Annotated in this window: 206 protein-coding genes and 1 pseudogene (2 of these 207 running past the window's edge); 92 read left to right on the forward strand and 115 right to left on the reverse strand. The window is 66.7% G+C overall.

Features of this window, described 5'->3' with window-relative positions:
* Both CAL12_RS13485 and CAL12_RS13490 read right to left on the reverse strand, forming a co-directional pair.
* Positions 1-937, reverse strand: partial view of an ATP-binding protein gene (locus tag CAL12_RS13485; protein ID WP_086064911.1) — the 5' portion only. Its footprint begins 752 nt before the window's first position; 937 of the gene's 1,689 nt are visible here — the first part of the coding sequence; its start codon is at positions 935-937; its stop codon lies beyond the left edge, outside the window.
* On the reverse strand, positions 924-2,447 hold the full coding sequence (locus CAL12_RS13490) for an ATPase domain-containing protein (protein ID WP_086064912.1): 1,524 nt from the start codon (positions 2,445-2,447) through the stop codon (positions 924-926). The genes CAL12_RS13485 and CAL12_RS13490 overlap by 14 nt, the downstream gene beginning before the upstream one ends.
* 185 nt (positions 2,448-2,632) lie before the next feature.
* On the opposite strand from CAL12_RS13490, the gene CAL12_RS13495 reads away from it, so the two are divergent.
* A complete protein-coding gene (locus CAL12_RS13495) occupies positions 2,633-3,784 on the forward strand; it encodes a zinc-binding metallopeptidase family protein (protein WP_198298445.1) in 1,152 nt (383 codons plus the stop codon).
* A gap of 54 nt (positions 3,785-3,838) precedes the next feature.
* The gene (locus CAL12_RS13500; protein WP_232464798.1) at positions 3,839-5,515 is read left to right on the forward strand and encodes a VRR-NUC domain-containing protein; all 1,677 of its coding nucleotides are present in this window, start codon (positions 3,839-3,841) and stop codon (positions 5,513-5,515) included.
* Here the strand turns inward: CAL12_RS13500 and CAL12_RS13505 are convergent.
* Entirely contained in the window at positions 5,499-5,801 is a 303-nt protein-coding gene (locus CAL12_RS13505; protein ID WP_086064914.1) for an ArsR/SmtB family transcription factor, read from the reverse strand. The two genes, CAL12_RS13500 and CAL12_RS13505, sit on opposite strands and share 17 nt — an antisense overlap.
* A gap of 119 nt (positions 5,802-5,920) precedes the next feature.
* On the opposite strand from CAL12_RS13505, the gene CAL12_RS13510 reads away from it, so the two are divergent.
* On the forward strand, positions 5,921-7,024 hold the full coding sequence (locus CAL12_RS13510) for an NADH:flavin oxidoreductase/NADH oxidase (protein ID WP_086064915.1): 1,104 nt from the start codon (positions 5,921-5,923) through the stop codon (positions 7,022-7,024).
* 53 nt (positions 7,025-7,077) lie between these two features.
* Here CAL12_RS13510 and CAL12_RS13515 read toward each other — a convergent pair whose 3' ends face one another.
* The gene (locus CAL12_RS13515; RefSeq protein WP_086064916.1) at positions 7,078-8,313 is read right to left on the reverse strand and encodes an MFS transporter; all 1,236 of its coding nucleotides are present in this window, start codon (positions 8,311-8,313) and stop codon (positions 7,078-7,080) included.
* Between the two features lie 182 nt (positions 8,314-8,495).
* On the opposite strand from CAL12_RS13515, the gene CAL12_RS13520 reads away from it, so the two are divergent.
* The gene (locus CAL12_RS13520; RefSeq protein WP_086067865.1) at positions 8,496-9,431 is read left to right on the forward strand and encodes a LysR family transcriptional regulator; all 936 of its coding nucleotides are present in this window, start codon (positions 8,496-8,498) and stop codon (positions 9,429-9,431) included.
* A 13-nt stretch (positions 9,432-9,444) separates the two neighbouring features.
* On the opposite strand, the gene CAL12_RS13525 is transcribed toward CAL12_RS13520, so the two are convergent.
* The 14 genes from CAL12_RS13525 to CAL12_RS13590 all read right to left on the reverse strand — a co-directional run bounded on the left by CAL12_RS13525 (position 9,445) and on the right by CAL12_RS13590 (position 23,384).
* Positions 9,445-10,953 carry a carotenoid oxygenase family protein gene (locus CAL12_RS13525; RefSeq protein WP_086064917.1) on the reverse strand — a complete coding sequence of 503 codons (1,509 nt, stop codon included), beginning with the start codon at positions 10,951-10,953 and terminating at the stop codon, positions 9,445-9,447.
* 98 nt (positions 10,954-11,051) lie between these two features.
* Entirely contained in the window at positions 11,052-11,729 is a 678-nt protein-coding gene (locus tag CAL12_RS13530; RefSeq protein ID WP_086064918.1) for a glycosyltransferase, read from the reverse strand.
* Complete coding sequence (locus CAL12_RS13535) at positions 11,726-12,310, reverse strand: class I SAM-dependent DNA methyltransferase (RefSeq protein WP_086064919.1); 585 nt, start codon at positions 12,308-12,310, stop codon at positions 11,726-11,728. The genes CAL12_RS13530 and CAL12_RS13535 overlap by 4 nt, the downstream gene beginning before the upstream one ends.
* Entirely contained in the window at positions 12,307-13,065 is a 759-nt protein-coding gene (locus CAL12_RS13540; RefSeq protein WP_086064920.1) for a PIG-L deacetylase family protein, read from the reverse strand. The genes CAL12_RS13535 and CAL12_RS13540 overlap by 4 nt, the downstream gene beginning before the upstream one ends.
* On the reverse strand, positions 13,053-14,135 hold the full coding sequence (locus CAL12_RS13545) for an acyl-CoA dehydrogenase family protein (protein WP_086064921.1): 1,083 nt from the start codon (positions 14,133-14,135) through the stop codon (positions 13,053-13,055). Before CAL12_RS13545 ends, CAL12_RS13540 begins: the two co-directional genes overlap by 13 nt.
* 93 nt (positions 14,136-14,228) lie before the next feature.
* A complete protein-coding gene (locus CAL12_RS13550; protein ID WP_086064922.1) occupies positions 14,229-15,206 on the reverse strand; it encodes a Bug family tripartite tricarboxylate transporter substrate binding protein in 978 nt (325 codons plus the stop codon).
* A 1-nt stretch (position 15,207) separates the two neighbouring features.
* A complete protein-coding gene (locus CAL12_RS13555; protein ID WP_086064923.1) occupies positions 15,208-16,245 on the reverse strand; it encodes a uroporphyrinogen decarboxylase family protein in 1,038 nt (345 codons plus the stop codon).
* A 100-nt stretch (positions 16,246-16,345) separates the two neighbouring features.
* The gene (locus tag CAL12_RS13560) at positions 16,346-17,245 is read right to left on the reverse strand and encodes a dioxygenase family protein (RefSeq protein ID WP_086064924.1); all 900 of its coding nucleotides are present in this window, start codon (positions 17,243-17,245) and stop codon (positions 16,346-16,348) included.
* A gap of 26 nt (positions 17,246-17,271) precedes the next feature.
* On the reverse strand, positions 17,272-18,576 hold the full coding sequence (gene oxlT, locus CAL12_RS13565) for an oxalate/formate MFS antiporter (RefSeq protein ID WP_086064925.1): 1,305 nt from the start codon (positions 18,574-18,576) through the stop codon (positions 17,272-17,274).
* 171 nt (positions 18,577-18,747) lie between these two features.
* On the reverse strand, positions 18,748-19,701 hold the full coding sequence (locus CAL12_RS13570; RefSeq protein WP_086064926.1) for a 2-hydroxyacid dehydrogenase: 954 nt from the start codon (positions 19,699-19,701) through the stop codon (positions 18,748-18,750).
* Positions 19,702-19,779: 78 nt separating this feature from the next.
* Positions 19,780-20,745: a tripartite tricarboxylate transporter substrate binding protein gene (locus CAL12_RS13575; protein ID WP_086064927.1), complete on the reverse strand. Its 966-nt coding sequence runs from the start codon at positions 20,743-20,745 to the stop codon at positions 19,780-19,782.
* Between the two features lie 84 nt (positions 20,746-20,829).
* Entirely contained in the window at positions 20,830-21,411 is a 582-nt protein-coding gene (locus CAL12_RS13580; protein ID WP_086064928.1) for an amino acid synthesis family protein, read from the reverse strand.
* 49 nt (positions 21,412-21,460) lie between these two features.
* Positions 21,461-22,348 (reverse strand): NAD(P)-dependent oxidoreductase, encoded by an 888-nt coding sequence (locus CAL12_RS13585; protein WP_086067866.1) that lies wholly within the window; start codon positions 22,346-22,348, stop codon positions 21,461-21,463.
* Between the two features lie 121 nt (positions 22,349-22,469).
* Positions 22,470-23,384 (reverse strand): LysR family transcriptional regulator, encoded by a 915-nt coding sequence (locus tag CAL12_RS13590; protein ID WP_086064929.1) that lies wholly within the window; start codon positions 23,382-23,384, stop codon positions 22,470-22,472.
* 176 nt (positions 23,385-23,560) lie between these two features.
* On the opposite strand from CAL12_RS13590, the gene CAL12_RS13595 reads away from it, so the two are divergent.
* On the forward strand, positions 23,561-24,730 hold the full coding sequence (locus CAL12_RS13595; RefSeq protein WP_086064930.1) for a mandelate racemase/muconate lactonizing enzyme family protein: 1,170 nt from the start codon (positions 23,561-23,563) through the stop codon (positions 24,728-24,730).
* Between the two features lie 6 nt (positions 24,731-24,736).
* Here CAL12_RS13595 and CAL12_RS13600 read toward each other — a convergent pair whose 3' ends face one another.
* From CAL12_RS13600 to CAL12_RS13625, 6 genes are all read right to left on the reverse strand, one after another.
* A complete protein-coding gene (locus CAL12_RS13600; protein ID WP_086064931.1) occupies positions 24,737-25,882 on the reverse strand; it encodes a 2-methylaconitate cis-trans isomerase PrpF family protein in 1,146 nt (381 codons plus the stop codon).
* A gap of 31 nt (positions 25,883-25,913) precedes the next feature.
* Positions 25,914-26,900 (reverse strand): tripartite tricarboxylate transporter substrate binding protein, encoded by a 987-nt coding sequence (locus CAL12_RS13605; protein WP_086064932.1) that lies wholly within the window; start codon positions 26,898-26,900, stop codon positions 25,914-25,916.
* On the reverse strand, positions 26,897-27,415 hold the full coding sequence (locus CAL12_RS13610) for a LeuD/DmdB family oxidoreductase small subunit (protein WP_086064933.1): 519 nt from the start codon (positions 27,413-27,415) through the stop codon (positions 26,897-26,899). Before CAL12_RS13610 ends, CAL12_RS13605 begins: the two co-directional genes overlap by 4 nt.
* Positions 27,416-27,430: 15 nt before the next feature.
* Positions 27,431-28,696: a 3-isopropylmalate dehydratase large subunit gene (locus CAL12_RS13615; protein ID WP_086064934.1), complete on the reverse strand. Its 1,266-nt coding sequence runs from the start codon at positions 28,694-28,696 to the stop codon at positions 27,431-27,433.
* Positions 28,697-28,732: 36 nt separating this feature from the next.
* The gene (gene tcuA / locus CAL12_RS13620) at positions 28,733-30,235 is read right to left on the reverse strand and encodes an FAD-dependent tricarballylate dehydrogenase TcuA (protein WP_086064935.1); all 1,503 of its coding nucleotides are present in this window, start codon (positions 30,233-30,235) and stop codon (positions 28,733-28,735) included.
* A 96-nt stretch (positions 30,236-30,331) separates the two neighbouring features.
* The gene (locus CAL12_RS13625) at positions 30,332-31,339 is read right to left on the reverse strand and encodes a tripartite tricarboxylate transporter substrate binding protein (RefSeq protein ID WP_157792979.1); all 1,008 of its coding nucleotides are present in this window, start codon (positions 31,337-31,339) and stop codon (positions 30,332-30,334) included.
* 199 nt (positions 31,340-31,538) lie between these two features.
* Between CAL12_RS13625 and CAL12_RS13630 the strand changes: the two genes are divergently transcribed.
* Positions 31,539-32,471 (forward strand): CysB family HTH-type transcriptional regulator, encoded by a 933-nt coding sequence (locus CAL12_RS13630; protein ID WP_086064937.1) that lies wholly within the window; start codon positions 31,539-31,541, stop codon positions 32,469-32,471.
* Between the two features lie 210 nt (positions 32,472-32,681).
* Here CAL12_RS13630 and CAL12_RS13640 read toward each other — a convergent pair whose 3' ends face one another.
* On the reverse strand, positions 32,682-32,990 hold the full coding sequence (locus CAL12_RS13640) for a DUF3253 domain-containing protein (RefSeq protein WP_086064938.1): 309 nt from the start codon (positions 32,988-32,990) through the stop codon (positions 32,682-32,684).
* A gap of 73 nt (positions 32,991-33,063) precedes the next feature.
* Positions 33,064-33,885, reverse strand: a complete 822-nt coding sequence (locus CAL12_RS13645) for an IclR family transcriptional regulator (protein WP_086064939.1) — start codon at positions 33,883-33,885, stop codon at positions 33,064-33,066.
* Positions 33,886-33,970: 85 nt separating this feature from the next.
* On the opposite strand from CAL12_RS13645, the gene CAL12_RS13650 reads away from it, so the two are divergent.
* From CAL12_RS13650 to CAL12_RS13660, 3 genes are all read left to right on the forward strand, one after another.
* Positions 33,971-36,013, forward strand: a complete 2,043-nt coding sequence (locus CAL12_RS13650) for a metallophosphoesterase family protein (protein WP_086064940.1) — start codon at positions 33,971-33,973, stop codon at positions 36,011-36,013.
* Positions 36,014-36,052: 39 nt separating this feature from the next.
* Positions 36,053-37,051 (forward strand): Bug family tripartite tricarboxylate transporter substrate binding protein, encoded by a 999-nt coding sequence (locus CAL12_RS13655; RefSeq protein WP_086064941.1) that lies wholly within the window; start codon positions 36,053-36,055, stop codon positions 37,049-37,051.
* 127 nt (positions 37,052-37,178) lie between these two features.
* Positions 37,179-37,976: a transporter substrate-binding domain-containing protein gene (locus CAL12_RS13660; protein ID WP_157792980.1), complete on the forward strand. Its 798-nt coding sequence runs from the start codon at positions 37,179-37,181 to the stop codon at positions 37,974-37,976.
* Between the two features lie 12 nt (positions 37,977-37,988).
* On the opposite strand, the gene CAL12_RS13665 is transcribed toward CAL12_RS13660, so the two are convergent.
* Positions 37,989-38,864 carry a helix-turn-helix domain-containing protein gene (locus tag CAL12_RS13665; protein WP_086064943.1) on the reverse strand — a complete coding sequence of 292 codons (876 nt, stop codon included), beginning with the start codon at positions 38,862-38,864 and terminating at the stop codon, positions 37,989-37,991.
* A 128-nt stretch (positions 38,865-38,992) separates the two neighbouring features.
* Between CAL12_RS13665 and allB the strand changes: the two genes are divergently transcribed.
* Both allB and CAL12_RS13675 read left to right on the forward strand, forming a co-directional pair.
* On the forward strand, positions 38,993-40,357 hold the full coding sequence (gene allB, locus CAL12_RS13670; RefSeq protein ID WP_086064944.1) for an allantoinase AllB: 1,365 nt from the start codon (positions 38,993-38,995) through the stop codon (positions 40,355-40,357).
* The gene (locus CAL12_RS13675) at positions 40,350-41,774 is read left to right on the forward strand and encodes an MmgE/PrpD family protein (RefSeq protein ID WP_086064945.1); all 1,425 of its coding nucleotides are present in this window, start codon (positions 40,350-40,352) and stop codon (positions 41,772-41,774) included. Before allB ends, CAL12_RS13675 begins: the two co-directional genes overlap by 8 nt.
* Here CAL12_RS13675 and CAL12_RS13680 read toward each other — a convergent pair.
* From CAL12_RS13680 to CAL12_RS13690, 3 genes are read right to left on the reverse strand one after another with little or no spacing between them, the layout of a single operon-like run.
* Positions 41,771-43,105 (reverse strand): sulfatase family protein, encoded by a 1,335-nt coding sequence (locus CAL12_RS13680; RefSeq protein ID WP_086064946.1) that lies wholly within the window; start codon positions 43,103-43,105, stop codon positions 41,771-41,773. The genes CAL12_RS13675 and CAL12_RS13680 overlap by 4 nt on opposite strands.
* Before the next feature lie 7 nt (positions 43,106-43,112).
* Positions 43,113-44,060: a Bug family tripartite tricarboxylate transporter substrate binding protein gene (locus tag CAL12_RS13685; RefSeq protein ID WP_086064947.1), complete on the reverse strand. Its 948-nt coding sequence runs from the start codon at positions 44,058-44,060 to the stop codon at positions 43,113-43,115.
* A 56-nt stretch (positions 44,061-44,116) separates the two neighbouring features.
* Positions 44,117-45,445, reverse strand: a complete 1,329-nt coding sequence (locus tag CAL12_RS13690; protein WP_086064948.1) for an arylsulfatase — start codon at positions 45,443-45,445, stop codon at positions 44,117-44,119.
* Positions 45,446-45,731: 286 nt separating this feature from the next.
* Between CAL12_RS13690 and CAL12_RS13695 the strand changes: the two genes are divergently transcribed.
* The 4 genes from CAL12_RS13695 to CAL12_RS28625 all read left to right on the forward strand — a co-directional run bounded on the left by CAL12_RS13695 (position 45,732) and on the right by CAL12_RS28625 (position 51,128).
* Complete coding sequence (locus tag CAL12_RS13695; RefSeq protein ID WP_086064949.1) at positions 45,732-46,289, forward strand: sugar dehydrogenase complex small subunit; 558 nt, start codon at positions 45,732-45,734, stop codon at positions 46,287-46,289.
* Positions 46,290-46,357: 68 nt separating this feature from the next.
* Positions 46,358-47,947, forward strand: a complete 1,590-nt coding sequence (locus tag CAL12_RS13700) for a GMC family oxidoreductase (protein ID WP_086064950.1) — start codon at positions 46,358-46,360, stop codon at positions 47,945-47,947.
* A 9-nt stretch (positions 47,948-47,956) separates the two neighbouring features.
* The gene (locus CAL12_RS13705) at positions 47,957-49,390 is read left to right on the forward strand and encodes a c-type cytochrome (RefSeq protein ID WP_086064951.1); all 1,434 of its coding nucleotides are present in this window, start codon (positions 47,957-47,959) and stop codon (positions 49,388-49,390) included.
* 115 nt (positions 49,391-49,505) lie between these two features.
* Entirely contained in the window at positions 49,506-51,128 is a 1,623-nt protein-coding gene (locus CAL12_RS28625) for a methyl-accepting chemotaxis protein (RefSeq protein ID WP_086064952.1), read from the forward strand.
* A gap of 52 nt (positions 51,129-51,180) precedes the next feature.
* Here the strand turns inward: CAL12_RS28625 and CAL12_RS13715 are convergent, their stop codons facing one another.
* The 3 genes from CAL12_RS13715 to CAL12_RS13725 form a co-directional block, all read right to left on the reverse strand.
* Positions 51,181-52,092 (reverse strand): NAD(P)-dependent oxidoreductase, encoded by a 912-nt coding sequence (locus CAL12_RS13715; protein WP_086064953.1) that lies wholly within the window; start codon positions 52,090-52,092, stop codon positions 51,181-51,183.
* A gap of 66 nt (positions 52,093-52,158) precedes the next feature.
* Positions 52,159-53,466, reverse strand: coding sequence for a cation:dicarboxylate symporter family transporter (locus CAL12_RS13720; RefSeq protein ID WP_086064954.1), 1,308 nt, complete (start codon positions 53,464-53,466; stop codon positions 52,159-52,161).
* Between the two features lie 39 nt (positions 53,467-53,505).
* Entirely contained in the window at positions 53,506-54,489 is a 984-nt protein-coding gene (locus tag CAL12_RS13725) for a Bug family tripartite tricarboxylate transporter substrate binding protein (protein WP_232464799.1), read from the reverse strand.
* Between the two features lie 229 nt (positions 54,490-54,718).
* Between CAL12_RS13725 and CAL12_RS13730 the strand changes: the two genes are divergently transcribed.
* Complete coding sequence (locus CAL12_RS13730) at positions 54,719-55,987, forward strand: LysR family transcriptional regulator (protein WP_086064955.1); 1,269 nt, start codon at positions 54,719-54,721, stop codon at positions 55,985-55,987.
* Between the two features lie 6 nt (positions 55,988-55,993).
* Positions 55,994-56,869 carry an amidohydrolase family protein gene (locus CAL12_RS13735; protein WP_086064956.1) on the forward strand — a complete coding sequence of 292 codons (876 nt, stop codon included), beginning with the start codon at positions 55,994-55,996 and terminating at the stop codon, positions 56,867-56,869.
* Positions 56,870-56,887: 18 nt separating this feature from the next.
* Here CAL12_RS13735 and CAL12_RS13740 read toward each other — a convergent pair whose 3' ends face one another.
* Positions 56,888-57,679, reverse strand: coding sequence for a GntR family transcriptional regulator (locus tag CAL12_RS13740; RefSeq protein ID WP_086064957.1), 792 nt, complete (start codon positions 57,677-57,679; stop codon positions 56,888-56,890).
* A 204-nt stretch (positions 57,680-57,883) separates the two neighbouring features.
* Between CAL12_RS13740 and CAL12_RS13745 the strand changes: the two genes are divergently transcribed.
* From CAL12_RS13745 to CAL12_RS13800, 12 genes are all read left to right on the forward strand, one after another.
* Entirely contained in the window at positions 57,884-58,510 is a 627-nt protein-coding gene (locus CAL12_RS13745) for a cadmium resistance transporter (RefSeq protein WP_157792981.1), read from the forward strand.
* A 238-nt stretch (positions 58,511-58,748) separates the two neighbouring features.
* A complete protein-coding gene (locus CAL12_RS13750; RefSeq protein WP_086067868.1) occupies positions 58,749-60,191 on the forward strand; it encodes an ABC transporter substrate-binding protein in 1,443 nt (480 codons plus the stop codon).
* 1 nt (position 60,192) lies between these two features.
* Complete coding sequence (locus CAL12_RS13755; RefSeq protein WP_232464801.1) at positions 60,193-61,167, forward strand: ABC transporter permease; 975 nt, start codon at positions 60,193-60,195, stop codon at positions 61,165-61,167.
* Entirely contained in the window at positions 61,164-62,024 is an 861-nt protein-coding gene (locus CAL12_RS13760) for an ABC transporter ATP-binding protein (RefSeq protein ID WP_086064959.1), read from the forward strand. The genes CAL12_RS13755 and CAL12_RS13760 overlap by 4 nt, the downstream gene beginning before the upstream one ends.
* A 73-nt stretch (positions 62,025-62,097) precedes the next feature.
* Positions 62,098-63,465, forward strand: a complete 1,368-nt coding sequence (locus tag CAL12_RS13765; protein WP_086064960.1) for an arylsulfatase — start codon at positions 62,098-62,100, stop codon at positions 63,463-63,465.
* A 4-nt stretch (positions 63,466-63,469) separates the two neighbouring features.
* Positions 63,470-64,450 (forward strand): formylglycine-generating enzyme family protein, encoded by a 981-nt coding sequence (locus tag CAL12_RS13770; RefSeq protein WP_232464802.1) that lies wholly within the window; start codon positions 63,470-63,472, stop codon positions 64,448-64,450.
* A 110-nt stretch (positions 64,451-64,560) separates the two neighbouring features.
* Positions 64,561-66,063: a SulP family inorganic anion transporter gene (locus CAL12_RS13775; protein WP_086064961.1), complete on the forward strand. Its 1,503-nt coding sequence runs from the start codon at positions 64,561-64,563 to the stop codon at positions 66,061-66,063.
* 170 nt (positions 66,064-66,233) lie between these two features.
* Positions 66,234-67,295, forward strand: a complete 1,062-nt coding sequence (locus tag CAL12_RS13780; protein WP_157792982.1) for an ABC transporter substrate-binding protein — start codon at positions 66,234-66,236, stop codon at positions 67,293-67,295.
* Positions 67,296-67,301: 6 nt separating this feature from the next.
* Positions 67,302-68,714: a hypothetical protein gene (locus CAL12_RS13785; RefSeq protein ID WP_086064962.1), complete on the forward strand. Its 1,413-nt coding sequence runs from the start codon at positions 67,302-67,304 to the stop codon at positions 68,712-68,714.
* Complete coding sequence (locus tag CAL12_RS13790; RefSeq protein WP_157792983.1) at positions 68,711-69,880, forward strand: ABC transporter ATP-binding protein; 1,170 nt, start codon at positions 68,711-68,713, stop codon at positions 69,878-69,880. The genes CAL12_RS13785 and CAL12_RS13790 overlap by 4 nt, the downstream gene beginning before the upstream one ends.
* Entirely contained in the window at positions 69,877-70,803 is a 927-nt protein-coding gene (locus tag CAL12_RS28630) for an ABC transporter permease (protein ID WP_086064964.1), read from the forward strand. Before CAL12_RS13790 ends, CAL12_RS28630 begins: the two co-directional genes overlap by 4 nt.
* A complete protein-coding gene (locus CAL12_RS13800; protein ID WP_086064965.1) occupies positions 70,800-71,588 on the forward strand; it encodes an ABC transporter permease in 789 nt (262 codons plus the stop codon). Before CAL12_RS28630 ends, CAL12_RS13800 begins: the two co-directional genes overlap by 4 nt.
* A gap of 54 nt (positions 71,589-71,642) precedes the next feature.
* On the opposite strand, the gene CAL12_RS13805 is transcribed toward CAL12_RS13800, so the two are convergent.
* From CAL12_RS13805 to CAL12_RS13815, 3 genes are read right to left on the reverse strand one after another with little or no spacing between them, the layout of a single operon-like run.
* The gene (locus CAL12_RS13805; protein ID WP_086064966.1) at positions 71,643-71,822 is read right to left on the reverse strand and encodes a hypothetical protein; all 180 of its coding nucleotides are present in this window, start codon (positions 71,820-71,822) and stop codon (positions 71,643-71,645) included.
* Positions 71,807-72,316: a hypothetical protein gene (locus CAL12_RS13810; RefSeq protein WP_157792984.1), complete on the reverse strand. Its 510-nt coding sequence runs from the start codon at positions 72,314-72,316 to the stop codon at positions 71,807-71,809. Before CAL12_RS13810 ends, CAL12_RS13805 begins: the two co-directional genes overlap by 16 nt.
* Before the next feature lie 51 nt (positions 72,317-72,367).
* Complete coding sequence (locus CAL12_RS13815; protein WP_086064968.1) at positions 72,368-73,447, reverse strand: SDR family oxidoreductase; 1,080 nt, start codon at positions 73,445-73,447, stop codon at positions 72,368-72,370.
* 69 nt (positions 73,448-73,516) lie between these two features.
* On the opposite strand from CAL12_RS13815, the gene CAL12_RS13820 reads away from it, so the two are divergent.
* The 4 genes from CAL12_RS13820 to CAL12_RS13835 all read left to right on the forward strand — a co-directional run bounded on the left by CAL12_RS13820 (position 73,517) and on the right by CAL12_RS13835 (position 77,290).
* Entirely contained in the window at positions 73,517-74,488 is a 972-nt protein-coding gene (locus CAL12_RS13820) for an AraC family transcriptional regulator (RefSeq protein ID WP_086064969.1), read from the forward strand.
* Between the two features lie 138 nt (positions 74,489-74,626).
* Positions 74,627-75,433, forward strand: a complete 807-nt coding sequence (locus CAL12_RS13825; protein ID WP_086064970.1) for an SDR family NAD(P)-dependent oxidoreductase — start codon at positions 74,627-74,629, stop codon at positions 75,431-75,433.
* Positions 75,434-75,456: 23 nt separating this feature from the next.
* Positions 75,457-76,131, forward strand: a complete 675-nt coding sequence (locus tag CAL12_RS13830) for a peroxiredoxin-like family protein (protein WP_086064971.1) — start codon at positions 75,457-75,459, stop codon at positions 76,129-76,131.
* Between the two features lie 76 nt (positions 76,132-76,207).
* Positions 76,208-77,290 carry a zinc-binding dehydrogenase gene (locus CAL12_RS13835; RefSeq protein WP_086064972.1) on the forward strand — a complete coding sequence of 361 codons (1,083 nt, stop codon included), beginning with the start codon at positions 76,208-76,210 and terminating at the stop codon, positions 77,288-77,290.
* Between the two features lie 41 nt (positions 77,291-77,331).
* Here CAL12_RS13835 and CAL12_RS13840 read toward each other — a convergent pair whose 3' ends face one another.
* The 6 genes from CAL12_RS13840 to CAL12_RS13865 all read right to left on the reverse strand — a co-directional run bounded on the left by CAL12_RS13840 (position 77,332) and on the right by CAL12_RS13865 (position 81,296).
* Complete coding sequence (locus tag CAL12_RS13840) at positions 77,332-77,664, reverse strand: pentapeptide MXKDX repeat protein (protein WP_086064973.1); 333 nt, start codon at positions 77,662-77,664, stop codon at positions 77,332-77,334.
* Between the two features lie 55 nt (positions 77,665-77,719).
* A complete protein-coding gene (locus CAL12_RS13845; protein ID WP_086064974.1) occupies positions 77,720-78,508 on the reverse strand; it encodes a molybdopterin-dependent oxidoreductase in 789 nt (262 codons plus the stop codon).
* An 11-nt stretch (positions 78,509-78,519) separates the two neighbouring features.
* Positions 78,520-79,146 carry a cytochrome b/b6 domain-containing protein gene (locus CAL12_RS13850; RefSeq protein WP_086064975.1) on the reverse strand — a complete coding sequence of 209 codons (627 nt, stop codon included), beginning with the start codon at positions 79,144-79,146 and terminating at the stop codon, positions 78,520-78,522.
* Positions 79,147-79,254: 108 nt separating this feature from the next.
* Positions 79,255-79,893: a TetR/AcrR family transcriptional regulator gene (locus tag CAL12_RS13855; RefSeq protein WP_420042776.1), complete on the reverse strand. Its 639-nt coding sequence runs from the start codon at positions 79,891-79,893 to the stop codon at positions 79,255-79,257.
* Positions 79,894-79,962: 69 nt separating this feature from the next.
* On the reverse strand, positions 79,963-80,502 hold the full coding sequence (locus tag CAL12_RS13860) for a carboxymuconolactone decarboxylase family protein (RefSeq protein ID WP_086064977.1): 540 nt from the start codon (positions 80,500-80,502) through the stop codon (positions 79,963-79,965).
* A 41-nt stretch (positions 80,503-80,543) separates the two neighbouring features.
* Positions 80,544-81,296: an alpha/beta fold hydrolase gene (locus CAL12_RS13865; protein WP_232464803.1), complete on the reverse strand. Its 753-nt coding sequence runs from the start codon at positions 81,294-81,296 to the stop codon at positions 80,544-80,546.
* Positions 81,297-81,416: 120 nt separating this feature from the next.
* Here CAL12_RS13865 and CAL12_RS13870 point away from each other — a divergent pair, with 120 nt between their 5' ends.
* On the forward strand, positions 81,417-82,424 hold the full coding sequence (locus CAL12_RS13870; RefSeq protein WP_232464804.1) for an AraC family transcriptional regulator: 1,008 nt from the start codon (positions 81,417-81,419) through the stop codon (positions 82,422-82,424).
* Between the two features lie 49 nt (positions 82,425-82,473).
* Here CAL12_RS13870 and CAL12_RS13875 read toward each other — a convergent pair whose 3' ends face one another.
* The 5 genes from CAL12_RS13875 to CAL12_RS13895 form a co-directional block, all read right to left on the reverse strand.
* Positions 82,474-84,108 (reverse strand): ABC-F family ATP-binding cassette domain-containing protein, encoded by a 1,635-nt coding sequence (locus CAL12_RS13875; protein ID WP_086064979.1) that lies wholly within the window; start codon positions 84,106-84,108, stop codon positions 82,474-82,476.
* A 121-nt stretch (positions 84,109-84,229) separates the two neighbouring features.
* On the reverse strand, positions 84,230-86,914 hold the full coding sequence (locus tag CAL12_RS13880; RefSeq protein ID WP_086064980.1) for an ATP-dependent Clp protease ATP-binding subunit: 2,685 nt from the start codon (positions 86,912-86,914) through the stop codon (positions 84,230-84,232).
* Positions 86,915-87,150: 236 nt separating this feature from the next.
* Entirely contained in the window at positions 87,151-88,791 is a 1,641-nt protein-coding gene (locus CAL12_RS13885; RefSeq protein WP_086067873.1) for a putative bifunctional diguanylate cyclase/phosphodiesterase, read from the reverse strand.
* A 145-nt stretch (positions 88,792-88,936) separates the two neighbouring features.
* Positions 88,937-90,163, reverse strand: coding sequence for an NAD(P)/FAD-dependent oxidoreductase (locus tag CAL12_RS13890; protein WP_086064981.1), 1,227 nt, complete (start codon positions 90,161-90,163; stop codon positions 88,937-88,939).
* A gap of 178 nt (positions 90,164-90,341) precedes the next feature.
* The gene (locus CAL12_RS13895) at positions 90,342-91,250 is read right to left on the reverse strand and encodes a LysR family transcriptional regulator (protein WP_086064982.1); all 909 of its coding nucleotides are present in this window, start codon (positions 91,248-91,250) and stop codon (positions 90,342-90,344) included.
* Positions 91,251-91,373: 123 nt separating this feature from the next.
* Between CAL12_RS13895 and CAL12_RS13900 the strand changes: the two genes are divergently transcribed.
* The 6 genes from CAL12_RS13900 to CAL12_RS13925 all read left to right on the forward strand — a co-directional run bounded on the left by CAL12_RS13900 (position 91,374) and on the right by CAL12_RS13925 (position 98,502).
* Positions 91,374-92,723 carry a D-serine ammonia-lyase gene (locus tag CAL12_RS13900; protein WP_086064983.1) on the forward strand — a complete coding sequence of 450 codons (1,350 nt, stop codon included), beginning with the start codon at positions 91,374-91,376 and terminating at the stop codon, positions 92,721-92,723.
* A gap of 51 nt (positions 92,724-92,774) precedes the next feature.
* Positions 92,775-93,761 (forward strand): Bug family tripartite tricarboxylate transporter substrate binding protein, encoded by a 987-nt coding sequence (locus CAL12_RS13905; protein WP_086064984.1) that lies wholly within the window; start codon positions 92,775-92,777, stop codon positions 93,759-93,761.
* Positions 93,762-93,830: 69 nt separating this feature from the next.
* Entirely contained in the window at positions 93,831-95,354 is a 1,524-nt protein-coding gene (locus CAL12_RS13910) for an amidase (protein WP_086064985.1), read from the forward strand.
* Positions 95,355-95,359: 5 nt separating this feature from the next.
* Positions 95,360-96,595 (forward strand): NAD(P)/FAD-dependent oxidoreductase, encoded by a 1,236-nt coding sequence (locus tag CAL12_RS13915; RefSeq protein WP_086064986.1) that lies wholly within the window; start codon positions 95,360-95,362, stop codon positions 96,593-96,595.
* Positions 96,596-96,754: 159 nt separating this feature from the next.
* Positions 96,755-97,969, forward strand: coding sequence for a multidrug effflux MFS transporter (locus tag CAL12_RS13920; RefSeq protein WP_086064987.1), 1,215 nt, complete (start codon positions 96,755-96,757; stop codon positions 97,967-97,969).
* 122 nt (positions 97,970-98,091) lie between these two features.
* On the forward strand, positions 98,092-98,502 hold the full coding sequence (locus CAL12_RS13925) for a tripartite tricarboxylate transporter substrate-binding protein (RefSeq protein ID WP_157792985.1): 411 nt from the start codon (positions 98,092-98,094) through the stop codon (positions 98,500-98,502).
* Positions 98,503-98,833: 331 nt separating this feature from the next.
* Here CAL12_RS13925 and CAL12_RS13930 read toward each other — a convergent pair whose 3' ends face one another.
* Genes CAL12_RS13930 through CAL12_RS13950 form a run of 5 tightly spaced genes read right to left on the reverse strand, consistent with a single transcriptional unit; the run spans position 98,834 to position 103,774 of the window.
* Positions 98,834-99,634 (reverse strand): SDR family NAD(P)-dependent oxidoreductase, encoded by an 801-nt coding sequence (locus CAL12_RS13930; RefSeq protein WP_086064989.1) that lies wholly within the window; start codon positions 99,632-99,634, stop codon positions 98,834-98,836.
* A complete protein-coding gene (locus CAL12_RS13935; protein ID WP_232464805.1) occupies positions 99,631-100,380 on the reverse strand; it encodes an SDR family oxidoreductase in 750 nt (249 codons plus the stop codon). Before CAL12_RS13935 ends, CAL12_RS13930 begins: the two co-directional genes overlap by 4 nt.
* Positions 100,381-100,386: 6 nt before the next feature.
* Positions 100,387-101,202: a citryl-CoA lyase gene (locus tag CAL12_RS13940; protein ID WP_086064990.1), complete on the reverse strand. Its 816-nt coding sequence runs from the start codon at positions 101,200-101,202 to the stop codon at positions 100,387-100,389.
* Positions 101,199-102,719, reverse strand: coding sequence for a class I adenylate-forming enzyme family protein (locus CAL12_RS13945; RefSeq protein ID WP_086064991.1), 1,521 nt, complete (start codon positions 102,717-102,719; stop codon positions 101,199-101,201). Before CAL12_RS13945 ends, CAL12_RS13940 begins: the two co-directional genes overlap by 4 nt.
* A gap of 50 nt (positions 102,720-102,769) precedes the next feature.
* Positions 102,770-103,774 (reverse strand): Bug family tripartite tricarboxylate transporter substrate binding protein, encoded by a 1,005-nt coding sequence (locus CAL12_RS13950; protein WP_086064992.1) that lies wholly within the window; start codon positions 103,772-103,774, stop codon positions 102,770-102,772.
* A gap of 107 nt (positions 103,775-103,881) precedes the next feature.
* Between CAL12_RS13950 and CAL12_RS13955 the strand changes: the two genes are divergently transcribed.
* Positions 103,882-104,685: an IclR family transcriptional regulator gene (locus tag CAL12_RS13955; RefSeq protein ID WP_086064993.1), complete on the forward strand. Its 804-nt coding sequence runs from the start codon at positions 103,882-103,884 to the stop codon at positions 104,683-104,685.
* 14 nt (positions 104,686-104,699) lie between these two features.
* On the opposite strand, the gene CAL12_RS13960 is transcribed toward CAL12_RS13955, so the two are convergent.
* The gene (locus CAL12_RS13960; protein WP_157792986.1) at positions 104,700-105,755 is read right to left on the reverse strand and encodes a tripartite tricarboxylate transporter substrate binding protein; all 1,056 of its coding nucleotides are present in this window, start codon (positions 105,753-105,755) and stop codon (positions 104,700-104,702) included.
* A gap of 242 nt (positions 105,756-105,997) precedes the next feature.
* Here CAL12_RS13960 and CAL12_RS13965 point away from each other — a divergent pair, with 242 nt between their 5' ends.
* The 5 genes from CAL12_RS13965 to CAL12_RS13985 all read left to right on the forward strand — a co-directional run bounded on the left by CAL12_RS13965 (position 105,998) and on the right by CAL12_RS13985 (position 110,498).
* Complete coding sequence (locus tag CAL12_RS13965) at positions 105,998-106,903, forward strand: TauD/TfdA dioxygenase family protein (RefSeq protein WP_086064995.1); 906 nt, start codon at positions 105,998-106,000, stop codon at positions 106,901-106,903.
* Positions 106,904-106,988: 85 nt separating this feature from the next.
* Positions 106,989-107,942 (forward strand): LysR family transcriptional regulator, encoded by a 954-nt coding sequence (locus CAL12_RS13970; protein WP_086064996.1) that lies wholly within the window; start codon positions 106,989-106,991, stop codon positions 107,940-107,942.
* Positions 107,939-108,754, forward strand: coding sequence for a carbon-nitrogen hydrolase family protein (locus CAL12_RS13975; RefSeq protein ID WP_086064997.1), 816 nt, complete (start codon positions 107,939-107,941; stop codon positions 108,752-108,754). Before CAL12_RS13970 ends, CAL12_RS13975 begins: the two co-directional genes overlap by 4 nt.
* A gap of 1 nt (position 108,755) precedes the next feature.
* Positions 108,756-109,424 carry an RraA family protein gene (locus tag CAL12_RS13980; protein WP_086064998.1) on the forward strand — a complete coding sequence of 223 codons (669 nt, stop codon included), beginning with the start codon at positions 108,756-108,758 and terminating at the stop codon, positions 109,422-109,424.
* Between the two features lie 75 nt (positions 109,425-109,499).
* Positions 109,500-110,498 carry a Bug family tripartite tricarboxylate transporter substrate binding protein gene (locus CAL12_RS13985; RefSeq protein ID WP_086064999.1) on the forward strand — a complete coding sequence of 333 codons (999 nt, stop codon included), beginning with the start codon at positions 109,500-109,502 and terminating at the stop codon, positions 110,496-110,498.
* Positions 110,499-110,517: 19 nt separating this feature from the next.
* Here the strand turns inward: CAL12_RS13985 and CAL12_RS13990 are convergent, their stop codons facing one another.
* From CAL12_RS13990 to CAL12_RS14000, 3 genes are read right to left on the reverse strand one after another with little or no spacing between them, the layout of a single operon-like run.
* Positions 110,518-111,525: a Bug family tripartite tricarboxylate transporter substrate binding protein gene (locus CAL12_RS13990; RefSeq protein ID WP_086065000.1), complete on the reverse strand. Its 1,008-nt coding sequence runs from the start codon at positions 111,523-111,525 to the stop codon at positions 110,518-110,520.
* The gene (locus CAL12_RS13995) at positions 111,522-113,270 is read right to left on the reverse strand and encodes a hydantoinase B/oxoprolinase family protein (RefSeq protein ID WP_086067875.1); all 1,749 of its coding nucleotides are present in this window, start codon (positions 113,268-113,270) and stop codon (positions 111,522-111,524) included. Before CAL12_RS13995 ends, CAL12_RS13990 begins: the two co-directional genes overlap by 4 nt.
* Before the next feature lie 23 nt (positions 113,271-113,293).
* A complete protein-coding gene (locus CAL12_RS14000; protein WP_086065001.1) occupies positions 113,294-115,342 on the reverse strand; it encodes a hydantoinase/oxoprolinase family protein in 2,049 nt (682 codons plus the stop codon).
* Between the two features lie 156 nt (positions 115,343-115,498).
* Between CAL12_RS14000 and CAL12_RS14005 the strand changes: the two genes are divergently transcribed.
* Positions 115,499-116,392 (forward strand): LysR substrate-binding domain-containing protein, encoded by an 894-nt coding sequence (locus CAL12_RS14005; RefSeq protein WP_086065002.1) that lies wholly within the window; start codon positions 115,499-115,501, stop codon positions 116,390-116,392.
* Here the strand turns inward: CAL12_RS14005 and CAL12_RS14010 are convergent.
* Both CAL12_RS14010 and CAL12_RS14015 read right to left on the reverse strand, forming a co-directional pair.
* Positions 116,379-117,209 carry a transporter substrate-binding domain-containing protein gene (locus CAL12_RS14010; RefSeq protein ID WP_086065003.1) on the reverse strand — a complete coding sequence of 277 codons (831 nt, stop codon included), beginning with the start codon at positions 117,207-117,209 and terminating at the stop codon, positions 116,379-116,381. The genes CAL12_RS14005 and CAL12_RS14010 overlap by 14 nt on opposite strands.
* Before the next feature lie 78 nt (positions 117,210-117,287).
* On the reverse strand, positions 117,288-120,956 hold the full coding sequence (locus tag CAL12_RS14015) for an autotransporter outer membrane beta-barrel domain-containing protein (protein ID WP_157792987.1): 3,669 nt from the start codon (positions 120,954-120,956) through the stop codon (positions 117,288-117,290).
* A 480-nt stretch (positions 120,957-121,436) separates the two neighbouring features.
* On the opposite strand from CAL12_RS14015, the gene CAL12_RS14020 reads away from it, so the two are divergent.
* Together CAL12_RS14020 and CAL12_RS14025 are read left to right on the forward strand one after the other, a co-directional pair.
* A complete protein-coding gene (locus tag CAL12_RS14020; protein ID WP_086065005.1) occupies positions 121,437-121,688 on the forward strand; it encodes a CsbD family protein in 252 nt (83 codons plus the stop codon).
* A gap of 106 nt (positions 121,689-121,794) precedes the next feature.
* Positions 121,795-124,464, forward strand: coding sequence for an excinuclease ABC subunit UvrA (locus CAL12_RS14025; protein ID WP_086065006.1), 2,670 nt, complete (start codon positions 121,795-121,797; stop codon positions 124,462-124,464).
* Here CAL12_RS14025 and CAL12_RS14030 read toward each other — a convergent pair.
* From CAL12_RS14030 to CAL12_RS14065, 8 genes are all read right to left on the reverse strand, one after another.
* Entirely contained in the window at positions 124,432-124,944 is a 513-nt protein-coding gene (locus tag CAL12_RS14030; protein ID WP_086065007.1) for a MarR family winged helix-turn-helix transcriptional regulator, read from the reverse strand. The two genes, CAL12_RS14025 and CAL12_RS14030, sit on opposite strands and share 33 nt — an antisense overlap.
* Before the next feature lie 41 nt (positions 124,945-124,985).
* Positions 124,986-126,020 (reverse strand): hydroxymethylglutaryl-CoA lyase, encoded by a 1,035-nt coding sequence (locus CAL12_RS14035; RefSeq protein WP_086065008.1) that lies wholly within the window; start codon positions 126,018-126,020, stop codon positions 124,986-124,988.
* A complete protein-coding gene (locus CAL12_RS14040) occupies positions 126,017-127,738 on the reverse strand; it encodes an AMP-binding protein (RefSeq protein WP_086065009.1) in 1,722 nt (573 codons plus the stop codon). Before CAL12_RS14040 ends, CAL12_RS14035 begins: the two co-directional genes overlap by 4 nt.
* Positions 127,725-128,525, reverse strand: a complete 801-nt coding sequence (locus CAL12_RS14045; protein WP_086065010.1) for an enoyl-CoA hydratase/isomerase family protein — start codon at positions 128,523-128,525, stop codon at positions 127,725-127,727. Before CAL12_RS14045 ends, CAL12_RS14040 begins: the two co-directional genes overlap by 14 nt.
* A gap of 9 nt (positions 128,526-128,534) precedes the next feature.
* Positions 128,535-129,599, reverse strand: coding sequence for a Bug family tripartite tricarboxylate transporter substrate binding protein (locus tag CAL12_RS14050; RefSeq protein ID WP_232464499.1), 1,065 nt, complete (start codon positions 129,597-129,599; stop codon positions 128,535-128,537).
* A gap of 61 nt (positions 129,600-129,660) precedes the next feature.
* The gene (locus CAL12_RS14055; RefSeq protein ID WP_086065011.1) at positions 129,661-130,857 is read right to left on the reverse strand and encodes a CaiB/BaiF CoA transferase family protein; all 1,197 of its coding nucleotides are present in this window, start codon (positions 130,855-130,857) and stop codon (positions 129,661-129,663) included.
* A complete protein-coding gene (locus CAL12_RS14060; RefSeq protein WP_086065012.1) occupies positions 130,854-131,585 on the reverse strand; it encodes an enoyl-CoA hydratase/isomerase family protein in 732 nt (243 codons plus the stop codon). The genes CAL12_RS14055 and CAL12_RS14060 overlap by 4 nt, the downstream gene beginning before the upstream one ends.
* 87 nt (positions 131,586-131,672) lie before the next feature.
* Positions 131,673-132,623, reverse strand: coding sequence for an NAD(P)H-dependent flavin oxidoreductase (locus CAL12_RS14065; protein ID WP_086065013.1), 951 nt, complete (start codon positions 132,621-132,623; stop codon positions 131,673-131,675).
* Between the two features lie 76 nt (positions 132,624-132,699).
* Here CAL12_RS14065 and CAL12_RS14070 point away from each other — a divergent pair, with 76 nt between their 5' ends.
* Both CAL12_RS14070 and CAL12_RS14075 read left to right on the forward strand, forming a co-directional pair.
* Positions 132,700-133,983 carry a CaiB/BaiF CoA transferase family protein gene (locus tag CAL12_RS14070; protein ID WP_086065014.1) on the forward strand — a complete coding sequence of 428 codons (1,284 nt, stop codon included), beginning with the start codon at positions 132,700-132,702 and terminating at the stop codon, positions 133,981-133,983.
* Positions 133,980-134,957 carry a Bug family tripartite tricarboxylate transporter substrate binding protein gene (locus CAL12_RS14075; protein WP_086065015.1) on the forward strand — a complete coding sequence of 326 codons (978 nt, stop codon included), beginning with the start codon at positions 133,980-133,982 and terminating at the stop codon, positions 134,955-134,957. The genes CAL12_RS14070 and CAL12_RS14075 overlap by 4 nt, the downstream gene beginning before the upstream one ends.
* A gap of 13 nt (positions 134,958-134,970) precedes the next feature.
* Here the strand turns inward: CAL12_RS14075 and CAL12_RS14080 are convergent, their stop codons facing one another.
* From CAL12_RS14080 to CAL12_RS14095, 4 genes are all read right to left on the reverse strand, one after another.
* Positions 134,971-135,648, reverse strand: coding sequence for a DUF3313 domain-containing protein (locus CAL12_RS14080; protein WP_086065016.1), 678 nt, complete (start codon positions 135,646-135,648; stop codon positions 134,971-134,973).
* A gap of 110 nt (positions 135,649-135,758) precedes the next feature.
* Positions 135,759-136,013 (reverse strand): hypothetical protein, encoded by a 255-nt coding sequence (locus CAL12_RS14085; RefSeq protein WP_198298242.1) that lies wholly within the window; start codon positions 136,011-136,013, stop codon positions 135,759-135,761.
* 120 nt (positions 136,014-136,133) lie between these two features.
* Positions 136,134-136,778 carry a glutathione S-transferase C-terminal domain-containing protein gene (locus CAL12_RS14090; protein WP_086065017.1) on the reverse strand — a complete coding sequence of 215 codons (645 nt, stop codon included), beginning with the start codon at positions 136,776-136,778 and terminating at the stop codon, positions 136,134-136,136.
* Positions 136,779-136,927: 149 nt separating this feature from the next.
* Entirely contained in the window at positions 136,928-137,833 is a 906-nt protein-coding gene (locus CAL12_RS14095) for a LysR family transcriptional regulator (protein WP_086065018.1), read from the reverse strand.
* Between the two features lie 100 nt (positions 137,834-137,933).
* Here CAL12_RS14095 and CAL12_RS14100 point away from each other — a divergent pair, with 100 nt between their 5' ends.
* The 9 genes from CAL12_RS14100 to CAL12_RS14135 all read left to right on the forward strand — a co-directional run bounded on the left by CAL12_RS14100 (position 137,934) and on the right by CAL12_RS14135 (position 147,324).
* A complete protein-coding gene (locus CAL12_RS14100) occupies positions 137,934-138,623 on the forward strand; it encodes a gamma-glutamylcyclotransferase (RefSeq protein ID WP_086065019.1) in 690 nt (229 codons plus the stop codon).
* 28 nt (positions 138,624-138,651) lie between these two features.
* Positions 138,652-139,878, forward strand: coding sequence for an efflux RND transporter periplasmic adaptor subunit (locus CAL12_RS14105; protein WP_086065020.1), 1,227 nt, complete (start codon positions 138,652-138,654; stop codon positions 139,876-139,878).
* The gene (locus CAL12_RS14110) at positions 139,875-143,114 is read left to right on the forward strand and encodes an efflux RND transporter permease subunit (RefSeq protein ID WP_086065021.1); all 3,240 of its coding nucleotides are present in this window, start codon (positions 139,875-139,877) and stop codon (positions 143,112-143,114) included. Before CAL12_RS14105 ends, CAL12_RS14110 begins: the two co-directional genes overlap by 4 nt.
* Positions 143,115-143,171: 57 nt before the next feature.
* A complete protein-coding gene (locus CAL12_RS14115) occupies positions 143,172-144,650 on the forward strand; it encodes an efflux transporter outer membrane subunit (RefSeq protein ID WP_086065022.1) in 1,479 nt (492 codons plus the stop codon).
* A gap of 105 nt (positions 144,651-144,755) precedes the next feature.
* Entirely contained in the window at positions 144,756-145,466 is a 711-nt protein-coding gene (locus CAL12_RS14120; RefSeq protein ID WP_086065023.1) for an HAD family hydrolase, read from the forward strand.
* Between the two features lie 59 nt (positions 145,467-145,525).
* Positions 145,526-145,717, forward strand: coding sequence for a hypothetical protein (locus tag CAL12_RS14125; RefSeq protein ID WP_086065024.1), 192 nt, complete (start codon positions 145,526-145,528; stop codon positions 145,715-145,717).
* 190 nt (positions 145,718-145,907) lie between these two features.
* A complete protein-coding gene (locus tag CAL12_RS28490; RefSeq protein WP_157792988.1) occupies positions 145,908-146,057 on the forward strand; it encodes a hypothetical protein in 150 nt (49 codons plus the stop codon).
* Complete coding sequence (locus CAL12_RS28495; protein ID WP_157792989.1) at positions 146,054-146,308, forward strand: universal stress protein; 255 nt, start codon at positions 146,054-146,056, stop codon at positions 146,306-146,308. The genes CAL12_RS28490 and CAL12_RS28495 overlap by 4 nt, the downstream gene beginning before the upstream one ends.
* A gap of 23 nt (positions 146,309-146,331) precedes the next feature.
* Entirely contained in the window at positions 146,332-147,324 is a 993-nt protein-coding gene (locus CAL12_RS14135) for a zinc-dependent alcohol dehydrogenase family protein (protein ID WP_086065026.1), read from the forward strand.
* A 51-nt stretch (positions 147,325-147,375) separates the two neighbouring features.
* Here CAL12_RS14135 and CAL12_RS14140 read toward each other — a convergent pair whose 3' ends face one another.
* Positions 147,376-147,852: a universal stress protein gene (locus CAL12_RS14140; protein ID WP_086065027.1), complete on the reverse strand. Its 477-nt coding sequence runs from the start codon at positions 147,850-147,852 to the stop codon at positions 147,376-147,378.
* 169 nt (positions 147,853-148,021) lie between these two features.
* Positions 148,022-148,939 carry a LysR family transcriptional regulator gene (locus tag CAL12_RS14145; protein ID WP_086065028.1) on the reverse strand — a complete coding sequence of 306 codons (918 nt, stop codon included), beginning with the start codon at positions 148,937-148,939 and terminating at the stop codon, positions 148,022-148,024.
* 114 nt (positions 148,940-149,053) lie between these two features.
* Between CAL12_RS14145 and CAL12_RS14150 the strand changes: the two genes are divergently transcribed.
* Positions 149,054-150,070, forward strand: a complete 1,017-nt coding sequence (locus tag CAL12_RS14150; RefSeq protein WP_086065029.1) for a D-cysteine desulfhydrase — start codon at positions 149,054-149,056, stop codon at positions 150,068-150,070.
* A gap of 99 nt (positions 150,071-150,169) precedes the next feature.
* Here CAL12_RS14150 and CAL12_RS14155 read toward each other — a convergent pair whose 3' ends face one another.
* A complete protein-coding gene (locus CAL12_RS14155) occupies positions 150,170-150,643 on the reverse strand; it encodes a universal stress protein (protein ID WP_086065030.1) in 474 nt (157 codons plus the stop codon).
* Positions 150,644-150,809: 166 nt separating this feature from the next.
* Between CAL12_RS14155 and CAL12_RS14160 the strand changes: the two genes are divergently transcribed.
* The 3 genes from CAL12_RS14160 (at position 150,810) to CAL12_RS14170 (ending at position 154,691) form a co-directional block, all read left to right on the forward strand.
* Complete coding sequence (locus CAL12_RS14160) at positions 150,810-151,709, forward strand: LysR family transcriptional regulator (RefSeq protein ID WP_086065031.1); 900 nt, start codon at positions 150,810-150,812, stop codon at positions 151,707-151,709.
* 217 nt (positions 151,710-151,926) lie between these two features.
* Complete coding sequence (locus tag CAL12_RS14165) at positions 151,927-152,538, forward strand: glutathione S-transferase family protein (RefSeq protein ID WP_086065032.1); 612 nt, start codon at positions 151,927-151,929, stop codon at positions 152,536-152,538.
* Between the two features lie 47 nt (positions 152,539-152,585).
* Positions 152,586-154,691 carry a 2Fe-2S iron-sulfur cluster-binding protein gene (locus CAL12_RS14170; RefSeq protein ID WP_086065033.1) on the forward strand — a complete coding sequence of 702 codons (2,106 nt, stop codon included), beginning with the start codon at positions 152,586-152,588 and terminating at the stop codon, positions 154,689-154,691.
* Between the two features lie 26 nt (positions 154,692-154,717).
* Here the strand turns inward: CAL12_RS14170 and CAL12_RS14175 are convergent, their stop codons facing one another.
* Positions 154,718-155,536 (reverse strand): alpha/beta fold hydrolase, encoded by an 819-nt coding sequence (locus CAL12_RS14175; protein ID WP_086065034.1) that lies wholly within the window; start codon positions 155,534-155,536, stop codon positions 154,718-154,720.
* A 69-nt stretch (positions 155,537-155,605) separates the two neighbouring features.
* Entirely contained in the window at positions 155,606-156,541 is a 936-nt protein-coding gene (locus tag CAL12_RS14180) for a LysR family transcriptional regulator (RefSeq protein ID WP_086065035.1), read from the reverse strand.
* 141 nt (positions 156,542-156,682) lie between these two features.
* On the opposite strand from CAL12_RS14180, the gene CAL12_RS14185 reads away from it, so the two are divergent.
* Positions 156,683-157,843 carry an acyl-CoA dehydrogenase family protein gene (locus CAL12_RS14185; RefSeq protein ID WP_086065036.1) on the forward strand — a complete coding sequence of 387 codons (1,161 nt, stop codon included), beginning with the start codon at positions 156,683-156,685 and terminating at the stop codon, positions 157,841-157,843.
* A 52-nt stretch (positions 157,844-157,895) separates the two neighbouring features.
* Here the strand turns inward: CAL12_RS14185 and CAL12_RS14190 are convergent, their stop codons facing one another.
* A complete protein-coding gene (locus CAL12_RS14190) occupies positions 157,896-158,816 on the reverse strand; it encodes a LysR family transcriptional regulator (RefSeq protein ID WP_086065037.1) in 921 nt (306 codons plus the stop codon).
* Between the two features lie 130 nt (positions 158,817-158,946).
* Between CAL12_RS14190 and nfsB the strand changes: the two genes are divergently transcribed.
* Positions 158,947-159,600, forward strand: a complete 654-nt coding sequence (gene nfsB, locus CAL12_RS14195) for an oxygen-insensitive NAD(P)H nitroreductase (RefSeq protein ID WP_086065038.1) — start codon at positions 158,947-158,949, stop codon at positions 159,598-159,600.
* A gap of 12 nt (positions 159,601-159,612) precedes the next feature.
* Here nfsB and CAL12_RS14200 read toward each other — a convergent pair whose 3' ends face one another.
* The 10 genes from CAL12_RS14200 to CAL12_RS14245 form a co-directional block, all read right to left on the reverse strand.
* Positions 159,613-162,147: a carbohydrate-binding family V/XII gene (locus tag CAL12_RS14200; protein ID WP_232464501.1), complete on the reverse strand. Its 2,535-nt coding sequence runs from the start codon at positions 162,145-162,147 to the stop codon at positions 159,613-159,615.
* Positions 162,148-162,274: 127 nt separating this feature from the next.
* On the reverse strand, positions 162,275-163,393 hold the full coding sequence (locus CAL12_RS14205; RefSeq protein WP_086065039.1) for a PepSY-associated TM helix domain-containing protein: 1,119 nt from the start codon (positions 163,391-163,393) through the stop codon (positions 162,275-162,277).
* Between the two features lie 8 nt (positions 163,394-163,401).
* Positions 163,402-165,849, reverse strand: a complete 2,448-nt coding sequence (locus tag CAL12_RS14210) for a TonB-dependent siderophore receptor (RefSeq protein WP_420042723.1) — start codon at positions 165,847-165,849, stop codon at positions 163,402-163,404.
* A 147-nt stretch (positions 165,850-165,996) separates the two neighbouring features.
* Positions 165,997-167,016 carry a FecR domain-containing protein gene (locus CAL12_RS14215; RefSeq protein WP_086065041.1) on the reverse strand — a complete coding sequence of 340 codons (1,020 nt, stop codon included), beginning with the start codon at positions 167,014-167,016 and terminating at the stop codon, positions 165,997-165,999.
* Between the two features lie 6 nt (positions 167,017-167,022).
* A complete protein-coding gene (locus tag CAL12_RS14220; protein WP_086065042.1) occupies positions 167,023-167,514 on the reverse strand; it encodes a sigma-70 family RNA polymerase sigma factor in 492 nt (163 codons plus the stop codon).
* 141 nt (positions 167,515-167,655) lie between these two features.
* On the reverse strand, positions 167,656-168,369 hold the full coding sequence (locus CAL12_RS14225) for a tetratricopeptide repeat protein (RefSeq protein WP_420042791.1): 714 nt from the start codon (positions 168,367-168,369) through the stop codon (positions 167,656-167,658).
* The gene (locus tag CAL12_RS14230; RefSeq protein ID WP_086065043.1) at positions 168,369-169,184 is read right to left on the reverse strand and encodes an SDR family oxidoreductase; all 816 of its coding nucleotides are present in this window, start codon (positions 169,182-169,184) and stop codon (positions 168,369-168,371) included. The genes CAL12_RS14225 and CAL12_RS14230 overlap by 1 nt, the downstream gene beginning before the upstream one ends.
* Positions 169,181-169,852 (reverse strand): TenA family transcriptional regulator, encoded by a 672-nt coding sequence (locus tag CAL12_RS14235; protein WP_086065044.1) that lies wholly within the window; start codon positions 169,850-169,852, stop codon positions 169,181-169,183. Before CAL12_RS14235 ends, CAL12_RS14230 begins: the two co-directional genes overlap by 4 nt.
* 6 nt (positions 169,853-169,858) lie before the next feature.
* Entirely contained in the window at positions 169,859-171,340 is a 1,482-nt protein-coding gene (locus CAL12_RS14240; RefSeq protein WP_086065045.1) for an AMP-binding protein, read from the reverse strand.
* The gene (locus CAL12_RS14245; RefSeq protein ID WP_086065046.1) at positions 171,337-171,957 is read right to left on the reverse strand and encodes a thermostable hemolysin; all 621 of its coding nucleotides are present in this window, start codon (positions 171,955-171,957) and stop codon (positions 171,337-171,339) included. The genes CAL12_RS14240 and CAL12_RS14245 overlap by 4 nt, the downstream gene beginning before the upstream one ends.
* A gap of 127 nt (positions 171,958-172,084) precedes the next feature.
* Here CAL12_RS14245 and CAL12_RS14250 point away from each other — a divergent pair, with 127 nt between their 5' ends.
* The 3 genes from CAL12_RS14250 to CAL12_RS14260 all read left to right on the forward strand — a co-directional run bounded on the left by CAL12_RS14250 (position 172,085) and on the right by CAL12_RS14260 (position 175,153).
* Positions 172,085-172,756: a response regulator transcription factor gene (locus CAL12_RS14250; protein ID WP_086065047.1), complete on the forward strand. Its 672-nt coding sequence runs from the start codon at positions 172,085-172,087 to the stop codon at positions 172,754-172,756.
* The gene (locus tag CAL12_RS14255) at positions 172,753-174,111 is read left to right on the forward strand and encodes an ATP-binding protein (RefSeq protein ID WP_086065048.1); all 1,359 of its coding nucleotides are present in this window, start codon (positions 172,753-172,755) and stop codon (positions 174,109-174,111) included. Before CAL12_RS14250 ends, CAL12_RS14255 begins: the two co-directional genes overlap by 4 nt.
* Positions 174,112-174,316: 205 nt before the next feature.
* The gene (locus CAL12_RS14260) at positions 174,317-175,153 is read left to right on the forward strand and encodes a universal stress protein (RefSeq protein WP_086065049.1); all 837 of its coding nucleotides are present in this window, start codon (positions 174,317-174,319) and stop codon (positions 175,151-175,153) included.
* 30 nt (positions 175,154-175,183) lie between these two features.
* Here CAL12_RS14260 and CAL12_RS14265 read toward each other — a convergent pair whose 3' ends face one another.
* The 8 genes from CAL12_RS14265 to CAL12_RS14300 all read right to left on the reverse strand — a co-directional run bounded on the left by CAL12_RS14265 (position 175,184) and on the right by CAL12_RS14300 (position 184,487).
* Entirely contained in the window at positions 175,184-176,095 is a 912-nt protein-coding gene (locus tag CAL12_RS14265) for a polysaccharide deacetylase family protein (protein WP_086065050.1), read from the reverse strand.
* A 36-nt stretch (positions 176,096-176,131) separates the two neighbouring features.
* Entirely contained in the window at positions 176,132-177,487 is a 1,356-nt protein-coding gene (locus CAL12_RS14270) for an MmgE/PrpD family protein (protein ID WP_086065051.1), read from the reverse strand.
* Positions 177,488-177,490: 3 nt separating this feature from the next.
* Positions 177,491-178,465 carry a Bug family tripartite tricarboxylate transporter substrate binding protein gene (locus tag CAL12_RS14275; protein WP_086065052.1) on the reverse strand — a complete coding sequence of 325 codons (975 nt, stop codon included), beginning with the start codon at positions 178,463-178,465 and terminating at the stop codon, positions 177,491-177,493.
* A gap of 99 nt (positions 178,466-178,564) precedes the next feature.
* Positions 178,565-179,506 carry a LysR family transcriptional regulator gene (locus CAL12_RS14280; RefSeq protein ID WP_086065053.1) on the reverse strand — a complete coding sequence of 314 codons (942 nt, stop codon included), beginning with the start codon at positions 179,504-179,506 and terminating at the stop codon, positions 178,565-178,567.
* Positions 179,507-179,661: 155 nt separating this feature from the next.
* A complete protein-coding gene (locus CAL12_RS14285) occupies positions 179,662-180,981 on the reverse strand; it encodes a cytochrome c (RefSeq protein ID WP_086065054.1) in 1,320 nt (439 codons plus the stop codon).
* A 12-nt stretch (positions 180,982-180,993) separates the two neighbouring features.
* The gene (locus CAL12_RS14290) at positions 180,994-182,769 is read right to left on the reverse strand and encodes a GMC family oxidoreductase (protein ID WP_086065055.1); all 1,776 of its coding nucleotides are present in this window, start codon (positions 182,767-182,769) and stop codon (positions 180,994-180,996) included.
* Between the two features lie 3 nt (positions 182,770-182,772).
* Positions 182,773-183,507, reverse strand: coding sequence for a gluconate 2-dehydrogenase subunit 3 family protein (locus CAL12_RS14295; RefSeq protein WP_086065056.1), 735 nt, complete (start codon positions 183,505-183,507; stop codon positions 182,773-182,775).
* A gap of 137 nt (positions 183,508-183,644) precedes the next feature.
* Positions 183,645-184,487: an oxidoreductase gene (locus CAL12_RS14300; RefSeq protein WP_086065057.1), complete on the reverse strand. Its 843-nt coding sequence runs from the start codon at positions 184,485-184,487 to the stop codon at positions 183,645-183,647.
* A gap of 140 nt (positions 184,488-184,627) precedes the next feature.
* Here CAL12_RS14300 and CAL12_RS14305 point away from each other — a divergent pair, with 140 nt between their 5' ends.
* Positions 184,628-185,515, forward strand: coding sequence for a LysR family transcriptional regulator (locus CAL12_RS14305; protein WP_232464505.1), 888 nt, complete (start codon positions 184,628-184,630; stop codon positions 185,513-185,515).
* Positions 185,516-185,572: 57 nt separating this feature from the next.
* Here CAL12_RS14305 and CAL12_RS14310 read toward each other — a convergent pair whose 3' ends face one another.
* On the reverse strand, positions 185,573-186,523 hold the full coding sequence (locus CAL12_RS14310) for a LysR family transcriptional regulator (protein WP_198298244.1): 951 nt from the start codon (positions 186,521-186,523) through the stop codon (positions 185,573-185,575).
* On the opposite strand from CAL12_RS14310, the gene CAL12_RS14315 reads away from it, so the two are divergent.
* From CAL12_RS14315 to CAL12_RS14355, 9 genes and pseudogenes are all read left to right on the forward strand, one after another.
* Entirely contained in the window at positions 186,491-187,660 is a 1,170-nt protein-coding gene (locus CAL12_RS14315; protein WP_157792990.1) for a Gfo/Idh/MocA family protein, read from the forward strand. The genes CAL12_RS14310 and CAL12_RS14315 overlap by 33 nt on opposite strands.
* A gap of 90 nt (positions 187,661-187,750) precedes the next feature.
* On the forward strand, positions 187,751-188,806 hold the full coding sequence (locus tag CAL12_RS14320; protein WP_232464507.1) for a hypothetical protein: 1,056 nt from the start codon (positions 187,751-187,753) through the stop codon (positions 188,804-188,806).
* Positions 188,803-188,940 (forward strand): cbb3-type cytochrome oxidase assembly protein CcoS, encoded by a 138-nt coding sequence (gene ccoS / locus CAL12_RS14325; RefSeq protein ID WP_086065060.1) that lies wholly within the window; start codon positions 188,803-188,805, stop codon positions 188,938-188,940. The genes CAL12_RS14320 and ccoS overlap by 4 nt, the downstream gene beginning before the upstream one ends.
* A 132-nt stretch (positions 188,941-189,072) precedes the next feature.
* Positions 189,073-190,557, forward strand: a complete 1,485-nt coding sequence (gene ccoN, locus CAL12_RS14330; protein WP_232464903.1) for a cytochrome-c oxidase, cbb3-type subunit I — start codon at positions 189,073-189,075, stop codon at positions 190,555-190,557.
* A gap of 10 nt (positions 190,558-190,567) precedes the next feature.
* A complete protein-coding gene (gene ccoO / locus CAL12_RS14335) occupies positions 190,568-191,227 on the forward strand; it encodes a cytochrome-c oxidase, cbb3-type subunit II (RefSeq protein ID WP_086065061.1) in 660 nt (219 codons plus the stop codon).
* Between the two features lie 2 nt (positions 191,228-191,229).
* Positions 191,230-191,406, forward strand: coding sequence for a cbb3-type cytochrome oxidase subunit 3 (locus tag CAL12_RS14340; protein WP_086065062.1), 177 nt, complete (start codon positions 191,230-191,232; stop codon positions 191,404-191,406).
* Entirely contained in the window at positions 191,399-192,460 is a 1,062-nt protein-coding gene (gene ccoP, locus CAL12_RS14345) for a cytochrome-c oxidase, cbb3-type subunit III (RefSeq protein WP_086065063.1), read from the forward strand. The genes CAL12_RS14340 and ccoP overlap by 8 nt, the downstream gene beginning before the upstream one ends.
* Positions 192,439-193,836, forward strand: a pseudogene (ccoG, locus tag CAL12_RS14350) (cytochrome c oxidase accessory protein CcoG); the annotation flags it as partial. The gene ccoP and the pseudogene ccoG, both read left to right, overlap by 22 nt.
* Positions 193,837-193,858: 22 nt before the next feature.
* On the forward strand, positions 193,859-194,143 hold the full coding sequence (locus tag CAL12_RS14355; protein ID WP_420042724.1) for a hypothetical protein: 285 nt from the start codon (positions 193,859-193,861) through the stop codon (positions 194,141-194,143).
* Between the two features lie 45 nt (positions 194,144-194,188).
* On the opposite strand, the gene CAL12_RS14360 is transcribed toward CAL12_RS14355, so the two are convergent.
* From CAL12_RS14360 to CAL12_RS14400, 9 genes are all read right to left on the reverse strand, one after another.
* A complete protein-coding gene (locus tag CAL12_RS14360) occupies positions 194,189-194,830 on the reverse strand; it encodes a response regulator (protein WP_086065065.1) in 642 nt (213 codons plus the stop codon).
* On the reverse strand, positions 194,820-196,301 hold the full coding sequence (locus tag CAL12_RS14365; protein WP_086065066.1) for a hybrid sensor histidine kinase/response regulator: 1,482 nt from the start codon (positions 196,299-196,301) through the stop codon (positions 194,820-194,822). Before CAL12_RS14365 ends, CAL12_RS14360 begins: the two co-directional genes overlap by 11 nt.
* Before the next feature lie 26 nt (positions 196,302-196,327).
* On the reverse strand, positions 196,328-196,741 hold the full coding sequence (locus CAL12_RS14370; RefSeq protein WP_086065067.1) for a response regulator: 414 nt from the start codon (positions 196,739-196,741) through the stop codon (positions 196,328-196,330).
* The gene (locus tag CAL12_RS14375; RefSeq protein ID WP_086065068.1) at positions 196,738-198,237 is read right to left on the reverse strand and encodes a sensor histidine kinase; all 1,500 of its coding nucleotides are present in this window, start codon (positions 198,235-198,237) and stop codon (positions 196,738-196,740) included. The genes CAL12_RS14370 and CAL12_RS14375 overlap by 4 nt, the downstream gene beginning before the upstream one ends.
* Positions 198,238-198,394: 157 nt before the next feature.
* Positions 198,395-201,154, reverse strand: a complete 2,760-nt coding sequence (locus tag CAL12_RS14380) for a bifunctional acetate--CoA ligase family protein/GNAT family N-acetyltransferase (RefSeq protein ID WP_086065069.1) — start codon at positions 201,152-201,154, stop codon at positions 198,395-198,397.
* 37 nt (positions 201,155-201,191) lie between these two features.
* Positions 201,192-201,659: a universal stress protein gene (locus CAL12_RS14385; RefSeq protein WP_157792991.1), complete on the reverse strand. Its 468-nt coding sequence runs from the start codon at positions 201,657-201,659 to the stop codon at positions 201,192-201,194.
* A gap of 61 nt (positions 201,660-201,720) precedes the next feature.
* Entirely contained in the window at positions 201,721-203,250 is a 1,530-nt protein-coding gene (locus CAL12_RS14390) for an efflux transporter outer membrane subunit (RefSeq protein ID WP_086065071.1), read from the reverse strand.
* An 11-nt stretch (positions 203,251-203,261) separates the two neighbouring features.
* Positions 203,262-206,447, reverse strand: a complete 3,186-nt coding sequence (locus tag CAL12_RS14395) for an efflux RND transporter permease subunit (protein ID WP_086065072.1) — start codon at positions 206,445-206,447, stop codon at positions 203,262-203,264.
* Positions 206,448-206,451: 4 nt separating this feature from the next.
* A complete protein-coding gene (locus CAL12_RS14400) occupies positions 206,452-207,627 on the reverse strand; it encodes an efflux RND transporter periplasmic adaptor subunit (protein WP_232464508.1) in 1,176 nt (391 codons plus the stop codon).
* Positions 207,628-207,879: 252 nt separating this feature from the next.
* Here CAL12_RS14400 and CAL12_RS14405 point away from each other — a divergent pair, with 252 nt between their 5' ends.
* Positions 207,880-209,187, forward strand: coding sequence for a DNA topoisomerase IB (locus tag CAL12_RS14405; RefSeq protein ID WP_086065074.1), 1,308 nt, complete (start codon positions 207,880-207,882; stop codon positions 209,185-209,187).
* Between the two features lie 85 nt (positions 209,188-209,272).
* Here CAL12_RS14405 and CAL12_RS14410 read toward each other — a convergent pair whose 3' ends face one another.
* Positions 209,273-209,839 (reverse strand): type 1 glutamine amidotransferase domain-containing protein, encoded by a 567-nt coding sequence (locus tag CAL12_RS14410; RefSeq protein ID WP_086065075.1) that lies wholly within the window; start codon positions 209,837-209,839, stop codon positions 209,273-209,275.
* A gap of 196 nt (positions 209,840-210,035) precedes the next feature.
* On the opposite strand from CAL12_RS14410, the gene CAL12_RS14415 reads away from it, so the two are divergent.
* Positions 210,036-211,028, forward strand: a complete 993-nt coding sequence (locus tag CAL12_RS14415) for a Bug family tripartite tricarboxylate transporter substrate binding protein (RefSeq protein ID WP_086065076.1) — start codon at positions 210,036-210,038, stop codon at positions 211,026-211,028.
* 94 nt (positions 211,029-211,122) lie between these two features.
* Here the strand turns inward: CAL12_RS14415 and CAL12_RS14420 are convergent, their stop codons facing one another.
* The gene (locus CAL12_RS14420; RefSeq protein WP_086065077.1) at positions 211,123-212,373 is read right to left on the reverse strand and encodes a flavin-containing monooxygenase; all 1,251 of its coding nucleotides are present in this window, start codon (positions 212,371-212,373) and stop codon (positions 211,123-211,125) included.
* Positions 212,374-212,648: 275 nt separating this feature from the next.
* On the opposite strand from CAL12_RS14420, the gene CAL12_RS14425 reads away from it, so the two are divergent.
* From CAL12_RS14425 to CAL12_RS14445, 5 genes are read left to right on the forward strand one after another with little or no spacing between them, the layout of a single operon-like run.
* Positions 212,649-213,716: an ABC transporter ATP-binding protein gene (locus tag CAL12_RS14425; protein WP_232464510.1), complete on the forward strand. Its 1,068-nt coding sequence runs from the start codon at positions 212,649-212,651 to the stop codon at positions 213,714-213,716.
* Positions 213,703-214,719 carry an NAD(P)H-quinone oxidoreductase gene (locus CAL12_RS14430; RefSeq protein ID WP_232464512.1) on the forward strand — a complete coding sequence of 339 codons (1,017 nt, stop codon included), beginning with the start codon at positions 213,703-213,705 and terminating at the stop codon, positions 214,717-214,719. Before CAL12_RS14425 ends, CAL12_RS14430 begins: the two co-directional genes overlap by 14 nt.
* 35 nt (positions 214,720-214,754) lie before the next feature.
* The gene (locus tag CAL12_RS14435; RefSeq protein ID WP_086067883.1) at positions 214,755-215,372 is read left to right on the forward strand and encodes a glutathione S-transferase; all 618 of its coding nucleotides are present in this window, start codon (positions 214,755-214,757) and stop codon (positions 215,370-215,372) included.
* 17 nt (positions 215,373-215,389) lie between these two features.
* Positions 215,390-215,878, forward strand: coding sequence for a type II 3-dehydroquinate dehydratase (locus tag CAL12_RS14440; RefSeq protein WP_086065079.1), 489 nt, complete (start codon positions 215,390-215,392; stop codon positions 215,876-215,878).
* Positions 215,879-215,913: 35 nt separating this feature from the next.
* Positions 215,914-216,873, forward strand: a complete 960-nt coding sequence (locus CAL12_RS14445; protein WP_086065080.1) for a 2-hydroxyacid dehydrogenase — start codon at positions 215,914-215,916, stop codon at positions 216,871-216,873.
* A gap of 72 nt (positions 216,874-216,945) precedes the next feature.
* Here the strand turns inward: CAL12_RS14445 and CAL12_RS14450 are convergent, their stop codons facing one another.
* The 8 genes from CAL12_RS14450 to CAL12_RS14485 all read right to left on the reverse strand — a co-directional run bounded on the left by CAL12_RS14450 (position 216,946) and on the right by CAL12_RS14485 (position 223,884).
* On the reverse strand, positions 216,946-217,767 hold the full coding sequence (locus tag CAL12_RS14450) for an ABC transporter permease (protein WP_086065081.1): 822 nt from the start codon (positions 217,765-217,767) through the stop codon (positions 216,946-216,948).
* A gap of 1 nt (position 217,768) precedes the next feature.
* The gene (locus tag CAL12_RS14455; protein WP_086065082.1) at positions 217,769-218,623 is read right to left on the reverse strand and encodes an ABC transporter permease; all 855 of its coding nucleotides are present in this window, start codon (positions 218,621-218,623) and stop codon (positions 217,769-217,771) included.
* 137 nt (positions 218,624-218,760) lie between these two features.
* The gene (locus CAL12_RS14460; RefSeq protein WP_086065083.1) at positions 218,761-219,786 is read right to left on the reverse strand and encodes an ABC transporter substrate-binding protein; all 1,026 of its coding nucleotides are present in this window, start codon (positions 219,784-219,786) and stop codon (positions 218,761-218,763) included.
* A 160-nt stretch (positions 219,787-219,946) separates the two neighbouring features.
* A complete protein-coding gene (locus CAL12_RS14465) occupies positions 219,947-220,717 on the reverse strand; it encodes an amino acid ABC transporter ATP-binding protein (RefSeq protein ID WP_086067884.1) in 771 nt (256 codons plus the stop codon).
* 116 nt (positions 220,718-220,833) lie between these two features.
* The gene (locus CAL12_RS14470) at positions 220,834-221,523 is read right to left on the reverse strand and encodes an ABC transporter permease subunit (protein WP_086065084.1); all 690 of its coding nucleotides are present in this window, start codon (positions 221,521-221,523) and stop codon (positions 220,834-220,836) included.
* The gene (locus CAL12_RS14475; protein WP_086067885.1) at positions 221,513-222,220 is read right to left on the reverse strand and encodes an ABC transporter permease; all 708 of its coding nucleotides are present in this window, start codon (positions 222,218-222,220) and stop codon (positions 221,513-221,515) included. The genes CAL12_RS14470 and CAL12_RS14475 overlap by 11 nt, the downstream gene beginning before the upstream one ends.
* 26 nt (positions 222,221-222,246) lie before the next feature.
* Complete coding sequence (locus CAL12_RS14480; RefSeq protein ID WP_232464514.1) at positions 222,247-223,044, reverse strand: transporter substrate-binding domain-containing protein; 798 nt, start codon at positions 223,042-223,044, stop codon at positions 222,247-222,249.
* 57 nt (positions 223,045-223,101) lie between these two features.
* On the reverse strand, positions 223,102-223,884 hold the full coding sequence (locus CAL12_RS14485; RefSeq protein ID WP_086065085.1) for a maleate cis-trans isomerase family protein: 783 nt from the start codon (positions 223,882-223,884) through the stop codon (positions 223,102-223,104).
* Between the two features lie 269 nt (positions 223,885-224,153).
* Here CAL12_RS14485 and CAL12_RS14490 point away from each other — a divergent pair, with 269 nt between their 5' ends.
* The 6 genes from CAL12_RS14490 to CAL12_RS14515 form a co-directional block, all read left to right on the forward strand.
* Positions 224,154-224,567 carry a RidA family protein gene (locus CAL12_RS14490; RefSeq protein WP_086065086.1) on the forward strand — a complete coding sequence of 138 codons (414 nt, stop codon included), beginning with the start codon at positions 224,154-224,156 and terminating at the stop codon, positions 224,565-224,567.
* A gap of 18 nt (positions 224,568-224,585) precedes the next feature.
* On the forward strand, positions 224,586-225,257 hold the full coding sequence (locus tag CAL12_RS14495) for a DUF1028 domain-containing protein (protein ID WP_086065088.1): 672 nt from the start codon (positions 224,586-224,588) through the stop codon (positions 225,255-225,257).
* 125 nt (positions 225,258-225,382) lie between these two features.
* Complete coding sequence (locus tag CAL12_RS14500) at positions 225,383-226,360, forward strand: LysR substrate-binding domain-containing protein (RefSeq protein WP_086065090.1); 978 nt, start codon at positions 225,383-225,385, stop codon at positions 226,358-226,360.
* 38 nt (positions 226,361-226,398) lie between these two features.
* Positions 226,399-227,589: an acetylornithine deacetylase gene (gene argE, locus CAL12_RS14505; protein ID WP_086065093.1), complete on the forward strand. Its 1,191-nt coding sequence runs from the start codon at positions 226,399-226,401 to the stop codon at positions 227,587-227,589.
* A gap of 111 nt (positions 227,590-227,700) precedes the next feature.
* Positions 227,701-228,045: a helix-turn-helix transcriptional regulator gene (locus tag CAL12_RS14510; RefSeq protein WP_086065096.1), complete on the forward strand. Its 345-nt coding sequence runs from the start codon at positions 227,701-227,703 to the stop codon at positions 228,043-228,045.
* Positions 228,046-228,057: 12 nt separating this feature from the next.
* Positions 228,058-228,198: the beginning of a type II toxin-antitoxin system HipA family toxin gene (locus CAL12_RS14515; RefSeq protein ID WP_086065099.1), read on the forward strand. 1,173 nt of this gene lie beyond the right edge of the window; the window shows 141 of its 1,314 coding nt (coding positions 1-141); the start codon lies at positions 228,058-228,060; the stop codon falls past the right edge of the window.

The raw sequence follows: 228,198 nt of genomic DNA on the forward strand, positions 1-228,198 counted from the left end.
CCAGATTCAGCAGGACCAGTTCCAGTTCGCCAGGATCGACTTCCACCGGCCACAGGCCGGCCGGCAGCCGCAGCCCCACCTTGATGTCGCCCCGCAGGCTGCGATCGAGCATCTCGCGCATGCCGTGAACCTGCCGTACCAGGTCGACCGGCTCCGCCTGCAGGGGCTGCCGGCGCGAGAACGCCAGCAACTGGCGCGTCAGCCCCGCTCCCCGTTCGACAGCCTGCTGCATGGCCTGAATCAGGCGCGCGCGGCGGTTCGGATCGGCCTGGCGGTCGAACATCTGCAGGCCGCCGGAGATCACCATCAGCAGGTTGTTGAAGTCGTGCGCCACGCCGCCCGTGAGCTGGCCCAGCGCTTCCATCTTCTGCGCGTGGCGCAAGGTTTCCTCGACCTGCGCGCGTTCCTTCATCTGCTGCCGGAGCTGGGCATTGGCGGCTTCCAGTTCCATGGTGCGGGCACGCACCGTGTCTTCCAGTATGGCGGCGGCCTCTTCCTGTTCGCGCAGCAAGGCGCGCGTCTCGTACTGTCGCATGCGCGCGCGTACCGCCGCGTGCACGGCGCTGGTCAGCGTGATGGCTTGAACGGGACGCTCCAGCAAGGAGACATTGCGCAGGGCGGCGACCATCTTCTGCCGCCATGCCGCGACCGCGGGCTGCTGCACCCGGCTCGTCAGCACCACGAAGGGCAGGTCGGACCACGCCGGCTGTCCGTGCACCCAATCCGACATGGCCTGGAGGTTCGCGCCGAACAGCGCTTCTTCGGTCACGCACACCGCGGCGACGCCCAGCGACACGCTGGCCAGGACCGTTTCCATGCTGGCGCACACTTCGACGTCCAGCCCCGAGCGGTGCAGCAGCGCCGCCGACGCGGGACCGTCCCTGCCAACAGGGGCATAGACGACGACGCGCGCCTCACGTCCGTCAATCGGCCCCATCGTCGCTGCCTGCGATCGAAGGAAGCCCGTCGCCATGGTATTCCGGCGTACCCGCGAAGATGCCGCTGAACGCGGCCAGGGGCGGACCGACGTGGATACCACCCATCCCAAGGCGGAACTCCCGTATCGTCTGCTCATGCCGGCCCCCGCGCTTCTTGACGACCGACATGGCACGGCGCACCGTGCCCGCGTGTTCGAAGTACCGCAGCATCAATACACAGTCGCTCAAGTAGCTGATGTCCAGCGGCGTGTCGGTGGTGCCCATCAGTCCGTGCTGGGCCAGCACCAGGATGGTGTTGACGCCTTGCTGGCCCAAAAAGGTCAGCAGTTCGTGCATCTGCAGGATCAGGAATCGTCCGTCCGGCATCGCATTGAGGTAGCCGTTCAGGCTGTCGATGACCACGACGCGCGCACCGCCCACCTCGACGTCATGGCGCACCAGCGCGGCGAATTCGCCCGGCGAAAGCTCGGCGGGGTCGATCTGCTGCACGCGCAGCAGGCCGCTTTCCATCGCGCTGTCGATGCCCATGCCCAGGCTTCTGGCGCGGACCTCCAGCGTACCCCTGCCTTCGTCGAAGGCATACAGCACCGCGTGCTCGCCGCGTCGCGTCGCGGCAATGGCATAGGATAGCGCGACAGACGACTTGCCGATACCTGCCGACCCCACGAGCAGGGCGTTCGTGCCGCGCTCCAATCCGCCGCCCAAAAGCTCGTCCAGCGCATCGTTGCCGCTGGAAATCCGCCCCTGGGCGAAGGACGTGCGGTGTTCTGCCGCGACCAGTCTCGGATAGACTGCCAAGCCTCCTTTCTTGATGGTGAAGTCGTGATAGCCGCCGCGGAAATCGATGCCGCGCATCTTCACAACGCGCAGCCGCCGCCGCTGGGCACCGTAATCGATGGCGAGCTGCTCCAGCGACACCACGCCATGCGAAATCGAGTGCAGTTGCAGGTCCACGGAGTCCGACGAGAGGTCGTCCAGCAGGATGACCGTGCATTGGCGGCTGGAGAAGAAATGCTTCAAAGCCAGCACCTGCCTGCGGTAGCGCAGCGGCGTCTGGGCCAGCATGCGCAACTCGGAAAGGCTGTCCAGCACTACCCGCGACGGGTTGATGGCCTCGACCTGGTCGACGATCAGCTTGGTGGTTTCGCTAAGTTCGACTTCGGCGGGATGCAGGACCGTCAGCTCGCGTTCCGGATCCAGCGTGCTTTCGGGGGGCACCAGTTCGAAGATATCGATGCCCTCCAGCGACCAGCCGTGGCGTTTCGCGACCAATGCGACCTCCTGCCGGGTTTCCGACAGCGCAATGTAGAGCACACGCTCGCCCTGCCGCGCACCCGCCAGCAGGAATTGCATGGCGATGGTGGTTTTTCCGGTGCCGGGATTGCCTTCATACAGGTACATGCGGTAGCGGTCCAGGCCTCCGGCCAGGATATCGTCCAGGCCCGTGCTGCCGGTGGAGATCCGCGTGCCGTCTTCGTTTTCCAACTCGACGCTATTCTTCTCACCCATGGCGTTCCTTTGCACGTTATTGGGTCCGCTTCAGCGTACTGCAAAAGGCTGTCAGCGCGGATTCCGCGCTCTACCATCACGTGTTAATTGGCAACGGTGATTGACCGCTCATCTCGACGTTCACATAGTGCCATGTGCCCGCAACCATTGCATGAAGGATGTTTCGATCCGTGAATGACCAATCCATGGAAGCTAGCCCGGTGGACGAGGGGCTCGTCACGCCGCGCGCTTATCATTGCGCGTGCGGGCACCGGATTTTCTTTCGCAACAGCCAGTGCCTGGCGTGCAGGCGGCCGCTCGGCTACGTGCCGTCGCGCCTGCGCCTTTTCCCGCTACGCCCCGGCCCCCAAACGGATACCTGGCGCATCATCGGCGAGCCGGAGGAGTCCAGCACTGTCTATCGGCGCTGCGAGAATTTCGGCTTGGCGGCCGCCTGCAATTGGCTGGTCGAACCGGAGGGCGGCACCTACCGCAACCTGTGCCGCGCGTGCAGGCTGAATCGCACCATTCCCGATCTGTCCGTGGCGCGCAATCTACCGCTATGGCAGAGCCTGGAGGCCGCCAAGCGCAGGTTGGTGTCGCAGTTGATCGGCCTGGACCTGCCGGTGGCGTCCAAGGTTTCCGAGGACCCGCAGCGTGGGCTGGCCTTCGACTTCCTGGTCAGCATCCCGGGCCAGCCGCGCGTGTTGACGGGGCATGACAACGGCATCATCACCATCAATCTGGAAGAAGCCGACGACGCGGTGCGGGAGCGCGTCCGCATCCAGATGCGCGAACCCTATCGCACGCTGCTGGGCCATTTTCGCCACGAGGTGGGCCACTACTATTGGCAGCGGCTGGTCATGGGCACGGCCTGGGAAGCGCCGTGCCGCGTCGTGTTCGGCGACGAGCGCCAGGACTATGGCGCCGCGCTCAAGGCCAATTACGACCAGGGACCGCCACTCGACTGGCCGCAGCGCTACGTCAGCGCGTACGCCAGCATCCATCCCTTCGAGGACTGGGCCGAGACCTGGGCGCACTATCTGCATCTGCGCGACACCCTGGATACCGCGGAAAGCTATGGCATCGCGTCCGTAACGTCGGACACGGAAGTGACCGGCTTTCGCGCGGAAGATCTCTGGTGGCCGGCCGCGCCGAACGCGGAATCCTTCCTCGACATGCTGAAGCGCTGGATAGGCACGACGTGGATCATGAACGAGATGTCGCGGGCGATGGGGCTGCGCGATTTCTATCCCTTCGTGCTGCCGCAACCGGCGGTGGCCAAGCTGCACTTCATCCATTGCGTCATCTTCGATCCGGACGGGACCGGCATCCCGGCGCGGGAGCAGGGCGGCTAGGAGCAACGCCGGGGCGGCTGGCTATACTGTGGATATATCCAGCAATGCCCGTCCATGCCAGCCGCCATCCTGCCCAGGTTCGATCCTGGTTCTCCCGATATCCGCTATTACTACCTGCGCAATTTCCAGTTCGCGCTGGACTGGATACGTGCCCGCTACGACGACGTGCTGGGCGCGGAAGAGCGCGGTTTCATCGCGGCCTTCGTTGCGATGCCTCGGCCGGCACAGGCGCTGATGACCCGCATGCTGATGCGCCGGGGGCCGGTGTTCCGTGGCAGCGCCTTGCGCTATGACGAAATAGGCTGCCCCCGGGCTGCCTCGCGCGACCTGGTGGCGCAAGGATGGGTGGATGACTCGCCCGTATTGCCGCTGGATGACGCCGCCAGGCTGCTCCGGCGCGCCGAACTGCTGCGCTTGTTGCCGCCCGACCTGCGCCATCCGGCCTTGAGCAAGGCGCGAATGCTTGAGTGGTTGCGGGTGAACGACGCATCGCCGCGGACATGGACGGACTGGGACGACAGCGGCGACTTTGCAATAAGCATCCGCGTCGCGCCGCTGATCGACCGGCTGCGCCTGATGTTCTTCGGTAATCTGCGCCAGGAGTGGTCGGCATTCATCGTGGCGGACCTGGGCATCGTGCAATACGAGCGCGTGGCCTTTCCCGATTCCGCGCGCGCCTTCCATACGCGCGCGGACGTCGACGCCTATCTCTGGCTGCACGAGCGCAGGCAGCGGCTCGAGGACGGCACGCAATCCGCCCCGGCCCTGCTGGAGGAAATCCTGCCGGTGTCGTTCGCATCCCCTTGGCTGCGCCACCGCCACGCCAAGCTGCGCTTCCTGATCGGACGGCAACTGGAACGGCAGGCCGATTGGGATCTGGCGTGCCGGGCCTACGACGGCTGCGGCCATCCCGAAGCGCGCCAGCGATACGCGCGGGTGCTGGAGCTGCAGGCGCGACACGCGGAAGCGCTGCGCTTCGCCCTGCAGGCCACGCGCGCGCCGCTCAACGAGAGCGAAGCGCAATCGCTCGCGCGCCTGGTGGCCCGCCAGCAGCGCCGGCTGGGCCTGCCGCGCGCCAGGGAGCGGGCCGCGCAGGTCATACCGGTCGACGTACTGACGTTGCCGCATCCGGCTCAGCCGCGCGCGGTCGAACACATCGTGCGCGAGCATCTGGACGCGCCGGAGGCCCCGGCCTTTTACGTCGAGAACGCACTGATCAATTCGCTGTTCGGCCTGTTGTGCTGGGAAGCGGTGTTCCAGCCGCTGCCGGGCGCCTTCTTCCATCCGTTCCAGCGCGGCCCGGCCGACCTGCACGCGCCGGACTTCCACGCCAGGCGGGACGAGGCCTTCGGCGCGCAACTGGCGCGACTGGACGACGGCAGCTACAAGCGCGCCATCCTCGCGACCTTCGATGCGAAGATGGGCATACAGTCGCCCTTCGTGTTCTGGGGCGCGCTCGATCCAGGTTTGTTGTCGCTGGCCTTGGATTGCATCCCGGCCGCGCACCTGAAGGCCTGGTTCTCCCGCATCCTGCGGGACGTGGCGGCGAATACCTCAGGCCTGCCGGACCTGATCCGTTTCTTTCCCGCCTGCAATGCATACGAGCTGGTGGAAGTGAAAGGGCCGGGGGACAGGCTGCAGGACAACCAGCGGCGCTGGATGGCGTACAACGCCGCGCACGGCGTTCCGGTACGCGTGTGCCGGGTGCGGTGGCTCAGCCAACCTGCTTGAGTATCGCGTCCACCAGGCCCGGGAAGCGCTTGTCGAGTTCGACGCGGCGCAAGGTGTTCTGATGCACCGTGCCGGCGACGCTGGTGCGCACCAGGCCGGCTTCTCGCAGGATGCGGAAATGATGGGACATGCTGGATTTCGGGCGGCCGCCGTCGAGCTCGCCGCAAGTGGCTTCTTCCACGCGCGACAGATGCCTGACGATCTCCAGCCGCACCGGATCGCTCAAGGCATGGAAGATACGCTCCAGGACGAAGTCTTCCGGGGAAGGGTGGTTGTACGCACGCATAGCGCGGATTGTAATGTTCTTTTTACGTAATTTCGATAATTATCGAACTACGGTACTATAGCACCCTATAACACCCATAACGCCCATATCCGACCACGCTCACACACGGAATCCACGGAATGTCCTCGCTATTCACTCCCTTCAAGCTCAAAGACGTCACGCTGCGCAACCGCGTCGCCGTCCCGCCCATGTGCCAATACAGCGCCGAAGACGGCCTGATCAATGACTGGCACCGCGTGCATCTGGCGGGGATCGCACGCGGCGGCGCCGGCCTGGTCATCGTCGAGGCGACGGCGGTATCGCCGGAAGGCCGCATCACGCCCGGATGCACGGGCATCTGGAATGACGAGCAGGCCCAGGCCTTCGAGACGGTGGCGGCCTCCATCAAGGCCGCGGGCGCCGTTCCCGGCATCCAGATCGCGCACGCCGGCCGCAAGGCCAGCGCCAACCGCCCCTGGGAAGGGGACGACCACATTCCGGAAGGCGATCCACGTGGCTGGCAGACGATCGCGCCGTCGGCCGTCGCCTTCGGCGCGGGGCTGCCGAAGGTGCCTCGCGCCATGACGCTGGACGACATCGCCCGGGTGCGCCAGGACTTCGTCGCCGCCGCCCGCCGCGCGCGTGACGCCGGCTTCGAGTGGCTGGAACTGCACTTCGCGCACGGCTATCTGGGCCAGAGTTTTTTCTCGCCGCACTCGAACCAACGCGGCGACCAATACGGTGGCAGCCTGGAAAACCGCAGCCGCTTCCTGCTCGAAACCCTGGCCGCCGTGCGCAAGGTCTGGCCGGAAAACCTGCCGCTGACCGCGCGTTTCGGCGTCATCGAATTCGATGGCCGCGATGAGGAAACCCTGGCGGAATCGATCGAGCTCGTCCGCAACTTCAAGCGCGAAGGCCTGGATATGTTGAGCGTCACGATGGGCTTTTCGACGCCCGCCGCGAACATCCCCTGGGCGCCGGGGCTGCTGTTGCCATATGCGGAGCGTGTGCGCCGCGAAGCGGATCTTCCCGTTTCGTCCGCCTGGGGCATCGACACGCCGGCCCTGGCCGATGGCGCCGTCAGGAACGGGCAGCTTGACCTGGTGATGGTCGGGCGGGCCCACCTGGCCAATCCGCACTGGCCTTACCATGCCGCGCGCGAACTGGGTATCGATCGTCCTTCGTGGACGCTGCCGGCGCCTTACGCGCACTGGCTGGAACGCTATTCGGTCAAGCAGGACTGAGCCGGTCCGGCGCTGACGGTGCCGCAAGCACCGGCCCAGCGCCGGGCCTGGGCTCACGCGGTGGCATCCCGCACGGCAAGGCGCACCGCAGCGGCCGCCCGCAGCCTGAGCAGCAAGGCCAGCAGGGCGGCGCCCGTCGCCACGAACGTGACGCCGGTCCAGCCGAAGTTCGCCAGCGCCATGCTGGCGAGCGCGCCACCCAGCGCCATGCCGACGAAAACGCCTACCATCAGCACCGCGTTGAGCCGGCTGCGCGCCGCATGGTCGATGCCATAGACGATGGTCTGGTGCGAGATCAGCGCGATCTGGATGCCCAGGTCGAAGCCGACAGTGCTCGCGCCCAGCAGCCACAGTGCGCCCGAGGGCGGCAGCATGGGCATGAGCGCCATCGCCGCGAAGGACAGCGTGGTCAATCCCGCGCCCACGCGGCTTACCATGGCAGGGCCGCGGCGGTCGGCCATGCGCCCCGCCAACGGCGCGGCCAGCGCGCCCACGGCGCCCGCGATACCGAACGCGCCCGCCACACCGGGTCCCATATTGAATGGCTCTCCATGCAGCATGATGGCCAGCGTGGACCAGAACGCGCTGAACGCCAGCGACAGCAGTCCTTGCGACAAGGTGGCCAGGCGCAGGGTGGGATGCTTGCGCCACAGCTCGCCAACGGAGCGCAGCAGCGCGCCGTAGGGCAGTTGCGTCGTCGGCGCGAAAGCCGGCAGGCCGCGCCACAAGGTCAGGCCAAGCAGCAGCACGGCGGCGGCGGCCACGTAGAACATCGCGCGCCAGCCGAATTGCTCCGCGACGATGCCGCTGACCACGCGGGACATCAGTATGCCCAGCAGCAAGCCGGTCATGACCGTGCCGACGGTCTTGCCCCGTTGCTCCGGTCGGGCCAGATGGGCGGCCGCGGGTACGATGTCCTGCGCCATGGTGGCGGACAATCCGATGATGAAACTGGCGGCCAGCAGCGCGGCGATGGATGGCGCGACGCCGCTGGACAGCAAGGCCAGGCTGAGGATGGCCGCCTTGACCAGGATGATCTTCTTCCTGTCATACCGGTCGCCCAGCGGCGCCAGGAACAGGATCCCGGCCGCGTAGCCCAGCTGGGTCAGGGTCGGCAGGAAGCCCACGCTCCTGTCGCTGGCGCCGATGGCCGGCGCCAGGACGCCCAGCATGGGCTGGACGTAGTAGAGCGACGCAACGCTCAAGCCGGCGGCGACGGCGAGCAGTAGCAGCAGCGTGCCCGACATCGGGCGGATGTCGCGCTCATGCGCCGATGGAATGGCAGTCATGATGATGTCCGAAAAATGGTGCGGTACGGCATTGTGGCGTCCTGTGGTGGCTGTTGGTAGACGGGGCGGTCGTACATCGGTTATACGGTGTATGCATAAGCACCGACCCAATGACCGAAGCCGATACCGACAGCCGACCCATGGCCCGTACGCCCACACCCACACTGCTGCCCCTGTCCCGCATGCCGGACGCCACCGACAAGGGCGGCTCCGATCGCCTCACCCTGATCGATACCTTCGTGCGCATCGTCAACGCCGGCAGCCTCAGTGCCGCCGCCGAACAGTTGGGCGCGACGCAGCCCACGGTCAGCCGCCGGCTGCAGGCGCTGGAGCGTGCCGTCGGGGTACGGCTGATCCAGCGATCCACCCACGGCATGCAGCTGACCGAAGACGGCCGCCGCTGCTATGACCGAGCGGAAGAGTTGATCGCCTCCTGGCAGGCGTTCGACAGCGAGGTGCGCGGGGCAGGCCAGCAGCCGGTCGGCACCTTGCGTGTCGTGGTGGCCCACGCCTTCGGCCAGCAGCGTTTCGTGGCCCCGCTGGCGACGTATATGAAGCGCTACCCCGGCATGCGGGTGGAATGGCTGCTGCACGACCACATGCCGGATTTCGTCGCCGACGGCGTCGATTGCGCGATCCGCGTGGGCGAGGTCGCCGACGAGTCGGTGGTGGCGATCAAGCTGGGCGATGTCCCCCGCATCATCGTCGCCGCGCCCGAACTGCTGCCCGATGGCTACGCACCGGAACACCCTAGCGAGCTGGCAGGCCTGCCCTGGCTGGCCTTGCGCACCTTCTACCGCGATGAAATCGCCCTGAATCACACGGCCACGGGCGAGACGGTGCGTGTGCCTTTCCAGGCACGCATGTCCACCGACAGCCTGTACGCCCTGCGCAGCGCCGCCTTGCTGGGCCTGGGCATCGCGGTGGCGTCGACCTGGGTGTTCGAGGAAGACCTGCGCGAAGGCCGGCTGCGCCAACTGGCGCCACAGTGGCGGGCCAGCGCGCTGCCGCTGTCGCTGGTCTATCCCGCCAGCCGCCTGCAACCGCGCAGGCTGCGCGCCTTCATCGACACGATGCGCGAGGAGCTCGGGACGTGGCTGGGGGCACCATCCTCTTGAATCGAGCCACGGCTCACGCCGGCGTCCAACTCCCGTGCAGCCCAGCCGGGACGCGCCGGGGCAGGACCACCGTGGCGACCGGTTCCGCCGCCAGGTTGCGGGCATCCAGGATAATGAAATGCCCGCGCTCGTCGCCTTCGGCATGGACGAAGCTCAGGATGTAGCCATCCGCTTCGCCGCCACCCGCGGGGTCGGCGACGAATACGGGCTCGCAGACCGTCTGGCCTGGCGGGAAGCGGTGCACCACTTTTTCACCGGATTCCAGGTCGTAGCGGGCGATCGCCTCGAAGGCGCCTATCTGTGGCGGGCGATCCGGATAGGGGGCGCGCAGCCCCACGTAACCGTAGCGCGCGCGTCGTCCCAGGTAGGCCTCGTTGATGCGGCCGAACTCGCAGGGCTGGTCGTCGAGCGCCTGGTCATCCACCTGCTTGCTGTCGGCATGTATCGTCAGCCGATGCAGTTCCAGGCGCTTCGACGGGGCGGTCAGGGAGAAGGCGTCGTACCAGGGCACGACCAGCGCGATGCGGTCGCCGTCCTCATATGCGTTGACCGTATGCCAGTTGAAAAAGGGCGGGGCGGGCACCCACTTGATGGCCTCCCTGTCGACCGCATCGCGTGGGATCAGCGCGATCCTTGTGCCCCGGTCCGGTTCCCAGCTGGCCGGCGGGCCCTTGCCGGACAGGTCGAATACCAGCGGCGCGACCACGGCGACGACATACCGTTCAGTGATGGCGACGTCATGGACGATGGCGGGCCAGGGTGCGGGAAAAGCCACGCGCCGGTCCAGTTGGCCGCTGCGGTCGGCGCGCAGATAGCGCATCGTGCTGGTATGCAGGTCGTATTCCACGGACAGCAGTTCTCCTGTCCGTGGATCCGCCTTCGGATGGGCCGACATGAAGCGTGGCAGCGCCCCGCCATAGTCGAACACGCCGACGGTGGCCAGTTCACGGTCCAATTCGTAGGGGGCGCCGCCTTCGTACAAGGCCAGGAAACGCCCGGCGTGGTGCACGATGTTGGTATTGGCCAGATTGGCGTGCGGCGGCGGGCCGAAGGACGTGTTGTAGATGCGGCGCCCGGCTGCCCGTTCTTCGGTCAGCTCCTTCGTCGCCACCCAGCGATTGCGATAACGGACGCGGCCCCGATCGATATAGACCGCGTGGACCATGCCGGTGCCATCGAAAGGATAGGCGTAGTGCGCCGCGGGCTCGAAGGCTGGATTGGGCCCGTTGCGCATGAACACGCCGCTCAGCCCGGCGGGAATCTCGCCCTGCACGGGCAGGTCGCCATCGTCGCGCTCGTCGAAAACCGGCGCGAAGGCGCGGGTGAGGGCAGGGTTGGTGCTGGTCCAGTGCGCCATGGGGCCTTCTCCGGCGGTCTCGGGCGATGCGCCGCCGCCCGCCGCGCTGGCGTACCCCACGGGCAGCGGGAGCGTGGCGGCCGCGATGCCGGCGCCGGCCCGCTTGATGAAACCGCGGCGGCCGCGGGTGGCTTGGTCCTGGCTGCCTGGGTGTGGCGTTTTCATGGTTCCACCTCTCCGGCGACGGGGAAACGGCGCCTGTCGATGGCGCCAGGCGCCGTCAAGTATGCGCTCCTTCGCGGAGAAATTCGCCGCGGAAAGGATTACGCCGCCTTTTCGGCGCTGTCCCAACCCATGCGCAGGGCGGCGGCGAAGCCTTCATCGACGCGGGAGTAGGGGCGGGCGCTGGTCCAGACGCGGGGCCGTGCGCTCCAGGCGATGGCCTCGCCAGCGCGTTCGAGTCGCTCGACCAGGTCGCGGTCCTCATGGCAGGTCAACGAACGGAAGCCGCCGGCGCGCAGGTAGGCCGCGCTGGCGATCCCGAGGTTGGCGCCGTGTATATGCCGGTGGCCATCGCGATCCCGGTAGTTGGATCGGAAATGCCATTGGGCGGCAAGCGCCTGCGTCCCATGTGCCGACCAATCCGCCACGCCCACCGTTCCGCATACCGCCGCGGCATCCAGCGCGAGCTGGTCCACCAGCCAGGATGGCGAGACCGTCGTATCGGCGTCGGTGAACGCCAGCCACCTGGCGCCGGCTGCGATCAGGAAGTCCGCGCCGGCCGCACGCGTCTGCCCGACGTTGCGGCAGTCCACGCGCAGCTGCGCGATACGCCAGGACGCCGCATATTCCGCGGTACGGTCCGTACAGCTATCCAGCACCAGGACCACGGTCACCGGCTCCTCGCGCAATTCCGGATGCGAGGCCGCCGCGCGCACGGAGGCCAGGCAGGCGCTGACGGTGGCCTCCTCGTTGTGCGCGGGTATGCAAACGCCGATCATCGTCCATCCTTTTCCGGTTTTCGCCAGATATCCAGTAGAAAACGTTCGTCCTCGTGGTGCAGGACGCGCGCCAGGCCGCCCAGCGCGTCGATGCGCGCATGCAGCTCGGACGTGGGTTGAAGGCGGTCGTCGAAATCGCGGGTGTAGTGGCACATGACCCATTCGCCGCCGGGCGCCAGCGCGGCTGCGCACCGATGCAGGAAATCGTCCATGTCGTGCGCCGGGATGTAATACGCGAGCTCCGACACCACGATCAGGTCGCAGGTTTCACCGGGCTGCAGCGGCCAGTCGCCGGGCAGCCGGCCGACGTGCCCGCGCACATTCTCCAGGCCGTCCTTCACCATGCATTCCATGCACAGCGCCACTGCCGTTTCCGCGCCGTCGGCCGCGATCACCGAACCGGCGCGCCGTGCCAGCTGCCGGGTCATTTCGCCATTACCGCACCCCAGTTCCAGGATGCGGCCATAGCGCTGTCGCGGCAGCGCGGCCAGCAGCACGGCGCGCTTGCGCTGCTCATACCACGACGTGCGCACGTCCCAGGGATCGGAAGACTGCCTGTACAGCGCGTCGAAGTGGTTCATTGGATCAGTACCTCATAGGGCCGCTCCAGCCTTTCCAGCATGGCGGCGGTCAGCACGGGCGGCTTGCCGGTGGAGGCGTCCGCCTGTAGCTGCGAGCGAAAGCACATCACCGCGCGCCGCCTCAGGACCATCGCATCCACGCCCACGCGTATGGCGAGGGCGTCGTCGGTGGGAAATGCGCCGGCGTCGGGCGTCATCCAATGCCAGGCCCATATCGGCGTTTCCAGGAAGCGGCACGCCCGCGCCCGAGCCGCGCGGAAGGCGGCACGCGATGCAGCCTCGTGGTCCGGATGGCCATCCCACTGCCAGGGCGCGATGACCGTGTCCCGCGGCCTGATGGACAGGGCAAGGCGGGCCGCGATGTCATCCTCGAAGTCCGTCACGCCGCCATCCGGAATGCCGAGCGGATGCCTGGGGGTGCCCGGTGCGATCAGCGCCAGGGCTTGCATGCTTTCGCGCACGCGCTCCCGCGCCAGGCCGGCAGGGTCCCAGAGCGCCGAGCCGGGATGGCTCTGCTCGCCATTGGTGATTGCCCAGATGCATAGCGATACGCCAGCCAGATAGGCCTCGCGCATGATGCCGCCGCAACCCAGGATCTCGTCGTCGGGATGAGGCGCGACGATATGCAGCGTGCCGCCCGGACGTACGAGTTCCGCGGCGTGGCCCTGCCGCAGGGCGCGGCGATCCAGCCAGGCGCGCCACTGCGATTCCGGCGTGCCTTCGCCGTGGATCAGACGGTCGCTCAGAGCGTCCATGGCGTGGCACCCTCCGAGTCGTCGAGCAGTGCCAGGCCATGCGCGGCCAGGTCCCGTTCCGCATGGCTCTGGCGCAGGTAGACGGGCAGGTCGGCCAACAGGCCGGCCAGGGTCGCATCCTTGCAAAAAGGCGCCGGGCCGATGGCGCGCGGGGCGCGCTCCAGCACGGCCAGCGCGGCCTGTTCCACAGCCAGCCGGGAACGCCGCACGGCGCACGCATGCGGTCGATGCGGCGCGTCGTCGATGGCGCGCGCGCAGTCGCGCAATTGCATGCCTGCCTGGGCCAGCACCACGTCGACGGCGCCCAGGTGGGCCAGGGCATGCGCGTCGTCCGGGCGCCGCCGCACGCCGGATCGCAGGGCATCGGCCAATGCGACCGCCGCGCCATACCAGCAGGCCGCCACGCCGGCCGCGCCATGCATGAATCCAGGACGCTCCACGTAGGCGCCCGGCGCGCCTACGAGAACCGCGCGGGCGTGGCGAAACTCGACGTCCACGCTGTCCGTCGGCCCCATGCCGACGGCCTGCCAGCCCCGGTCGCTGATCCGCACGCCCGCGTCATCCATATGGACCGCCGCCAGGCTGGCCTCGCCCCGCGGATTCCAGACACTGACCAAGGCCCGCGTGGCGGCGGCCGCGCCGGAACACCAGGGCTTGATGCCGGACAGGCGCACGTGCCGGCCATCGGCATCGTCCGCCGTGGCGACCACGCGCATGCCGGGAGGCTCGGCGCACCATGTCGCCCATACGTCCTGCGGCTGGACTTCGCTCCAACACCGCAGTTCGTGCAGGATGGCCAGCGCGTCGAGATGGCCTTCAACCAGCTTGGCCAATGGCAGGCTGCGGCGCGCGACATCGGCCAGGATGCGCCAGCGGGCCAATGTGTCGCCGCTGCCGGGAAATGGCACGGTATGGGTCAGCGCGCAGGCCAGGGTCTGGAAAAGGCCGTCGATGCCAGCGGCGTCGCGGGTGCGGCCGGCAGCCTCGCACAAGGCGCCGAGATTGGCCGGGGGCGCCAAAGCCGCGCCGGGGCGCAGGCAATCGGGAGAGGAAATGCTGACATCGAGCATGCGTGCCATCGCCAGGTTGATTGAACGCGACGGCACGGCACAGCAACGCGCATGCCTGGGCAGCCGCTCATCGCGCTGCCCAGGCCGGGGGACTCAATTCACCGTGATATTTGCCGACTTGATCACCTGCGACCAATGCGCGGTATCCCTGGCGACGGTTTCACCCAGTTGCTGCGGGTTCTGGTAATTGACACGCACGCCTGCTTCCTCGGCCGTCTTGATGACGGCGGGATCCTGCAGTCCCTTGCCCAGCGCGGCGCTGATCTTTTCGATCACCGCGTCGGGCGTGCCGGCCGGCGCGAAAAGCGCTACCCAGGCATCCAGCTCGAAACCGGGGAAGCCTTCCTCGGCGGCCGTCGGGACGTCGGGCAGCATGGGATGGCGTGACGCGCCGGCGATGGCGATGGCGCGCAGGCGGCCATTCTGGATATGGCCGATGACCGAGGGCGGCGTGGTGATGAACAGCTGCACGCGTCCCGACAGTACGTCCTGGATGGCCGGGCCCGAGCCCTTGTAGGGCACATGGACCATATCGGTGCCGGTCATCTGCTTGAACAGCTCGGTGCCCACGTGCGGCACCGAACCGCTGCCCTGCGACGCATAGTTGATCTCGCCCGGGTGCGCCTTGGCATAGGCGACCAGCTCCTTCAGGTTGTGGACGGGCAGCGAGGGATGCACCGTCACCACGTGCGGCGATACGGCCACCATCCCGACCGGCTTGAAGGACTCCGCGTTCCAGCGCAGGCCGTTGAACATCGAGGGATTGCCGGCGTGGTACATGGAATACGAGGCCAGCAGGGTATAGCCGTCGGGACGGGCCGCGGCTACCAGCGCATAGGCGATGTTGCCGCTGGCACCGGCGCGATTGTCGATGATGACGGGTTGGCCCAGCGTGGTCCCCATCTGCTCCGTGGTCAGGCGCGCCGCCAGGTCGACGATGCCGCCGGGCGGCACCGGAACGACGATGGTGATGGGATGGTTGGGGAAATCCGGCTGGGCGTGGGCGGGCGTCAGCGCGGTGGCCAGGGCGAGAAGCGCGCCCAGGGACGCGAGCAAGCGGGTGCGGAGCATGTCAGTTGCCACCCGCCAGTTCTTCGCGGACGATCCTGGCGCCGTCGGCCATGGCCTTCATCTTGCCGAATGCGACTTCGCGCGGCAGGTACTTCAAGCCGCAGTCGGGCGCCACGATGATGCGCTCGGGCGGCACATAGGGAAAGGCGCGGCGGATGCGGGCGGCGACGACGTCCGGCGTTTCAACCTCGTTGGTCGAAAGATCCAGCACGCCCAGCATGATCTGCTTGTTCGGCAGCGTTTCGAGCACGGCGCAGTCCAGGTTGGATTGCGCCGTCTCGATGGAAATCTGGTGGGCCGAGCAGCCGCACAGCTCGGGAAGGAAGGAGTATCCGGCCGGTCGCGCATGGATCACCGCCGCGTAGCCGAAGCAGATGTGCACCGCCGTCTTGCCCTCGACGCCTTGCAGGGCGTGGTTCAGGACCTCGATCCCGAACTCGCGCGCCTTTTCGGGACGCGCCTGCATGTAGGGCTCGTCGATCTGCACGACGTCCGCGCCGGCCGCGAACAGGTCGCGGATTTCGGCGTTGACGGCCTCGGCGTAGTCATGGGCCAGCTCCGCCTCGGAGCCATAGAAGTCATTCTGGGCCTGCTGCGCCATGGTGAAGGGGCCGGGCACCGTGATCTTGATCTGGCGATCGGTGTGGGCGCGCAGGAATTCGACGTCGCGCACCTGTACTGCGTGCTTGCGGCGGATCTTGCCGACCACGCGCGGTACCGGATTGGGATGGCCGCTGCGGTCCAGCGCCGTGCCGGGGTTGTCGATGTCCACGCCTTCCAGCGCGGTGGCGAAGCGGTTCGAATAGCTTTCGCGCCGCATTTCGCCATCGGTGATGATGTCCAGGCCGGCGTCCTCCTGGTCGCGGATCGCCAGCAGGGTGGCGTCGTCCTGCGCCTGCTCCAGCCACTCGGGCGCCACACGCCACAATTCCTTGGCGCGCACGCGCGGCGGGAAGCGGTCGCCGAGGCGCTTGCGGTCGATGAGCCAATCGGGCTGGGTATACGAGCCGACCAGCGTGGTGGGAAGCAGCAGGGACATGGAAACTCCGGGAAACAATGCCGAAAATATGAAGAAAGCGCAGACCCCGATTTATATGCGATACAACTTGAAATCGGTTTGTCTCCAACTTGAGCCGATTTCAGGAAGCGCGGGCAGGCGCCAGGCGGAAGTCGTATTCCGCCGTCCAGTACGGCGTGGTCATCTCGCGCCCGTCCGGGGCCCGGCCTGGCGACCGCGGCTGGAATTCGACGATCAGGCTGTCGCGCACGCCGTAGACCACGTCGGACTCGATATATGGGCTGTTGGCGACGAAGATGTGCGTGGTGATGTCCACGTGTCCGGGTGCCGATACCTTGAAGTGGATATGGCCGGGGCGGTTGGGATGCTGGCCGATGCCAGACACCATTTTGCCGACCGGGCCATCCATGGGTATGGGGTAATAGCTGGGGCGGATGGACCAGAAGGAATAGCGGCCTTCCGCGTCCGTGCGCAGGCGCGCCCGCGCCAGCATCTCGGCCTGGCCCTCGATCTGCATGTCGTAGACGCCTTCACCGTCGCCTGACCACACATCCAGCAGCACGCCGGCCATGGGCTGGCCGGAGGTATCGGTAACGCGGCCATGGTAATAGGCGGGCTCGCCGCGCACGCCCTCCGCGATATTGCTGCCAAGTTCGCGTTCCGGCGCGCCTTCCCAGTAGTAGGGGCCTTGCACGGTTGCCTCGGTGGCTGGCGTCGCCTGCATCCCGTCCGGGGCCGCCGCGGAAGCCCTGGCCTGCGCCAGCATGACCACCTGCATGGAAGCGCCCAGGGTATCCGACAACAGGATGAATTCCTGCCGCTTGTCGGTACAGGTCTTGCCGGTGGCCGTCAGGAACTCGATCGCCGCCATCCATTCCTCGGGGGTCAGGTCGACCTCGCGAATGAACTCGTGCAGCTTGGTGACCAGGGTCGTCATCAGGACGCGAAACCGCGGATCGGGCGCCTTGGCGATCCGTTCGAGCACGGTGCGGGTAAGTTGCAGCGGGTCGGGCTGTGACATGAGGTCTCCGTGTGCCTGATAGGGATTCATAGATGGCCGTCGCGCCGCGCCGCCTCGATCCAGCGCACGCGCATCGGCTTGAGGACCAGGATGGCAAGCAGCGCGGCCGCGACGTCCAGCGCGATGATGCAGTGGAAAACGATGTCCCAGGATCGCGTTTTCTCGAACAGCAGGGCGGCGATCGGCCCGCCCAGCACCGAACCGACGGCGGTGGCGATCAGCAGGTAGCCGAAGTTGCGCGCCGCGTGGCGCGTGCCGAAGACGTCCGCCTGCAGCGAAGGAAACAGCGAATAGATCTCGCCCCAGCCGAAGAACACCACCGCCGACAGGACCACGAAGGCCACCGGGTTGGTACCCAGCTTCAGCAGCAGGTAGATGGAAAGCGCTTCCAGCAGGAAGGCCAGCAGCATGGTGGGTTCGCGGCCGATCCGGTCAGACACCCAGCCGAAGAAAGGCCGCGTCAGGCCATTGGCGGCGCGATCCAGCGTCAGGGCCAGCGGCAGCGCGGCCATGCCCAGCACCAGGGTGCCGGACGTGATGCCGAAATGGGAGGCCAGGGCGCCCAATTGCGAGATCGCCATCAGCCCGCCGGTCGCCACCATTGCCATGATGGCGAACATCAGCCAGAACAGCGGCGTGCGCAGCATCTGCCCTGGCGTGTAGCCCATCGGCCCGGCGGCCGGCGGCACCAGTTCAGGGTGCTGCCGCTGCGTGGGGGCGTCGACGCGCTTCATGCCCAGCGCCGACAGCATGATGATGGCTGCCAGGGCGATGCCGAACATCACGAGCGTATCGCGCAGGCCGCTATCGCGCAGGCTCGCCGCGATCGGAAAGGTGGTGACGATGGCCCCCAGGCCGTAGCATCCCGCCACCATGCCGACGGCAAAGCCACGGCGTCGGGGAAACCACTGCACCATCAGTTCGACCACGGCCACGTAGACCCAGCCGGTGCCTATACCCGACAACACGCCATAGGTGACGTACAGCACCGGCAGCGAAGTCACGTAGGCGGAGCTGACCCAGCTAAGTCCGACCAGCAGCCCGCCCAGCGCGACGATGGTGCGCGACGATACGCGCGCCGCCAGCTCGCCGTGCAGGGGCCCGATGCCGCACTGGAAAATGCTGAAAAGCGCGAAGGTCACCTGCAGCGCGGATAGCGATACGCTGAGTGAGGCCTGCATGGGCTGCACGAACAGCGCCCATACGTATTGCGGACTGGAGATCGCCAGCATCGCGATCATGCCCAGGGCCAGCTGCAGCCAGGGCGTGCTTGCGCTGCGTCCCAGCGGCAGCGCGTCCAGGGAGGACGTGGAAGGGTTCGGCGCCGACATGTTGTCTCCCGCGCGGAGGCCTGGAGGACCTCTCGTATCTTGTCAGGGGGGTGTCGGAGCGAAGACTAAACGTTGCGCCTGAATGGCAGAAATGATGAATATCGTCAGTTACCAGTGATGGCATCGATGGATGCCATCACTGCCCGGCTCACCTGGCCCGGTTCACCCGGCTCAGTTCACCCTGGTGAGCAGCGGCTTGCCGGCGAAGTGCGCTTCGGCGTTTTCCAGGAATCGCACCACCGAGGCATGGATCGCCTGCGGAGAGATGCCGCCGACATGCGGGGTGAGCACGGCGTTTTCGAATTCGAGCAGTGGCGCGGGCGGCACGGGTTCGTTCTCGTAGACGTCCAGCGCGACCGCCCGGATGCGCTTGTCCCGCAGGGCGTCGGCCACGGCATCCGTATCCACCAGCGTTCCGCGCGCGACGTTGACCAGCACGCCATCGGGCCCCAGGGCTTCCAGCACCTGCCGGTCGACCGCATGGTAGGTGGCCTTGCCGCCCGGCGCCGCGATGACCAGGAAGTCGCACCAGCCGGCCAGGCCGGCCAGGTCGTCGAACCACCGATAACCGCTATCGTCGTTGCGCGTGCGGCTGTGGTAGCCGATTTCCATGTCGAAGCCGGCGGCCCGCCTGGCCACGGCCTTGCCGATGGCGCCCAGGCCGAAAATGCCCATGCGCCGGCCGGAAACGTGCGGCGGGCGCGGGATGTCGTCGCGCCACAGCCCGTTGCGTACGCCCGCGTTCAGGAAGGGGATGCGTCGCACGGCGGCCAGCAGGATCGCCATGGCGTGGTCGGCGACGGCATTGGCATTGGTGCCGGCGGCGTTGCACACGGGGATGCCGCGGGCGCTGGCCGCCGCCAGGTCGACGTTTTCGTGGCCGACGCCCAGGGTGCAGATCAGTTCCAGCCTGGGTAGCGCGGCGATTTCCGTAGCCAGCAGCCCATTGGTGCCATTCGTCAACACCACCCGGATGTCCTGTCCGCGCGCGGCGATCTGGGCGGTGCCGTTGGCACGGTCCGCCCCCAGGTTTTCATTGGGCGCGTAGATCATCTCGAAGCTTTCCGCCACCAGGGCGCGGTGTTCGTCGGACAGGAATACAAGGACCAGCAGCACGGGTTTCATCGGAAGGAGGTGGCGGGAAGCAGGCGGTAGGAAGGAGGGTAGGAAGGTGGATCGCCAGGCGGCTGGATCGTGGGAGGCTCAATTGACCTGCGCGCCCGACAACCTGACGAGTTTGCCCCATTTTTCGACCTCGGCGGTCAGGACGGTCTTGAACGCGGCTGGCGATCCTTCCACCGGCGCCGAACCCTGTTCGGCGAGTACTTTGCGTACGCCCGCATCCTGGGTGACCTGCCGCAGGGCCTGGGCAAGTTTATCGACGATGGCGGGCGGCGTGCCAGCCGGCGCGAATACGCCGTTCCACAGCACGACCTCGTAGCCGGGCAGGGCTTCGCTTACCGTGGGAACGCCCGGCAGGCGCGGTGAACGTTGGCGCGTCGTCACGGCCAGCGCGCGCAGCTTGCCGCTGTCGATATAGGGCAGCACCTCGACCAGCGGCGCAAACACCGCCTGGATCTGGCCGCCCAGCAGGTCCATGTTGGCGGGTGCGCCGCCCTTGTAGGGCACATGCGTCATCGCGCCGCCGACCATGGAGTTGAACAGCGCGCCGGACAGGTGCTGCGACGTGCCATTGCCGGCCGAACCATAGTTGACCGGCCCCTTCTTCTGGCGCACATAGTCGACGAACTGCGCGAGCGTCCTGGCCGGGAAGTCGTTGTTGACGACCAGCACGTTGGGTATCAGCGCGACCTGCGACACCGGCACCAGGTCCTTGTCCAGGTCGAAGCCCGTGGCCTTGTACAGCGTCACGTTGGTGGCGATGGTGCTGGAGGTCAATAACAGCGTGTAGCCGTCCGGGGCGGCCTTGGCGACGTAGGCGCTGCCGATATTGCTGCCCGCGCCCGCGCGGTTGTCGACCACGACGGGCTGGCCCAGCTCCTTGCCCAGTTTTTCGGCGACCAGCCGTGCGGTCGAGTCGGTGCTGCCGCCCGCCGCGAAGGGGACCACCACGGTGACGGTCCGGCTGGGCCAGTGATCGGCATGCGCCGCGGCGCAACATAACAACGTGGCGGCCGCCAACGACCGCAGGATGGTGCAGGATTTCATGCTTGTCTCCTCGTTTTTTATATGTCGCGGCCACCTGGCGATGGCGGCGGTCCGCCGGGCGCGCCGGCGGAACAGGCCTGACGCTCAGCGCTGGCCGTCGCCCACCGAGATCTGGTCCGCCCGCAGGCCGCCCAGCCGCTCGTGCACGCGGCTGCCCGTGGACATCACCAGCGCATAGAGCAGTTCGTCGGGACGTGGACCATCGATGACGCCAACGTCCATGGACGTGAAATGGCTGCGCACGTAGCAGGCTTCGACGTGATGCATCGGGATGGGCAGCCGCGTCCCCGCGGCGGCCACCACCTTGGACGCCGGCACGATGGACTTGGCCGAGGGCAGGTTGGCGCGCATGGGCCAGCCGCCCGCTTCGTGCCAGATGGCGCCGTGCTCGAGTTCGCCGGCCAGGCCGACGATGGCGCCCTTGCCGTAGGCCTGGATCTGCCCGGCGCCGCCCAGCGCGGCCAGGAGTTCGGGGACCAGTTCCTTGGCCATCTCGCGGGCGCCCTGGCTCAGTTCGGACAGGTCCTCGACGTAGCGGCCGGCGTAGGGATTGTGGATGACCACCGCGATGGAGCCCATCCTGATGGGATCGGTTCGAGGCGGGCCGCCTTCGTGGTAAATGCTTTCGATGTTGAGCAGTTTCTTGCGGATCTTGATGATGGACATGGATACCTCGTGAAGGAAAACAGGGTCTCGGCTTCAGTTCGGCTCGGGGTCAGTCCGGCCTCGCACCGAACTGCGCGCCCGCCCATTGCTCGATGTGGCGGATGGGATAGACGTTGTCCTTGTCGCCGTCGCCCTGGCTGATGGCGAAGGCCAGGAACTGGCGGGCCGCCGGGTTGACCTGCATCGGCACGCCCAGCTTTTCGGCTTCGTCCAGGCACATCTTCACGTCCTTGTGCAGGAGGGCGGTCGTGAAGCGCAAGGGAAAGCTGCGATCGAGCACGCACTGCGGAATGCGTTCCAGCGTGGCGAAGGACCGTCCGCTGGACGCGTTGATCACGTCCAGCATGGTCCTGGCGTCCAGGCCCGCCTTGACCCCATAGACCAGCGCTTCGCAGCTGGCGATCATGCTGGTCGCGTAGAGCGTGTTGTTGATGATCTTCAGGGTCTGGCCCAGGGTAGGGTCGTCGCCCAGGTAGAAAATGTTCTTGCCGATCACGCGCAGCAGCGGCTCCACCGCGTGGAAGGCGGCCTCGGGGCCGGCGGCCATGACGGCCAGCGTGCCTTTTTCCGCGTTCGCGGTGCCGCCGCTCACGGGGGCACCCAGCAGCGCGATATTGCGGCGCCGCAGCAGCGAGTCGACCTCGCGCGTCGCCGAAGGCCCGGTCGTCGAAAGATCGACCACGATCCGTACGGCGCTGCCTTCGGCGACTTCGGCGGCCACGTCGGCCACGATGCCCGGCATGGGCAGGCACAGCAGCACGGTTTCGACTTGCGATGCAAGTTCGGCCGCGCTCGCCGCGACGATCGCGCCCTTGGCCACCAGCCGCTCGCGCGCCTCGGCGCTGCGGTCGTAGACCAGCAGCTCATGGCCCGCGCCCAGCAGCCGCGTGCCGAAATGGACGCCGATATTGCCGACGCCGATCAATCCGATTTTCATGATGCCCATGCCTCCTGGTGGAATCGTTCGACCAGGGATAGTGGCCCCGGTATCCCCAGGATTCTAGGAAGGGCGGGTACGGGCAGCGATTGCTGTTTGTGCGGTGGGGTATGCCTTAGGGTTAATCGATGGCGGCGCGGCGGGCCTCGTCCTCGGCCGCCTGCTCGATCAGCACTTCGATGAATCTGTCCGCATGGGTGCGGCCCGGATCGAACCGGGAACGCACGACGCTGGGCGTCAGCAGGATTTCCTCGGCCAGGGGCAGGACCTGCAGATCGCTCCAGGCCAGGCCTTCGACCGTGAACTCATCGACCATGGCGATGCCGGCCCCGGCGCGCACCAGCGCGCAGGCGCTGTCCGTCTGGTGGATATCGACGCGCGTCTTGATCGTGGCGCCCGCCTTGCGAAACGCCGCCGCGACCAATTGGCCGAAGGGTATTCCGGGATCGTGGGCGATGATCGGGTAACCGGCGAGGTCCTTGATGCCGACGCGATCCTGCCGTCCGAGCTCATGCCCGCGCGGGACGACGCACACCATGCGGCCCTGGGTGAAGGGCGACGCCACCAGATTGGCATGCTCCAGCGGCAGCACGGAAACCGCCAGGTCCACCTTGTTGCTGAGGATCTCCTGCGCCATATGGTTCAGGAGCGTCTCGTGAAAGTGGATGCGTATCCCGGGATGGCGCTTCAGGAAGCGGGTGATGGCGCGGGGCATCAGGCCCTTGCTCAAACAGGGACTGGCGGACACGCTCAGCATGCCCGAAGGGCCTTGCGCCAGGTTCTGCGAAAACTCGTCCACCTGCAATGCGTGCTGGTAGAAGTCTTCCACTTCGCGGAACAGGGCCTCGGCTTCCGGCGTCGGCACAAGCTTGCCCTTGACGCGATTGAACAGCGCCAGCCCCAGCGTCTGCTCGGTATGGGCCACGATACGGCTGATGGCCGGCTGCGACGTGAACAGTAGCCGGGACGCACCGTTGATGGAGCCGGTCAGCATGACGGCTCGAAAAACCTCCATTTGCCGCAGACGGAATTTCACCCGGCCTCCTGGTCGCGTCCTACGATGGCGAGCTCGATGTTAGCGCGCGGGCGCCAGCATGCCCGGGCGTGATCGAAGGATTCCAAAACATTATTTTCCCTTATCCTGGGACGCGCTTAAGGTGGGCTGTCCTGGCCGGGCTCCGCGGCCAGCTACAGCCACGCTTGTGCGTCATCATGATCGATCGCATCGAAATCATCGTCACCGAATTGCCCGTGCGGGTGCAGCGCATCTTCTCCAGCGGCAGCTGGGACACCGGTCCCGCCGGCCACATCCTGGGCAAGCCCGTGCTGGTGCGCATACACGATGACGGCGTGGTGGGCTGCGCGCAGATCCGGCCCATCAGTCCCGGACACTTCCTGGCGGACACCACCCAGAGCGTGGTGTCCACCATCAAGGACATCTATGGTCCGGCTTTGCTGGGCCGGCGGATCTTTGATATCGAAGGCATCAACGAGATGTTCGACATGCGCCTCGCGGGCAATCCGTCGGCCCGCGCGGTGCTGGACATCGCCTTGCACGACGCCATGGGGAAAGCGCTGGGCGTACCCGTGCACGATCTGCTGGGCGGCCGAAACCAGCCACGCATTCCACTGGAATGGTCGGTCAGCCTGGCCGAGGACCCTGCCGCGATCGTGGCCGAGGCCACGCGGGCGGTGCGGGAATTCGGCGTCAAGGTGCTGTGCCTGAAGGCGGCCGACCGGCGCGGCTGGCGCCAGGACGTCAGGCACTTCGAACTGGTGCGCCAAGCGGTCGGCGACGATGTCGTGATCGGGGTCGATCCCAATACAGGTTGGTCCTTGCCTGACGCATTGCGCGCGGTCGAGGCACTCAAGCGCTACGACCTGGGCTATATCGAGCAGCCGATCGCCCGCCGCGATCTGCAAGGCATGGCGGCGATCCGGCGCGCGGCCAATGGCATCCCGGTCATGGCCGACGAAGGACTGTTCACGCTGCAGGACGCCTACGCCCTGGCGGAAGCGCGCGCCGTGGACGCGCTATGCATCAAGCTCTACAAGGTCGGCGGCCTGACGCCCGCCAGGAAAATCGCCGCCGTCGCGGAGGCGGCCAACATCATGCTCAATTGCGGCGGCTTGGCGGTGCAATCGCAGCTGGAGGCCGCGGCCGCCGCGCACTTCTACGCCAGCGTCCCCGCGCGCCGCATGATGGGCGCGGGTGAATTCCTGTTCGGCCTGAATGCCACCGCCCCCGACCCGCTGGTGCCCGAGACCGATTTCGTCGTGCGCGACGGCCACGTCGATGTGCCGACAGGCCCCGGCCTGGGCGTGGTGATCGACGAGGCAGCCTTGCAAAAGCACACGCTGGCGCGCGAGGTGGTCGGCTGACGCCTGCTACCCGCGTATCAGCAGGTTTCCTTCGAACAGGCGCCGCTGGGTGCGGTAGAACCCGCCGCGCACCACGTGCAAGGCGCCGTCCCGCCGCGTCACCTGGGCGGCGACCTTCAGCACCCCCGATGGCATGCCCAGGCGCAGGTCGCCGTCCGCGTCGCCGCCACGGCGGCAAGCCTGATGCACGATGCTGCCCTCGATGCGCGCCGCGGCCGCCAGGCACATCGACACTCCCAGGGGCAGCGCCCGATGGGGCTGGCCATTGGATATCACCCGCGCCATGACGTCCACCTCGTCTCCGTCCACCGGCGTGCCGGACAAGGTCGCGAACGGCGCGGGCGGGGCCACGAAGCCGATGAAGGGAACGGCGGTCCGGGCCGTGGCCTCGGCTTCGTCGCGCGCCAGTCCCATGCGCAGGGATGCCGCCACGCGTATGGCCGCCAGGCGCGCCATCAGCGCCGTGTCTTCCTCGATGGCGGCCGGCGTTTCCTTGCCCGTCAGGCCCAGGTCCGCCGCGCGCAGGAATACGCAGGCATTGCTGGCGTCGACCAGCGACGCCTCGATGGCCTCCCGCCCGGGGATCTCCAGCCGGTCCATCACGTTGCCGGTGGGCAGCAGCGCGCCCGTGGAGGCGCCGCCCGGATCGAGGAAATCGAGGCGCACCGGCGCGCCGCGTCCGTCCACGCCGGGAATCTCCAGGTCGCCATCGACCGCCGCCGTGCCGTCCTCGAGCGCGAAATGCGAGACGATGATCTTGCCGGTGTTGGTATTGTGGATGCGCACGCTGGCCTGGTCGCCGGACGTCCGCACCAGGCCTTCGTCGACGGCGAACGGCCCGACGGCGGACGACATATTGCCGCACAGCGGCTGGAAGTCGACATGCGCCTGCCTGATCAGCACCTGGGCGAATGTGTAGTCCACGTCGGCATCGGCGCGTGTCGGCGGACCCATGACGCAGACCTTGGACAGCGAGGACAGGCCGCCGCCCATGCCATCCAGTTGTCGCCCGTAGGCGTCGGGGCTGCCCATCGCGCCCAGGAAGAGGGGGGCCCAGGCCGACTGCTCGGCGGGCAGGTCGCGCCGGTGCAGCATCAGGCCTTTGCTGGTGCCGCCTCGGACGAAGACCGCGGGTATCCTGCGTTGCTTCATGACGTTCCTGCCACGTTCGGGAGTTGGTGGATCAATCGACGCTGGCGCCGGCCGCCGCCACGGCGACGCGCCACTTGGCGATTTCCGCGCGCAGAAAGGCGGCGAATTCCGCGGGTGTACCGGCGACGACCTCGTTGCCCTGCGCCACCATGCGTCTGCGGAAATCGGCTTCGCTGGAAATGATCGCGACCTGGCGATTGAGCTTCTCGATGATGGCCGGCGCGGTGGCGGCGGGGGCAAGCAGGCCATACCAGGCTTCGGCGTCGTATCCGGACAGGCCCGATTCCGCCACTGTCGGCACATCGGGCAGCAGTGCCGATCGATGCGCGCCGGTGACGGCCAGCACCCGTACGCGGCCGTCGCGCAGCTGCGGCAGCACGGAAACCAATGCGCCCACGTAGACCTGGCAGCGGCCGGCCATCACGTCGTTCAGCGCGGCGATGGCGCCCTTGTACGGCACGTGCGTCATGTCCAGCCCCGCCATCCTGCAAAATATCTCGGGCGCCAGATGGTTCAGGGTGCCATTGCCCGCCGAGGCATAGCTGAGCTGGCCGGGACGGGCCCTGGCGTAGTCGATGAGCTCGCGCACCGTATGCACCGGCAGGTCGCGATTGACGACCAGCGCGTCGGCCACGCCGTTGACCAGGCTGATGGGAGCCAGGTCGCGTACGGTGTCATAAGGCAGCTTCTTGTACAAGGCGGGCGCGATAGCGAAACTGACGTCGGTCATCAGCAGCGTGTAGCCGTTGGGTTCCGCCTTGGCGACGTGCGCGGCGGCCAGGGTCGTGCCGGCGCCGGGGCGGTTCTCCACCACGACAGGCACGTTCCAGGCCTCCGTCATCTTGCGCCCCAGGTCGCGCGCCACGATGTCGGCACCGCCGCCGGGCGGATACACCACCACGATGGTGATCGGCTGGGAAGGATAGTCGCTACCCGAGGCGAGCGCCCGGCACGGCAGCGCCAGGCCGGCCAATGCGAGGCCGGCAAGTTCCCGCAACGCGCGCCGGCGGGCATTCATCCGGCGGCCCCGCCCGCGGCCGCACGGCGCCTGGCCACTTCCGACTTGACCCAGCCGGTGACGCCCCCCAGGGCGATGATTTCCTGGATGAAGGGAGGCATGGGTTCGGCCTGGTATTCCTTGCCGTCCAGGACCACCTTGCCGGTCTTGGTATCGACCTCGATGACCTGCGCCTCCGTGGCCACGGCCGCGACTTCCGGGCTGATCAGGATGGGTAGCCCCAGGTCGATCGCCATGCGGTAGAAGGTGCGCGAGAAGCTGGCTGCGACGATGCAGGCGATACCCAGTGCCTTCAGGCCGAACGGCGCCTGTTCGCGGCCGGAACCGCACCCGAAGTTCTTGCCGGCGACGATCACGTCACCCTCGTTGACGCGGGCGGCGAAGCCCGGGTCCACCTCCTCGAAAATATGCCTGGCCAGGTCGGCCGGATTCAACAGCGACAGATAGCGGCCGGGGACCATCACGTCCGTGTCGACGCTGTCGCCGAGTTTGTGCACCTTGCCCTTGAGTTGCATCGTCGTGCTCCTTGCCTATAGCGCGGCCGGATCCATGATTTCGCCGGCCACGGCGGTGGCGGCAGCGACATAGGAATTGCCCAGGTAGACCTGGGCGCCCGCATGCCCGGCGCGTCCCTTGAAATTGCGGTTGATGGTGGCGAAAGCCACTTCGCCATCGTCCAGCGCGCCGTTGTGGCCACCGAAACACGCGCCGCAGGTCGGCGTGCTGACCGCCGCGCCGGATTCGATGAATTGTTCGATCAGGCCTTCCTGCATGGCCTGCATATAGATCTTCTGCGTGGCGGGCACGATCATGGCGCGCGTGCCGCGCGCGATCTTGCGGCCCTTCAGGATGCTGGCGATCTGGCGCAGGTCCGTGATGGTGCCGTTGGCGCAATTGCCCATGTACACCTGGTCGACGTGCACCCCCTTGAGCTCGCCGACTTCCACCACGTTCTCCGGAGAGTAGGGCTTGGCCACCATGGGCCGCAGCCTGCCCAGGTCGATGTCGTGGCGCGATGCGTACTGCGCGCCGGGATCGGGATTGACCATGCGATAAGGGCGCTTGCAGGTCGCCGCGGCCCATTCCCTGGTGGCTTCGTCAGCGTCGAAGATGCCCGTCTTGGCACCGGCCTCCACCACCAGGTTGCAGACGGCCATGCGCTCGTCGATGTTCAGTTCGGCCAGCCCGGGGCCGCCGAACTCCATGGACTTGTACAAGGCGCCATCCACCCCGATGTCCTGCAGGATTTTCAGGATGATGTCCTTGCCGGTGATGTGCGGCGCCTTTTTACCGTGCAGGTTGAAGCGCATGGACTCCGGCACGCGGAACCAGGTCTCGTCCAGCACCATGATGGCCGCCATGCCGGACCAGCTCATGCCGGTGCCGAAGGCATTGAAGGCCCCGGCGGTGCCCGTATGCGAATCGCCGCCGCCGATCAGGTTGCCCGGGCCGATCAGGCCCAGCTCCGGCGCAAGCGTGTGTTCGATGCCACCCTTGCCGACGTCGTAGAAATGCTCGATACCCTTGTCCTGCGCGAAGCGGCGCATATCGCGCAGCATGCGTGCCCCGGCAGCGCTGGGGGCCGGCGCGAAATGGTCGCAGACCAGTACCACCTTGTCGGGCACGGCAACCTTGCCACCGCCCATGTTGGCAAAGTGGCGGAAGGCCACGGGCCCGTTGGCGTCGTTCAACAGCACCAGGTCGACACGGGCGCGCACCACATTGCCAGGTTCGACCTTGGTCTTGTCATCGATCGCATGCGCTTCCAGAATTTTTTCCGCGATAGTCTGCGCCATGGCGCTGTCTCCTTTCGTTGTTGCCGTGGCGCCGCGCTAGCCCCGTGCGTGCGCGGCATATCGGCCCGCGCTGCCGCCGGCGAGCCTGCCGAACACGGCGCCGCTGGTCAGGCCGCTGGCGCCGGGATAGTTGAAATAGAAGATGCCCCCGACCATCTCGCCGGCCGCGTAGAGCCCGCGGATCACTTCGTCACCGGTGTTCATGACCTCGCCGTCGTTGCTGATCTTCAGGCCGCCGAAGGTGAAGGTCACGCCACAGGTGATGGCGTAGGCCTGGAACGGCGGCTGGTCTATGGTCAGCGCCCAGTTGGACTTCGGCACGGGCAGGCCGCGCGTGCCCTTGCCGTCCTTGATGTTGGGATCGAATCTGACGCCGTCGTCGACCGCCGCGTTGTACTCGTGGATGGTCTTCAGGCAGGCGTCCGGATCGACGTCATCGAGCTTGCGCACCAGTTCTTCCAGGGTGTCGGCCTGCACCTTGGTGACGTGGCGGGTGCGGTATTCGTCCAGCAGCAGGTGGGTCACCTTGGCGTCGTAGATCTGCCAGGCGAACTGGCCCGGCTGTTCCAGGATCAGATGGCCATACTTGGCGTAGGTGTAGTTGCGGATGTCCGCGCCTTCGTCCAGGAAACGCTTGCCCTGGCCATTGACCATGATGCTGAAGGTGTAGCTGTGGCGTTGGAAGTGGGGCGTGATGTCCAGGTCGCCGAAGTCGGTGGCGTAGCGCTCCCAACCGACGGCGTGGCAACCCGACCAGTGGCCGTAGGGCTGCGCGCCGATCTTCAGCGCCATCGCCAGGCCGTCGCCCTGGTTGTAGCGGGTGCCACGCACCTTGGCCAGGTCCCAACCCTTGCCCAGGTAGCGCGTGCGCCACTCGGCATTGGCTTCGAAACCGCCGCAGGCCAGCACCACCGCGCGGGCGCGGATATCCACCATCCGCCCGTCGATGCGGGCGGTCACGCCGGAGACCCCATCCACGTCATGGATCAGGTCGCGCACCCAGGCGTCATAGACGATCCGTACGCCTTTCTTCGCGGCCGCCTTGTACAGGGCCTCGACCAGGCCCGGGCCGCCGCCCCAGGTGTTGAGCGGCGCGCCACCCCAGAACTTGAAACGCCCGTCGGTCTTGTAGGCCTGGCGACCGTAGTTCGGCTGGAACTTGACGCCTTGCGCCTTCATCCAGCGCATGGTCTCGTTGCTGCGCGTCACCAGGATTTCACAAAGGTCCGGATCGGTGCGGTGCTGCGTGATGCGCGCCATGTCGTCGAAGAAATCGCTGTCGGTATAGGAACCGAAGTCGCTGGACGCGATTTCTTCCGGCGTCAGGTCGTCGCACAGCGCGACGATATCGGCCTCGCCGTCGTAGGCGAAACGTACCTTGCCGTCCGTATAGGCACTGTTGCCCCCGCGCTGTTCGAGCGGCGCGCGTTCAAGCAACAGCACCGATGCGCCTTGTTCGGCGGCGGACAGGGCCGCGCACAGGGCCGCGTTGCCGCCGCCGACGATCACGACGTCGTGGATGATGGCTTCTGGACTCATGGATTCTGCCTGCTCGTTTGATGTTCCATCCGGTGCTTCCGTCCGGGGCTACTGTCCGGGGCTTCGGACCGGTATTTCGGGTAAGGGAAAGGGCGGCTAGCGCGCGACGATATGTCCCTGCGCGATCACCTTCGCCCACTTGTCGATCTCGCTGTCGATGTACTTCCTGAATTCCTGCGCGCCGCCGGCATCGGCCGGCTCTATGCCCAGGGCCACCAGTTCGTTCAGCAGCACCTTGTCCTGCAGGCAGGCGACCAGCGCCTTGGTGAGCTTGTCCTGGATGGACTTGGGCGTGCCCGCGGGTGCCACGATGCCGTACCAGGACGAGGCCTCGTAGCCCGGCACGCCGGCCTCGGCCACGGTCGGGACATCCGGCAAGGCGGGGCTGCGCTCGCGTGAACTGATCGCCAGCGGCACCACGCTTCCGTCCCTGGCGTGGCCGATGACGTCGGAAATGGCGCTGAAGGCGACGGGAACTTCACCGGCCATGACGGCGGTCGTCGCCGGCGCACCGCCTTTGTAGGGGATGTGGATCAGCTTGACGCCTGTCATGGAGATGAACAGCTCCATGGCCATGTGAGTGATGTTGCCGACGCCGCCGGAGCCGTAGTCGACCTTGCCCTCGTGCTGCCTGGCGTATTCGATGAGTTCCTTGACCGATTTCACGGGCGCCTTGGGATTGGCGATCAGCACCGAAGGCCCATAGCCGATCAGGGACAGTGGCGCGAAATCCTTGCGGATGTCGAAGGGCAGGGTGCGGAACAACGAAGGCATCGCCACCGTGGCGTTGGCCAGGTACAGCGTGTAGCCATCGGGATCCGAGCGGGCGACGTAGCCCGCGCCGATATTGCCGGACGCGCCAGGCTTGTTGTCGATCACCACGGACGTGCCCAGCACCCGCGACAGCTGTCTTCCGACCAGCCGCGCCACGACGTCCGTGGCGCCGCCCGGTTCGAATCCCGAAATCAGGTGGATGGGGCGGGAAGGGTAGTCGGTCGCCGATTCGGCCGCGGCGGTGGCGGGACCGTTCGTGAACAGACAGACCGCGATCGCCAGGGCGGAGCCGACCCGCCGCGGCCAAGGTATACCTGGCGCGTTGCGCATGTTTTGTCTCCTGTTTGCCGCCGTGTCCGGCAGGCAATATCGTTCTGGTACTACACCTTGCGCGTGCCAGCGGGCGGCACGATCGCGGCGCGGCATCGCGTTCTTGCCGCTGGAAGAACGGTAGCAAGCGCTGTGATTCCCCGCCAGAATATTGTGTTATGTTGGTATTCATAATTCTTATCCTGGAGACAGCGTCATCATGAAGTTGATCCAGCTGCGCTACGTCCTGGAAGTATTCCGGCACGGGAACCACATTTCCAATACGGCCGAAGCCCTGCATACCTCCCAGCCCGGTATCAGCAAGCACATCCAGATGCTGGAGGCGGAACTCGGTTTCGAGATCTTCACTCGTACGCGCAACCGTATTTCCGGGTTGACGGAGCCGGGCGAAGCGGTCATCGCCATCAGCCAGCGGGTGCTGAACGACATCGACAACCTGAAGCGCCTGCGCGAAGAGATCTCAGCGCGGGAAGGCGGCCCCCTGACGGTCGCGACGACGCACACGCAGGCACGCTACGTCCTGCCCAGGGTCATCGATCGCTTCCTGAAGGAACATCCGAAGGTCGAACTGCGCCTGCGGCAGGGCAACCCCACGCAGATATGCGAAATGGTCGCCTCGGGCGAAGCCGATATCTCGATCGGCACGGAAACCATGCACGAAGTCGCCGGCGTGGTGCAGCTGCCCTGTTTCCAGCTGGAACGCTGCATCCTGGTCAAGAAAGGGCATCCGCTGCTGAAGGTGCGCAAGCCCACGCTGCAGGACGTGGCCAAATACCCGATCATCACGCACGACCCGGCATTCAGCGGGCGTTGGAAGGTGATGGACGCCTTCAAGCAGGCCGGCATCGAACCCAATATCGTTTTCGGCGCGGTCGATGCCGACGTCAGCAAGACCTATGTGGAGCTCGGGCTGGGTATCGCGGTGATGACCGCGATCAGTTTCGACCGCGCCAAGGACACGGGGCTGCGGTCCATCGACGCCAGCCATCTGTTCCAGTCCAGCACCACGTCCGTGTCCCTGCGCGCGAACAGCTACCTGCGCAACTACACCTACGACTTCATCCGCCTGGTCGCGCCCGACATGACGCGAGCCAGGGTGGACGAGGCGCTGCACCGCACTGCTCATCCTTGAAGCAGGTCCGCGGCGATGCGCGCCGGCATGCCTCCTGTCGCGGACTGTTATGATTGCGGCCAATAAAAAATAGAAATCCTGGCCTGGAAGCGCTCGAAATCATGGATTGGGTACCGATAGTCTTCATCACCTTCAAGGTGCTCGTGTTCGGCACGGGCATGTTCTTCGCGATCAAGTGGCATCGCGACCAGGCGAAGAAAAAATAAGCGTCTAGCCCGGGGCCCGCGTTTTCGCGCGGCGTAAAGGGATATCGGCGAACCGCGCACCGCGGCGCAGGCGGATCGGGCCGTGATCGATATCGTCGGGGTCCAGCGTGGCCTCGCCCTGGGTGATGACGATATATCCCTGCCGCGCCATCCGCGCGGCAGTCTTCCTGACCGCCGGCATCAGGTCGCGCCACGCATCGCCATCGCCGCCCAATGCGCGCGCGGCGTCCGACGGGCAGATGGACGATGCCGCGGCCCTGCGCGTCAGCAGTTCCACGATGCAGTGTTCGATTTCGGAATCGGTCGCGGTCATCGTGGCAGCTTAGCGCGCCTTGCGCCTGGACGTACGGCCCGATCCGGACGCCGGTAGCCGGCCGCCAGTCCGCCTAGCTGTCCACCATCCCCAGGCGATAGTCCAGGTTGCGCACCAGTGAAGCGATGCGCGGGCCCAGCACCTGGCTGACATAGTGGTCGTCCGCCGCATCGATCTGGATGGTCACGCTCATCGCCAGCGGCATGCCGTTCGCGCGGTAGCGCAGGGGAACGGCGATCCCGCAGATGTTCGGCTGCCAGTCGCGCTTGACGACGACAAAGCCATCGCGCGCGATGTCCACATAGGCGGTTTCCAGCGCCGGCGAAAAGCGTTCCCAGTCCGCCGGGTGCGCCTGCGCGTAGCAGCCGCAGATGAGTTTCCGTTCCTCGGGCGTGTGGGCATGCATCAAGGCGCGCCCCATGGCCGTGCGCAGCAGCGGCCGCGTCGAACCGATATCGGGCCGGGTACCGCTGGAATCGCGGTCTTCCACCGTTTCCACATAGACCACCTGCAAGCGGTCGCGCACGCCCAACGATACCGGCCCGCGCGCGAACCGGGCCAGTTCGACCATGTCGTGCGCGGCAAGCTGCCGCAGCGTCAGGTCCACCAGCAAGGGGTAGCCCAGGCTCAGGACGGCGGGTCCCAGCGAATACCTGCCCGTGCGCTCGTCACGCCGGAGCAGCCCCATCCCCACCAGCGTGAACGTCAGCCGGGTCACCGCGGGCCGGCTCAGTCCCAGGGCGTCCGCGATTTCCTTGTTGCCCAGGGAAGGCTGGGCGGGCGTGAACTGCCGCAAGACCTCCAGGCCGTTGAAGAGGGTGGACGCGAATTGGGGATGGGCAAGCAGGTCTTCGCGCGGTCCGAGCTCGTAATGCGGCGGCGTTTTGCGGTTCATGAAAGCCGGGGGAAATGAGGATTGACAGTATAGGGGCACGATATTTAAAGTGCCCGCACGATAAACGATCATCAATACCGATATTGTGAATTCAACTGACGAAGCGCGCAAGTCCACGGTAGCCCGCGAGCCCCGCGGCGCCAGGTTGTTTTCCTTCGCCGTGGTGGCCGACACGCACGTGAACGAAGACGAACACACCTGTGCGTCTCCATTCGCCACCAACGCCCGGGCCAACGCGCGGGCGCGCCATGTATTCCAGGACATCGCCCAACTGCCCACCACGCCGGATTTCGTCATCCACCTGGGCGACATCGTCCACCCTGTGCCGGGCCTGCCCGCGTTCGACGAGGCCGCGCGCAGGTTCAAGGAAATGGCGGCGGTGCTGCCCATGCCCCTGCATGTGGTGCCCGGCAATCACGACGTGGGCGACAAGCGGGTGGACTGGATGCCCGCCGACGTGGTCTGCGCCGAATACCTGGACAAGTACCGGGCGACGTTCGGCGATGACTATTACGCCGTCGACCAGGGGCCGGTGCGCTTCATTTACCTGAATGCCCTGTTGTTCAACTCGGGCTTGGCCGGGGAGGCGGAACAGATGGCGTGGCTGGACGAACAGCTCGCCACGGCCACGGGCCGGGTATTCATGTCGCTGCATTACCCGCCGTTTCTTCATCGGCGCGACGAAAAGGGCTCCTACGACAATATCGACGAACCAGGGCGCAGCTGGCTGCTGGAACGGATGGCGCACGAACGCGTGGAAGCCGTGTTCTGCGGGCATGTCCACAATTTCTGGTACGAGACGGTGGGCAACGCGGAGCTGTACATGCTGCCGTCCACGGCCTTCCTGCGCCACGACTTCTCGGAGTTCTATCGCGTGCCGCCCATGGACGAATACGGGCGGGGCGACGTCAACAAGTTCGGCTACTTCGTGGTCGACGTCTACGAGCATGGCCATGCGGCCCAGCTGGTGCGCACGCGGGGCCGCTCAGCCGAAGAGCGCGCCACGTCCGCGCGGGATACCGTGCCGCATGTGCTGACGCATACCAAGACGGCGAGCCCCCGCGGGATCGCCGCCGAGATGCGCCATCCCTGGGCCGAGGTGGTCGAGATCCCGTGCACCGGCGGCGTCCAGGAGTTCGGCCGCAAGCCGGCGCGCAACGACTATCCCCTGATGGCCATGTGGGAGATGGGCCTGCGCACGCTGAAAATCCCGCTGCAGGACCTGGCGGGAGAAGAGACCCTGCGCCGCGCCAGGATGATGAGCGACGTCGGTCATGGCTTCGTCATCACCTGCCTGGGCTGTCCCGACCCGCGATTGATTGAAGGCGCCGTGCGGGCAGGGGTCCACGTCGATGCGCTGGAAGTGAACCTGACGCAGGCGCGGCTGGCGCAGTCGGCCGACCGCTTGCGCGGGCTGCGTGGCGCCAGCGATGCGCAACTGATCTACGCCAAGATACGCGGCGTCGATGACGACAAGCATTTCGACGGCAAGCACTACAGCCATTTCGTGAATACCGGCATGCGCCCGGCCGAACTCGCCGGCGCCGCCTGGCTGCGGCAGTCCGTGGCGGCGGGGCTGATCGATGGATACACGGTGCGGCTGGATTGGGGCACGGATATCCACGCCGCGCACCGTTCGCTGTCCCGGCAGGCACGCGAGGACGGCTGCGTCATCTGGGGCGCGGTGAAGCTGGCGCACGAGCTGGCCAGCGCGAACGAGGACGACATGGCAATCGCCGCGCTCGTGGCGGACGCGTATATCGCCGCACGCATGGACGAAGGGGTGCGCTATGCCTTCGACACCTTCATGGACGTCGACCGTGGCTATTTTCCGCGCAACGGGTTCATCGATCGCCGCTATGACCCGCGTCTCGCGGCGCGCGTACTGGCGGGGCTGAACGCCTTGCTGCCGCATGGGCGTATCCATTCCGTCAATGTGACGGGCACGTCGTCCGGCGCGAAGCGCATCGATATGCGCATCGGCGACGAGGCTTATCACCTGGTCTCCGGCGCGCACGCGGCGGCCGAGGCTTTATCGAGCGGCCTGGCGCCGCGCCTGCGCACGATCGATCTCACAGAAGACGGCGGGGACGGGGCGGGGGAGACAGTACGGCTGATCCGGCCGTAGCGCGTTCCAGCGCGATCCAACCATTCCAAGGGGAAAAAAATGAAGTGGTTCAAACGCAATGCCGCCGCCTTGCTGGGCGTGCTGTCCGTCTGCACGGTGGGGGCGGCGACAGCCGAGCCCGTTGCCGCGCAGTTCCATCCCACGCAGCCGGTGCGCATGGTCGTCGCCTACGTCCCTGGCGGCGCCACAGATCTCATCGCGCGCATCATGAGCGAAAAGCTGGGCAAGCTGTGGAACCAGCAGGTGGTGGTGGAAAACCGCCCGGGCGCCAGTGGGATGATAGGCGCGGACAACGTGGTCAAGGCCAAGCCGGACGGCTACACCCTGCTGCTGGGCTACACGCCGGAGGTATCGATCAACAAGCTGGTCTACAACAAGATGATGTACGACCCCTTGACCGACCTGACGGCGATATCGCTGGTCGCCGAGGCGCCATTGATACTGGTCAGCGGACCGAAGCTTCCGGTGAAGAGCTTCAAGGAATTGCTCGCGCTCGGGAAACAGCCGGGCCAGCATCGATCCATCGCGTTCGGATCGCCCGGCACCGGCGGCCAACAGCATCTGGCGGGTGAGCTGCTGCGGGTGCGCACGGGCCTGGACATGCTCCACGTGCCCTACAAGGGAACGGGCGCGGCCGTCGCGGATCTGGTCGGTGGCCAGATCGACGTCTTCTTCGCGACCACGCCGCCCTTGCTGGGAAATATCCGGGCCGGCAAGCTGCATCCGCTGCTCGTGACCGGTCCCGCGCGGCAGCCGCTGCTGCCCGACACGCCGACCGTCGACGAACTCGGCTTGAAGGACTTTCACCTGAGCAACTGGTTCGGGGTGTTCGGCCCGGCGGGCATGGACAAGCAGGTGACGGCCGGTATCGCCGCGGACGTCGCGGCGGTGCTGAAGGATCCCGCCACGGTCAAGGCGATGGACGACAATGGCCTGACCATCCACTATCTGCCGCCCGATGGATTCAGGCAATTCATCGCCAAGGAAATGGATCTGTATACGGGCATCATCGCCGCCACGGGAGTGCCCAAGCAGTAGCGCTGTCTCATTTTCTGAGACGATGCGCGAAATCTGATCTGGCGCCTGGATACGGCGACCGGGAAAATGCGAGGCAGGGGCAAGGCTGTCATAAACATGCCCCATGACTCTATCCTGGGGAAAATCCATGCGTCTATCCGCTTCTTCCTGCGCGGCGGCCCTGTTGGCCGGCCTGTGCGCCTTCACGGCTCCGGCCCACGCCGATTTGCTCGACGACATCAATGCCCGCGGCGTCGTGCGGGTCGGCATCATGACCGACTATCCGCCTTTCGGCAGCGTGGACCAGCAGATGAAACCGCGCGGCTACGATATCGACATGTCGGCGCTGCTCGAAAAGGCCTGGCACGTGCGGGTCGAATTCGTGCCCGTGACCGCGCCCAACCGGGTGGCCACCCTGCAGACCGGCAAGGCCGACGTCATGTTGAACATCGGCCGCAGCGAAGAGCGCGCCAAGGCCGTGGATTTCACCCAGCCCTATGCGCCGTATTACATCGGCATCTACGGCAAGCCGGGCAGCCCCCCGATCCGCGGCGTGGCCGACCTGAAAGGCATGACCGTGGCGGTGACCAAGGGCGCCATCGAGGAACGCCTGCTGACGGAGCAGGCCAAGGACGCCAGGTTGTCGCGCTACGACGACAACGCGAGCACCATATCCGCCTTCTTCAGTGGCCAGGCCAACACCATGGCCATCGGGAACGTCATCGCCGTGGCCCTGCGGCAGAAGGGGTCGCCCCCGTTCGAGGAAAAACTCATCCTGCTGAACTCGCCGGTGCACGCCGCCGTGCCCAAGGGTGAAAAGCGCCTGCTGGACAAGATGAATGCCTTCCTGTCCAGCATCAAGGCGGACGGCAGCCTGAACGCAATATCGGAAAAGTGGATGGGGCAGCCGCTTTCGCCCGACCTGCTGCAGGCGGGCGCCAAATAACTGGTGCGCGGTTCAGGCGCGGGGCAGAAGACGCCGGCGAACGAAATCGGCGGCGCGCTGGCCCGTCATGACCTCGGACCACAAATCGTTGGCCAGTTGCCGGTGCAGCCGCAAGGCCTCGGCATCCTGCGAGATCGTGCCGATACCGCGCCAGACGTTCAACTGCGGGCCTACACGGAAAGGGCTGGTCAGGGAAAACGTGGTATCCGCCTGGCGAATAACGGAGAAACTCGTCGTGGGCAGCCGGTCGAAAAGTATTCCCACTTGCACGCCCATGGGCGGGGATTCCAGCAGTTGAGCCACATGTTCCAACTCATGGAGCACCAGTTTCCGATGGGCTTCCCGCACCGCCGGGCTGGCGTCCTCATCCCCCAGCCCCTGCTCGCTGAACTGGACGAGCTCGGGCAGCGACAGCACGTTGGTGATGGCGGGGCGGCGCTGCTGGTATTGCGCCTTGCGCAACTTGAGTATCGACATCAGGGCGTCGATGTCGGTACGCGCGCGTGCCGGCCGGCGTGTCGCCGCGGCGCGCGCGGCCAGCGCCTGCCGCAGCAGCGTGTCGTAGCCATCGGAGGTCAGCAGGTACACGATGGGGCCGAAGGCCACGAAGATATGCTCGGCGCGCGCCTCGATCTGGCGCAGCCGCTCGAAATACGCCAGCGCCGACGCCACGTACTCGACGCCGACGCCCAGCAGGGTTTCGAGCGGCACATCCAGCAGCCGCGCGACCCGCATCAGCACATCCAGCCGGCCTATGCCCTGCGCCTCCATGCGGTAGACGGACGCGCGCGACACATTCAGGCGTTCGCCCAGCGCGTCCGCGCTCAGTCCCGCGCCGATGCGATACGCGCGCAGGCGCATGCCGATTTCCGCCAACTTCGAATCCATGCTCCGCGATATTCCCTCGATGGCCCCCGGGTCGCGCCGGTCTCACCGGATGCGACAGGGCCGATTGCAAAGCTTATAGAGCACGCCATGTCGAAAGTAAATCCACATTCACACCAGGAGATCGCGCCATGGTGGATCTGATCATCGCCGGTGGCCATGCCGTCATCGGCGACGAGGTCGTGCAGGCCGACATCGCCGTCGACGCGGGGCGGATCGTCGCTGTCGGTGCCTTGACCGGACTGCCCGGTGCGCGCAAGGTCATCGATGCCGAAGGCCTGCACGTGTTGCCGGGCGCCATCGATTGCCACGTGCATTTCCGCGACCCGGGCTCGACCTACAAGGAAAACTGGCGGACGGGGTCCAGCGCCGCCGCGGCCGGCGGTGTGACGACCGTGATGGACATGCCCAATACGGATCCTCCGACCGCCAATCCCGAAGCCCTGGCCCGCAAGCGCGAACGGGCAGCGGCCTTGTCGCTGGTCGATTGGGGCCTGTATGGCGTGCTCGACAGCAGCAGCCTGCCGCATCTGGAAGCATTGGCCGGGGAAGGTATCGCCGGCTTCAAGTGCTTCATGACGGAAAACACCGGCGACCTGGAGTCGCCGGACGACGGCGTGGTCTATGAAGGCCTGGAGCGCCTGGCCCGGCTGGGGGTGCGTTGCTCGGTGCACGCCGAGAACGCCGCCATCATGCAGCATCGCCGGCGCCAGTTCATCGAAGCAGGGCGCACGGATGCCCGCGCGCACGAGGAATCCCGCCCGGAGGTCTGCGAGATCGAGGCGATCGGACGCGTCACGGCGCTCGCGCAAGCCGCGCGCGCGTCGGTGCATATCGCCCACGTGAGCTCCGCCGGCGGCGTGCAGGCCATACGGCATGCACTGGCGCAGGGCGTCGACATGACGGCGGAGACCTGTCCGCACTACCTGCTGTTCGGCCTGCCCGAGATCGACAGCCTGTCCGGAATGGTCAGGGTCAATCCCCCCATACGGGGTGGCGCGCACGCCGACGCGCTGTGGGCGGCGCTGCTGGACGGCACCATAGGCATGATCGCCACCGACCATGCGCCGCATACCGAGGAAGAAAAACGCAATCCGGATATCTGGCAATGCTGCCGCGGCATGATAGGGCTGGAAACGCAGATGCCCGTCATGCTGACCGAATCGCAACGCGGCCGGATGAGCCTGCCGGAATACGTGCGCTGGAGCGCGCTGGCCCCGGCGCGCGCCTGGGGGCTGTATCCGCGCAAAGGACATATCGGCGTCGGCGCCGATGCGGATTTCGCCATCGTCGATATGGACGGCGCGTATCGGATCGACCAGTCGGCGCTGCATTCGCTGAACCGCATTTCACCCTGGCACGGACGTTTCGTCACGGCGCGGCCGGTGCACACCCTGGTACGTGGAAACGTGGTGATGTGGGACCGCCGCGTGGTCGGCGAACCGGGCTGGGGAAGGGGAATCGCCCCCGACTGGGGCAGGCGGTCCCATGGATGAATCCGGGCCAGCGCTGCGGCGACTCTGCCAGTGGGCGGCCGCCACCGGGCCGGACGCCATTCCGGCCGACGTGGCCGAACGCGTCGCGCTGGTCGCCGCCGATACGATTGCCTGCGCGCTGGGCGCGGCCGACGATGCCGAGCTGTCGGCCTGGACTCGCGATGCCGGAAGTGGCGTGTCCACGGGCGGAAAGTCCGCCGGTGCCGTCTGGACCGGCGACGCGTCCAAGACTGGCTACTCCCCGCACGCCTGCACCGTCCTCGGCCGGCCAGACCTGCGCCTGCCGCCGGCCAGCGCCGCCGCGCGCAACGCGGTCGCGGCCAACTGGCTGCAACTGGACGAAGGCCATCATCACCTGATGTGCCATGCCGGCATCTATTGCGTGCCGGCTGCGCTGGCCGAATGCGAGGCCGCGGACCATGACCTGGGCCGTTTCCTGCACGCCATTGCCTTGGGCTACGAAATGACCTGCCGCATGGCGCGCGCCTGGACCTTCGGCGCCGCCCCGGCCCATCCGCATTCCCTGTGGAGCGGCCTGGGCGCGACCGCCACGGTCGGCATCCTGCGCGGGCTGAACGGCGATACCCTGCACCAGGCGCTGCTGCATGCCGCCACGCTGGCCGCGCCCAGGCCGTTCGCCATCGTCGCGGACGGCGGGCTCGCGGCCAATCTCTGGGTAGGCACCGGGGTCGAACAGGCGTTCGCCTGCGTCGCCCGGGCGCAAAGGGGGCTGCCGGCGCCCGATCGTGCGCTGGCGCGCTTGGGCGAAATGCTGGGCGCAAGCGCCGATGCCTCGGTCTACGCGGACGGTCTGGGCGACGCCTGGGCGGTCCGCCAGAACTATTTCAAGGTTCTCGCATGCGCCGGCCAAAGCCACGCCGCGCTGGAAGCCTTGCTGGAAGTACGTGCCGGCGTATCGGCGTGGGCACCGTACGTTTGCGATGAAACGGCCCATATCGAAGCCGAGGTGCACGACTTCGCGGTCGGCATGGCGCAACGTGACGTCCAGACCAGCCTGGCGGCGCGTTTTTCCATCCCGCACTTGCTCGCCGTGGCCTGGCTGCACGGCCGGACGGACGCCGACGCATTGGGGGCCGGCTTCCTGCACGACGCGCGCGTGGCCCGCCTGCGTCATGCCATACGGCTGCGCCCCTTGCAGCCGGCGCTGCCGCCGCCGCATCACCGCGCGGCGCGTGTGACGGTGACGGGCGCGGACACGACCACCCTCCAGGCATGCTGCCTGGCACCGCTGGGAAGCCAGGCACGCCCGCTGTCGGCCGCGGACATCGCGGGCAAGTGCGTGTCGCTGGCGCGCGGACATCATGTTGCTTTGCTGGATGCGTTATTGCATCCTGATCGGGCCAGTCACGCCGCACGCGCCATGACGATACGAAGCCTGGTGCAATCCGACGATTAGAACGTCGCCTGCGGCAATTGCCGCTTATCGAAGACCAGGTGCGCTTGCGCGTCCTCGGGAATGGGCGGCAGGCTGGCATCCCACGCCTGCCATGCCTCCATCAATTCCGCCAGTTTGCCCGGCTCGCGGTCGCGCAGGTTGGCCCGTTCCCGTTCATCCTTGGACAGATCGAACAGGTAGGGGATGCCTTCCACCTGGAGAAACTTCCAGTTGTCGCGGATCAGCGCACGTTGGTCACGATGCTTCATGCGCCAGCAAAGGTCGCGTTCGACGCGCGACCCGTGGCCGCGCAGCGACGGCAGCAAGGATATGCCATCCAGCGGGTAGCCCGGCGCCGCACCAACGCCGGCGGCATCCAGGAAGGTCGCGGTCCAGTCCATGGTCATGTGCGGCAGGTCGCTCAGTCCGCCACGAGGCAGGCCGTTCGGCCAGCTCGCCAGTACCGGTACCCGGATACCGCCTTCCAGCAGGTCCATCTTCTGGCCCACGAAAGGCCAGTTGTTGGAAAAGCGTTCGCCGCCGTTGTCGCTGGTGAAGACGATGAAGGTGTCTTCGAGGACGCCTTTCCTTTCCAGGGCGGAAACGATCCAGCCTATGCCTTCGTCCATGTGATGGATCATGCGCTGGTACGTACGTATCGAGCCGCCGTCCAGGTGCTTGCCTATGCCGGCAATGCGCCGGGATTCGTCGGCATCCTCGCGCGTCAGCCACGGCCAGTGCGGCGCGCTGTAGTGCAGGCTCAGGCAGAATGGCCGCGCGTCATCCGCGGCGTCGATGTAGTCGCAGGCGCGCCGGCTCAGCAGGTCGGTCAGATAGCCCTCGCGTTCGATGGGCTGGTCGTTCTCCCACAGGTCGGGCCGGCCGCGCGGATCGCAATGGGCGAAGTAATCGGATCCGCCCGCATGGAAGCCGAAGAAATAGTCGTATCCCGATTTCGTGGGACCGAAAAGCGGCGGGGGTCCCAGGTGCCATTTCCCTATCAAGGCGGTGTCGTACCCCGCCGCGCCCAGCAGGGAAGGGAAGGTCGGGTGTTCAGGCGGCAACCCCAGCACCTTGTCGTCACGCATCACCGTGGGCAGGGGCTCTTCGGCGCCGCCGCGCAGGCGGTATTGCCACCTGCCTGTGATCAGCGCGAAACGGGTGGGCGAGCAGACGGCGGAGTTCGAATAGCCGCGCGTGAAGCGCACGCCGCGTTGCGCCAACCGGTCCAGGTTCGGCGAAATATCCGCCGGCCTGTTGCGCTCGTCCATGGCCCCGGTGCAGCCGAGATCGGCATAACCCAGGTCGTCGGCCAGGATGAAGATGAAATTGGGGCGTCTGGATGAAGTCATTGCAAAGCTACTGCAGGACGATGTTCGCTTTCTTGGCGATCATGCGGGATTGTTCGATGCTGGCGCGGGCGAAGGCGGTGGGATCCTGGGCGTCCTTGCCGGGCGCATCCAGCCCGCTAGCCTTGAGCAGCGTCAGGATCTGCGGCGTTCGCAGCGCGTCGTCGACCGCCTGCCTGAATTTCAGGGTGATGGCATCCGGCGTACCGGCCGGCATCGCCGCGACGTACCACTGGGTCAGCTTGAAATCGGCGATGCCCGCTTCCTGGAAAGTCGGCACGTCGGGAAGCGAGGCGACCCGGTACGGCGAAGTCACCGCATAGGCGATCACCTTGCCGTCCAGCACCTGGGGCAGGACGGTGGACACGCCCAGGAAGCCCAGGTTGACCTGTCCGCCCATGACATTGGCCAGGGCCTGGGTGCCGCCCTTGTAGGGGACATGGACCATCTGCGCGCGCAGCGCCAGGTTGAACATCGCGCCGGCGATATGCTGGCCGGTGCCCACGCCGGAGCTCGCGTAGGTAAAGGTAGCGGGCGCCTTCTCGATGGCGGCCCTCAGCTGCTTGAAGTCGGCGGGGCCGTCCTTGCTCCCCACCATCACGACGGCGCCCTCGGCAAGCGTGGCGACGCCGATGAGCTTCTGGCCGATCTCCAGTCCGTCATCGTCCCGCAGGATGGGGCCGGGAACCGTGACCAGGGTGTAGCCGTCAGGCTTGGACCTGGCCACGGACGCAAGCGCGATCGCGCCCGCGGCGCCGGCCTTGTTTTCGACGACGACGTTCTGCTTCAGTGTCGCGCTGACCTGCTGGGCGATCGCGCGCGTGACGACATCCACCGACCCGCCGGCGCTGAAACCCACGACCCAGGTGATGGGTTTTTCGTCCGGCCACGCCGGCTCGGCTTGCGCTGTCGCCGCCGTGGCGGCCGCGGCCACCACCACGCAGGCAGGGATTAGCATTCTGGAAAGCTTCAATTTCGACCCCTTGGATTATTTGTATCTTCGTGACGCCAGGCTCAATCTTCCTGCCCGGGCGGCGTATTCGGAAAGGCGTTCACGCTGTCGTTGAACGCCTTGACCAATCTCAGCATGGGCCCCATGACCCAGGTATTGAACACCAGGACATCGGTTTCTTCCTTGGGATCGCGGGTGATGTTGAACAGGTAAGGCGACTCCAGCTTGCCTTTGCCTTCATTCACCTCGGGCTCCCAGTAGAAGTGCAGTTTCCAGTCGCGCCATTTGACGGCGCGCAGTTCCTGCTTGATATAGAAAGGAAAGCCTTCGCGCGCCGACTTGGGGTTGTCGTCCAGGCTCGTCAGGAACGGTAGCTGGTCGACACCGTCGATGGGACGGTCGGTCGGGACCTCGACGCCCGCCACCCTCGCCAGGGTGGTGAAGATATCCGTCACGTGCATGATCTCATTGCTGATCCTGCCGGGCCTGATCCTGCCCGGCCAGCGCGCGATGAAGGGCACGCGCAGGCTGCCTTCCATGGCGGTGTGATATGTGCCGCGCCACGGCCCGGCGGTACCGCGGTAAGGGGCCCGGAACTCGGGCCCGTTATCGCTGCAGAAAATGAACAGCGTGTCCTCCGCGACCCCCAGGCTATTCACCGCGTCGATGATCTGCCCGACGCGATGGTCCATTTCCATCATGGAATCGGCGAAGTCGCCGTTGCCCGACCTGCCGGCGAAGTCGGGATGGGGCAGGGTGGGGAAATGCAGGTGGATCAGGGGCAGATACAGGAAGAACGGGACGCCGCGCTCATGGTTGCCCTTCATGAACTCAACGGCGCGATCGATCAGCTCGGCGTCGATACCCCGGCGGGAATCCAGGTCGTAGACCTTGATCTGCTCCGATGGTGTTCCCGCCCGGCCCGCCATGATGTATGGAATGTCCGCCACCTCGGGATCGAACCCGACCGTCGAGGTGAATTGGCTTTCGTCGGTCGTGCGGGGTATGCCGAACCACTCGTCGAAACCGCGGTCCGAGGGATAGCGTCCGGGTATATCGCCCAGGTGCCATTTGCCATAGTGCGCGGTGGCGTAGCCCTGCTTCTTCAGCAACTGCGGCAAAGTGACTTCCCAGCGCGTCAACCCCTGCGGGAGACCGGGCGGCACGCTCTGCAGGCTTCCCGTCCTGATGGGATGGCGCCCCGTCATCAGCGCGGACCGGGTCGGCACGCAATCGCTTTCGACGTTGAAGTTCTGCAACAGCAGGCCCTGCCGGGCCAGGTCGTCGATGCGCGGCGTCGGCGCGCCGCGCAGCGCCCCGCCGCCGTAGCATCCCAATTCGCCCCAGCCGAGGTTGTCGGCCACGATCAATACGATATTCGGCGGCGCCAAGGTGATTCCCGTGATTGTTCTGGATACCGCGAAATATATGAGGGCAGGCGCAGTCGTCCATTCCCGGGCGTGCCGGATTCGATTCCCGGCGGGAATCAGCAGGCGTAATCGGCCCCAATTCGAAAGAACAACGTTTCGATATGCCGTTCTTTATCGTTTTGGATCTATTGCTCATGGATAGAATCGCTCGGTAAGCATCGGTCGGCATACAAGACCGGGGTACATCCGGAGCGGGCGGGAGACGAGTCAGCCGTCGATTTCAGGACTCTTCATCCATAACACGCACATGAGCAAAACCGCCCCATCCCGCGCGTCGCAGGCGCCGGCCAGTTACGCCCGTCGCGACCTGCTGGTCGCGGCACTGGCCTCGGTGGCCACCGTCGCGGCGCCGACATGGTCGACCGCCGCCTGGGCGGACGTGCCGGCCGCCGACGCCAGCAAGCGCTTTCTCGACCTGTCCAGCTTCCTGACCGGCAAGAGCGATCTCGATCCCGTCATCGCCCGCCGCACGCTGCAGGCCCTCATCGCCGGCGAGAAAGACTTCGAGCAACGCTACGCCGCGCTGGCGACGGCCTGCGAGGCGGCGCGCCAGGCCGGCACCTTGCCGGACATGGCCGCGTTCGACACATCCCCCGTCGGACAGGACGCCGCGCTGCACGCCACTGCCGTGGCGATCGTCAGCGCCTGGTACCTGGGGCGCGTGGGTAGCGGCCCCGGCACGCAACTGGTCGCCTATCGCGACGCGCTGATGTACCGGCCCACCGCCGGCATCACGACGATCCCGAGCTACCAGCTTGGCGGCTACGGCTATTGGGTGCCGAAGCCGGTCGTTTCCGCCGCCTGATTACCCTCCCGCTCGGCGCGCGCGGGTCCACGGGCCTGGCCGACGACGGGATTCCCACGAGAGTATTCATGTCTACAGAATTTGACGCCGACGTCATCGTCGTCGGCTCCGGTGTGTGCGGCAGCCTGGCCGCGCATCGTCTCGGCCAGGCCGGCAAGAGCGTGATCCTGCTGGAAGCGGGGCCGCGCGTGCCGCGCTGGAAAATCGTCGAGAAGTTCCGCAACACGCCCGTCAAGGGCAATCCCAACGGGCCTTATCCGGATACGGCCCACGCGCCCAAGTCGGACACCAAAGGCTATCTGGAAGAAACAGGCAAGACCGTAAACAATCCCAGCTATCTGCGCCTGGTGGGCGGCACCACCTGGCACTGGGCCGGCGCTTGCTATCGCTTCCTGCCCAACGACTTCAAGATGCAAACGCTGTACGGCGTCAGCCGCGACTGGCCGATCGGCTATGACGACCTGGAGCCGTACTACGCGCAGGCCGAAGTCGAGATGGGCGTGTCGGGCCCGGACGACGCCGACCAGAGCGCCACCGGCCGTCCCGGCACGTATCCGCCGCGCTCGACGCCGTATCCCATGAAGGCCCAGCCGCTGCCGTACATGCAGGCTCGCGCGGACGAGGTCCTCTCCGCGGCGGGATTTCGCGTCGTCAACGAGCCCACGGCACGCAATTCGCGCCCCTACGACGACCGGCCGACCTGCCAGGGCAACAACTCCTGCACGCCCGTGTGCCCGATCGGTGCGCTCTACAACGGCTCGGTACATGCCTACAAGTCCGAGGAAGTCGGCGTGAAGCTGATGACCGATGCCGTGGTCTATCAGGTGGAAGCCGACGGCGCGGGCAAGATCGTGGCGGTGCGCTACAAGTCGCCGGACGGCACGGACCACCGGCTGACGGCCCGCGCCTTCGTGCTGGCCGCCTATTCCATCGAAACCCCGCGCCTGCTCCTGATGTCCGGCATCGCGAACAGCTCGGACATGGTCGGCCGCAACCTGTCCTGCCAACCCGAATCCCACCAGAACTTCCTGACCAACGAGGCCTTGTGGCCGGGCCGCGGCCCCGTCCATCCCCAGACCTTCTTCACCGCGCGCGACGGCGAATTCCGTCGCGAACGGGCCGGCACCAAGCATGTGGTGGTGAACAACTCACCCAACCAGATGATCACCACGAACCTGCTGAAGAAGGGCATCATCGGGCCGCGCCTGGACGAAATGATCCGCGACCAGGCGGCGCGCATCATGGAATTGAGCACGCAGCACGAATACCCCGGCGAACCGTCGAACCGCGTCACGCTGAGCACGACGCGCAAGGATGCGCTGGGACTGCCCACGCCGGTGGTGCATTTCAACCGGGACAATCCGTACTTCCTGGCTGGTTTCGAGGATACGAAGCGCGTCTACAAGCGGGTGGCCGAATTGTTCGGCGCCACCGAGTACTCGCCCTTGACCTGGGTACACCCGCACACGCAGGGCACCACCATCATGGGCGCCGATCCGCGTACGTCCGTGGTGGATCCGCAGGGCCGTGCCCACGATCACCCCAATCTGTACATTGTCGGCCCCAACGTCATGACGACCACCGGGACGGTCAACCCCACGCTGACTGCGGCGGCGCTGGCCTTGCGCACCGCCGATGCCGTCCTGCATTCGATCTGAGGAAACGCCATGACCACGGTTTATCCATCGCCGCGCCGCGCTATCGGCGCGACCCTCGCGCTGGTGCTGGCGGGCGCGGCCTCCGCGGTGGCGGGCGCGGCCTCCGCGGTTTTCGCCGCCGGCCCGGCGGCCACCGCCCCGGACGAAACCACGCTCGTGCAACGAGGCGCCTACCTGGCCACCGCGGCGGATTGCGTCGCCTGCCATACGGCCGCCGGCGGCAAACCCTATGCGGGCGGCAATCCCATCGCGTCACCGGTCGGCACCATCTGGTCGACCAACATCACGCCGTCCAAGACGGCGGGCATCGGCAACTACACCGAGGAACAGTTCGCCCGCGCCTTGCGCGCCGGTGTGCGCGCCGATGGCGCCAATCTGTACCCGGCCATGCCGTACACGTCGTACACCAAAATCAGCGATGAAGACGTGCACGCGCTGTACGCCTTCTTCATGAAAGGCGTGGCGCCGGTCGACGCGGCGGTTCCGGAAACGAAGCTGCCATTCCCCTTCGACATCCGCGCGTCGATGAAGGGCTGGAACCTGCTGTTCAACAGCGACCGGCGTTTTGAACCGGTGGCAGGCAAAAGCGAACAGTGGCTGCGCGGCGCCTACCTGACGGAAGCGCTGGCGCATTGCGCGACCTGCCACACCCCGCGCAACGCGCTGATGGCGGAAGACGACAGTCGCGCCTTTGGCGGCGCGTCGCTGGGCAATTGGTACGCACCCAACATCAGCGGCGACCCTGTGCATGGCATCGGCGGCTGGAGCCAGGAGGACCTGGTTGCCTACCTGAAGACCGGCCACGCGCCGGGGCATGCCCTGGTCGCGGGCCCGATGGCCGAAGTCGTCGACCACAGCCTGAGCAAGCTGTCCGATGCGGACCTGAACGCCATTGCCGTGTACGTCAGGTCCGCGGCGCCGGTGGCCACGGGGTCGGCTGACAAGCCGGCTTATGCCTATGGCGTGCCGGCAAAGGACGAGGCCACGATACGCGGCGCGTCCATGGGACAGACGACGGGTGCCACCTTGTACAGCGGCAATTGCGCGTCCTGCCACCAGGCCAGCGGCACCGGAGCGGAGCAGGGCGGTCCGCCGTCCCTGCTGCATGTATCGGCCGTGGGCCGCGACGATCCCGGCAATCTCGTCATGGCCATCCTGGATGGGGTGTATCGCTCCAGTGGGAGCGCCCCTCGCCGCATGCCTGCCTTCGCGCACGAGTTGAGCGACCAGGACGTGGCCATGCTCGCGACCTATGTGCGCCAGACCTTCGGCAACCCGGCAGCCCCGGCGGTAACCGCCGCGCAGGTCCAGACCCTGCGCGCGCCTTCGCAGCCGGGACCGATCGTCAGCGAAGCGCGTATCGGCGTGGGCGTGGCGGCAGTCGTATTGCTGTTGCTGCTGGGTTGGTTGCTGGCCCGGCGGCGTCGCAAAGCCGCGGCCTGAAGCCGATGATTCCTGTCACGTCGCTCGAACCGGCGCGCAGTTCTGCTGTTGGAAGCAAGAAGCGCCGCCACCCGTCCCCGGGTGGCGGCATTCGCCATTTCTGGAAGATGCCATCATGAAAAGAACCAATCTCTCCATCAAGGCCCGTATCGCGCTCGTCATCAGTTTCCTGGCCCTGCTCCTCATCGTGGGCGGCGGCATGGGAATATGGGGTTTCGATTACGGCAATGACACGCAGCAGACGATGTACAAGCGCGAGCTTGCCGCGGCCATCGCGATTTCGCAGGCCGACATCTACAATGCGCGCGGCTTCCTGGCGATCTATCGCCTGGGGCTCACGCCGGAAAACCCCGGCGCGGATGAACAAGCCAAGCGCTCCCTGGGCTTGTTCAAGCAGTCGGAAAGCGCCTGGGCGGATTACCTGAAACTGGTCGATGGCGACGATCCCGAGGAAGTGCGGCTTGCGCGCGACCTTACCGCCAAGCGCGCGGCTTTCACGAGCAAGGGCTATCAAGCCATCGTGGATGCACACAATGCCCGCAACGCGGCGGGTGTCACCACCGCGTTCGGCAATATGCGGGACCTCTTCAACGGTGCCAGCGAAGCCTCGGCCGCCTTGCAGAAGTACCAGGCCCGACGCGCCGAGTCGCTCTACAACACCTCGGTGGGCGTCTTCAAGACCTTCGTGACCGTCACATGCGCCAGCCTGTTCCTGGTCGTGGTGATCTCGCTGCTGGTCTGGCGCTCCCTGCGGCAGGCCATCGTCGCGCCCATCGAGCAGGCGCTGCGTACCTTCCGCGCCATGGCCGTCGGCGATCTGACCACCCGCATCGTCATCAAGTCGCGCGACGAGATGGGCGAGATGCTGGGCGGCCTGCAAACCCTGCAGCAAAGCCTGGCCGACCTGATCAGGCAGGTGCGCCAGGGCGTCGACCAGATGGATACGGGGGCGCGCGAGATCGCGGCCGGCAACACGGATCTCAGCAGCCGCACCGAGGAACAGGCGGCGTCGCTGGAGCAAACCGCTTCGAGCATGGAAGAGCTGGCTTCGACCGTCAAGCAGAACGCGGACAATGCCAAACAGGCCAACCAGTTGTCCACCAGCAGCATGGATGTGGCGCGCCGCGGCGGCGTGGCGGTGGACGAGGTGGTCGGGACCATGCGCGAGATTTCCGTACGGTCCGCGAAGATCGCCGACATCGTCAGCGTCATCGACGGCATTGCCTTCCAGACCAACATCCTGGCCTTGAACGCGGCGGTGGAAGCCGCGCGGGCCGGTGAGCAGGGCAAGGGCTTCGCGGTGGTGGCCTCCGAAGTACGCGCGCTGGCGCAACGCAGCGCACAGGCCGCCAAGGAGATCAAGCAATTGATCGAGGATTCCGTCAACAAGGTCGGCATAGGCTCGGAACAGGTCGAGCGGGCGGGCGCCACCATGCAGGAGATAGTGGCGGCCGTGGGGCGCGTGACCGACATCATGGGCGAAATCGCCGCGGCTTCGTCGGAGCAGGCCGACGGCATCGAACAGGTGAACCGCGCGGTCAACCAGATGGACGAAGTCACCCAGCAGAACGCCGCCCTGGTCGAAGAAGCCGCCGCGGCGACGGCATCCCTGGAAAGCCAGGCCGCGGGGCTGAAAGCCGCCGTGGCGAAGTTCAAGCTCTCGTCGTCGGATGTGATCGAGGTCGATGCCGGCCGGCTCGGCGGCATGTCGCCCACATTGCTGGAGGCGACCGCCTGACAGCGTGATGCCACGTCATCAGCGATGTCGTGGTCGATCAGGCCGGAACACGTCAGCCGGCATCCGGTCCGGCCAGCAGCTCGCGCCAGCGCGGCAACCGCCCCTTGGCGTCCAGCTCCGCGTGCAGGGACGCACCCTTGCGGGCCAGCGCTTCCTGTATGTCGGCGATGGCGGTGGCAAGCTCCGGATTCATGCCGATTTCCGTCAACATGGCGGCCGCTTCCCGCATTTCCTCCGAGCGGCGCTGCCCGTGTTCGGACACGCGGCCGATCAGGTACGCTTCGTAGCCGTCATCCCAGCCGACGCTCGGGAAACTTGCGGCCATCGATGCCAGTACGCGGTCATCCACGCCGAAGTGGCGCGCGGCCAGCATGGACTGCACGCACATGGCTTCCATGCCCTTGATCATGATGCTGCGGCACAGCTTGATGGCGGAGGCCAGGCCGATGTCGTCGGCCACGGCTTCGGTGCGCATGCCCAATCCGTTGAGCCGCGTCGAAATGGCTCGCGCCGACGGTCCGCCCAGCAGCATGGGCACGCGCATCCCCTGCGGCGGCACGGGGGCCATGACCGCGGATTCGACGTAGTCCGCGCCATGTTGCCGGATCAGCGCGCTGTTCTGCTGCTTGACCTTGGGCGAAACGGAATTCAGGTCGATGAAAACCTGGCCCGGTTTCATCAGGGGAGCGGCGCTGGCCGCGACGGCGCCGGCCTGGCTGGCGGTCACGGCCGAGAACACCAGTTCGGCGTCCGCCAGGCAATCCGCCAGGGAAGCGGCCACGCGGGCGCCGCTGTTCTTCGCCCGGGTGGCGATCACTTCGCGTGTGGCCGGGTTCTCCAGCTTGATGTCGTAGATGGCGACGCGGCAGCCCTGCTCGGACAGGGCCTGGGCGAAGATGGGGCCGACTTCGCCGAAGCCTACGATGGCCACGGCGGGCGGGTTGTTGCGGTTGGGTGCTTGCATGCGGGGTGCTCCGTTGTGTCTTGAAGGATCGCGGCACCGCGTATCCCAAGGGTGTGATTGAGGAAATCAGGCGGGATCGCGCCCTGGCTCGCCAGGACGCGGGGCGTTGTCTATAGCGCGCGTCGATGGACCGCGCAGGCAGGCATCGAACTGCCTGCGATCGAACATGCCTTCCCACTTGGCCAACACCAGCACGGCGACGCTATTGCCGATGACGTTCACGGTGGACGTGGCGATGGCCAGGATACGGTCGATGCCGAAGAGCAGGCCGACACCGCTCAGGGGCAGGACGCGGGTCGATTGCAGCGTGGCGGTCAGCTTGACCAGCGCGCCCCCGGCGGCGCCGGCGCCGCCCTTGGACGTGACCAGCATGACGGCCAGCAGGGCCAGTTGCTGCGATAGCGGCAAGGGTGTGTCGGTGGCCTGCGCGATGAAGCCGATGCCGCAGGCCATGTAAAGGCAGGCGCCGTCGATGTTGAAGCTGTAGCCCGCCGGCAGCACGAAGCCGACGATAGCCTCGTCGCAGCCGGCCTGGCCGAGCTTGGAAACCAGCCGGGGAAAGGCGGCCTCGCTGGCGGCCGTCCCCATGGCGATGACGGCTTCGTCCTTGATCAGCGCCAGGATACGGAAGATCGAGAACCCGGCCAGCCCCGCCACCAGCCCCAGGACGACGAACACGAAGATCAGCGCGCTGGCGTAGTAGGTGAGGATATAGCGCAGGAGATAGAGCAGGGTGCTGCCGCCATAGCTGCCCACTGCCGACGCCATCGCGCCGAAGGCGCCCAAGGGCGACAGGCGCATGATGAACCCCAGCATCTTGAACACGACGGTCTGCGCCTCGCCGATCAGCTTCAGCGCGATCCAGTCGGGTTTGGCGGTCAGGCTCAACGCCGTCCCCGCCAGGAGCGAGACGAAGAGCACCGGAAGGATATCGCCGCTGACGAACGCGGAGACTAGCGTGTGCGGAATGATGGACAGCAGGAAGTGCGTCAGCGTGAAATCCGCCGAGGCTGCCTTGATCAGGCCCGCCGCATGCCCCGCGGATGCGTCCAGCGCGGCCGCATGCAGGCCATCGCCGGGCCGCAGGATGTTCACGACCGTGAAGCCCACCAGCATGGCGATCGTGCTGACCACCTCGAAGTAGAGCAGGGTCTTGATCCCCAGCCGGCCCAGCTTGCGGAAGTCCCTGATGTGCCCGATGCCATGCACCACGGTGCAGAAGATGATGGGGCCGAGCATCATCTTCAGCAAGGCGATGAAGGCCTCGCCCAGCGGCCGCATCTGCACCGCGCGCTGCGGGTCCAGCAGCCCGAACACGATCGCCACCGCGATGGCGATGAGGACCTGTACATATAGCTTCTTCAGTGTCTTCACTGACGGGCTCTCCAGGGAAAGGGGCGTGGCGGGATCGCGCTATTCCGGCTTGATGCCGGCCAGCTGGGCGGCCGCCTTGGACCGCGCGTATTCGGCGCGCAGGAACTCGGCGAAGCCAGCGGAAGTCCTTTCCGACGCGGTGGCTTCTTCCATGCCGGCATCGCGCAGTTTGTCGGCCACCGCGGGCATGGCGAGGCTTGCCGCCAGCGCGCCCTGCAGGCGATCCAGGGTCTCCTTGGGCGTCTTGGCCGGCGCGAGCAGGCCGACATAGCTGGAAGCGGTGAAGTCCTTGACCCCCGATTCGATCATCGTCGGGATCTCCGGCGCGATCGCCGATCGCCGGGTTGCCGCGACCGCGAGGATGCGCACCTTGCCCGCGCGATGCAGGGGCAGGGCGGTGGAGAGCTCCGTCATCGTGGCGTCCAGCGTGCCGCCCACGAGATCCGGTATCAGCGCGCCGCCGCCGCGATAGGGTACGTGCGCCAGGTTCACGCCGGCGGCGGCGTCCAGCCGCATCAGGGTCAGGTGGGTCGCGCTGCCCACGCCGGAGGTGCCGGTATTGATGCGACGCGTCTTGGAAAGCGCGAACAGTTCGGCCAGGGTATGGGCGGGCAGTCCGGGCGTGACGACCAGCACATGCGGCACGTAGCCCACCATCCCCACGGGCGCCAGGTCGCGCAGCGGATCGTAGGGCAGATGCAACTGGACGAAAGGGTTGACCGTCATCGGGCCATTGGAAGCCACCAGCAGGATATAGCCGTCGGGCGTGGCACGCACCACCATATCCGCCCCGATGCTGCCGCCGGCCCCCGGCTTGTTCTCCACCACCGCCGACACGCCCAGCGTCTGGGTCAGCCCGGCGCTGACCACGCGTGCCGTCGTGTCGACATTGCCGCCGGGGGCAAAGGGAACGATCAGGTGCAGGGGGCGGTCCGGAAAGCCGGCCGCGCGGGCAGCCGGCGCGAGCGCGGCGGCCAGCAGGCTGGCGCCACCCAGCGCGAATGCGCGTCGGGTCATCGTCATAGTGTCTCCTTTATGTCGTTATCGACGGGGCGCTCTTGCGACGCCCCGTTCGTGTGTTCCGCGTTCGTGTCAGGCGATCGACCGCTGCCTTTGGTTTTTACGAGACGCATCCATGAAGTCTCCTGTGTCGTGTTCTATTTGCGTCGAGTATCGGTCGCCTGGGGAACAAACGGGTTGCCTTGTACGGCGATCGCCGTTCTAATATTTTTATTTTGTGTTGCGGCACAGCATGGAATATCCCAATGGCGCGGACGGCGGATTGAGCCTGCATCATCTGCACGTGTTCACCTCGGTGGCCCAGGCTGGCGGCGTGCGCCGGTCCGCCGAAGCGCTGTTCCGGGCCTCTTCGGCGGTCACCCGCGCGGTGGGCAACCTGGAGCAAAGCCTGGGGGTGGCGCTGTTCGAGCGCAAGGCCACCGGCATGCTACTGACGGCCGCTGGCGAAGCGGTGCTGGAGCGTGCCCGGCGCATCGAAGCGGAACTGGACGCCGTGCGCGACGAAGCCCTGGCGCTGCGGCGCGGGCAGGGCGCGGCAAGCGGGGTCGCGGCCACGGCCGCGCTGTTCCATACGCGGCGGCTGACCAGCGCGGCCATGCTCGCCGACGTGCATCACATGTCCACCGTCGCGCATGCCTGCGGACTGACGCAGCCCGCCATCAGCGCGTCGCTTGCCAAGCTGGAAAAGAACCTGGCGCAGCGGCTGTTCCAGCGCACGGCGCGCGGCATGGTGCCCACGCCGGTGGGCGAGCGCTGGGTGATCCGCTTCAAGCGCGTATTGGCGGAGCTGCGCAATATCCAGGCCGATATGGCCGCCCTGGACGGCGCCCTGGAAGGCGTGGTGACCGTCGGCGCGCTGCCGATGATCCGCACCATCGTGCTGCCGGCGGCCATCGCCAACGTGCTGGCGCGCCATCCCAGGCTGCGCATCCGCACGCTGGAAAGCCCGTATGGAGACTTGTGCGCCCGGCTGCTGAGCGCAGAGGTCGACTTCATCCTGGGCGCGCTGCGGCCGCTGCACGATACTTCCCTGAGCACCCGGCTGCTGCTGCACGAGGATATCGTGTTGATCGCACGCGCCGGACATCCGCTGGCGCGGAGGCCCATCGGTTTCGACGATCTCGCCCGCTACCCCTGGGTGCTGTCGCGCGCTTCCACGCCGCTGCGCGACCAGCTCAACGAATTCTTCCGTCGCAAGGGTCAGCCGCTGCTGGTGCCTTCGGTGGAAACGGCGGACCTGGCCTTGCTACGCGGTCTGCTGCTGCATTCCGACATGCTGACGGCGCTTTCGGTCCACCAACTGCATTACGAGTTCCGGGCGGGCGGCCTGGTCACCTTGGATTTCGCCCTGGACGGCATGCGACGCGAGATCGGCGTGACGACACGCACCGGCGCGCAGCTGTCGCCCGGCGCGCGCGAGCTGCTGGACGAGATATCCCGCCTGGCCGTTACCATGGCGGTGGATGGCGCGCGTATCCCGCGCATATCGAAAACAAAATGAGGCGACATGAAGACCGTTCCACCCCCGCACTCCCACCCGAGCAAGCCGGCGTACGTCCTGCCGGCCGGCAGTTGCGATGCCCACGTGCACGTCTATGGACCTGTGGCGCGCTTTCCCTATGCGGCGGATCGCGCCTACGACCCGCCGGAGGCGCCCATCGAGCGCCTGCAGGCATTGCATCGCCTGCTGGGTGTCGAGCGCGCCGTCATCGTGCAGGCAACCGTGCACGGGACCGACAACGGGGCGATGCTGGACGCCATCTCGCGCGCGCCGGCGCGATATCGAGGCGTAGCGCTGGTGGCCCCCGATGTGTCCGACCAGGAACTGCGCCGGCTGCATGCCGGCGGCGTACGCGGTCTCCGCTACAACTTCATGCCGCACCTGGGCAAGTCGGCGGATCCGGAAGAGGTGAGGGCGATGGCGGCGCGCATCGCGCCGCTGGGTTGGCACATCCAGGTCCACGTCACCGCGGCGCATCTGCCGGCGATACGCGGCTTCCTGGAGTCGCTGCCGGTGCCTTTCGTCATCGACCATATGGGGCGCCCCATGGTGGAAGACGGACTGGACCAGCCGGCCTTGGCCTGCCTGCTGGATGTACTCGGACATGAACGTGCGTGGGTGAAGATCAGCGGTCCGGAACGCATATCGGCGCTGCTGTCCCGACAGGCCCGGCCGTATGCCGATGCGGTGCCCTTCGTGCAGCGCATTCTGCAGGCCGCACCCGGGCGCGTCGTCTGGGGTACAGATTGGCCGCATCCGAACGTGCGCGAAGTGCCGGACGATGGCAAGCTGGTGGACTTGTTGCCGTCGTACACGGATGACGCCGCCGTGCTGGAAAGCATACTGGTGGCGAATCCTTCACGGCTTTACTGGTACGACTGAACCTGGTCGGGGCGCCCGTCAAGCCCTGCGCGGGGTTTTCGCCGGGCGCTTGCGATCCAGGCGCAGGCGATACTGGAACTCGCCGCCCTTGAAATAAAGATGCTCGTAGTCCACGGGCCGAAGCGCATCGTCATACGTCAGGCGCTCGACGCGCAGGGCGGGCTGCTCTTTTTTCATGCCGAGCGCGCGAGTGACGGCCGCCGGCGCGGGGATCGCCTCGATACCCAGATCGGCGCTGCCCAGTGCGACGCCGCAGTCGTTTTCCAGGATAAGGAAGATGTCGCGCGTGACGAGATCCGCGCGTTGCAGCTTCTTTCCCAGTGCTTCGGGCAGGAAGGTGACTTCGTAGGACGTGGGTTTGCGGTTCAGCAGGCGCACGCGATGGATCTCGGCCACGATGCTGCCTTCGTCCAGCGCCAGTTTGGACGCCACCTGGGCGTTCGCCGCGACGAAGTCGAAGGACACGACGTGATTGACGATTTCCTGCTCGTCGCCCATGGCCTCCGCAAAGCCTTGCAATGACGTGATGTTCTGCACAGCCTTGGGCTGCGACACGAACGAGCCCTTCCCATGGACCTTGAATATCAGGCCTTCTTTCTGCAGGTCACCCAGGGCCTGGCGGATGGTGATGCGGCTGACCTCGAACATCTCCTGCAGTTCGCTTTCAGATGGTACCCGGCTGTGCGGCGGATACTGGCCGTTCAGGATGGCCGCGCGCAAGGTGTCCTTGATCTGTTGATAAAGCGGCACATGGGAATTTGCCCCAAGCGCGGAGTAGCTGTTCTGCAGATTCGATGGGCGGGCGGGCATACGGAATTCGGTGCTTGCAGGCTGGACCGCGGAATTGTATCCCCGTGCCTGCCGGGGTGGGCGAGTCCCGATTATGTCATAACTTGATATGCCGACATAGGACAAGAGTCGTTGACACTCGCCATAACACGTTATAACATGCAGAGACGATGACATGGGGACCCGGCGCGAGGCAGGGACGCATGCGCCGATTGGGAGATGACGTTGGGTACCTTGTTCGCCTTTCCGGCAGCGGCCGCCGCCGCCTATCTGTCGACGAACATCGATGGCTTTGCGCTGCTGATGGACTTCTCTGTCAACGAGCGCTATCGCGCGTCGGAAATCGCAGCGGGCCAGCTTGCCAGCGTGGGAATCCAGCTGGCGGCGTCCATCGCGATCATGAATCTCGGCGGCCTCGGCGACGCACCGTTCATCGGGCTGGCCGGAATCGTTCCCCTGGCGGCCGGACTCAGGCGTATCGTGGCCGGGCTCGGCGGCCGCGCTCTCGCGGAAGCGCCGCCTCGCGCACTTCGGCAACGGGTGTCGCACGGCGCAGTCGAACGGCTCGCGCTCGTCACGACCATCGCGACCTGCGGCGCCATCGATAACGTACTGGTTTATGCGGGGCTGTTCGTCGGACATGGCGCAGCCGACCTCGCATGCGCGTCGATGGTGTTCGCGGCGATGGCGCTGTCGTCGTGCGCGCTGGCGTTCATCGCGGCCCGCTCGCGCATTTCCCTGCGGGGATTGCGGACCGCGGCAACACGCATTGCACCGATCATGACGACGGCCGTCGGTGCGGCGCTGCTCATACGTTTCGGCACCTTCGAATGGATCTGGTCGCTGGCCTGAGGCGATGCACCAAGCCGAGACGGCGATGCACCACACAACGCCGCCCGGCACCGTTGTGGAGCGCGAGACGGCAGGGATGGCCGGGCAGTATCGGTGGAACAAGGGGAAATCGTATTGGCATGGGTTTTGCATGACTTCTCATTGCTTGTACTGACGAGTTATATCCACTGATGTTGTCACTGTCCGGCCTGCGCGGCGCATCGCACCGTTCATGCCGATCAATCACCAAGGTTGCGTCATGAGAATCAGAGATTGGATCGACCATGCGTCACGCAGTGCTTTACCCCTGGCCGCGGCGGCGGTGCTGACGTGCGCAGGCGCCGCGCACGCTGAAAACATCGATATCGGCATCGGGACGCAGGACACGACGACCAATACGGTCACTGGCGGCGTCGTCCTGAAGCAGCTCAACCTGCTGGACAAATTTTTGCCTCGCACGGGCAAGTACAAGGACGTTACCTACCGTGTGACGTGGCAGAACGCGACGTCCGGACCGCCCATCACCAACGGCATGGTCGCCGGAAACCTGCAGATCGGCATGATGGGGGACTATCCGCTGCTGGTGAACGGCGCCACGGGACATGCGACCGGCAACGATACGGAACTCGTCGCGGTGATTGCCTATAACGCGCACGGCGGCGGCAACGGGCTGGTCGTTCCGAAGGATTCTCCCTACTACGATCTCGAGGACCTGAAAGGCAAGCGCGTGTCGGTGCCGTTCGGCTCGGCGGCCCACGGCATGCTGCTGGCCGCCTTGCAGAGCCGCCACCTGCCGCCCGACTATTTCTCGCTCGCCAACCAGTCTCCCGAGGTCGGCAGCACCAGTATCCAGGAACATCGCATCGACGGCCATGCAGACTTCGTTCCCTTCGCGGAACTGCTGCCGTTTCGCGGCTACGCGCGCAAGATCTTCGACGGCGTGGAGACGGGCCAGCCGACCTTCCACGGGGTGGTCGTGCGCAAGGATTTCGGCCAGAAGTATCCCGAGGTTGTCGTCGCCTACATCAAGGCCTTGATGGCCGCCAACGAGTGGGTAAGGCAGAACCCCGTGCAGGCGGCGGAACGCATCCAGTCATGGACGAAGGTGGACAAGGAAGTCGTCTACATGTTCCTCGGACCTGGCGGCATCCATACCCTGGATCCGACCATCAAGCCGAGATGGGTGGACGCGTTGAAGCAGGACTACGCCGTGCTCAAGAAGCTGAACATGGTGAAAGACCTGGACATCGACAAATGGGTCAATGATTCCTTCGTGCGGCAGGCCTTCAAGGAGTCGGGCCTGGATTACGACAAGCAGCTGGCCAGTCTCGGCAACTACGCGATGCAGGGCAGGGACCCTGTGTGCGATACCGACGTCACCGACCCAACGCAGGCGGGACAGATCTGGATGCAAGGCGAATCCATGGTCTCGTTCAGTACGCCCGCATGCACCTTGCGCGGCGTGAACCAGTATCGCGCCCAGGGCAAGAAGCTGGACGCCGTCTATCTGACCGATAGGGCCCTGGGTATCAAGGTCTTCGCGAGCGACGCCTTCTACACGCAGGGTGGGAGCGATGCGGGCCGGCCACTCATCGAGGCCTATCTGCTGAAGCGCGACGCCGAGGCCAGCGCACGGAAATCGCATGCCAAGGTCATCGACTACGAGCAGGCGCTGCAAGCGGTAGGCGCGGGGGGGAACTGAAATGGCGCACTCCTTCGACATGGACGTCCGCGACGACATCCAATCTTCGGCCAATGCCGCCGTGTCTTCGCCGGTCCCATCCGAGCCGCAAACGTCCGGCCACGCCGGTGCGCAGACGCCGGTCCGCGGGCTCCGGGAGCGCCTCCGCACCGCGCCGGTGGCACCGGGTGCGGTAGCCGTAGCGGCCAGGACGCGGACTATCGCCGTCAGGCTGTTGTTTCCCGCCGTCTCCATCGGGATCCTGCTGCTAGTGTGGTACCTGGGTACGCGCTACCGCGTGGAATTCTATGTGCGCTTCAAGAACGTCCCGACGCCCATGGAGGTCCTGCGGGAAGCCGCGAACGTCGTGGGGACGAACGCATACGCGGTCAACGTACTGAACAGCCTGCGGCGCATTCTGGTCGGATTCGTCATCGCAATGGTGTCCGGCGTGGGCCTGGGCCTGCTGATAGGCCGCTACGGCGCCATCCGGCGGCTTTTCATGCCGGGCCTGGAGGTGCTGCGGCCCATCCCGGCGATCGCCTGGGTGCCGATGTCCATCATGCTGTGGCCGACGACCGAATCGTCCATCGCGTTCATCACCTTCATCGGCGCCTTCTACCCGATCCTGCTGAACACGGTGGACGGCGTGGAGTCGCTCGACGGTGTATTGCTGCGTGCAGGCCGGTGCCTGGGCGCCAGCGAGGCCAGGCTGTTCTGGTACGTGATCCTGCCGGGCGTCATGCCGAACATCTTCACCGGCCTGGCCGTGGGCATGGGCGTTGCCTGGGTGTCGCTGATCGCCGCGGAAATGATCTCCGGCCAGTACGGCGTGGGCTACTACACATGGGAAGCCTATTCGCTCGTCAACTACCCGGCCATCGTGCTGGGCATGATCACCATCGGCGCGCTGGGCCTGCTTTGCAGCGGCGCCATCAGGCTGGTCGGACGCGCCTTGATGCCATGGCTTGCATACGCCAAGGGAGCCCGCAAATGAACCAGCCTGACAAGGGCAGTATCGAGTGCCGCGACATCGCGGTGGTATTCGGATCGGGCGACGCGCGAACCGAAGCCGTCCGCGACGTGTCGCTGACGGTCGCGCCGCACGAGTTCGTGTCGCTGATCGGTCCTTCGGGATGCGGAAAGTCCACGTTGTTGAGCATCGTCGCCGGCTTCACCCAGCCCACGCGCGGCGTTGCCACGCTGGACGGCGTCAGGATCAGGAAACCGGGCGCGGAGCGCGGCGTGGTTTTCCAGCAGTATTCGCTGTTCCCATGGCTGCGCGTGCGCCAGAACGTGGAGTTCGGCCTGAAGATGGCTGGCGTTCACCGCAGCCGCCGCGAGGCCACGGCGCGCACGCTGCTGGGCCTGGCCGGATTGCTGGCGTTCGAGAACCATTACCCGGACCAGCTGTCGGGCGGCATGAAGCAACGTATCGGCATCGTCCGCGCCCTGGCGGCCAACCCGCGGGTATTGCTCATGGACGAGCCGTTCGGCGCGCTGGACACGCAGACGCGCACCGTCATGCAGGAGATCCTGACCAATATGTGGCAGCGATTCCGCCTGTCCGTGCTTTTCATCACGCACGACATCGAGGAAGCCGTCTTCCTGTCGGACCGCATTTACGTGATGACGGCGCGGCCGGGCCGCATCAAGGCGGAGATCGCCGTGCCCTTGCCACGGCCGCGCACGGCCGAGATGTTCGACACGCCCGAGTTCGTCGCGCTGGTGCATCGGCTCAAGGGCTTGATACGCGAGGAATCGCTGGCCGCGATGGGGCCCGAGCTGAAAGCGGGCGGCATCGAAGGCTTCAGCATGGAAATGGGCCCGAACGGCGTCAACGAGATGCTGTAGGCCGCGCGTCAGGAATGAACCAGTTTCCCTACCGAGAGCAAGCGAAGGCTCTCACCTTCAATGGAGTTTTACCATGAGCAAGAAACCAAACATCCTGTTCTTTCACGTCGACAATCTCGGCATGGGCGAACTCGGGTGCTATGGCGGCGGGAAACTGCGCGGCGCGGACACCAAGCGCATCGACGCGTTCTGCAAGGAGGGCACCAAACTGACCCATTACGTGGTGGAGCCGCAGTGCACGCCGACGCGTTCCGCGCTGATGACCGGCCGCTACCCGATCCGCTCGGGCAACCATACGATCGCGCTGGGCGGCAACGGCGGCGGGCTGGTGACCTGGGAAGTCACCATCGCCGAATTGCTGGCCAAGGGCGGATACAAGTCGTCGTGCCTGGGCAAATGGCACATTGGCGCGGAAGAGGGCCGCTTTCCCACCGATCATGGGTTCGACGAATGGTACGGGCCGCTGCGCACGTACGACGAATGCATGTGGCTGGAAGACCCGCACTACGTGCCCGAGCGTGACGGCTATTCGCACATGCACGAAGGCTTCAAGGGGAAGGGCACCCGCGCCCTGCTGGACGAGCAGCTGACGATGGAAACCAAGAAGACCTGCGACCTGGAATACCAACGGCGCGGCATCGATTTCATGCAGCGCTGCGTGCGTGACGATGAACCGTTCTTCCTGTATTTCAATCACTCGCTGATGCACTTCCCGATGTCGCCGCGCGACGAGTTCGTCGGCAAGAGCACCAACGGCGACTGGGGCGATTGCCTGTTGATGCTGGATCACGACTTCGGCGTGCTCCTGGACGAACTGGACCGCCTGGGCGTGGCGGACGACACCATCGTCATCCTGTGCGGCGACAATGGCGCCGAGGACCATCTTGCCGGTCGCGGGACCGGTGGGTTCTTCGACGGATCGTATTTCAGTTCGGCGGAAGGCGGCATCCGCACGCCGCTGCTGGCGCGCTGGCCCGGCCGCATTCCCGCCGGCGTCGAAAGCAATGAAATGGTGCACGTCACGGATATGTTCACGACGCTGCTGAAATTCGCCGGCAGCGACGTTCCGAAGGACCGCATCGTCGATGGCAGGGACCAGACGGCGTTCTTCCTGGGCGAGCAGCAGGAATCCAACCGCGACCATTGCATGGTCTGGCTGAAGGACGAACTGCACGCCGTGAAATGGAAGGACTTCAAGATCAACTTCAAGCGCCAGCAACATTTCCACGACCCGGAACTGCCGCTCGGTTTCGCGCGCATCACCCACCTGCAGGAGGATCCGAAGGAGCGCGAGGCCGTCAACCAGCGCTACGTGCGCTGGTGGGTCATGCAGCATGCCCATCGCGTCGTGCGGGAGTTCGAGGATAGCGTCAAGCGCGAGGAGCTGATTCCCCCGGGTTCGGCGTTGGATTTCGTGCCCAAATCGGAAATGCGGAGCTAAAGCCATGGACGCGCCTATGACCGGCTCTTCCGTCCAGAAACGTGCTTGCTGCTGCGCGTCGGGCCAGGGCAAACCGCAGGCCCCCGCGACGCAAGCGCCTGCCGCCGAAGGCATGGTATGGATAGGCGGGCGCGATTTCACGATGGGGTCCGACGTCTTCTATCGGGAAGAGCGTCCGGCACGGCGCGTTACCGCCCCCGACTTCTGGATGGATGTCCATCCCGTGACGAACGAGCAGTTCCGGGCGTTCGTCGACGCCACGGGTTATCGCACGCTGGCCGAGCGGGCGCCCGATCCCGCGCTATATCCGGACGCGGATCCCGAGCTGCTGGTTCCCGGCTCGCTGGTGTTCACGCAACCGGCCGCGCCTGTCCCGCTGCGCGACCATCGCCTGTGGTGGGCCTACGTGCCAGGCGCGAGCTGGCGCCATCCCCAGGGTCCGGACAGCGACCTGGCGGGCCTGGAGGACCATCCCGTGGTCCACGTGTCCTTCGACGATGCGAGCGCGTATGCGGCATGGGCAGGCAAGTCGCTGCCCACCGAGATCGAATGGGAGTTCGCCGCTCGCGGCGGCCTCGAAGGCGCCGCGTATCCCTGGGGAGATGAATTCGCCCCGGACGGGCGGCACATGGCGAATACCTGGCAGGGAGAGTTTCCGTGGCAGAATTCGGCCGCCGATGGCTACGAACGGACGTCGCCGGTGAAGTCTTTTCCAGCCAACGGGTATGGGCTGTTCGATGTGGCGGGCAATGTCTGGGAGTGGACGACGACCCCGTACGGCAGCCCGCCCGGCGTGGCGCCGGCGAAGTCCTGCTGCATACCGGCCTCCGCGTCGAGCGATCCCGCCGCCCGCCTGGTGGTCAAGGGCGGATCCCATCTGTGCGCGCCCAGCTACTGCCTGCGCTTCCGGCCGGCGGCGCGCCAGGGACAGACGCTGGACACGTCCACCAGCCATATCGGTTTTCGCTGCATCCTGCGGCCATGAGATGCATCGCGGCCACGGCGGACACGCCTGGCCGCCGGCCGGGGAAGTGGGCCGGGATGCGTGGCCGCGGTATGCGCCTTGCAGTCTTTTCACCTTACGAGTGCTGTGCCATGACGATTCCCATTGAAGGGAGCAATACCTTGCCGGACCAGCCCGGCAACTCGCTGGCCCCGCCGCGAACCAGTTTCACGCGGGAGATCCTTGCTGGCGTGGTCACGAGTCTTGCGTTGATCCCCGAAGTCATCTCGTTTTCGTTCATCTCCGGCGTGGAGCCGCGCGCCGCGTTGTTCGCCTCGGTCGTGCTGCTGGTGATCACATCCCTGTTCGGCGGGCGTCCGGCGATGGTCACCGCCGCTGCCGGTTCGGTCGCGCTGGTCATCGGCCCGATGGTAAACGCGCATGGCGCCGGCTACATCCTGCCCGCGGTCCTGCTGGCCGGGCTGATCCAGGTGGCCTTCGGCTTGCTGGGGCTGGCGCGGATCGCACGCTTCATTCCTCGCTCGGTGATGCTGGGCTTCGTCAATGCCTTGGGCATCCTCATTTTCTGTGCCCAGGTACCCCATATCGTCGACAAGCCCGGGCCGGTCTACGTGTTGTTTGCCGTCACGGTGCTGATCGTGCTGATCGCGCCGCGCTTCAGCCGCGTCGTTCCATCGCCGCTGATCGCGATCGTCGTGGCGACCGGGCTGGCCATTTCCCTGAACTGGAGCGTGCCCACGGTCGGAACGGGCGATTCCGCCGGCGGCGGATTGCCGGGATTGACGGCCTGGACGGTTCCCTTCGATCTGCAGACCTTGAAAATCGTATGGCAGACCTCGCTGAGCGTGGCCTTCGTGGGCCTGCTCGAAACCCTGCTGACCGCGAAACTGGTCGACGAGATGACCGACAGCCGTTCGCGCAAGTCACGGGAATCGTGGGCCCTTGGGCTGGGCAACCTTTGCGCGGGCGTGTTCGGCGGTATCGCCGGTTGCGCCATGATCGGCCAGACGGTGGTCAATGTCGGCATCGGCGGCGCGCGTACCCGTATTTCCACCCTGGCGGCCGCCGGCACGCTGCTGTTGCTGATCACCGTGTTGAGCGCCGTGATGGCACGCATTCCCATGGTGGCCCTGGCCGCCGTCATGATGGTGGTGGCCGTGAAGACCGTGGACTGGCACAGCGTGCGGCCGGCCACGCTCAGGCGTATGCCGTGGATGGAAACGTCGGTGATGGCGCTGTCCATCGGCCTCACCGTGTATACGGGCAACCTGGCCCTGGGTGTGGTCGGCGGCGTGCTGCTGGCGACCGTATTGTTCGCGCGCCGCGCGGCGCACGTGATCCGCACGACGCGCACGGTCAGCGCGGATGGCGGCAGCGTGTGCTACGAGGTCCACGGCCCGCTGTTTTTCGGCAGCAGCAACGACCTGGTGGAACGCTTCCTGTACGCGGCCGATCCGCGCGACGTGACGATAGACTTCTCCAAGTCGCAAATCCTGGACGCATCGACCGTCGCCGCGCTCGATTCGGTCGAAGTGAAGTACCGGCAGCACGGCACGGCCGTGCGCTTTACGGGCCTGGACGAGACCAGCCAGGCTTTCCATGCCAGGCTCAGCGGCAAGCTGAACGTCAGTTGACACCTCGCGCCATCCGCTTTCCGGGGCGATCGCCCCGAGCACTGCGCCTAGGGTTATCCCTGCTCAAGAAATAAATATATTTACGATATCTTGGCGGTTTGTATCGAACTCGATGCAGGCGAGCGCGCGTCCGTGCCCGCCGGCCTTCTACAAACGACAAGGGGTAGACCATGCAGCGCCGTGAATTCTTGAAGTCGTCGGCCATCGCGGCCATGGGTATGACCGCCGTCGGGCGGTTTTCGCTGGCCCAGGCCCAGTCGACCGGCACGCTGGCCGAGATGACCTGGGGCGGGCTCTGGGGCAACGGGATGGCGCAGTACATCGACGGGCCGTTCGCCAAGCAGACGGGCTGGACGATCACGCAGGACCGCGGCCCCACGCCCATCGAGCGCGTGACCAAGCTGAAGATCAACCTGTCGAACCAACCCTACGACCTGGTGCAGCTGCATGACGGCGTGGTGCCCCTGGCGGAATCGCAAGGCGTGCTCGAAACGCTGGATCCCGCTTCGCCCAACCTGACTTTCCTGAAAGCCATTCCGGACCGCTTCAAGCGCCCGGGCTGGGTCGCGATGATCTATTCGGCGCTGGGTATCGTCTACAACCCGAAGGAAGTGAAGAACCCGCCGAAGAGCTACGCCGACCTGTGGAACCCTGAGTTCAAGGGGCGTATCGTGCTCCCGGAGATCACGCATTCGATCGGCCCCTACATCATTCCGATCGGCGCCATGGCGGCGGGCAAGGACCAGAAGGACGAGAAGGCAGGCTTCGACATGCTGCGCAAGATGGTCAAGCTGGATCCGATCTGGGCCAAGGACACGGACACGATCATGAGCTCGCTCCAGACCGGAGAAGCCGTGGTCGGCCTGCTGTACAAGTCGCAAACCTATACGGTGCGCGAGAAGGGCGGCCAGGCGGAGTGGGTATTCCCCGCGGAAGGTGCGATTTCCTACCTGGCCGGCACCGGCATCGCGAAGGGGTCGAAGCACAAGGACCTGGCGGAGAAGTACATCAACATGACGCTGGACCCCGAGTACCAGACCTGGGTGGCCAAGGTGTTCAACTACGCGGGCACCAACCCGGCCATGCTGAAGCTGCTGCCGCCGGAACTGCAGGAGCGCGTGCAGTTCACCGATGCGCAGGTGTCGCGCATCATCGACCTGGACCAGGCGTTCATTTCCGCGCGGCGCGGGGATTGGACAGACCAGTGGAATCGCATCATCAACGGCGCCTGATTTTTCATGGCGTCGCAACTTTCATGGTCGCCGCACGGTGACGCGCTGGGCATTGCCGTGCTCGCGCATCGCGCCGCCGCGAGCGGCCACGCCATACACCTGACCCCGGATGGCTATGCGGGGCCCGACACCCTGGCCGCGGCCGCGCGGCGGGCGGGCTTGCCCGCCCAGGCCATCCAGGCCGCCGGCGCGGCACCCGGGCCGGCCAAGTCCGGCCTGCGCGTGCCCCGCATCGTGCTGTACTGCGGCGCGGCCATCGGCTATCCCTATTACGCGTACTACTCGCATTGCCTGTGGAGCCTGGGCCTGCCTTACCGGCGCGCGACCGCGGCCGACATCGCGGGCGGCATGCTGGAAAGCGCGGACCTCCTGATCCTGCCGGGCGGGTTCGCCACCTGGGGGCTGGACCGCATCGAAAACGAACCGGGCGTCGACCAGGCGATCCGCGCCTTCCTGGCGCGCGGCGGCGCGGGCATCGGCTCTTGCGGCGGGGCCTATTATTTTTCGCAAGGGCGACCGCACTGGCTGGGCAAGCTCGACGCGAAGCCGCGCTACACGCATGAATACCTGCTGACCGGCGCCGGCCTGTTGAACGTGCGGCTGCAGGACCCGGCGCTGCGCCGCGACCTGGCCGAAACCATGGAACTGGCTTACTACCACGGGCCGGTCTATGAACACGGCGAACGGCATGCCCGCACCGGCGGGACCTTCGAAAGCCACATCATGCCGACGCGCCTGTTCATCGACAACCCGCTGGACGGCGAGCGTTTCGAGCGCGTCATGCGCAATCGCGTGGCGATCCTGACCAGCGATGCGCCGGACGGCCGGGTGGTGGGCTTTTCACCGCATCCGGAGATGGGCGAATTCCTGCGCAAGGCCATGGCGCTGGACGGCTATGTGCGCCACTACCTGCCGATCCGTGGACGCAAGACCATGGACGAGACCCTGCGCTTCTATGCGAGGGAAGATTGCCTGAGTTTCAGGCTGGTGCTGAACGCGGCGCTCGCGCTGGGGGCGTTCGAGGCGCGCGAGACCGCCGACGACGAGCCGCGGGCGGCGCCGGAACGGTCTTTCGCGGAAGACCTGCTGCGCGCGGACGAGGGCTGGCTGGCGGGCATGGAAGACCTGCGGCGCCGCCTGGAACGGGAAGAGCCCGAACTGGCCGACCTGATGGGCGGCATGCTGGGTGACCTGGCGGCGGAATGGGAGGGCTTGATGGCTTCCTCCGACGTGACGGGACTGTCCGACGACGCGCTTGCGGTCGAGCTGGGCCGGGTGCTGGACGACGCGGTCGCGATGATCAAGGGCCCGCCAAGGCGGGCCGTCGAGATGCTGGTCCTGTTGGAATTGCCCGTGCGCCTGGTGGCCGCCGCGGCGCGTATCGTGCGGTTCGACCGCATCGTCAAGGAGCTGATGTGACTGTGGCGGCAAGTTCGGCGGCGGATGCCGGCTTCCTGGATGTACGTTTCGACGGTGTGGAGAAGCGCTTCGCACAAACGGTGGCATTGCATCGCCTGGACCTGGATATCGAACGCGGCACCTTCTTTTCATTGCTGGGGCCCAGCGGTTGCGGCAAGACGACGACGCTGCGGCTGATCGCGGGTTTCGAGCAGCCGACGAGCGGCGACGTGTACATACGCGGCAAGCGCGTGACCGGCGTGCCGGCCCACAAGCGCAACTTCGGCATGGTGTTCCAGAGTTTCGCGTTGTTCCCGCACCTGACCGTGGCGCAGAACGTGGCGTTCGGCCTGAAGATGCGGCGGGTCGATACGGCGAGCGTCACGCGGCGCGTGACTGGGGCGCTGGAGCTGGTGGCCTTGGGCGGTTACGGCGAACGCTATCCCCGGCAATTGTCCGGCGGGCAGCAGCAACGCGTGGCGTTGGCGCGCGCGATCGTATTCGAGCCGGACGTGCTGTTGCTGGACGAGCCGCTGTCGGCGCTGGACAAGCTGTTGCGCGAACAGATGCAGGTGGAACTGCGCCAGTTGCAGCGACGCCTGGGCACGACGACCGTGTTCGTGACGCATGACCAGGAAGAAGCCCTGACCATGTCGGACCGCGTGGCGGTGATGAAAGACGGCCGCATACAGCAGGCGGGGGCGCCGCGCGAGATCTATGAGCGGCCGGCGACGGAGTTCGTGGCGACCTTCCTGGGCGCCAGCAATATCCTGCGCGGGCAGGTGCGGGATCGCATGGGCGACAAGCTGGTGGTGGGCCTGGGCGGCACGGTGCTGACCGTGGACCCGCCCACGGTGAATGGGCGGCCGCAAGGACCGGCGCTGTCCGTGGGCGACGAGATCAAGCTGGCCCTTCGCCCCGAGAAGCTGCGGCTGGATACGCAAGGCAAGCTCGCCGCGACGCTGAAGGAGGTGGTGTATCGCGGTGCGCAGACGCATCTGTACATGGAGACCGAGGGCGGGCCGATCGCCGCGCACCTGCCGAACAGCAGCGTGACGCCGATGAACCTGGCGCCGGGCGCCGTGGTGCGCCTGGCCTGGGACGATGCCAGCGTGGTGGCCTTGGCGGCCGCGCACGATGCGCCGGGCCTGGGTTCGGTCGATGGGGCAGGGGGCGGACAGGCATGAACCGCCTCCGTTCTTACGGCATGCCGGGCGGCGACGACGGCCACGGCCGCCCGGTGGCGCGGCGGCTGGTGCCGCGCGCGGGACTGATGTGGGCGGTCGTCGCGCCGCCGGTATTGCTGCTGCTCGTGTTCTTCGTGCTGCCGCTGGCTTATCTGCTGTTCGTGAGCTTCATGACGAATTCGCAGGCATCGCTGTACGAGCTGCAGCCGACCCTGCGCAACTACGTCGAGATCGCCACGGATCCGTTCTACCTGCTGATTATCCAGCGCACGCTGCTCGCCACGGGCGTGGTGCTGCTGGCGTGTCTCCTGCTGGGTTATCCGGTGGCGCTGTACGCGTCGCGCCTGTCGCCGCGCGGCCGCATGGTGATGCTGTTGTTGATGATGTTCCCGCTGATGGTCAGCAACGTGGTGCGCGCGTACGGCTGGGTCAGCATACTGGGACGTACGGGCATCCTCAGCGTGACGCTGCGCGAGACGGGGCTGACCGATCGGCCCATCCAGTTCCTCTATTCGTTCGAGGCCGTGGTCATCGGCTTGCTGACGATACTGCTGCCGTTCATGATCGTGTCGATCACGAATTCGCTGACGGCGATCGACCAACGTTATACCGAGGCCGCGCAATCGCTGGGCGCGGGCCCTTGGCAGACTTTTTTCCGCGTCACGCTGCCGCTGTCCAGTCCTGGGGTGACGTCGGGGTTGATGCTGGTGACGTTCCTGATGCTCAGCGCCTATGTGAGCATCGCGCTGCTGGGCGGACCCCGCTTCAAGCTGCTGGTCAGCCTGGTGTTCGATAGCGCTTCCACGTTTCGCTGGCCGCGGGCGGCGGCATTGTCGTTCGTGCTGCTGTTGATGGCATTGATCATCGCGGCCGTCATACAGGCGGTGATACGGCCGCAGCGGGTACGGGGGAAGGGAGCATGAGCGTGGGCCGTTTCCTGTTGCGCCTGGTGACCGGGATCGCGCTGGTGCTCATCCTGGGCCCGATCCTGGTGATTCTGCTTTTCGCCTTCAGTTCGGCGGACTCGCTGGTTTTTCCGCCACCGGGATTCTCGCTGCGCTGGTTCGAGGCGTTTTTCACCATACCCGAGATGCGGCAGGCTTTCGTGTTGAGCCTGTGGCTGGCATTCGTTTCCGCCACCTTGGCCGGGCTGCTGGGCATGCTGGCCGCCGTCTACGCGTCACGGCGCAGCGGTTGGCTGGCCAACGTGCTGCAAATGCTGTTCATGGCGCCGCTGGTGTTTCCGACCATCATCCTGGGCCTGGCGCTCCTGCTGCTGTATCGGACGATGGGCGTCTCGATATTGCCCGGCTTGCTGATCGCCCACGTCGTGGTGTGCCTGCCTTACGCGTTTCGCACCATCGTGGCGGCATTGCAATCGTTCGACACCGCGCTGGAGGAAGCAGGGCAGAGCCTGGGGGCAGGGCCGGTGAAGTCGTTCCTGCTGATCACCATGCCCATCATCTGGCCCGCGCTGCTGTCGGGGTGGTTGTTCGCGTTCATCGTGTCGTTCGGCGAACTGAATGCCGCGCTGTTCCTGACGGGGCCGGGTATCGTCACCTTGCCGATCGAGATATTCAGCTACCTGCAGTTCCAGGGCAGCCAACTAGTGGTGGCCGCGGCGTCCGCATTGCAGGTGTTGATGATCGTCTTGATCCTGGTGCTGGCCGAACGCATCGTGGGCGCGCGCCGTATCGTGGAGCGGTAACGGGGAGGTGCCACGGGCCGGGTGGGTCGCGGCCCGTGATACCGCAACCCCGGCTCAAGCCCACAGGGCCAGCAGTCTTTCGACGGCGGTCATATCGCGCCCCTCGTCGCGGCCGCGGACGATGCAGCCCGCCATCAGCTGCTTGTCGGCTGTTTTCACCCGATCGCCGTGCTGGTAGGCATTGAATCCCTGCCAGTCCAGCGGCAGCGCCGCCTGCTCTATGTGCTTCCACATGGCGAGCAGACGTCACTCAGGTGGCGCATCGCGAAGTCCGACCGCGCGAGCAGGGCAGGGTCCGTCGGCGCGTGCAATGGCAACGCCACGTCCGATATCTCGTGGCAGAGCAAGCCCAATCGCCCGCTCAACACGCGATCCTCAGGCAGGCCGCTTGCGGCGATGGCGAGCTCTCGCAGCCCGATCCCGATGCTGCCGACGATAAGCACCGTGTCGCGTTGGCGGATGGCCTGTCCGATTCGCGTCAGCAGGATGCGGCCCTGGTCGCCGGAAAGCGACGCGCCGTCCATCGCAAGGATCACGAAGTCGTAATCCGCTTTCGCCAAGTCCAGCGGGTCGGTGAGCACGCCGAACCCGCCGAAGTCGTGAATCGCGCCGTCGTCATAGGAGTACAGGCTGTAGGCCCGCGGCATCTTCGCGGACCTCGCGGGGCGAACGACGAAATCGACGCCGACCGACGGGTGGAAAAGGTGGTAGCCGGTCATGACACCCATGGCGCCAGCACCGACGATGGCAACACGGTGCGTTCGATTGTCAGTCATCGTTCAAACCTTGGTACGTATGGATAGGCTGTCCGAAACGCCTCCCAGGCGGCTCAATAGCCCAAGCCGCAAGAGACTTTCAGCGGTAGCGATGATAGCGTCCTCACGCGAACGGGGCGCCCAACCGAGCAGGCGTATGGCTTTCTCGCTGGTGGCGTTCAGCACCAGGCCCAGCAGGGGCACGGCTCCGCGCAAGGCGGGATCCCGGAGCGCGCCCAGCCGCACGATCGCATTGGGGATGGCGGTCGTTTTCACTTTGGCCGCAGCCGCTCCCATCCGCGCTTTCAATAGCGCGGCCACTTCCGTCAGCCACATGCTTTCGCCGGCGATGGCCAGGAATCGTTCGCCATTCGCGGCATCATGCTTCATCGCGCGCAGGTGCAGGTCGGCGACATCGCGGACATCGACGAATCCGGAGTTCAGTTTCGGCTGTCCGGCCTGGCCTTCCAGGATCCGCTTGATCAAGCGGATGGAATGCGAATAGTCGGGCCCGAGGACGGGTCCCAGCACCGTGACGGGGTTGACGACCGACAACTCCATTCCTCCCCCTTCGCGGGCGACAAAGTCCCAGGCGGCCCGCTCCGCGAGCGTCTTGGACTTCTGATATGGCCAGATATTCCTGCTGGTCAGGTCGCTCCAGTCGGATTCGTTGTAGGGCCGGCTCATCTGGCCATGGCCGGCGCAGATCGCGCCCAAGGCCGACGTCAGGACGACGCGCCTGACCCCGGCGTCACGCGCGGCACGCAAGACCCGCAGATTGCCATCGACCGCGGGCCTGATCCAATCCGCTTCGCTGGCGTGAGCGCCAGTCGGTGTGGGTGAAGCGCCGTGCATCACGTAAGTGCAGCCTGCCGCGGCCCGGGCCCAGCCTTCGTCGGCCTCCAGGTCCGCGGCGACGAAGGACAGCATGTCCGTCGCGTCCACGCCACCGGTCCTGAGGTTCTGTCGCACTTCGGCTTCACGCGCCATCGATCGCACGGTGGTTCGTACGCGATAACCCTGCCCGAGTAGCGCCAGTATGCAATGTTGCGCGATGAATCCACTTCCTCCGGTGACGAGGACCTGGGTTGGTGCACTGCTCATTATCCGATTCCAAAAAGACCCCTCAACGGGGCGTGGGACGTAGATTAGGCAGGACCAGCCGAATTGTTAATGCTTTATAGTGCGCCATACTTGCGCGATCGTACGAAGATGACTGCCGATCCCTTTTCCGACATCCTCAAATTCACGAAGGCTGTTTCCTTGGTCACCGGAGGATTCACTGCGGGCGGGCCGTGGGCCATCCGCTTTCCGCCGCCCGACAAGATCAAGTTCTTCGCGGTAGTGAAGGGCGGTTGCTGGGCCAGCATCGACGGCGAGGGTGCGCCGATTCGATTCGAGACCGGCGACGTGGGCCTGCTGACGGCGAAGCGCGCTTTCGTACTATCCAGCGATCCCGAACTCGCTCCCATCGATGCAATGAGCGTGTTTTCAGGTGCTGGTACGGCCGCGCCGGCCTTGGGCGACGGCAAGGACTTCGCCCATATCGGCGGCCACGTCCTGCTCGACCCCACGAGTGGCCGCCTGCTGGCCGATGCGCTGCCGCCATGGCTGCACGTGCAGGCAAGTTCCCCTCAGGCATCGAATTTCCGGTGGTTGCTCGAACGGCTGGTGGAGGAGGGCGCGGACAGTTTGCCGGGGGCAAAACTCGTATCGGAGCAACTCTCGCAGCTTTTGTTCATCCAGATCCTGCGAGCGCACTTGAAAACCTCGGGCTCCATGCCTGCCGGATGGTTGCGGACCTTGGCCGATCCGCGCCTGGCGCCCGCGCTTCATCTCATGCATGGAGCGCCCGCGCGCGCATGGCGCCTGGAAGAACTCGCACACGCGTGCGCGATGTCGAGGACCACCTTCGCGGCCAACTTCAAGGCTCGTTCGGGGCAGACGCCGCTGGCCTATCTTGCCGAATGGCGGATGCGCCTGGCCCGGCGCAGCCTGCAAGAGGAAAACATGCCGGTCTCCGTCGTGGCGGATCTGCTGGGCTACACGTCGGAGAGTGCGTTCAGCAACGCCTTCAAGCGCATGACGGGCCAGTCTCCCACGTCATACCGGAAGATTTCGCGGGTGACGGCCGGCCAAGGCTGAACGCTTTGGTACGGCCAGATCGCTGGCTATTCCTGCCGAGCATAGGCGTCATTCCCGCCCGGGTCTATTGCGCCCGACCGCTACTCCTTAGGATTCTCGGCGACGGTTAGACCGTTTCAATCGGAACAGGAGGGCAGCATGGTGATTTCTGGTCGACGTACCCTGATCACGGGCGGAACCAGCGGCATAGGCTTGGCAACAGCGCGTGCGCTGGGCCTGGCAGGGGCACGAGTCTTCATCTCCGGCAGGCGCGAGGCAAACCTGTCCGATGCGCTGGCGTCGTTGCGGGCCGAGGGCATCCGGGCCGAGGGCATCGCCGCCGACGTGACGTCGGACGAGCAGCGTGCAGCGATGCTTGCGGCAGCAGTCGACTCCATGCAGGGCCTGGACATCCTGGTCAATAACGCGGGGGGTGTGCGTGCCGGACGCCTGGAACTCACGGAAGAAAAAGACATCCGCGCCATGGTGGAGGTGAACCTCATTGCTCCGATACTGTTGACGCGCGCCGCGTTGCCCCTTCTACGCGCCAGCGGCGACGGACTCGTCGTCAACGTGGCCTCCGGTATTGCGTTGGTCGGCATGCCGTTCTACACCACCTATGCCGGCGTCAAGGCGGGTATCTCCCATTTCGGCGAAGCGCTGCGACGCGAACTCAAGGGAGAGGGCGTGCACGTGCTTACCGTCTACCCGGGAGCCACCGAGACGCCCATGATGTCGAGTTCGCGGGCCGGCCCGGCGCAAGGTTTCGTCCGCGAATCCGCCGCCGACGTCGCGCAGGCCATCGTCGGCGGAATCGAAGAGGGCGCCTATCAGGTCATTCGAGGTGGCGAGGCGCGAGCGCAGATGATCCGGATGAACCGCGAAGATCCGGCGGCGCTGGACGAGAAGTTCCAGGGCATGAAGTCAGTGCTGGACGATGCGGTCAAGGACCACTCGACCTTCTGAACCCACACCACTGGATAAGCACCATGTCCCTGCAAGACAAGCTCGATGCGTTCAGAGCGGATTTCAAGGCAGGCAAGCCTCCCTACAATGCGTCGCCGGAAATCCATCCCATCATGGAGCGTGCCACCGCCGAACTGATCGCCAGCGGCCAGGCCGGCCGCGCGGTGAAGTCCGGCGATACGGCCCCCGCGTTCACACTGCGGGACCAGGATGGCAAGGAAGTGTCGTCCGCCGTGCTGTTGCGTCAAGGTCCATTGGTTATCAGCTTCTACCGCGGCGTCTGGTGCCCGTACTGCAACATCGAACTGCAGGCGCTGAACGAGGCGCTGCCGCAGATCCGGCAGCTTGGCGGCAACCTATTGGCCATATCGCCTCAGACCGCGGCAAACAGCCGCAAGTCCGTTCGTATCAACGACCTGGATTTCCCCGTGCTGCACGACGCCAACGGCGATACCGCCGCGGCCTTCGGGCTGCGGTTCCGCATGCCCGACTACCTGGTGGACGTGTACAAGGCGCGCAAGAACGATTTGCCGGCCTTCAACAACGATCCTTCCTGGACGCTGCCGATGCCGGCGCGCTACGTAATTGGTCAGGACGGCGTCGTCCTTTATTCTGAGATCAATCCCGACTACACGCGGCGTCCGGATCCATCGGACATGATGCCAGTGCTGGAAAAGGCCGCACGCGCCCGCCGATGATCCTGCCTGCCCCTGGCTTGTCTAAACCGGGCGCCCGCATCACACTGTCCTGATTTCGAGGAATCTGGAGGCAGCGATGGCGGACGCATCGATGAAGGCTTGGCGCTTGAGCGCCATGGGTGGGCAACTGGCGCTGAAGCAGGTGCCCGTGCCCGAACTCCGCGCCGGCAGCGTGCTGGTGCGCGTGCAGGCGTCCAGCCTCATGTCCTACCTCAAGCCCTACGTAGAAGGAAAGTTGCCGTTCTATGCGCCGCCGCGTGGCGAGTACACCATCGGCACCAACGGTGTCGGGATCGTGCACGCCGTCGGCCGCGACGTCTGGCACGTCAGGAAAGGCCAGCGCGTACTGATCTCGTCGCACTTCGTGGCCCGTGAGAATGTCGACGATCCGGGCCAGGTGTTGATCGGCTTGACGGCGGGCGAGGGCGGCCAGGCCATTCTGGACGATTGGCCCGACGGCACGCTGGCTGAATACACGCTCGTACCGGTCGAGGCCGTCACCCCGGTCGAAGGCCTCGATCACATCGACAGCGCGCAACTGGCCGCCCTGAGCCGCTTCATTATCCCGTTCGGCGGTCTGCTGCGCGGACGCCTCTCGGCGGGTGAATCCATCGTGGTGACCGGCGCGACCGGCGCCTACGGCACGGCGGCGGTTCTCCTGGCGGTGGCCATGGGCGCCGCCCGTGTGATCGCGGTGGGCCGCGATCAAGCCCGGCTGGACGCGGTTGCCCGGATAGGCGGCGCGCGGGTCGTTCCCACCGTCCTGTCCGGCGACGTGACGGCCGATGCGGCCGCCATCCGGAAAGCCGCCGGCGGCGGCGCGCACATGGCCTTCGACATGGTCGGCAATGCCGCCGATCCCAAGGCCACGCTGGCGGCCCTGCACAGCCTGCGCAGGGCGGGGCGACTGGTCCTGATGGGAAGCATGACGGTCGATCTGCCGATACCCTATACCCAGGTCATGCTCAACAGCTGGGAGATCCTCGGACAGTTCATGTACCCGCCGGCGGCGTACCGGCGCCTGATCGAGCTGGTGCGCAGCGGTCAGTTGGACCTGGGCGTCATGCAGCCGGAGGTCCATGGCCTGGAGGAATTGCCCGTCGCGATGCAAGCGGCGGCCGAGGCCAGCAACTTGAACTACGTGGTGGTGGAACCCTGAGTGTGCCGACCAGGGACGAACCGGGTCGTCCCTGATGGCCATTACTTGGACATCGAGTCCTTGGACATCGAATCCTTGCCCATGGCGCCGGACTTGTCCATGTCGGGCTTGGACATGCTGCCGCTCTTGCCCATCGAGTCGTGGCTCATTGCGCCACCCTTGCTCATGCTGTCCTTATGCATGGCATCGCCCTTCTTGCCCATGGAGTCCTTGGACATGGAGTCCTTGGACATCGCGCCGCTCTTGCTCATGGAATCATGGCTCATCGCGCCGCCTTTGCCCATCGTGTCGGTACCAGTTGCATCGGCTGCGAACGCGGCGTGGGCGCCGACGGCCATGCAGATCGCCAGGGTGGCTTTGGTAAGTTTGTTCATGGTATTGCTCCTGTGTTGCCTGGGTTGGAATTGCGGCGTGGCCGCAGGTTGAAATTCAACTACCCCCGAACCAGTTGTAGCCCTGGTCTTCCCAATATCCCCCCGGATTGGTGTTGGTCACGAAGATTGCCTGGATGTGCTTCGGGTTCTTGTAGCCAAGCTTGGTCGGCATGCGCAGCTTCATCGGGAAGCCATATTCGCGCGGCAGCGTCTTGCCGTCGAAGGTCAATGCCAGTATGGTCTGCGGGTGCAGCGCGGTCGGCATGTCGATGCTGGTGTAGTAGTCGTCGGCGCATTTGAAGCCGACATACTTCGCCGTCAGGTCGGCTCCGACCGTGTGGAGGAAATCGGAGAAGCGCACGCCACCCCATCGGCCGATGGCGCTCCAACCTTCGACGCAGATGTGGCGCGTGATCTGGTCCATCTGCGCCATCGCCCGCAGTTGCTCCAGGCGCCAGCTCCGCTTATCCGCGACCAGGCCGGTCACTTCCAGCCGATAGGTGTCTTCATCCACCGCAGGGGCCTGGTCCATGCTGTAGTAGGCATTGAACGGAAAAGGCCGCTTTATCTGCGACTCCGCATAGGTCGGCGCCATCGCCGTCTGATGGAAGATCGCTGCCTGCACACGGTCGTTCCAGCGCGAGATCGCGGTCAGGGCCTTGCCGACGGTTTCGTTGTCATCCAGGGAGCAGCCCGTAAGCATTGCGACGCCACCCAAGGTCAGGGTCCGTGCCAGGAATGACCGCCTGGACGGTTCCGCCACCCGGGACGCAATGATCTTGCGGGCTTCCTTCAGGACGATCTCGCCGTCTATCGATTTGTTCATGCCGCGCGTGAAACTCATCGCGTATCTCCTTAGCGTCCGGTGATCATGGTGCGCAGCGTGCGCGGCACCAGGGCCACCATGACGACGTGCAGCAGTACGAATGCCACCAGCAGCGCCATGGCGACGAAGTGGATGACACGCGCCGTGTCATAGCCTCCCAACAAGGCACGAAGAGGCCCGAACTGCACCGGTTTCCAGATCGACAGCCCGGAGAGGACCAGCATCACCAGGTCCAGCACGATCAACAGATAGGCGACACGTTGGACGTGGTTGTAGTGACGCGGATCCGCGTGCGACAGCCGCCCGCGCAAGGCGGCGAACAGGTCCTGCACGACACCCCGTGGCGACAAGGGGAAGAAGCGCCGCGCCATCCTGCCGGTGGCGATGTTCATCACCAGGTAGAACACGCCGTTGGCGAACAGGAGCCACATGAACGCGAAGTGCCACTGCAGCGCGCCACCCAGCCAGCCACCCAGCGTGTAGCCGTCGGGAAAACTGAAATCGAAAATCGGCGAAGCGTTGTAGATACGCCAGCCGCTCATCACCATGACGATAACGGCGAGCACGTTGATCCAATGCGTGACCCGTAACCAGCCGGGTTGGACAGGGCGGTCTGCTTGCTTCGGCAGGTCAGCGGGGCTGGCCGTCGTGTTCATGGGCGTTTCCTTTTAACCCAGCGGTTGGACACATGATCTCCCGGCACAGCGCGCCAAGTCATCACGAAAACTTTAACTTTCGACGGCATCTTCGTTGTCGGAGAGGCGCTAATGCGAAGGCTTCAGAAACGCCAGCGCGGGTCGCAGCATTCCTTCGAGCTGCGCACGCTCAGGCCGGCTACGCGCCATCACCCGTATTCCGATATGCACGGCGACCAGCAGGCGCGCCATATCCCGCGCGGGCAGGGCGCGGTCTATCGTGCCGTCTTTTTGCCCGGCTTGAACGCAGCGATGGAAGAAGGACTCGACTCGCGCAAGCACCAGGCTCACCACCTGACGGAATTCTTCGTCGTGTGGGGCCATTTCCAAGGCCGAGTTGATCAACATGCAACCCTTGCGCTCGGCATCCTGTAGCGAACGTTCGACGATTTCCTTGAAAAAAGCCTCGATGGCTTCCCTGGGCGCCAGGGTGCCCTCGAATCGACTGAGGCGATCCTCGAAGCTGCGATCGACATAGTGTTCGAGGACGCGGCGGAAAAGGGCTCTTTTGTCGCCGAAGGCGTTGTAAATACTGGCGACGCTCATGCCCATTTCACCGGCCAGGTCCTTGATCGATGTCGCCTCGAAGCCGAACTGCCAGAAATGCAGCATGGCCGCATTCAGCACTTCGTCATCATCGAATTCCCGGGGCCGCGCCATATATACACACTCGTCTGCTCGAACTGTTCGGCATTTTAGAGTGACCAATCTAAAATGCAACCTGTTAGCCATGAGGGCGTAGCGCTGGCGATCCAGCCAGGGCTACGCCGTCCTGAATCAGCTTGCGGCCGGCGGGAAGTCGAGCGTGGTGGCGTTCACGCGGTTGAACAAGTTGGTGAAAGTGATGCTGGTGATGGCCAGCATCACGTCGACGATCTGCGCGTCGCTGTAGCCGGCGCTGCGAACGTCCTGGACGGCCTCGACCGGCACGGGTCCGCGAGTTTCGACCAGCGTCCGTGCGAACGACGACAGCGCATCCAGCTTGGCGTCGCCCGACGGTTGGCCGCGCCGCAGCGCCGTCATCGCACCAGGCGTGATGCCGTTCATCTTGCCGATCATGGTGTGCGCAGCCAGGCAGTAATCGCACTTGGCGGCGTCGCTGACGACCAGCTTCACGGCTTCGATTTCACGGCCGCCGAGGCTGCCTTTCTTGAGCGCGGCATCCAGGTTGAGCGCGGCCTCCAGGGCGTGCGGGCTGTTGCTGCCGATGCCGACATAGGCGTTGGGGACCATGCCGACGGCGCCCTTGATGGCGGCATAGATCTGGGCAGCGTGGCCGGTGGCTTCAGCGGCGGGAACGAAATTGAGGTTGTTCATGGTGATACTCCAGTCAGGTGAATCGGCAGATCACGGATCGATCAGCGGGCCGCATCCTCAATTGCCTTGGTCAGGCCGGCGGGATCGGTCAGGAAGGGCGTGTGGCCGGTCTGCAGGGTGGTCTCGCTGCGCACCGGAGTGGCCTGCACCATCCTGGCCTGGTACGCCGGGCTGATGACCTGGTCCTTGGCGGTGTGCACGTAGACCTTGTCGACCTGGCCGAAGCGGGCCTCGGTCAGGTGCACGGGCGTTGCCAGCGGCGCCAGGGGCTCATCCAGGATCAAGCCAGGAATGGCGGCGCGAAGTTGCGGCGATCCATCGTTGGCGAACAGGTCGGCACGCGCGGCGTAGTTCACGACCGCGATGCCTTGGTCTTTCTTGATCTGCAGTTGCGGGCCGATCTTCGCATCGGCGTCCTGGCCGGCCATCGAGACCAGCGAGTCGCCGTCGCGGGGAAGGTAGGCGGCTACGTAGACCAGCGTCTTGACCTTCTTGGGCGCCGCTTCGGCGACGGCCGAGATGGTGATGCCGCCGAAGCTGTGACCCACCAGGACCGCCGGGCTCTTGGTCTTGGTCAGGGCCTTGATGACCGTGTCACGATAAAGATCCAGGCTGACCTTGTCGGGCGCCGCCGGATTGCCGGGCCGGCCGGGCAGGTCGACGGCCACGACGGGGTATCCGTCCGCCTTCAGCTTCGCCTCGACGCCTTGCCACACTTTGGCGTCCTCGAAGGCGCCGTGAACCAGGGCGATGGTCGGCTTGGCCGGGTGGGCGGCCGTCTTATCTGCAGCCATTGCAGAAACTCCGAAAACCGATGCGGATAAAGCCAGGATTGCGATAGAAGTTTTCATTTTTTGCCTCGTGTCGTGGATAATCAAGTGATTGAACGCAGGCAAATCATAGGAGTCGCAGCAATGTCTGACCATGTCGAGGACGCCGGATTACATGCTCCAAAATCCGAATCGCGATCCGATGCGAAGCCCGGCTATGGCATGAGCGCCGCACGAAGCGACGTGCTGTCCGAGGTGCTGAAACTGATACGCCTGCGTGGCGACCTGGTCTATACGGCGCATCTGGGCGCGCCTTGGGGCATCCGGTACATGGCCGGCCCGTCCCACTTTCATTTCGTGGCAGAGGGCGCCGGGTGGGTTGTCCCGCTCGGCGGAGAGCCCATCCGGGTCGATGCGGGCGACCTGGTCCTGCTGCCGCACGGTCGCGGCCATACGGTCGTCGATACGCTGGACACGCCGCCGGAGGCCATCGACGTACTTGCCGTGAACGGCTTCAATCGCGACGACCTGACATTGCGCGCCGGGGGCGCCGGTGCGCAGACCAGGATGGTAGGGGGCTTTTTCAGTTTCGAGGGCAGTGTCCTGCCAGCCGTTGCTTCGGCTTTGCCCACCGTGGTCCATATACCGCGCGGCGAAGCAGGTACGCCGCCGTGGCTGGCCGCCATTTCGCACTTCCTGGTCGACGAAGCGCGCGTGCCGAATCCCGGCTCGTCATTGATGATTTCGCGCTTGATCGACTTGCTGGTGGTCCGTGCACTACGCAGTTGGGCCGCCGGGCAGACGCAGCGAACAGGCTGGCTCGCCGGGTTGGGGGAAGAACGCATCAGCCGGGCACTGACGGCGATGCACGCCGATCCCTTCCGTCGCTGGACCGTGAACGACCTGGCGGAAATCGCGTTGATGTCGCGGTCGATATTCGCGCAGCGCTTCGCGGCAACCGTCGGCGAGCCGCCGTTGCACTACCTGGCGCGATGGCGGTTGACCATCGCGGCGGATCTGCTGCGCAGCGGCGGTATGAAGGTCACCGAGGCCGCGCAGCACGTGGGCTATGCGTCGGACGCGGCGTTCAGCCGCGCGTTCAAGGCCTTGTTCGGCTACGCGCCCAGCGAAGCGCGCGGGCAGAAGGAATGAAGGTGTGCGGCGGGATTCACGCTTTCCCGTACTTTCCCTCCGCCGAGGATCATTGCAGGGTCGCGTTCGCCTTGGCGTTCAATTTGGTCTTGAACAGCCAGTCACGGTAGTCGTCCAGGTCGCCGTCGAAGGGCTCGACCTTGCCGTCGGCCACGATGACGAATTGGTCTGTGGTGGCACGCAGCAGGTGGCGGTCGTGCGACACCAGCACCAATGTGCCTTCGAACTGCGCCAGCGCAAGCGTAAGCGCTTCGCGGGTTTCCAGGTCCAGGTGGTTGGTGGGTTCGTCCAGCAACAGCAGGTTAGGGCGCTGCCACACGATAAGCGCCAAGGCCAGACGGGCTTTCTCTCCGCCGGAGAACGGCGCAATGCTGCTGGTCGCCATCGCACCCGCGAAGTTGAAGCCACCCAGGAAATTGCGCAGCTCCTGTTCGCGCACGCCCGGGGCCAGCTTGACCATATGCCACAACGGCGATTCATCGTGCCGCAGCATCTCGACCTGATGCTGGGCGAAATAGCCGATCGACAGGCCCTTGCCGAAGATCGCCTCACCGCCTAGCGCCCGCAATTCACCGGCGATGGTCTTGATGAAGGTGGACTTGCCCGCGCCGTTCACGCCCAGCAGCCCGATACGCTGGCCGCCTTGCAGCGAAAAATTGATGCCGTCGATAATGATCTTGTCGGCCCCGCCGTCGTGCACGGCCGGGTACCCGGCCTTGACGTCGTCCATGCGCAGCAAGGGATCGGGCGTACGCTGTGGTTCGCGAAATTCGAACGAGAATTCCGCGGCGGCCCGCAGAGGCGCCAGCTCTTCCATCTTCGCCAGCGCCTTGATGCGGCTTTGCGCCTGGCGCGCCTTCGATGCCTGTGCCTTGAAGCGATTGATAAACGACTGCAGATGCGCGCGCTGACGCAACTGCTTTTCCATGGCGCCCTGCGCCAGTTCCAGTTGCGCGGCGCGCTGGCGTTCGAAGGCGGAATAATTACCCGCGTAGCGCTTCAATTTGCGCTCGTCCACATGGACCACCACGTTGACCACTTCGTCCAGGAAGTCCCGGTCATGCGAAATGACGAGCAAGGTGCCCGGATAACGCTTCAGCCAGTCCTCCAGCCATAGAATCGCGTCCAGGTCCAGGTGGTTGGTGGGCTCGTCCAGCAACAGCAATTCGGACGGGCACATGAGCGCCTGCGCCAGGTTCAGCCGCATCCGCCATCCACCCGAAAAACTGGTCAGGGGCTCGTCCATCTGCGCGAGCGAAAATCCCAGGCCGGTCAGCAGTTGTTCCGCGCGCGACCGGGCGGTGTACGCGTCGGCATCCGCCAAGGCACCATACAGTTCACCGATGAGCAGGCCGTTTTCGGCGGTGTCTGGCGCGGCTTCCGCATCGGCCAGCTGCGCTTCCAGGCGGCGCAGCGCAACGTCGCCATCGATTGCATAGTCGATGGCCGACCGCGCCAGCGCCGGCGTTTCCTGCGCCACGTAGGCCACGCGCCAGTTCGGCGGATAGCTCAGATCGCCCTGGTCGGCGTGCAGCTCGCCGCGAAGCAGGGCAAACAGGCTGGACTTGCCGGCGCCATTGGCACCGATAAGTCCGATTTTGTCGCCGGGGTTGAGGATGAGGTCGACTTTGTCCAGCAAGGGCTTTACGCCTCTTGCCAGCGAGACTTGCTGAAAACGGATCATGCGGGAAGGGCCGCGACGGCCATAGGGATGTGGTGCCGCAAACCGGCGGGCGCCAGAATAACCGATGTGCCGTCCAGGCCTGGCCATAGGCGCCCGATTCCACAACTTTACATAATATACATTATGCGGATGATGAAGGGATCGATGCGCCCTTGGGTTCGCCGTCATCCGACCTGCCATCGGTCGTGTCCAGCTTCACCTCCCGGGCTTGCGGGTCGTACCAGACTTTGGCGGAGGCGCCGGCTGCGATCGTGCCGGACAGCAGCGCCGTCGCCAGTTTCGATTCGACTTCAGTCCGCACTTTGCGCTTGAGCATGCGCGCGCCGAACTCGGGGTCGTAGCCGACTTCGGCCAGGTGTTCCAGGACACTGGAATCGAAGGTCAGCGTCACGCCTTGCAGGGACGCCATGTCGGCGACGCGGCGCAGTTGCAGCTCCACGATGGCGCGGATGTTTTGTCGGTCCAGCGCGTGGAAGACCACGACCTCGTCCACGCGATTCAGGAACTCCGGCCTGAAATGGCGGCGCAAGAGCTCCATCAGCCGGTCGCGCAGCGCCGGATAATCCAGCTGTTCGCGCTCGTTGGCGACAAGATTGCGCTGGATGACTTCAGAGCCCAGATTGCTGGTGGCGATGATGATGGTGTTGGTGAAATCCACCACCCGTCCCTTGCCGTCGGTAAGCCTTCCTTCGTCGAACAGTTGCAGCAGGATGTTGTGCACCTCCGGATGCGCTTTCTCGATCTCGTCCAGCAGCACGACGCAGTATGGCTGGCGCCGCACGCGCTCCGTCAGTTGGCCGCCCTCGTCATAACCGACATAGCCCGGAGGCGCGCCGACCAGGCGAGCCACGGTATGGCGCTCGCCGTATTCGGTCATGTCGATGCGCACCAGGGCTTCCTCGCGCCCGTAGACCGTGGATGCCAGGGCCTTGGCCAGCTCCGTCTTGCCGACGCCGGTAGGACCCAGGAACAGAAAGGTGGCCGTCGGCTTGCCGACTTCCTTCAGGCCCGCGCGCGCCAGCCGTACGGCTTCGCTGACGGCGCGCACCGCCTCTTCCTGGCCGACCACGCGCTCGCGCAGGCGGTCTTCCAGCTGCAGGAGTTTCTCACGGTCCTGGGTTGTCAGTTCCGATACCGGGATCCCGGTCAGCGATGCCACGATCTGCGCGATATGTTCGGCGGTCACTTGCGGCGTGCTCGTGCCGCGCTGCTTCTTCCATTTGGCGGTTTCGTCGTTCAGCCTTTTTTCTTCTTCGTCGATGCGCTGGCCCAGCTGTTTGGCCTTGTCGTACTGCTTGGCCGTGCCGGCCGCGTCCTGCTCCTGGCGCAGTCGCCGGATGGCGTTCTCCGATTCCTGCAGCGCCGTGGGCCGCGAACTGGCGCCGATTCTCACTCGCGCCGCGGCCTGGTCGATCAGGTCCAGGGCTTTGTCGGGCTGGAAACGGTTGGTGATATAGCGGTCGGCCAGCCTGGCCGCGGCGACGATGGCCTCGTCCAGGATCTTCACCTTGTGGTGCGCCTCGAAGCGGTCGCGCAGCCCGCGCAGGATCTCGATGGTTTCATCCAGGCTGGGCTCCGGCACGGTCACCGGCTGGAAGCGGCGCTCCAGGGCCGCGTCCTTTTCGATGTGCTTCTGGTATTCGTTGAAGGTGGTCGCGCCTATCAGATGCAATTCACCGCGCGCCAGCGCGGGCTTGAAGACGTTGGCGATGTCCAGGCCGCCCTCGCCCCCGCTCTGCCCCGCCCCCATGATGGTATGCAGTTCGTCGATGAAAAGAATAAGGTCCTGCTGGTTGGCGATGACCTCTTCCAGCAACTGCTGCACACGTTCCTCGAATTCGCCGCGGTAGCGCGAGCCCGCCACCATGCTGTTGATGTTGAGCTCGACCACGCGCTTGCCGCGCAGCACTTCCGGCACCTGGTCCTGCACGATGCGCTGCGCCAGGCCTTCGACGATGGCGGTCTTGCCCACGCCGGGCTCTCCTATCAGCACGGGGTTGTTCTTCTTGCGCCGGGCCAGGACTTCTATCGTCGTTTCGATTTCCTCGGCCCGGCCGATCACCGGGTCCAGCTTGCCTTGCCGCGCCAGCGCGGTCAGGTCGCGCGCGAACTTGTCCAGTACGGGCGTGGCGCTGCGCTCCTTGAGCTTGCCCTCTTCCGCGCCCTGCCCCACCAGCTTGACGACTTTCTGGCGCAGCGATTGGGGCGTCAGGCCCAGCCTGCGCAGGGTTTCGCCGGCGGCGCCGTCTTCTTCCTCGACCAGGCCGATCAGCAGGTGTTCGGGACCGATGTAGCTGTGACCCAGTTCACGCGAAGCGACGAACGCCAGCTGGAGCGCACCCTTGGCGCGCGGCGAGACGCCGACCTGGATTTCGCCGTCCTCCTGGCGCAGGTCGCCGCGCGGGGCATTCTCCTGGACTTCGGACTTGAGGCCCTCGACCGACAGCTTCAGGTCGCGCAGGATGGCCTGGACGATTTCATCGTCGGCCAGTGCAAGCAGCAGGTGTTCGGTGTCGACTTCGTCCTTGCCGAAGCTCACCGCCTTTTCGGCGGCGGCATGCAGCGTGTTCCTTGCGCTTTCGTTCAGGAACGAGGTCAGGTCGACCTCCTCGCGAGAGCGCGCCTCGCGGCGCGGGACGGCGCCGGACGGCGTGCGGCGCTGGCCACCGCCGCGCGCGCCGGTAGGCGCGGTGTCGTCGAAAAGCTGGTCCAGCAGACCGCCATGAAAAAGCATTTCCAGTGGCGACATGGCCCTGCCCCGCTGCCTGAGCATGCGGGCCCTAAGTTCGGCATAAGGATCTTCCATTGCGTTCTCCGGTCGTTGAGCCGTCGGGCAAGCGCGTAGCGCAACTGCAGGGTGCAGCTGCGGCCGCGGCTGCGGGCCGCGCAGCATTTCTCTTGCCGACTATCTGGCGGAGCAACCCAAAAGGCTACCCGCCCGGACCGGTGGTGCATCCGCCGAGAAAGACGGCTGCCTGTCCGCCGTCGAGCAGAAATTCCAATCGGCTCTCGCCCTACACGATCGACCGCATGTGGCGGAAACTACCGGCCCTGCGTACCTTCACGACGCCGCACGAAGTCCGCAAAAGCGTCCGAGTCCAGCGGACGACTGATCAGATAGCCCTGGATCGAGTCGCACCCGGTGGCCTTCAGCTCATCGGCCTGGCGCTGGCACTCGACGCCTTCCGCGATGGTTTTCATGCCCAGCGAACGAGCGAGAACGACGATGCCCCGGATGATCGCCAGGGCCCTCTCCGACTCCATCAGCGCTCGAACAAAGGACCTGTCGATCTTGATCGTATCGATATGCAGCCGGAACAGATAGCTGAGACTGGAGTATCCGGCGCCGAAGTCGTCCAGCGATGTGTGGACGCCGGCCTGCTTCAGCGCTGCAAGAACCGAGGTCGCTTTTTCGATATCGCTCATCAGGGAGTCTTCGGTAATCTCGACGTCCAGCATCGCGGGGGAAACGTCGTACTCCTTCGCGATATGGAGAATCCTGTCTATCAGCCCCATACCGAGCAATTGCCGAGGCGACAGGTTGAGGCTGATCCGAGGTACGGACACCCCCATCCCGCGCCATGCAGCGATATGCCGGCAGACCGCACGGATCAGCCATTCGGTCAGAGCGCCTTCATGGGGCGATTCGAGCAATACATCGAGGAATGCGTAAGGCGTCAGCAAGCCCCGTTCAGGATGGCGCCAGCGCAGAAGCGCCTCGGCACCGATCAGGGAGCCATCCGCGTATGCCATCTGAGGCTGGAAATGGAGTTCGAACTGGTTCGCCGCGAATGCCTCGGGGAGATCGATCCGCAAGGCCAGGCGGTCACGCATGCCCCGGTCCAGTGCCGCATCGTACGTGCGCACCTGGAGCCCACCGGACGATTTCGCTGCATACATGGCTCTATCGGCATGGCTCAGCAAGGACTCGGCCGAAGTACTTGCCTGTCCCAGCAGCGCAATGCCGATGCTGGCCGACAGGGAGATGGCTCTTCCACAGGCTTCGAACGGCGCCGCGAGCACATTGAGCACCGCATGCGCGAACGCTGTTGCCGCGCATGCGGTGGTGTCACGCAGTAGGAGAACGAACTCGTCGCCCCCTACCCGCGCGGCGAAGAAAGAAGGTTCCTGGATTGCCGACAGCCTTTTCGCAAAGCCGCGCAGCAGCTCATCGCCGACGGCATGGCCGAACGCGTCGTTCACTTCCTTGAAGTGGTCCAGGTCGATGAACAGCACAGCCAAAGTGCCGCCATCGTCAAGGCCCGGCGAGCCAGGCATGGCGACCGCGTGCGACAGTTCTTCCATGCACTTGCGTCGATTCGCCAGCCCAGTCAGATAGTCGTGACTGGCTTCGAATTCCAACTGTGCCGCGTGTTCGTATTCGCGAGTAACGTCACGGAAGAGCACGGTAATGCCATCGTCGTGATGGAATGAGCGCGCCTCGAACCACGCGTCGAGCGGTGCGTAATAGCCGGTGTAGCGGCCGGGGCGTCCGGTTTCGGCGGTCTGATGGTAGATACGGTGGTAGCCGGAACCCACCAGGTCCGGGTAACACTGCCATATGTCGCGGCCGAGCAAGTGCTTCCGCTCCCGCCGCAAATATCGTTCTGCCGTCTCGTTGAGATAGGTGAAGCGCCACGATCTGTCTATCGACATGAATCCGTCGCTCAAGCTATCGAGCATGTCACCAAGGTGAGCCGATGCAGCCTGTCGGGCGCCGACATCTGTCGGTAGGGGAAGACGAGAGGCAGTCTGTCGTTCCATTTTCTGCGTCTTGTATTCGAGTAAACCCAGAGTCATCTACCGTGGGCCACTGCATTTTAATCGCCTACAAAGGCTTCAACTCCGGTGGACGTTGCAGATCCGGCGCCGCAGCGGCCAGGATGTCGGCGCGATTGCCGTTGAGCGGCGGATAGATGCGCTGCTGGTTGATGACCTGCTTGGTGGCCTTGGCTTGCGCGCCTTTGGCGACCACGAGCCGGTCCCAGCCCTGTGCATAGACCGCGCCGGCCGGCCCGAGATCGATGATATTCGTGTACCAGTCGATGTCCAGGGCCAGCATCTCCAGCCCGAAGAGCTCGCAGACGGCGTTATGTCCGGCGTACCTGCCCATGGGGCGCGCGTGCTGGCAGGACATCACGGACGTATGCTCGCCGTCGATCAACGCATGAGCAACATCGCCGGCGGCGAATACGTCCGGCACGCCGCGCACCCGCATGAAGGGATCGACATGGACGCGCCCCTGGGCATCGCGCCTGGCCGCGAGGCAGGCGGTCAGGTCGCTGGCCCGCATGCCGCCGCACCAGGCGACCGTGGCGGCGTCGATGCGCTTGCCGTTGGACAACGTGACGCCATCGGGGTCCAGGCCTGCCACCGACACGCCTGTCAGCGGTTCTATCCCCAGATCGCGGCAGGCCTGCTCGATGACCGGCTGCGCGCCGCCCAGATGGCCGCCGATGCTCACGCCGCGGTCCATCAGGATGACGCGGACCGGTGCTTCGGCGTCCGCATGGCCGCCCGCGCGTGCCGCCTGGCGCAAGCGCCGCGGCAGCTCGCAGGCCAGTTCTATCCCCGTAGCGCCGGAGCCCACGACGACGGCGGTATAGCGCCCGGGCCGCGGCGGCATGGCCGCCAGGGACTCGATGTGGCGCTGCAGGCGCAGCGCGCCGGCATAGGTGTCGACATCGAACGAACAGGCATCCGCGCCGGGTATCGAGGGGCGCACCAAGTGGCTGCCGCTGGCCAGGATGAGCTTGTGGTATGGGCATGGCTGGTCGCCCTGGCCTGTCCGCACCTGCACCGAACGTTGCTCCGTATCGATGCGGATGGCTTCGCCGACCAGCAGATCCACCCCTATGGGTTCCAGCACCGCTCGCAGCGGCACCCGGGTGGATTCCAGGTCATCTTCGTAGTTGCGCACGCGTATGCTGTGCTGATCGTCGATGTTCACCAGGGTGATGTGTGGCGCCTTACCCAGCCGGTCCGCCGTGCGGGCGGCACCGGCGGCGCTCCAGAGGCCGGCGAAGCCGCCGCCTATGACGAGTATGCGTTGCATGTCCGGCTCCTTGGATGATGGCGCGCCATGCCCGGATCGCCGGCGCCGTTGGTCCGCGGCCGCCGTAGCAGGGTCCGCCCTGGCGAGTCGCGGTGTTGTACCGGTTTTACCTATCCCTTGTCATCATGCTTTTGGCGCCCGTTGTCCGTACTCTGCGGATGAGCAGGTACGCGGCGCTTCACTTTCCGCGCACGCCGTCCCGGACATGAGCCAGGAATGCCTTGCACGCGTCCGGCAATATCCGTCCCGCCAGTGTCTGGACTTCGAAGTGCCGTTCGTTCATCTCGCGGTCGCGCAGCGGGATGGCGATGATGCCGCCGCCGCCCAGGCGTCCGCGGATGGCCAGTTCTCCGCAGAACGCCACGCCGCCGCCCGCGCGGGCGAAACTGATCAGCGCGTCGATGTGCTGGCTGACGAATACCGGTTCGCACCTGAGTTGCTGGCGGCTGCAGCTGATGTCGAACAGCTGCCTGAGCGTCGAATCATGGCCCGGCAGCGCCAGCGGATAAGCCGCCAGTTGGGACAACGACAGGCTGCGCTTGCTGGCGAACGGATGTTCGCGGCTCATCACCGCCAATACGGGCGCCGGTGTGCGCAATTCGACGCGGATGTCGCGTTCCGACGTCAGGCTCAGCGTCAATCCGATGTCCGCCTCCCCGTCGCGGACGCGGCGCGGTATCTCCTGCTGCGAACAGACATCCAGGGAGAACCGTATGCCCGCGTAGTTTTCGCGGAAGCTGGCGATCAGTGACGGGAGGAAGTCATAGGCATAGCCTTCCGTGCTGACCAGACGCACTTTGCCTTGACGCAGCCCCCGCAGGGCCATGATGTCGCCAGCAACGCGATCCACATCCTGCTGCATGCGCCTGGCGTGGGCGGCAAGGACTTCGCCCGCGGCATTGAGCGCCATGCCGCGCGCGCGGCGCTCGAACAACAGCGTGTTCAGCTCCCGCTCCAGCCGGGCGATCTGCCGGCTGACCGCCGATGGCGCCACGTCCAGGCGTTCCGCCGCTTCCGTGATGGAGCCGGCGCGCACGACTTCGAGAAAATAGCGCAGCGCCGTGCCCTGGAGGACCTGGTTGTTCATGGATGCCCCTTATGGATTGCTTTTATGGCAATGCAGAATTCTAACCATTGATATTGCTGCATGGCTGTATCCACCCCTAGCATTAGCGTGTTTCAGTGTCATTTCGACTCCGCCGCCCGTCCCATGAACGTCCCTGACGCCCCTGACGCACTTCACCGCCAGACCCTGCAGTCGCTGCGTGAAGCGATGCCCCTGCTCTGGACCCGCCCCGCGCGCGCGACGACGGCGGACGCATCCACCTGGACGCTGGACGACGTACGTCACGCAAGCGACCGGTTCCAGCGCTTCGCGCCGCTGCTGGCGCTGCTGTTTCCCGAACTGGCGCCAGCAGAGGGCGCGATCGAATCGCCGCTGCTGCGCGCCGAAGGCATGCAGGCGGCGCTGCGCTGGCCGCGCGCCATGGGCAAACTCTGGATAAAAGCCGACCACGACCTGCCGGTGGCCGGATCCATCAAGGCCCGTGGCGGACTGCATGAAGTGCTGGAATACGCCGAGACCTTGGCCCGGCGCGAGGGCTTGCTCCAGGCCGGACAGGATTATCGCGTCCTCGCCGAACCCGCGGCGCGGGCGTGCTTCGCCGGCCATCGGGTCGCCGTCGGCTCGACCGGCAACCTGGGGTTGGCGATCGGCGTGATCGCATCGGCGCTGGGTTTCCAGGCCGCGGTCCATATGTCGGCCGATGCCAAGAAATGGAAGAAAGCGCGCTTGCGCGCCCGCGGGGTGACGGTGGTCGAGCATGCGGGCGACTACCAAAAAGCCGTCGCCGCCGGCCGGGCGGAGATGCGGGACGACCCGCGAGGCTACTTCGTCGACGACGAGCGCTCGCCATCATTGTTCCTGGGTTATGCGGCGGCCGCCCTGCATTTGCGCGAGCAACTGCGGGTCGCGGGCATCACCGTGGACGACGCGCACCCGCTTTTTGTTTATCTGCCCTGTGGCGTGGGTGGCGCGCCCGCCGGCATCGCCTTCGGCCTGAAGGAAATCTTCGGTCCGCACGTCCATTGTTTTTTTGCCGAGCCGACCCAATCGCCCTGCTTTCTGGTTCGCATGATGGCCGGCTCGGGCCAATTGCCGGATGCGCCGGCGGCGCCGTCGATCTACGACGTCGGCCTCAATAACCTTACCGAGGCGGACGGGCTGGCGGTCCCGCGCGCGTCCGAACTCGCGGCCGCGGTGATGGCAACCCGGCTGGACGGCGTCTATACCGTCGCGGACGACAGGCTGTTTGCGGATCTCGCGCGGCTCTACGACAGCGAAGGGCTGCGGATCGAACCGTCCGCGGCCGCGGGATTCAGCGGGCCGGATCAGCTGTTTACGTCGGCGGCCGGCCAGGCGTATCTGCATACCCACGGATTGGCCCCGGCAATGGGCGACGCGACGCATCTCGTCTGGACGACCGGAGGACGCTTCGTGCCGCCGGAAGAATTCGATCGTTTCCTGAGCCGCGGCAGGTCAAGCGCGGCCGACAACTAGAACGGCTTTTTGCCTCTTCCATCCACCTACCGTCCTTCCACGGATCCCACCATGAACATCCGCTCCTTGTCTCTCGCGGCCTGCCTGTCCCTGCCCTGCCTGATGGCCGCCGGCGCGCCTGCCGCGGCCCAGACGACCTATCCCAACCATCCGATCAACCTGGTCGTGCCCTTCCCGCCCGGCGGCGCCACCGATGTCGGCGGCCGCGTGATCGCGCAGGCGCTCGCCAAGCAGCTGGGCCAGAGCGTGATCGTCGAAAACCGCGCCGGTGCCGGAACTGTCATTGGCGCGGCCTACGTCGCCCGGTCGGCGCCCGATGGCTACACCTTGCTGGTCACGTCGGGAACGACCTTCACCATCAATCCCGCCGTGCGGAAAGAACTGCCCTATGACCCCGTCAAGAGTTTCGAGCCCGTGGGGATCGTCGCGCGCACCGGGCTCATACTGCTGGCGAATCCGAAGGTGCCGGTCACGGACATGAAGTCCTTCCTGGCCTATGTGAAAGACCCAGAGCACGCCGCCACGCCCTACGGTTCCTTCGGCAGCGGCACCACCGCCAACTTCGTCGGCGAGGCCTTCGCGTCGGCGGCCGGCATCAAGATGACGCACGTGCCGTACAAGGGCAGCGCGCCCGCCATGGCCGACCTGATCGGTGGCCAGATTCCGTTTTCCGTCGATACGGTGGCGGCGGCGCTGCCGCAGCTCAAGACCGGCAAGGTCAAGGCCATCGCGGTATCGAGCCCGCAACGATCGACGTTCCTGCCGGACGTCCCCACCTTCGCCGAGTCCGGGTTTCCGCAGGTGGCCATGGATACCTGGCTGATGGTGGCGGCGCCGCGCGGCCTGCCCACCGACGTGCGGACCAAGCTGGGCAAGGCACTCGCCGACGTGGTGGCCAACCCCGAGGTGCAAAAGAACCTGCTGGCGCTGGGCTTCGAGCCGGGCTTCGAGGACGCGGCGCAAGGCGAGGCCCTGATCAAGAAGGAACTGCCGCAGATGCGCGAGATCGCCGAGCGCGCGCACATCACCGCCGATTGAAGCCGCGGCGCCCGACAGGGTGCCGCCCTCGCCCTGACATCCGACACGTATCGCCCTTATATCGTCCTTATGACATCCCCCGATTCCATCGTTTCCCTTTCCGCCGTGGCGTTGCGCCGCCTGATCGGCGCGCGCCAGTTGTCCCCGGTCGAATTGCTGCAGGCTTGTATCGAGCGCATCGAAGCCGTCAACCCCTGGGTCAACGCCGTCACGGCCACCGCGTTCGAGCAGGCGCGTATTCAGGCCCGCGCGGCGGAACGCGCGGTCATGCAGGGTGAACCGCTGGGGCTGCTGCACGGGCTGCCGCTGGGCGTCAAGGACCTGGAGCCGACGGCGGGCCTGCTGACGACCTACGGTTCGGCGATCTATCGCGGCCACGTGCCGGAACAGGACGTGGAGCTGGTCGCCCGCCTGCGCCGCGCCGGCGCCATCGTGACGGCCAAGACCAACGTCCCGGAAATGGGCGCGGGCGCCAATTCGCGCAATACCGTGTGGGGCGCGACCGGCAATCCCTTCGATCCCAATCTGAACGCGGGCGGATCGTCGGGCGGGTCCGCGGCCGCGCTGGCCACCGACATGCTGCCGATATGCACGGGATCGGATACCGGCGGATCGCTGCGCATACCCGCCGCGAAATGCGGCGTGGTGGGGTTCCGGCCGTCGCCGGGCGTGGTGCCCAGCGTACGCAAGCTGCTGGGCTGGACGCCGATTTCCGTGGTGGGCCCCATGGGCCGCACCGTCGCCGACGCCTGCCTGCAGCTCGCGGCGACCGCGGGCATGCACGCCGGCGATCCGCTCAGCTATCCGCTGGACCCGTTGTCCTTCCTGACGCCTGGCCTGGTCGATCCCGGCACGCTGCGGGTGGCGTATACGGAAGACTTCGGCGTGTGCGCGGTCGACGACGGCATCCGCGCCGTGTTTCGCGAGAAGATCGCCGCCATGCGCCATCTGTTCGCCGCCTGCGATCCCGTCGACATCGACCTGGGCGATGCGCATCGCTGCTTCGACGTGCTGCGTGCCGAAGCCTTCGTCGCCGGCGTGGGTGACGCTTATGAGAAGGACCCGGACAGCCTGGGACCGAACACGCGCGCCAACTACGAACTCGGCGCGGCGATGAGCCTGAAGGACAGTGCCTGGGCGCAAGCGGAGCAGACGCGCCTGGTCAAGCGCTTCCAGCAGCTGTACGAGGACTACGACCTGATCCTGTCGCCGACCACGCCGGTGTCGCCCTTCCCCTGGACGAAGCTGTACGCGGAAGCCATCAACGGCGAACGCCAGGAGAACTACTACCGCTGGCTGGCCCTGACCTATGTGATCACACTGACCACGCATCCGGCGATCACCCTGCCCTGCGGACGCGACCATCGCGGCATGCCTTTCGGCCTGCAGGTCGTCGGCCGCTTCCGGGGCGACCATGCCTTGCTGGGCGCGGCGCAGGGCATGGAATCGGCCTTCGACAGGATCGAGACCCTGCGGCGGCCCCTGCCCGATCTGGCGGCCCTGGGACCGGCGAACCCGGAACTGCGGTCCATCGTGACCACGCCGCCCCTGTTGGAAGGCGCCGGCGCGGCAAGCAGCATGTCGGCGGTGTAGACGCGATGAAATACGATGCCATCGTGTTGGGCGCCGGCATGGTCGGCGTCTGCGCGGCCATCCATCTGCAGCAGCGGGGCCGCGCCGTGGCGCTGGTCGACCGCAAGGCCCCAGGCAGCGAGACATCCTACGGCAATGGCGGCCTGATCCAGCGCGAGGGCTTCTACCCCTACGCGTTTCCCCGGGGCCTGGGCGCGCTGCTGAGATACGCCGGCAACCGGGCGCCGGACGTGCGCTATCACTTCGGCGCGCTGGCCAGGCAGGTGCCCTTCCTGTATCGCTACTGGCGGCATTCGCATCCGGTGCGCCACGCGGCGATCGCGGCCCGCTACGCCGCGCTGATCGAGCAGTGCATCGCCGAACATCGCGTCCTGGCCGCGGATGCCGGCGCGCAGGGATTGATCCGGTCGACCGGCTGGGTCAAGGTGTTTCGCCGCGCCGCCTTGCGCGATGCCGAGTTCCGCGTGGCCGAGCGCTGGCGCGACGAATTCGGCGTGGCCTTCGAGACGCTGGATGCCGACGACCTGCGGCGCATGGAGCCGGCGCTCAAGCCCGTCCTGGCGGGCGGCCTGCGCTATACGGACGCGCAGTCGGTGTCGGATCCGCAAGCCCTGGTGACCGCATACGCACGCCGCTTCGAAGCCCTGGGCGGCCACGTTCTGGTCGGCGATGCGGCGACGCTGCGCGACGGATGGCGGGTGGATACCGATCGAGGACTCGTCGAGGCGCCCACCGCGGTGGTCGCGCTGGGTCCCTGGTCGGACCTGGTGACAAGAAAACTGGGCTACCGGCTGCCGCTTGCGGTCAAGCGCGGCTACCACATGCATTTCACGGCCGAGGGCGGCGCGCGGCTGAACCATCCCGTGCTCGATGCGGAGAACGGTTTCCTGATCACGCCGATGTCCCGTGGCATACGTCTGACGACCGGTGCGGAGTTCGCCATGCGCGATGCGCCGCCCACGCCGCGGCAGCTGGCCGCCGTCGAACCCTTGGCGCGCGACCTGTTTCCGCTCGGACAGCCCGTGGAAGCGGCGCCCTGGATGGGTAGCCGGCCGTGCACACCGGACATGATGCCCGTCGTCGGCCCGGCGCCCCGGCACCACGGGCTCTGGTTCGACTTCGGCCACGCCCATCATGGCTACACGCTGGGGCCGGTCACCGGGCGCCTGGTGGCCGAGATGATGACCGGCGAAAGGCCATTCGTCGATCCAACGCCATTCCGCGTGGAACGGCTGTTGTAGCGTCGGCCGCACGGCGGGATCGCCCCGCCCCTGCACGGACGTCAACGCCGGTGGGCATCGCAGGTCCGGCGCCGCGGGGCCAGGGATAATGGCGCGCTATCCGCGCGTCCTGAACGGCTAACATTCGTAGCGGATATCAGCCGCCCACCCCGTTGCCCAATGACTTCTCCAACCACGGAAGCACCTCCCCTCGCCCCGCCCGTTCCGCCTTCACCACCGCAGCGCTCGCCACTATGGCTGCTCGCGCTTATCACCTTGACGGGTACGCTGGCCATGCACATCTTCGTGCCCGCGCTTCCGTCGGCCGCGCTGGACCTGGGCGCAAGCACGTCTTCGGTACAGCGCACGCTGAGCTTCTACATCATCGGGCTGGCGATCGGCCAGCTCATATACGGACCGATATCCGATCGCTATGGCCGTCGCCCGGTGCTGCTGTTCGGCATGGTGCTGTACGCGGCCTCATGCATCGCCGCGCTCGTGGCGCCGACCATCGACTCGCTCATCGCGGCGCGGCTCTTCCAGGCGCTGGGTGGCTGTACCGGACTGGTATTGGGGCGGGCCATCATCCGTGACAGCGTCGCGGGCGACGACGCCGCGAAACGGCTGTCGATGCTGAACCTCATCATCATGGCGGGCCCGGGCCTTTCCCCGCTTATCGGTTCGGCACTGACGGAAACCCTGGGTTGGCGCTCCATTTTCGCCGTGCTTTCGGTGTTCGCGGTGCTGAACGTCATTTTCGTTTTCCTGAGGCTGAAGGAAACCGTGCGCGGCACGCGGCGCGGGACGGCCGCGGTCCTGCACAATTATCTGCAATTGCTGCGATCGAAGCGCTTCGTCGGCTATGCCTTCGGCGGCGGCTGCGCGACGACGTCCCTCTATGCCTTTATCGGGGCGGCTCCCTTTATCTACGTGAATCAGCTTCATCGCCCGGCTCACGAAGTGGGTTACTACCTCGCCCTGAATATCCTCGGCGTCTGGTTCGGCAACCTTACCGCCATCAAGCTGCTGGGCCGGATTCCGGTGGCGCGGCTGATGGTGGCCGGCAATGCATTGAGCTGTCTCGGCGCGGCGGTGTTCTTCGTATCCGCCGTGTCGGGAAGCCTGTCCATGGCCCTCACCGTGGGCCCGATGCTGCTCCTGACCTACGGCGCGGGCATTGCGTCGCCGACCGCAATGGCGCAAGCCTTGAACGTCAATCCGGCGGTCAGCGGATCTTCGTCGGGCCTTTATGGCTTCTCGCAAATGGCCATAGGCGCCGCCTGCACCGCGCTGGCGGGCATAGGCAGCGATCCCGCTGTCGCCGCGGGCGCCACCCTGCTGGCCGCCGGCCTGCTTTCCCAGCTCGCGTTCTGGGCCGCCAAGCGGGCCGGATAAGGCGCATTCCGGGCGGACTTCGATGTGCGCCGCCAGAGGAATCGCCTATGCGCGCATAGGAAAGCCATATTTGTCCTGTGCGATCCCCTTCCCTAGGATGAAGCCCGCTTGCGCAATACGTGGTGGCGCGCCTGCTGGGCAAGCGCATGGGCAGCGAGCCCGGCCTGTACAAGCAGCTGCCTTACGACGCGGCGCGGAATTACACCTATGTCGCCCCGGTCGTCGACACGCCGTTCGTGCTGCTCGCCAATAAGGACGCGCCCTACAAGACGCTGACCCGGCTGATTGCCGCGGCCAAGGCGGCGCCGGCCTTCCCGCCAGCTAGGCTTTGCTACGCATACTTGTCCGATGGCACGGGCCTAGAACGCGCGCTTCAAAACCTTTTCCATGGAGCATTTTCCCGGAGATGTCTGGCCTACCGCGGCGAATGTTTCCTTCACGGACAGATCCACCCGGCTGATCTGGTACGCGGGCCCGTTGCCATACCGCTCATAAACAAAAGCTACGGTCGACGCCGAAAAAGTGGCCGGTAGACGGTAAACAAAATTCGAGCCCGAGTCTTCGAATATGACGGACTGGGTCTGTTCATCGATGGTCACCTTGAACGGATACTTCCGGGTAGGCCTGTCGACGATGCACTCAAGATATACCGGGGCCTGCGCCGCGACTAACATATTCATCTCCTATTGGTTGTTCGATCCAGGCCATGGATCGGAGCTTGCAAAAGTCAATGACGCCCGTTGTTGACGCAGCCGGCAATTCCACCGAGCCGCGTGGAAACGAATTACTCAAGCAGAGCGATGTTAGCCTGGATCGAGCCGACTGCTCGACCCCTGTACCGCGCCGGAATCTGGATAGGCTTTTCTAGGCATACTTGCCCACCAACCCGCCGTCTACTACGAGTTCCGTACCGGTGATGTAGGAGGCTTCGTCCGAGGCCAGGAAAGCGATGGCGTTGGCGACTTCCCACGGGCTGCCCATGCGGCCCATGGGTACCTGGCGATCGCGGGCGCGGCTGGCGGCCTGGGCATCGGCCGGGTCGAACATGCGGCCCACCGTGTGACGCACGCGCGGCGTGTCGATCAGGCCGGGAATGACGGTATTGGCGCGGATGCCGTCGGCGGCGTATTGCTGCGCCAGCATGCGGGCGAAATGGATGACGGCGGCCTTGGTCACGCTGTACGCGAGGTGCGGATAGCCGGTGTAGCGTATGCCGGCGACGGAAGACACGGTGACGATGGCGCCGCCCCCCTGCGCCTTCATGATGGGCGCCACCAGGCTGCTGGCGATCAGCAGGCTGGTCACGTTGACGCGCTGGATGCGCTCCCACTCCTCCACGCTGATATCGCCCGGGCCGCCCACCTTGCCTATGCCGGCATTGGCCTGCAGGATGTCGATGCGGCCAAATTCCGCCATGGCGCTGGCCACGGCCTGGCGCATCGCCGCTTCGTCGCCGACGTCGGCACACAGAGGCAAGGCGATACCGCCGGCATGCGCGACTTCCTGCGCGGCATCCTCCGCCGCCGCCGCGTCGCGGTCCAGCGCGATGATGCGGGCGCCCTGCCGCGCCAGGGTGACGCAACTGGCCTTGCCTATGCTCCAGCCCGGCCCGCTGGCCCCCGCGCCGGCCACCAGCGCCACCTTGCCCGCCAGGCGCGCCGTCATGCCGCCTGCCCCAGGCCGACCGTCATGCCGCCGCAGACATAGAGCACCTGCCCCGTGATGAAGCCGGCGCGGTCGTCCAGCAGCGAAGCCACCGCATGCGCGACATCCTCGGGTTGCCCCATGCGCCGCACCGGGATGTTGTCGATGATGCGTTGCGTGGCCGGCGCACCCGGCGGATTGACGCGCGTGAACAGCTCGGTGGCGATCGGTCCCGGACCGATGGCATTGACCGTCACGCCATACGCGCCCATCTCCAGCGCCCACGTACGCGTCATTCCCAGCAGCCCCGCCTTGGTCGCCGCGTAGACGCTACGTTCGGCCTTGCCCAGCGCGGCGCGGCTGGCGATATTCACCACCCGGCCGAAACGCGCCGCCCGCATGCCCGGCAACAGCCCCTGCAGCAACAGCAGCGGCGCCTGCAGATTCAGGGCGCTGACTGCCGCCAGGTCTTCCGGCGTGGCGTCCTGCAAAGGCGCCGGCCGCACGATGCCGGCGTTATTCACGAGGCGCAGCACCGGCGTCACCGCCGCCAGTTCCGCCACGGCCTGGCGGGTCGCCGCCGCATCGCCCAGGTCGACCGCCACATGCGTCTCGCCCGGCAGCGTTTCCGGCGGCGCGCGCAGATCGAAATTGATCACCCGCGCGCCTTCCGCCAACAGACGCCGTACCACCGCGCGCCCTATTCCCTGGCTGCCGCCCGTGACCAGGACGTCGCGGACCGTTTCCTTGGCTTGTTTCATCGCCATGGTCCGTCACTCCCGCGCCTGATGGCTCTTGCCCTTGCCCACATAGGGAATGGCATGGTCGATGGTGTCCCAGATGAACCGGCCGGAAGGGCTTTCCTGCTCCTCGGCCACGTGCGCCACCAGGCCGGCGGCACGCGAGATCACGGCGAAACCGCGCATCAGCGCGGTGGGGATGCCCAGTTCGCCCAGCAAGGCCGCCACCGCGCCCGTGGCGTTGATGGTGATGTGGCGTCCCGCCACCTCGTCCACCGCGGCGGCCAGCGTGCGCAGGGCGCGCACCGAGGTGCCCGCCAGTTCCGGCTCCGCGTCGGCCAGGTCCAGCAGCTTGATCGCGCGCGGGTCGTCGGGCTTGTGCAGATGATGGCCGAAGCCCGGCATGGCGCGCTTCTCCGCGCGATGGGCCCGCGCGATGTCCAGCGCCTCGGCGCGCGGATCGGCGGCATCCTTGATGCGGTCCAGCAGGCGCGAGCAGTTCTCCATGGTGCCGACGAAGGAACTGCCCACGGCCATCAGGCCGGCCGCCACCGCCCCCTGCAGGTTTTCCGGCGCGCTCATATAGATCAGCCGGGTGGCGATGGCGCTGGGGGTCAGGCCATGCTCCATCAAGGTCACCAGCACCGCATCGACGATGCGCAGGTCGACCGGACGCGCCTTGCGTCCCGTGATCTGCATGAACAGCACCTCGGTGAATGTGGTCTTGCCGATCAGGTCCTCGACCAGGTCGGCATCGCGATAGGACATGCCGGTGAGATGATGCGCGCACAGCCGGGTGACGGGGCCGGTGCCCTTGTCGCGGTCCGCGCCGTTCGATGAACCAGTCATGCGATCTCCTTGAGGGCGGCGTCGCGCACCGCGTTCTTGAGCACCTTGCCCACCGACGATCGGGGCAGGCTCTCGTAGACATGAATCTGCTTGGGGGTATGGACCGGTCCCAGCAGCCCGCGCACATGCAGCTTGAGCGCTTCGGCATCGATGACGGCGCCGGCGCGCGGCTGCACGGCGGCATGCACGGCTTCGCCCCATTTGTCGTCGGGTACGCCGAACACCGAGCACTCGTGCACGTCGGGGTGCGAGATCAAGGCGTTCTCCACGTCGACCGGATACACGTTGAAGCCGCCCGTGATGACGACGTCGCGCAGACGATCCTTGAGGAACAGGTAGCCGCGTTCATCCACCAGGCCGGTATCGCCGGTGCGCAGCCAGCCGTCGACCAGGGTTTCGGCGGTTTTCTCCGGCAGGCGCCAATAGCCCTTCATGACCAGGTCGCCGCGCACGGCCACCTCGCCGATCTCGCCGGTGGCGACGGGCTGGCCATCCGGCCCCAGGATCGCCAGGTCCGACAGCCATGTGACGCGACCGACCGAACCCAGGTTGGCGGGGTCCTCGAAATCGGCCGGGCGCATCAGGGTGACGATCTGCGGAGCCTCGGTCTGGCCGTAGGTGGTGCCGAGCACGGGGCCGAAGAACGCGCGCGCCTGTTCGAACTTGCCCACGGGCATGGGGGCGCCGCCGTAGATCAGATTACGCAATTGCGGGAAGTCGGCGCGCGACACGCCATCCTGCGCCATGATCATGTAGATCAGGGTGGGCGGCATGAAACTGAGCGTGCCGCCGCGTTCGCGGAAGGCGGCGGTGATGGTGGCGGGGCTGGCCTGGTCGAGCAGCAGCAAGGCGCCGCCCTGGGCCAGCAGCGGTAGCAGGTAGGTGCCCGTCCCGTGGGTAATGGGCGCGGCCACCACGTAGCGGTCCTGCGGTCCCAGGCCCCAGCCGTTGATCTGGTTGATGATGCCGGCGTTCCACGCGCGCGCCGGCTGCATCACGCCCTTGGGCAGGCCGGTGGTACCGCCGGTGAACTTGATGGCCTGCACCGCGTCGCGATCCATCGGGTAGACGTCAGGCGCCGCGCCGGCATGGCGGGCCAACAAGGCGGACAGCGCGTATTCGGTCGAGTGCCCAACGGCTGCCTCATCCAGCCGGATGCGGCGCGCGACGATCGACGTGCCGACCAGGGGCGCGCCGACGGCATCGAGCGCGATGATGGACGGTTCGGTCGCCTCCAGGATGCGGCCGATCTCGGTGGGGGTGCTGCGGTAGTTCAGGGGCACCCAGATCTTGCCCGCCGCCAGCGTGGCCAGCAGCGCCAGGATATGTTCGGCCGTATTGCCGGCGCAGATGGCGACGCGGGTCTGCGGTGCGGGATCGAAGGCCTGCATCGCCGCGGCCAGGGCACGCACACGATCCGCCAGGTCAGCGTACGACATGCGCCCGTCCGGCCCGTCCAGCGCCGTATTACCAGGATAGCGCTGCGCCGCGCGGAAAAAGAAATCGATGGGGTACACCAGACACTCCTTGAATACAGGCGGCCACAACACGTGCAACCGGTCCCCGGTCACTCAGCCTTCAAATTCGCCGTCTTCACGACCTTGGCCCACTTCTCCGTCTCCGCGGCGATAAACCTGCCGAAAGCCTTGGGCGTGTTGTCCTCGGGCGGCAGCACGAACCCGCTCTTCTCGTACACCGCCCGCAGGTCGGCATCCTGCAAGGCCTTGTTCAACGCCGTATTCAGCCGCTCGATCACCGCCGGCGGCGTGCCGGCCGGCGCCATCAGCCCGAACCACGACTGCACCGAAAAGCCGGGCAAGCCCGACTCCGCCAACGTCGGCACATCCGGCGCGAAAGACACGCGCTGCAGCGAAGTCACCCCCAGCGCGCGGAGCTTCCCGGCCCGCACATGAGGCAAGGAAGACGGCATGTTGTCGAACATCGAATCGACCTGCCCGCCCAGCAGATCCGCCACCGCCGGACCGCTACCGCGATACGGCACGTGCAGGATGTCGGTGCCGGTCTCCATCTTGAACAGCTCGCAGGAAAGATGGATGGACGACCCGCTGCCCGACGACGCGCAGGTCAGCTTGCCCGGATGGGCCTTGGCGTAGGCGATGTATTCCTTGACGGTATTGATCGGCATCTTGGGATTGACCACCAGGATGTTGGGCACGGAGGCCATCATGCCCACGGGCGCGAAGTCCTTGTTCACGTCGTAGTTGAGCTTGCTGTACAGCGTCATGTTGATCGTGTTGGCGATCGAACCGACGTAGAGCATGTAGCCGTCCGGCGCGGCGCGCGTCACGGTTTCCGCGCCGATATTGCTGTTGGCGCCGGTGCGGTTTTCTACCACGAAGGTCTGCCCCAATTCCTGCGTCAGGGACTTGGCCAGCAGCCGCGCCACGATGTCGGTGGCGCCGCCGGCGGCATAGCCGACGACCATGGTCACGGGATGGCTGGGGTATTTGGACGGGGTTTGCGTCTGGGCCTGGGCCAGCGTGGCAAGGCCCAGGCTCATCGCGCCACCCAGCACGACGGCCGTCAGCGCACGCGTGCAGCGTGTAAGCATCATTTTTCCTGTCTCCGTATATTTGTCTAAATTTTGGACAATTCTGTGCTTGCCTCGACGTATGATGCTTCCACACAGGAAGACCGCAAAGATCGTTTGTCCAAATAATGAACAAGATATCCACTGAGGGAACGCCGCCGCGGGGCCGCCGCAAGCACGAGACAGCCGCCGTCCCTGACCGCGACGGCGGGCCGCGCACCTTGCGACGTGGCCTGCATATCCTGGGCGCCTTGCGGCGCGCGGGCAACGCCGGCCTGCACGTGACCGAGATCGCCGCTCAGACCGGCATGCAACGCTCGACCGTGTATCGCTTCCTCGACGTCCTGGTGGACGAAGGCTATGCGCTGCGCGATGGCGACAAACCGCGTTATCGCGTGCTGCAAACCGACGCCGACAGTGGCGATCCGCATGAACAGGCGATACGGCGCTGGCGCCCCGCGATGCGCCGCATCAGCGACACCATCGGCGACTCGGCCTTCCTGATCTGCCGCGCGGGCGACGACTCACTGTGCCTGCATCGTGAACTGGGCAATTACCCGGTGCAGGTGCTGACCGTCACCGTGGGGCACCGCCAGCCTTTGGGCGTGGGCGCCGCGGGCCTGGCGCTGCTGGCCGCGCTGCCTCCTGCCGAAGCCGCCGCCGTGATCGCTCGCAACGAAACCGCCCTGCGCGGCTACGGCGGCCTGACGGCCGCGCATATCCGTCGCCTGGTGGAGAGCACCCGCGACCGTGGCTGGTCGGTCATCGGCAATACCGCGGTGCCAGGCGCGCTCGGCGTAGGAATGGCCTGGTGCGATGCGGAAGGCTATCCCCGGCTGGCGATCAGCGTATCCACCTTGATCGATCGCATGCCCGCCGCGCGCCAGCGCACGATCGCCGAAGTCCTGCGCGCCGAACTGGCGCAGCGTTAGCGCTGGAAGAATCCTTACTGGATGTGGATATCGCCTTCGCTGATCACCTTGGCCCATTTGCTGTTTTCGTTGGCGATGAAGGCCGCGGTATCGGATTGCGACATGTAGGTGGGATTTTCGCCGGCCTGCTCCAGCCCGTTCAGCATCGCGGGACTTTGCAGGGCCGTCTTCACGGCCGCGTTGAGTTTGTCCAGGACGTCGGCCGGCGTGCCGCGCGGCGCGACCAGCGCGGTCCAGAAATTCACCCGGAAGCCGGGGATGCTTTCCGAAACGGTGGGCAGGTCCGGCAAAAGCTTGCTGCGCGCGTCGCCTGTGGTCGCCAGTCCGCGCAACTGGCCTTTCAGGATGTACTGCGACGCCGCCGGCAAGGTGGCGAAGGCGAAGTCGATGCGGCCGCCGATCAGGTCTGTCATCGCCGGGCCGCTGCCCTTGTACGGCACGTGCACGAAGTTCGCCTGCGTGCGTAGTTTCAGCAATTCGCCCGCGAGATGCGGGCTGGACCCCAGGCCCGCCGACGCGAAAGTCACCCCGTCGCGGCTCTGCCTGCCCGTGGCGACCAGTTCGTCCAGGCGCTTGATCGCGGAGGACGCCGGTACCGAGAGCACCAGCGGCGATACCGTCACCGTGGCGATGGGTGTCAGGCTGCGCGGGTCGTACGGCAGCTGTCGCATCAGGCTGGGATTGGTGGCAAAGGCGGGATCCGCGAGCAACAGCGTATAGCCATCCGCCGGCGCGCGGGCGACCACACTCGTCCCGATGACGCTCGCGCCGCCCGGGCGATTTTCGACCACGACATTCACGCCCAGGGTCTTGTCCAGCTCCCGTGCCAGCAGCCGCGCCACGAAGTCCGTGCCGCCGCCGGGCGGATAGGCCAGCACCAGGGTGATGGGATGGTTGGGATAGTCGTTCGCGGCATGCGCGGCCGGCATGGAGGCGAACAAGGCGAGGAACGGGGCGACGAACGGGGCGAAGAACAGCGCAACAAATCGCGCCACGGATCGCGCCACGAACGGCGGCATGAACGGCGGCATGAACGACGACACACAGGCAAGCACGCGGCGTGGCGGCACTGGTTTCCCCTGATTCGTTATTTGTTCCAAATTGAGAACATATACCGAAAATAGATCAATAGCCAGGGCCTGCGGTCGGCCTCGGCGTCGCAACAAAAGCTTGCCCCTCCCGCAAGAAAAAAGCGTTCGACGCCGCGCCCGGCCGCGCCAGATACTGTCCGCACCTTGACAGCGGCGTGAACGGATTCCAGTCCAGCGATCCGGCGCCCGCAAGGCCTCGACAACTCTGGGAGCAGGCAGCCATGGCCATCGTCGTCCAACCTTTCGAGCGGAATTTCGGCGCCGACATCGTCGGCGTACCGCCGGACCTTCAAGTATCGGACGACGATTTCCGGCGTATCGAGGCAGCCTGGGCGGCCCACGGCATCCTGCGGTTCCGCGGCCTGGACATGAGCCCGGAACAGCACGTCGCATTCAGCCGGCGTTTCGGACCGCTGCACATCATGACGCCCCTGAAATTCAACTTGGCGGGCCATCCCGAGATCTTCGTCGTCTCCAATGCCAGCAAGGACGATCCGAGCCGCCCCATCGCGCAGGAACAAGGCGCGGGCGACGCGGGCTTGAAGCGCGCCGGCGAAGGCTTCCATACGGACGGCGAGGACAAGCGCATTCCCAACGCCGGTTCGTTTCTCTACGCCAAAAGCGTTCCGCCCGAGCGCGGCGATACCTTGTTCGCCGACATGTACGCGGCCTACGAAGCCCTGCCGGACAAGATCAAGCAGGCCATGGCCGGACGGCGCGCGCGTTACAGCCGTATCGACCTGCACCACGTCTATTACCCGCTGATGGACCCTCTGACGGAAGAGCAGAAACGCGAGCGTCCCGACGTCTGTCATCCGCTGGCGCGCCGCCATCCGGTCACCGGGCGCACGTCGCTCTATATCGGCCGCTGGGCCTGCGACGTCGAAGGCCTGCCCAAGGACGAGGGACAGGCGCTGGTGCGCTATCTGCAGGAATTCGCCCAGCAGCCGCGCTTTCTGTTTCGCCAGCAGTGGCAGGCCGGCGACGCGATCCTGTGGGACAACCGTTGCACCCAGCATTGCGCCACCGGCTTCGACGACACGCGCTACGTCCGCACCATGCACCGCACGACGCTGGAAGGCGACGAACCGCGCATGGCCGAAACATCCGCGGCGCTGGCGCTGTGAGCCGGGCCCGGCGCGGGGTAGTCACCAATGGCGTCCGTCGCGATCTTCGGCATGATCGGCGTATCCCTGTCGATCGAGAAATGCCATGAACATCCGCTTCCTGGAAACCGTGCTCTGGCTGGCCCGCCTGCGCAGCATCAAGGCCACCGCGGAGAAGCTGTGCATCACGCATACCGCGATATCCAACCGGATCGCTTCCATCGAATCGGACCTGGGCGTGCGGCTCTTCGTGCGTTCGGAACTGGGCTTCGAGCCGACCGCCGAGGGACGCCGCTTCATCGACCAGGCGCAGATCATTATCGACGACTACCAGAAGCTGCGGCGCATGATGCTGGATCCGGCCGAAATGCGCGGCCAGGTCCGCGTGGGCGCGGTGAGCACCTTGATCCCTACCCTGTTCCCGCCACTGGTCAAGACCATACGCGAGGAGTACCCGCATATCTCGCTGAGCGTGACGACGCAGCTTTCCGAGCTGCTGCTGGTGGAGCTGGATGCCGGGCGGCGCGACATCGTGCTGGTGTCTATCACGCCGCCGGCCGATGCCGGCGTGGTCGTGGTGCCGCTGTTCAGTTTTTCGATGTGCTTCGTGGCGAGCCCGTCGCTGGGCGTCCCGCTCGATCGTCCGCTGTCGCCGCAGGACCTGGCGAGATTTCCGGTGATCGGCTATCCCCACGGCACGCCATCGCAGGCCCGGCTGGATAGCTATTTCGCCGACGAGGCGCAGCAGACGGTGGTGATACACGCATCCGCCGCGGTCCCCACCAATGTGCAGATGGCCAGCTCCGGCATCGGCATATGCGCGGTGCCGCGCGTCGTGGTGCAGCAGGAAATCGACCGGGGAGCACTGGTGGAACTGCCGGTCGCCAAGCCCTTCGTGGCGGTCAATTACGTGGCGGTGTTCGCCGACCGCGAACATTCCGACCTGCCGCGCGGGGTGGCCGCCCTGGCACGCCAGGCCGCCAAGCTGTATTGCCAGGCCGCCAATCCCGCCTGGGCATGGGAAGACGAATCCACAGACGCAGTCCAGGAGGACATGTGAAAGCCAGCATCATCCAGATGAATTCCGTGGCCGACAAGCAGCGGAACATCGATACCGCGCGCAGGCTCGCGCGCCAGGCCATCGAAGAGGACGGCGCCCGCCTGGTGTCGTTTCCCGAGCATTTCGACTGGGCCGGCGGCAGCGTGGCCGACAAGGTCGCCGCGGGCGAAGCCGAACGCGACGGCCCGGCCTATGACATGTGCCGGCGGCTCGCGATCGACCACGGCATCCATGTGCATACGGGCAGCTTCTACGAGCGCTCGCCCGATCCGGCCAAGGTCTACAACACGTCGGTCGTGTTCGATCCGCAAGGCCGCGAGATCGCCCGCTACCGCAAGATCCACCTGTTCGACATCGTCGCGCCGGACGGCTTGCGCTACGGCGAATCCGACGCGGTGATGGCAGGCCGCGAGCCCGTCGTCGCGGAAATCGACGGCGTGGTCTTCGGCCTGGCGATCTGCTACGACCTGCGCTTTCCGGAGCTTTTCCAGATGCTGGTCAAGCGCGGCGCCCAGGTCATCCTGCTGCCGGCATCGTTCACGCTGCAGACCGGCAAGGATCACTGGGAAGTGCTGTGCCGCGCCCGCGCCATCGAAACGCAGTGCTACTTCCTCGCGCCCGCGCAGGTCGGCCCCTTCATGCAGGACGGCGAGCGTCGGCATACCTATGGCCACACGCTGGTGTGCGACCCGTGGGGCCACGTCGTGGCCAAGGCGTCCGATGAGGAAGGCTTCGTTACCGCGCGGATAGAACCGGCGCTCGTGCGCCGCGTACGCGAGCAGATTCCATTGGCCAGCCACAAGGTGCTCTGAAATGAAGAAATACGTCATCGGCGCCACGCCGGCCGCCCTGGACCCATCGGTGTTCGAACTGCTCGACGATGTCGAGACCGCTACTGTCGGGCACTTCCGGCATTGGGGCTTCATGGACCCCGCCATCCAGGCGCTGGGCACGCCCACCCGCGTCATCGGGCGGGCCATCACCCTGGCGCTGCCGGCGCAGGATTCCACCCTGCTCCACCACGCGCTGAGCCAGTTGCGGCCTGGCGACGTGGTCGTCATCGACCGCCTGGGCGATCGCAAGCACGCCTGCTGGGGCGGCGGCGTGACGCAGCAGGCCAGCAAGGCCGGCGCGGCGGGCGCGGTGGTGGATGGCGTCTGCACCGATCCGTCGGAGATCGCCGCCTTCGGCATGCCGGTCTGGTGCCGCGGCATCTCGCCGATCACCACGCGCATCTACGACCTGGCGGGCATGCTCAATATGCCGGTGTCCTGCGGCGGCGTGGTGGTGAATCCAGGCGACGTCATCCTGGCCGACGAGAACGGCGTGCTGGTGCTGCCCCCTGGCGATGTCGCCGAAGTCGCGGAAATGGCGAAGGCCAAGCAGGCGCGCCAACGCGCCAACGCGGAAAAGATCGCCGCCGGCTCGGCCATGCTGGGCCAGTTGTCAGGGGCCAGCGGCCACGTCGCGCGGGACGGTTGACCGGCGGGGGCGGGCCGGGGGGACCAGCACGGCGGCGCCGTACCGCCGTCTTCAAAACTCATCAAGGGGAGTCTCATGCAGACTACACGCACGTCATACATCAGGCGCTTGGGGATACTGGCGCTGAGCGCGGCTGCCGCCGCCGCTCCGTTGGCCGCCACCGCCCAGCAGGGATGGCCCGACCATCCCATCCGCATCATCGTGCCCTTCCCGCCGGGCAATTCGTCGGATGTCTCCATGCGCCTGGTCGCCGAGCAGCTCGGCGGCAGCCTGCACCAGAGCGTCGTGGTGGAAAACCGCACCGGCGCGGGCGGCGCCATCGGCACGGCCTATGCCGCCAAGGCGCCGGCCGACGGCTACACGCTGGCCATGGGATCGACCGGCCCGATGTCCATCGGCCAGTGGCTGCATCCCGGCACGCTGGGTTACGAACCGGCCAAGGACTTCGTGCCGGTCGGCGCGGTGGCGTGGGCGCCGCAGGTGCTGGTGGTGCGCAAAGCCTTCCCTGCATCGACGTTCCAGGAGATGCTGGCCTACGCCAGGCAGCCCGGCGTGCATCTGAAGTACGGCTCCCCCGGCATGGGCACCACGCCGCACCTGGTCATTTCCGCGATGCTGAAGCAGGCGGGCATCGAGGCCGCGCACATTCCCTACCGCGGCGGCGTGCAGACCGCCACGGATCTCGTCGGGGGGCAGATCGACTTCATCTCGGACAACGTGCCCGTGGTGGCGGGACTGCTGGCCAAGGACGTGGTCAAGCCGCTGGGCGTGAGTTCGAGCACGCGCATCCCGTCCCTGCCCGACGTTCCCACCTTGCAGGAACAGGGACTCAAGGACTTCAACCTGCAGGGATGGATCATCCTGATGGCACCGACGGGGACGCCGCAGCCCATCATCGACCGGCTGCGTGCGGAAATGCAGAAGATCGTCGCCAAGCCTGATGTGCGGGCCAGGTTGAACGGCCTGGGCCTGCTGCCCATGGACATGAGCAGCGAGCAGCTGGGCGGCTTCCTGGCCAGCGAGTCCACGAAGTGGAAGCAGCTCGTGAAGCAGTCCGGTGCGGCGGAAAACTGACGCCGACTCATGCTGGCCGCTAATCGACCTTGATGTTCGCAGCCCGTATGACCTGACGCCACTTGCTGTCTTCGTCCGCGACGTATCTGGCGAAGTCGGCCGGGTCGCTGGTGACGATCCGGAAGCCTGACTGCGTCAGCATGGCGCTGCGCTGCGGGTCGTTCATCACCTTGCGGCTGTCGTCGGCGATCTTCCTGACCACTTCCGGCGGCGTTCCGGCGACGGCGAACAGGCCGAACCATACGTCGGTGACGAAATCCGGGTATCCGGATTCCGCCACGGTGGGGATCTCCGGGGCCAATGGGTGGCGGTTCGCGCTCGTCACCGCAAGCGCCCGCAGTTTTCCGGCGCGCAGATGCGGCAGCGTCGTCATGATGACGTCGAACATCGCGTCCAGGCGCCCGGCGAGCAGGTCGTTCATGGACAGCGCCGAACCTTTATATGGGACGCCGAGGAGCTTGATGTCCGCCCTTGCCATCAGCAGCTCCATCGTCATGTGGGGCGTCGCGCCGACCCCGCCGCCGAAGGTCAACGCGCCGGGGTGCGCTTTCGCATAGGCGACGAAGTCCTGCAGGGAATGGAAAGGCGATGAGGCCGGAACGGAAAGCAGCTGTGCGATGGAAACCAGTTCCGTAACGGGGATGAAGTCGCGCTGCGCATCATACGGAATCCTGGGAAACAGGCTGGGCACGACCGACTGTGTGGTCTGGGTGCCGAACAGCAGCGTATAGCCGTCCGGCTTCGACTCCGCGACCACCCGCGACCCTATCATGCCGCTCGCGCCGTCGCGATTCTCGATGATGACCGGCTGCTTCCATAGCCGGCCCAGGCCTTCCGCCAGGGTTCTCGCCACCTGATCCGTCGATCCTCCCGCGGAGAACGGCACGATGATGCGCACGGGCCGGCTGGGATACGTGTCCTGGGCTGATGCGGGGCTACGGTAGAGGATTGCCGTTGCCAGCATCAGCAAGGTGCAGGCAAGGCGGCGCGAACTTGCGAGCCGGCGTCGCGTGAAGCTGGGCGTCATGGCGTATCCCTTGCGATGTGTCGTTGGGCCAGGTCGGCCAGGGCGTCGCCGTACAGGCGGCGGGCGGTGGCTTCCGTGATGATTCCATCGCGCAGGTCGTCGGCCAATGCAGCGTATGGCCGCGCCGCCGGATCGCCGAACCCCGCGCCGCCCGGCGTTTCAATCCGGATGGTCTCGCCCTTGGCCAGGATGAGATGCCTGACTTTGGAAGCCAGGATCTGCTCGTCGTCCCGGCCGGCGTTGCGCACGAGCCTGCCGCGGCCGCCTTCTCCGCCGCCCTCGGCGCCCGCCGCGCCCTGCAGGTGGCTATCCGATCGCGCGGAGAAGATGGTCTCGTCCCGCAGCGCCCTGACCTGCCGGACAATACCCAGGCCGCCGCGATGGCGCCCGGCGCCCGCGGAATCCACGGCGTAGCCATAGTGTTCGACGAACAGCGGAAATTCATGCTCCAGGACTTCCGTCGGCAGGTTGCGCGAATTCGTGATGTGGACATGGACCGCGTCCATTCCGTCGCCGGCGTCGCGGCCGCCGCCGCCACCGCCCAGGGTCTCGCCGCTCAGGTAGATCCTTCCCGTTTCGGGATGGATCCCCGAAAAGGAAATCGTCGGCATGGTATCGAAGCTGGACGCGATGGCGCGGTCCCGGGGCACCAGGCTGACAAGCGCGCCGATGATCGCGCCGGCCAGCCGCTGGCACGTGATCGTGCGCGCGCCGCATGCGGCGGGCGGCCGGGGATTCACGATCGAACCTTCCGGCGCCATGATGACGATGGCGTCGGCCATGCCGCGGTTTGCCATCAGTTCCGGATCCAGCATGGCCTTCACGCAGTAGTACACGGTCGCGCGCAGCGCGCTCTCGGAAACATTGAGGCCGCCTCGGGATTGCGGGCCGGAGCCATCCAGGTCCACCACCAGCGAGCCGTCCTGCCTGTAGACCGTCGCGGTGAGCGGGACACGGCCGCCTTCGCCGGTGCCATCGTCATCCAGCCACGCCGTGAACGTGGCGCGCTCGGCCGGCAGCGCGGCTATCCGATGCCGGAGCCGCTGCGACGTATAGGAGAGCACGCCGTCGACGGCGTCCCGGAAGAACGCCACGCCGCCCATCCGGTCGATCAAGGCGCGGATGGCGGCCGCGCCTTTGGCGTTCGTGGCGATCTGGACCCGCAGGTCCAGGGACCGCTCCTGCGGCAACCGGGAATTCAGCGCGATGAGGCCAATCAGGTCGTCGTCGATCCGGTGCGACCGAGCGACGCGCATCACCGGAATGCGCAGCCCCTCTTCGTACATGGTGCGCGCCGACGCCGACGTCGATCCCGGCACCGCGCCGCCCACGTCGGAGTGATGGCCGATATTGGCGGCGAACGCCACCAGGCGCCCAGCGACGAACACCGGCGTAATGATCGAAATGTCGGGCAGGTGCGTACCGCCCGCGGCGTATGGGTCGTTGCAGATATAGACATCGCCGTCCGCGATGTCTTCGGCGCGCCATCGTGCCAGGACGGCCTCGACCGAACCCATGAGCGAGCCCAGGTGCACCGGGATATGCGTGCCCTGCGCGATCAGGCGGCCCAGATGGTCGAACATGCCTACGGAAAAATCCCGGCGTTCCTTGATCTGCGGTGAAAAGGACGCGCGCATGATGTTGCTTGCCATCGATTCCGTGATGGCAAGCAGGCGGTTGGTGAAAACCTCGACGGCGATCGGGTCGAAGTGCCGTTGCGGCGATGTGCCGGCTGATCCGTTCATAGCGATGCCCATGGTGTGAGTGTTCAGGCCTGGATGCGGATGTTGCCCGCCGTGTCGATGGATGCCTGCTGCCCGGGCAGGACCACGGTGGTCGAACTCATTTCTTCGATGATCGCGGGCCCCTGCAAGGCCATGCCGGGGAGCAGCCGTTCGCGGCGATGGACCGGCGTGCCGAGCCATCCCTCTTCCGGCCCGAAGTACACGCGCCGTTCATCGGTCGCCGGCAAATCGGCCTCGGCAGGCGCGGGCGACGCTGGCACGGCCGCGACGGTCTGCTTGGGGACCAGGCCCACCGCCTGCACGCGGCAGTTGACGATCTCGATGGGATGCGCCTGGTTGTCGTGCCCATGCTGGGCGCGATGCGCGGCGTGAAACGCCAGCTCGAAGCGCGCACTGCCTTCATCCAGCGCCTGTTCCAGCTCCACGCGTATATCGTGGGTCTGCCCCCGGTAGCGTCCGTCGATGTGGAAATGGAAACGGCGGCGCGCCTGGGGCACGCGCTCGTCGGCCAGCCACTCGTCACCCTGCCGCGCCAGCTCGCGCAGCACGTCCACGACCGTATGCCATGTTTCGTCCGTCAGCGGACATAGCTGGGTCCGGACGAAGTCACGGTTCACGTCCGCCAGGAGGATGCCGCGCGCGCACATGGTGCCGGGTTCGTGCGGCACCAGGACATGGCCGATGCCGCATTCGCGCGCCACTTCGGCGGCATGCAGCGGCCCGGCGCCGCCGAAGGCGAACAACGTGAAATCGGCGGGATCATGCCCGTGTTCCGTCGACACGGCCCGGATCGCGCGGCTCATGTTCGCCGTGGCGATCCGCAGGATGCCGTGGGCGGCTTCTTCCACGGAAATACCGATACGGCGCGCGATGCCCGTTTCGATGGCGGCGGCTGCCCGCTGGCGGTCGACCTTCATGCGGCCATCCAGCAAGGCGCGGGGATTCAATCGACCCAGGACGATATTCGCGTCCGTCAGGGTGACTTCAGTGCCGCCCTTGGCGAACGCGACCGGACCGGGAACGGCGCCCGCGCTTTCCGGGCCCACCTTCAGCGCGCCGACTTCATCCAGGCGCGCGATGCTGCCACCGCCCGCGCCGACCACGTGTATGTCCACCATGGGCATTTTCACGGGATATCCCGCCACCAGGCGGTCGGAGGTGAAACCGGGCCTACCTCCCGTGATCAGGGATACGTCGGTGCTCGTGCCTCCAACATCGAAGGTGATGATCTCGGAGATCCCGGCGGCTTCACCTATGACCGTCGAGCCCACCACGCCGGCGGCGGGACCGGACAGGCAGGTAAGCACCGGCAGGCGCTCCACCGTGGCCAGGGGCATCAGCCCGCCATTCGAGTGGAACGTGAGTGGCCGCGCACGGACACCGGCCTCCTCCAGCCGGGTGCACAGCCGTTCCATGTAGGCCTGCATGCGCGGCGCGACATAGGCATTCAGGACCGTCGTCGAGGTCCGTTCGAATTCGCGGAACTCCGGCAATACTTCATGCGAAATGCTGACATGCAGTCCGGGCGCGACGCGCTCGACGATACGACGTGCCCGCGCTTCGTGTTCGGGGTTCCTGTAGGCGTGCAGGAAGGCGATGGCCAGCGACTCGATCCCTTCGGCCACCAGCTCACGCACGCGGCGCGCCAGCTCGTCGTCGTCCAGATCCCTGAGCGGCCTGCCTTGGGCGTCCATGCGTTCATCCACTTCGACACGGTACTGGCGCCGCACCAAGGGCTCCGGCTTGCCGACGCCGTGGTCATACAGCGCGGGCCGGGTCTGCCTGCCGATGGCGAGCACGTCGCGCAAACCCTTGGTCGTTATCAACCCGGTCTTGACGCCCCGCCGCTCGATCACCATGTTGGTCGCGACCGTGGTGCCGTGGCCGAAATAGTCCACCTGGGATGCCTGCACGGAAAAATGCCGCAGCATTTCCTGCGTGCCCTGCGCGATCGCGATGGACGGGTCCGCCGGCGACGACGGCACCTTGAAGTACGAAAGCGCCCCGCTCTCAACATCGGCCATCACGAAATCCGTGAAGGTGCCGCCGACGTCTATACCTACCCGGACCATACTGTTTCCCGGCTCCATGATTCGCTGTTTCCTCGCATGTCGTTCAGATGGCATGACACGCATCATGGAAGGCCCGGCCTCCACATACAACCACATGGCATGTTGGACGCGGATAACTGAATGTTATGCTTTCGGGCAACCTGGACCCTATGCGCCATGCAATTGAATCCGCGCCAGCTCGAAGCCTTCCGCAAGGTCATGCTCACCGGCAGCATGACGCTCGCGGCGGAGCTGCTGAAGATCAGCCAGCCCGCCGTCAGCCGCCTGATCCGGGACCTGGAAGCCACCGTTTCCATGCGGCTGTTCCGGCGCGAAGGCAACCGCCTGATACCCGGCGCCGAGGCGCGGCGGCTCTTCCAGGAAGTCGAGCGCTTTTACCGCGGCATGGAATCGGTGGAACGGGTGGCGCAGGACCTGAAGACCGCGCGCATCGGCACGCTCAGGATCGCCTCCATCAGCGCGCTAGGCCTGGGTTTCATCAGCGAGGGAATCCGGCGCTTCTCGGACGCGCATCCGGACGTCATGGTGTCGCTGGACGTATGCCCGTCTCGGGGCGTGCTCGAACTGATCGGCGCGGGCCAGGTCGACATCGGCTATATCGGATTCCTGGGTATCGAGTATCCCGGCGTGGATCTGTATCCCCATCCCAACGTCGAGGCGGTCTGCGTACTGCCGCGCAATCATCCGCTCGCCCGCAAGAAAGCAGTGCGCATCCAGGATTTCCAGGGGCAGTCCGTCATCATGCTGCGGCCCGACAGCCCCTTGAGGATGCGCGTGGAGCTGGCCTTGAGCGCGGCCGGCGTCTCGTTCGACCGCTCCGTCGAAACGACCTTCGCCCATTCGGCTTGCAGCATGGTGGCGGCCGGCTTGGGCATTACCATCGCCGATCCGTTTACCGCCGGGCAATTGCGCGACAGGCGGGTCGTGTGCCGGCCCATCGTGCCGGCCATCGAGTACACCTTTTCCATGGTGTTGCCGGCACACCAACCGCGGTCCACGGTGGTGAACGATTTCCGGCGGGCGATGGACGCGCTGTTCAGTTCGCCGTAACGATGCCGCGCAGGTTCACGCGCCGGGCGGCCGCCTGGATGCGGCCCTGCTGCAGCTCTTTCTGCAGGAAATCCGAGATCCAGTCCTGCCCCGCGCCGCGGCCGAAGGGGATGGCGGCCGCATAGCGTTCCGTGCCCCAATGGCCGGGCAACAGGCGCGAGGCCGGCAGCTTGTCGTTCATCTCGAACAGGATGGCCTTGCTGGCCGCATAGCCGTCTATCTTGTTGGCGCGCAGCATTTCAAGCGCATCGGCGACCGTATTCACCGGGACCAACCTGGCCTTGGGATAGAGCGAGCGCAACTCGGCGGTGCCGGAACCGCCGGCGCTCACGCCCAGCCTGACGGGTTTCTTCAGGTCATCCAGCACGCGCAGCCGCGAATTGGCGAGCACCAGCACACCCTGCTCGATTTCCAGGAAGGGAGGCGAGAAATTCATGCGCTGCGCCCATTCGGGCGTGGCGGTGCTCAATGCGAAGTCGGCCTGGTTGCTGGCGACGGCCTGCAGGGCCTCGGCATCGTTGGCGTAGACCTTGGGCGTGAACGGCACGCCCAGCTCCTTGGCGAAATCCTGGCCGAGCTGATAGGCAACGCCAAGCGGCGGATCCTTGGGGCCGGGCTGCACCAGCGACGTGGGACTGCCCCGATACACCGCCACCCGCAGGGTTCCCGTCGGCGCGAGCACCTGCTTGATCAGGATCGCTTTCTGTTCCTTCCACGACGCGTTGTACGCCTCCTGCGTGGAATCGAAAGACGAACAGCCCTGGAGCGCGGCCGACAACACGACAACCGTCACGGCCGCAGTACGCCTGGTAAACACGCAATCTCCTTTTCCATGCCTGGCCCGGGCAAGGAATTTAGCATTACCGGGCGCCCGTCCGGGCCTCCGTCGGCGTAATCAGAACCGCCAGGCGACGTTCAGGCTGCCCGCGTTCTGCCGATTGCCCCCGCCGAACTGTCCGTTGTAGGCGACGCCTACGGTGGTCGACCGGGTCACCCGCATATCGATCCCCAGTGCCACGACCGCCGCGTCCTGCGCGATGGGCGTGCCCGCCACGGTGAACGGCACGCTGTCGCCGAACGCCATGGTGGTGCTTGGGTCCAGGTCACCGAAGGCATGGCGCCAGCCCGCCATGGCGTGCACGCGGCCCGGCATGCCGGCGGACTCGAAGCGGGCCTCGCCGCGCAGGCCGAGCGTGGTCGTGGTGACGGCATTGCGCTCGCTTTCGCCATCCAGCGCGGCCGTGCCGCCGGATTCCGCGAAGCCGCGCGTGCGCAGGTCGCTGTAGTTCACCCCGGCGAACGGCTGCAGCGCGATCGCGTCGGTCATGGCCAGCCTGTAGCCCAGCTCGGTGAAGACCTGGGCGGTGCCAGCGTGATAGCTGGCCTTCAGGTCCTGGTCGAGTCCGGCCGCGGCGGTATTGCGGCGCGTATCGATGTCGTGCCAGGTATAGGCGGCGCCGGCGGTCCATTCGATCTGTCCCGGACCTGCCTGGAAGGCTTTGCCGCCGTAGATCGTGGCGCTGTAGCTGTCGACGTCGGCCGTGGACGAACGATCGTGCACGGATGCGTGGCTGTCGGTGTAGCCGAGCGCGCCGCCCAGGCGCCAGCCGCCACCCACCGCGCGGTCTCCACCCACGAAAAGCCCGCCGTCGGAATCGCGCAGGCGGCCCGCGCCGCCGCCGCCGGCCAGCGTGCGCCAGTTGCCGAATACCTGCGCCCATAGCGGTTGGGCGGCGGAGCGCGGCAAGGCGGCGCCATCGCCCCCCGTGGACGCGCCGGCGTCGCGTTGCGCCGTGGGTGCTCCCGGGACCTGCCCCGCGTAAAGATTGGCGCGCAGGTGATCCACGGGCAGGCTGGCCACCGTATCGGCGATGCCTTGCAGCACCGCGATGGCGCTGGCGTGGACTTCGCCCGACAGGGCATCGAAGGCGGCGGGCGGTGCGCCCACCGGCAGATTGAGGACGCGCGTATAGATCGCGTTGTCCTGCGGCAGTGTCTGCACGGCGTTCGCGACGGCGCGCTGGTTGCCGGTGGCCGCGGCGTCGGCGAAGCGGATCGGCCGGGTTCCGCCGCTGTTGCCTCCGCCGTTGCCTCCGCCGTTGCCGTTGCCGCCATTTCCACTGTTGCCGTTGTCGCCAGGGCTGGTGCCACCGTTGCCGGCATCGCCGCCACCGTCGCCGCCATTGCCGGTGCCGTTCCCACCGGTGCCGCCGGCGCCACCATTCCCCGCGTTGCCGCCGTTGCCGCCGGTACCACCATTGCCGCCATTGCCGCCATTGCCCGGCACCTGCTTCAGCTGCATGCGCAGCGTGACCGCGTTAGCGCCATAGCTCAATTGCGGATCCAGGAAGGCGTAGTTGCTGGCGACATTCTGGAAGCTGCCGGTCAGGCCACCCGCCGCCGTCACGATGACGTAGTCGCGCGCCGTGCTGAAGTTGCCGTCCGGGCCGATATGCACGACCGAGCCGCCCAGGCTTGCCGTCCCGCCCACCGCGATCCGGTCGCTGGCCGAGGAGGCCGAATCGACTTCCACCTGGTACACCGATCCGTTCGCCAGGGTCAGGTTGCCCGTGACGTTCAAGGTGCCGATGGAGTTGCCCGGCGCGATGATGCCGCCCGAAGCGACCGTGACACTGCTTATCGTGCCCTGCCCGCCCAGCCTGGCGCCATTCGCCACGGTAACCGCGGCGGGCAGGACGGCGCCGGCATGCGTCGAATCACCCACCACGAGCCCGCCCGCCTGTACGGCGAACGCGCCGGAATACGTGCTGACGCCGTTCAGGATCAACAAGGCCCCGCCCGTCTTGGTCAACGCGCCGCTGCCCAGGAGCGCCCCGTTCAGCAGCACGGGTTGTTGCGTGTCCAGCGTACCGCCGCCGGACAGCACCACCATGGAGCGCGAAGAGGCCACCGCGCCCGTGTAGCGCAGTGTGCCGCCATCGAACACCACGGAACTGGCCGGGTCCCCCAGCGCGCCGTCAGATGCGACCGACAATGTGCCGCCCTTCAGCGTCCAGGACAGCGCATCGCTGCTGCTGCCAGTCAGGGTCCACAGGCTGGCGCCGGTTTTCTCCAGGCGCTGGAAGCCCTGGTAGGCTGCGCCGCTGCCCACGGATCCGAGCTGACCCATGTCGAAGGTCGTGCTGGCATCGGTTGTGTCGCCGCCCAGCGCCAGCACGTCGGACGACGGCGTCAGGCCACCGCTGCTGGTCACGACATTGCCCACGATGGTGGAACCCGCCGATAAGGTCAGGCGATTGTTCGAGCCGCTGAATTCGATGGCATTGGCACGTTGGCCGAAGCTGTCCAGGCCGCCGACGATGGTGCCGCTGTTGGTGACCGCGACGCCCCCTTGCCCGATGACGCCGGCGCCGCCGCTGGGCGGCGGAAAGTTCGGCGATGATCCGCCGCTGCCGCCGACGATGGTTCCGGCATTCACCAGCGATCCGCCGCTGTTGATGAAGCGCACGCCGGCGCCGCCAGGACCGGCGCTTCCAATGGCACCGGACAAAGATCCTCCCGCGCCTCCGGCGATCTGCGCGCCAGCCTCGTTCGTGATGGCGGTGCCATTGGCGACGATGGCGTCGCCGCCGGTGCCGCCCAGCGCGGCGACGCCGTTCACCGTCGAGCCGCCCGAGCCGCCGGAGATCACGGCACTGTTCGAGATCATTCCGCGGTTGGCGAGTACGCCCGTGCCGCCGTTGCCCCCGGCCGCGGTGAGGGAGTCGCCGCCTTGTCCCCCCTGGATGGCGCCGGTGTTGTTGAACAGGCCGCCGCCGTCGAGCAGAAATACACCCGCGCCCCCGGACCCGCCGCCCCCGCTGATCCCTACGTTGGCGTCGCCGCCCCTGCCGCCCAGGATGAGGGCGCCGGCGTGCTGGATGGTGCCGCCCGATAGCAGGATCAGGGCGGCGCCCCCCCCGCCTCCGCCACCGCCCGTCAGCGTTCCGGCGGCGCCATTGCCACCGATAACCGGATTGCCGGCCGTGTCGAGGACGGCGTTGGGTGCGGTCATGATGAGCCCGCCTTGCCCGCCGCCGCCGCCGCCGCCACCCGCGCTGAAGCCCGGGTCTTGTCCGGCCTGGCCGTCTATGCCGAATATGGCGTTGCCCAGCACCGAACTGGCGTTGCCGTTGAGATTCCCATTGTTGGGGGTCACGCTGTTCCCGCCCGCGCCTCCGGGGCCGCCCAAGGACGCGGCGCCGCCGCCGCCGGCGCCGCCCGAGGTCAGATCGCTACCGAGGACGAGGCCGCGGAAGCCACCCGCCGCAGCCCCGGAGTTACCTCCATTGCTGCCTTCCCCGGCGGGCGTGGTCAGCGTTGCGCCGGCGCCACCGCCGCCGCCATCCACGGTTGGTGCCGGCACGACGCCGCCCTGCCCGCCTCCGCCACCGCCCCCACCCCCGGCCAACCCTCCGGCCCCACCGCCGCCGCCATTGCCGAAAGTGGCGTCGGCGCCATTGCCGCCCTGCCCGCCGCCCGTCGTGATATCGCCGGGTGCGGCATGGACGATCGCGGGTGACGTAGCGGAAAGAATGGCGGCTGCCAGCACCAGACGAAGCATGGTGGCCAAGCGGGTAGAAGCATCAGGATGGCGTCGCCCGGATGCCGTCGACAAGGAAAGACCGTGGGAGAGCGAACGACGGAGAAAGGCTACGGACCGGCTTTTATTTTTCATATCGCACGAGCGTGGCGGGCATCCCGCGGGTCGACCCGCGACTGCCAGGTTGGACGATGCGGCGGTTCCCGTCCCGGGCGCGGGTGCAGCCTGGCGCCGGCGGTCGATCAGCCGGGGGCGATTGTAAAAGCCTGGCGAGAAAAATGGCGAATTGTTTCAAAGTCCTTTAATTGCGGGGCGAGCGCGGCCGGCCCGCCGAGGACCGCGGCGCCATGGCCGTCGCACGAGCGGTGGCATCCGCGTCCAGATGAAACATTGCTGCACGCCGGCACGGCTGTTGCTGAACAGAGGGCCTGCGCCCGTACGCTGGGTCTTCCACGCACGGCGCGGAGTTGTTGCCTGAACCCCTATGTAAGGAGAATCACAATGCTGGAAAAAGCTGAAGGTACCGCGCAAAAATGGGCCGGCAAGGCGCAAGACGCCATCGGCGAGGTCACCGGCGACGCCGGCACCCAGATCAAGGGTAAGGCACGCGAACTGGCCGGACGCACGCAGGAATCCTATGGCGATGCGCTGAACATGGTGCGCGACTGCGCCTCCAGTAATCCCATCGCCACGGTGGCGGTGGCCGTCGGCGCCGGCCTGCTGCTGGGCGCCATGCTGTCGTCGCGGCGCTGATCCCGTACCGAGTCGATAACATCCGCCGGGCCGGACGCGCGCATGAGCAAGCTTTGCCGCGGCCGGCCCGGCTTTTGATTGATCCTGCACACGCAAAGGAGCCTGCATGCCGGATGCCCCTGGCACGATGGCATCTGTTCCGCAGCCCGGCGGATTCGTCGACGTGCGCGGTGCGCGCGAACATAACCTGCGGGACGTCGATGTCGCGATCCCGCGCAATGCCCTGGTGGTATTTTCCGGCGTGTCTGGATCGGGAAAGTCTTCGCTGGCTTTCAGCACCATCTACGCCGAAGCCCAGCGGCGCTACTTCGAATCGGTTGCCCCCTATGCGCGGCGCCTGATCGACCAGGTTGGCGTGCCGGACGTCGATGCCATCGACGGGCTTCCGCCCGCGGTGGCCTTGCAGCAGCAACGCGGCGCCAGCAATGCGCGATCGTCGGTGGGCAGCCTGACCACCTTGTCCAGCCTGGTGCGCATGATGTATTCGCGGGCGGGCGCCTACCCGGCGGACCAGCCCATGCTGTATGCCGAAGACTTCTCGCCGAATACGCCACAGGGCGCCTGCCCGGCCTGCCATGGCCTGGGGTACGTGTACGAGGTGACGGAGGCCAGCATGGTCCCGGACCCGTCCTTGAGCATACGCGAGCGCGCGATCGCCGCATGGCCGCCGGCCTGGCACGGGCAGAATCTGCGGGACATCCTGGTGACCATGGGCTATGACGTGGACCGCCCGTGGAAAGACTTGCCGAAAAAAGATCGCGACTGGATTCTTTACACCGAGGACACGCCAACCGTGCCGGTGTATGCCGGGTTCACGCCAGCGGAAACCCGGGCGGCGCTCAAGCGCAAGCTTGAACCCAGCTACATGGGCACGTTCACCGGCGCGCGCCGCTACGTGCTGCATACCTTCGCCAATACCCAGAGCGCCCTGATGCGCAAGCGCGTGTCGCGCTTCATGGAAGGCCAGCCCTGCCCCGCCTGCCAGGGCAAACGGCTCAAGCCGGAAGCGCTCGCCGTGACCTTCGCCGGCGTGGATATCGGCGAGTTCATGCGGATGCCGCTGGACCAGGCCGCCGCGCTGCTCGAACCTATCGCGCGCGGCGATTTCCAGGCGCATGGCGCCGGCGCCAGCGTCGACAGGGATGCGACGCGCCGCGACCGCGCGCAGCGGGCACGGTCCGGACGCGCCATCCATGCGGCCGCGCCCGACGTCCGGCGCACGTCCGCACTGTCCGAAGAAAAACGCCTGGCGGCGCAGCGGATCGCCGAAAGCGTCGTAGCGCGCCTGGGTTCGCTGCGTCAACTGGGGCTGGGCTATCTGACGCTGGACCGCGCGACGCCGACCTTGTCCAGCGGCGAGCTGCAGCGGCTGCGACTGGCTACGCAGTTGAGTTCCATGCTGTTCGGCGTGGTGTACGTGCTGGACGAGCCATCGGCCGGGTTGCATCCTTCGGACAGCCAATCCCTGTACGACGCGCTGGACCACCTGCGCGACGCCGGCAACTCCGTCTTTGTGGTCGAACATGACCTGGGGTTGATGCGGCGCGCGCAGTGGCTGGTGGACGTCGGTCCGGAAGCCGGCGAGCGCGGCGGCCGCGTGCTCTACAGCGGCGCGCCGGAAGGCCTGCGCGACGTGGCGGAATCCCGCACCGGCCGCTATCTGTTCGACCAGGTGCCGCTTCCGCCCAGCGTCGCGCGGCAGCCGCAAGGCTGGTTGGAGCTCAAGGACATCCATCGCCACAATCTGCATGGCGTCAGCGCCCGGGTGCCGCTGGGCGTGTTGACGGCGGTGACCGGCATTTCCGGATCGGGCAAGTCCAGCCTGATCGCCCAGGCACTGCCGGAATTGGTCGCGCTGCACCTGGGCCACGAACCCGAAGATGACGGCGCGGACGGCGCGCCGGAAGAACCGACGGTGGTCGAAGCCACGCGCGGGCATCTGGCGGGCGACGTGGCCGTCGTCCAGCGGCTGGTGCAGGTCGATCAGAAGCCTATCGGCCGGACGCCGCGCTCCAACCTGGCGACCTACACGGGGCTGTTCGACCATGTGCGCAAGCTGTTCGCGGCCACGCCGGACGCCCGCCGACGCCGCTATGACGCCGGCAGGTTCTCGTTCAACGTCGCCAAGGGCCGCTGCGAAACCTGCGAAGGCGAAGGTTTCGTCAGCGTCGAACTGCTGTTCATGCCCAGCGTCTATGCGCCCTGCCCGGCCTGCCACGGCGCGCGCTATAACGAGGCCACGCTCAAGGTGCGCTGGAACGGGCGCAATATCGCCGAAGTGCTGCGCATGACGGTGGAAGAAGCCTGCGACTTCTTCGCCGGCGAAGAACCGGTGCTGCGCTCGTTGCGGCTGCTGCGCGAGATCGGCCTGGGTTATCTGCGCCTGGGCCAGCCGGCGACCGAGCTGTCCGGCGGCGAGGCCCAGCGCATCAAGCTGGCGACCGAGCTGCAGCGCAGCCAGCGCGGCCACAGCCTGTACGTGCTGGACGAACCGACGACCGGCCTGCATGCCTTCGACGTGGACCTGCTGATGGCCCAGTTGCAGCGCCTGGTGGACCTGGGCAACACGGTGGTAACCGTGGAGCACGACATGCGCGTCGTGGCGCAGGCCGACTGGGTGATCGACGTGGGCCCCGGCGCGGGCGACCAGGGCGGACGCATCGTGGCGGAAGGCCCGCCGGCGTCGGTGGCCAGCAGCCCGGACAGCGCCACGGCGCCGTTCATCGCCGCATGCCTGGCGCCTTCATCCGCGACCGCGCCCCGGCGTCTCGCGTGATTTCGCCAGCGTCTTCTGGGCGTGTTCGGTGAGCACGTCCAGCGCGCGGTCCAGCACGGCGCGCTCTTCCTCGCTCAGGACCGAGAGCAACTCTTCGTTGCGCCTGACGGCGCGTGGAAAGACCTTGCGGTACAGCGCCTTGCCCTGCGGCGTCAGGCTCAGCAGCACGCCGCGGCCGTCGCTTTCGTCCGACTCGCGTTGCAGCAGGCCGCGCTCGATCATGTCCGAGACCGTGCGGCTGGCCTGGCTCTTGTCCAGGTTGATTTCACGCGCCAGGCCTTGCAAGGACATGGGCGCATGAGCGCCCAGCATGCCGACGATGCGCCATTCCCGCGGGTCCAGGCCGAAGTCGCGTTGATTGGACTCGGCGGCAAGCCGGCTCCACGTGCTGGCCAGGATGTTCAGGCGGAAGGAAATCAGCTCCTTGAAATTGCGCGCCGGCACTTTCGCTGGCGGGGACGACGGGGCTTCGAGGGGCATTTTCGTTCGGGTGACGGATGCGGTGCTCATGATGGCGAAGTCTAATGGATGCCCGGCGCGGACGTGGGCGCGGATGCGGATGCGGATGCAGACGTGGCTTGCGCGCCGACGCGCAGCGGATTGAGGCCGCTGCGCGCCACCCTGCCTTGCAGCGGCCGGCCCAGCGCCTGTTCGCAGGCTTCGACCGTGGACAGCAGGCTATCCAGGTCGATGCCGGTCCCGACGCCCATGTTCTCGAAGAGGTCGACCAGGTCTTCCGTGCAGACGTTGCCGGTATGGCCGCCGCCGTAGCGCACCTTGGCCGGGTGGCCGCCGACCCCGCCGAACGCGCAATCGAAATGGCGTACTCCCGCCTCCAGCGCCGCGACGTAATTGGCCAGGCCGGTGCCGCGCGTGTCATGGAAATGGGCGATGGGAACGATGTCCGGAAATTCCGCCATCATGCGGCGGAACAGCGCGCGCGTCGTGACGGGCGTGGCGATGCCCGTGGTGTCGCCCAGCGTCACGTGGCGCACGCCGGCCTCGCGCATGCGGCCGGCGTCCTCGATCACCGTGCCTGGATCGACATGGCCTTCGAACGAGCAGCCGAACGCCATGGAGATCGTGCCGATCAGGCGGAAGCGGCCGCCGGCCGCCTGGGCCATCTGGCGGATATTGGCCCACTGGTCGGCGCGGCTGCGCGCCAGGTTCTTCATGGAGTGCGTTTCCGTGGCCGACACCAGCAGGCTGATCTCGTTGGCGCCGATGCCGGCATCCGCATCGGCGACCGCGCGTTCCACTGCCCGCACATTGGCGCACGTCGCCTTGTAGAAGACGCCAGCCCGGCGCGGCAGCCCGCGCAGCATGTCGGTGGCGTCGGCGAACTGCGGCACCACCTTGGGATTGCTGTAGGACGTCGCTTCCACCCGCGCGAAGCCGATGTCGGCGAAGCGCCGCACCAGGGCGACCTTGGTGGCGGTGGGCAGGAAATCCGGTTCATGCTGCAGTCCGTCGCGGGCGAAGCATTCGCACAGCACCACGTCGCGGCCGTCGTCTTCCAGCGAAGCTTCCGCTTTCTTTCCCTGGTCCAGGTTCATGAGGCCACCGTATCCCGTTCGATTTTCCAGAGCTTGATCGCGTATTCGCGCAGCTTGTTCTTCTGCACCTTGCTGCTGCCCGTCATGCCGATGTGCTCGAAGGTATCCACCAGCGCCATATAGCGCGGGACCTTGAAGTTGGCGCAACGCGTCTTGCACCAGGCCAGCAGTTCTTCGCAACTGCCTTGCTGGCCGGGCTTGAGCAGGACGAAGGCGCCGGCGACTTCGCCCAGGCGGGCGTCGGGCACGCCTATCACCTGCGCCATCTGGACCGCGGGATGGCCATGCAGGATTTCTTCCACTTCCGCCGGGGCGACGTTTTCGCCGCCCACGCGGAACATGTCCTTCAGCCGGCCCACCATGCGCGTGCGGCCGTCGGCGCGCTGCTCGCCCAAATCGCCGGTGCGCAGCCAGCCGTCTTCCGTGAAGGCGCGCGCCGTGGCGTCGGGCAGGTTGTAGTAGCCGCGCATGACGTTCCACCCACGCACCTGGATCTCGCCCCGGGCTGGAGTGCCCCGGGCAGGAGTGCCCCGGGCTGGAGTGCCCTCGTTCGGGGCGCCCGTGATCGCGCCGGGCGGGATCACCACGCCGGTGTCGGGATCCGCCAGCCGCACTTCCACGCCCGGGTGCGGCAGCATATAGCCGTCGCGACGCAGTTCGAACGCATCGTCCCGATCGCTGACCAGCACGTTTGGCGACGCTTCGGATTGCCCGTAGGCGTTGCAGACATAAGGCACCCGCATGACGTCGCGGATCTTCTGCATGACTTCGGGTCCCGCAGCGGCCCAGCCGCCCTTCAGGTGCAGGCGCTCGGGATCGAAATCGGCATGGCCCATCATCATCAGGAAGATGGTGTCGTTGCCCGAGGTCAGGGTGCAGCGCTCGGCTTCCAGCACGTCCAGCGTCTGCTTGACGTCGAACTTGGGCAGGCTCAGCAGGCAACAGCCGGTCACCAGGGTCACCAGCACCGACAAGGTGCTGCCGGCGACATGATAGAAAGGACGGATGCTGAAGTACCGGTCTTCCGCCGTCACGCCCAGCCTGCGCGCCACGGCGGCCGCGTCGCCCAGCATGTTGTGATGGCTCAGCATCACGCCCTTGGGAAAGGACGTGGTGCCCGAGGTGTACTGCATCAGCAGCACGTCATGCGGCGTGACGGCATCGGCCAGGCTATCCAGCCGAGCATCCGGAACGTCCTTCCCGGCGGCCAGGAAGTCCGCCAGTGCCTGCACGCCGGCCGGGCAACGGCTTTCGCCCACCATGACGGCACGGCGCAGCCTGGGCAAGGCATCGCCGGGCAAGGCACGATCGATCGCCGGTTCGACCTGGCGCAACAGATCGGTGAAGTCGATGCCCAGGAACTGGTCGGCATACAGCAGCAACTTGACGTCGGCCTGCTTCAGGCAGAACTGCAGTTCCTCGAACTTGAATCGCGTGTTGACCGGCACGGTAACCGCGCCGATGGACGCGCAGGCGAAGAACGCGGCGATCCACAGGCCTGAGTTGCCCAGCATCAGCCCGACATGGTCGCCCTTGCCGATGCCGGCCGTGTGCAGGGCCGCGGCCAGGCGCCGGCTTTCCTGGCGCAATGCCGTCCAGCTCAAACGTTCGTCCGGGCCGACATAGGCCTCGTGGCGGGACCGTTCCCGTTCGGTCGCGTCCAGCACCTGTGGCAGCGTGACCGGGACCGGCACGCCTTTGTCGTCAAGCAGCCGCATCGCCTTTCTCCTGGACCGCGTCGGGCTTCCTGCCGAAGCCGGAAATTGCCTTCCGCCAGTCGCTGTGCCGCAGGTTCTGTTGGATGGCCACCAGCTCGATCGCCATCGCGCCTTCGCGCGTCGTATCCAGCCCGTCGTCGATGCATTGCTTGGTCAGCTGCACGGTGAGCGGATTGGCGGCGGCGATGCGCTCGGCCATGCCGGCGATGGCGGCGTCGAACGCCTGTGGTTCGTAGACGTGATTGACCAGGCCCAGGCGCAGCGCTTCCTGCGCGTCCACGGTCCTGCCGGTGAACAGCAGTTCCTTGGCCATGCGGCGGCCGACGATGCGCGGCAGGCGCTGGGTGGCGCCCACCGTGCCCCAGCCGACTTCGGGATACTTGAAGGCGGCTTCCGAGGTCGCCAGCACGAAGTCGCAGGCCGCGGCGATCTCGCATCCCGAGCCGAAGGCCGCGCCGTGCACGGCGGCGATCAGGGGCTTGGACATCGCTTCCAGCGCGGCATAGGCGGTGAATCCGTCCACGCGGCGCGCCACCATTTCGGCGGGACTCATGCCTTGCCTCTCCTTCAGGTCGGCGCCGGCGCAGAACGCCACGCCCCGCGCCCGCAGCACGATGACGCGTACGGCCGCGCTGGCCTCCAGCGCCTCGCAGGCCGCCGTCAGCTCATGGCACATGCGCAGGTTCAGCGCGTTGCGGCTATCCGGGCGGTTCAGCCATAGCGTGGCGATCCCGGTGGTCTCCTGCAGGTCCAGCTGCAGGGTGTCGAATGCGGGTAGCGTGCTCATTGCTGTCCTTCAATCCTGTAGTTTCATTCCGGTGGCCTTCACCAGCTCGGCCAGTTGCTTGCCGTCGGCGCGGATGTAATCGGTGGCCTGCTGCTTCTGCTGCGGCATCGGGATCGCGTTCTGCGCGGCGAGGATTTTCCGGAACTCCGGTCGGTCCTGCACCGTCTTCAGCGCGCTCGCCAATTTGTCCACCACGGCAGCCGGCGTGCCGGCCGGTACGGCCAGGCTGTACCAGCTGCCGGATACCATCTCGGGCAGCCCCGCTTCCGCGAAGGTCGGCACGTCCGGCAGGTCGGGCGACCGCTCCTTGTTCGCATAGGCCAGCGCGCGCAGCTTGCCCGACTTGATGAACGGCAGGACCGCGGAGATGTTCAGCAGCCCGACCGGCACCGTGCCGGCCACCATGTCGTTGACGGCCGGCGCGGCGCCCTTGTAGGGCACGTGCACCAGATCCACCTTGGCGTAGTACTTGAACATCTCCGCCGCGATGTGCGGCGAGCTGCCCATGCCGGCGGAGGCATAGTTCAGTTTCCCCGGCTGCGATTTCGCCAGGGCGATGAATGCCTTCAGGTCCCGCGCGGGGACCGACGGGTAGACCGTCAGGATGTTGGGCACATTGGCCACCATGCCGACAAATTCGAAGTCCTCGATGCCTTTGTAGGGCACCTTGGTCGCCGTGGGCGTGACCGTGTGCGCGGCCGCCGTACCGAGCAGCAAGGTATAGCCGTCGGGCGCGGCCTTCGCCACGTAGGCCGCGCCTATGCTGGCGCCGCCGCCCGGCTTGTTTTCGACGATGACCGATTGGCCCAGGGTTTCGCCCAGCTCCTTGGCCAGCGCCCGCCCGAGCAGGTCGGCGGGGCCGCCGACTGCGTAGGGATTGACCAGCACGATGGCATGCGAGGGATAGGCATCGGCCGCGCTCGCGGCAGGCAGCAGCAGGCTGAACGCCGCCGCCGCGAGCGACGCGCGCCAAGCCGCCCGCAGCGCGGTGGGCAGCGGACGCCCCGGCGATGCCGGGAGCGACTTCCGGAGCGGGCCCGGCGCTGCCGGCGGGATAAGGCGGGGCGTGTTCATTTCTGTCTCCTTTGTGCTTATCGGCTCGCGGTCCACCGCGCGCTCGGTTCCAATCTCGGTGCTAGACCGCGCCGGCGCCGCGCAGGCTGGCGATCTGGCCGTCGTCCAGGCCCAGCTTTTCGCGCAGCACTTCGTCGGTATGCTCGCCCAGCAGCGGCGGCCGGCCCACCCGCGGATCGTCCATGCCGTCGAAACGCAGCGGCACACGCAAAGCCGGAAAGCGGCCGATCAGCGGGTGTTCGAATTCCTGCACCATGCCGCGCGCGGCCACGTGCTCGTTGGCCAATACCTCGTCCACCTGCAGGATGGGGCCGGCGGGCACGCCCGCCGCATCGCAGCGGCGGCACAGCTCGTCCCGGTCCAGCCGGCGTATCGCCTGCTGCAGGCCGGCCATGATTTCCTCGCGCCGCGCCAGGCGATCGGCATTGCGCGCCAGGGCGGGGTCGGCGGCCCAGGCCTCCAGGCCCAGCAGGTTGCAGAGCGGCGCCCAATGCTGGTCGCTGCCCGTGATCTGCACCCATTTGCCGTCCGCGCACATGAATGCCGCCGACGGGATGCGGCCGGGATGCTCGGTGCCCAGGCGCTCCGGCACCTCGCCCAGCGTGAACCAGCGCGCGGCGGCGAGGGACAGCAGCCCCACCTGCCCGTCGAACATGGAAAAGTCCACGTGGCAGCCCCGCCCGGTCTTCTCGCGCCCCGCCAGGGCGGAAAGGATGGCAATGCATACCCACAGGCCCGAGCTCAGGTCCGCCACCGGCAGGCCTGGCTTGACCGGGCCGCCCCCCCGCTCGCCGGTCAGGCTCATGATGCCGCACATGGCCTGGAACACCGTGTCGTAGCCCTTGCGCTTCGCATACGGACCGGTTTCCCCGAAACCCGTGCAACTGACGTGGACCAGGCGGTCGTTCAGTGGCGCGAGCGCCGCATGGTCCAGGCCGTATTTCTTCAGTGTCCCGACCGGAAAGTTTTCCAGCAGCACGTCCGCCTGAGCCGCCAGGCGCCGCACCACGTCCTGGCCTTGCGCGGAACGCAGGTTGACCGTGATCGAACGCTTGCTGCGATTGAAGGCCATGTAATAGGCCGACACCCTGCCCCCCTCGCCCTGCACCACCGGTTCGAAATCGCGCGTCTCGTCGCCGCTGCCGGGCTGTTCGACCTTGATCACCTCCGCGCCCAGTTCCGCCAGGATCATGGACGCGAATGGACATGCCAGCACGCGCGACAGGTCCAGGATGGTGATGCCTTCCAGCGGTCTCATGCCTTGTCCTTGCGAAAGCCGCGCATCATGACGTTGGCGTCGCGGCCGACTTCCAGCGCCTGGGCCAGGCCCAGGTCGGCCGCGCGGTGGAAAGCGCGCTTGGTCGTGGCCATGGCGATGGGACTCCAGCCGGCTACCTTGCGCGCCAGTTCCAGGGCCGTGTCGACGACCTGTTCATCGGGGACGACGCGGTTGCACAGGCCCCAGGCCTTGGCCGCATTGCCGTCCAGCGGCTCGGCCAGCGCGACCAGCTCGAAGGCCTGCTTGCGGCCCAGCTGGCGCACGAGATTGGCCATCACCACCGCGGCGACGATGCCGTGCTTGAGTTCCGGGTAGCCGAAGCGCACGGTTTCCGACATCACGCACATGTCGCAGGCGATGGCCAGGCCGGCGCCGCCGCCCAGGGCGTTACCGCGCACGGCCGAGATCACCGGCTTATTCATCTGCGAGAACACCAGGTGCAGGCTGGTGGTCAGGTCGGCGCGGGCGCTGACCGCCTGTGGATCCTGAGGAGTCAAGGCGGAGAACTCTGTGGTATCGGCGCCCGCGCAGAACGATTTGCCCGCGCCGGTCAGCACCACGGCATTGATGCCGTCGGCGCGGTCGGCGTCGCGCAAGCCGTCCAGCAGCTCCTGGGTCAGGCGCGTATTGAGGGCATTGTGCTTCTCCGGTCGGTTCAGCGTCAGGATGCGTACCGCGTCGCGGTCTTCGATGAGCAGGTGTTCCATAGGGTTTGCCAGTGTGGTCCTCGGTCGGTATGCCGCCGGTCTCGGGTCTAAGGTCTCGGGTCTTTCCGCGTCGGGAAGGTGGCGGGTTCAGCGGGCCATGGCGTGCAGCCTTTCCGTGGCCTGGGCCAGCTCGCGCACCAGGCGCTCCATCACGGCGGCCGCTGGCTCGATGCGCGAAACCAATCCCGCCGATTGTCCGAGCTCCACCTTGCCCCATTCGACATCGCCATCCAGCGCCGCCTGCTTGAGCGTGCTCTTCTTGAACAGGGCCAGGTATTCGTCCTGGTCCACGCGGTCGCGCTCGGCGTCGAAAATCGCCTGCGCGAATGCGTTGCGCAGGCCGCGTATCGGCAGGTCGCGGCGCCCCACCAGGGCGGTGTCGTGGACGTCCGCTGCCAGCACCGCCGCCTTGTAGTTGGCGTGTACGGTCGCTTCTTCGGTCAGCAGGAATCGCGTGCCCAGCTGCGCGGCGTCGGCGCCCAGGGCCAGCATGGCGGCAATGCCCCAGCCGTCGGCCACGCCGCCGCTGGCGATCACCGGGATCGACACTTCCTGCAGGACGCGCCGCACGGTAACCAGGGTGGTCACCTCGCTGGCCGGTGGATGCCCGCCGGCTTCGGCGCCCACCACCACCAGGGCATCGACGCCCGCCGCCGCGGCCTTGCGGGCGTGCTCCAGCGAGGCAACGACGTGTATCCACTTCGCGCCCATGTCATGGAACCTGGGCAGGTGCGCCTTGGGACTGCCTTGCGAGGCGATCACCACCGGCACGCGCCCGTTGTGCATTGCATCGAGAATCTCGGCGGCGCCCTGTCGATAGAGCGGAATATTGACCGCATAGGGTTTGTCGGTGCCGGCGGCGAGCTCGGCAAGCACGCGCACGAAGTCGTCCTGCCTCAACGGGCCGGCTGCCAGCACACCCAGGCCCCCCGCGTTGGAAACGGCCGCGGGCAAGGCGGCGCTGGACGAGGCCCAGCTCATGCCCGCCTGCACGATGGGATGCTCGATGCCGAGCAAGTCGGTGATTCTTGTGCGCATGGCCCTGGCTAAGGATCAAAGTAGTTGATAAACTAAACTAACTAGTGGACAAAATCAACTATCCGAGAAAGTCGGCATGAAGAAAACGGAGACAGCGGCGACGGACGCCGACATGGCCCTGCCCTTGGCCGGCGTACGCGTGGTCGACCTGACGTCGGCGGTGGTCGGGCCGTATTGCACGCAGGTTCTGGCCGACTATGGCGCGGACGTCATCAAGGTGGAAGAAAAGTCCGGCGACGTCATCCGCTGGATCTCCGGCAAGTCGCGCACGCCCGGCATGTCAGGCAAGTTCATGCACATGAACCGCAACAAGCGCAGCGTGTCGCTGGACCTGAAGCAGCCGGCCGGCCGCGATGCCTTGCTGAAGCTGGTGGACAGCGCCGATGTCTTCCTGCACAACATGCGCAGCGCCGCGGTGGCCCGCCTGGGATTGGACGCCGACAGCCTGCTGGCGCGGCGCGCCAACCTGCTCTATTGCGGCATCGTCGGCTTTGGCAGCGACGGCCGCTATGCCGGACGGCCGGCCTACGACTCCATCCTGCAGGGGGGCACCGCGCTGGCCAGCCTGCTGGCCGGTGCGGACGGCGAGCCGCGCTACGTGCCCTATGTCGTGATCGACCGCACCGCCGGCCTGATGGTCGCGCACGCGCTGCTGGCCGCCTTGTTCGCGCGCCAGCGCGATGGGCGGGGCCGGGTGATCGAAGTGCCGATGTTCGAAAGCTACGCGGGCCTGCTCCTGGGCGAGCATCTGTATGGGCATAGCTTCGACCCGCCCACCGACCGGCTGGGTGACCGGCGGCTGCTGGACGCCAATGCGCGACCGGTCCGCACGCGCGACGGACACGTCTGCATCACGACCAATACGGACGCGCAGGTGCACAAGCTGTTCGTCGCCCTGGGACGCGCGGATCTGGCGCAGGACGCGCGCTTCAGCACGTCGCTGGCGCGCATCGAGCATATTTCCGAGTTCTTCGCCATCCGCGCCGAACTGCTGGCGCGGCGCGATACCGATGAAGTCGTCGAGCTGCTGCTACGGCACGATATCCCCTGCATGCCTTGCCATACGCTGGAATCGCTGCTGGCCGATCCGCATCTGGGGGACGTCGGGCTGGTGCAACCGGGACGGCATCCGACGCAGGGCGCGATCCGGCACATCCGGCCGACGGTCCGCATGACGGGCTATGAACCGTCCGTACGGCTGCCCGCGCCGCACATCGGCGAGCATACCCGCGCGGTGCTTGCCGAACTGGGCTATGGACCCGAGCAGATCGCCGGACTCTACGACAGCGGCGCGGCGTACACCGCCGCCGATGCACCCCAGGGGCAAGAACCCATGACCACTCCGGAGACAAGAAAGTGATAAACCTGCAGCGCCGCCGGCTTCTGACCGCCGCCCTCCTGGCCACGGCCGCGCCTCTCGCGCGAGCCCAGGGCAGTTTTCCCGATCATCCGCCCCGCCTGATCGTCGGCTTCGCGCCCGGCGGCGGCAGCGATTTCATCGCGCGCGCCCTGGCCGCCGAAATCGCCGGTCCCCTGGGCCAGCCGCTCATCGTCGAGAATCGGCCTGGTGCCGGCGGCGCCATCGCGGCGCGCGCCGCCGCCACGAGTCCGCCGAACGGCTACACCCTGTTCCTGGGCAGCGCGGCGACGTTCGTGATCAATCCCGTGCTGATGACCGACCTGCCCTACGACGCGGAAAAGGATTTCGTACCGGTGGGATCGGTGGCGCGCTTCGACTACGTGTTGATGACGCGGCCCAGCCTGCCTTACAGGACGCTGGCCGACCTGGTTGCCCACGCGAAGCAGAAGCCGGGCGAACTGACTATCGGTTCCGCCGGCAATGGTTCGAACACGCATCTGGCCGCGGCGGCATTCCAGCAGGCAGCGGGCATCCAGCTGCGTCATATCCCCTACAAGGGCACCACGCCGGCCCTGACTGACCTGGCGGGCGGCAATATCGACCTGCTGTTCGACTCGGTGCCCACGGTGCTCAGCCTGGTGAAGTCCGGCAAGGTGAAGGGCCTGGCCACCACGGGAAATGCGCGCGAAGCGCTGCTGCCGGAACTGCCTACCGTGATCGAAGCCGGCGTGCCGGGCTTTACCGCGAGCAACTGGTTCGCGGTGTTCGCGCCGGCGCGCACGCCGGCCGAACTGGTGGACCGGCTCAATGCGGCGATGCAAAAGGCGTTGACGGGGGCGGCATTGCGCGAGCAATTGACGTCCACCGGCAACGTGCCATTGCCAGGCAGCCCGCAGGACCTGCGGGCGCTGGTAAACCAGGAGCGCGCTTCCTATACGAGACTGATCAAGACGTCCGGCATCAAGATCGAGTGAGCGCCGTCCAGGGCTAGCGCGCGGATACGTACTTGACGATTTCCTGCGACGCGCCGGTGGTCCAGGTATCGATCAGCGTCTTCACGCTGTCCAGGCGGACGCCGCCCTCGGCCTCCTGGTTATTGGCGATTTCCTTGCCGGTACCGCCACGCACCGCGGCATACAGCACTTCGCTGGTGACGCTGTCGGTCACCTGGGTCTCGATGGCGATCTTCGCGTCCTGCGGACGTCCGCCTTCAATGGCGGCCTTGGCTCCCGTGATCACCAGGCCGATCGGAATGTACTGGTATGGCGCCAGCGGCTGGGTCTCGCTGCCCACGGCCGTGATCGCGACACGGATGCGGGCCACGCCCGGTCCCGGCCTGTCCACCAGCCGCACCTGCTGGCCGAGCTTCTGCCGCAACGACGTATCGGCATAGGTCCGGATCTGCTCCAGCGTTTCGCGGGAGACATTCTCGGTGGGTTGCGGTTCGGGGTAGTAGGTCACCCGCTCCAGCAGGACGGCCTCGTAGCTGGCGGTCTGGAATTTCGGGTTCAGATAGGAAAGCCGCGTACCGCCGCCCGGCGCGCTGGTCTGATGCATTTTGGCGTATTCATTGCCCAGGAACCCGGATTCCTTGGGCGGCGTACCCGCGCAACCGGCCAGGACGATCAGTGTGGCGGCGAGGCCGCCTGCTTTCAGCATGTTCATGTACGACTCCTCCCAGTGTGGACGGATCGTATTGAACCACTGAAAAAGCGTTTCCGGCGGAATTAATGCATGGGTGGCAAGCCGCCCCGCCGGGCGGACCAGGGCGCCGATCAGGGCGCGGTTTCGGCCTCCGGCGTGGTCTTGCGCACGCCTCGGATATTGGTGATCGCCAGGCCCAGCTGCAGGGCGATCAGCGCGTAGGCGTCGTCATGCAGGCCCCAGGCGATCCAAAGCACGTTGCTCAGCAGAAAGACCCAGAAGCCGGCATTGCGGCGGTGCTTGCGCGAAGAAGCGACCAGCCAGGCGGCGGCCAGGGATGCCGCCATGGCGGGCCATTGCAGCAGATCGATAATTTCCAACTCCATGCCTGTTTTGCCTCGTTGATCCGGGCGGGAATTGCCCGTGCCCGCGTCAGTAGGCAAGCGGCGGGCCGCGGTCGGACGCCTCGGTCGCGATGGCCTTGCGCCCGCACGACCGAGTCCGCGTCAGGCGGCCAGGCGTGTCTCGTGTCGCGCGACCACCTCGGCCTCGTCGGCCAGCGCCTTCACCACGGACGGGCGTACTTCGATACGCCCCTTGTAGGCCATCAAGTTCTTCAGATGGCTTATGTCGGTGCCGCTGCGCTCATGCCAGAACGTGGCCCAGACATAGGCATCCAGCAAGGTGAACCGTTCGCCGGTCAGCCATGTGCGACCGTCCGCGAGCATGCGATCCAGGCGCGCATAGGCGGCGACCAACTTGTTGCGCGTCCACGCCGCGCCCTCCTCCGTCAGCAGTTTGCGCATCAGCGGGATATGCTTTTGCGCGATTTCCGTCGCAGTGAAGTTCAGCAGCGCGTCCATCTTGACCCGTTCAAGCGTGCCGTGCGCCGGCATCAGGCCAGAGCCGGGATGCTGGTCAGCGAGGTAGCTGCCGATGACGACGGTTTCGGCCAGCAGGTCATGGTCGGCGTTGTCAATCCTCAATACGGGCACATAGCCAAGCGGATTGACTTCAGCAAAGTCGTCGCCATTGGAGGTCGACTTGCCGGATACGTCGTAGTGGACAAGCTCGACTTCCTGGCCGCCGAGTTCGTTCAACACGACCTGGACGGCGAGAGAGCAAGTGGCTTTCGCGATGTAAAGCTTCATGTCGGTCCCTTTTCAATTTGACCGGACCGTTCCGATAACGCGTCCGTCATGGTTCGAGACTCTAATTAGATTTCAGATGAAGATAAATCCACAAAATAGAGTATCAGTGTCGCCAACACGGCGACAATTTGCATTCACCGGATTTTCACTCAAGCGGGCCTGAGCTGCTCGGCGAGGTGATCCAGGACCACCCGCGCTTTCGATGGCATGCGTCGCCCGAGTGGAATCAAAGCATGGACGGGCGGCCCGTCGACGTCGGACGCGGGCAACAGGTGCACCAGCCTTCCCGCATCGACGTGCGGCCGGGCCACGCGGTCCAGGATCTGTGAAACGCCCATGCCATGGATCGTGGCTTCCACCAACGCCTGGCCGTCGGCCAGCACCATCACCGGCGACGGCGATATCTCGCGCACGATCCCGCCATCCTGCACCGTCCACGGACGCAGGCGCCCGTTGGGCCCCCGAAAGATCACGGCATCATGGACGCTCAGTTCGGATACTGAGCGGATCGGCGCATGGCGCGCCAGGTACTCGGGCGCGGCATACAACCCCAGCCGCAGGTCGCACAATTTGCGCACGGTCATGTCGCTGTCGGCGGGCAGAATGCCGATGCGCACTACGATGTCCCAGCCCTCGCCCACCGCGTCGGACATGCGATCGGTCAACGCAGCTTCCAGGGTGATCCTGGGGTAGCGCTTGCGTAGTTCGGCGAAGCTGGGCAGCAGCAGGCGCCCGAAGCCGGCCGGCAGGTCGATGCGCACCCGCCCGATAGGCTCATCGCGCCGCGCCGCCAAGGCCAGCTCGGCGTCGCGCAGACTGTCCAGCGCCGTCTGCGCGGCCTGCAGGTAGGTTTCGCCATCTTCGGTCAGGCGCACCGCGCGCGTGGTGCGCTGGAACAGCCTGGTTCCCAGCCGGCGCTCCAGGCGCTGCACCGCCTTGCCGACGTTCGATTTGCTGGTACCGAGATTTTCCGCGGCCTTGGTGAAGCTGCCCGTCTGTGCGACGGCGGCGAATGCCGTGATCTCGGGTATGGCTGCGTCCGCACGTTCCGTCATTGTATCCACCGGAGCGACAAAGAAAGTCTTTTTCGCTAATTTATCAAATATATGGAGGAAGTCATACTGCGCCCGTCATCTACAAGACGAGGTGCGAAGCATGTTGACCAGAGAGCTGATCCGGTCGGGCGACTATCTGCGGCTGTATACCACCCTGCCCCACGCTTGGCGATGGCCACGCGAGCGCATCCTGCGCTCGCTCGAAGAGACGATGCGGATACGTCCTGACGGCGGCGATGTGTGGGTGTTCGGCTATGGGTCGCTGATCTGGAACCCGCTGCTGGACTTCCAGGCGCAGCAGGCCGCCGCGCTGGATGGCTGGCATCGAAGCTTTTGCCTGCGCATGGTCGTCGGCCGCGCCACCAACGAAACGCCGGGACGCATGCTGGCGCTGGAACCCGAAGGCCGCACCCACGGGGTGGTGTACCGACTTGCCACGCAAAAGCTCGAACAGGAGTTGCCGCTGCTGTGGCAGCGCGAAATGGTGTCCGGCGCTTACTTGCCAACCTGGCTGCCGGTCGACTTGGCGAACGGCCAGCGCGTGCATGCGCTGGTCTTCGTCGCCGATCGCCGACGCCCGCAATTCGAAATCGATTCGTCCGTCGCCACCGTCGCGCCGCTGATCGCGCGCGCATCGGGCGTGCATGGCAGCAATGCCGACTACGTCTTCAAGCTGTCTTTCGCGCTGGCCGACCGCGGCTGCACGGACGACTACGTGGAAGCGCTGGCCTGCGAGCTCAGGCGCATCGGTTCCCATATGCAACACGGCGCCGATCGGGCTCTCCCGTAACGGCCGTTTCCTTTCCCAGGAGTTCCCCATGACCATCCGACCCAGACCATTGTCGGTGCTGCTCGCCGCGCTATCCATTGCCGTGGCGGGCGGCGGCGCTACGTATTATCGCCACGGCATTGCCGGCGCACAGGCCGCCGCCGCGCCGGCCGCGGCAACCGAAGTCGACGTCGCCGCCGTTGTCAGCGAGCCTATCGTCGAGTGGCAAAGCTACTCGGGCCGGCTCGAAGCCATAGACAAGGTGGAGATCCGCCCGCTTGCGTCCGGCAGGATCGTCGCCGTGCATTTCGCCGACGGCGCGACGGTAAAGAAAGGCGATCTGCTGTTCACCATAGACCCGCAACCCTATGCCGCGGCGCTGGAGCGCGCCCAGGCCCAGGTCACGGCCGCGGAGGCGCGCGCGGCCTATGCATCATCCGAATTCGCGCGCAGCCAGCGGCTGTTGGCCGATAACGCGGTGGCGCGCCGCGATTACGAAGAGAAGCGCAATGCCTCGCTGGAAGCGAGCGCCGCGCTGCGCGCCGCCAGAGCGGCGGCCGATACCGCGCGCATCGATCTGTCGTATACGCGTGTGACGGCGCCGGTGTCCGGCCGCGTTTCGCGGGCGGAACTGACGATAGGCAACATCGTACAGGCGGGCGCCGCGACGCCCCTGCTGACCACGGTGGTATCGCAGTCGCCCATCTACGCCTCATTCGATGCCGACGAGCAAACCTACCTCCGTTACCTGCGCCAGGCCGGATCGTCGAAGACACCGGTCTACCTGGGCCTGGCGGACGAGGACGGCTATTCGCGCCAGGGCCGTATCGACTCGGTGGACAACCAACTGGACGACCGGTCCGGCACCATCCGCGTGCGGGCTCGGTTCGACAACGGCGACAACGCTCTGCTGCCAGGTTTGTATGCCCGCGTGAAAGTCGGCGCCGGCACGCCACGCCAGGCAGTGCTGATCAACGAAGCAGCGATCGGCACGGACCAGGCCAAGCGCTTCGTGCTGGTAGTCGACGATGCCAACCTGGTGCGGTACCGCGAGGTCGAGCTGGGCAATGAACACGACGGCATGCGCGTCGTCACGGCCGGCCTGCAGCCGGGCGAACGCGTGGTCATCAAGGGCATGCAGCGGGTGCGCCCCGCCGAGCCCGTGCGGCCGCGCCTGGTCGACATGACCGATGGCAAGCCAGTCGCCACCAACACAAACCCGAAGCAACCCGTAGGCAGCGAGCCCGTGACGACGCTCGCGCGGAGCCCATCATGAATATCTCGAAGTTCTTTATCGACCGGCCCATCTTCGCCGGCGTGCTGTCGGCGGTCGTGGTGCTGGCTGGCCTGATCGCCTTGAAGATGCTGTCCACCGGCGAATACCCGGAAGTCGTGCCGCCTTCCGTCATCGTGCGGGCGCAGTATCCCGGCGCCAACCCGAAAGTGATCGCCGAAACCGTGGCCGCACCCATCGAGGAGCAGATCAACGGCGTGGAAAACATGCTTTATATGCAATCGCAAGCCAATAGCGACGGCAACATGACGACGACCGTGACCTTCAAGCTGGGCACGGATCCCGACAAGGCGCAGCAGTTCGTACAGAACCGGGTAACGCAGGCCCTGCCCCGCTTGCCAGAAGACGTGCAGCGCCTGGGCGTGAGCACGGTGAAGTCCTCGCCCACGCTGACCATGGGTGTAAGCCTGTTTTCGTCGAACGGCCGCTATGACCTGACCTATCTGCGCAATTACGCGCTGATCAACGTCAAGGACCGCCTGGCGCGCATACCGGGCGTAGGCGAAGTCGTGATGTGGGGCTCTGGCGATTACGCAATGCGGGTCTGGCTGGATCCTTCCAAGGTGGCGGCCCAGCATCTGACGGCCAACGAGGTCGTCAATGCCATTCGCGGGCAGAACATCCAGGCGGCAGCCGGCAGTATCGGTGCTTCGCCCATGCCGGCCAATGTCGCCATGCAGTTCAACGTGAATGCCCAGGGCCGGCTGAAGACGGAAGAAGACTTCCGCGGCATCATCCTCAAGACATCGACCGACGGTGCGGTGGTGCGTCTTTCCGACGTGGCGCGCGTCGAATTGGGCGCAGCCGAATACGCACTGCGTGCGATGCTGGACGACAAGCCTGCCGTGCAGCTGATCATCTTCCAGCAGCCCGGCGCCAACGCCCTGCAGATATCCGACGACGTGCGCGCCGCCATGGAGGAGCTGAAGGCCGACATGCCGGAAGGTGTGGATTATGGCGTGAAGTACGATCCCACGCGCTTCGTGAGGGAGAGCATAGACGCCGTCATCCACACACTGCTGGAAGCCATCGTGCTGGTCGTTATCGTGGTGGTGGTGTTCCTGCAATCCTGGCGGGCGTCGCTGATCCCGCTGCTTGCGGTGCCGGTTTCCATCGTCGGCACATTCTCGTTGCTGCTGGCCTTCGGGTTCACTATCAATGCCTTGTCGCTCTTCGGAATGGTGCTGGCGATCGGGATCGTGGTGGACGATGCGATCGTGGTGGTGGAAAACGTCGAACGCAATATCGCGAACGGCTTGTCCGCGCGGGACGCCACCTACAAGGCCATGCAGGAAGTCTCCGGTCCCATCATCGCGATCGCGCTGACGCTGGTGGCCGTGTTCGTACCGCTGGCGTTCATGTCCGGCCTGACGGGCCAGTTCTATAAGCAGTTCGCCATGACGATCGCGATCTCGACCGTGATCTCTGCATTCAATTCGCTGACCTTGTCGCCCGCGCTGTCGGCCATCCTGCTGAAGAGCCACCATGCGCCCAAGGACAGGTTGACGCTGCTGATAGACCGTGTGCTGGGGCGTTTCTTCGCGGCCTTCAACAAGATATTCCACCGTGGTTCCGATGCTTACGGCCGCGGCGTGGGCGGCATCATCAACCGCAAGATGGCCATGCTGCCCGCCTACGGCGTGCTGCTCGGCGCCACCGCGTTGCTGGGCCACGTCGTGCCAGGCGGTTTCGTACCCGCCCAGGACAAAGACTATCTGGTCAGCATCGTCCAGCTGCCCAACGGCGCATCCCTGGAACGCACCGAGGCCGTCGTACACGAGATGAACGAGATTGCCATGAAAGTCCCTGGCGTGGTGAACGTCCCGTCCTTTCCCGGGCTGTCCGTCAATGGACTCACCAATTCCTCGTCCAGCGCGCTGGTGTTTTCCGTGCTCAAGCCGTCCAGGGAGCGGTCGCCGGAAGAATCCGCGGATGCCATCGCCGCCGCATTGAATGAGAAGTTTGGACAGATCAAGGGCGCCACGATCGCCACCTTCCCGCCGCCCCCGGTTTCCGGGCTGGGCACGGTGGGTGGCTTCAAGCTGCAGATCCAGGACCGTGGCGCGCTGGGCTACGAGGCGCTGAACGACGCGACCCAGGCATTCCTGAAGGCCGCGGCCAAAGAGCCTGCGCTGGGACCGATGTTCACCAGCTACCAGATCAATGTGCCGCAACTCGATGTCGATCTGGATCGTGCCAAGGCCCGGCAACTGGGCGTGACGGTGGCCGATGTCTTCGACACCATGCAGATTTACCTGGGTTCGCTTTATGTCAACGATTTCAACCGCTTCGGCCGCGTTTACCAGGTACGCGCGCAAGCCGATGCGCCCTTCCGCGCCTCGGCGGAGAACATCGGCCAGTTGAAGACCCGTAACGCGCATGGCGACATGGTGCCGTTGTCTTCGCTGCTCAAGGTGAAGCAGGCCTACGGCCCCGAAATGGTTGTTCGCTACAACGGGTTCACCGCGGCGGACATCAACGGCGGCCCCGCGCCCGGCTATTCCAGCGGACAGGCGCAGGCCGCGGTCGAGCGCATCGCCGCTGAAACGCTACCGCGCGGGATCAAGTTCGAATGGACTGACCTGACCTATCAGCAGATCCTTGCCGGCAACGCGGCCCTGTGGGTATTCCCCATCAGCGTTCTGCTGGTGTTCCTGGTCCTGGCCGCGATGTACGAAAGCCTGACACTGCCGCTGGCCATCATCCTGATCGTCCCCATGAGCATCTTGTCCGCCCTGGCCGGCGTGTGGCTGACGCGCGGCGACAACAACATCTTCACGCAGATCGGCCTGATGGTGCTGGTGGGCCTGTCGGCGAAGAACGCCATCCTGATCGTCGAATTCGCCCGCGAACTCGAGATGCAGGGGCGGACCGCCATCAAGGCCGCGATCGAGTCCAGCCGGCTGCGCCTCCGTCCGATCCTGATGACCTCGATCGCTTTCATCATGGGCGTCGTACCGCTGGTGGTGTCCACGGGCGCTGGATCGGAGATGCGCCGCGCCATGGGCATCGCGGTGTTCTTCGGCATGCTGGGCGTGACGCTGTTCGGCCTGTTGCTGACGCCAGTGTTCTACGTCCTGCTGCGACAGTTGACCGGCAACCGGCCCCTGCACTCCGCCACGCCTCATGTAGCGCCCATCACGGCACCGGAACGAGCGGCCGCGTCGCCTGCCCTGAGCCTGCCGCAAGCGGCTTCGCCCGGCACCGCGCAAACCTGAGCGACCTATCGATCATCCAGTTGGAGCCTGATCATGAATCCGACAATTGCGAAACCCATGCACAAAACTGTAGCGGGCCAGCCGCGGCGCCTGATCGGCGCCATCTCGAGCCTGCTAGCCGCAATGCTGGTGCTGGCCGGCTGCTCGGTCATGCCTGCCTATGAACGGCCACCGGTGGAAACGCCGCCCGCGTACAAAGAAGCGTCCGCGACGCTGGCCGGAGCCGAGTCCAGCCTGTGGAAATCGGCCCGGCCGGCTGAGCACATCGCCCGCGGCGACTGGTGGGCCGTATTCGAGGACGACGAGCTGGACGCCCTGGAACGACGCGCCGGGCAGGCCAATCAGGACCTGAAGGCCGCCGCCGCGCGCTTGGACCAGGCGCGTGCCCTGGTGAAGGACGCCCGCGCCGGTCTGTATCCGCGTGTGGATGCCGGCGTTGGCGCCACGCGCCAGCGGCCGTCTCCCGCGTCGCAGGGTCTGGCGGACGACGGCGATACTCAGGCCTCGACGCTTTATCGTGCGCAGGTCGGCGTCTCGTATGAAGCCGACTTGTTCGGCCGCGTCGCCGCGACGGTGGATGCCGCCACGGCGGACGCTCAGCGCGGAGAGGCGCTGTTCCATTCGGTGCTGCTGGCCCTGCAGGCCGATGTGGCCCAACAGTACTTCCAGGTACGCGAACTGGACGCCGAGGCTGCCCTGTTCCAGCGCACGCTGGAGTTGCGTAGCCAGTCCATGCAGCTGGTGCAGCGGCGCTTTGACGCCGGCGACACAAACGAAGTCGACGTGGCGCGCGCCGCATCCGAGCTGGCGTCCGCGCAGTCCGAGGCACTGGCTATCGCCCGCCGCCGTGCGGTGGCCGAGCACGCGCTGGCCGTCTTGCTGGGCCACACTCCCGCGGAATTTTCCCTGCCGGGGCGGCCGATGACGAGGGTCAGGGTAGCCGTGCCCGCCGGCCTGCCATCTGCGCTGCTGGAACGCCGGCCCGACATCGCCGCGGCGGAACGTGCGATGGCGGCCGCGAATTCACGTGTCGGCATGGCCCGCGCGGCCTTTTTTCCCAGCCTTCGCTTGACAGGTGCGCTCGGCTTCGAGTCCGGCCAGTTGGGCGACCTGTTCAACTGGTCCAGCCGCACCTTCCTGCTGGGACCACTGGTGGGGACCGCGCTGAATCTACCCTTGTTCGACGGCGGACGCCGTCAGGCCGGCGTCGATCGTGCCCGCGCGAGCTATGAGGAGAAGGTTGCCGACTATCGTGGAACGGTACTGAACGCCTTCCGCGAGGTGGAGGACAACCTGGCCAACCTCCGCATCTTGGGAGACCAGGGCAAGGCGCAGGACGCCGCGGTGGCGGCATCCGAACGGGCGGCGCGGCTGTCGCATACGCAATACCGCGAAGGTTCCATAAGCTACTTCGACGTAATCGACGCGGACCGCACGGTGCTGCAGCAGCAGCGCACGGCCGTCCAGCTGGACGGCGAGCGCGCACGCTCCACCGTCAACCTGATCCGGGCGCTGGGCGGTGGCTGGGCGTCGTGACCGGGGTAGTCGCGGCTTATCCGGCTCATTGAACGGTTACGATAGGCCGCGCAATGGTAAGAGTGCGTACGAGGAGCAGGAAATTTTGTGTTGGGCGAAACTGCAATGACGGCGACGAGATTCCAGGGCGTCATCTTCGACATGGACGGCCTGCTGCTGAACACGGAAACGTTGGCCGTGCGGGCGCTGGAGGCGGCCGGCCAGGAGATCGGCGTCGATACCCCGCGCGAGTTCTGCGTGTCCTTGATCGGTTCACCCGCCGATGTCTGCCGCCGCCTGCTGCTGGAACGGTGTGGCGGCGATGCGCCCGCGGACGCCCTGTTCAGCGCCGCGACGACCCATCTGCATGGCTTGATCGACGACGGGCTGCTGGAATTGCGACCCGGCGCGGAAGCGCTTCTGCACCATCTCGACCGACGAGGCCTGCCGCGCGTGGTGGCCACGTCGTCATCGCGCGAAAAAGCCGCCCACCACCTGACGGCGGCGGGGATTCTGGACCGCTTCGACGCGGTCGTCACGCGCGACGACGTCGCGCGCGGCAAACCGCATCCAGACCTGTATCTGGACGCGGTGGGCAGGCTGGGCATCGCGCCGTTTCGCTGCCTGGCGCTGGAGGACTCCTACAACGGGGTGCGGGCCGCTCATGCGGCCGGCGTGCCCGTGATCATGGTGCCGGACGTGCTTGCGCCCACGGATGAGATGCGGGCGCTCTGCCTGGATATCCTGCCGGATTTGCGACAAGTCATTCCGCTCCTGGATGGCTATTCCGCCGGAACCGCGGAGGACGCCTCCGCCGCGGCAGGCTGCCCGCGCTGATGGCACACAGGCATGCCCCATGCTGCGTTTTCGGCTCATGCATCACCCAGGAGCCAACGATGACGCATCCCCAGAACGCGAACACGGGCGATACCGACGCCCAGGCGGACGACCGTTCACGCGAGAACCAGCGCAGCCATGACGACGGCCAGAACCGCACCAAGAAGGACGGCCATGCGGATCAGCTCGGCACCGGGCAGGACCAGACCAGCAGCCGGCAACATGGTCAGGGCGCGCGCCGTCCCGGGTAGCAGGGTCGGCCGCCATTAAGCGCGTTTCCGCGTCTTGCATCCATCGTGGACGCAAGACGCGCCTGCTTCCCACGGCGCGCGCTGACGCGTGAGGTTCCCGGGCTCGCCCGTGGGGCCCGCGCTTGATCGAAATCAATGACGTCTCATGGGCGCGGATGGAAACTTGCCATGTTCAGCAAGGAGACAGCCCATGAACACCGAATCGTACGACATCAACCGCATGGCATCCCTGATCCTGCATTTTGTGCTGGGCCTGGGCGCCAGCACGGACGACGCGCTGCGCGCGCTGCGGCTTACCGAGCGGATGCTGCGCGACGCCTGCGAGCAGAGAGCATCATGAGCTGCGTCCTCATCCCTATCGACGGCTCCGACAATGCGCTGCGCGCCTTGAACCACGTCGTCCAGCACAAGAAGATGTACGAACCGCTGAACGTGCAGATCCCCATCATCTCGGGGTCGGTGCGCCAGCACAAATGCGACCAGATCGTCATGGGCTCGCGCGGCCTGGGCACGACGGCCGGCCTGTGGCTGGGATCGGTCACCACCAAGACGCTGCACCTGGCGCAGGTTCCCGTCACCATCGTCAAGTAGCCGCGCGCATGGAAGCGATGCGTATGGAAGCGATGGTCCTGCGTGCGGCCGGCCAGCCCCTGGTACTGGAGTCGCGCCCCTTGCCGCAGCCCGGCGCGGGCCAGGTGCGTATCCGCATCGAAGCCTGCGGGATATGCCGCACGGACCTGCACGTCGTGGACGGCGAACTGCCCCACCCCGCGCTGCCTGTCGTTCCCGGCCATGAGGTGGTCGGCATCGTCGACGCGCAAGGCCCCGATGTGATCGCCCCCGCGCTGGGCATGCGCGTCGGGGTGGCCTGGCTGGCCCATACCTGCGGACATTGCCCCTATTGCGGCCAGGGCCAGGAGAACCTGTGCGACGCGCCATTGTTCACCGGCTACACCGTCGATGGCGGCTTCGCCACCCATGCCCTGGCTGACGCCAACTTCGTATTCCCCTTGCCCGACGATGCGGACCCCGTGGCGACCGCGCCGCTGATGTGCGCCGGCCTGATAGGCTGGCGCTCGCTGCGGGCGGCGGGAAACGCCAGTCATGTCGGCCTGTACGGCTTCGGCGCGGCCGCCCATATCCTGGCGCAGGTCTGCTGCCGGCAGGGTCGTAGCGTCTACGCCTTCACACGGCCCGGAGACGATGCCGCCCAGGCGCTGGCGCTGTCCTTGGGCGCGGCGTGGGCCGGCGGCTCGGACCAGATGCCGCCGCATGAGCTCGATGCGGCCATTATTTTTGCGCCGGTGGGCGCCCTGGTCCCCACGGCGCTGGCCGCCGTGCGCAAAGGCGGCCGCGTCGTGTGCGGGGGAATCCACATGAGCGACATTCCGTCCTTTCCCTATCGGCTGCTGTGGGAAGAGCGGCGGATCGTATCGGTCGCCAACTTGACCCGCGAGGATGGCGAGGAATTCCTGCGGGTGGTCGCGGCGGCGCCGATAAAAGTGCACACCACCACTTATCCCCTGGCCGACGCGAACCGCGCGTTGGCGGATCTTCGCGGAGGCCGCCTGGTGGGCGCCGCGGTGCTCGTTCCGCCGGGGCCTTGAGCGGTTCTCGGGCGCGCGCGGATCGCCACGGTGTGGCGTACGGCGCGAACGTCACGCGACCGCGTCGCGGACGGCATGCGCGGCACGGTCCGGATACAGCAACACCGGCCGGTCCGCGATGCGGATGAAGGCTTCGGCGACGCTACCCAGCAGGATCCGCCGCACGCCGCGCCGGCCATGCGTGCCCAGCACCACCAGATCCGCGTTGATGCCGCGCGCCGCCTCCAACAGGCGCTCGGCGACGGTGTCGTCGACTTCGCTGCCGTGGATCAGGTGCGACTCGACCACCACGCCGGACTTCGCCACCGCCGCGGTGGCATCGTCCAGGACCTTGCGCGCGTCCGATTCGACGGCGCTGGCCAAGGCCGCCGGGTCGTAGACCAGCGACGTGTAGTAGGCGCTGGGGTATTCCGCCACGCAGATCGCGTACAGCGCGGCGCCTTCCGACGCCGCCAGGCGGGCTGCATGCTCAACCGCGGCGCTCGCGATCCTGCTGCCGTCCACGGCAACCATGATTTTCCGGTACATGAGGGACTCCTTGGATCCTTGACGGGGGAGTCCCTATGCTGCGCCGCGAGGCCGCGGGGCTCCGTGACCTGAGTCAAGGCTTATCGTCGTCCGCGATGTCCGCAACGCCCGCAACGACCGGAACGCTCGCAACGACCCGCACCTTTCGCGGCGGCGACATCGCGACCGTTCAGGCGCCGGGCGCCCGCGCCCGGTGGCAGTCCCGCAGCAGGTCCCATATCTCGTCGACCACCGTGGCGCCGCCGGCGCGGGCCGCGCGGTACAGGGACACCGGGACATCGACCGTGGGCAGGTCAGGTCCCGCGACCACCAGCGCGCCCGTCGCCAGCTCTCGCGCGATCAGGCGTTCCGGCAGCCAGGCCATGCCCATGCCGGCCAGCGCCATTTCCTTGATGCCGGCGACGAAGCCCGATTCCTGGACGATGCGGACTTCGTACCGGTCCATCAGCGGCGGCAGGCAGTGCTTGTACAGGATGGCGCCCATGAAGCTGGGCGCGGGATAGCCCAGCAGCCGCAGCGCCCGCCCCGGCTGCGGCGCGTGCGCCGGGACGCCCGACGGCGTGGCCGCGCTGACGGCGATCAGCCTGTCGTGGCCCAGCTGCATGCGTTCGGTGTGCGGCATGGTGGCTTGCAAGGGGGTATCGGCTTCCAGGCACAGCAGCAGTTGCGCTTCGCCCGACGAAAAGCGGGCGATGCTTTCGGGGCGATCCTCGGCATCCACGCCAAGCTCGACAGCGGGCGCTTCGCGCTGCACCAGCCGCAGCAATTCCGGCAGCCAGGTGATGGTCAGGGTGTGCTGCGCCGCCACCCGCACGCGCCGGACGCCCCGCTGCTCGGCCTGTATGCGGTTGCGCAGTTCGGTGGCCTGCATCAGCAACGCGCGGAATTCGTGCGTATAGCGCTCACCCACCGGCGTCAGCCGCAGGCCGGCGCTGGCGCGGTCGATCAACTGCACGCCCAGCCAGTCCTCCAGCATCTGGATGCGGCGCGAGAACGCCGGCTGCGTGATATTGCGCATCGCGGCGGCTCGCGAGAACGTGCCGGCATGCAGCAAGGCGAGAAAATCTTCGAGCCAGATCAGCTTCATTTATCCAGGCCCTTATGCAAAAAAAGCATGGGCGCCGGAAAATATAGCATTGGGCGGCTCTCCGGGCTGTCCGTTACTCTCGCCCTTCCCTTATCTCTTCCCGGGATTCCCACCATGATGCATCTCGCCGCCTATCCCCGCGTACGCCTGGGCCACTTTCCCACGCCGCTGGAGCCCATGCCCAACTTGTCCCGTCACCTGGGCGGGCCCAACCTGTACATCAAGCGCGACGACTGCACCGGCCTGGCGACGGGCGGCAACAAGACCCGCAAGCTGGAATTCCTGGTCGCCGAAGCGCTGGCCCAGGGCGCCGATACCCTGATCACGCAAGGCGCCGTGCAGTCCAACCATGCGCGCCAGACGGTGGCCGCGGCCGCGCGTTTCGGCATGGACTGCAAGATCCTGCTGGAGCAGCGCGTCAGCGACGGCGGCGAGGACTACGAGGAATCGGGCAACGTGATGCTGGATCGGCTGATGGGCGGCGAAATCTCCGCGCGCCTGCCCTCCGGTACCAATATGCAGCGGGCCATGGAGGAACTGGCGGCGCAACTGCGCGAGCGCGGCAAGAAGCCCTACGTGATTCCCGGCGGCGGCTCCAATCCGGTGGGCGCGCTGGGCTATGTGGGCTGCGCCCAGGAACTGCTGACGCAGTCCTTCGAAATGGGCCTGCGCATCGACACCGTGGTGCATGCGACCGGCAGCGCCGGCACCCAGGCCGGCCTGGTCACCGGGCTGGCCGCCATGAACAGCGGTATCCCCGTGATGGGTATCAGCGTGCGCGCGGCGCAGGAGCAACAGATCGAGAACGTGTGGAAGCTGACACAGGCCACGCGTGACTATATGGGCCTGCCCACCAGCTCCGTGCGGCGCGAGGACGTGCTGGTGGACGCCGGCCACGTCGGCGCCGGCTATGGCGTTCCCACCGAAGGCATGGTGGAAGCCGTCCGCCTGGCCGCGCAGCTGGAAGGCATCCTGCTGGATCCGGTGTACTCGGGCAAGGGTATGGCTGGCCTGATCGCCCAGATCCGCGCCGGCAAGTTCGGCAAGGACCAGAACGTGGTCTTCGTCCACACGGGCGGGTCGGCGGCGCTGTTCGCCTATCGTTCGACCTTCGACGGCCGCAAGGGCTGAGCGCCCTGTGGGCAGCGATCGGGCTGGCGGTGGCAGTCTGCCCGCGCCGCGGCCCGCGATCCGGGCGGGCACTTCAGGCGGGCACTTCAGGAGGACACCTCAGGCGCGCGCCGCTTCGCCCTCCTGGTCCGCCGGCCGCACCAGCAGCACCGGAACGGGCGCGGTGCGCACCACCAGTTCCGCGTCGCTGCCCATGACCAGGCGATTGATGCCACGGCGGCCATGGGTGCCCATCACGATCACGTCGGCCTTCCAGTCCCTGGCATGGTCGACAATGATTTCGGAAACGCGGCGGCCGTCGCATTCTTCCAGGTGGCAATCGCATGCCACGCCCTGCGCTTCCAGGACATGCCTGGCATCCGCCAGGATGCGGTGGCCGTTGCGCAGCATGGAAGGCAGCATCTGATGCACGTAGATTTCCGGCCGTTCGAACCCGTTGGTGTACAGCAGCGTATCCAGGATGTGGATCAAGCGGATCTTGCCTTCGCTTAGCCGCGCCAGCCGGATGGCCTGCTCCAGCGCCCTGTTGCTGGTTTCGCTGCCGTCGACCGGCACCAGGATTTTCTTGTACATCGTCGCTTTCCTATCGTCTGGCCTGGATGCACCGGCTGCCTGGTGGCGGATGCACCACCGGCGGGGCACACCGCCTCAAGCCGCACTGTATCCAGCGTGCCGCGCGCCGTATTGACCTTCGTCAACTGGATATACTGCCGCCTGAACCCGTTACCGGAGCCGCCGCGTGGACCGCCTGCACGCCATGAAGACCTTCGTCACCGTGGTCGAGAGCGGTGGCTTCACCGCCGCCGCGCGCAAGCTCGATGTCTCGCTATCGGTGGTCAGTCGGGTCATCACCGAGCTGGAAGCCCACCTGGGCGTGCGCCTGCTGACACGCACCACGCGCGTCGTGCGGCCCACCGAAACCGGCGCCGCGTATCTGGAAAACTGCAAGCGCATCCTGGGCGACATCGAGGACGCCGAACTCGCCGCGGCGGGCACGCATGCGGCGCCGCGCGGCAGCCTGGCGGTGACCGCGCCTGTCCTGTTCGGTGCGCGCCACGTGACGCCCATCGTCGTCGAATACCTGCAGCGCTATCCCGAAGTGGACGTCAACTGCCTGCTGCTGGATCGCAACGTCAGCTTCATCGACGAAGGCGTGGACGTGGGGGTGCGCATCGGCGAACTGCCCAGTTCCTCACTGCAGGCCATCCCCGTGGGCCGCGTGCGGCGCGTGGTGTGCGCCGCGCCGTCCTACCTGGCGCAGCATGGCGTGCCGCGCTCGCCGGACGACCTGCTGGCGCACACGCTGATACAGACCACCGGCGTGAGCGCATTGGCCGAATGGCGCTTCATGGTCCAGGGCGAACAGAAGCCCCTGCGCTTCACGCCCCGGCTGGCCACCACGACCAACGATTCCGCCATTGCCGCGGCGGTGGCGGGCTTCGGGATGGCGCGCGTGCTTTCCTATCAGGTGGCCGGTGAGCTATGGGACGGCAGGCTGCGCGTGGTGTTGGTCGATTACGAACCGCCCGCCATGCCTATCCACGTGATCCACCGCGAAGGCCGGCACGCCATGCAGAAGGTACGCGCCTTCCTGGATCTGGCGATCGACCGGCTGCGCGCGGACAAGTCGCTGAACTAGGTCGCTGCGACTAGGTCGCCGAAGGGGGTCGCTGCAACGGGTCGCTGCAGCGGGCCGCCGCAACAGTCGCGCAGCCAGGTCGCTGGACCCACCCGTATTATTCTCGTTTCAAGAAGAATACCTTCTCCCGCAGGCCATTTTTCCCCCGGCGTGGCACTCCTATGATTCGTTTCAGCACGAAATTACGTGCGAAACCCGCAAACAAAGGACTGCCACCATGAAACTCTTCCACCACCCCCTGTCCGGCCACGCCCACCGCGCCCGCCTGTTCCTGTCGCTGATCGACCAACCCGCCGAACTGGTGGAGGTCGACCTGGCCAACCGTGCCCAGAAGCAGCCGGACTTCCTGAAGCTGAATCCCTTTGGCCAGGTGCCGGTCCTGGTGGACGGCGACGTCGTGATCGCCGATTCCAACGCCATCCTGGTCTACCTGGCCAAGAAAACCGGCAAGACCGACTGGCTGCCGGAAGCACCAGCGCAAGCCGCGGCCGTGCAACGCTGGCTGTCGGTGGCTGCCGGCGATATCGCCTTCGGCCCAGCCGCCGCCCGCCTGGTCACCGTGTTCGCCGCGCCCCTGGATGCCGATGCCGCCATCGCCCGTGCCCACGTGGTGCTCAAGCGCATGGACGACGCGCTGGCGAACCGGCAGTGGATCGCCGCCGATCACCCGACCATTGCCGACGTCGCCCTGTACAGCTACACGGCGCGCGCGCCCGAAGGCTACGTGGACCTGAAGGACTACGCCAACGTGCGCCGCTGGCTGGCCGCCATCGAAGCCCTGCCCGGCTTCGTGGAGTTCCAGCGCACGCCCGTCGGACTGGCCGCCTGATCGGTCTCGCGCCGAACCCTAAACGCCTCAAAACCCTGGGAGTCACCATGTCCACCGCACCCTGGCACGCCGGCGAACTCGCCCTGCAATCCCGCGTGGGCGTCCTCGCCCGGATGGACGACGTCGGCCGCCGTTTCATCCGCGACTACATGCCGGACCAGCACCGCGAATTCTTCGTGCAGCTGCCCTTCGTGGCGCTGGGCGCCGTGGCGCCGGATGGCACGGTCTGGGCGACGTTGCGGGCCGGGCATCCGGGCTTCCTGGCGTCGCCGGATCCCCGCCGCCTGGATATCTCCATCGGGCGGGAAGCCGCCGATCCGGCGGATCCGGGGCTGGAAGACGGCAAGGCCATCGGCCTGCTGGGCATCGACCTGGCGACGCGACGCCGCAATCGCATGAACGGCGTGCTGCGCCATGCCGGGGGCAAGCTGTCCCACATCGACGTGACGCACAGCTTCGGCAACTGCCCGCGCTACATCCAGCAGCGCGCGATCGTCTTCACCCGGGACCCCGCCGAACAGAGCGTCATCGCGCCGCAGGTCATGGACGCCCTGGATGCCAAGGCACGCGCGTTGATCCAGGGAGCGGACACCCTGTTCGTCGCGTCCTACGTGGACCTGCCCGAAGGACGCCAGGTCGATGTCTCGCATCGCGGCGGCAAACCGGGATTCGTGCGGCTGGACGACGACGGCGGCATGACGATTCCCGATTTCAACGGCAACCTGTTTTTCAATACCCTGGGCAACTTCATGGTGAACCCGGTGGCCGGCGTGACCTTCGCCGATTTCGAGACGGGCGAACTGCTGCAGATGACGGGCCGCGCCGAAGTCATCGTCGATTCGCCCGAGATCGCCGCCTTCCAGGGCGCCGAACGCCTGTGGCGGTTCTTCCCGCGCATCGTCGTGCGGCGCGCGGGGGCGCTGCCCCTGCGCTGGGCGCGCAAGGAAGACGGCGCTTCGCCCAGTTCGCTGTTGACCGGCGACTGGACCCAGGTCGCCGACCGGCTGCGCGCCGCCGCGCTGGCCAATCGCTGGCGGCCGTTCCGGGTGGCGCGCATCGTGGAAGAAAGCCGCGCCGTGCGCTCCCTGCACCTGGAGCCAGCCGACGGCGCTGGGCCTGTCCCGCATCAGGCAGGCCAGTTCCTGCCCATCCGCGTCACGCCGCCAGGTGCCGAAAAGCCGCTGACGCGCACGTATACGCTATCGGTGGCGCCTTCGGACGCCGGCTATCGCATCAGCGTGAAGCGCGACGGCGCGGTGTCGCAATTCCTGCATGACCATGTGCAGGTGGGCGACGTCATCGACGTCCGCGCACCCGCTGGCGCCTTCACCGTGGACCCCACCGAAAAGAGGCCAGTGGTGCTGTTGGCCGCCGGCATCGGGGTGACGCCCATGCTGGCCATGCTGCGCCACATCGTTTATGAAGGACAACGCAAGCAAAGGATGCGGCCGACCTGGTTCTTCCACTCGGCGCGTTCGATGGCGGAGCGGGCGTTTGCCGGCGAACTGGCCGCGTTGCAGGCCGCCGGCCAGGGGGCGGTCCATGTGTTCCGGCTGTTGAGCGACCCGGAAGGCGCGCGCCTGGGCGAGGACTACGACCAGTCCGGACGGATAGATATCGATCTGCTGCGCGCCCGCCTGCCTTTCGACGACTATGACTTCTACCTGTGCGGGCCGGCTGCGTTCATGCAGTCGCTATACGATGGCTTGCGCGCGCTGAACGTGCCGGACGAACGGATCCATGCGGAAGCCTTCGGGACGTCGTCCCTGACGCGGCAAGGCGGGCGGGCCGATGCGGCGGCGGCGTCGGCCGCACTGCCGAACGCCCAAACAGCGGATCAACCGGCTGCGCCATCGAAAGCGCCGCCCGCGGCGCAGCCGGCGACCGAATCGGTGCCGGTCATCTTCCTGCAATCCGCGAAGGAAGCGCGCTGGGAACCCGGCGGCGGATCGCTGCTGGAACTTGCGGAAGCACGCGGGCTGGAACCGGCCTTCGGCTGCCGGGGCGGCAGCTGCGGCACTTGCCGCACGCGCATCGTGCAAGGCGCGGTGGCGTATGCCGAGCAACCGGAGTTCGACGTACCCGATGGCGAGGCCCTGATCTGCTGCTCGGTGCCCGCCGCGGGCGGCAAGCCATTGCAACTGGACCTGTGACGGCGCCTGCCTGCCCGGCGATTTCCTCAAGCGGCGGACTTCTGTCCCGGCTGCCTGCCCGCCGCGCGCAGGATCAGCCCGGCGATCCGTTCCGGCTGCGAGATCAGCGACAGGTGGCTGGCCTTGAGCTCGATGGTCGTGGCGCCCATGCGCTTGGCCATGAACCGTTCCAGGTCGGGGTTGATGGTGCGGTCTTCGGTGGAGACGGCGTAAAAGCTGGGCTTGGAACGCCAGGCCGCCTGGGTGGTCTTGCCGGTCAGCAGCGCCTTGCGGAAGGGTTGCTGGACGGCATACAGCACCATGGCCTTCTTGCGCGGCAGGTCGCCGGCGAAGTCCTTCAGGAAAGCCTCCTGGCTCAGGCGGCCCTCATCGCCGTCGAACACGATGCCGGCGCTGGCGGGCGGCGTGGGATATTTGGCGGCCAGCTGCGCGTAGTCTTCGTTGGCGTCCGGCGCGCGCGCGGCCACGTAGACCAGCGACGCCACGTTGGGATGCACGCCCGTTTCCGTTACGAGCATGCCTGAAAACGAGTGGCCGACCAGCACCGTGGGGCCATCCTGACGGTCCAGGACCCGGCGCACGGCATCCACGGCCTCGGGAAACGTCGTCAGCGGGTTCTGCACCGCCGTGGCGTTCATGCCGGCGGCCTGCAATCGCGCGATCACCTCGGTCCAGCAGGAGCCGTCGGCGAAGAGGCCATGCGCCAGCACGACGTTCCTGATCGCGCCCGGGCCCGCGGCGGGCGCGGCGGCGGGGGCCGCCTGCGCCACCCTCAGGCCGGGAAGCAAGGTGGAGGCGGCGGCGCCCGCGAGCGTGGCGGCGAATGCACGGCGATTCATGGTCATGACGATTCCTCTGTATCAATATGATCGCCAGGATAAAGTCCGCCTGCCGCGGGACGTTTCAAATTTTCGTTAGATTTCGGTTTCGCCATCGGCCGAAGTATCGGTATCGAAACGCTCACGCCATTTGGCTGCCCTGCCCGTGACGAACTCGATCAAGGTCCGCGCGGCCAGGGTCTGGTACCGCCCCGGCATCCGCAGCAGGAACATGCGGGTGCCGAACACGCTCAGCCGCCAATCGGCCAGGGCCGTGACCACTCGACGGCCGATTTCGTCCGCCACCACGTAATCGGGCACGAGGCCCACGCCCAGGTCCGCCATGATGGCCTCGCGCAGGAACTGGAAATTCTCCGATGCCAGCGTGGGATGCAGGGTAAGCTGCCGCCGCGCGTCGCCACGGTAGGCCGATACCCGCAGGTCCCGTCCGGACACACCGGACGTGATCAGCGGAACCTCCACCAATTCCTCCAGCGTCGAGGGCAACGGATGGCTGCGCGCATAGGCGGCGGAAGCACACACGACGTAGCGCACTTCCGCCAACTCGGTCGCCACCATCTGCTGCGGCGGCTCGGACATCACCCTTACCGCCACGTCCACTTCGTCGCGCAGCAGATCGTCCACGCGGTTGTCGAACAGCACGTCCAGCGCGATATCGGGATAGGCGCGCTTGAATTCGATCAGCCAACCGGACATGACCATGTGCCCGAAGCCGGTGGGCAGGCTGATCCGCAGCGATCCGTGCAATCCGCGCCCGAGCGACGCCACGGCTTCCCGCGCCGCGAGCACTTCGTCGCGGACGACCCGCCCATGGCGGTAGAGACGTTCGCCGGCCTCGGTGAGCTCGACCCGGCGGGTCGTGCGCCGCATCAGTTGCAGGCCCACCGACTTCTCCAGCTGCGCCAGGTGGTAACTGACGTTGGCGCGGCTCATTTTCAGGTTGCGCGCGGCCGAACTCAGGTTGCCGGCTTCGACGATATCCACGAAAAGCGCCAATGACTGCGCGTCCAAATCTGCCCCTATCCGTCGAAAATATTTGACAGACTGTTCATAGTCTTTGGGATTGTCAAGCAGGGCCGATGGGAAAATAATGTGCCGTATCACCGAAACCCGACAACAACGCCTCGCCGCGGAACCCCGCAGGAGACAGCAATGCCCCTAGACCAGGAAACCTTCCAGCTGCTGCTGGACAGCGTGCAGCGCTTCGTACGCGAGCGGCTGATGCCCGCCGAGGACGCCGTCGAGGAGCACGACGAAGTGCCGGCCGACATCGTCGCCGACATGAAGGAACTGGGCCTGTTCGGACTGTCCATTCCGGAGGAATACGGCGGCATCGGGCTGAGCATGGCGCAGGAATGCGCGGTCGCCTATGAGCTTGGCCACACCGCCCTGGCCTTTCGCTCGGTGGTCGGGACCAACATCGGCATCGGTTCGCAGGGCATCCTGATGGATGGCACCGCCGAACAGAAGGCCGAATACCTGCCGCGCATCGCCAGCGGCGAGCTGATCGTTTCCTTCGCGCTGACAGAGCCGGACGCCGGTTCGGACGCCGCCTCGATCAAGACGCGCGGCGTCAGGGACGGCGCCGACTATGTGCTGGCGGGGACCAAGCGTTTCATCACCAATGCCCCGCGCGCCGGCGCCTTCACGCTGATGGCGCGCACCGACGGCCCAGGAGCGGGCGGCATCTCGGCCTTCATCGTGCCGGCAGGCCTGCCGGGCCTGAGCCTGGGCAAGCCGGATCGCAAGATGGGCCAGCGCGGCACCAAGACCTGCGACGTCGTCCTGGACAATGTGCGGGTGCCGGCCGCAAATATCATCGGCGGCGAGCCGGGCAAGGGCTTCAAGACCGCCATGAAGGTGCTGGATCGCGGGCGCCTGCACATATCGGCCGTCGCCTGCGGCATGGCCGACCGCATCCTGCGCGAAAGCGTGGCCTACGCCCAGCAGCGCAAGCAATTCGGCCAGCGCATCGGCGATTTCCAGCTCGTGCAGGCCATGCTGGCCGACAGCCAGGCGGAACTGCTGGCCGCCTGGTCGCTGGTGCAATCGGTCGCGCGCCGCTACGACGCCAAGCCGTTCGACGTGAGCGATCCGGAAGTCAGCATGCAGGCCGCCTGTGCGAAGCTCTTCAGCACCGAAATGGTCGGCCGCGTCGCCGATCGCGGCGTGCAGGTGCACGGCGGGTCGGGCTACATCAACGAGTACAAGGTGGAACGCTTCTATCGCGACGTGCGCTTGCTGCGGCTGTACGAAGGCACGACACAGATCCAACAGCTGGTGATCGGCAAGCAGTTGATGAAGTCCGCCTGAGACGGCTGGCGGCCACCACGGGAAGCGGCGGACGCCGGCGCAAGGCCGCGCCTCAGCCCGGCAGCGCCGGCAGCGTCTTCTGCACGGCCTCGCAGCGTTCCCGCAGCAGCCGGTACAAGGCCTGGACGCCGGGCGAGTACTGCTTGCGATGCGGGCACACCAGCATCAAGGGCGCGGACACGCCGCCCAGGTGCGGCAGCAGGACGTGCAGGCGCCCGGTACGCACGTCGTCGCTGACGTCCATCCAGGACTTGTAGGCGATGCCCTCGCCCGCCAGGGCCAGCCGGCGCACCACGTCGCCATCGTCGCTGTGTATGGTCCCCGTGACGTTCACCGACAGCTTGTTCTTGCCATCCCGGAACTCCCATTTGTCGTAGAGCCGGCTGCTCAGCATGTAAAGCAGGCAGTCATGCCTGGCGAGATCCTCCGGCGACGACGGCACGCCCCGCCGCGACAGGTATTCCGGCGACGCCACCAGCACGCGCCGGTTCTCCGGCGCCAGGGGTAGCGCGACGTAGCTGGCGTCCTCGGCCACGCTGTAGCGCACCGCCACATCCACCGGATCCCGGAAGACGTCCGTTACCCGATCCGAAAAGAACAGCTTCAAGGTCAGGCGCGGATAAGGCTGGCGAAACAGCGTGAACCAGGGCAGCAGCACGTTGCGGCCCAGGTCGGATGGCGCCGCCACCTGCAGCACGCCGCGCAGTTCGCGCTGCTGGCCGTGCAGTTCCTCATGGCCGGCGCGCACGCTGTCCAGGATCGTCTGCGCATGCGGCAGATAGGCTACGCCTTCCGCCGTCAGCCGCAGGCTGCGGGTCGATCGCGCGAACAGGCGGACGTCGAGTTCGCCTTCCAGGCGCTTGATGGCGGCGCTGACCTGTCCGGGCAGCAGGTCCGCTTCGCGCGCGACATCGGAAAAGCTGCCCAGGGCGGCGGAGCGGACGAACAGGGCGAGGTCATCGAGTTTGATCATTTTCACGAAAACAGTGAAAGGCCTCCTCGATTTTCCCTGTTTTTCGTCAACTGCCACAAGCGGAACATACGTCCACGGCGAGATTGAACGCTCGCCACCCCGCCGCAACGTCATTACCCAGGACATCGCCATGGAAACGCTCACCGCCATCCAGAACCGCTATACCACCAAGGCCTACGACACGTCGCGCAAGATCCCGCAGGCGCGGATCGAGCAATTGCTCGAGGGCCTGCGCATGAGTCCCTCGTCGGTCAACGCCCAACCCTGGCATTTCATCGTCGCCAGCGACGACGGCGGCAAGGCCCGCATCGCCAAGGCCGCGCAAGGCACGTTCGGCTACAACGGGCCCAAGATCATGAACGCGTCGCACGTGATCGTCTTCGCCGCCCGCACCGACATGACGCCCCGGCATATGGAGGCCATCCTGGAACAGGAAGAACGCGACGGCCGATTCCAGATCGAAGGCGCCAAGGAAGGCCAGCGCAGGGGCCGGCAATCCTTCGTCGACATCCATCGCTACGAACAGAAAGACCTGCAGCATTGGATGGAAAAGCAGGTCTACCTGGCCCTGGGCACGCTGATGCTGGCCGCCGCGACCCAAGGCATCGACACCACGCCCATGGAGGGCTTCGATTTCCGCCTGCTGGACGCGGAACTGGGCTTGCGCGAACGGGGCTACAGCAGCGTGGTGCTGTTGTCGCTGGGCTATCACGCTGAAACGGACTTCAACAGCCGCCTGCCGAAGTCACGCCTGCCCCAAGCCGACGTCATGACCTTCATTTGAGCGGCATGACGGTCAGCGGCGGAAGCGGCCTCCGCCGCCGAAGCGGTCGCCGCCGCCCCAGCCCGAGCCGTTGAAGCCGCGATTGCCCCAGCCCCGGTCCTGCAACGCCGCGTCATCGTAGCGGCCGCGGCTGTAGTTGTCCGACTGGGCGCGCGCCTGCTGCTGCTGGTTCAGATAGGTGCGGTTGGCGGCATCGGTGTTGGCGGGCGTCATCGGCTGCCAGCCCGAGGACGTGTGCTGCTGCCAGCCCTGGTCGGTGTGGCGATAGACATTCCCGTCGTGGTCGCCATAGACATTGCCATTGTCCCAGCCCACGGTATTGCCGGTGCGGCTGTCGTGCGTGACGCCACGGTCGGCATGGCTGGTGACGCCCTGCCCCGACTGGCCGCTGGCGGTGCGGGCGGTCGCGGTGGTGCGGCCCGTGTTGTCGTTGGTATGGATAGACTGCTGGCCGGCCGTCCAGGTGCCGTTATCCACGTTGCCGGCGATGCCACCGCGTGAGGCGCCAGCGGTGCCGTTGACCGGATTGTCATAGGCCCCGCGGTAACCCGCGGCGGCGTTGCCCGTCTGCCAGTTGTAGGCCGCGCCGCGCGTGCCTTCGAAGCTGCGTCCGGTGACCGGGTTGTAGCCTTCGGCATGCGTGCCCTGCCACTGCGTACCGGTCCAGCCGTTCCACCCGCTCGCGTGCGTGACCACACCGGTGCCGCCCCAATGGCCATACACATCGACGGTGTTCACATTGACGCCACGCCAGTACGGCGCGCCCCAATACGGCCCCCAGTAAGGCGCCGGGGCGCCCCACACCGAGCCGATGGCGAAGCCGAAGGCAAAGCCCACCGCGGTATCGAAGGCGGCGTTGTAACCGTAGGTGGGCGGATAGCCCACGTAGACGGGCCCCGCCACATAGGCGGGATAGACATATCCCGTGCCATAGACCACCGTGCCGTCCGGCGCCACCATCACCCCCATGTAGCCCGGCGTGTAGCCGAACACGACGGTCGTCGGTGTCGCGTTGTAGACGCGTACGTAGGTGACGTAGTGGAACGGCGAGGACACCGGAATGGCGTAGATCGCGGCCGGCACCCGGTCGGCGACGCGCCACGGCCCATAGGCCGCCGCGGCGCTGAACCAGATGCCGTTGGACAAGGCGTAATAGCCGCCGTCGACCAGGAACACGGGCGTCTGGCTGTTGGCGGCGAAGCGCACCTGCGTACCCGGGATGGACACGAAATCCGGCGGCCCGTTCAGGTACGCCACATTAAGCGTCGCCTTGTCGCGCGTGACGGTGGCGGTCTGCGGGATGGTCGCGGCAATCACGGATTCCCTGGCCTGGGGTGTGCCAGGCACGGACGCCAGCACGCCCGCCGAGGGATCGTGCGGATCGATGCGCGCGAAATCCTTGGGCAGCTGCTTGCCCGGGACGTAGCTCCACGGCCCATCCAGCCGCGCCGCGCTGAACCAGCGGCCCGACACCAGGATGTAGTACCGATTGCTGGTTGGATACATGAACACCGCATGATCGGCGTTCGTCATGGACAGCAGGCCGGTGCCCTGCACCGGCGCGAATTCGGGCGCGCCGCTGGTGATCACCAGTTCGGCGGGCTGGGTTTCGACCAGCACCTGCGGCACCACCGTGGATGGCTTGCCATCGCGCGGCAGCATGGGATCGGGCTTTTCGGCGCGCGTGCTGGCGTCGGCCGCCGCCAACAGCTGCCGCGACGGAGTGTCCAGCGCCTGCCAGGGCCCGGTGATCGCCGCGGCCTGGAACCAGTGGCCCGTCACGTTCAGGTAGAAGTAGCCGGCGTTATCGGCCAGCATCAGCGCGCGCGTGTTGGCGACACGCTGCCAGCCGGCGGCGCCCTGCACGTCGTACAGGGACGGCGGTCCATCCATCGGCACCAGGATGGTGGGCACGGAACGGAACACGATCACGGGCGGGGCGTTCCTGACCGGCACCGATGGCAGGGACGCGATCTTCTGCGATACGGCGTAGCTGGTCTGCAGGGCTTCCAGCCGCGTGGTCATGCTGGGCGGTATGTGGGATTCGAGCAGCTTGCGCAACTGGGCGGCGTTCTGCGGGGCGGTCGGCAGATCGATCTTCTGTATGCGTATCTGGTCCACGTACACCAGGCCGGCCGGTTTGTTGATGTCGGCTCGCGCGCTGAACTGCACCACGCCATAGGTGGGATTGCCGTCCGCCGCCCCGACGGCCACCGCCATACGGCCACCGATGCTGTCGCCGTTCCAGCTGTCGACCTGGGGCTGGTAAAGCTGCACGCGCATGCCGTTGGCCGCATCCAGCGTGCGTGGCCATTGCAAGGCGTGGTCGGCCGCCTGCATGGACGCCTGTTCCTGGCGCGCGTCGGCGGGCGGGACCGAGGCGGGCGCCGCCACGGCGGGTGCGATGGGGGGTGCGATGGGGGGTGCGATGGGGGGTGCGATGGGGGGTACGACTGGGGAGGTGGACTGGGCGTTGCACACGCCGGCCAGCGTGACGCCGAGGATGGTCGCCAGGGGCATGGCAAGGCGGCGGATGCCGGAGTTCATGGGAACGCTCCTTCCAGGGATACGATGTCGGCGGACACGGCCCACCCCGCGCCGCCGCCGTGGCGACGCGCCAGGGCCGGCAGCGCTGCGGTTTATACCGCCAGTTGGCCGGAACGCACAACGCGCGTTACAACTGGCGCCGCGCGCGACGCCGGCGCCACCATAGCCAGATGCCGCTGCCGCCCAGCGCGGCCAGCAGCAGGCCCAGCAGCGCGACGGTGCCCTGCCCCGCGATGCCACCCAGTTCGCCGGTATGCAGGGGATAGATATAGGAATTGATGCGCGTGCCGGGGTCGAGCTCGTTCCAGCGTTGGGTGGCCAGGATCGCGCCTGTGCGCGGATCCAGCCATACGGTGGAACGGCCGTTGGGATGGGGATCGTCGGGCACGCGCATGCGGATGGCCAGCGGGCGGTCGGTGCGCGGCGTGTACAGGAAATAGCCGATGGCGCCGTCCGGAAAGGCGGCGCGCGCCCGGTTCGCCAGATCGTCCAGGGAGACGGACGGCTGCGTTGGCTGCTGCACCTGCGGCAGCGTCGCCTGTTGCACCTGCGGCAGCACCGGCGCCACCGTGCGCGGTGCGCCGCTCAGCCAGGTGATCCAGCCGCCGATCGGCCGCCACGCCAGATAAGCGCCTGTCCCCATGCAGACGGCCAGCAGCAGGCCCGCCACGACGCCGCCCGTGCGATGCACGTCGAACAAGGCGCGGGTGCCGCCCTTGCCAAACTCGATGCGCAGGGAAGGCGGCCAGCGGCGCGGCCACCACAGCACGACGCCGGTCAAGGCGAGCAGCAGGTAAGCCAGCGCCGCGCAGGCGAGCACGGCCTTGCCGGTCTGGTCCATCCACAATGCGCTATGCAGGCCGTAGAGCCAGGCGACCAGGCCTTCGTCCGCGCCGCGCCGGCCCTGCTCGACGCCGGTGTCGGGATCCAGGTACAGACTGCCACGCCAACTGCCGCGTACCAGTACCTGCAAGGTCTCGCCTGCCCGCCGAGGCGGCGCGAACGTGAAGGACGCTCCCGTCCCGAATTCGGCCGCGAGACGTTGGCGCAACCCTTCGAACGCGACCATGCCGGCACCAGGCGAGCCAGCCGACACCGCCTGGAAATACGCCGGGTGCAGCCAGCGATCCATCGGCCGCGCCACCACCAGCAAGGACCCTGTAATACCGGACAGCACCAGCAGCCAGCCCAGGCACAGCGCCGTCCAGCGATGGCATAGCAGCCACACGCGCCGCAGGCTCCGCATGGGCGCGGTCAGTACGCGACACGCGCCTGCACGTACACCATGCGCGGTGCGCCCACCATGCGGCCGCCGTTGGTGTCGGTGTTGCGCGTGTAATAGCGGCGATCGAACACGTTGTTCACGCCCAGCGCCAGCTCGCTGCCGTTCCACTGCGGAAACCTGTAGCTCAGCTGCGCATTCCACACGCTGAATCCCGGCACGCGCCCGTTCGTCGCGTCCGCGCTTTCCTTGTCCGTGTTGGCCGTATCCGAATACTGGCTGCTCTGCGCGGTGCTGAAGACATTGAAGGCCCAGTTGCGCACCGTGTAGCGCCCGCCCACCGTGCCGGTCTGCCGCGAGTAGAACGGCACGTCATTGCCCTCGAACTCGCCCGACTTCTGGATCGCGCGCACATAGGTGTAGTTGGCGTACAGGTTCAAGCCGGCCAACGGCCCCGCCTTGTCGAAGTCGTAATCGACGGCGAACTCCACCCCGTTGTGCGTCGTCGCGCCCAGATTGCGGAACACCGCCGGGTTGGTGCCGGGAATCGACAGGATCTGGTTGTCGAAACGCAGGTTGAAGATCGTCAGTTCGGTGTGGACCTGTTCGCCGGTATAGCGGAAGCCCGCCTCCACCGTCTTGGCGACTTCCGGCTTCAGCGGATTGGAATCCGACATGGAATTCAGCTGCGTGTACTGCACCGCGCCGAAGGACGTGCTGTAGTTCGTGTACAGCGTCAGCCTGTCGTTGACCAGATAGGCCACGTTCAGCGACGGCAGGCCGCGGCTGTTGCGCACCTCGAACGTCGAATCGTCGGCCGTGCCGCTGGGCTCGCGGTCGCTTTCGATCTTTTCGTAGCGTATGCCCGGCGTGACGCGCCAATTGCCGTAGGCGATGCGGTCGTCCAGATAGAAGGAATGCGCGCGCGTGCCGTTGTCGAACACCTGCGTGGCGCCGACGCGGTCGCCGGTAGCCAGCGAAGTGGAATAGCGCCGGTCCTGGCCGGTCTCGCGTATGTAGCGATAGCCCACCGTGACGTCGTGCGTGGTGGAACCCCATGACAGCCGCTGCGTGTAGCGCGGCTCGATGCCCAGTACCTGGTTGTTGCGCGGCTGGAAATCGTTGCGGTTCACGCCCGTGTTGATCAGGGAGCTCTGGCGCGAACTGTCGTAGTGATAGATGCGCGTTTCGAACTCCTGCGTGTCGGAGATCGTGTTCAGGTAGCCGATGTCGACCTGGTCGCGCTTGCCTTTCCAATAATCGGTGGGATGCGTGTTCTGGAACGGATCCTGCCGGTATTCGTCCACCGTCAGGCCGCCCGGCGTCATCGACTTCACGTCATAGTGGGCGAACTTGCCGTACACCTCCGACGTGGGGCTGATCTCGTACCGCCATTTCAGCGCCACGTCGTTGTAGCGGTCGTGGCTGCCGTCGCGCCACTGCTGGCCGTCCATCCCGGAGTACAGCAGCGCCACCCCCAGGCCGTTGTCCATCTGCGTGCCCACGAAGGTGCTGTACTGCGTGTTCGCGCCGCCGTGGCTGAAGACGTTGTAGCGGGCGGAGGCGTCCGCGGTCAGGCCATCGCTGGTGGGAATGGCGCGCGTCTTGAAGTTGATGACGCCGCCGACGTTCTGCGGCCCGTAGCGAACCGCCCCGCCGCCGCGCACCACGTCGATGGACTCGATATTGCCCAGGCTGACGGGCGACAGCACCAGGTTGGGCTGGCCGTACGGCGCCATCGCCAGCGGGATGCCGTCGATCAGCATGGTGGTACGGAAGGAGTTGCGCGGATTCAGGCCGCGTATCCCCACGTGCAGCGCCACCGAACTGCCGGAGTTGCTGGTGCTGCCGCTGATCTGCACCCCGGGCACGCGGCGCAGTACGTCGGCTACGTTGGTCGCGCCGCTATCCTGTATTTCCTGGCGTTGCACCAGCGTACGGGCGCCGCCGAAGGTCTGCACGCTGTTTTCCAGCCCGGTGCCGAGCCAGTCCCCGCTGACCTGGATGGCTTCCAGCGTGGTGGCGCCGCCGGCCCCGGTCGCGCCGTCGGCCGGGGCCGGGGTTCCGGCCCGCGCCGAGTTGGCCACGGCACCCGCCGCCGTGCCGTTGGCGGCCGCCGGTTCCGCGCCGCGCACCACGTAGCCTTCGCCGGGCGGGGGCACGGCGCTCAGGCCCGTGCCGCGCAGCAACTGCTCCAGCGCCTGCGCGATTGTGTGGCTGCCGTGCAGGCCCTGGCTTTCCAGGCCCGCGGTGTCTTCCGGGCGGAAAGACACCGTCAGGTCGGCAGCCTTGGCGAAGGCCGACAACACCTGGGCCAGCGGCCCTCCCGGTATATCGAAGCTGCGCGCCGCGGACTGGTCCGCGGCCTGCGCATGGGCAGGCCGGGTGTCGAAAACCGCCGCGGTCGCGGCGCAGATCGCCAACGCGGAAAACGCGTATCGCGCGGCCGCGCCGCGAACGGGTGTACGTGCAGCTCCCACTTCCACTTTCCTCTTGCATGCGGTTCGTTGATGCGCCGTATGCCGGATGGGGACCGGGAAAAGGGACAAGCGCCTGCCATGAAAGTTGAAACCAAATGAAACTGCGCTCGCGGACACCAAACCCGCGGCCGGGGCCCTGCGTGGCATTCAACCCGGCCGGCCGGTCACCGTGACCCAGTACGGCGTGCGCCGCACGACGCGCACGGGCAGCGTCTGCGCCACCACCGCCAACACGTTGTCCGTATCGGCCAGCCTGAACACGCCGGACACCCGCAGCGCGGCGACGTCCGGATCGCAGCGGACCACGCCGGACCGATAGCGCGACAACTCGGCCAGGAAGGCGTCCAGCCGCAAGTTGTCCGCTTCCAATACGCCGCGCGTCCAGGCGGGCGCGTCGCCGCCCTGCCCGCCCAGGGCCGCGCCATTGCGGCGCGCGGCCCGCGCCGCGCGGAATTCCCCGGCGGTGAATCGCAGCGATTCGCCCGCCTCGACGATCCTGCGCGCGCCATCCGCACGCAGCGTGACTTCCACACGATGTTCCAGCACGCGCAGATAGGTCTCGTCGTCCAGTTGGCGCACTTCGAAGCGCGTGCCCAGGGCCCGCAGGCTGGCCTGGGCCGTGTCCACCAGGAAGGGCCGCGTCCGGCCATCCACATCCGGGGAGGTCGTCACGTAGATTTCGCCGCGCCGCAGTTGCACGACGCGCGTATCCGGCGTGTACCGCACCGCGACGCTGGTCGCCGTGTTCAATTGAACCTGGCTGCCATCGGCGAGCACGACCTGGCGGTTGCCGCCCACGGCGGTGCGGAAATCGTCCGCCCCGCCGAACAAAGGCGCGTCGCGGTAGACCAGCCAGGCGGCGGGCAGCGCCGTGCCCAGGACCAGCAGCGTCTTCACCACCGCCCGGCGGTTGACGCGCGCCTGGCGGTCGGCCGTCGACCGCGTCAGCACCGGCACGCCCAGGCCCGGCGGCAGCGCGCCGAACTGGCGGCTCAGGCGCTCCGCACGCTGCCATGCCGCTTCATGGCGCGCATCCAGGCGGCGCCAGCGCTCGAAAGCGGCATAGTCGTCGGGGCCAGCCTGGCCGGAATGCAGGCGCACCAGCCAGCGGGCCGCTTCGCGAACCACCGCGCCGTCCAGCCCGGTTGAAGGTTGGGAGCTCGGCACGGCGGATCAGTCCATCAGGGTCAGGCACAGTTCGAAGCCCTGTGCCATGTAGCGCTTGACCGTGCGTTCGCTGATGCCCAGACGCGCGGCGATCCGCGCATAGCTCAGGCCTTCCAGCTGCGAGAGCACGAAGACGTTGCGCGCCTGCGGCGCGAGTCCGGCCAGCAGCGCATCGAGCTGATGCAGGGCCTGGCGCATGGAAAGCAGCGCCTCCGGCGACACGGTGGCCTCCGCGGGCAGGGCCGCCACGGCCTCCAGCCAGGCGCGTTCCAGCGAGCGGCGGCGCCAGTGATCGTTCAGCAGGCCGCGCGCGATGGTGGTCAGATAGGCGCGCGGCTCGCGCAACCCGGGCATGTCCTCCGGCTTGCGCAGCAGCCTCAGGAAGGTGTCATGGGCCAGGTCGGCCGCTTCGTCGCCGCAGTCCAGGCGCCGCCGCAACCACAGGCAGAGCCAGTCATGGTTGTCTTCGTAGAGGACTCGTAGTGCAGCGGTGGACATGGTCGATCGCCCCGGCAGCGCGCAACAGGCGGGAAAAAGCGATAGCGCGCTGGCAGGAACAGGCAACCATCGACGAATCCGGCGATGATACCAAGAATTATTCTTATTTGGTCGGCGAAGGTCCGGTTCACCGCCCTCCGCTCAGGAGCGGATCTTGGCCAGGAGCGTCTGGATGTCCGCCCTTCTGCCCTCGTCGGCCACTTCGCGGCCCGGGCGCGGCGGCGCCTTCAGCGCCTTTTCCAGATACGGAATCGCTTCGGACTTGCGATTGCGGTAGACCAGGTAGTCGGCATAGAAGTAGTTCGGGTCGATGCCGTCCGGATTCACCGTCAGGGCCTGCTGCAGCAGCGCCTCGGCCTTTTTGTTGTCGCCGAAACCGATGGGCCAGCCAGGCACCTTGTAGTAAAGGACGCCCAGGCTGTTCAGCGCGGAGCCGTCCAGCGCCTTGCTGTCGATCTGGATCGCGGCCTCATAGTCGGCCTTGGCCTGCTTGGCCAGGTCCAGGGCGCCCAGCCCGCCCTTCGCGCCGGCCCAGGAGCTCATGATGATGCCTTCCCAGATCAGCGGCTCGACCCGCCCGTTGTAGCGGGTGGTCAGCGCATGGGCCTGCTTGGACAGCGCCTCGAACTTCGCCGCGCGCTGGTCCTCCGGCGTCTTGTACTGGATGACCGCCCATTCGGTCTGCAGGGCATGGATGCCCTGGTCCAGGTCCGCGGGTTCCGCTTGGACTTGGGCCGACACGCCCAGCGCCAGGGTGGCGGCCGTCAGCAGCGCGGCCGCCCAACCGGCCAGGCGCCCCAGACGGTGCTGTCCTTGGCGCTCCGCGGGGCATGCCGCGAAGGTGAAAACTCGAATCATGAAGAAGCTCCAGGGGGGAAGGCGGATGGTTTCAGGGCGCGCCTGTGCTTGGTGAACGCCCCATCCATCCATTTCGGGAAAAGTCCGTTCAGGCGCACGGCCAGCGCCTCGACCGCACCGACGTAGCGTTGCGGCGACTCGTCGCGCAGCAGGCGTATCAGGTCGCGCGCTACCGCGTCCGGCGAGTCGCTGCGCGAGCCGGTCGCCTGGTTGAAGGCCAGTACTTCCGGCGCATTGAACGACGTGGCGATGGCGCGCGGCGCGTAATACTGGACGCGCACATGCGTGTCCGCGAGCTCGCGGCGCAACGATTCGGTATAGACGCGCAAGGCCGCCTTGCTGGCGCCGTAGGCGGAAAACCCCGGCACGCCCAGGCTGCCCAGTGTCGAGCCTATGTTGACGATCTGCGCGCGCTTGCAGGCCAGCAATTGCGGCAGCATGCCGGCGGTCAGCAGCATGGGGGCGACGATGTTGGTGTCGACCACGCGTTGCGCGTCTTCCGGCCGCAGGTCCTGGGCGCGGCCGAAGGCCGGCGCGGCGGCGTTGTTGATCAGCATGTTGGCTTCGCGGGCCGCCGCCGCGTCGATCAGGGCGGCACGGCCGTGTTCGGTCGTGATGTCCACCACCAGCGCGTCGACGCGCCATCGATCGAAGGAGCCGGTGGCCAGCGCATGCGCCAGCGCCAGCAGCGGCTCGGCCGTGCGGCCGACCAGCAGCACGCGCGCGCCGTCGTCCAGCAGGCGGCGTGCGATCGCGCTGCCCAGGCCGCCGGCGGCGCCGGTCAGGACCACGGATGCTTCGCTGGGTTTCATCGTGCCGCCTCCACTGCCGGGACACGCGGCAGGCCGCGGAAGATGGCGCCGTAGAGCCGGTAGAACATGTGGGCGGCGTGCAGCACGGCCGCCTGGTCGCCGGCATCGTCCAGCCGATCCATCAGGTCGGCGAAGTGACGGGTATGTTCCTGGTCCAGCGTGCCATGCGAACGCAGATAGCTGAAGGCCGCGGGCGGCAGGGCCAGCGTCTGCTGGATGCGATCGGCGGCATTCAGGGCCAGCGCCACGCTGGTGCCTTCCAGCACGTGCACCATGCCGAAGAAGCCCACCGGGTTGTTGCGCGCGATGGTGTCGTAGGCGTAGGCCACCATGACTTCGGTGTCCGGACCGGGGCCCGCGCGGCGCACCGCGTCGGCATCCTGGCCCAGCGCGCGCAGGTCGTTGAGGATCCATTCGTCATGGCCCGTCTCTTCCTCGATGTATTCGTCCAGGGCGTCGTGCATCCAGGCCAGCCGATCGGGCATCCGGGCCCGGCAGGCGTGCATCAGGGGCACCGTGTGGCGCACGTGGTGATAGGCCTCGCGGAGGAAGGCGATGTAGGACGGCAGCGCGACCTGGCCGCGCAGGCAATCCTGGATGATCGGGGTCTGCACCAGCGATGCGCGGCTTGCCTGCGTATCGGCGACCAGCGTTTCGAAAAAGGACATGATGGATCAGGGCAAAGGGGGAAGATGAGTGCTCAGGAAAATGTCGCCGTGCCGGGCGGCGATGGCCTCGCGTCGCGGACGGCCGTTGGGCGTGGCCATGCCGGCCGCCGCGGTGAACTCCGCGCGGGCGCGTACCCAGACGCCGATGCGGGCGTAATCCGGCAGGAGCTGGTTGGCGCGTTCGACGCCGGCCTGGATGGTCTGGTCCTCGGCGCCCGGCAGCGGCCAGACCACGGCGCCCAGGGCCGACTGCCCTTCTCCCAGGACCACGGCCTGGGCGATGCCGGGCTGGCTGCCCAGATGCAGCTCCACCCATTCCGGCGACACGTTGCGGCCGAAGCCGGTGATCAGGACGTTCTTCTTGCGGCCGCTGACGTGCAGGAAGCCGTCGGCGTCGATATGGCCCAGGTCGCCGGTGGGCATCCATGCTTCCGACCAGGGCGGGTGGCCCAGATAGCCCAGGGCATGCACGCCCGCGATCTCGATCTCGCCGTCCGCGGCCACGCGCAGGCGCGCGTGCGGCAGCGCCCGTCCGGCCGATCCCGCGCGGTCGGCCCCGGGCAGGTTCAGGGTCTGCACCGAACAGGCCTCGGACAGGCCATAGCCTTCGTAGGCGGGCAACCCCACGGCGCGTGCCTGCGCCAGGAGCTCCGCGCCCACCGCGGCGCCGCCCACGGCCATGAAACGCAGGCTCGCCGGCGCCGGCGCCTGCGTCGCGCGCAGCCATCCGGCGTAGGCGCGCAGCATCTGCGGCAGCACGATGACGCTCTGCGCGCCGCTGTCGCGCAGCGCATCGTGGAAGGCGCCCGGGTCGAAGCCCGACGATCCCTTCATGCCGACCTCGCCCAAACCGCGCACGGCGATGGCGGCGCCCTGCATCAGCGGCGCGTAGGCGCCGGCGATGTTCTCCAGCAGGATGGGGAGCGGCAGCGCCGTCAGGTGGCAGCGTATGCCCAGGAACTGGGTAGCCCGGGCCAGGCTGGCCGCGACGCCCAGCATGTCGCGCGCCGCCAGGCACACGCCCTTGGGCGTGCCCGTCGATCCGGACGTGAAGGTGATCTTGGCCGTGCCGACATGCAGCGCGACCTGTGGAATGTCGCGCCGGTACAAGTCCAGCGCCGGCGGCAAGGCTTGCGGGTCGCCCAGCCCCAGGCCGGCCAGCGCCGGCCGCATGGCGGCGCCGGCCACCACCGCGCCCACGCCCGCGGCGGCCAGCGTCGCGGCGATCTGCTCGGGGGTGAAGAACAAGGGCAGCGGCAGATGCACGACGCCGGCGCGCATGCAGGCCAGGTCGTGCACGATCCACTCGGCGCCGTTGTCCATCAGCGACGCAACGGCGCCGACGCCGGCCGCGGCCAGGGCGTCGGCCAATGACTCCACGCGGCGATTCAAGGCAGCGTAGGAGACCGGCCCCTCCGGCGTTTCGAGCGCCGTCATGGAGGCGCGGTCCGGCTCGCGCAGGAGTTCGAAGAAGTCCTGCGCGTTCATACGGCTTGCTCCCCGAAGCGTTGCAGGATGGTGCGCAGATGCCCGGCAAAGACTTCGGGACCGTGGGCGTAGTAGTCGCCCCAGTCCTGGCGCTCCGTTTCGTCCAGGCGCGCCGCGCTGGCGATACCCAGCGAACGGTGCGCCAATCCCATGCGCGCGAACAGATGGTGCAGTTCCGCCGTCAGCGTACTGACCGCCCATTCATAGCCTTGCCGATGCAGATGGTCCGCGAGCAAGGGCACCAGCCGGCGGCCCGCGCCCGGGCGCATGGCGGCAAAATGCCCGACTTCGACGATGCGTCCGCGGCTGACCGGCACGCCGTCTGCGCGGATGTACTTTTCGACGGGCGCGGACAGGTAGCGTTCCAGGAACAAGGCCTGGCTGGCTGGACGGTAGCCCGCCGCGGCCAGGATCTGGCCATCGTCCTGCAGGCTGACCAGGACCGGCAGCCACTCCTTCAGATACGCGCCATAGCGCTGGCGATAGCGTCGCGCGATATACGATTCGACGTGGTGCCGCAGGGGATCGTGCCGATGATGCACGTGCAGAAGGGGCTGCTGCTCACCCTCCCCTGCCGGCCAAGCGATGGAGGACGCGCGGGCGCCGTGCTGCGGCATCAATAATTCCAGACAATGCATGTTTGGTTTCCAATGCGATGCGGCGCAGCATAGGACGCCAAGATTAATCGGAAATTAACGGCCCGCCGGTGCTAAGCTGCCCCGCATCGCGGCGCAAGGAATATGAATGAGAATCCTCATCATCGAAGATGATCCCCTCCTCGGTGACGGCGTAAAAAAAGGCCTGGGGCTGCTGGGCTATGCGGTCGACTGGTTCACCAGCGGCAAGGACGCGGACCACGCCCTGCAATTCGTCAAGTACGACGCGGTGGTGCTGGATCTGGGGCTGCCCGGCGAGGACGGCATGGCCCTGCTGACCCGCTGGCGCCGTGCCGGACACACCCTGCCCATCATCGTGCTGACGGCACGCGATGCCGTCGAAAGCCGTATCGGCGGCCTGGATGCGGGCGCCGACGATTACCTGCTCAAGCCCATCGCCCTGGATGAACTCGCGGCGCGATTGCGCGCGGTGACGCGCCGCGGCGCGGGCAAGCCCGAACCCGTCTGGCGGCATGGCGACCTGGAATACCACCCCGCGTCGCACGAGGTCTATTGGCAGGGGCGCCGCATCGATCTGTCGTCGCGCGAAGCCCTGCTGCTGGAATTGTTCCTGACGCATCCGAATCGCGTACTGACCCGCGAGTTCATCCGCGAAAAACTCTACGACTGGGATGCCGACGTCGAAAGCAATGCGCTCGACGTCTACGTCCATCACGTCCGCAAGAAAATCCATCCCAAGATCATCCGCACGCTGCGCGGATCGGGATACGCGCTGGGACAGGTGGAAGGCCAGCCATGACGCTGCAGCGGAGATTGATCGTCGCCGTCCTGCTGGCCGCTCCCCTGGCCTGGCTGCTGACCATCGCCGGCACCTATTGGCGGGCGGAACACGAGATCAACGAGCTTTACGACACCGACATGCTGCGCCTGGCGCAGCAGACGCTGGCAGTGGCACGCCTGCTGCCGCCGGACGTGGCACTCCCCACCGATCCCTTGCAGACCAGGCTGCCCGACGACCTGGGCGACGCCGGCCTGGGCGATTGGGCCGTGGCAATCTGGCGCGGCGCCGGCGAGCCGTTGTCGCTGGATCCGGAGGCCCGGCAATTCGACCGCAACGGAACGGCGGAAGGTTTCTTCGAAAGCCGCATCGACGATACGCCTTGGCGGCTGTTTTATCTGAACGATGCGGCCTCCGGCACGCGCGTGGCGGTGGGCCAGCGCGTAGGCGAACGGCGAGACCTGATCGTCGCCTACCTGGCCAGCCAGGCCCTGCCCTGGCTGTTGAGCCTGCCGGTGCTAATCGGCCTGCTGGTGTACGCCGTGCGGCGCGCCATGCGGCCGGTGCGCGAGCTTTCCACCCGCCTGGAACGGCGCGCCCCCGACGACGATACGCCGCTGCCCCTGGATGGCACGCCGGCGGAGCTGCGCGTGCTGGTGCAGGCCATGAACGGCCTGCTGGCGCGCGTGGCGACGCTCATCGACCAGGAACGGCGGCTGACGGCGGACGCCGCGCACGAACTGCGCACGCCCCTGGCCGCCCTGCGCGCGCAGTGGGACGTGGCGCAGCGCACCGACGATCCCGCCCAGCGGCGCGAGGTGCAGGCCAGCGTCACCCGCGGCCTGGAACGGCTGGACCGGCTGGTCGCCCAGCTGCTCACCATGGCGCGGCTGGACAGCAGCAGGCATGTGGGTTTCGGCGCCGCCATCGACTGGCGCGCTGTCGCCGAACAGGCGGTCGGCGACTGCCTGTGGATCGCCAACCGGCGCGACGTCGATATCGACGTGGAGTGGCCGGCGGACGGCCAGGCGCCGCTGCCCATCGCCGGCGATTCCGACGCCCTGGTCATCATGCTGCGCAACGTCCTGGACAATGCCGTGCGCTACGGCCCCAGGCATGCGCGGGTGCGCGTGACGTTCACCGCATCGCGCATCCTGGTCGACGACCAGGGGCCCGGCATACCGCCTGACCTGTTGCCCCGCATCGGCAATCGTTTCCTGCGCGCGGCCGGCAACGAAGAATCGGGCAGCGGCCTGGGCGTGTCCATCGTCCGCCGCATCGCCCAGAACCATGGACTGGCGCTGCGGTTCGACATGCGCGGCGCGGACAGCGACCTGGGGCCGGGCATGCGCCTGACGATCCTGCGGGGCAACTGAAGCGGGCACGACGCCAGGCACGTTGCGGAACGCTTGACCCATATCAACGCGGCGTCGCCGCCACGGCGCGACTATGAAGTGCAGCCCATTCGGTACCGGGCTGGAAGGAGACGTATCGGCCTGGCATGGGAAGTCCACCGCCTGACGCGCGTGCGGGCCGGAGCCAGGCACCCCTTGCCGCGCTCAATGACCAGCGAGAACCATCATGCTGAAACGCATCGCCCTACATGTCGAAAAAGACCAGGCCTGCACGGGCCGCACCGCCGCCGCGCTCGCGCTGGCGCAGCGCTTCGAAGCGGAGCTCCTGGGCATATACATTGACTACACGTGGATGCATTATCCCTACGGCGAAAGCATCATCCCCAGCGCCGCGTACGAAGTCATGCAGCAGCAGGCCAGGCAGGAGCATGACGGTTGCCACCGGCAGTTCGAGCGGTGCGCGGCCGACAGCGGCGTTACGGCGCAGTGGCGCAATCCCGGCGGCCGCCCCGACGAAGTCCTGCCCCTGCATGCCCGTTGCGCGGACCTGCTGGTGCTGAGCCAGGCCCACGAACGCGAGACCGACTCCATCGTCGATCCGTACATGGTGGAAAACGTCATCATGTACGCCGGCCGGCCGGTGCTGGTGGTGCCCTACGCCGGCGAATACGTCAGCATCGGCAACCGCATCCTGGTGTGCTGGGACGGCGGCCGCGAAGCGGCGCGCGCCCTGGCGGACGCCGCGCCTTTCCTCGAGCGCGCGGAAGAAGTCTGCGTACTGACGCTGGACCCCGACTCGGAAGGCATGCGGGACCGCGTCACGGTCCCGGGCGACCTGCAGGCCTGGTTCCGCGCGCAGGGCTACGCCGAGCCCCGGTCATTGACGCGCGAAACCGCCGGACTCGGCTACGGCAACGCCATCCTGAACGCCGCATCCGACCACAGCTGCGACCTGATCGTCATGGGACTCTACGGACACAGCCGGATGCGCGAATGGGTACTGGGCGGCGCTTCCCGGGACATGCTGGACGCCATGACCGTGCCGGTGCTGTTCTCGCACTGACATCCCGCGGGTAGCGCGGCATCCGCGCGCCTACTCGCGATCGGCGTATCCCGCGCTGCCGGGCACGATGCCGTCCGGCAGCGACTCGATGAAGCTGCAGATCTCGCCCGCCCTGGCCAGCCAGACCTGGTCGCGCTGTTCCATGATGTGCTCGATCACATAACGGAACTGGCGCAAGCGATGCGGCTGCCCCAGGATGAAACTGTGCAGGACGATGCTCATGACCAGGGGCCGGCGCTGGGATTCTTCCAGCATCTCGTCGAACTGGTCCAGCAGGTTCTCGCAGAACAGCTGCGACGGCGTGCGGCGCGTCACCGCCTCCAGCGAATCGTTCAGGTCGTGGGAATACGGCACCGCCAGGATGCGGCCATGCCTGGTGGTGAACCACACAGGCTGGTCGTCCAGCGGCCAGTCCATCATGTAGCGGTAACCGGCTTCCTTGAGCAGGTCCAGCGAATCGTGCGTCTGCGAAATGTAGGGCGCCAGCCACCCCATGGGCTTGCGGCCCTCGTGCCTTTCGATGGCCGCGGTGGCTTCCTGGATGACGGCGCGCTCCTCTTCGTAGCCCATGTCCCCCTGGCGTTCGGAATTGGTGCGCCCATGGCCGACGATCTCGTCGCCGCGCGCACGAAAGGCCGCGATCATCTTCGGACAGTAGTCGTAGAGCTCGGTATTCACCAGCAGCTCCAGCGGCAGCTCGTACCTGTCGGCGAATTCCAGCAGGCGCCAGGCCCCCACCCGGTTGCCGTAGTCACGCCAGGCATAGCTGCGCGTGTTCGGCTGCGCCTGCGGCGCGCCGTAGTCGTTGCCCAGGCCTTCGCCGAAGGCGAAGTGCTCCACATTCAGCGACAGGTGCACGGCCAGCCGCTTGCCGTCGGGAAAGCTGTAGTCCGGGCGATGCGCGATAGCCGAATAGTCGTAGCGTCCGTGCGTTTTCAACATGGGTGAAGTCCGCCTTGCGTCAGTGGGAAAGCGGACTCACAGCGCGAGCCCGGCCGAAAACTCGCCGATATCGGCGATCCGTTCGATCTGCATGCATGCTTCGTACAGGCGTTGCGTCGTGGCCTGGCCCCAGATCGGCTGGCCCAGCGCCATGAACTTGCCTTGCAACGCCTGCTCGGTGTGGGGCCGCTCGCGCTCGCCCTTGGTCATCTCGCAGCGGCCGGTGACGGCACCCTTGCCCGCCAGGTGCAGGGTGACGTCGCAGCGCTGCCGCCCAGGATACTCCGCCGTGTAGCCGGCGTCTTCTTCCACGAAGACGCGCTGGACCAGGGCCTGCACCGCGGGATTGGCCACCGCGGCGTCGTCGAACGACGCGAGGCCCGACCGGCCGTGGTGCAGGATGGTGGCCAGCGCGAACGGCACGGAGAACCGCCCGCCGAAACTGGTGGTGATGTCCTTGCCGTTCAGCATCGCCGCCAGCTTGTAGGCCTTGACGTCGATGCGCTCGATGTCGGCCGGGTCGATCGGGCCGCCGGCCCGCGACAGCGCGTCTTCCAGCGCGTCGATGGCGCTGTGCACGTAGCGGCCCGTGGGATGCAGCTTGAAGTAACCCATCTCCATCAGCCATTCCGCACCCAGGCCTTGCGTGACGCGGCCTTCGTCATAGCGGTCCGAGACCACCCCGCCGCCGTACACCGAGCGCACGCCGTCGATCTCCCCCTTGAAGCCCGCCTGCGCCATCTGCACGGCGATCTGCCCCATATAGGCGGAATGGCCCGAGTAGATATTGCGCACCGTCGAGCCTTCCAGCAGCGTATTGCGGCTGGTGGCCATGCCCATAGTGGCGGACATGCTGATCAGCTCGCGCATCCGGGGCGGCGTCAGGCGGCGCAGCCGGCCTACCGCGACCGCCGCGCCAATGACACCATAGGTGCCATGCGGATGGATGCTCAGACGCATATCGGCGGCGCGGCTGATGCGCGACGACACCTCGTAGCCCAGGATGGTGGCGAGCAGCAGTTCGGCGCCGGATGCGCCGGTTTCCTGCGCCACCGCCAGGGCGGCCGGCACCACCTGGATGCCGGGATGCCCCTTGGCGAACTGGTTGCCTTCGTCCAGCTCCTGCCAGCAACCGGCGCTGCCATTCAGCAGGCCCGCGTCCAGCGGGGCGGCGCGCCGGCCCGTGCCCAATACCCAGGCGCGCCCGGCCCCGGCCTGCGCCAGGTGGGCGTCGGCGAACGCCCGCATTTCCGGCAGCTGCATGCCGGACGCCACCACGGGCAGCGTATCGGCGATCACCCAGCGGCCATGCCGCAACGTGGACGCGTCCAGGTCCGCCAGACGCGTGTCGCATATGAAATCCGCCAGCCTGTCCAGGTAGTGCTGCGCCATCCCCTACTCCACCTTGATGCCGTTGGCCTTGATGACCTCGGCCCACTTCTTCGAATCGCCGGCGATATAGCTCGCAAACTCGCCAGGCGTGCTGGTGTGCGGCAGCAGGCCGGCATCGATCAGCTGCCGGCGCACGTCCGGGTCTTTCAGCACTTCCGCCGTTTCCTTGTTGATCCGGTCGATCACCGCGGGCGGCGTCCCGACCGGCGCGAACAGGCCGTACCAGGCCACCGACTCGTAGCCGGGCACGCCGGCCTGCGCGATCGTCGGCACGTCGGGCAGGACTTCCAGGCGCTGCGAGGACGTGACGCCCAGCGCGCGCAGATGGCCGGCCTTGATCTGGGCCACCGCCGGCGCCACCGCCGAGAACATGAAGTCGGTGTTGCCGGCGATCAGGTCCACCATGGCCGGACCGCCGCCCTTATAGGGAATGTTGGTCATGCGGGTGCCCGTCAGCGACATGAAAAGCTGGGTCGCCATGTCATCGGACGCGCCCACGCCGGAGGAGCCGAAGTTGAGTTTGCCGGGCTTGGCCCTGGCCATGTCGATGAAGGCCGGGACCGTGGCCGCCGGGCTGTCGGGACGCACCACCAGGACGTTGACGCCGTCGACCACCGGCGTGATCGGGGCCAGGTCCTTGATGGGGTCGAAGGGCATGTTCTTGTAGAGATAGGGCCCGATGGAGATGATGCCGGCGCTGGCCATCACGATGCTGTAGCCGTCCGGTGCCGACTTCACCACGTTCTGCGTGCCGGGAAACCCGGCAGCCCCGGCGCGGTTCTCCACCACGATGGCCTGGCCCAGCCGCGGCCCCAGGCCCTTGGCCAGGATGCGCGCCGTGACGTCCACCGAACCGCCGGCGGCGAACGGCACCACCAGCCGGATCGAACGCGACGGCCATTCCTGGGCGATGGCGGGGGTTAACCCCGAGACCAGGCAGATGACGGCCGCCCACCCTGCGTAAAGCATACGTTTCATGACATCCCCTTGTTGGATTCCGCGATCCTGACGCCGCGGATGTGGGGCACTCTAACTAGCCGGTCCAGGCTTGCACAGTCATGGAATCGTATAGGGGCATCACGAAAACTGATCGGACAGGCAGGCGTCGGGCCACCGTTGCTCCTGCACCAGCGTGCGCACGCAGTGTGTCAGTACCAGGCGGGTGCACAGGGCTGCCGGCGAAAGCTCGTCGTCGGCCAGGCTGCAGAGGACGTTGACGTGGCGGTTCTGCAGGTCGTCGATCTCGCTGAGCGCGAAGCGTTCGGCCGCGTCGGGGTAGCGCCGTACCGCCGCGCTGGGTTGGATGGTGGCGCCCAGGCCCGCGTCGACCGACTCCATCAACATTGCCAGCGAATCGATTTCCGCCACCACCATCGGCTTGACGCCGGCCCGTTGGAAGGCGGCGTCTATCTTGTTGCGCAGGCCGTGCGACTCCGTCGGCAGGATCACGGGTATGTCCTTCAAGGCGGACATTTGCGTGATCGGACCCGCCGCATGGGGGGCGCCATTGCGCGTGGACTGCACCAGGAAGAGTTTTTCTTCGATCAGCGGCTGGACGTTCCACTTGGCGGAAACGTCGACGTTGAACAGGATGGCGAAGTCCAGTTGCCGGCGCTCCAGCATGTCGGCCAGATGGCCGGACAGGCTTTCCACCATGTGCAGGCGCACGTCGGGATAGCGCTCGCGCATGGCCCGCATGAAAGGCAGCGCCAGCACCGACGCCGTGGTCGGCGCCAGTCCCACGCTGGCCGTCCCGCTCAGCCGCGCCAACTGCGCCGCGCGGCGCGCCTGTTCGGCATGGCGCAGGATCAGGCGGGCTTCCGGCAGGAATGCCAGGCCGGCCTGCGTGGCCGTAATGCCACGCGGCGTGCGGGTCAGCAGGCGCACGCTCAACTCCCCTTCCAGGCGGCTGATCTGCTGGCTGAGCGCCGATTGCACGACGCCCAGGTCCGCGGCGGCGCGGCTCATGCTGCCGACTTCGACCACTCTGACGAAATAGCGGATCTGGCGCAGCTCCATGGATGGTGCTCCGGTGCGGGTGGACGTCCTGGCCACGGGGCGGCGCCGTCCGGCTGGCATCGAACCTGCCGACGGGCTGCCGGGGAGCCTGATCCTAGCAGAAGACCCGGACCCGTCATTCCCGGGCGGCTGCCGCCTGGCCCCCGGGCCTGGCGCTATCTCACCGGAGCGGGCTCCGCCCCCACCTCCTTGCGCACCTTGGCGACCTGATCCGCGCTGACCGCGGGTGCCTGGTTGCCCCAGCTATTGCGCACGAAGGTCACCACCGCGGCAACTTCGCCGTCGGTCAGGCGATAGTCGAAGCCGGGCATCGCGTACGCCGTGGGCGCCGACCGCGTGCCCGGCATCTGCGCGCCCTTGAGCACCAGATGAATCAAAGAAGCAGGATCCTTGCTCAAGACCGTCGAGCTCTGCGCCAGCTGCGGGAAGGTTTCCGCGTAGCCCTTGCCGCTGCTACGGTGGCAGGCCGCGCAGTTGTTCAGGAAGGTGATGGCGCCATCGCTCTTGTCGCCGCCCGTGCGCAAGGCCTGGCCCGTCGCCTCGTTGTAGGCGAGCTTGGGCGTCCCTTCCTTGCCGGCGGGCTTCAGCGTCTTCAGATAGGCCGCGATGGCGTTCAGGTCGGTATCGCTCATGTATTGCGTACTGTCCTGCACCACCTGCGCCATGCCGCCGAAAGCGGCGGAATGCGCGTTGCGGCCGCTCTTCAGGAACGCGACGATGTCTTCCTTGCTCCATCCGCCCAGTCCGCTATTGACATCGCCGCGCAGGTCCTTTGCCAGCCAACCGTCGACGACGGCGCCCGAGAGGAACGCGGGACCGTCGGCGTCGGTGGATGCCTTTTCCTGCAGCGCGAAGCCGCGCGGCGTATGGCAGGCGCTGCAGTGGCCCAGGCCCTCGACCAGATAGCGTCCGCGCAGCACCTCGGCGTCGCCGGCGGTCGCCGCCTGCTGGCCGGCGCCGGGAACCGGCCCGCTCGCGACATCCGGCGCGAACAGCCCCCTCCAGATGCCCAGGGGCCAGCGCATCGATAGCGGCCACGGAATATCTGTATCCTTGTTCCGCTGGCTGACCGGCGCGACGCCGTGCATGAAATACGCGTACAGCGCCTTGACGTCATCGGGCTGGATACGGGCGTACGAGGGATAAGGCATGGCCGGGTACAGGTTGCCGGTGCCCTTGCCCACGCCATGGCGCAAGGCGCGGTCGAAGTCCTCGTAGCTGTAGCCGCCGATGCCGGTGTCCTTGTCCGGCGTAATGTTGCTGGAATACACCGTGCCTATCGGGGTCTCGAATGGCAGGCCGCCCGCATAGGGCTTGCCGCCCGGCGCGGTGTGGCAGGCCACGCAATCGGCCGCGCGCGACAGGTACTCGCCCTGCCTGATCATTTGCGCGTCCGCATTGCCGGCCGCGGGCGCCTGGGCCCATGCATGGCTAGCCGCCAGGCTGAAGGCGGCGATGAGATATGGCTTCATCATGTCGACCCCTCCTTACGCCTGCACCAGTGGGCCGGGATTCTTCAGGTATTGCTCGCGGATATGATGGGCCGACCAGTAGGCCAGCGCCGCCACCACGCCGGTCGGGTTGTAGCCCATGTTCTGCGGGAACAGGCAGGCGCCCATCACGAAGACGTTGGGAACGTCCCAGCTTTGCAGATACCGGTTGACCACGCTTTCCTTGGGATTGGTTCCCATGATCGCGCCGCCCGTGTTGTGCGTGCTCTGGTAGACGCGGGTGTCGTAGTGCGAACCCTTCTTGCGCACCGCGACGAAGTGCTTTTCGGGGTTCATGGCCTTGGCGACTTCGTCCATACGCTTGCCGAGGTAGTCGATCGTATCGAACTCGTTGTCATGCCAGTCGAAGGTCATGCGCAACAGCGGTTGGCCGAACGCATCCTTGTAGGTCGGATCCAGCGACAGATATGCATCGCGGTAGGACATCACCGATCCCGAAATGCCGATGCTCATATAACGCTGGTAGGTATCCTGCACGGCCGCCTTCCAGCCGCTGCCCCAGCGCGGCGCGCCGGGCATGGTGGGCGTCTGCGCGATGGGCCGGCCGCCATAGCGGATATGCCGGATCGACGCGCCGCCAACGAAGCCCAGCGGACCGTGATCGAACTGGTCGCCATTCAGGTCGTCCATCGACACGCCGCCCGCCCCGGTGCCGACGAAGGGATTGAGCTGCGTGCCCTTGGGCAGCAGGACATTGACCGAGCCGTTGTTCTGATACGCGTAGTTCTTGCCCACCGTACCTTCGTTGGTGACGGGATCGTACGGCTTGCCGATGCCCGACAGCAGCAGCAGGCGCACGTTGTGCATCTGGTACGCGGTCAGGATCACCAGATCGGCGGGCTGCTCGACCTCCCGTCCCTGCGGGTCGATATAGACGACGCCCGTCGCCTTCTTGCCCGAGGAATCCAGCGTGACCTTGAGCACGTGCGAATTCGCGCGCAGTTCGAAATTCGGTTTCTTCAGCAGGACGGGCAGGATGGTGGTCTGCGGCGACGCCTTGGCGTACATATAGCAGCCGTAGTTCTCGCAGAAACCGCAGAAATTACAGGGCCCCAGCCGCACGCCGTAGGGATTGGTGTACGGCTCGGACGCATTGGCGGCCGGCGCCGGATAGGGATGGAAGCCGACATCGCGCGCCGCCTTCTCGAATAGCTGGGCGCCCAGGGTGTTGGGCAGCGGCGGCACCGGATACTCCTTGCTGCGCGGACCTTCGAGGGGATTCCCCCCGGGTACGATCTTGCCCTGCAGGTTGCCCGCCTTGCCCGACGTGCCGCACACGTACTCGAACTGGGTGAAGAACGGTTCCAGTTCCTCGTAGGTCACGCCGAAATCCTGGATCGTCATGTTCTCCGGAATGAACTTCTTGCCGTAGCGTTCCTCGTAGCGCGTGCGCAGCTGCAATTCCTCGGGCAGTGCACGGTAGTGCATGCCGTTCCAATGGAAGCCCGCGCCGCCCACGCCGTTGCCCAACAGGAAGGAACCGTGTTGCCGATAGGGCACCGCAAGGTCATTCACGCCGTGGCGTATGGTCACGGTTTCCTTGGCCAGTTCCTGATAAAGCTTGCCGCGTATTGAGTACGCCAGTTCGTCGATCACCTTCGGGTATTGCGCGTCGGTCGGCGTATCCCGCATGGGGCCGCGCTCCAGCGCCAGGACGTTGAGGCCGGCGTCCGTCAGCTCCTGTCCCATGATCGCGCCGGTCCAGCCGAATCCGACCAGCACCACATCGACTTTATCTCGCTTGATCGCCATCGCTCAGCCCTTTTCTCCGGAGATGGACACAGGCCCGTACGGGTACTTGGCGTTGGGCTGGTCGGTCCAGTCCGCGAAGTCCGCGCGGGCGCCCGGGAAACCCACCATCTTCCACCCTGCCATCTGCTTGTTTCCGCCGTAGATGGGATCGGCGAAATAGCCTTCCTTGGTGTTGGAAAGCAGGAAATTGAAGAAGGTGCGGGACGGCACGTCGTCGAATGCGATCTTGCCCGAGTCGAGATCCTTCAGGATCTGCTCCTGCAGCGGCTTGTCCAGGTCGGCATAGGCCTTGCCGTGCTGCTGCTTGCACCAAGCATCGCACGCGGCGATACCGTGGCGATAGACGTCGCGCGGCGTCTGGTTGATCTGGTAGCCCAGCTCGGGCACGACGTCGGGATGAAACGGGCCTTGCATGTACCACAACTGGCCGTGGCCCCATGGGGTTTCCATCTGCCGGTCGATGAATTCCGGAACCCCTGCCTGGATGGCGCCGGCCCCGTACTGGTCCGCGGGAATCAGGTGATCCACCGCGGCGGTGACGAATTTCCATTCCGCGTCAGTGAAGTACGTCGGGCTGTAGGGCTTGGGGGGATGCGCGTCCGCCGCCGTGGCGGTCTGCGCCGGCTGATTGGTGCAGCCAGTTTGGCTGACCGCGGCGCCAGCGGCCAACGTCGAGGCCGGGACGATGGCCAACACCTGCTGCAGGAAACGCCTGCGGGGCTCTCGCTCTTGTGTCATGTCGCTTCTCCGTGGGAACCGGTGGCGAAACAACCTCTAAGAGACAACCGTGCGGGCCGTATTTCGCCGGAGCCGGACCCGGCACTTATATCAGATATCTCCTTTATAGGGACTTAACGCAGGGCTGGCATGGCTACCTATTGGAAGCTCGTGCCGCGTGTCGTGGCTTCCCACTCGTCCATCAGTTGCGACAGCTCCTTCAGGCGCGCCCGCGCCTGGTCCAAGGCATCGCCGCCCAGCAGGAGCCTGAGCGGAGGACTCGGCGAGCGCAGCGCGTCGATGATGGCACGGCCGGCCCGGTCCGGGTCGCCCTGCTGCTTGCCATGGGCCTCGAATATCGCGTCCCGCGCCTTGCCCGCGGTGTCCGCGTAGTCCGCTATCCGCGTCGCGGGTTGCTTTTCCGGGGCAAGCCCCCTGAAATCCGTCAGGAACGCCCCGGGCTCAACCACCATCGAATGGACGCCCAGGGGGGCCACTTCCTTCGCCAGTGATTCGGACATGGCTTCCAGGGCGAATTTGGTCATGTGGTAGTAGCCCACGGCGGGATAGGTCACAAAGCCCCCGATCGAACTGATGTTGACGATATGTCCGCAGCGCTTCGCGCGCATTCCGGGCAACACCGCCTTGGCGAGATTGAGCGGGCCGAACAGGTTGGTTTCGAATACCGCGCGCACCCCGGCGTCCTCGCCCTCTTCGATCGCCCCGAAATAGCCGGCTCCCGCGTTGTTCACCAGCACATCGATTCGCCCGAGCCATTCGTGCGCCAGGGCGACGGCGCTCTGGATCTGCCCAGGATCCGTGACGTCGAGCCTCGCCGTGAGCACCCGATCGCCATACCGCTCTGACAGCCCAGCCAGGCTACCCGCATCGCGGGCGGTAGCCACGACACGGTACCCGGCTTCCAGCGCCTGGCGAGCGATCGACAGCCCGAGCCCTTTGGAACATCCGGTGATCAGCCAGACAGCATTGTCATCAAGCATCGTTCTTCCTTATTCGACGCCGCGGGTCGCGGCTTGACTCCAAGCCTACGTGGCCACGATCATTCGATCATCCAGTGCAATTTTGATGGACCATGAAATCTGGTAGAACGATCACGGATCAGGCGATCGGATCCCGCTCCTTGCCCGACCTCGCAGCATTCGCGACCGTGGCCGAGCTGCGCAGCTTCACGCGAGCGGCCGCGCGGCTGGGGATATCCACCTCCATGCTCAGCTACACCATCAAGCGACTCGAGAAAGGCTTGGGTATCCCGCTGCTGCACCGGACCAGCCGAAGCGTGTCCACGACCGAAGCGGGCGAGCGGCTGCTGCGCACGCTCGCACCCGCGCTGGCATCCATCGAGGAGACGCTCGACGGCCTGGCACAGCAACATGACCACGTCACGGGGACGGTACGCATCACGGCGACGCGGCAGGCCTATGAAGCCGTGATCCGGCCGGTGCTCGGATCGTTCGCCGACCGGCACCCCGATGCGCGCGTGGAGGTATCGATCGAGTACGGATTCCGGGACATCGTCGCCGACCGCTTCGACGCGGGCATCCGCCTGGGCGAGAAGCTCGCCGACGACATGGTCGCGTTCAAGGCCGGGCCCGAGCTGCGCATGGCGGTCGTGGCCAGCCCCACTTATTTCGAGCGGCGCTCGCCACCGCGCGAGCCCAGGGACCTGGCGGGACATCGCTGCATCAACTACCGGATGGTCGCCGCCGATGCCGTGTATGCCTGGGAATTCGAGCAGAACGGCCGCCCGATCCGGGCAGCGGTGACCGGGCCCTTGCTCACCAACGAACCCGATGTGATGCTCCAGGCGGCGCTGGACGGCCTGGGCATCGCCTACGTACTGGAGCACGAGGCAGACGTGCATCTGCGCGCGGGAACGCTGGTGCGGATGCTCGAAGACTGGACGCCCTCATTTCCGGGATTCTATTTCTACTATCCGTCGCGCCGCCGCGTATCGGCGGCCCTGGCGTCGCTGGTGCGCATCCTGCGCGAACGCCATGTGGAAACCTAGTCGCCCATCGGCCCTGGCCCGTGCCCGTGCCCGCGCGCGTGGGCGCCACCTCGAGCGTCAGCGCGTCAGCCAGGGTTGTCGGGCCAAACCCTGCGCCAGGCAGGTGACGAATGCCCGGGTGGCCACCGTCTCGTCCTGCGAAGTCGGCGTCACGACATGGATGGCGCCCGAATCCGGCGTGTGCCAGCCTGGCAGGACCCGCACCAGCCGCCCATCTACCAGCGCGTCCGCCGCGGCCCATTCCGACGTCAGCAGGATGCCGTGACCGTCGCACGCGGCCGCCAACAGCGCTTCGACGTCCTCGCTTTGCACGGGCCCGCTCACGCTCACGCGATGGACCTTGCCCTCGCCGTCGCGCAATTCCCACCTCGGTCCCGGCACGTCGGGAAAGACCAGGCACGCGTGGTGTTCCAGATCGCCAGGCAGCACAGGGGCTCCGCGTCGACGCAGATACTCCGGCGACGCGCAGAGCAAGCGCGGCCGCGGCGCCACCTTGCGCGCGACCAGGCGTGCGTCGGCGACATCGCCCAGGCGAACAGCGACGTCGAAGCGCTCGGCGATCATATCGACGAAGCGGTTCTCGAACCTCAGCTCCAGCGTGACGTGCGGATGATCCGCCGCGAAGCGGCTGGCGATCGGCCACACCCACCGACGCCCGAAGTAGCCTGGGAGGGCAACCCGCAGGTTGCCGTACGGCTCGCCGCTCGACAGGCCAGCCGCTTCGCGATCCGCATGGTCCAGAGCGGCGACGATGGCGCGGCCACGCTCGAGATAGGTCCGTCCGGTCTCCGTCAGCGACACCGCGCGGGTCGTGCGCCGGAGAAGCTTGACGCCCAGGCGGGCTTCCAGCGCGGCGACGCGGCGCGAGAGCACCGTGGCGTCACGGCCGAGCCGGCGTCCAGCCCGCGTGAAGGACAGTTCCTCGGCCACGGCGATGAAGGCCAGCATTTCCACCAAGGCCGCACCCTCACCCGATTGCTGCACCGCTTGCACGACTGTTTTGGTCATATGAAGGTTTTTCCGACATATCAACAGCAATACAGTATCCGAACTTCTCTTTCGGAGCATTCCCAAATGTCGAATCACCTTCGCATCGGTCTTATCGGCGCATCGGCCAAGGGCGGATGGGCGCGCGAGTCCCATGTCCCGGCCATCCAAGGCACCGAAGGCCTGGTTTTGGAAGCCGTGGCGACCAGTCACCAGGCCAGCGCCGATGACGCCGCCCATGCGTTTGGCGCCCGGCTCGCCTTCGGCGACGCCCTGGCGATGGTCCGTTCGCCGGACGTCGACGTGGTCGCGGTCTCGGTCCGCGTGCCCCTGCATCGTGGCCTTGTGATGGCCGCGCTGGACGCCGGCAAGCATGTCCTCAGCGAGTGGCCATTGGGAACGGATGTCGCGGATGCGACGATCATGGCGGATGCGGCAAACGATGCGGCGCGCGGCGGCCGGCGCGTGGCGATCGGCCTGCAGGCCCGCTTCGCGCCCGCGGTGCAAGCCGCGCGCGAGCAGCTCGCGGCCGGACGCATCGGCCGCGTCGTCAGCGCGCGCGTGGTCTCGACCACGATCGCCCTCAACCCCAACGTCGTCGACGAGGCCGCCTATATGGAAGACCCGGCCTCGGGCGTCAACGTGTACACGATCCATGGCGGCCACACGTTCGACCTCGTCGAGGCCCTGCTCGGCCCGATCGCGGAAGCGCGCGCGCAGTTGTCGACCCTGTATCCCGTGGTCACCATGCCGGACGGCTCGCAAGCCCGGCGCGAGGTTGCGGAACACGCCCTGTTCACCGGGAGGCTCGCGAGCGGCGCGCCCTTCGGTATCGAAGTCGCCGGCGCGAGAGAGCGTGAGTGGCCTTTCATTTTCGAAGTGACCGGGACCAAAGGCACGATGGTGTTGCGCGGCGGCGGGCCGCGCGGATTCCAGGCATCGAGGCTTGCGCTGTATGTGGATGATGACGAATTCGCGCTGCCGCCGTCGGTGCTGCCCGTGTCCGCCGTGAACGTGGCGGGCGTCTATGCCGCCCTGCGCGACGATATCCTGGACGGCACGCATCGGGCCCCGCCGTTCGATCATGCGCTGAGCCTGACCCGGGCTTTGTCGGACATGGCCCAGGGACACACGGTCGGCTATGCGCCGCCGCGCTGATCGGCCCGGGACGCCTGGTGCTCGCGCAAGCAGCCCGGCCATTGACCTGCATCAAACCCCGCGCGCGGCGTCGGGCATACCCTGCGTGCCATGCGTCCATACTCCATCTTCGCCCTGCCCGCCGGCCTGCCCTCGGCGGCCCGCCGCGCGCGCCGCCACGCCCTGCTGCGGCTGGGACTGGCCTGGCTGGTGATGATGCAGGTCATGATGCTGGCCTGGCCCGCCTATGTGCGCCACGACGGCCTGGCCGCCGGCAATCTGGCGACGCTGGACTGGGCGATCGGCCTGATGAACTGGACCAGCCTGGTCCTGACCGTGCCGGTGCTAGCCTATTCCGCCTGGCCGCTGTGGCGCGGCGCCGCCCTGCGGCTGTGGCAGGGCCGTGTCGGGATGGACTTGCCAGTGGCCATCGGCATGGCGGCCGCCTTCCTGCCCAGCGTCCACGCCACCATCGTCGGCGCGGGCAACGTGTACTTCGATTCCGTGACGATGTTCGTCGCCTTCCTGCTCACCGCGCGCTACCTGGCCTTGTGCGCCCGGCAATCGCGCCATGCCGGCCGCCAGGATCGCCTGCGGCGCCTGCGTTCGCTGCTGACGCTGTACGCGGACCGGCGCGCGGCGCTCTTCTGCACGCTGCAGCTGGCCGCCACGTTCGTGACCGGGGTGGCCTGGATCTGGATCGACGCCGACCGCTTCCTGCCGGTGACCGTCGCCATGCTGGTCATCAGCTGTCCCTGCGCGATGTCGATGTCGGTGCCGTCCGTCATGGCCAGCGCGGACGCCGTCCTGGGTGGACTGCCGGATAACCAGGGCGCCGACCTCAAGGTCATCCAGGCCATCCAGGCCCTGGCCACGCGCAAGGCCATGCAGAACCTGTACGGCAGCGCGGCATTCCACCTGCTGATGATGCCGCTGGCCGCCTTCGGCTGGGTCACGCCCTGGCTGGCGGCGATCACCATGCTGGCGTCGTCGCTGGCCGTCGCCCTGAATGCCTGGGGCCTGCGCCGGCGCTGGCCCGCACGAACCGCGACGCCCGATGATCCCCCGCCCACGCCTTGGGCGGCGGTAGCCGACGGCGCCACGATCGACTTGCCAGGTCCGGCGCGCGACGACGCCTACGCCAAGGTCCCGGTGAAGCTTTCATGAGCATCCTGCTGCTCTTGCTGCCGCTGTCCCTGCTGTTCGTCGCCGCCATCGGCGGCTTCCTGGCCTGGGCCGTACTCAGCGGCCAATACGACGAAACGGATGCCACGGCGGGCAAGCTGCCGGATGGCGAATGACGCTTTCCCGCCACAGCCGCGTCCTTCCACGCACCACCTGCTCATCGGGACGCATTCCTCTTGATCGATGTCAAGCGGCAGCGCATGCCGCTGCACCATCATGGCGCCATCGCGAACCAGGGGGAGAAAACCATGCGGGACAGTCCGGCGGCGACAGCCGAAACCTTCAACTACGGCGTCGTGCGGCGCTTCGCCCTGATGACCATCGTCTGGGGCATCGTCGGCATGGCCGTCGGCGTGGTGATCGCCGCGCAATTGATCTGGCCATCCCTGAACTTCGACACCGCCTGGCTCAGCTACGGCCGCCTGCGTCCGCTGCACACCAACGCCGTGATCTTCGCCTTCGGCGGCTGCGGGCTGTTCGCCACGTCCTATTACGTCGTCCAGCGCACCTGCCAGGCGCGGCTGTTCTGCGGCTGGCTGGCCGAATTCACCTTCTGGGGCTGGCAGGCCGTCATCGTGGCCGCCGCCATCACACTGCCCATGGGCCTGACGAGCAGCAAGGAATACGCCGAACTCGAATGGCCCATCGACATCCTGATCACCCTGGTATGGGTGGCCTACGCCGTGGTGTTCTTCGGCACCATCGTCAAGCGCAGGATCCGCCATATCTACGTCGCCAACTGGTTCTTCGGCGCCTATATCCTGACCATCGCCATCCTGCACATCGTCAACAACGTCGAACTGCCGGTGACGATGTGGAAATCCTATTCGGCCTACGCCGGCGTGCAGGACGCCATGGTGCAGTGGTGGTATGGCCATAACGCGGTGGGCTTCTTCCTGACCACCAGCTTCCTGGGCATGATGTACTACTTCGTGCCCAAACAGGCCGGCCGCCCCATCTATTCCTACCGCCTGTCCATCGTCCACTTCTGGGCACTGGCCTTCACCTATATGTGGGCCGGCCCGCACCACCTGCTGTATACCTCGCTGCCGGACTGGACGCAGTCGCTGGGCATGACCTTCTCGCTGATCCTGCTGGCGCCGTCATGGGGCGGCATGATCAACGGCATCATGACCCTGCAGGGCGCCTGGCACAAGCTGCGCACCGACCCCATCCTGAAGTTCCTGGTGACCGCCCTGTCCTTCTACGGCATGGCCACCTTCGAAGGTTCGATGATGTCGATCCGCAGCGTGAACGCGCTGTCGCATTACACCGACTGGACCATCGGGCACGTGCATTCCGGCGCCCTGGGCTGGGTGGCGATGATCACCTTCGGCTCGCTCTACTACCTGATCCCGCGGCTGTACGGCAGGGACCGCATGTACAGCGTGCGCGCCATCGAGCTGCACTTCTGGGTCGCCACGCTGGGCGTGGTGCTGTACATCGCCGCGATGTGGACGGCCGGCGTGCAGCAGGGCCTGATGTGGCGCGCCACCGCGCCGGACGGCACGCTGGTCTACAGCTTCGTCGAGGAATTGAAAACGCGCGTGCCGTATTACCTGATCCGGCTGCTGGGCGGGACGCTGTTCCTGGGCGGCGTGCTGGTCATGGCCTGGAATACCTGGATGACGGTGCGCTCGGCTTCCCCGGTAAATCCCGCCATTCCCGACGCCGCTGCCACGCCCGCCGAGCTGCCGCGCGGCGAGCCCGCCGTCGCCGCCACTCCCGCTTGAAAGGCCGACCATGACACCCGGTAAGCAATCCTTCTTCTCGCACCACACGCTGGAGAAGAACATCGGCCTGATGATCATCGCCACCATCGTCGTCGTGTCGATGGCCGGGCTGGTGCAGATCATTCCGCTGTTCTTCCAGCATTCGACCACCGAGGCCGAAGCGGGTATCGAGCCCTACAGCCCGCTGCGCCTGATGGGCCGCGACGTCTATATCCGCGAAGGCTGTGTCGGCTGCCACTCGCAGCAGGTGCGCATGCTGCAGTCCGAAGTACAGCGGTACGGCCCGTATTCGACGGCCGGCGAATCGGTGTTCGACCATCCCTTCCTGTGGGGATCCAAGCGCACGGGCCCCGACCTGGCGCGTGTGGGCGAACGCTATTCCGACGCCTGGCATCGGGAACACCTGCGCGATCCGCGCGCCGTGGTGCCGGAATCGAATATGCCGGCCTACCCATGGCTGCGCACGGCCACGCTGGCCGGACAGAACGTCGCCGCCCGCATGCGCGCCCTGCGCCAGCTGGGCGTGCCGTACAGCGACCAGGACATCGCCGACGCGCCCAGGGCGCTGGAAGGCAAGACCGAGGAAGACGCGCTGGTCGCCTACCTTCAGGGGCTGGGCCTGGCCGCCCGCAAGAACATGCCGGCGCCCGCGCCGGGCACGGGGAAGTAACCATGGCCTACCTGACCGGAATCGTCACCGCCATCTCCATGGCGACCTTCGTGGGCATCATCGCCTGGGCGTGGTCGCGCGCGCGCCAGCCCGCCAATCACGCATCCGCGCTGATCCCCTTCGCGCTGCCGGAGGAATTCCACGCCCCGCAAGCCGGCAAAGGACGTCCCCATGAGTGACTTCACCACGCCTTTCTGGGGCTATTTCGTCGGTATCGTCGCCATGCTGGGCATCGTCTGGTGCCTATGGCTGCTGTACACCCAGCGCCGCTGGCTGGGCCGGAGTAATGCGCCCCCACGCCGCGCCTCCGGCTTGCTGCCCCCCGAGGGGGCCCTTTTGCCTCGGGGCGGCCCAGCGGCAAAAGACGCCAACCAGCCCGCCGACACCGGCCACGTGTGGGACGGCGACCTGACCGAACTCAACAATCCCGTGCCGCGCTGGTGGACGGTGATGTACCTGCTGATGTGCCTGTTCGCCGTCGGCTACCTGCTGCTGTTTCCCGGCCTGGGCCATTACGCGGGCACGCTGGGATATACCAGCGCCGATGACGTGCGCAGGCAGCAGGAGGCGCAGGACACCGCCACGCGGCCGCTGTACGCACGCTACGAGGCCATGCCGGTGCCGGAGATCGCGCGCGATACCAGTGCCCTGGAGATCGGCCAGCGCCTGTTCCTGAACAACTGTGCCCAATGCCACGGTTCCGACGCCAAGGGCGCACCCGGCTTTCCCAACCTGACCGACGGCGACTGGCTGTATGGCGGCGCGCCTGAGACCATCCTGCAGACCATCACCAAGGGCCGGCACGGCGTCATGCCGGCGTGGAGCGGAACGATAGACGCCCGCACCGCCTCCGACATCGCCGACTACGTACGGTCGCTGTCGGGACTGGGCGTGGACCGTTCGCGGATCTTCAACGGCAAGGACGCCTACGCGACGTATTGCGTGGCCTGCCACGGCGTCGATGCCAAGGGCAACCAGGCGCTGGGCGCGCCCAACCTGACCGACGACGTCTGGCTGTACGGCAGTTCGCAGCGCACCATCGAGGCCACCATCCTGAACGGCCGCGACAGCCGCATGCCGGCGCAGGAAGGCGTGCTGACGCCTGCGCAGATCCGCATCCTGACGGCCTGGGTATGGCGGCAGTCCAATGGAAACGCCAGTGGCGTCGACGCGGCCCCGGCTGCCGGTAACGCCGGCGACCTTGCCCGCGCCCCGGCGTCGGGCAAGCCATGACGGCGGTCGACGCCAGGATCTACGCCCGTGCCGTCACGGGCACCTTCGCGCGCTGGCGCGTCGCCCTCGTGTTCCTGACCCAGGCCCTGTTCTACGGGCTGCCCTGGCTGCAATGGGACGGCCGGCAGGCGGTGCTGTTCGATCTGGGGGCGCGGCGCTTCTACCTGTTCGGCATGGTGCTATGGCCGCAGGACATGGTCTATCTGGCCATCCTTCTGTTGATCAGCGCCGTGGGCCTGTTCCTGTTCACCGCCCTCGCGGGCCGGCTGTTCTGCGGCTACGCCTGTCCGCAGACCGTCTATTCGGAGATCTTCGCCTGGATCGAACGCCGGATCGAAGGCGACCGGTCGGCCCGGCAGCGGCTGGACCAGGCGCCCTGGTCGGCGCGCAAGCTGCGGCTCAAGGCCTGCAAGCACCTGCTGTGGCTGGCGATCGCCTGGTGGACCGGCAGCACTTTCATCGGCTACTTCGCGCCCATCCGCCAACTGGCGCACGACCTGTTCACGCTGCAGCTGGGGCCCTGGCAGTGGTTCTGGATCGTGTTCTACAGCCTGGCGACCTGGGGCAACGCGGGCTTCCTGCGCGTATCGGTATGCAAGTACATGTGCCCCTACGCCCGCTTCCAGAGCGTGATGGTGGACCGCGATACGCTGGTGGTGGCGTATGACCGAGGCCGTGGCGATCCGCGCGGCGGACGTTCGCGGCACGTCGATGCCCGCGCGCACGGCCTGGGCGACTGCGTGGATTGCGGATGGTGCGTGCAGGTGTGCCCCACCGGCATCGACATCCGCGACGGCCTGCAATACATGTGCATAGGCTGCGGCGCCTGCGTGGATGCCTGCGGCGACGTCATGAAGAAAATGCACTATGCGCCCGGCCTGATCCGCTATGCGTCGGAACGCGTGATGACGGAAGGCATATCGCGCGGCGCGGCCCTGCGGCGCCTGTTGCGCCCCCGCACCGCCGTGTACGGCACGCTGCTCGCCGCCCTGGTGCTGGCACTGGCGGGCGCGCTGTGGCTGCGCCAGCCCTTGCGCATGGACGTGATCCGCGACCGCGGCGTACTGGGCCGCGAGGTGGCCGGCGGCCTGGTGGAAAACGTGTATCGCCTGCAATTCATCAATACGTCCAACCTGCCCTTGCAGGTGGCCTTGTCCGCCGACGGGATGCAAGGCATCGTGGTCACGGCGCCGGATGGCACGGCCAGCGTCCACGTCGACGCCCTGGACAACAAGATGATCGCGGCGGTGGCCCGTGCGCCGGGTACCGGCGCCGAGCCCGGCGCGCATCGCATCGTCATACACGCGGCCGGTACCGCGCCCGACGGATCGGTCGTGCGCGCGGACGAACCGGCCAGTTTTTTCATTCCGCGCTAGCGGGCCTGCCTTGGGAGGGGAAATGAAAACGGATGACGCAATGGGCCTCGCGGTGCACCAGGCAATGGCCAAGGCGGTGGACAAGGCGGAGGCCACCGCCGCCGCACCTGCCCGCCCCTGGTACCGCGAGCCCTGGCCCTGGATCCTGATGGCGGGACCCGCGATCGCCCTGGTGGGCTGCACGGTCACGATGTACCTGGCGGCCAACCGCTACGTCGACACGCCGATCACCGAAGGCGCGACGCGGCAGGGGCTGGTCGTCACCAAGACGCCGCCGGCGACCGCCAGGCCGCCGGCGGCGCGGTAGTCCACATCAAGAATCCGTATCACCTGTCCGCGCCGCCAGCCCGCGCTACATCAGCAGGCCATTCTCGGCGGCGTAGCGCGCCAGTTCGGCATTGCTGCGCACGCCCATTTTTTCCAGGATGCGCGCACGGTAGGTGGTGACCGTCTTGGGGCTCAGGTGCAGGACTTCGGCGATGCGCGCCAGGCTCTCGCCCTTGGCGATCATTTTCAGGACTTCGAGCTCGCGGTTGGACAGGGTCTCATGCGTGGCCGCGCTGCCGCCCGCCATCATGATGGCGAACCGCTCCATCAGCGACGGACTGACGTACTTGCCGCCGGCCGCGGCCTTGCGCACCGCTTCGATCAGGGTCGTGGTGGGGCTGTCCTTGGTCAGGTAACCGGCGGCCCCCAGCTTCAGGGCGCGCACGGCGTAGATATCCTCGGCATAGGTGCTCAACACCAGCACCGCCAACCCGGGCCGTTCGGCGCGCAGCGATTGCAACAGGTCCAGGCCGTTCTTGCCCGGCATGGCGATATCGATCAGCGCGACGTCAAATTCCTGTTCCTTGACGCGTTCAAGCGCCTGCCTGGCGTTTTCCGCTTCGCCGGCGACCTGGATATCGGCGGCCGAGCTGAGCATCAGCCGCACGCCGTTGCGCACGACGGTATGGTCGTCGACCAGCAGGACCTTGATATGTTCACCGGCCATCGTTATCCGCCAGGGGTAATCGCAGGGCCACGCGCGTGCCGCGCCCCGCCGTGCTCGACACCGTCAACTGGCCGCCGAAATGGCGGGTACGTTCCTGCATTCCCTGGATGCCCCAGGAGTGGCCCTCCGCCGGCGGCTCGTCGGCGAAGCCCTTGCCATCGTCGCAGATCTCCAGCAGCACCACGCCGTCCTTGACCGCGGCATGCACGGAAACCAGCGACGCGTCCGCGTGTCGGACAACGTTGGTCAGGGATTCCTGCACGATGCGGAACAACATGATGCTGCGGTCGGCGTCGACCTCGGTCACCGATGCCGATGGCGCGATGATGCAATCGCATACCAGGCCGAAGCGGTTCTCGACCTGGCTGACGTGCCAGGCGATGGCTTCCCACACGCCCAGCTGGTCCAGCACGCTGGGACGCAAGTCATTGATCACGCGGCGCACCGCCTGGATCGCCTCTTCCGTCAGCCTGGCGGCTTCCACCAGCAGCGGATCGGGCGTGCCGCCGGCCTGGGCGATGCGTTCGGCCGATACCGACACGTGGGCCTTGATTCCCGTCAACAGGGCGCCCAGTTCGTCGTGGATTTCCTGCGCGATGCGCTTGCGCTCGCTTTCCTTGATGCTTTCCTGGTGCGCCGCCAGCCGCCGCAGCGCCTCGCGCGACTGCCGCAAGGTTTCCTCGGCCAGCTTGTCCTGGGTGATGTCGATCAGGATGCCTTGCAGGAACAGCTTGCGGCCGGCCGGGTCGCGCACGACCTCGGCCTCGTCGCGGAACCAGCGCTCGCGGCCGTCCCTGCCCGTCAGGCGGTATTCCAGCCGCATGGGCGTGCCCTGGGCCAGGTTGCCGGCGATCGCCGCCACGGCACGCGCCCGGTCGGAAGGATGGATGGCGGACAGGCGCAGGCTCGGGTCCGCCAGCCATTCCTCGGCGGTGTAGCCCAGCGTGCGCACCTGCGGGCTGACGTAGCGGTACGCGCCCTCCGCGCCGAGTTCGCGCACGTAGGTGATGGCCTGCGTCTGTTCCACCAGCGTGCGGAACATGGCCTCGGCCTGGCGCTTGTCCTCGAGCAGGCGCTGCCCGCGCAGCATCCGTTCGATGGCGGCCGGCAAGGCCGGCAGGTAATGGCGGTCCTGGTCCTTATACAGGTAGTCGCGCGCGCCATGGCGCATCATCTCCACGGCGACGGTCGCGCTTTCCTCGCCTGTCAGCGCCAGCACCGGGATCGGAACCTCACCGGCGCCATCGGCCAGCGCGGCCAGGAACTCCAGTCCGGTCTGGTCCGGCAGGCGGTAATCCAGCAGGACGGCGTCGAAGTCTTCCGAACGCAGGCGCTGCAGCGCGTCCTGCGCGGTTTCGGTCTCGACGATGTCGAACTGATGGCTCTGATCCGCCGCCAGCGCGCGACGGCAGGCGATGCGGTCGACCACATCGTCTTCCACCAGCAGGATACGGATGCGTGGCTTGCCCATATCGGCCCTGCTATCGTCCGCGCCGGCTACGGCAGTTCACTGATGGTCCAGTAAAGATCGATGGATCGCATCACGCCGACGAACTGCCGGTAGTCCACCGGCTTGGCGATGTAGCCGGCCACGCTCATGTTGAAGCTGTTGATCTTGTCCTGCTGCTCTTCCGATGTGGTCAGCACGATGACCGGCAGACGCCGCAGCTGCTCGTCGGCCTTGATGACGTGCAGGAACTCGATGCCGTTCATCACGGGCATGTTCAAGTCCAGCAGGATGATGCAAGGGCGCTCGTTGCCCGCGTCACGCAGGTATTCGATGGCTTCTTCGCCATTTTCCCGGCGCACCAGCGGGTTCGCGACATTGATTTCCTTGAGCGCCCGCTTGACGGTCATGGCGTCGACCGTATCGTCTTCGACCAGCAGTATGGGACTCGTCGTGGTTTTCATGAGGGCATTTCCGGTTCGGCCGGCGTCGGGTTCGCATCCAGGATAGGAAGGGTGAACGAGAATGTGGTCCCGGCGCCGAGGACGGATTGTACGTAGATCTCGGAGCCGTACATTTCGACGATTTTCTTGACCAAGGTCAAGCCGACGCCAGTGCTTTCGATGCGGTCACGCGGCGCCAGGGTCTGGAACAGCTGGAAAATCCGTTCATGATGGCGTTCTTCGATGCCCGGGCCGTTGTCCGCCACGGCGAAACGCCACCGCTCGCCGGCAGGCTCGCAGCTGATGCGGACGACGCCCTCCGGCTTGTCCATGTATTTGATTGCATTTGAAAGCAAATTCTGGAAGAGCTGCTGCATCCGGGTGCGGTCGGCATGGACGACCGGCAGCGGGTCTTCCACGCGCACCTCGATATGCGGCGGTGGGGCCAGCAGATCGACGATTTCGCGCACCAGGACATCCAGATCCACCGACACACGGGCCTCCTTGATGCGGCCGATGCGCGAGTACTCGAGTATGCCATCGATCAGGCCGCTCATGCGATGGACGCGGCCCACCAGCAGGCGCAGATGTTCGCGACCTTCGTCGTCGAGCCTGTCCGCGTAGTCTTCCACCAGCCAGTTGGCCAGCGAGCTGATGCCGCGCAGCGGCGCCTTCAGGTCGTGCGAGACGATGTAGGCGAAGTTGGTCAGCTCCTCGTTGGCGCTGGTGACTTCGCGCAGCAGTTCGGCGTAGCGTGCCTCCGCGCGCTTGCGTTCGGTGATGTCGCGGACCATGCCGGTGAACATGCGACGATCCCCCACCCGCATTTCGGCCACCGCCAGGTCCATCGGGAACACGGCGCCGCCCTTGCGCATGCCCAGCACTTCGCGGCCGATGCCGATGATTTTCTTTTCACCCGTGTCCAGGTAGTTGTCCAGGTAGCGGTCGTGCATCTCCCGGTACGGGCTGGGCATCAGCATGGACACGTTGCGACCCATCACTTCATCCTCGGTGTAGCCGAATACCCGCACAGCGGCCGGATTGAAGCGTTCGATGCGGCCCTGCTCGTCGATGGTGACGATGGCGTCCACGGCGGTATCGAATACCGCGCGCAGGCGTGCTTCGTTGTCCCGCACCGCCTGTTCCGCCTGTTTGCGCGCACGGATGTCGCGGATGCTGATCATGTGCAGCTTCAGGCCCCAGTGCGTGGCCAGCGGCGAGATGCAGATTTCCACCGGCAGCGTGCTGCCGTCGGCGCGACGGCCGGCCACTTCGAGGACCTCGGCCGGGTCGCCGGCCGCCGGGTCGCCGTCGCCAACGCGCTCGCCCAGGGTGACGTCGGGCAGGATATCGTTCAGCCGCACGCCGCCGAGTCCGTCGACAGGATGCCCGAACAATCGTGCCGTGGCGCTGTTGCCGATCAGGATACGGCCTTGCGCGTCGGTGATGACGATGGCTTCCTTGGCCGATCGTATGAGCCAGTCCAGGGTCTGGCTTTCCAGCAGGTGGTCTTTCATGCGATGGCGTCGGGACTGCCGGGAGGGTTGGTTGAACGAAATCAAACGCCCCCGGGCGGCACCGTCGACGGATGCGCCGGCCGCTATGCGGGGCCTGGCGGCGATTTTAAGCGAGCGCGCGCCCGACCTCGACCCATATGATTTCATCGGCACCTGTTCAGCCGATATGCGCGGTGCGCGCGGCGGTCGTGGGGTTCGTGGGGTTCGTGGCCAGCGGCGCGGCCGGCGCGGCCCGGTCTTCATCGCCGTTCAGCGCCAGCAGCACGCGCACTTCCGACCCCATGCCGTGCGGCTCGGCGCTGAAGCCGCAGCGCCGGGCGACTTCCAGCATGGCATCGTTGTCGGCCATGACGATCCCACCCAACACCCCTATGCCTTGCCCGGTGCAGTAGCGCACCAGGCGGGCCAGCAGCAAGGTTCCCAGGCCGCGGTTCTTGCAATCGGATCGAACCATCAGCGCGAACTCGGCCGACGCCTTGTCCGGATCGGCGACCGCGCGCGCCTCCCCGATGATCTGGTCCGCCCCGGCGGCATCCTTGCGCACGGCCAGGAAAGCCATTTCCCGGTCGTAATCGAGCTGCGCCATCCGTGCGAGATCTCGCTGTTGCAACTGGCCGATCAAGCCGAAGAAGCGCCGGCGCAGATCGTCGGGCGTCAGGGCCGCCAGGAAGCGGGTGTACAGCGCCTCGTCTTCCGGACGGGCCGGCCGGATCAGGATCGTGCCGTCGCCCCATTGCATGCGCTCTTCCAGTTCGACGGGATAAGGCAGGATGGACAGCCTGTCGGAAGCCAGGCCGGCGTACTGCGCCACGCTCACGCGGGCATCGACGGCGATGACGCCCGCCGCGTCCGCCAGCAGCGGGTTGATGTCCAGGCTGACGATCTGCGGAATGTCGCACATCAGGCGCGATACCTGGATCAGCACGCGGTACAGCGCCGCATGATCGATGGCTGGACGATCGCGATAACCCGCCAGCAGCGCCGACACCCGGGTGCGGGACACCATGTCGCGCGCCAGCGGCTCGTTCAGCGGCACCAGGCCCACCGAACGATCGGCGACCACCTCCACGGCGGTGCCGCCCTGGCCGAAGAGCACGATGGGACCGAACACGGGATCCACGGAAGCGCCGACGATCAATTCGTGCGCCTGCGGACGGCGCAGCATCTTCTGCACGATGAAGCCCTGGACGGGCGCGTCGGGCCGCAGCTGCGCGACCCGGCGCAGCATGGCATCGGCCGCCTCGCGCACCTGCTCGTCGCTTTCCAGGTCCAGCGCGACGCCGCCGACATCGGATTTGTGCGAGATCGCCGAGGACAGGATCTTCAATGCGACGGGATATCCCAGCGCGGCCGCGCGGGTGGCGGCCTGCCCGGCGTCGCCGGCGATCTCGCTGCGCACCACCGGGATGCCGTAGGCGGACAGCACCGCCTTGGCCTCGTCATCGGTCAGCATGGCGCGGCCCGCCGACAGTACGCCGGCCACGACGGCGCGCGCCTTCGCGGTGTCGCCGGCGGGCGGGCCGGCATCCGTCGACGGCGTTTCCATCAGCAGCCGCTGGTTGCGGCGGTATTCGACCGCGTCCAGGAAAGCGCCGACCGCCTGTTCGGGCGTGTCGTACGTGGAGATACCGGCCCGCCGAAAGCGCTTGCGCGCATGCAATATCGCATCGCCGCCCAGCCAGCTGGAAAAGACGTTGCGCGACGACCCGACGATATGCGGCTGCATCGCCACCGCGATATCCTCGCTGGGGACGATGGCGGTCGGCGCATGGATGAAGAGCACGGCGTCGCTGCCGCGGTCCCGCAGCAGGATTTCGATGGCATCGACATAGCGGTTGACCGGTGCGTCGCCGACGATATCGACCGGATTGCCATGCGACCAGGTGCCGGGCAGCACCGCGTTCAGCGCTTCTATCGTCGCCGGGTCCAGCGTCGCCAGGGTACCGCCGCCACGCACCAGCGCGTCGGTCGCCATGACGCCCGCGCCGCCGCCGTTGGTCAGGATCGCCAGGCGGTCGCCGCGCAGCGGACGCGCGCGGGCCAGGGTTTCGACGGCGTCGAACAAGGCATCGGTGGTATCCACGCGCAGCATGCCGGCGCGGCGGATCGCGGCGTCGTAGACGATGTCCGACCCCGCCAGGGCGCCGGTATGCGTGGCGGCGGCGCGCGCGCCTTCGGCCACCCTGCCCGACTTGACGATCACCACCGGCTTGTTGCGCGCGGCACGCCGCGCCGCCGACATGAACTTGCGGGCGACGGTCACCGATTCGACGTACAGCAGGATGGCATTGGCGTCGGCGCTATCGGCCAGGTAGTCCAGTACGTCGCCCAGGTCCACGTCGGCGCTGTCGCCCAGGGTGATGAAATGCGAAAAGCCGATGTTGCAGCTGTTCGACCAATCCAGCACCGCGGTGGCCAGCGCGCCGGACTGCGAGACGAAGGCCAGGTGGCCGCGCAGCGCCATGGCGGGGGCGAAGCTCGCGTTCAGGCCCAGCCCCGGCACCAGCAGGCCCAGGCAGTTCGGCCCGAGTATGCGCAGCAGGTAGGGACGCGCCGCGCGCAGCATGGCGTCGCGCAGCGTGCCGCCGCCCGGCGCCGCGGCCGACAGGCCGGCGCTCAGGACCACCGCCGCCTTGGTGCCCTTGGCGCCCAATTGCTCGATCAGCGCCGGGACCGTCGCCGCGGGCGTGCAGATGACCGCCAGGTCCGGCGCCTGCGGCAGGCTGGCCACGTCGGGATGGCAAGGCAATCCCCGCACCACGCAGTACTTGGGATTCACCGTGTGGATGGCGCCGCCGTAGCCCGCCGCGAGCAGGTTGGACAGCACGTGCGCGCCGACCGTATAGGGCTGCTCGGACGCGCCTATGACCGCGACCGACCCCGGCCGGAACAATGCATGTAGATTTCTGATGGACATGGCCGCTCCCCCTGGGAATACCGGCGGGCATTCCCGGTCAGGCCGCGGCCGGCTTGGCTTCTTTGTGCGGCACCAGCATCACGGGACACGCCGACAGCCGCACGAAGCTTTCGGCGACGCTGCCCAGCATCAGCCGCTGGAAACCGCGGCGGCCGTGCGTCCCCATGACCACCAGGTCGGCGCCGGCTTCCACGGCCGTGTCCGCCAGCTGTTCGGCGATCGTGCCGCTGAGCACGCCCGCGTCGACCATCTTGACCGCGCCCTTCACACCGGCGTCGCGGAACTTGTTCTGGGCCACGTCGAGCACGGACTGCGCTTCTTCGACCATGGCGTCGTGAAAAGGCTCGACGTCGATGAAGGCCGACGAATACATGGAACTGGGATACTCCACGATGTAGACGGCCAGGATGCGCGCGTCCTCGGCGCGCGCCAGCGAAATCGCATGATCCAGCGCGCGTTCGGAAGTGACGCTGCCGTCGACGGCAACCAGAATGTGTCGATACATGATGTCCTCCTTGGGGAAGACCCACTTTATCGGCACCCGGCGCCGCCCCCATTGATATGCGTCAACGAGGCCGATCGTTGCTGGCCACCGCGTCCGTCGCCCCGGCCGGCGCGGCGTCCCAGCCGCCGCCCAGCGCCCGGAACACGCCGACCGCCGCGCGCGCCGATTCGGCGCGCACGCCATCCAGGTTATCGCGCGCCACCAGCAATTGCCGGTCGGCATCCAGCACGTCGGTCAGGGTGATGGCGCCGGCTTTGTATGCCTTTTCGGACAATTCCCTGGCGCGTGTCAGGGCGTCGACTTCGGCCGCCAGCTCCTGGCGCCGCACCTGCGACTGATTCAGCAGCGTGGCGGCGTTCTCGACGTCTTCGGCCGCGCGCAGCACGGTCTGCCGGTACACCGCCAAGGCTTCCGCATAGCCGCCCTTGGCCTGGCGCACCTCGGCGTCCACCTTGCCGAAGTCGAAGATGCGCCAGCGCAAGCCCGCCGTGCCCAGCGGCTGGAAAGAGCGGTTGCGGAACATGCCATTGGTGGTGATGCTGTCGAAGCCCAGCACGCCCGACAGCGACACCTTGGGGTAGTAATCGGAAATCGCCACGCCGATGCGCTCGTTGGACGCCGCCAGCAGGCGTTCGGCCGCGATGACGTCCGGGCGCCGGCGCAGCACGTCCACGGGGCTGCCGGCGTCGGCCATCGCCGGGACGGCCGGGATATCCGACTTCTGCTCCAGGATCCGCGCGTAGGTGCCCGGCTGCACGCCCAGCAACACGTCCAGCCGGTTCGATTGCGCCTCCAGCCCGATGCGCAGCAGCGGCACGGTGGACCGCGCCTGGCGCAGCAGCGCCTCGGCCTGCGCCACCTCGCGATCGTCGGCCGCGCCCAGTTGGCGGCGCAGTTTCACCAGGTCGAGCAGACGGCTATCGGTATCGATCTGGTCCAGCGCCACGGCGATGCGGGACTGGTAGCCGCGGATCTGCACGTAGGCATCCGCGGCGTCGGCCGCCACCGTGACGCGAGTGCCGATCTGGCCGGCTTCGGCGGCCTGCGCCTCGGCGCGGGCGGCGGCCGCGTTGCGGCGCAGCCCGCCGGCCAGGTCGATCTCCCAGGTAGCGGCCGCGCCGGCCGTATATTCGCGCTGGTTGCGGTCGTAGCCGGGCAGCCCCCTGGCCAGCGTCCCCAACGGGCTTTGCAGGCTCTGGCGCAAGGCGGTGGCCGACGCGTTGGCGTCCAGCGTGGGCAGCAGCGCCGCGCCGGCGGCCTGGGCACTGGCGCGAGCCTGGTCGACGCGCGCCAGGGCGGCCGCCAGTTCCAGGTTCTGGGCCAGGGCCCGCTGCACGATCCCGACCAGTTGCGGATCGTCGAAACCTTCCCACCAGCGATCCAGCGGCGGCGGGCTGGCATGCTGGTCGCGCTGCGCTACCTGGAGCTGGGTGTGGAACGGCGCCAGCGCCGTGTCGGGCCGGGCATAATCGGGGCCCACGGCGCAGCCAGCCAGGGCCAGCGCGGCCGCCAGGGCCGTGGCCGCCAGGCCGGCATGCCGCGTCCCGCGCGGCGCGTGTGTTTGATGGGTCATCGGCGCGAAGTCATCCATGGTCTATCCGTTTATCGTTCGACGGTTTGTTGGCTGGCGGGCGTGAAGCTGTCTTCCGGCGCGGCCGCTTTCCGGCGGCCGAACTTGCGGATGAAGATGTAGAACGCCGGCGTGAACAGCAGCCCGAACACGGTCACGCCCAACATGCCGAAGAACACGGCCGTGCCCAGCGATTGCCGCATTTCGGCGCCCGCGCCGATCGCCAGCGTCAAGGGCGCGACGCCCAGGATGAAGGCCAGCGACGTCATCAGGATGGGACGCAGCCGGGTGCGCGACGCATGCACGGCGGCTTCCACCGCCGACGCGCCCTCCTCGTCCTGGTACTGGCGGGCGAATTCGACGATCAGGATCGCGTTCTTCGCCGCTAGGCCGATCAGCACCACGAAGCCGATCTGCGCCAGGATGTCGATGGGCATGCCGCGCAGCGACAAGCCGGTGACCGATGCCAGGATGCACATCGGCACGATCAGGATGATCGCCAGCGGCAGGCGCCAGCTTTCGTACTGCGCCACCAGCACCAGGAAGCAGAACAGCGCGGCCGCGGCAAAGACCAGCACGGTGGACGTGCCCGTCTGCTGCTGCTGGAAGGCCAGCTCCGTCCACTCGAAATCCATGCCGCGCGGCAGGACTTCCCGGGCCAGTTGCTCCATGCGGCGCAGCGCGACGCCGGACGCCACCCCAGGGGCGGCGGTGCCCTGCACTTCCGCCGCGGGGTACAGGTTGAAGCGCGGCACCCGATAGGGAATCGTGCGATCCTCGATGGACGCGACGGTGCCGAGCGGGACCATATCGCCGGCATCGTTGCGCACCTTCAGACGGGTGATGTCCTGCGCATTGCGCCGGAAGTCCCCATCGGCCTGCGCGATGACCTGATAGGTGCGCCCCAGGTAATTGAAGTCGTTCACATACTGCGAACCCAGGTAGACCTGCAGCGTGGAGAACACGTCCGTGGGCCGCAGGCCGACCTTCTCGGTCTTGACGCGATCGACGTTGGCGAAGATCGAAGGCGAACCCGCGTTGTACAGCGTGAACACGCGCGACAGCGCCGGATCCTGGTTGGCCGCCGCCACCAGTTTCCTGGACGCCTCGACCAGGGCCTGCGGCCCCAGGCCGGCGCGGTCCTCGATCATCATCTTGAAGCCGCCCGAATTGCCCAGCCCCTGCACCGGCGGCGGCGGGATGGTCAGCACATAGGCATCCTTGATCACCGACAGCCGCTTGCGCAGGTCGGCCAGCACGGTATTGGCGTTGACGCCCTTGATGTCGTGGCTGTACAGCGAAGGCAGGCCGGTGAACACCGTGCCCGAGTTCGAGGCCACCGTGTTGGTGGTCGCGTCCAGGCCGACGAATGGCGCCGCATGCTCGATGCCAGGCGTGGCGAGCGCGATGTCGATGACCTGCCGCACGACCTTTTCCGTACGGTCCAGGGAAGCGCCCGGCGGCAACTGCACGATGGTGATCAGGTAGCCCTGGTCCTGCTCGGGGATGAAGCCGGTCGGGGTGCGGGCGAACTGCACGCCCGTCAGGGCGATCAGGCCGATGTAGACCACCAGCACCAGCCCCAGTACCCGCGCCAGCCGGCGGGTCAGGTTGCCGTAGCCCATCGACAGGCGGTCGAAGCCGCGGTTGAACTTGCCGAACCCGGCGTCCAGCATGCGCCGCACGGGGTTGCGCGAACGGCGCGCGGCATCGTGCGGCTTGAACAGGACCGCGCACAGCGCGGGGCTCAGGGTCAGCGACACCACGCAGGAAATGATCGTGGACGCGGCGATCGTAATGGCGAACTGCCGGAAGAACAGCCCCGAAATGCCACCCAGGAAGGCCGCCGGCACGAACACCGCGCACAGCGTCAGCGCGATCGATACCAGGGCGCCGCCGACCTCGTCCATGGTGCGATGCGCCGCCTGGTAGGGCGACATGCCGGCGTGGATGTTGCGCTCGACGTTCTCCACCACCACGATGGCGTCGTCGACCACGATGCCGACCGCCAGCACCAGCCCGAACAGGGAAAGATTGTTCAAGGAAATGCCGCAGGCATACAGGACGATGAAGGACCCGAGCAGCGAAATCGGAATGGCCACCACCGGCACGATGGTGGCCCGCCAGTTCTGCAGGAACAGGAACACCACGGCCACCACGAGCACGATGGCTTCCAGGATGGTCTGCACCACTTCGTCCACCGATTTGCCGATGAAGATGGTCGGGTCATAAATGATCTTGTAGTCCACGCCTTGCGGGAAATCCTTCTTCAGGTCCTGCATGGCGGCCAGCACGCGGTGCTCGACGTCGAGCGAATTGGCGCCCGGCTGGGCGTAGATCAACATCGCCGCCGCGTCGCTGCGGTCCATGAACGCGGTCGACCCATAGTCCGCGGCGCCGACCTCCACCCGGCCGATGTCGCGCACGCGCGTGACGCGACCCTGGCTGTCCGACTTGATGACGATGTCGGCGAACTCCTCGGGCGTGGCCAACCGGCCCAGGACTTCCACATTCAGCTGATAGGCCTCGGGCCGCGGCGTCGGCGGCTGGTTCAGCACGCCCGCCGACACCTGCAGGTTCTGCTGGCGCAGCGCGGCCAGGATTTCGCTGGCGTTCAGCTGTTTGGCGGCGGCCTTGTCCGGATCTATCCATATCCGCATGGCATATTCGCGGCCGCCCACGAACTGGGCATCGCCGACGCCGGGGATGCGCGCCAGCACGTCCTTGATATGCAGCGTGGCGTAGTTCGACAGGTACAGCGTGTCGCGGCTGTCGTCCGGCGAAAACACGTGCACCGCCATCAGGATGCTGGGCGTGGCCTTGCGCACCTGCACGCCCAGGCGCTGCACGTCCTCCGGCAAGCGCTGCAGGGCGTTCTGCACGCGGTTCTGCGTCAGGTTCTGCGCGACGTTCAGGTCGGTACCGATGCGAAAGGTCACCGTGATGGTCAGCTTGCCGTCGCCGGTCGACTGGCTGCTCATGTAGAGCATGTCCTCCACGCCGTTGATCTGCTGTTCCAGCGGCGTGGCCACGGTGCGCGCGATGGTCTCGGCGGAAGCGCCGGGATAGGAGGTGCTCACCTGGACGGTGGGCGGCACGATTTCCGGGTATTGCGCGACGGGCAGGACGAACATCGCGCCCAGGCCCAGCAAGGTCAGGAAGCAGCTGACGACGGTGGCGAACCGCGGCCGGTCGATGAAGAAGTGTGCGATGCGCATGGCGTCAATCCTCGCTGCGGTCCGCGGTGGGCTCGATCGCCGCCGTCCTGGTGGCGACCTTGGCGCCCGGCGTGGCGTACGGCAAGCCGCCGACGATCACCTGGTCGTCGGGCGCCAGCCCGCTTCTGATGACCCGCAGGCCGCTCCTGATATCGCCCACCTGCACGCCCTTGGGCGTGACGGTGCCATCCTTGGCGACGACCAGCACGATGTGGCGGGACTGGTCCGGCAGCACGGAGGCATCGGGCACCAGGAGCGCCGTCGTGGGCTGGTCCACCACCACGCGCACCCGGGCGAACTCGCCCGGCGTCAGGCGCAGGCTGGCGTTGGGCACCGTGGCCCGCGCATGTATCGTCCCGCTGGCGCGGTCCAGCACATTGTTGATGAAGTCGAATTTGCCGATCCGGGAATACGCCTTGTCGCCGCCCAGCGCCAGCTCGATGGCGTCGGATGCCTGGCCCGGATGGTCGGCGCGATAGCGCGACAGGCTCTGGTAGTCCGCCTCGCTCAAGTCGAAGTTCAGATAGATGGGATCGAGCGAGACCAGCGTGGCCAGCAAGGTCGTCGGGCTGCTGGCGGCGCGGCTGCCCGCGACCAGGTTGCCGACCGAGACCAGGTGATTGCCGATGCGGCCGGTAAAGGGCGCGGTGATGCGGCAACGGTCCAGGTCGAACTGTGCGTCGTCGACTTCCGCATTGGCGGCGGCGATGGCGGCCTGCGCGACCTGGCGGTCGGCGCGACGCTGTTCCGAGTTCTGGACCGTGCCGGCGGCACCCTGCTCCAGCGCGACGGCGCGCCGCAGCTCGCTGTCGGCCAGCGCCAGCCGTGCCCGCGCGGTATCGAGCTGCGCCTTGGCGCGCGCCAGGCGGATCTCATAGGGCTTGGGATCGATGGTGAACAACAAGGCGCCCTTCTGGACCACGTCGCCATCGCGGAAGAAAATGCCCGTCAACGTGCCGCCGACCTGTGGCCGCAATTCCAGCTGGTTCACCGCCGAGAACTGGCCCAGCGCGCCCATGCGGCTATCCAGTTGCCGGACCAGGGGCGTCGCCACGGTCACTTCGGGCAAGGCGGCCGGCGCCGCCGCCACGGCCGGGGTGCCAGACCACAGATAGCTCGCGCCCGTGACCACAGCGACGGCCGCCGCGGCGGCCAGGGTACCTACATAGAGCGTTTTCACCGCGAAGTCCTTGATAGGCCGGCGAAACCGGGTTCCAGCAGGCCGGCCGCCATGATTGATGTGAGGACATCGATAGGGTCAACGACCTGTATAGATGTCAATTGAAATCTATAGTACCTGACAGATGTCGCCTGACATCCATATCCCCTGCGACGGACCCGACTTTTTGTGCGGTGCGATGGAGAAATGCAACACCCGCCTGACTGGCGGGCACGGCCTTTGCGCAGGCGGCTTGCCTAGCTGGAATCCATCATGCCGACCGCACAGAAGACCGCAGCCCCTCCACCGGCCACGAGCGCCGCCCGAGACCACGACGCCGCCCCGCCCGCCGCCAGCCCCTGCTGCGAAGTCGCCGGCCTGGTCTACGTCGACGATCGCGGACCCGGCATCACACGCCGCATCTCGGGCGACGTTTATGAATACTTCGATCCCAAGGGCAAGCGCATCCGGGACGCCGGCGTCATCGCGCGCATCAACGCGCTGGTGATCCCGCCGGCGTACACGGATGTCTGGATATGCCCGGATCCCGACGGCCACATCCAGGCCACCGGCCGCGACGCCCGCGGGCGCAAGCAGTACCGCTACCACCCATCCTGGCACGCGGTGCGCGACGCCAACAAATACGAGCAGTTGACCGCCTTCGCCGCCGCCCTGCCCCGCATCCGCCGCAAGGTCGAACGCGACCTGCGCACGTCCGGCCTGACGCACGACAAGGTGGTGTCGGTCGTGGTGCGGTTGCTGGAAACCACCTTCATACGCATCGGCTCATCCACCTACGCCCGCACCAACGGCTCCTATGGCCTCACCACGCTGCGCCGCCGGCATACCACCATCGCCGGCAGCCGCATCCGCTTCCGCTTCAAGGGCAAGAGCGGCGTCGAGCACGACGTGACGGTGCACGACCGCCGCATCGCCGCGGTGGTGAAACGCTGCATGGAAATCACCGGGCACGAACTGTTCACCTATCGGGAAGCGGACGGCAAGGTGCGCACGGTGGATTCCGGCTGCGTCAACGACTACCTGCGCGAAGCGGGCCAGGCCGATTTCACCGCCAAGCACTACCGCACCTGGGCAGGGTCCGTGCTGGCGCTCGCCGAGCTCAGCAAACGGTCGTGGAAAACCCAGACCGAGGCCAAGCGCAATGTGGTGGAGGTGGTCAAGGCGGTCGCCAAGCGCCTGGGCAACACGCCTACCGTCTGCCGGCAGTGCTACATCCATCCGCGCATCCTGGAAGCCTATCTGGCCGGCGACATGCCGCGCTACGGCGCCGCGCCGTCCATCCCGCGCGGCTTGAACGCCGATGAAAGGCGCCTCCTGCACTTCCTGTCCGCCCCGCCGTCGCAGGCCGAACGCGTGGCCGGCGTGGCGGAAAAGCCCGAGATGCCCCTGGACGAACGGCCGGCCAATACGCCCCGGAAGGAAAAGCAGTTGCGGGAGAAGGGTCGCGTGCCGGCGGACGCGACCGTCAAGCCCGCCAGGAAGCGCGGTCCCGCGGGCGGCCGGGGGACCGCGCGCGGCGCCCGCGTGGCCGGCACCGGGACAGCGCTGGCCGGCGCCTGAGATCACGCGGTCTGATCACACGGCCGTCACGTGGTCTTAACGCGGCCTTCACGCTGCCTACACGCGGCATGCGCGCGCCGTCTCATTACGCCGTTTGGGCGTGGGCGGACTTCGCCACCAGGGCGACGAATTCACGGTTGAACGCCGGCAGGTCGTCCGGCTTGCGGCTGCTGACCCAGTTCCGGTCGACCATCACTTCCTTGTCCACCCAGGTCGCGCCCGCATTGCGCAGGTCATCCTGCAGGGACGGCCAACTGGTCAGCGTGCGGCCTTTCGCCAATCCGGCGGATATCAGCAGCCAGGGCCCGTGGCAGATCACGCCCACCGGCTTGCCCGCGGCATCCATGCGCCGCACGAAATCCTGCGCCTTCGGATGGCGGCGGATCTCGTCGGCATTGACCACGCCGCCAGGCAACATGACGGCGTCGAACTTGTCCGGTTCGGCGTCGACGTCGACGAAGGTCAGGTCCACTTTCACGGTGTCGCCCTTGTCGGTGTGCTTGAAGCCCTGGATGGGCTCCAGCGTGTTGGACACGATCACCGCCCGGCCGCCCGCGGCCGCGATCGCCTTGCAGGGTTCGATCAGTTCGGCCTGTTCGAAGCCGTCGACCGCCAGGATCGCCACGGATACGTCTTTCAGTTCCTCAGCCATTGCATACTCCATCGAGGTAAGGGTTACGAGCCACGCCGGCGTGGCCGGCGATGCGTCGTCTCCAGCAAACCCGGTGCCGGCGGCCGCAGCTGACGGCTGGCTGAAGCGCCGTCTCCATAATCCAGGCACAATCGCGATCGTACGGGCCGACGATCAAGACCGCCCGATGCATCGACAATCAAAACGGAGATATCCCATGAAGACATATGCAACGCGCGTCCTCGCGTCAGCGGGACTCGTGGCGACGCTGCTCATCCCGGGCGTGCCGGCCATGGCGCAAGCCGGCGGCGACTATCCCAGCAAGCCCGTCACCATCGTCATTCCCTATGCCCCCGGCGGCTTCGCGGATACGCGCATGCGGCTCATCGCCGCCAAGCTGGAACCGCGGCTCAAGCAGACGGTGATCGTGGAAAACCGGGCAGGCGCCGGCGGCGTGGTGGGCACGGCCTTCATCGCGCGGGCCAATCCCGACGGCTACACCATAGGCGCCGGCAACCTGGCGCCGCTGTCGGTCAATCCCACCTTGATGCAGAGCATCCCCTACGATCCCGTCAAGGATCTGGCGCCCGTCATCCTGATCGAAAACAGCCCGCTGGTGCTCAGCGTCAACAACACCGTCAAGGCCAGGAACCTGCAGGAGCTGATCGCGCTGGCCAAGGCCGAGCCGGGCAAGCTGACCTTCGGCTCTTCCGGCGTCGGCGGCGCCCACCATCTGTCCGGCGAGATGTTCGCCGAACAGGCGCACATCGAGATCACCCATGTGCCCTACAAGGGCGGCAACCTGGCGTCCACGGACCTGATGGGCGGGCACATCACCATGATGTTCGAAATGGGCTACGCCGCCCTGCCCGCCATCCAGGGCAACAAAGTGCGCCCCATCGCGGTCACCGCGGCCAAGCGCCTGGCGGTGCTGCCGGACGTGCCGACCATGGCGGAAGCCGGGCTACCGGGCTATGAATCCTACAACTGGCAAGGCATCGTGGCGCCGGCGGGTACGCCGCGGCCCATCATCGACCGCCTGAACCAGGAGCTGAACGCGGTGCTGAAGGATCCGGAGGTCGCCAAGTCCATCGTCGATACCGGCAGCCAGGCGGCGGGCGGCACGCCGGAAGAATTCGCGGCCTTCATCAAATCCGAAACCGCCAAATGGGCGCAGGTGATCAAGGAAGCCAAGATCGCGCCGCAATAAGGGGCGCCGCGGTCGCGGCCGGCACCGCATGGCAGCCGGCCGCGGGCCGGCCTTCCCGCCTGCCCGCTTTCACCCACGGCCCTGGACTTCCTGCTCAGGTCTTGTCGTAGGCCAGGTAATCCATATGGATACCGATGTGGTCCGCGATGTACTTGGCGTCATGCCAGACGCCCCAGATGAATGACGACGACCGGTTCGTCTGGTTGGGCAGCCCCAGGAAGTAGATGCCTTTTTCCATGGAAATGCCGCGCTTGTGGATGGGGTAGCCCTTCTCGTCGAAGGTGTCGATCTCCATCCACGAGTAGTCCATCTTGAACCCCGTCGCCCAGACGATGCTCCGGATGCCCGCTTGCGCCAGGTTCAGCGCCAGGATGGGGTGGGTCAGGCATTCCGGGTCATCCAGCAGCTTCCAGGCTTCCGGCTCCGGCGGCAAGTCCAGGCCGTTCTGCTCGATATAGGCGTCGGCCTCGCGCAGCACCTCGAAATAGTCCGCGTCGCCTTGCGCGACGTTGGCCGCCAGGCCTTCCTCGAAGGTCAGAGTGCCGTTCTCGTAGCCCTTGGTGATGCCCACCAGGGTGATGCCGGCGTGCGCCAGGCGGCGGAAGTCCACCGTCTTGCCGCCTTCGTAGCCGCTGACGGCGAAGGCCACGTGCTCGCGCTTGGGCTTCTTCTTGACCTCGTCCCACATGCCCAGGGCGCCCAGCCACCAGCAGTAATCGCGCTGGCGATACGAGCGCGGCGGCCGGTAGTGCTCGCCCACCGACAGGTAGACGGTGCGGCCGGCCTGGCGCAATTCCTCGGCGATCTGCGAGCCGGACGCGCCCGCGCCCACCACCAGCACGGCCCCTTCGGCGAGTTGGCCGGGATTCTTGTAGGCCGACGAATGCAGCTGCTGGATGCCGGCGCTGTCCGGCACGATCCTGGGATAGCTGGGAATCTGGAAGGCGCCCGTCGCCGCCACCACGTGGCGGGCGTCGATCACGCCGGCGGAAGTCGTCACGGTGAAACCGGGCCGCTTCTCGTTGCGCGTGACCTTCAGCACCTCCACGCCGGTGCGGACCGGCGCCTCTATCATCCGGGCGTAGTCCTCGAAGTACTGCGCCATGCGTTCCTTGGGCGGGAAGACGTCGGCCGCGACGTCGCCGAACTTCAGGCCCGGGAAGCGGTCGTGCCAGGCCGGGCCATTGGCCACCAGCGAGTCCCAGCGTTCGGAACGCCACCGCTCGGCGATACGCTTGCGTTCCAGCACGATGTGCGGAATACCCATCCTGCCCAGGTGCTCGCTCATCGCGATGCCGGCCTGACCGGCGCCGATCACCAGCGTATTGGTTTTTTCGACTGACATTTGGAGTTCCTTCACTCACTCATGGATGGGACGCAGTGTGAGCCAGATCCCCGGGCTTGATAACTTCGATTTTCGGACGCCGGACTTAGGAAAAAGCAAATGGCAGGGGCGCGCGCCCCGCTTTCGTTTTTTCCGATGAACGGCCTCAGCATCCACAAAGGGCCGCCGTCCGGCGGTTCCCGTATTCTTTCCCCATCCATCGTGTCTAAATTGCCCCCGCCATGCAGAACAGCCCCTCTCTTCCGGATCCCTCTTGCGCGGTCAGTCTGGAAGGAGTGGTAAAGAAATACCGCGAACAGACTGTGCTGCACGACGTGTCGATCAAGATCCGGCGCGGCGAATTCCTGACCCTGCTCGGCCCATCCGGCTGCGGCAAGACCACCTTGCTGAACCTGATCGCCGGCTTCGCCGACGCCGACAACGGCGAGATCTTCATCGACGGCCAACTGGTCACCGACCTGCCGCCCTACCAGCGCGAGATCGGCATCGTCTTCCAAAACTACGCCCTGTTCCCGCATATGACGGTCGAGCGCAACGTCGGCTACGGCTTGCGCATGCGGCGCGTGCCGTCCAAGGAAATCGCCGAGCGCGTCAAGGAAGTCATGGCCCTGGTCAAGCTGGACGGGCTGGGCGAACGCAAGCCGCGCGAACTGTCCGGCGGCCAGCAGCAGCGCGTCGCGCTGGCGCGCGCCCTGGTGATCCGGCCCAAGGTCCTGCTGCTGGACGAACCGTTCTCGGCCCTGGACAAAAGCCTGCGCGGCGCCATGCAGGTTGAAATCCGCGACATACAGCGCCGGCTGGGCGTGACCACCGTATTCGTCACGCACGACCAGGGCGAAGCCCTGAGCATGTCCGACCGCATCGCCGTCATGTCGGCCGGCGTCATCCGCCAGATCGCCAGCCCGGGCGAGCTCTACCGCGATCCGCAGGACCCCTTCGTGGCATCCTTCCTGGGCGACGTCAATATCCTGCCCGCCCATTACCACGGCGCGGATTCCGACGGCATCCACCTGCGCCTGGGCGCCGGCCTGATCCGCGTGCCGCGCGAACGCCTGGTCGGCGGCTCGCACGAAGGGCGCCGCCTGGACGTCTACGTGCGTCCCGAGCAGATCACCCTGGAAAGCCTGCACGGCAATTCGGTGCTGAGCGGCACCGTCGTCAATCACGTCTTCCAGGGCGACCACATCGACTCCTACATCGACGTCGATATCCCCGTGGCCGGACGCCAGCGCGTCATGGTGCGCAGCGCCGGACTCGATGCCATGCAGCGGTGGCCGGTCGGCGCGGTGGCGGGACTGGTGCTGCCCCATGAAGGAATCAGCGTCTTCAATGCCTCCGCCTGAACCCATGACCGATATTCCCCGCACCATGCAGGCCGTCATCGCCACCCAGCCGGGCGACGCCGGCGTACTCGCCCTGGCCGAACGTCCCGTGCCCGCCCCCGGTCCCGGCGAAGTCCTGCTGCGCGTACGCGCGGCCGGCGTCAACCGGCCCGACATCATGCAGCGCCAGGGCCTGTCCCGGCCGGCGGAAGGCGTCACCGATGTCCTGGGCCTGGAAGCCTGCGGCGAAGTCGCCGCGTGCGGACCCGGCGTGCCTTCCACGCTGCAAGGCCGGCGGCTGATGAGCCTGCTGCCGGGCGGCGGCTACGCGCCCTGGTGCGTGGCCCGCGTCGACCACTCGCTGCCCGTGCCGGACGACCTGGACGATCTCGCGGCCGGCGCGCTGCCGGAAGGCCTGTTCACCGTCTGGCACAACCTGTTCGAGCTGGGCCGGCTGCGCATGGGCGAAACCGTGCTGGTGCACGGCGCCGCCGGCGGCATCGGCACGCTGGCCATACGCATGGCCCACGCCGCCGGCGCGCGCGTCATCGCCACCGCCGGCCGGGCCGAACGCCTGCCGGCGCTGCGCGAACTGGGCGCGGCCCACGCCATCTGCTACCGTGACACCGATTTCGTCGCCGCCTGCCAGGATCACACGCGGGGACGCGGCGTGGACGTCGTGCTCGACATGGTCGGCGGCGACTACGTCCGCCGCAACCTGCAGGCGCTGGGCTTCGGCGGGCGCCATATCAGCCTGTCCTTCCTGCAAGGATCGTCGGTGGACGTCGAATTGCTGACCTTGATGCAGAAACAGCTCAGCCTGCACTCGTCCACCCTGCGTCCGCAGACGGCGGCCGAAAAAACCCGCATGGCGATCGAGATCGTGCGCCACGTCCTGCCCCTGGTCGAAGACGGCCGGGTGCGTCCCAAACTGCACGCCAGCCTGCCCTTGGCCCGGGCCGCCGATGCCCATCGACTGCTGGAAAGCGGCGAGGTCTTCGGCAAACTCGTGCTGGTGCCCTGATGGCCGCCGTGCCCGCTGCCCCGGAACAACGCCCCATGCAACTTTTCTACGCCCCCACCTCGCCCTACGTGCGCAAGGTCATGGCCTGCGCGCACCTGTGCGGGATCGTCGACCGCATCGCCCTGCTGGACAGCGCCGCCCATCCCATACGGCGCGACGCCCGCATCGCGGCCCACAATCCGCTGGCCAAGGTCCCCACCTTGATCCTGGCGGACGGCACCGCGCTCTACGACAGCCGCGTCATCTGCGAATACATCGCCGACCTGGCCGGCAACGATCACCTGTTCCCGCCGGCCGGCGCGCAACGCTGGCGTGCCCTGGCCTGGCAGGCGTTGGGCGACGGCCTGCTGGACGCGGCCCTCCTGGCCCGCTACGAAACCACCGCCCGGCCGCCCGAATGGCAATGGTCCGACTGGCGCGCGGCGCAGTTGAAAAAGGTCGAGGCGAGCCTGGACGAACTGGAACCGCAGGCCCCGTCCCTGGCCGTGCAACGGCCCACCATCGGTGAAATCACCCTGGGCTGCGCGCTGGGCTACCTGGACTTTCGCTTCGCGGAGCTGGACTGGCGCGCCGCCCATCCGCAAACCGCGCGCTGGTTCGACGCCATCGTGCAACTGCCCGCCATGCAGGCCACCACGCCGCGCGACGCCTGACTACCGGAAACGCAACCATGAACGCGACCGCCTCCGCCATTCCTTCCGCCGGCAACCTCACCAAGGTGTGGTTCCTGAACGGCCCCAACGCCAATCTCTATGGCCTGGACGCCAACAAGACCTACGGCTCCGAAAGCTTCCCCATGCTGCGCCAGCGCTGCGAAAACAAGGCCGCCGAACTCGGCATCGCCCTGAATTTCGTCCAGTCCAACCATGAAGGCCAGCTCATCGACTGGATCCAGGAAGCGCGCGGCGACGCCCAGGGCGTCATCATCAATGCCGCGGGCCTGACCTACACGTCCATCCCCCTGCTCGATGCCCTGCTGTCCTTTCCCGGCCGCATCATCGAAGTCCACATGAGCAATATCTGGAAGCGCGAGCCCTTCCGCCACCACTCCTATATTTCGAAGGCCGCAGATGGCGTCATCGCCGGGCTGGGCGCCGAGGGCTATGAACTGGCCATCGAGGCCATGGCGCGCCTGATCCGCCGCCCCGCGCAAGCCTGAACCCACCCGCCTGGACCCAGACCGAGCACCGTCCTATGACTGCCATCAACAATGGGGAATGCTCCGGCTCCCTGGTTTTCTACAGCGAGTTCGACAGCTTCGACGTCTGGAAGTCCGCGCTGCGGGCCCGGTTGCCCAGGCTGCGCGTCCTGCATGCCAGCGAAGTCACCGATCCCGCCGACGTGCATTACGCCCTGGCCTGGAAGCCGCCGGAAGGCTTCTTCGACCGCATGTCCAGCCTGCGCCTCATCGTCAACCTGGGCGCTGGCGTCGATACCCTGGTCGGCCGCGGGGACCTGCCCGCGGGCATCCCCATCACCCGTATCACCGACCCCAACATGGGCCGCATGATGGCCGGCTACGTGCTGTTCGCCACCCTGCGCTACGCTCGCGACATCCCCTGGTTCGAACAGGCACAGCGGCGCGCCGAATGGGCTTACCGGCACCCGCGCTCGCCGGAGGAAATCCGCGTCGCCGTCCTCGGACTGGGCGAACTGGGCGCGTATGCCGCCCGCGAACTGCAACGCCAGGGCCTGACCGTGCTGGGCTGGTCGCGCAGCCCGCGCCAGATCGACGGCGTCCAGTGCTACTCGGGCATGGAAACCCTGGACGACGTGCTGTCCCAGGCTGAAATCCTGGTCGTCATGCTGCCGCTGACGCCGGAAACGCGCGGCCTGCTGACCCGCGAGCGCCTGCGCAAGCTGCCCCGCGGCGCATCGCTGATCAACGTCGCGCGCGGCGCCCTGGTCGACCAAGCGTCCCTGACCGAATTGCTGCAAAGCGGCCACCTGGCCGGCGCCACGCTGGACGTCTTCGAACGCGAACCCTTGCCCGCGGACGACCCGCTCTGGAAGATGGACAACGTGCTGATCACCCCGCACCTGGCGTCCGTCGCCATTCCCGCGTCGGCGGCCATGCAGATCGCCGAGAACATCGTGCGCGTCTCCAACGGCCAGGATCCGCTCAACCGCATCGATCCCGCGCGCGGCTACTAGGCCTGGGCCTCGCGCGGCCGCCGATGGGTGTCCCCGCCGGCGCCGCGCCGCCGCTCAGCGCGGTTAGCGCGGTTAGCGCGGCTCCTCGATGTTCAGCACCTTCCCCAATCCCAGGAAGCCATTCGCCACCGCCAGCACCGCCGCGGTCACGAAGATGTACACCACCGACAGCGCCGCCAGGGTCGGATCGGCGAATTCCCGCACATAGTTGTACATGGACACCGGCAAGGTCTGCGTGCTCTGGGTCGTCACGAACAGGGAAGCGGTGAACTCGCTGAACGACATGATGGCGGCGAACAGCCAGCCGCCGAACAGGCCCGGCGCCAGCAGGGGCACCGTGATCGTGAACAGCACCCGGACCGGCGACGCCCCCAGGCTGGCCGCGCTCTGCTCCAGGCGCGCATCCAGGTTCTCCATGGACACGTACACGCTGCGCAGCACGAAAGGCAGTACCAGCATGACGTGGCAAAGGATCACCAGGCCATAGCCGCGGTCCAGGTTCAGCTGCGCGACCAGGATCAGCAGGCCCAGTCCCAGGGTGAAATGCGGGATCACCAGCGGCGACAGCAACACCGCCTGCAGGGCATTCTTCCCGGGAAACTCCAGCCGCTTCACGGCGATCGCCAGCGCCGTCCCGATCACCAGCGCCAGCAGCGACGCCCAGAGCGTCACCACCATGCTGGCCCGGAAGCCGTCCCGGAAATCCGGGTAGGTGAAAGCCCTTTCGAACCAGCGCAGGGACCAGTTCTGCGGGGGAAACGTCAGCAGCGCCTTGTCGTTGAAGGACGCCAGCGTCACCACCACCACCGGCAGCAGGATGAAGGCCAGGATAAGGACGATCAGCAGCGGCGCGCCCACGCGCATCCACATCGGCACGGTATTGCGTTTCTTCATGTCAATGCACCTGTATGGCCCTGAACCGCCGCGTCATCCGCCCCAGCAGCATCAGCGACACCACCGTCAGCGCCAGGCCCGACACGCTCAGGCTGGCGGCCAGGGGGAAATTCATCGACGAAAAGCCCAGCTGGTAGACCAGCGTCGAGACCGTCGGCACGCGGCCGCCGCCTATCATCTGCGGCGTCGCGAACGCGCTGAACGTCCAGGCGAACGACGTCGTCACGCTGGCCAGGATGCCCGGCATCGACAAGGGCAGCGTCACGGTCAGGAAAGTGCGCACCGGCCCGGCGCCCAGGCTCTGCGCGGCCTTCGCATAGTCCCGATCGATGTGCGAGATCGCCGTCGCCAGCATCAGCACCACCACCGGGATCGTCACGTGCACCAGGGCCACCAGCACGCCCAGATGGCTGAACATCAGGTTCAGCGGCATATCGATCAGGCCGGCCTTGCGCAGCATCGTATTGATGAAGCCATTGCTCCCCAGGACGATGATCCACGAGTACGTGCGCACGATCTCGCCCAGGAACAGCGGTGTGATGGCCACGATCAGGATGAAGGACTTCAGCACCCGGTTGCGCACCCGCACCAGCGCGTACGCCAGGGGATAGGCCACCAGCAGGGAGCAGATCGTCGTTTCCACGCTCAGCAGCAGCGTGTTGGCGAACGCGTCCAGGTAGATCGGCTTGTTCAGCGTGGTGAAGTTGGCCAGCGTCAGGCCGCCCACGTCCATCGATCCCGGAATGAAGGTGCGCAAACTGAACTGGAACACCGTGATCAGCGCCGCCACGATGCACAGCGCGATGACACTCGCGGGGGAAACCAGCCATCCCCTTAGCCCGGAACGCTTGTCCATGTATCGATCTTTTCCGTCTACGTGTATTGCCCGAAGCCTGCCGCGCGGACCGCATGGGCGCCCGCGCGCGGCTCAAAAACGACCGCGCCGCGGCGGCAGACTGCCCGTCGCGACGCGGGGTGTGGCGCCGGCGGCGCTCAGTTCATGATGTTTTCGGTGAACCACTTGCGCCATTCGGCGGTCTTCTCGGCGCGCAGCCTGTCATCGATCACGATGGCCTGCTTGTCCCACTGCTCCTTGGTGGTGAACACCCCGGGCAAGGCGGCGTCCTCGGCCGACACCTTGGCATTGTCCACCACGGGGCTGGCCTTCTTGGCGGCCACGATCTTGGCCTGCACTTCCGGCGACAGGGCGATATCGATGAACTTGTAGGCCAGGTCCGTCTTGGTACTGCCCTTCATGATGCCCATCGTGTCCACGCCCAGCACGGCGCCTTCCTTGGGCATCGCGACCTTGATGGGCACGCCTTGGCCGATCATGTAATAGGCATTCATGGACAGCAGCACCTGCACCGGCGTCTCGCCCGTGGCGATCAGCTGCTGGCTGTTGGCGTCATTGGTATAGAAGGCCTTGAAGTTGGGCTTGAGCGCCTTCAGCTTGTCCTCGCCCTTCTGCCAGGTCGCCGCGTCGCCGCCGGACAGCATGGCCGCGACGGTGATGATGTGGCTGGGATCGAAATCGGGGGCCGACAGCTTGCCCTTCAGCGCCGGATTCCACAGGTCGTTCCAGCTGTCGAACTTGATGTTCGACGGCACCAGCTCCGGACGGTAGCCAATGGTGTAGACGTACGCCCAGCTGCCGATGTGGTACGGACTGATCTTGGCGCGGTCCACCAGGTGCGAATAATTCTTCAGCTTGCTGGTGTCCAGCTTTTCGTACAGGTTGCTGTTGACGTACAGCCAGCCGATATGCGACGTCGTGAAAGTGATGTCGCTTTCCGGCTTGGTCGCCAGCTTGGCCTTGTTCAGGCGGTCTATCGTCCCGCCGGTGATGTACTTGACCGGCACGCCGGTCTGGCGGGTGAACTCCTTGCCGATGTTCTCATCGATCAAATCGCGGAAGCTGCCGCCCCAGGTGCTGACGACCAGGGCATCCTGGGCCCACGCCGCGCTGCCCGCCAGCGTGCTGGCAAGAATACCGACCGACAAAAGTTTTCGAATCATTGCATGCCCCTTGGAATAGGCCCGGTGAAGTGATTGGCGTTGGAAGTCGTTCGCTAGGCTGCGGCCATGATGCGGCAGAGCGCCCGCCCGGACCAAGTCGCCTTTTCCATAGGGATGGCTCAACTTTCCTGACGACGCGGCGGTCCGCTTCCGCAGGCGGTCACAAGGCCTGGTCCAGGAAGCCTTGCAGGCGCTGGCTGGCCGGGGCGCCGAAGAACTGTTCAGCAGGTGCGGACTCGATGATTTCGCCTCTTTCCATGAACACGCAACGATCCGCCACCCTGCGGGCAAACCCCAATTCGTGCGTGACGCAAACCATGGTGATGCCGGTGTCGGCGAGGCTTTCCATGATGTTCAGGACCGACCGCACCGACTCCGGATCCAGCGCCGAGGTCGGTTCGTCGAACAGCATGATGCGGGGTTCCAGGCACAGGGCCCGCGCGATCGCGACCCGCTGCTGCTGTCCGCCGGAGAGCTGGGCCGGAAACTTGGCCGCCTGTTCGGCGATGTTGACCTTGCCCAGGTATTCCATGGCGATGCTCTCGGCGCGCTTCGCGGGAAGCTTCTTCGCGAGCCGCAGCGCGAACGTGCAGTTCGCCAGCACGGTCATGTGCGGAAAGAGGTTGAAGCTCTGGAACACCATGCCGAGCTGCCGCCGAACCTTCTCCACGTCCTCGGCGCGCCGCGTGAGCTTGACGCCGCCGACGTGGATATCCCCGGAATCGTGCTGCTCCAGGTGATTGATGCAACGCACCAGCGTCGACTTCCCGGATCCGGAAGGACCGCACAGGACGACGATTTCACCCACGTCGATGCGCAGGTCGACGTTGCGCAGCGCATGGAAGGATCCGTAGTACTTGTTCAGGCCGGCAATCGAGATCGCCGGGGCCGAACCGGCGCCGGCGCGCGGCCCGCGGCCGGAGGCGGCGATATTCGAGGCGGTGGCATTCGAGACATTCGAGTTGGTGGCGTCCACGGTTCACTCCAGGTGTTGCTATCGCGCTCGACGGCACCCGCCCAGGTGCCGCCGATTCGAGCGCGGCCGGCCTAGGCAGGCGCCAGGTGGCGGTTCAGGGCCCGATCCAGCGCGGCGAAGCCCAAGCGCATGGCGTTGGTAATGCACCAGTAGATCGCCGCCGCGGTCACCAGTGGCGTGAACGGATCGTAGGTGTAGTCGAAAACGGTATTGGCGGCGGCGGTCAGGTCGACCAGCGTGATCGCGCTGACGGCGGATGTGCTTTTCACCATGATCAGCAGCTCATTCTGGTACGCCTTCAGCACGAAGCGCGCGGCCATGGGAAGTTTCAGGCGGAACAGGATCTGCATGGGCGTCAATCCCAGCACCCCCGCCGCTTCGATCGTACCGGCGGGTATCGCGGCCAGGCCCCCGCATATGATCTCGGCCATGAATCCGGAGTGCGTCAGCGCCAGTCCCAACCACGCGCAAACGTAGGCGTTGGAAAACAGGGACCACAGAAACGTGTCCCGCACGATGGAAAACTGCGGCAGGCCGCTATAGATCAGATAGAGCAGTACCAGGCTGGGGACGCCGCGGAAGAACGAAATATATGCGCCGGCGATACCGGCGCGCGGCCCCGGCCTGAACCTGGCCAGGGCGACCGGCAGCGCGATCAGCAGGCCCAGCGCCAGGGCCGGCAGCAGCACGATGAAGGTCGTGGCAGTCCCGGCCAGCAGCTTGGGCAGGCTGTCCCAGGCGACGTGGAAATCAAAGTGCATCGGCCTTGCCCTTGCGCGGCGCGGCGGCGGGCAAGGCCCGCACCCCACGTCCCGTGTTCGACTCGATACGCGCCGCGACCACGTAGGTCAGCCAGGTCATGCCCAGGAAGAACAGCGATGCGAGCATGAAGTAGATGAACGGCTCCTTGGTGACCCCGGAGGCCAGCTTGGCGTAGGCCATGATCTCCTTGAGCCCGATCAGCGAGACCAGGGCGGTGTCCTTCAACACGACGATCCAGGTATTGGTCATGCCGGGCAGCGCCAGCCGCAACACCTGGGGCAGCATCACATGCAGCAGGATGGCCGGACGCTTCACCAGCAGCACCTGCGCGGCCTCGAATTGCCCGCGGGGAACATTCTGGATCGCGGCGCGTATCAGGTCGGCCAGATAGGCTCCGTACACCATGCCCAGGGCGGCGACCGCCGCCATGAACGGGGTGACTTCGACCGGCCCCAGCAGGCCGGCCACCATTTCGGGACCGGCGTAATAGAACAGGAAGGCCACCAGCAGCGAAGGCACGCCCGTGAAGATGGACGCGTAGACGCGCCACACCAGCCTGGTCACCAGACGCGGGCGCAGCGTCGCCAGCGCGAAAGCCGTGCCGATCGCCAGCGCCAGCAGATAGGCGCAGACGGCAACCTTCACGGTCATCATCGCGCCTATCGCCAGCTGTTGCACGAAGCCCATCGAAGGCATGGCGAACATCCCCCGGCCGGCCGGCGTCAGCGGCAGGCCGCTTCTTCGGGCAACAGCTCGACTTGCATGTATTTCTTGCGCAGCTTGGTGAACGTGCAGTCGCGGATGATGCTGTCCAGCGCCTGGTTCATGCGGGCCAGCAACTCAGGCGTGTCCTTGCGGGTAATCCAGCTCGACCCGGCCTCGCCGCCGCCCGTCCACAGGTCGCCGCCGGCGAATTTCCAATCCTTGCCGGCCGGCTTGGACAGGAATTCGTTGGTCCAGCTGATCTTGGGTCCCAGGCTCAGATCCAGGCGCCCGCTGGCCAGGTCCAGGCGAATCTGGTCGGGATTGTCGTAATAAACGATCTGCACGGCCTCGCCGAATTGCTCGGAAACATACTTGGCCTGGGCCGACCCGCGCTGCAGGCCGATGCGCAAGCCTTTCAGGCCTTCCTTCGTGAAGGTGTAGTTCTTGTTCGCCGGGATCACGTAGGAATCCGGATTGAAGAGCACCGGACGCCCGAAAAGCACTTTCTCCTTGCGTTCCGGCAAGGGCTTGGTCTGGCTGACCACCGCATCCAGTTTCTTCTGCAGCAAGGCCGGAATCAGGCCCTTGAAGTCCATGACGACGATCTCGCAATCCGCGTTCATCCGCTTGCACATCTCGCGAGCCAGGTCGGGTTCGAGTCCGGTCAGCTCGCCGGAAGCGTTCACCATGCTGAACGGGGGATAGCTGCCCTCGTTGCCCAGCACCAGTTTTTCGGCGGCCGCCGGCGCCGGCCCGGCGGTGACGGCCATCGTGGCGAACAGCGCCGCGGCTTTCAATAGACGATCGAGTTTCATGGTTTCCCCTTGCTGCCTGTTGTTGGTCTGACGGTACCCGCGCATGCGGGCCCCGCTTCAATCCCTGCCGCCGTCCGCGATCCTGCCTTCGAACAGCGAGCCGTAACCCGGTTTCGCGCCGGCGACGCCGGTCAGTTCCAGGCAGTGCCAGAACGATGCCTGGATGGCCGACACGACCGGCTTGCCCAGCCGTTGTTCGAGCGCTTCGATCGCGCCCACCGTCCTGAAATTGGTGCAGGAGACGAAAATCGCCGTGGCATCGGGATGGTCCACCGACAGCACGTGGTCGTACACCTGTTCCAGGGACACTTCCGCCAAGGCGTGGTCGCTGGAAATGCCCAGGTGATTGCTTTTCACGACCTGGTGGCCGTTTTCCTCCAGGAAGCGGATCGCACGCTCGTGGATTTCGGACACGTACGGCGTCGCCAGGGCGACCTTGCCTGCCTTGACCTTCTGGAGGGCCGCCAGCGTGGCGGTGGAGGCGGTGGTGATCTTGGGCTGGGGCGCCCACTGGCGCATCTTTTCCGTCAGCGCGCGGTCGTAGGCCGTGCCGTGCAGGAAGGATGCGCTGGTGCCACCGAACAGCAGCACGTCGATGGGGGGCGCGGCGGCCATGCGGGCCGCCAGCTCCAGTTCCGGCGCGTTCATCATTTCCTCGATGCCCTGGACGGTGACCTTGGGCAGCTTGACGCGCGCCGTGTGGGTGGATACGCCTGGCGCCGACATGGCCCACATCTCTTCTTCCATGACCACGCTGGACGCGATGTAGATCAGGCCGATGCGAGCGAGGTCTCCGGAACCGTCATAACGGAAACGGGGATATTCCCGCGTATTGGACATATGCCGCCCCTTTTGAAAATCGTTTTGGATGCGGCTAATGATGGGAGAGGCCCTTCCGGCGACCAAGTCGCCTTTTCCTTACGCATGGCTCGCATTTCCTGACGCGCGCCTGGCATGCTCGGAAATTCCGAGTTGGCCCGCCGGAAAATACAAATAGGCGCGGCCGCCGGTCCGTTCGACCATGGCGTCCATCCAGGCCGCGCGCCCTCGCGCGCCGCCGCCCGTTCCGCCGTCGCCCGTCCCGGGCGCGCACACTCGCAGACGCCGCCATGAAACATACCCGCATCCGCACCTTCAATACCAAGGCCACCTACCCCGAACAGAACCTGGACAACGACCTGTGCCAGGCCGTGGTCGCGCGCGGCAGCACCGTATTCCTGCGCGGGCAGATCGGCCAGAACCTGGACACCTCGGAAAGCGTCTGCATCGGCGACGCGGCCGGGCAGGCGGAGCAGGCCATGTCCAACATCGCCATGCTGCTGAAGGAAGCCGGCGGCGAACTGGAACACATCTGCAAGATCACCATCTACATCATCGATCCGCGCTATCGCGAGCCGGTGTACCGCGTGGTCGGCCGCTGGCTCAAGGGCGTGTTCCCGGTGTCGACGGGTATCGTGGTTTCCGCGCTGGCCCGTCCCGAATGGCTGGTGGAAATCGACGCCACCGCCGTCATTCCCGACTGACGCCACCGGGGTTCCCACATGACCTTCTCCATCATCGCGCGCTGCCCGCGCTCGAGCCAGTTCGGCGCGGCCGTTTCGTCGTCGTCGCCCGCCGTGGCGTCGCGCTGTATCCGCGCGCGCGCCGGCGTAGGCGCCGCGGTCAGCCAGAACATCACCGACCCGGCGCTGGGCCCGGCCGCCCTGGACCTGATGGAGGCCGGCCGCACGCCGCAACAGGCCCTGGACGAACTGCTGCAGCGTCCCTACATCGACTATCGCCAGCTCATGGCCATCGATGCCACGCACGCGCCGGCGATCCATACCGGCGCAAGCTGCCTGGGCACCATCTCCAGCATTGCCGGCGAACATGCCGCCTGCGCGGGCAATATGCTGGCCACGCTGGACGTGCCGCGGGCCATGCTGGCCGCCTTCGAACAGGCCCAGGGCTCGCTGGCCGAACGGCTGATGCAGGCCATGCTGGCCGGCCAGGCCGCCGGCGGCGAGGAAGGTCCGGTTCATTCGGCGGGGTTGATGGTGGTTGCCGACCTGCCATGGCCCATCGTCGACCTGCGGCTGGACTGGATGGAAACCGGCCCCATCGAGGCGCTCTACGATGCCTGGAAAGTCTACGAGCCGCAGGTGCAGGACTACATCACGCGCGCCCGCGATCCGCGCGCCGCGCCCAGTTTCGGCGTGCCGGGCGACCTCTGAACGCGGGTCGGCGCGATCCCCGCATGGCGCAGGCGCGCATCGCTGGTAAGGTTGAGCCTTCGAACCCCGGCGATGCGCCCGGCGATCCCGGGGGTCGGCCCGTTCCCGTTGCCTAGACCCGGACCATGCTCAATCGCATTTCCCTGCGCCAGATGGAGTACTTCGTCGCGACCGCCAAGCACGGCAGCATCGCCGCGGCGTCCGCCCAGATCCACATCTCGCCGCCCTCGATCTCGGCCGCTATCGCCCATATCGAAACCGAACTGAGCGTCCAGCTCTTCGTGCGGCATCCCTCCAAGGGGCTGGCGCTGACCATCCTGGGCGCGCAGGTCATGCAGGAATGCGAGGAACTGCTGGAGCGCGCGTCGCGCCTGTACGAAATCGCCTCGGTGTCGAGCGACACCCTGCAGGGCGTGCTGCGGGTCGGCTGCTTCCAGCCGCTGGCCGCGATGATCGCGCCCGAGGTGATCTACGGGTTTTCGCGGGCCTTCGAGAAGGTCGAGCTGCACATGGTCGAAGGCGACCAGCAGGAGATGATCAGCCGCCTGCATACGCTGGAAATCGACATGGCCATCACCTACGACCTGCAGTTGGGCGAGGAGATGAACTTCGAAACGCTGGCCCATCTGCCGCCGCACGTGCTGGTCAGCGAATTGCACCCCCTGGCCCAGCAGATCGCCGTCACGCTGGACGAACTGGCGGCGCAACCCATGGTGCTCCTGGACCTGCCCATGAGCCGCGAGTACTTCATGTCGCTGTTCGCCAAGGCCGGCCTGGAGCCGAACGTCGTGGCGCGCTCGCGCTCGGAAGACGTGGTCCGCTCCATGGTCGCCAACGGCATCGGCTACGCCCTGTTCAACGTGCGCCCGAAATCCACCCAGTCGCTGGACGGCAAGCGGCTGGTGCGCCTGCGCCTGGCCGGCGAGCATCGGCCCATGCTGCTGGGGCTGGCCACCTACAAGCCCTTGAAGCCCTCGCGCCTGACGCAGGCCTTCATGCAGCGCTGCCGCTCGTACATCTCGGACCAGTACATACCGGGCATGAGCGCGGGCAGCTTTTTCGATCCCTATATCCCGGGCGAGGGCGAGCCGCCGCCGCGATGAGCGCGCATCGCCCCGACCCACACTCCATGAGCCTATCGATGAGCAAGCCCGCCCCCACCACCAGCCTGGACCTGCTGCGCGAACTGATCGCCTTTCCCTCGGTCACGCTGACACCCAATGCCGACCTCATGGCGCGCGTGCGCGAGCTGCTGGGCGCGGCCGGCATCGATTCGATGCTGGTCCCGGACCCGGACGACGCCAGCCGCTGCAACCTGTTCGCCACCGTCGGGCCGCGCGACCTGCCCGGCGTGATGCTCTCCGGCCACACCGACGTCGTTCCCACCAAGGGCCAGCCCTGGACCACGCCGCCTTTCGAGGCCACGGAAAAGGATGGCCGCCTGTACGGACGCGGCAGCGCGGACATGAAAGGCTTCGTCGCCTGCGCGGTCATGGCCATGATCCACGCCGCTCGCCGTCCCCTGCGGCGCCCCCTGCACCTGGCCTTGTCCTTCGACGAGGAAATCGGCTGCGTCGGCGTGCGCCACCTGATCCGCGCCCTGGCGGACATGCGCCCCGCGCCTGCCCTGGTCATCGTCGGCGAACCCACGCTGATGAAAATCGGCACCGGCCACAAGGGCAAGGCGGCCTACCGCGCCCTGTGCTGCGGCCAGGCGGGCCACTCGGGCCTGGCCCCGCGTTTCGTCAACGCCATCCACACGGCGACCGACCTGGTGGCCGCCCTGCGCGACGTGCAGCGCGACCTCAGCGCCAGCGGCCCGCGCGAAGACGGCTATGCCATTCCGTACTCGACGATCCACGCGGGCACGATACGCGGCGGCACGGCGCTGAACATCGTGCCGCAGGAATGCGAAGTGAACTTCGAGATCCGCAACGTGATGGAAGACGATCCCGCCGACATCCTGGCCCGTGTGCTGGAACGTACGCAGGCCAGGATGCGGGAAGCCCAGGCCTTGCCCGACGCCGCGCCGCCCCAGGTCGACATCGTCAACGCCTACCCCGGCCTGTCCACGGCGGAGGACACGCCCGCCGTGCGCCTGCTGGCCTCGCTGCTGCCCAAGGGCACGGCGCGCACCAAGGTTGCCTTCGGCACCGAGGGCGGCCTGTTCCGCCAGCAATGGACCGACACGCCCGTGCTGGTATGCGGCCCCGGCAGCATCGAGGTCGCGCACAAAGCGGACGAATACGTCGAGCTTGCGCAGATCGACGCTTGCGACCTGATGATGGCGCGGCTGACGGACTATCTCTGCGTTAATGAATCATTATCCTGATTAATGACTTATTAATAGTACAATTCGCCCCGGTTTCGCAGCCAGCCCCGCTTCCCCGGAAGGTGCCTCATTAATAGTACGTTGGGCCTTAAAAAGTACTATTATTGAGTCATGAAAAAGAAGATCGAACCCAGTTTCGATGCCGCCGACGCGCTCGCCCGCCTCGGCGACAACCTGCGCACCGCCCGCCTGCGCCGCGCCGAGACCGAAGCCGGACTCGCCGGGCGCCTGGGCGTATCCCGCTCGACGATCGTGCGCCTGGAAAAAGGCGATGGCGGCGTCTCGGCGGCACTGCTGGTGGAAGCCCTGCTCCAGTACGGCTTCGGCGACCAGGTCTTCGCGCTGGCCGATCCGCTGCAGGACAAGGTGGGGTTGCGCCTGGATGCCGTACGCCGGCCGGCCCGCGGCTCCCGCAAGGCCGCGCAAGCACACCGTGCCGACCCCGCCAAGCTATAGCGCGACGGCCCCATGAAGAACCGCAAGGACAAAGCCGTGGAAGCCGAGCTCTACGTCTACGTCGACATCCGTGGCGAAGCCGTGCTGTGCGGCCTGCTCACCCTGGACGACGCCGGCGAGGACCGCTTCTTCGCGCAGTTCACCTATGTGCAG

Origin of the sequence: Bordetella genomosp. 8 (assembly GCF_002119685.1) — a bacterium.
Lineage (GTDB): Bacteria > Pseudomonadota > Gammaproteobacteria > Burkholderiales > Burkholderiaceae_B > Bordetella_C.

Coding starts and splice junctions, on each gene's coding strand:
- CAL12_RS13490 (WP_086064912.1), bottom strand. CDS start 2,447: ATGGGTGAGAAGAATAGCGTCGAGTTGGAAAACGAAGACGGCACGCGG.
- CAL12_RS13495 (WP_198298445.1), top strand. CDS start 2,633: ATGGAAGCTAGCCCGGTGGACGAGGGGCTCGTCACGCCGCGCGCTTAT.
- CAL12_RS13500 (WP_232464798.1), top strand. CDS start 3,839: ATGCCAGCCGCCATCCTGCCCAGGTTCGATCCTGGTTCTCCCGATATC.
- CAL12_RS13505 (WP_086064914.1), bottom strand. CDS start 5,801: ATGCGTGCGTACAACCACCCTTCCCCGGAAGACTTCGTCCTGGAGCGT.
- CAL12_RS13510 (WP_086064915.1), top strand. CDS start 5,921: ATGTCCTCGCTATTCACTCCCTTCAAGCTCAAAGACGTCACGCTGCGC.
- CAL12_RS13515 (WP_086064916.1), bottom strand. CDS start 8,313: ATGACTGCCATTCCATCGGCGCATGAGCGCGACATCCGCCCGATGTCG.
- CAL12_RS13520 (WP_086067865.1), top strand. CDS start 8,496: ATGCCGGACGCCACCGACAAGGGCGGCTCCGATCGCCTCACCCTGATC.
- CAL12_RS13525 (WP_086064917.1), bottom strand. CDS start 10,953: ATGAAAACGCCACACCCAGGCAGCCAGGACCAAGCCACCCGCGGCCGC.
- CAL12_RS13530 (WP_086064918.1), bottom strand. CDS start 11,729: ATGATCGGCGTTTGCATACCCGCGCACAACGAGGAGGCCACCGTCAGC.
- CAL12_RS13535 (WP_086064919.1), bottom strand. CDS start 12,310: ATGAACCACTTCGACGCGCTGTACAGGCAGTCTTCCGATCCCTGGGAC.
- CAL12_RS13540 (WP_086064920.1), bottom strand. CDS start 13,065: ATGGACGCTCTGAGCGACCGTCTGATCCACGGCGAAGGCACGCCGGAA.
- CAL12_RS13545 (WP_086064921.1), bottom strand. CDS start 14,135: ATGCTCGATGTCAGCATTTCCTCTCCCGATTGCCTGCGCCCCGGCGCG.
- CAL12_RS13550 (WP_086064922.1), bottom strand. CDS start 15,206: ATGCTCCGCACCCGCTTGCTCGCGTCCCTGGGCGCGCTTCTCGCCCTG.
- CAL12_RS13555 (WP_086064923.1), bottom strand. CDS start 16,245: ATGTCCCTGCTGCTTCCCACCACGCTGGTCGGCTCGTATACCCAGCCC.
- CAL12_RS13560 (WP_086064924.1), bottom strand. CDS start 17,245: ATGTCACAGCCCGACCCGCTGCAACTTACCCGCACCGTGCTCGAACGG.
- oxlT (WP_086064925.1), bottom strand. CDS start 18,576: ATGTCGGCGCCGAACCCTTCCACGTCCTCCCTGGACGCGCTGCCGCTG.
- CAL12_RS13570 (WP_086064926.1), bottom strand. CDS start 19,701: ATGAAACCCGTGCTGCTGGTCCTTGTATTCCTGTCCGACGAACACCGC.
- CAL12_RS13575 (WP_086064927.1), bottom strand. CDS start 20,745: ATGAAATCCTGCACCATCCTGCGGTCGTTGGCGGCCGCCACGTTGTTA.
- CAL12_RS13580 (WP_086064928.1), bottom strand. CDS start 21,411: ATGTCCATCATCAAGATCCGCAAGAAACTGCTCAACATCGAAAGCATT.
- CAL12_RS13585 (WP_086067866.1), bottom strand. CDS start 22,348: ATGAAAATCGGATTGATCGGCGTCGGCAATATCGGCGTCCATTTCGGC.
- CAL12_RS13595 (WP_086064930.1), top strand. CDS start 23,561: ATGATCGATCGCATCGAAATCATCGTCACCGAATTGCCCGTGCGGGTG.
- CAL12_RS13600 (WP_086064931.1), bottom strand. CDS start 25,882: ATGAAGCAACGCAGGATACCCGCGGTCTTCGTCCGAGGCGGCACCAGC.
- CAL12_RS13605 (WP_086064932.1), bottom strand. CDS start 26,900: ATGAATGCCCGCCGGCGCGCGTTGCGGGAACTTGCCGGCCTCGCATTG.
- CAL12_RS13610 (WP_086064933.1), bottom strand. CDS start 27,415: ATGCAACTCAAGGGCAAGGTGCACAAACTCGGCGACAGCGTCGACACG.
- CAL12_RS13615 (WP_086064934.1), bottom strand. CDS start 28,696: ATGGCGCAGACTATCGCGGAAAAAATTCTGGAAGCGCATGCGATCGAT.
- tcuA (WP_086064935.1), bottom strand. CDS start 30,235: ATGAGTCCAGAAGCCATCATCCACGACGTCGTGATCGTCGGCGGCGGC.
- CAL12_RS13625 (WP_157792979.1), bottom strand. CDS start 31,339: ATGCGCAACGCGCCAGGTATACCTTGGCCGCGGCGGGTCGGCTCCGCC.
- CAL12_RS13630 (WP_086064937.1), top strand. CDS start 31,539: ATGAAGTTGATCCAGCTGCGCTACGTCCTGGAAGTATTCCGGCACGGG.
- CAL12_RS13640 (WP_086064938.1), bottom strand. CDS start 32,990: ATGACCGCGACCGATTCCGAAATCGAACACTGCATCGTGGAACTGCTG.
- CAL12_RS13645 (WP_086064939.1), bottom strand. CDS start 33,885: ATGAACCGCAAAACGCCGCCGCATTACGAGCTCGGACCGCGCGAAGAC.
- CAL12_RS13655 (WP_086064941.1), top strand. CDS start 36,053: ATGAAGTGGTTCAAACGCAATGCCGCCGCCTTGCTGGGCGTGCTGTCC.
- CAL12_RS13660 (WP_157792980.1), top strand. CDS start 37,179: ATGCGTCTATCCGCTTCTTCCTGCGCGGCGGCCCTGTTGGCCGGCCTG.
- CAL12_RS13665 (WP_086064943.1), bottom strand. CDS start 38,864: ATGGATTCGAAGTTGGCGGAAATCGGCATGCGCCTGCGCGCGTATCGC.
- allB (WP_086064944.1), top strand. CDS start 38,993: ATGGTGGATCTGATCATCGCCGGTGGCCATGCCGTCATCGGCGACGAG.
- CAL12_RS13675 (WP_086064945.1), top strand. CDS start 40,350: ATGGATGAATCCGGGCCAGCGCTGCGGCGACTCTGCCAGTGGGCGGCC.
- CAL12_RS13680 (WP_086064946.1), bottom strand. CDS start 43,105: ATGACTTCATCCAGACGCCCCAATTTCATCTTCATCCTGGCCGACGAC.
- CAL12_RS13685 (WP_086064947.1), bottom strand. CDS start 44,060: ATGCTAATCCCTGCCTGCGTGGTGGTGGCCGCGGCCGCCACGGCGGCG.
- CAL12_RS13695 (WP_086064949.1), top strand. CDS start 45,732: ATGAGCAAAACCGCCCCATCCCGCGCGTCGCAGGCGCCGGCCAGTTAC.
- CAL12_RS13700 (WP_086064950.1), top strand. CDS start 46,358: ATGTCTACAGAATTTGACGCCGACGTCATCGTCGTCGGCTCCGGTGTG.
- CAL12_RS13705 (WP_086064951.1), top strand. CDS start 47,957: ATGACCACGGTTTATCCATCGCCGCGCCGCGCTATCGGCGCGACCCTC.
- CAL12_RS28625 (WP_086064952.1), top strand. CDS start 49,506: ATGAAAAGAACCAATCTCTCCATCAAGGCCCGTATCGCGCTCGTCATC.
- CAL12_RS13715 (WP_086064953.1), bottom strand. CDS start 52,092: ATGCAAGCACCCAACCGCAACAACCCGCCCGCCGTGGCCATCGTAGGC.
- CAL12_RS13725 (WP_232464799.1), bottom strand. CDS start 54,489: ATGACGATGACCCGACGCGCATTCGCGCTGGGTGGCGCCAGCCTGCTG.
- CAL12_RS13730 (WP_086064955.1), top strand. CDS start 54,719: ATGGAATATCCCAATGGCGCGGACGGCGGATTGAGCCTGCATCATCTG.
- CAL12_RS13735 (WP_086064956.1), top strand. CDS start 55,994: ATGAAGACCGTTCCACCCCCGCACTCCCACCCGAGCAAGCCGGCGTAC.
- CAL12_RS13740 (WP_086064957.1), bottom strand. CDS start 57,679: ATGCCCGCCCGCCCATCGAATCTGCAGAACAGCTACTCCGCGCTTGGG.
- CAL12_RS13750 (WP_086067868.1), top strand. CDS start 58,749: ATGAGAATCAGAGATTGGATCGACCATGCGTCACGCAGTGCTTTACCC.
- CAL12_RS13755 (WP_232464801.1), top strand. CDS start 60,193: ATGGCGCACTCCTTCGACATGGACGTCCGCGACGACATCCAATCTTCG.
- CAL12_RS13760 (WP_086064959.1), top strand. CDS start 61,164: ATGAACCAGCCTGACAAGGGCAGTATCGAGTGCCGCGACATCGCGGTG.
- CAL12_RS13765 (WP_086064960.1), top strand. CDS start 62,098: ATGAGCAAGAAACCAAACATCCTGTTCTTTCACGTCGACAATCTCGGC.
- CAL12_RS13770 (WP_232464802.1), top strand. CDS start 63,470: ATGGACGCGCCTATGACCGGCTCTTCCGTCCAGAAACGTGCTTGCTGC.
- CAL12_RS13775 (WP_086064961.1), top strand. CDS start 64,561: ATGACGATTCCCATTGAAGGGAGCAATACCTTGCCGGACCAGCCCGGC.
- CAL12_RS13780 (WP_157792982.1), top strand. CDS start 66,234: ATGCAGCGCCGTGAATTCTTGAAGTCGTCGGCCATCGCGGCCATGGGT.
- CAL12_RS13785 (WP_086064962.1), top strand. CDS start 67,302: ATGGCGTCGCAACTTTCATGGTCGCCGCACGGTGACGCGCTGGGCATT.
- CAL12_RS28630 (WP_086064964.1), top strand. CDS start 69,877: ATGAACCGCCTCCGTTCTTACGGCATGCCGGGCGGCGACGACGGCCAC.
- CAL12_RS13800 (WP_086064965.1), top strand. CDS start 70,800: ATGAGCGTGGGCCGTTTCCTGTTGCGCCTGGTGACCGGGATCGCGCTG.
- CAL12_RS13805 (WP_086064966.1), bottom strand. CDS start 71,822: ATGTGGAAGCACATAGAGCAGGCGGCGCTGCCGCTGGACTGGCAGGGA.
- CAL12_RS13810 (WP_157792984.1), bottom strand. CDS start 72,316: ATGGGTGTCATGACCGGCTACCACCTTTTCCACCCGTCGGTCGGCGTC.
- CAL12_RS13815 (WP_086064968.1), bottom strand. CDS start 73,447: ATGAGCAGTGCACCAACCCAGGTCCTCGTCACCGGAGGAAGTGGATTC.
- CAL12_RS13820 (WP_086064969.1), top strand. CDS start 73,517: ATGCTTTATAGTGCGCCATACTTGCGCGATCGTACGAAGATGACTGCC.
- CAL12_RS13825 (WP_086064970.1), top strand. CDS start 74,627: ATGGTGATTTCTGGTCGACGTACCCTGATCACGGGCGGAACCAGCGGC.
- CAL12_RS13830 (WP_086064971.1), top strand. CDS start 75,457: ATGTCCCTGCAAGACAAGCTCGATGCGTTCAGAGCGGATTTCAAGGCA.
- CAL12_RS13835 (WP_086064972.1), top strand. CDS start 76,208: ATGGCGGACGCATCGATGAAGGCTTGGCGCTTGAGCGCCATGGGTGGG.
- CAL12_RS13840 (WP_086064973.1), bottom strand. CDS start 77,664: ATGAACAAACTTACCAAAGCCACCCTGGCGATCTGCATGGCCGTCGGC.
- CAL12_RS13845 (WP_086064974.1), bottom strand. CDS start 78,508: ATGAGTTTCACGCGCGGCATGAACAAATCGATAGACGGCGAGATCGTC.
- CAL12_RS13850 (WP_086064975.1), bottom strand. CDS start 79,146: ATGAACACGACGGCCAGCCCCGCTGACCTGCCGAAGCAAGCAGACCGC.
- CAL12_RS13860 (WP_086064977.1), bottom strand. CDS start 80,502: ATGAACAACCTCAATTTCGTTCCCGCCGCTGAAGCCACCGGCCACGCT.
- CAL12_RS13865 (WP_232464803.1), bottom strand. CDS start 81,296: ATGGCTGCAGATAAGACGGCCGCCCACCCGGCCAAGCCGACCATCGCC.
- CAL12_RS13870 (WP_232464804.1), top strand. CDS start 81,417: ATGTCTGACCATGTCGAGGACGCCGGATTACATGCTCCAAAATCCGAA.
- CAL12_RS13875 (WP_086064979.1), bottom strand. CDS start 84,108: ATGATCCGTTTTCAGCAAGTCTCGCTGGCAAGAGGCGTAAAGCCCTTG.
- CAL12_RS13880 (WP_086064980.1), bottom strand. CDS start 86,914: ATGGAAGATCCTTATGCCGAACTTAGGGCCCGCATGCTCAGGCAGCGG.
- CAL12_RS13885 (WP_086067873.1), bottom strand. CDS start 88,791: ATGCTCGATAGCTTGAGCGACGGATTCATGTCGATAGACAGATCGTGG.
- CAL12_RS13890 (WP_086064981.1), bottom strand. CDS start 90,163: ATGCAACGCATACTCGTCATAGGCGGCGGCTTCGCCGGCCTCTGGAGC.
- CAL12_RS13895 (WP_086064982.1), bottom strand. CDS start 91,250: ATGAACAACCAGGTCCTCCAGGGCACGGCGCTGCGCTATTTTCTCGAA.
- CAL12_RS13900 (WP_086064983.1), top strand. CDS start 91,374: ATGAACGTCCCTGACGCCCCTGACGCACTTCACCGCCAGACCCTGCAG.
- CAL12_RS13905 (WP_086064984.1), top strand. CDS start 92,775: ATGAACATCCGCTCCTTGTCTCTCGCGGCCTGCCTGTCCCTGCCCTGC.
- CAL12_RS13910 (WP_086064985.1), top strand. CDS start 93,831: ATGACATCCCCCGATTCCATCGTTTCCCTTTCCGCCGTGGCGTTGCGC.
- CAL12_RS13915 (WP_086064986.1), top strand. CDS start 95,360: ATGAAATACGATGCCATCGTGTTGGGCGCCGGCATGGTCGGCGTCTGC.
- CAL12_RS13920 (WP_086064987.1), top strand. CDS start 96,755: ATGACTTCTCCAACCACGGAAGCACCTCCCCTCGCCCCGCCCGTTCCG.
- CAL12_RS13930 (WP_086064989.1), bottom strand. CDS start 99,634: ATGACGGCGCGCCTGGCGGGCAAGGTGGCGCTGGTGGCCGGCGCGGGG.
- CAL12_RS13935 (WP_232464805.1), bottom strand. CDS start 100,380: ATGGCGATGAAACAAGCCAAGGAAACGGTCCGCGACGTCCTGGTCACG.
- CAL12_RS13940 (WP_086064990.1), bottom strand. CDS start 101,202: ATGACTGGTTCATCGAACGGCGCGGACCGCGACAAGGGCACCGGCCCC.
- CAL12_RS13950 (WP_086064992.1), bottom strand. CDS start 103,774: ATGCTTACACGCTGCACGCGTGCGCTGACGGCCGTCGTGCTGGGTGGC.
- CAL12_RS13955 (WP_086064993.1), top strand. CDS start 103,882: ATGAACAAGATATCCACTGAGGGAACGCCGCCGCGGGGCCGCCGCAAG.
- CAL12_RS13965 (WP_086064995.1), top strand. CDS start 105,998: ATGGCCATCGTCGTCCAACCTTTCGAGCGGAATTTCGGCGCCGACATC.
- CAL12_RS13970 (WP_086064996.1), top strand. CDS start 106,989: ATGAACATCCGCTTCCTGGAAACCGTGCTCTGGCTGGCCCGCCTGCGC.
- CAL12_RS13980 (WP_086064998.1), top strand. CDS start 108,756: ATGAAGAAATACGTCATCGGCGCCACGCCGGCCGCCCTGGACCCATCG.
- CAL12_RS13985 (WP_086064999.1), top strand. CDS start 109,500: ATGCAGACTACACGCACGTCATACATCAGGCGCTTGGGGATACTGGCG.
- CAL12_RS13990 (WP_086065000.1), bottom strand. CDS start 111,525: ATGACGCCCAGCTTCACGCGACGCCGGCTCGCAAGTTCGCGCCGCCTT.
- CAL12_RS13995 (WP_086067875.1), bottom strand. CDS start 113,270: ATGAACGGATCAGCCGGCACATCGCCGCAACGGCACTTCGACCCGATC.
- CAL12_RS14000 (WP_086065001.1), bottom strand. CDS start 115,342: ATGGTCCGGGTAGGTATAGACGTCGGCGGCACCTTCACGGATTTCGTG.
- CAL12_RS14005 (WP_086065002.1), top strand. CDS start 115,499: ATGCAATTGAATCCGCGCCAGCTCGAAGCCTTCCGCAAGGTCATGCTC.
- CAL12_RS14015 (WP_157792987.1), bottom strand. CDS start 120,956: ATGCTTCGTCTGGTGCTGGCAGCCGCCATTCTTTCCGCTACGTCACCC.
- CAL12_RS14020 (WP_086065005.1), top strand. CDS start 121,437: ATGCTGGAAAAAGCTGAAGGTACCGCGCAAAAATGGGCCGGCAAGGCG.
- CAL12_RS14025 (WP_086065006.1), top strand. CDS start 121,795: ATGCCGGATGCCCCTGGCACGATGGCATCTGTTCCGCAGCCCGGCGGA.
- CAL12_RS14030 (WP_086065007.1), bottom strand. CDS start 124,944: ATGCCCCTCGAAGCCCCGTCGTCCCCGCCAGCGAAAGTGCCGGCGCGC.
- CAL12_RS14035 (WP_086065008.1), bottom strand. CDS start 126,020: ATGAACCTGGACCAGGGAAAGAAAGCGGAAGCTTCGCTGGAAGACGAC.
- CAL12_RS14040 (WP_086065009.1), bottom strand. CDS start 127,738: ATGCGGCTGCTTGACGACAAAGGCGTGCCGGTCCCGGTCACGCTGCCA.
- CAL12_RS14045 (WP_086065010.1), bottom strand. CDS start 128,525: ATGAGCACGCTACCCGCATTCGACACCCTGCAGCTGGACCTGCAGGAG.
- CAL12_RS14050 (WP_232464499.1), bottom strand. CDS start 129,599: ATGAACACGCCCCGCCTTATCCCGCCGGCAGCGCCGGGCCCGCTCCGG.
- CAL12_RS14055 (WP_086065011.1), bottom strand. CDS start 130,857: ATGAGACCGCTGGAAGGCATCACCATCCTGGACCTGTCGCGCGTGCTG.
- CAL12_RS14060 (WP_086065012.1), bottom strand. CDS start 131,585: ATGGAACACCTGCTCATCGAAGACCGCGACGCGGTACGCATCCTGACG.
- CAL12_RS14065 (WP_086065013.1), bottom strand. CDS start 132,623: ATGCGCACAAGAATCACCGACTTGCTCGGCATCGAGCATCCCATCGTG.
- CAL12_RS14070 (WP_086065014.1), top strand. CDS start 132,700: ATGAAGAAAACGGAGACAGCGGCGACGGACGCCGACATGGCCCTGCCC.
- CAL12_RS14080 (WP_086065016.1), bottom strand. CDS start 135,648: ATGAACATGCTGAAAGCAGGCGGCCTCGCCGCCACACTGATCGTCCTG.
- CAL12_RS14085 (WP_198298242.1), bottom strand. CDS start 136,013: ATGGAGTTGGAAATTATCGATCTGCTGCAATGGCCCGCCATGGCGGCA.
- CAL12_RS14090 (WP_086065017.1), bottom strand. CDS start 136,778: ATGAAGCTTTACATCGCGAAAGCCACTTGCTCTCTCGCCGTCCAGGTC.
- CAL12_RS14095 (WP_086065018.1), bottom strand. CDS start 137,833: ATGACGGAACGTGCGGACGCAGCCATACCCGAGATCACGGCATTCGCC.
- CAL12_RS14100 (WP_086065019.1), top strand. CDS start 137,934: ATGTTGACCAGAGAGCTGATCCGGTCGGGCGACTATCTGCGGCTGTAT.
- CAL12_RS14105 (WP_086065020.1), top strand. CDS start 138,652: ATGACCATCCGACCCAGACCATTGTCGGTGCTGCTCGCCGCGCTATCC.
- CAL12_RS14110 (WP_086065021.1), top strand. CDS start 139,875: ATGAATATCTCGAAGTTCTTTATCGACCGGCCCATCTTCGCCGGCGTG.
- CAL12_RS14115 (WP_086065022.1), top strand. CDS start 143,172: ATGCACAAAACTGTAGCGGGCCAGCCGCGGCGCCTGATCGGCGCCATC.
- CAL12_RS14120 (WP_086065023.1), top strand. CDS start 144,756: ATGACGGCGACGAGATTCCAGGGCGTCATCTTCGACATGGACGGCCTG.
- CAL12_RS14125 (WP_086065024.1), top strand. CDS start 145,526: ATGACGCATCCCCAGAACGCGAACACGGGCGATACCGACGCCCAGGCG.
- CAL12_RS28490 (WP_157792988.1), top strand. CDS start 145,908: ATGAACACCGAATCGTACGACATCAACCGCATGGCATCCCTGATCCTG.
- CAL12_RS28495 (WP_157792989.1), top strand. CDS start 146,054: ATGAGCTGCGTCCTCATCCCTATCGACGGCTCCGACAATGCGCTGCGC.
- CAL12_RS14135 (WP_086065026.1), top strand. CDS start 146,332: ATGGAAGCGATGGTCCTGCGTGCGGCCGGCCAGCCCCTGGTACTGGAG.
- CAL12_RS14140 (WP_086065027.1), bottom strand. CDS start 147,852: ATGTACCGGAAAATCATGGTTGCCGTGGACGGCAGCAGGATCGCGAGC.
- CAL12_RS14145 (WP_086065028.1), bottom strand. CDS start 148,939: ATGAAGCTGATCTGGCTCGAAGATTTTCTCGCCTTGCTGCATGCCGGC.
- CAL12_RS14150 (WP_086065029.1), top strand. CDS start 149,054: ATGATGCATCTCGCCGCCTATCCCCGCGTACGCCTGGGCCACTTTCCC.
- CAL12_RS14155 (WP_086065030.1), bottom strand. CDS start 150,643: ATGTACAAGAAAATCCTGGTGCCGGTCGACGGCAGCGAAACCAGCAAC.
- CAL12_RS14165 (WP_086065032.1), top strand. CDS start 151,927: ATGAAACTCTTCCACCACCCCCTGTCCGGCCACGCCCACCGCGCCCGC.
- CAL12_RS14170 (WP_086065033.1), top strand. CDS start 152,586: ATGTCCACCGCACCCTGGCACGCCGGCGAACTCGCCCTGCAATCCCGC.
- CAL12_RS14175 (WP_086065034.1), bottom strand. CDS start 155,536: ATGACCATGAATCGCCGTGCATTCGCCGCCACGCTCGCGGGCGCCGCC.
- CAL12_RS14185 (WP_086065036.1), top strand. CDS start 156,683: ATGCCCCTAGACCAGGAAACCTTCCAGCTGCTGCTGGACAGCGTGCAG.
- CAL12_RS14190 (WP_086065037.1), bottom strand. CDS start 158,816: ATGATCAAACTCGATGACCTCGCCCTGTTCGTCCGCTCCGCCGCCCTG.
- nfsB (WP_086065038.1), top strand. CDS start 158,947: ATGGAAACGCTCACCGCCATCCAGAACCGCTATACCACCAAGGCCTAC.
- CAL12_RS14200 (WP_232464501.1), bottom strand. CDS start 162,147: ATGAACTCCGGCATCCGCCGCCTTGCCATGCCCCTGGCGACCATCCTC.
- CAL12_RS14205 (WP_086065039.1), bottom strand. CDS start 163,393: ATGCGGAGCCTGCGGCGCGTGTGGCTGCTATGCCATCGCTGGACGGCG.
- CAL12_RS14220 (WP_086065042.1), bottom strand. CDS start 167,514: ATGTCCACCGCTGCACTACGAGTCCTCTACGAAGACAACCATGACTGG.
- CAL12_RS14230 (WP_086065043.1), bottom strand. CDS start 169,184: ATGAAACCCAGCGAAGCATCCGTGGTCCTGACCGGCGCCGCCGGCGGC.
- CAL12_RS14235 (WP_086065044.1), bottom strand. CDS start 169,852: ATGTCCTTTTTCGAAACGCTGGTCGCCGATACGCAGGCAAGCCGCGCA.
- CAL12_RS14240 (WP_086065045.1), bottom strand. CDS start 171,340: ATGAACGCGCAGGACTTCTTCGAACTCCTGCGCGAGCCGGACCGCGCC.
- CAL12_RS14245 (WP_086065046.1), bottom strand. CDS start 171,957: ATGCCGCAGCACGGCGCCCGCGCGTCCTCCATCGCTTGGCCGGCAGGG.
- CAL12_RS14250 (WP_086065047.1), top strand. CDS start 172,085: ATGAGAATCCTCATCATCGAAGATGATCCCCTCCTCGGTGACGGCGTA.
- CAL12_RS14255 (WP_086065048.1), top strand. CDS start 172,753: ATGACGCTGCAGCGGAGATTGATCGTCGCCGTCCTGCTGGCCGCTCCC.
- CAL12_RS14260 (WP_086065049.1), top strand. CDS start 174,317: ATGCTGAAACGCATCGCCCTACATGTCGAAAAAGACCAGGCCTGCACG.
- CAL12_RS14265 (WP_086065050.1), bottom strand. CDS start 176,095: ATGTTGAAAACGCACGGACGCTACGACTATTCGGCTATCGCGCATCGC.
- CAL12_RS14270 (WP_086065051.1), bottom strand. CDS start 177,487: ATGGCGCAGCACTACCTGGACAGGCTGGCGGATTTCATATGCGACACG.
- CAL12_RS14275 (WP_086065052.1), bottom strand. CDS start 178,465: ATGAAACGTATGCTTTACGCAGGGTGGGCGGCCGTCATCTGCCTGGTC.
- CAL12_RS14280 (WP_086065053.1), bottom strand. CDS start 179,506: ATGGAGCTGCGCCAGATCCGCTATTTCGTCAGAGTGGTCGAAGTCGGC.
- CAL12_RS14285 (WP_086065054.1), bottom strand. CDS start 180,981: ATGATGAAGCCATATCTCATCGCCGCCTTCAGCCTGGCGGCTAGCCAT.
- CAL12_RS14290 (WP_086065055.1), bottom strand. CDS start 182,769: ATGGCGATCAAGCGAGATAAAGTCGATGTGGTGCTGGTCGGATTCGGC.
- CAL12_RS14295 (WP_086065056.1), bottom strand. CDS start 183,507: ATGACACAAGAGCGAGAGCCCCGCAGGCGTTTCCTGCAGCAGGTGTTG.
- CAL12_RS14300 (WP_086065057.1), bottom strand. CDS start 184,487: ATGCTTGATGACAATGCTGTCTGGCTGATCACCGGATGTTCCAAAGGG.
- CAL12_RS14310 (WP_198298244.1), bottom strand. CDS start 186,523: ATGACCAAAACAGTCGTGCAAGCGGTGCAGCAATCGGGTGAGGGTGCG.
- CAL12_RS14320 (WP_232464507.1), top strand. CDS start 187,751: ATGCGTCCATACTCCATCTTCGCCCTGCCCGCCGGCCTGCCCTCGGCG.
- ccoS (WP_086065060.1), top strand. CDS start 188,803: ATGAGCATCCTGCTGCTCTTGCTGCCGCTGTCCCTGCTGTTCGTCGCC.
- ccoN (WP_232464903.1), top strand. CDS start 189,073: ATGCGGGACAGTCCGGCGGCGACAGCCGAAACCTTCAACTACGGCGTC.
- ccoO (WP_086065061.1), top strand. CDS start 190,568: ATGACACCCGGTAAGCAATCCTTCTTCTCGCACCACACGCTGGAGAAG.
- CAL12_RS14340 (WP_086065062.1), top strand. CDS start 191,230: ATGGCCTACCTGACCGGAATCGTCACCGCCATCTCCATGGCGACCTTC.
- ccoP (WP_086065063.1), top strand. CDS start 191,399: ATGAGTGACTTCACCACGCCTTTCTGGGGCTATTTCGTCGGTATCGTC.
- CAL12_RS14355 (WP_420042724.1), top strand. CDS start 193,859: ATGAAAACGGATGACGCAATGGGCCTCGCGGTGCACCAGGCAATGGCC.
- CAL12_RS14360 (WP_086065065.1), bottom strand. CDS start 194,830: ATGGCCGGTGAACATATCAAGGTCCTGCTGGTCGACGACCATACCGTC.
- CAL12_RS14365 (WP_086065066.1), bottom strand. CDS start 196,301: ATGGGCAAGCCACGCATCCGTATCCTGCTGGTGGAAGACGATGTGGTC.
- CAL12_RS14370 (WP_086065067.1), bottom strand. CDS start 196,741: ATGAAAACCACGACGAGTCCCATACTGCTGGTCGAAGACGATACGGTC.
- CAL12_RS14375 (WP_086065068.1), bottom strand. CDS start 198,237: ATGAAAGACCACCTGCTGGAAAGCCAGACCCTGGACTGGCTCATACGA.
- CAL12_RS14380 (WP_086065069.1), bottom strand. CDS start 201,154: ATGTCCATCAGAAATCTACATGCATTGTTCCGGCCGGGGTCGGTCGCG.
- CAL12_RS14385 (WP_157792991.1), bottom strand. CDS start 201,659: ATGTATCGACACATTCTGGTTGCCGTCGACGGCAGCGTCACTTCCGAA.
- CAL12_RS14390 (WP_086065071.1), bottom strand. CDS start 203,250: ATGGATGACTTCGCGCCGATGACCCATCAAACACACGCGCCGCGCGGG.
- CAL12_RS14395 (WP_086065072.1), bottom strand. CDS start 206,447: ATGCGCATCGCACACTTCTTCATCGACCGGCCGCGGTTCGCCACCGTC.
- CAL12_RS14405 (WP_086065074.1), top strand. CDS start 207,880: ATGCCGACCGCACAGAAGACCGCAGCCCCTCCACCGGCCACGAGCGCC.
- CAL12_RS14410 (WP_086065075.1), bottom strand. CDS start 209,839: ATGGCTGAGGAACTGAAAGACGTATCCGTGGCGATCCTGGCGGTCGAC.
- CAL12_RS14415 (WP_086065076.1), top strand. CDS start 210,036: ATGAAGACATATGCAACGCGCGTCCTCGCGTCAGCGGGACTCGTGGCG.
- CAL12_RS14420 (WP_086065077.1), bottom strand. CDS start 212,373: ATGTCAGTCGAAAAAACCAATACGCTGGTGATCGGCGCCGGTCAGGCC.
- CAL12_RS14430 (WP_232464512.1), top strand. CDS start 213,703: ATGCCTCCGCCTGAACCCATGACCGATATTCCCCGCACCATGCAGGCC.
- CAL12_RS14435 (WP_086067883.1), top strand. CDS start 214,755: ATGCAACTTTTCTACGCCCCCACCTCGCCCTACGTGCGCAAGGTCATG.
- CAL12_RS14440 (WP_086065079.1), top strand. CDS start 215,390: ATGAACGCGACCGCCTCCGCCATTCCTTCCGCCGGCAACCTCACCAAG.
- CAL12_RS14445 (WP_086065080.1), top strand. CDS start 215,914: ATGACTGCCATCAACAATGGGGAATGCTCCGGCTCCCTGGTTTTCTAC.
- CAL12_RS14450 (WP_086065081.1), bottom strand. CDS start 217,767: ATGAAGAAACGCAATACCGTGCCGATGTGGATGCGCGTGGGCGCGCCG.
- CAL12_RS14455 (WP_086065082.1), bottom strand. CDS start 218,623: ATGGACAAGCGTTCCGGGCTAAGGGGATGGCTGGTTTCCCCCGCGAGT.
- CAL12_RS14460 (WP_086065083.1), bottom strand. CDS start 219,786: ATGATTCGAAAACTTTTGTCGGTCGGTATTCTTGCCAGCACGCTGGCG.
- CAL12_RS14470 (WP_086065084.1), bottom strand. CDS start 221,523: ATGCACTTTGATTTCCACGTCGCCTGGGACAGCCTGCCCAAGCTGCTG.
- CAL12_RS14475 (WP_086067885.1), bottom strand. CDS start 222,220: ATGCCTTCGATGGGCTTCGTGCAACAGCTGGCGATAGGCGCGATGATG.
- CAL12_RS14480 (WP_232464514.1), bottom strand. CDS start 223,044: ATGAAACTCGATCGTCTATTGAAAGCCGCGGCGCTGTTCGCCACGATG.
- CAL12_RS14485 (WP_086065085.1), bottom strand. CDS start 223,884: ATGTCCAATACGCGGGAATATCCCCGTTTCCGTTATGACGGTTCCGGA.
- CAL12_RS14490 (WP_086065086.1), top strand. CDS start 224,154: ATGAAACATACCCGCATCCGCACCTTCAATACCAAGGCCACCTACCCC.
- CAL12_RS14495 (WP_086065088.1), top strand. CDS start 224,586: ATGACCTTCTCCATCATCGCGCGCTGCCCGCGCTCGAGCCAGTTCGGC.
- CAL12_RS14500 (WP_086065090.1), top strand. CDS start 225,383: ATGCTCAATCGCATTTCCCTGCGCCAGATGGAGTACTTCGTCGCGACC.
- argE (WP_086065093.1), top strand. CDS start 226,399: ATGAGCAAGCCCGCCCCCACCACCAGCCTGGACCTGCTGCGCGAACTG.
- CAL12_RS14510 (WP_086065096.1), top strand. CDS start 227,701: ATGAAAAAGAAGATCGAACCCAGTTTCGATGCCGCCGACGCGCTCGCC.